The sequence below is a fragment of the Hathewaya histolytica genome (genome assembly GCF_901482605.1).
Lineage (GTDB): Bacteria > Bacillota > Clostridia > Clostridiales > Clostridiaceae > Hathewaya > Hathewaya histolytica.
Genome location: NZ_LR590481.1, coordinates 2,476,268 through 2,706,953, shown reverse-complemented (window position 1 = coordinate 2,706,953; position 230,686 = coordinate 2,476,268). Strand labels below are relative to the sequence as shown.

Below are 230,686 nucleotides of genomic sequence, written 5' to 3'. Positions count from 1 at the left end.
TTATGAGAGGACTTCTAGAGTTTACAAATTATTGTACAGGGACTTGCTCTTATTGTGGAATAAGTTCTTTAAATACTAAGATAGAGAGATATCGTCTTAAATTAGATGAAATATTAGAGTGCATTCAATTGGGATACAATCTTGGTTATAGAACCTTTGTGCTTCAAGGAGGGGAAGATCCCTATTATACAAGAAGTAGGGTTGAGGAAATTATAACAGCAATTAAAATTAAATATCCTGAAGTTGCTATAACTTTATCCATAGGAGAGAGAAGTTATGAGGATTATTCAGCGTTTTATAAGTGTGGAGCTGATAGATATCTTTTAAGGCATGAGATGGCCTCAAGGAGGTTATACAATAAACTTCATAGTAACATGAGTTTTGATAATAGAAGAAAATGTCTTTATGATTTAAAAAAAATAGGGTATCAGGTTGGAGCTGGATTTATGGTTGGATTACCTGGACAAACCTCAGAAGATTTAGCAGAGGACTTTATATTTTTAAAAGAATTAGAACCACATATGGTTGGCATAGGACCATTTATTCCACATAAGGATACTAAGCTAGGTAGAGAGAAGGGAGGGACAGTTAAGGATACGGTTACCATGCTTGCTTTAACCCGATTGTTTCTTCCAGAAGTACTCCTTCCAGCTACTACAGCACTTGGAACTTTAGATCCATTAGGAAGAGAAAAAGGACTTAAAGCTGGAGCAAATGTAGTTATGCCAAATTTATCACCTATTTCAGTTAGAAAAAAATATTCACTATATGATGGAAAAGTGTGTACAGGGGATGAAGCTGCTGAGTGTAGAAGATGTATAGAACACAGGATAAATTCTGCAGGTTTTAATGTAGACATGTCAAGAGGAGACAATATAAATTGGAGGCGTATATAAGTGTTTATAAATGAAGAGTATATAAACAATTTATTAGAAAATGCAAAGGGAGCTACTTACGAAGATATTGAAAGAGTTTTAGAGAAAGCAAGAAAAGTTAAGGGATTAAGTCATGAGGACATAGCCATACTTCTTCAGACAGAGGATAATGAACAATTAAAAGAGATATTTTCAATTGCAGATAATATTAAAAAGTCTATATATGGAAATAGGGTTGTTTTATTTGCACCACTATATGTAAGTGATTTTTGTGTGAATAATTGTATTTATTGTGGTTATAAAAGATGTAATAAGTTTAATAGGAGAAAACTAAGCTTAGAAGAAATAAAGGAAGAGGTAAAACTCTTAGAAAAAATGGGGCATAAGAGACTTGCATTAGAAGCAGGTGAAGATCCTGTAAATTGTGATATAGATTACATATTAAATTGTATAGATACAATTTATGAAACTCATAAAGATAACGGTAGTATCAGAAGAATTAATGTAAATATTGCTGCCACTACAGAAGAAAATTATAAGAAACTTAAGGATAAAGATATAGGAACATATATATTATTTCAAGAAACTTATCATAAACCTACTTATGAAAAGATGCATCCACAGTGTTTAAAGGGAAACTATGAGTATCATACTACAGCTTTTGACAGAGCAATGAAAGCTGGTGTAGAAGATGTAGGTGGAGGAGTATTATTTGGACTTTATGATTATAAGTTTGAAGTTATGGGACTTATGATTCATAATGAACATCTGGAAAAGGAATATGGTGTAGGATTCCATACTATATCAGTTCCAAGACTTAAAAAGGCAGAAGGTATGGATCTTAAAATGTTCCCTCATATATTAACAGATGAAGAGTTTAAGAAAATAGTTGCTATAATTCGTATAGCTGTACCATTTACAGGTATAATATTATCTACAAGAGAAAGTAGTGAAATTAGAAAAGAAGGTTTAAGATATGGAGTATCTCAAGTAAGTGCTGGTTCTTGCACAGGGGTTGGTGGATACAAAGAAAAGGAAGAGGGAAGAAGTGTAGAGCAATTTGGAATAGAAGATAAGAGAAGTCCTTTAGAAGTTATAAAATCTCTAATTAAGGATGGATATATACCAAGTTATTGCACAGCTTGTTATAGACAAGGGAGGACAGGAGATAGATTTATGAGCCTTGCAAGAACAGGTGAAATACAAAATGTCTGTGCACCTAATGCATTAATGACACTTATGGAGTATGTTTTAGATTATGGTGATGAAGAATTATATAAAATGGCCGAAGAACTTGTAGAAAGAGAAATAGACAAGCTATCTAAAGAAGAAATGAGAAATACTGTAAGAAGTAACATAGAAAGATTAAAAAATGGAGATAGAGATATTTATTTTTAAAATAAAAAGGAGGGGATAGTCCATGAATACTACTCCTAATGCTAATAGATTATATATAGGGATTTTTGGAAAGACCAATAGTGGAAAATCGTCAATAATTAATGCTTTAACGGGTCAGGAAGTTTCTATAGTTTCATCTATTAAAGGGACAACTACAGACCCAGTTTCAAAACCTATGGAATTTTTGCCTATAGGACCAGTAGTTTTTATTGATACGGCTGGTGTTGAGGATAAAAGTGATTTAGGTGAAGCGCGAGAAGAAAAAACTTTAAAAGTCTTAGATAAAATTGATTTAGCTCTATATGTAATAGATAGCACAGATTACGATAATGGAAATGAGTATAAAATTTTAAACATATTAAACAAAAGGAATATCCCCTATATAAAGGTTTTCAATAAAGTAGATCTGATACAAAATAATGAATTGGAAAGATTAAAAGATATAAATAGAAACTCATTGTTTTTAAGTGCATTAAACAACATAGGATTTGATAAATTAAAAGAAACTCTAATACAAAAGTTAAAAAGTACAGAAAAAGAAGAAACCCTAATAGGAGATATTTTACCTTATGGTAGTACAGCTATCTTGGTAGTGCCAATAGATAGTGAAGCTCCGAAAGGAAGACTTATTCTTCCACAGGTCCAACTTATAAGAGATGCATTAGATCATGGGATAAAATCCCATGTGGTTAGGGACACGGAATTAAAAGAAGCCTTACAGGATTTAAAGAAGGTGGACTTGGTAATTACTGATTCTAAGGATTTTAAAAAGGTTTCAAGCATAGTGCCGAGTACAATTAACTTAACTAGTTTCTCAATATTAATGGCAAGACAAAAAGGTGATTTAAAACAATTTATTGAAGGAGTTAATAAAATAAATAAATTGAGTAGAATGGCTAAAGTACTTATTATGGAGAGTTGTGCTCATAATACATCTCATGAAGATATAGGAAGGATTAAGATCCCTAAACTTTTAAATAAATACTTAGGTTTTGATTTAAATTATGAATTTTCTATGGGGGAAGACTTTAAAGAAAAGGATATACAAAAGTATAATCTTGTAATTCATTGTGGTTCTTGTATGCTTACTAGAAATATAATGAAAAGAAGACTGGAAATTTGTAAAGAAAACAACGTTTCGATTACTAATTATGGTATAATTTTAGCATATCTAACAGACGTATTAGAAAGGTCAATAAAAATATTTAGAAAGGAGTTATAACATGCATTATGAAAATCATAATCTAAATATAATAAGTGATTTTCCTATACGAACTATACGAGAAGATGATAAAGATATAGACTTAATAGTAAACTTAGACTATAGATGTTTAAATCTCAATATAGATGAACTAAGCATTATAAATTCAAGAATACAATTTTCGTTAACTAAAAGTATAATTATAAGATTTTGTAAGGGAAACGTCGACAATAGATGTACTATTCATTTTATGAGGGATTCTGGGTTGCATTCTAGCATGGCTAATTTTGAGATTGAATATTTTAATAAAAAAATAATTATACAAGATGAAGAAAATTCAGTTGAAGTATTTATAAAATAAGTTTTATTTATGGGGGTTTTAGTATGGATGTTAAGAGTGCTGAAATTAAAAAAATTACTAAAAATAATGTTAAAAATGAAGAGAGTTTGCTACTAGAAATTCATAATGGATTTAACAAAATAAAGCTTTCTATAACAGGAAAAACTATTAGATATGATGATTTAAAAGATATAGGCAATAACTTAGATATATTTAAAATAAAGGGTGTCTTTTATGCTAGAAATTGCTGTAAAAATTCGCCTATAACAGTACTAGATAGTAATAAAGATAAAGACAAAGAAGAAATTATAAATCTTATAGTTGATATACTATCTCTTATAGGGGAAGAGCTAAGTATAGAGTTAGAAAAATTTCAATAAGGTAAACAAAGATGTATAAGTGCGACTTTAAATAGCTTATAGAGAGAATTCTCTATAAGCTATTTTTATAAAAATTCACTGCATTTGCGACGCAATTTATAATTATTTGACAAAAAAACAAATATTTTTTAGAATTTAAATTAGGAGTTTGAAATTAATTTAAAGGGTAATATATAAAGTAGGAGGGGAAAATGTGGATTCTAAAAGGGTTAATATAAGGAAGCTCAGAGAAATAGAGAGAAGAAAGAAGAAAAGGAAGAGAATTTTTTATAGTGTAATTATACTAATACTATTTATTATTTTTTCTATTTGTGCTTATGCTTATTATATGCATAAAAAAATTTATGCGCCTAATATTCAAAAGTCTGTACTTCCTGTAGAATGTGAAGAAATCAAACAAGTTCCAAAGGAGGAAAAAATAGATTTTAGAGAAGTGGAAGGGGTAACTAATATTTTACTCGTAGGATTAGATGCTAGGACTAAGGAGGAGCCTACAAGATCTGATGCTATGGTAATTTTAACAATTGATGATGTACATAAAACTATAAAACTTACATCCCTTATGAGAGACCTATATACATATATACCAGGGCGTGGCTATGAAAAGTTGACCCATGCTTATGCATATGGAAAAATAGATTTACTGAAAGAAACCATAAAGTCTAATTTAAATATAAATATAGATAAATATGCAATTATAAATTTTGAAGGGTTTAAGTCTTTGATAGATGAGTTAAATGGTGTAGAGGTAGATATTAATAACAAAGAAGAGTTAAAAGGTATAAATGATACTATAGATATAGATATAGACGATAACTTGTACATAAATCATAAAAAAGAAGTGCCTAAGTATGTGGACAAAACTGGTAAACAACTTTTAAATGGTCAACAAGCTTTAGCATTTTCTAGGTTAAGAAAAGTGGGGAATGGCACATATGACAGAGTTAGAAGGCAGAGAGAAGTACTTACAGCTATGATGATTAAGATGAAAGATGCTCCCTTAATTAAGTATCCTAAGATATTAAATAGCTTAATACCTTATATTACAACTAATTTAGAGATAACAGAGCTTTTAAACCTAGCATATACAATGAATAAGGTGGGAATAGAACAAGATAAAATACTTCAATTACAAATACCAACAAATGAACTTAGTATAGAGAGAGATTTAGGAACTGCAAAAGGTTGGGTTCATTTAATGGATAAAAAGGCAAATATCAAGGTTCTAAATGAATTCATTTTCGATAATATTAAATACGATAAAAGTAAGTATAGTAGTAAGTTAGATATTGAATGTGATAATTTAGCTACAGAAAAGCTTAGAAACAAAGAGGACATAAGTAAAAACAAAACTAAACAAACTAAATATAATAAAGAGGGAACTTATTCTAAAACCAATAAAAATAAAAAGAAAATTTATAATAAAGGGATAAAACAAGAAGATATTAATAAAAAGAATAAAAACATAAGGGATAACAAGGAAGATAAGGAAATCAAGTATGAAAAAGATAAGAGTAGAAACGATAAAGATAATAGTCTAGATCATAAAAATAAAAAGGATACTAAAGATACAGATAAGAATAATGGCAAGGTTAATGAAAAAGATTTAAATCAAAGGGATAAGGATAAGAAATTAGAAGAAAATAAAGATACCAATAAGGATGGTGCAAAGGATACTATAAATAAAACAAATGAGGGTTCTAGAAAAGATAGATAATTATTAAAACAAAAATAAAGGGCTATTTCTAAATATTTTTAATCATTTAGAAATAGCCTTATTTTTTATATGATCTTATTTTCTATTAAGTTACACAAAATTATTTATATAGTTTTTTGTTGATTACATTCCTAAGAACATTTTCATATCACTTTCTACATTTGTTATTCCACCTATACCAAAGGTATCAATTAATACTTTTGCCACATTTGGTGATAGGAATGCAGGTAATGTTGGTCCTAAGTGTATATTTTTAACTCCAAGATGTAGTAAAGCAAGTAAAACTATTACAGCTTTTTGTTCGTACCAAGCTATATTATATGAAATCGGTAATTCATTTACATCAGTTAATTCAAAGATTTCTTTTAGTTTTAATGCAATTACAGCTAATGAGTAAGAATCGTTACATTGTCCAGCATCAAGAACTCTTGGAATACCATTTATATCACCTAGTTCTAGCTTGTTATATCTATATTTTGCACATCCAGCCGTTAAGATAACAGTATCTTTTGGAAGTGTTTTAGCAAATTCAGTATAGTAATCTCTACCCTTCATCCTTCCGTCACATCCAGCCATAACGAAGAATCTCTTTATAGCGCCAGACTTCACAGCTTCAACTACTTGATCAGCTAATTGGAATACTTGGTTATGAGCAAATCCACCAATAATTTCTCCTTTTTCAATTTCTTTTGGAGTAGCACATTTTTTAGCATGTTCTATAATTATCGAGAAGTCTTTAGCTTGGCCATCTTTTCTATCTTCAATATGCTTTAATCCTTCAAAACCAACAATACCAGTTGTGTATATTCTATCTTTATATGATGACTTCGGAGTTACTATACAATTTGTAGTCATCAATATTGGTCCGTTAAAGCTTTCGAATTCCTCGCCTTGTTTCCACCATGCGTTTCCATAGTTACCAACAAAGTGATCATACTTTTTAAATGAAGGATAATAATGAGCTGGTAACATTTCACCATGGGTATAAACATCTACACCTGTTCCCTCTGTTTGTTTTAATAATTCTTCTAAGTCTTTTAGGTCATGTCCACTTATTAATATAGCAGGATTATTTCTAACACCTATATTAACCTTAGTCATTTCTGGACTTCCATAAGTTGAGGTATTCGCTTTATCTAGTAAAGCCATAGTATCTACACCGTATTTACCACACTCCATAACTAATGCTACTAATTCATCAGCACTTAAGTTATTGTTAGTAGTTTCTATTAGTGCCTTTTTCATAAATGAGAATATAGAATTATCAATGTATCCTAAAGTATATGCATGTTCTGCATATGCAGCCATACCTTTTACACCGTATACTAATAGTTCTCTTAAAGATCTTACATCTTCATTTTCAGTAGCTAATATACCTACTGTAGTTGCCTTTGTATGGAAATCTTCGATGTTATTTGAATTCCAAGTTGCAGCATCGTGAGTTACATCTTCTATGTTAATAGAAGCATTTACTAGGTTTTGTTTAACTTCTTCTCTAAGATTTAAAGCTTCAATTATCTTATTTTCAAAGTACTTAACATCGAAGTTAGCATTTGTAATTGTAGAGAATAAGCCTTCCATTATAAATTTATTTTCTTTATCTACATTTAAGTTATTCTCCTCAGCTTTTAAACTGTACATAGAGATTCCTTTTAAAACATATATTAATAAATCTTGTAGATTTGCAGTTTCTGGTGTTTTACCACATACACCTCTAACTGTACAACCTTTACATCCAGCAGTTTCTTGACATTGATAACAAAACATACTCATAAATTTATCCTCCCTATTATTATATTTAATCTTTGTAATAATGAAGTTTATTTTAAAGTTTAATTTTTAATTTTAGTTAGTTGTTAGTTAATTAGTTTTGAGCTTTGACCAGATTATATTATAAATAGTTAGGTGATTTCTGTAACTTATGTTACGAAAATAAAAAAATATTATTTTCACAAAAAAAATAAAAAAGCTCTTCTATAAGTTTCATCTTAGAAGAACTTTTTTATTTTTGATTATATATATTTTTAAAATGTACCTAGTAAGTTTTAAATATTTTTTTTATTTTCATTAGTCCTTTTCTTAGCTTTTCCAATAGTTGTACCTTCTAAAACTTCAGTATTTTGGTCTTTTCTACTTTTTTTAGCTTTACTTTTATCCATATTAATTAGCTACCTCCAAATATAAATATTAATTTATTAATATAGTGTGTTAATTAATTAAAAGTATGTATATAAATGAACAAAATTCGAACAAAAAACCTACATTTTTTAAAATTAATAGATTTGTAACTTAATAAGTTAACACGTTTAAGTTATAATGTATATATAATTATATACATTATTTATTTTATAGGGAATTTTGTTGAAGAGGCAATTTTTCTAGAAAGAGAGGAATATAAATTGTCTAAAAAGAAAAAAGTTCTATTATTAAGTTTGGTTTTGTTCTTGGGAGTTGCATTAACGGCACTTTTATACATATATCAAACCTATGAAAAGATACATATTAGCGAGGGTGATAAAAAAGAAGATAGGGTAGAGGCAGCAAAATATAAGGAAGTGCCAGGTATAACAAACATATTATTAGTAGGTGTAGATGCTAGAGTTGAGGGGGAACCAACAAGATCGGATGCACTTACTATACTTACAATTGATGATAATCATAAAAAATTAAAACTTACATCCATAATGAGGGATGCATACGTTACAATTCCAGGTCATAATGATGAAAAAATAACTCATGCTTATTCATATGGAGAAATGCCACTTTTAAGAAAGACTTTAGAAGAAAATTTCGATGTAAGATTGGACAACTATGCAATCATAGATTTTAATGGTTTTAAAGCTTTAGTTGATTCAGTAGGTGGTGTTGATGTAGAGTTAAAAAACAAAGCTGAAGTTAAAGAACTAAATAGGTGTATAGATATAGAAATTGAAGATAACACTAAGCTATCCAAAGTAGATGCTGTTTATCTAAAAAATCCTGGAAAGCAATTGCTAAATGGTCAACAAGCACTAGCATTTTCTAGAATGAGAAAAGTTGGAAACGGTACTTATGATAGAGTTAGAAGACAAAGGGAAGTATTAGAAGCATTAATAGTAAAAATGAAAGACGTATCTGTTATGAAATATCCAGGTATAGCCAATGAGCTTCTACCATACATTAAAACCAATGTAGGATTAACAGATGCTTTAAACCTAGCTTACACCATACAAAAAATTGGAAATTTTGATATAGATAAGCTACAAATACCAACTGATAAGTTAAGTGATGGTTTGATTATAAGTAAAGCCAAGGGCTGGGTTCAAGTAATGGACAAGGATAATAATAAAAAAGTAATGCATGATTTTATCTTTGAAGATATTGCTTATGATGAAAAGAAATATGAGCAATTTAAATATCATGGCGAAAGTGTACAAGATTTTCATAAGAAAGATGAACATGAGTATGATATGCCAAAGCCTAAGAAGAAAAAGTATGTAGAAAATAATAATAATAGTAGTAATGGATATACGCAAAGCAAGAAAAACAAAAAAGGTACTGGTGTAGGAACAGGTAGTGGAACAAATGGTTCTAAAAATGAAGAGTCGAAAACACCAATACCACCAAAAACACCAATACCACCAAAGCAAGATCCAAAGCCAGAAGCACCACCTAAAACACCAACACCACCAAAGCAAGATCCAAAGCCACCGGTAGTACCAGGTCAAGAAGAATCGAAATCACAGAAATCTGAAGGAAATCAAGGTGCTAAATAAATATTTAATTTCAAAGGTTGTCCTAATATGTCTAGGACAACCTTTTTAATGAAAATATTAAGTTTTACCTAAGTATTTATAGCGTTATTTATACCTATTCTAAAATTATTTGTATAATATTATGTTTAGGGTTACAATAAATATATTAATGATAAGATTTTTCATAAGGAGAGATTCGTATGAATTCGAAGACTATAGGTCAGTTTCAAAGAGGCGATAAAATACAGGGAATATTCTTAGTGAAAGACATAACTTGTAGATTAACAAATGGAACTAATAATAAATTTTTAGATATAGAGTTAATGGATAGGACGGGAGAAATAAACGCAAAGCTTTGGGAATGTAGAGATGGAAAAGAGGATACAATTAAAGCTAATATGCTTGTGAAGGTAACAGGGAACGTAGTAGATTGGAGAGGTAAACTTCAATTTAAGGTGGATACTATAACACCAGTAAATGAAAAGGATACATTTAATGCAGAAGATTTTGTCCCAGTAGCTCCAAATGATCCTAAAGATATGTTTGATGAATTATTAGGATATAAAGAGCGTATAAAAAATAAAGATGTGAAGAAGATACTTGAATATATATTAGATGAAGCTGGAGATGCAATAATGTATTATCCGGCAGCAAAATCAAATCACCATTCTATTCGTTCAGGACTTTTATATCATATAACAACTATGCTTAAAGTTGGAGAAAAATTATGTGAGATATATGATTTTATCAATAAGGACTTACTTTATGCAGGTATTATAATTCATGATATAGCAAAAATAGAGGAAATGGAATCTAATACCCTTGGAATAGTTGATAAATATAGTGTTGAGGGGCAATTACTAGGCCATATAGTTATTGGAGTTAGAAAAATTGAAGTTGCCGCAGAGAAAGTTGGTGCTGACAAAGAAGTTGCTATGTTATTACAACATATGGTTCTATCTCATCATTATGAGGCTGAGTATGGTAGTCCTAAAAAGCCTATGATTCCGGAGGCAGAACTTTTACATCATATAGATGTTATGGATGCTAGAATGTATGATATGCGTAAAGCTGTAAGTGAAACAGAAGAAGGTAGCTTTTCAGATAGAATTTGGTCTTTAGATAATTTAAGTGTTTATAGGAGTAATTTAAAAAGAGAAGAGTAGGTGTAGGAATGAAAGGTATTGTAGATAGATTTGAAGGAAATTATGCAGTAGTTGAAATTGCTGAAGGAAAGACCATAGATATTCCTAAAGATATAATTCCTAAGGATGCAAGAGAAGGTACTATATTAAATTTAGAAATAAATGTAACTATAGATGAGAAAGATACAAGTAATAGAAAAAAAGAAATAGAAAAACTTATGGATGATTTATGGAAATAAACCCAGATGCTTATCTGGGTTTATTTTTATATTCTTTTACTTTTAAATAATTTATAAAGTATGTAAAGAAAGCTAATAATGTAGCGATTACAGATGCATATAATAAATATCTTCCTAGTGCATAGTTGAAGTATAGTATAAGTATAGATATATGAAATAAGAATGTAGCAAGCTTTCCAAATGGATTGGCAGGTACTACAGTGTCTTGTTTATTATATAGTAAGAAACCACCACATATCATAGTTAATTCTTTTATAATTATGACTATAGGTACCCAATAAGGGATATATTTTTTAGTGCTTAAACATAGGAGCACTGTAACTAACATAAGTTTATCAGCTATAGGATCTAACATTATACCTATTTTAGTTATTTGGTTATATTTCCTGGCAATATATCCATCAAGTACATCTGTTATCCCTGATAACACAAAAATAAATATTGCATATGCTATGCTATTGTTTGAGTAAAATACTATTACAAATAAAGGAATTAAAAATAATCTGATTATAGTTAGGATGTTAGGTATATTCACAGGAATTCCTCCCTATATTTTAATTAGAAATTTAATTTTTAAGATAAATCATACAAAAGAATTATAACATTAATAGATATAAAAAATATACAAATAATAAAAATTATGAAAAATTTAAGATTCTAAATGCGAATAATAAAACTATTATATATAATATTATTCGGAAATATTATTGACTATTTTAATTACATTTGTTAATATTTTATATGGTTAGTTGCTAATTTATTAACCTTAGGAGGGATATCTGTGAAATATGATATTATTATTGTGGGGGCAGGTGCAAGTGGAATATTCGCATCTTATGAGTTGTTGAAAATAAATCCAAGTTTAAAAGTTTTAATGATTGAAAAAGGAAACAGTATAGAAAAAAGAAATTGTCCGATCGACGGAGAAAAGATAAAAAACTGTATTCATTGTAATAGCTGTAATATTATGAATGGATATGGTGGCGCTGGTACCTTATCTGATGGAAAATATAATATAACTAATAATTTTGGTGGAGATTTACATAAGTATATAGGTGAAAAGCAGGCCTTAGAACTTATGGATTATGTGGATAGTGTTTTGTGCAGTATGGGTGGCAGTGACGCAAGACTGTACTCTACAGCTAATTCAGGACTTAAAAGAAGAGCTATTCAACATGATCTACACCTCTTAGATGCTAAGGTCAGACATTTAGGTACAGATAGAAATGTAAGGATATTAACTAATATATATAACCTTTTAAAAGAAAACATGGAATTGTTATTTAATACAGAAGTAATAGATATAAAAAAAGACAATAATGAGTTTAATATAATTACTAAAAATAAAGAATTTAAATCAGACAAGCTTATTTTAGCTACAGGTCGTTCAGGTTCAAAATGGACATCTAATCTTTGTAATAAATTAAACATAAAGACAGAGAATAACAGAGTTGATATTGGTGTACGTGTAGAACTTCCTTCTAGCGTATTTGAACATATTACAGATGAAGTATACGAAAGCAAAATAGTATATAGGACTAAAAGTCATTCTGACTTAGTAAGAACTTTTTGTATGAATCCTCATGGAGAAGTGGTAACTGAGAATACTAATGGAATAGTTACTGTAAATGGTCATAGTTATTCTAATCCTGATTTGCATACAGAAAACACAAATTTTGCTTTACTAGTATCCAATCGTTTTACAGAACCGTTTAAGGATAGTAATGAATACGGAGAATCTATAGCGAGGCTTAGTAATATGCTAGGGGGTGGGGTTTTAGTTCAAAGGTTTGGAGATCTTATCAAAGGGCACAGAAGTAGCGAAAAAACCATGGCAAAAAGTTTTACAAGATCTACACTAAAGGCTACACCTGGAGATTTAAGCCTTGTTCTACCTAAAAGACAAATGGACGATATTATAGAGATGATATATGCTTTAGACAAGATAGCACCAGGTACAGCTAATGAGGATACACTTTTATATGGAGTTGAAGTTAAGTTCTATAATTGTAAGGTAGAGGTTGATAGAAATCTGGAAACTAATGTAAGAGGGCTTTATGTTCTTGGTGATTGCTCAGGAGTTACACATTCTTTATCACAGGCATCAGCAAGTGGAGTCTATGTTGCAAGACGTATTGCTAAATAGTTATAAAAATCTTCTCATCACAGAGAAGATTTTGCATTTAGACGAACGATACTATAATTTTATATATAAGTATTCGTTTTATTATTGATATTTAATTAGCTATTTGATAAGATAAAAATGTATGATTAAATTAAGTGTAGAACATAATTAATGTATAAATTAAAAGAAGTTAATCTTCTTAAATGAAAGAGAGGAATGCGTAATGGCAGCTTTTATAGTACTTGGAGCTCAATGGGGTGACGAAGGAAAAGGAAAAATGACTGACTATTTAGCAGAAGAAGCAGGGGTTGTTGTAAGATTTCAAGGTGGAAATAATGCTGGGCACACAGTAATAGTTGGAGATAAGGAATACAAACTTCATTTAATTCCATCAGGAATATTATATGAGGATAAACTTAATATATTAGGTAATGGTGTAGTTATAGACCCAGAAGCATTGTTTACAGAAATAGATTACTTGAAAGAACTAGGTGTTGATGTAACACCAGAAAGACTTGCAATAAGTGATAGAGCACAAGTTATAATGCCTTACCACAAAGTTTTAGATGGATTAAAAGAAAAGTGGAGAGGTAAAAATGACATTGGAACTACCGGGAAGGGTATAGGACCATGTTATACAGATAAGGCTGAAAGAAGTGGAATAAGAATATGTGATTTACTTCATAAGGAAGTATTAAGAGAAAAATTAGAGGATAATTTAGCTCTTAAGAATAAAATCATAGTAGATGTATTAAATGGCGAAGAAATTGATTTTGAAGAAACCTATAATAAGTATTTAGAGTTTGGTGAAAAGATAAGACCATATGTTAGAGAAACGTCAGTTGAGATATATAATTCTATAAAGGCTAATAAAAATGTATTATTTGAAGGAGCACAAGGAATGCTTCTTGATATAGATTATGGTACATATCCATATGTAACATCATCAAATACTATGGCTGGTGGAGTATGTACAGGTACAGGTATAGGTCCTACAATGATTACAAATGCTGTAGGAATTGGTAAGGCATATACTACAAGAGTGGGTAAAGGACCATTCCCAACAGAGCTAAATGATGAAATGGGAGAACATATAAGACAGGTAGGTCATGAATTTGGAGTTACTACAGGAAGAGCTAGAAGATGTGGATGGCTTGACCTTGTAATTTTAAAAACTACTGCTAGAGTTTCTGGTCTTACAAGTTTTGCTATAACAAAAATGGATACTTTAGCTGGTATAGAAAAAGTAAAAGTTTGTGTTGGATATGAGTTAGATGGAAAAGTAATTGATTACTTCCCAGCTAGCTTAGAGGATTTAGCTAAGTGTAAACCAGTATATGAAGAGTTTGATGGATGGGATGAAAGCATAGCAGAAGCAAGAAGTTATGAAGAATTACCAGAAAATGCAAAAATTTATTTGAAAAACATAGAGAAATTTACAGATACTAAAATTTCTATAGTTTCAGTTGGACCAAAGAGAAATCAAACTATAAGAGTATGTGATCTTTAAATTTAATAGTAATAATATAGAGGCTAACCATGATTGTATGGGATAGCCTCTTTTTGCATAGTAAATTATCAGAAGTTTATCATTAGAATACTAAGCTCTCTTTCCCATGATATCAACAAATTTAAACATTCCATTTGGATAAAAGGTGAATGTAATGTTATAAGTTAACATTTTGTAACAACTATATACATTTTATGTCTTTTTATGTTAATATAATTGTAAGAATTCTACTGATATAATAACTTTCACTAAAATTATTATTAAGGAGGAATTGTTTATGTTAAAAAAATCTTTTTTTAAAAAGGCAATTTGCGCATCTTTGGTGGTGCTACAATGTTTAATATTAGTGCCACCAGCTCAAACATTGGCATCAACAGATCTGCCGACAAAACGAAAAACTTCAATTGAACTATTTAACTATGAAGATCATGAAGACTTAAAAGCTAAAATTATTAAAGACCCATATTTTATAAAGAATTGGGCTAACATGGCTCATTGTTTGGGATTTGGATGGTGCCTCGGTACAGCATCAAAAGAAATAGGGGAAGATTTTGAATTTAAAAGAGCAGAAGAAGAAGGAAAAACAGTATATTATTTATCAGCTAGATACAATCAAAATGATCCTTACGCTGAAGGCTATCGCCCGCATGATAGGCTTGTTATGAAGATTAGTAATGCTAGGTTTGTTATCGATCATGATTCATTAACTTTAGGAAAAGCTAAAGTTATAAGTCTAGATCCACTGGCATCATCAACTCTTCAAGTAGTAAATAAAAGTAATTCTGAAGCTAAAACATCATTATCTTTTGGATATGAAACTACTGAAAGTACTTCCAAAACGGATCACGTTAAATTCGGAGAAAAAATTGGAATTAAGTCATCATTTAATGTTAGAATTCCATTTATAGGAGAAAAATCAATTGAAACAAATCTTGAATTCAATTCAGAGCAGGGTTGGTCCAATACGAAAACTAACTCTGTAACTACTAAACATACAATTTCTCATACAACAACAACACCTGCAAAGAGCAGGAAAAAGGTACGATTAAATGTTCTTAATAAAAAGTCCGACATACCATATGAGGGTAAGATATATATGGAATATGATATAGAGTTTTTTGGTTTTTTAAGATATACTGGAAATGCGCGTAAAGATCATCCTACAGATAGACCTAGTGTATCAGTAAAATTTGGGGGAAAAAATAATATGAGTGCGGTAGATCATATTATAGATTTGTACAAGCATAAAGATATTAATGGCTATTCAGAATGGGATTGGAATTGGGTTGAAGAAAATTTTTATGATAGATTTAGTGAATATTCATCTAATGTTGCTAGTCAATATTTTGGGGGCATTATTTCTGGTGTATTTACTAATGTGGGTGGAACAGATGTAAAAGTTGAAGAAGGTAGAGAAAGGGCACTTAAAAATACAAGTTCTACAGAACAAAATGTCGAAGTACAGAATTTTAAAAGCTCTAAATCTAAAGAGTTTAGAGTGGGTAGTTTAACATATACTACTCCTAATGGAGAACAGACCATATATCCTGAAGACGTATCATCTCTTAACGCTAACAACAATGAGAATTAATATATAATAAACATTAGTATATGTGTTTTAAAATATAATTTTAAGTAGCATTATAAATTATAACTAACGATTCAGATAACGCAAAAGAGTGGAAATGATAATTTTTCCGCTCTTTTACTATTTATGTAAACCTTGATTTTTTAAAGGGCTAAATATGAATAAAAGAAAATTTTTAAACTTTATAGAATGAAAGATTATATATAAGTATTGACTTAAATTTAAGTAATATGTAAAATTTAAGACAATAAATTAGGCAAATATATACTAAAGAATAATAAAAAGAGTTATAATATATCATAGTAAGTAGAAAATCCAAAACATAAATGAAGAGGAGAGATTAACATGAAAATAAATAAAGAAATGACTATAGGTGAAGTTGTAAGACAATATCCAGACGTAGTTGAAGTTCTAATGAGTTTTGGAATGGGATGTGTTGGATGTCCATCAGCGCAATCTGAGACATTAGAGGAAGCTGCTATGGTTCATGGAATGGATATAGAACAATTAATGAATGCTTTAAATGATAAAGTTCAATAATATATTAGTATATAATTTAAGCTATACAGAGTTATTTAAAAGATAGTTTAACAACATAAAATATAAAGGCTTATGGTAGGAGTCTACTATAAGTCTTTTTTCAAATAGGTGTTTGATAGTAGTAATTTAAGTTTATATTTATAATAAGTAAAATTATTAAATAAATTTATACAAAATATTATATAAGGGTGATGATATGGAAGGTATTGTTACAGATAAAACATTTGAAGTTAATTTCCATGAAATAGATTATAAAAAAAGAGCCTTATTTACAAGCATAATGCAATATTTCGAAGATGTATCCATGGAACAATCAGAAAAACTAGGTATTGGATTGGAATATTTAAAAGAAAATAATATAGCTTGGATATTATATAAATGGGATATAAAAGTTAATAGCTATCCATCCTATGGAGAAAAAATAGTAGCAAGGACTATACCATGTGGTTGCAGAAAATTTTATGCTTATAGAAATTTTGAGATTATAGATAGCAGTGGAGAGGTAATTGTATTAGGGCATAGCATATGGTTCTTAGTGGATATAAATAAAGGAAAACCTAAAAGGGTTACAGAGGAGCTTCAAAGTAAATATGGTCTAGATGGAGTAAAAAAAGAACCTTTTACAATAGAAAAAATTAATTTGCAAAAAGAGGATTTTGATTATAAAAAATTATTTGATGTGAGATATAGTGATATAGATACAAATCTTCACGTTAATAATGTTAAGTATATTTCCTGGATTTTAGAAACCATACCTTTAGATATAATTTTAGAATATACCTTAAAAAGGTTAACTATAACCTATGAAAAAGAAGTGAAATATGGAGATAAAATTAATGTCTATGGTGACATCATAAGCAGGGAAGATGATGTTATTGTATTTGAACATAAAATTGATAATTCTGAAGGTAATAGGGTAACTATTGGAAAAACTTATTGGTCTAAATAAAAATTTAAAGGACTCTGATAATTGTTTTTTAATAAGAGATAGAAAAATAAAATTATCCCGTTAAATAAACTTATATAGTATTTCGTAGGTTTATTTAACGGGATTATATTTTAAACTTAGATTTTGTTATTATACTTGTTTTGAAAGAGCAGATCTAGATGATACGACGCCAGAACTCCAAGCCCATTGTAGATTAAATCCACCACAATCACCATCGATATCTAAAATTTCTCCTGCAAAATATAATCCAGGAATAATTTTAGACTCTAGAGTTTCTTCATCGACCTCTTTAGTGTTTATACCACCTGCAGTAACTTGAGCTTCTCTAAAGGTATTAGTTCCTGAAACTTCAAAAGTCCAGTTTTTTAAGTTATTTAAAAGATTTTCCTTTTCATCCCAAGTTAAGTGGTACGCTTCTTTATGGATATCAGTTACTCCACTTTCTTTTAAAAATATAGGGATTAATTTTTTGTTTATAATTCCAATAAAACAATTATATATACTTCTATAACCAAAAGCCCCAAAGTGATTTTCTAGAAAGTTTCTTAAGTGTTCTTTCGACATTTGAGGGAACATATCTATAGTTAAGTTCATATTATTACTTTCAGACTTAGAGGAAGCAATTCTGCTTAACTGTAAAATAGGAGGACCAGATATACCATAATCAGTAAATAAGATTTCCCCATATTCCTTTTTTATAGATTTACCTTCTACAAGTATTTCAGCGGAACCTTCAAATTTCACACCGGAAATAGCTTTTAATTTATCATGATTTAATTTTATTTGTACTATAGAAGGGATAGTATTTATAATTGAATGGCCTAAATTTTTAGCAAGAGTATATCCACTTCCATCAGAACCGGTGCCAACATAGGATTTTCCTCCAGTACATAATAGTACCTTCTTACTTTTTAATATATCTTTTTCTGTATATATGTAAAATATATCTTTTTTTAATTCGATATTTTTTACTTTACTATTTAATTGTAAATTAATTTCCCTTTCTTCAATAGCAAGTTTTAAAATATCTAAAACAGCAGAAGATTGTAAGGAAAGAGGATACATTTTTCCACCTTCCAAAGTTCGTAACGGAAGTCCAATAGAACTAAAAAAGTTAATAGTATCTTCATTATTAAACTGATTTAATACTTTTTCACCGAAACCGTCTAAATCACTATGATATCTTTTTATATTGATATATTTATTACTAATATTACATCTACCATTACCTGTAGTTAAAATTTTTCTTCCAATTCTATCTGTACCTTCTAACAAAGTTATATTAGAGTTAAAATCCTTAGCAATAATAGAAGCTACAAGGCCTGAAGCGCCTCCACCTATAATAATTAAGTCTTTAATCATTTTAGCCTCCTATATATAATAAAATAATTATATAAGTATATAATAACAGTATACAATAAAAGCATTGAATAATGTATTAAAGTATAGATTATTAATATAATTTATATAAAACAACAAAAAGATTAAAAAAAATGTTGACATATTAATAAATTTTCGGTATGATATACCTTGTCGGATAGCTGAACAAGTTGCTCTGATAGCTTAAATTATTAGATAAACCTTTAAAGATTAGAGAGACTGACAATATGGCTCCTTGGTCAAGCGGTTAAGACACCACCCTTTCACGGTGGTAACAGGGGTTCGATTCCCCTAGGAGTCACCATTAATTTATGGGCGCATAGCTCAGCTGGGAGAGCATCTGCCTTACAAGCAGAGGGTCACAGGTTCGATCCCTGTTGTGCCCACCATAAGTTATTTAGTAAATTTTTTCTTTGAAATATTTATGTGTTAATTTATATTCTTAGTTAAACGATTACTGAATTTCTCTAATAATAAACTTTAAAAGTATTGCAAACATTTTAAGTTTATGTTAAAATATTAAAGACTTAAAACAAGGCTCCTTGGTCAAGCGGTTAAGACACCACCCTTTCACGGTGGTAACAGGGGTTCGATTCCCCTAGGAGTCACCATTAATTTTATGGGCGCATAGCTCAGCTGGGAGAGCATCTGCCTTACAAGCAGAGGGTCACAGGTTCGATCCCTGTTGTGCCCACCATAAAATGGCCCAGTGGCTCAGTTGGTTAGAGTGCCGGCCTGTCACGCCGGAGGTCGAGGGTTCGAGTCCCTTCTGGGTCGCCATTTATGCTGGCATGGCTCAATTGGTAGAGCAGCTGACTTGTAATCAGCAGGTTGTAGGTTCAAGTCCTATTGCCAGCTCCATTAATTTAAAAAACAAACTAAATATGGCTCCTTGGTCAAGCGGTTAAGACACCACCCTTTCACGGTGGTAACAGGGGTTCGATTCCCCTAGGAGTCACCATTAATTTTATGGGCGCATAGCTCAGCTGGGAGAGCATCTGCCTTACAAGCAGAGGGTCACAGGTTCGATCCCTGTTGTGCCCACCATAAAATGGCCCAGTGGCTCAGTTGGTTAGAGTGCCGGCCTGTCACGCCGGAGGTCGAGGGTTCGAGTCCCTTCTGGGTCGCCATTTATGCTGGCATGGCTCAATTGGTAGAGCAGCTGACTTGTAATCAGCAGGTTGTAGGTTCAAGTCCTATTGCCAGCTCCATTAATTTAAAAAAACAAACTAAATATGGCTCCTTGGTCAAGCGGTTAAGACACCACCCTTTCACGGTGGTAACAGGGGTTCGATTCCCCTAGGAGTCACCATTAATTTTTATGGGCGCATAGCTCAGCTGGGAGAGCATCTGCCTTACAAGCAGAGGGTCACAGGTTCGATCCCTGTTGTGCCCACCATAAAAATGGCCCAGTGGCTCAGTTGGTTAGAGTGCCGGCCTGTCACGCCGGAGGTCGAGGGTTCGAGTCCCTTCTGGGTCGCCATTATGCTGGCATGGCTCAATTGGTAGAGCAGCTGACTTGTAATCAGCAGGTTGTAGGTTCAAGTCCTATTGCCAGCTCCAAAGCTTCTAGAAGATTTTCTAGGAGCTTTTTTAATTTTAAAAAACTTTTATATAACTGAAGAACTGCTTAAAGTATATTCTAATATATAAGTATAGTTTAAGCAGTTTTTATTATTAATATTATTTAACTTTGACACATGGATTTAAGAGCATCTAAATTCTTAACTACAATTTTTTTATCTCGAATGTCAAGAATATTTAATTGCCTTAATTCTTTTAGTACTTTAGTAACGGTTATTCTTGAACATCCAATTAAATTAGCAAGAGTTTGATGTGTTAGGTGAGTTTTAATTATATATTCATTAGCTTCTTTTTTGCTATCTTGAACTGTAAGCCTATACAAAGTATTTGCTACTTTAGTTTTTGAGGAACTGAATATAGCATCAGACATCTGAGAAATTGATATTCTATACTTTCTAGTTATGCTATGTATAAAAAAGCTATATGCTTTAGGATTTTTATCTAAATAAGAATCTAATATATTTTTAGGTATAAAAGATATGGTGCTAGGTTCCATGGCTTTTATAATGGAGTGTGAACCACCACTTACAAAATAATTTGATTCACCAAAGATTTCACCAGCCCTCAAGATATAAAGTAACTTTTCGGTTCCCTTAGAGCTATACAATGAACCTTTCACCTTTCCATTAATTACGATACCTACAAATCTTTCTTCTTCGTATATCTTAATTAGGTCACCTTTTTTAAAGTCTTTTTTCTTACCTAGAGGAGCTAACATATTTAAGAAAAAGCTTCTCATTTCTTCTTGTTTTTTATAATCAAATAAATCTTCATATATCATATTTCATACTCCTTGTAGTAAAAAATTATTAAAAGAGAATTACTATCTATTATAAATCAAAAAGAAGATAAAATAAATACATAGTAGGAATAATCCTACTATGTATTCATGTATTTTCTCCAATCGCCATGTTTAATATACACAAGGTTATCTTTATTTACCTTAGTTTCATTGTAATTATACATATAGGCATAGGCCTTTATTGTTTCATGGTGTATTGAAGAACTGTTATTTAGTTTATCAGTATCTAATAACTGAACATCTATAAGCATTCTATTGTACTCATTATCTGGATTATTTTCTCCTAAAAATCCTTCCATGGCATCCATAGCTTTTAAGTTGTTTTCAAAATCTTTTATAGTGATTAATTCACCATACACTACATCGTCACCTTTTAATAAGGCAGGATAACCTTCTTTTTTCATGTGAAATAACTTTCCAGTTGTTTTTACTTTTTTAGAAGTTAAAACTTTACCTTTAAGATATTTATCATAGTTAAAGAAGCCATCCATAAGACTTCCGTAGACAAATATACATTCTGTCATTAACAAATTTTACCTCCAGTTTCTTTTATATCCTCAGTATTTTCAACGGCTGCCTTAATACAAAGTTCAAGACCTTTTGTTATAAGTTCTAGAGACATGCTCGGCATATTTCTCTTTTCTGTAACTTGTTCTGGTATGAATGGAACGTGAATGAATCCACCTTTCATATTAGGGTACTTTTTATCTATAAGATAAAGTACACCATACATTACATGGTTGCATACAAATGTACCAGCTGTATTTGATATACTACCAGGAACACCATTCTCCTTCATTTCTTTTACCATAGCTTTTATTGGAAGGGATGTGAAGTATGCAGGCGCACCATCTTTAAATATAGGTAAATCAATAGGTTGATTACCTTCGTTATCTTCTATTCTAGCATCATCCATATTTATAGCTACTCTTTCTGGACTTATTTCAAACCTTCCACCAGCTTGCCCTATACAAAGTACTATATCAGGATTATGTTTAACAATGGCTTTTTCTACTTCAGCAACAGATTTTTTAAATACAGTTGGTATTTCTATTTTTATAATTTCTGCACCAGATATACTATTTTTTAACCCTTTTACAGCCTCTAAGGCAGGGTTTATTTTTTCTCCACCAAAAGGATCAAAACCAGTAACTAAAACTTTCATTATTAATACCCCCTATTTATCAATAAATTTAAAATGCTAAGAAATACATAAGTGCTATATGAATTATTAGTAATAATATAGCTACAGGAGCTTGGGATATTATTACTCTATTTTTATTTTTACTTTCCAATAAAGCAGCAGGAACTATGTTGAAGTTTGCAGCCATTGGAGTTAATAATGTTCCACAATATCCAGCAGTTAAAGCTAGAGCACCAGCTATAGCAGGGTTAGCACCTTGGGCAAATACAAATGGAACACCAACACCAGCTGTTATAACTGCAAATGCAGCGAAGGCATTTCCCATTATCATTGTAAATATAGCCATTCCTAAGCAGTAAGCTGTAACACCTAATAAGATATTTCCTTGAGGAATTATTGTTGATATTCCTTTAGAAATAACCTGACCAACTCCAGCAGCAGTAAATACAGTTCCTAGAGCTGCAAGTAATTGAGGAAGTATACTAGAAGATCCAACTTGTTGTAACATCCTATCACCATCAAGAGCAATATTCTTTGCTGGAGATTTAGTTATAAATAAAGTAAGAATAAGACCTGCTAAAGCTGACATACCTATAGCTACTTGACCACCAAGCTTAGTATATTGAGCTACAGCAAAAGCTACTACAGCTAAGGCTAAAGAAGGAATGAATATTTTTCCACCAATTTTTTTGGATTGTTCTTCTCTAAAACTATCAGAAATAGTTTTAATAGAACCAATTTTAACTTGTTTAGTTAATGTAAGAAGACCTATTATTAAAAGTAGAGCACCTACTAATTTAGAAGGAACGTATTTTCCGAATATAAATATGAAGCCTAATATAGACCAAAATGAAGCTGTACCAATTCTTGTAGGATGTTTGTCATCTTTTAATATAAAATAAGTTGTCATTAGCATTATAATACCAGTTAACATATAGAAAAATTCCAATAACATTATTGAGATTTGCTTTATATCCATAATTTCAATCCTCCTTATTTATTTTTTTTCATTTTCATATCTAACTTTTTATCTAACCATAGGAATTGTAATGATCCAAGAATAAATGCACATATAGCTATAGGAATTGAATATTTAGCTACATCTACCTGAGTTACTTTATACCCAAGTTCGCTTAAAGTTCCTACAATTAATAAAACTCCTGAATTTGCAATGAAAACGTTCTGTCCGTAAAAGTTACCATAGTTTTCAGCAGCAGCAGCCATACCTTTTATAACGTCTTCACTCTCTTCATCCACATCTTTATATTTACTTATGGCAGCACCCTGTGCCATTGGGTTGATAAGAGGTCTTATAAATTGAGGATGTCCTCCAAGTCTTACAGAAGCTATAGCAGCTAATTCTCTTATAAATAAGTAAAGAACTAAAATTCTACCAGTAGTAAGTTTTTTAGCTTTTTGTATAAGGTCTATAGCCTTTTCCTTTAAACCGTATCTTTCACATATACCTATAACAGGTAAGGTAAGTACAAATAGTGTCATATATCTTGTTTCAACAAAAGATTTGCCGAGAATATCTAAGAAGGACATGAAGTCAATACCAGATACAAGTGCAGTAACTATACCAGACACTATGACTACTGAAATAGTATCTAGTTTTAGAATGAATCCAATTATTACAATAAGTATACCTAAAAGTTTTATCATTTTATAACCTTCCTTTCTTTTCTTAAAAATTTTTTATTTTGAAAGTTTTAAATATGTTATTATTAATTATACGAATAATTTTAAAATTTTTCTGTAGTCTGCACTACAAAGTCGAACAATAAGTGATAAAAAACGACATACAAACATTTATTTTAGTATAAAAAAGAGTACCTTATTATGAAGCAAAGTACTCTTTTGAAAAATATTTCTATTAATCTATTAATTTTGTTAAATTATTCCTTATCCTAATATCTTCACCGTAAAACTTACATATGGTGAAGTTTCCTAATAGTCTTGATGTTATCCTCTCGGAATAATTTTCCATTAAGTATTCCAGTTGATAATTTGAAGATATAAGCATGCTCTTATTTTTTAACAGCTTTTTATTAATTAAATTAAATAATTCGGATCTACTTATATCAGTTTTATGTTCTGTGCCTAAATCATCGATTATAAGTAAGTCACAATTTAGAATAGATTCTTCTAACTCTTTATTGCCATGAAATCTAATTTCATTTAAATTTTTTATTAATTCATCGGCAGTTTTATATATTACAAGATAACCTTTGTCTAAAAGCTCCTTCGCTATACAATAAGAAAGGAACGTCTTTCCTGTCCCAGAACCACCATAGAAGAATAAATTTTCCCCAGTTGAATAAAATGTATTTATAAAGTTAGTTGCCTTCGAAAATATTTTTCTCATATTCTGCCTAGGGGATTCAGGTTCATTATTACCTCTATTATCCCTATACAAATTTAAATTAAAACTTTTAAAATTATTTTCACTAAGAGAATCCCTTAAGTCAGAATTTTTATAGTATATATCTGCTAGGTGTTTTTTATAACAATCACATCTAGTAGCTCCTATAAATCCAGTATCATTGCATTTGCTACATTGAAAATGTAGATTTAAGTAGTCCATAGGATAACCTTTTTCAACTAGGAGTTCAGATTTTTTCATTTTAAGATCTGTAATAGTATTTTTTAATTCGTGTAAGTAATTATCTCTATTATCCATCTGTTTTAAAGTATTTATAGATACATCTATACAAAGTTTTGCAATTTTCTTTTCTATAGATATAACTTCTGGAAGAACTTTTTCTATTTCATCCTTTCTACTTTTAAGTTCAGATTTAGATTTTTCTTGAAGAATTTCATAGATCTTTGCAATTTCTTCTTTATATTTTCTAATCATTCCTATCCCATCCTAGTAATTTTTTCTCTAAATCATTAAAATCATAATTTCTCTGTTCATAGTTTCCAAAACTTCCTTTTGAAACAGTCTTACCTTTATAGTATTTAGGAGATTTTTTTCTGTTTTTTTCAATATCTTCTATAGATTTAACACCATCTTTAAACCAACTATTTAAAATCCCATCTATATATTTAAAATCAGCTTTGTTTATTCGTTGAAAGCATATATCACAAGCGTTATAGATAACTTCAATAGGGAATTTATATGTATTTATCCACTTTGTGATTAATTGTTCTTGTGGTTTCATAACTTCGGAGTTTTGCATTCCTAGATATGTAAGTATTTTTTTAATTTTAATCCATCTATCTTCGTGTTGTTTAATAAATATTTGAGCATCATCTATAGACCTTATATTTTTATCATGCCAAACTATAGCTATTTTTTCTATATATCTGTAATCAGTCTTTCCCTTTGAAACACAATACTGTATAAGTATTAGTATTAGCTCAGGAGAAAAGTTAAAGTCTTTTTGCCAACTTAAATACATGGTCATTTCTTTAGATGAAAGGGGACGACCTAAAAATTTTTCTATGTCCTGGAGCATTTCTTTTATAGAATTATCATATAACTCTTCTAATAAATTGATCTTAGTATCATCCTCACAATTATTTAAATCTAAGAATTCTATAGAGTAGTTACCACTATTATCTACAGGCGTTAGTTTTACAACTCCTTCATCATTCCAGAATGTCCAAGCATTTAAAACTTCTGATTCTAATAAGTTTAAACTACTAGCTATAATAGAAGAAGAAGCACCAACTTCCCCACTTAGTGCATATTTTAATCCCAGTAGATATATTTTAACGTATTCACCCCTTGCTTTTGGCATATATTTTTCAATAAATATATTACTAACAAAAGTGAATTTATTGTTTTTATTATTAAACATAAAGGTATTCATGTACCCTCAACCCTTCTAATGTGTTTTAAGTATCTAATTTTAATATTATGTAACCTGTAAGTATATATTATATAACATATAGAAACATTTTTCAAATTATTGGAAATAATATGTAAGTTAAATATAGTTATAAAGTATTAATTTAATTTTTTAATTTACGATAATTATTATAAGTTATAAAACAGTATAGGAGAGTAATAAGTTATGGTATTAGATATTTTATCAAGTGTTTTATACAATGTAGGTTTTTTTGGAACAATAGTTACTATAATTTTATCAATAATAATAATAGGTAAGAAAAAAGATTCTTATTTTGGATTAGGAAAAGTTTTATGTATTTTATTTATTTTTTCTTGGAGTGCATATATTATAGTCTCTATATTTAATCTTACCACAACAAAATCAAATGTAGTAGAGAAAAAACAAGGGGCATATAATATAACAGATAAACAGCGTATGTAAGGCTGTTTTCTTTTTGTTAATAATTAACTTATTGACAAAATAATAAAATTTTAATATACTTTGACTATCAAAGTATTTTAAAATCAAATCTAGTGTGGTGATATTTTTTGAGTAAGTCCATTAATATATTAAACGAATTATTAGTTCAAAACTTTAACGACATATTATTAATAGAACAGAATGCAATAAAAGAGGGAAATCTAAAGGATTTATCCATAACAGAAATACACACTATAGATGCCGTAGGAATGTATAGTAGTCGTACCATGAGTGAAATAGCAAGTGATTTAAAAATAACAGTAGGAACTTTAACTATAGCTATAAATAACCTTGTTAAAAAGGGTTATGTAGAGAGAATGAGAAGTGATACTGATAGAAGAGTGGTATTAATAGAACTTACTAGAAAAGGAAAACTTGCTTATAGGGTCCACCAAAAGTTTCACTCAGATATGATAAAAGCTACTATAGAAGGCCTAACAGAAGAGGAAGAAAAAGTGTTAATTAATTCTTTAGAAAAACTAAATAACTTTTTTAGAGAAAATTATAACTTAGATTAATTTTAGTTATTTAGAAAGAAGGAGAATATATGTTAAAGACAAATATTCTGGGTATGGGTATGTATGTGCCTGAGAAAGTACTTACTAATGAAGAACTATCAAATATGGTGGATACTAGTGACCAATGGATAACTTCAAGAACAGGGATTAAAGAAAGAAGGATAAGTGAGGGCGAAAGTGTGGTAGACCTTGCTTGTAAAGCAGCTAAAGCTGCTATAAACAATTCAGGTATACATCCTTTAGATATAGACTTGATATTGGTAAGTACATCTTCACCTAAATCTTTTTTTCCATCAGCTGCTTGTGAAGTGCAAAATATGCTTGGGGCTAAAAATGCTGTGGCTTTTGATATTTTGGCTGCGTGTTCAGGCTTTGTTTATGCACTTTCTTGTGCAAAGGCTTATATTAATAGTGGTATGTATAAAACTGTTCTAATTATAGGTGCTGAAGTGCTATCAAAGGTTGTTGATTGGAAAGATAGAAATACTTGTGTTCTATTTGGTGATGGGGCATCTGCCATGATAATAGGTGAAGGAAGTAAGGAAGAAATTATAGATGTTATATTAGGATCAGATGGTAGTGGTGCAAGTGTCCTAACTTGTGGAAATATGGATTTTTCTACACCTTTTACGAAAGAGTTACATAGGGATTTTGAAAAAATAAAGATGAATGGTAAGGAAGTTTTTAAGTTTGCTGTTACTAAGGTAGATAAATGCATAAGAGAACTCTTAGATAAGAATGAAGAAACTCTAGATAATATAGACTATATAGTATGTCATCAAGCAAATTATAGAATAATAGAAGCGGTGGCTAAAAGATTATCTCTTAGCATGGATAGGTTTTATGTAAATTTACAAGCCTATGGCAATACTTCCAGTGCAAGTATTGGAATTGCTTTAAGTGAAATGAGAGAAGATGGAATTTTAAAAAGTGGGACAAAAATAATCATAGTTGGCTTTGGTTCAGGATTAACTTGGGGTGGGGCACTAATAGAACTATGATATATATTATATATAATACTTTGACTATCAAAATAAAATATAAAAAAATACAAGGAGTGGTATAATATGATATTTGAAAAAGTGAAAAATGTTATTATTAATCAATTAGGTGTTGAAGAAGAAGAAATCAAATTAGAGTCAAAATTAATTGAAGATTTAGGAGTAGATTCTCTTGAAATATTTGAAATTGTTATGTCCCTAGAAGAGGAATTCGATGTCGAGATTCCAAATGAGGATATAGAAGGTATAAAAACTGTAGGTGAGGTTGTTAGCTATATAGAAAAAAAGACAAAATAAATCTAGTGGCAAAGTATGTGGAGGTTAATATGTTTAATTATAGACTATGCGAAATTCTAGATATAAAATACCCTATATTTCAAGGGGGAATGGCCTGGGTTGCTGATAGTTCACTTGCATCTGCTGTATCTAATGCAGGTGGACTTGGTTTAATTGCTGCTGGAAATGCACCTACAGAGTATGTAAGGGAAGAAATAAGGAAAGCTAAAACGCTTACCGATAAAATTTTTGGAGTAAATATTATGCTTTTAAGCCCATATGCTGATGAAATTGCGGAACTTGTTTGCGAGGAAGGTATAAGAGTGATTACTACTGGTGCAGGCAATCCAGGTAAGTACATGGATAGGTGGAAGGAACATGGAATAAAGGTTATTCCTGTAGTAGCTTCTGTAGCTTTAGCTAAGAGAATGGAAAGAGCTGGGGCTGATGCTTTAATTGTAGAGGGATGTGAGGCAGGAGGGCATGTCGGGGAACTTACAACTATGGTAGCAGTACCACAAGTTGTAGATGCTGTTAATATACCTGTTATTGCTGCAGGTGGCATAGGAGATGGAAGAGGTGTGGCAGCAGCATTTATGCTAGGAGCTAGTGGGGTACAGTTAGGAACTAGATTTTTAGTAGCAAAGGAATGTACAATTCATGAAAATTATAAACATAAGGTTATAAATGCAAAGGATATAGATACTGTAGTTACGGGTAGAGCCACAGGACATCCCGTTAGAGTAATTAGAAATAAATTATCGAGAAGGTTTGTGACTATGGAGAAAGAAGGGGTAGATAAAGAGGAGCTTGATAAGCTAGGTGCTGGAACTTTAAGAAAAGCAGCAAGGGAAGGTGAAGTACAAGAAGGCTCTGTTATGGCGGGCCAGGTTGCTGGATTAATAAAAAAGGAACAGAGCTGTAGTGAAATTATAGAAGAAATATTTATTGAATTTCAAAATAGTATAAGAAGTTTTGGGGAGGATTAGTATATGGCCAATATAGCTTTTGTATTTCCTGGGCAAGGATCTCAATATGTTGGTATGGGAAAAGAGTTTTATGACAATATAAAAGAGAGTCAGGATATTTTTCATAAAGCCAATGATGTTTTAAGGTTTAATTTAAGTGAACTTTGCTTTAAAGGATCTAAAGAAGAACTGGATAGGACGGAGAATACTCAACCAGCCATATTAACCGTAAGTATAGCTATACTTAAAGCTTTAGAAAATAAAGGGATAACTCCAAAGATTGCTGCTGGATTGAGTCTTGGTGAATACTCTGCTCTTGTCTGTAATGGAGCTATTTCTTTTGAAGAAGCTATTGCTCTAGTTAGTAAAAGGGGGAAATTTATGCAAGAGGCTGTTCCATATGGAGTTGGCAGTATGGCAGCTATTATAGGACTTAAATATGATGAAGTTAGAAGTGTAATACAGGAAGCTAAGTCAAAAGGTTTTGTAGATATATCAAATTTAAATTGTCCAAAACAAATAGTAATAGGTGGAGAGGTTCAAGCTATTAAAGAAGCGTGTAAATTAGCTTTAGATATGGGGGCAATTAAAGCTATAGAACTACCTGTAAGTGGACCCTTTCATACAAAAATGTTAGAGCCAGCAGCAGAGAAGTTGGAGTTAGTACTTAAACATATAAAAATAAACAAATTCAAATATCCTATAATCACTAATGTTACTGGAGAAGAGATGGATGAGAGTAGAATTACAGAAATGTTAAAACAACAAGTTATGAAGCCTGTTTTGTGGGAGAAATCTATTGAGAATATGATTTTAAAAGGTATAGATACATTTGTTGAAATAGGTCCATCCAAGGTGTTAAGTGGGTTTGTTAAGAGGATAAATAGAAAGGTTAAAGTACTTAGCATAGAGGATTTAAATGGCTTAGAGAAAGCTGTGAGTTCTCTTTAAGGAGGAAAGTATATGTTAAATGGTAAAGTAGCTATAGTTACAGGTGCTAGCAGAGGAATTGGAAAATCTATAGCTTTAAAGCTTGCAGAAATGGGAGCTAATATAGTTGTTAACTATAGAAAAAGTACAGAATTAATAGAGGATTGTTTGAAGGAAATAAAGGCTAAAGGTGTAGAAGCCATCGGCGTAGAATGTGATGTATCGAAATTTGAATCTGTAGAAACTTTAGTAAAGAAGAGTTTGGAGTATTTTGGTAAAATTGATATATTGATAAATAATGCTGGAATAACAAAAGATACACTTTTACTAAGAATGAAGGAAGAGGATTTTGATAATGTTATAGATGTAAATTTAAAAGGAACTTTTAACTGTGTACGACAGGTAGTTCCTGTAATGTTAAAGCAAAGGAATGGAAGTATTATAAATATTTCTTCCGTAGTGGGATTAGTAGGCAATCCAGGACAATTAAACTATGCATCTTCTAAGGCGGGAGTAATAGGTTTAACTAAGTCACTTGCTAAAGAAGTTGGAAGCAGAGGAATAACAGTAAATGCAATAGCACCAGGATTTATAAAAACTGATATGACAGAAGTACTTTCAGAAAAGGTAAAAGAAGAGGTTAAAAAACTTATACCACTTAAAAGAATGGGGAGTGCAGAAGATGTTGCAAATATGGTAGCCTTTTTAGTTTCAGAGAAAGGGTCTTATATAACCGGACAAGTTATTAATGTAGATGGTGGTATGGTGATGTAAGAGAGGAGAAATTTGTATGTCTAATAGAGTTGTGGTAACTGGAATGGGAGCAATAACCCCTATAGGTAACAATGTTGAAGAATTTTGGGATTCTGCAAAGATAGGCAAATGTGGTATAGATAAAATAACCCATTTTTCATTGGATAAACATAAGGTATCTTTAGCTGGTGAGATTAAAAATTTAGATTTAGAAAAATATATGGATAGAAGAGATGCTAAAAGAATGGATAGATATTGTAAGCTTGCCATGATTGCAGCAGAAGAAGCTATTAATATGTCTAAACTAGATTTAAATATTGTAGACAAGGATAGGTTTGGGGTAATTGTAAGTTCAGGTATTGGAGGGCTTGAAACCATAGAAAATGAAAATGAAAAGCTTTTGAGTAAAGGGCCTAACAGAGTTTCTCCAATGATGATACCCATGATAATATCCAATATGGCAGCTGGAAATATAGCTATAAAATATGGAGCAAAGGGAATATGCACTAGTATAGTTACTGCTTGTGCTACGGGGACAAATTCAATTGGAGAGGCCTTTAGAGCTATAAAATATAATAATGCAGATATTATGATAACAGGTGGATCAGAAGCATCTATAACACCTTTAGCTATTGCAGGGTTTGCCAATTTAACAGCACTAAATACAACTGAAGATAAGGAAAGAGCATCAATTCCTTTTGATAAAGAAAGAAATGGATTTGTTATGGGAGAAGGAGCAGGAGTTCTAATATTGGAATCATTGGAACATGCTAAAAAAAGAGATGCCAAGATATACGGGGAAATAATAGGATATGGAGCTAATTGTGATGCTTATCATATAACATCTCCAAGTCCTGATGGAGCTGGTGCAGCAAAATGTATGGCTCTTGCAATAAAAGAAGGAAAGATAAATAAAGATGAAGTTTCGTATATAAATGCACATGGTACAAGTACACCATATAATGATAAATTTGAGACTACAGCAATAAAAAAGCTTTTTGGACATAAGTCCTATAAAATACCAATAAACTCTACAAAGTCTATGGTAGGACATCTACTAGGAGCTGCAGGGGCTGTTGAGAGTATAGTTTGTATTAAATCTTTAGAAGAAGGATTCATACATCCAACTATAGGACTTAAAGTTCCAGATGAAGAATGTGATTTAGATTATGTATCATTAAAAGGAAGAAAAGTTAATATTAAATATGCATTATCTAATTCTTTAGGTTTCGGAGGACATAATGCAACATTATTATTTAAAAAGTGGGAAGGTAGGTAATTATGAATTATAAAGAGATAGAAAATCTTATAAAGGTTTTAAGTGATTCAAGTTTAACCTACTTAGAAATTGAAAAAGAAGGTTTCTTTATTAAAATGGGCAAAGATTTAGGCGGAGTTAAAGTTCAAGAAAATCTACCCATAAGTACAATAAATGTTATGAATGAGAGTAAGGCCTTAGATGATAAAGAAGAAATTCAGTATGATAAAAAAGAAATTATAGAAGATAAAAGTTTTAACATAGAAAGTATAAAGGAAAATAAAGAAAGCTTACATACTATAGAATCGCCTATAGTAGGAACTTTTTATTGTTCGTCCACCCCAGATGGAGAAGCTTTTGTAAAGCCTGGTCAGAAAGTAAGCAAAGGCGACACTCTATGCATAATTGAGGCTATGAAACTTATGAATGAAATAAATAGTGATGTAGAAGGAGTTATAGAAGAAATATTAGTTAAAAATGAAGACATGGTAGAGTATGGTCAGCCTTTATTTAAGATTAAAAAATAAGGAGGTAAGCATGTGGATATAAAAGAAATAAAGGAAATTATTCCTCATAGATATCCCTTTTTACTCATAGATAGAATTGAAGAATTAGAAGAGGGGAAGAGTGCTAAAGGTTATAAAAATGTTAGTATAAATGATTATTTCTTTCAAGGACATTTCCCAGATGAGCCTGTAATGCCTGGAGTGTTAATAATAGAGGCATTAGCACAAGTAGGAGCTATAGCTCTTTTAATCTTACCCGAATTTAAGGGTAGAATAGCCTATTTTGGGGGTATAAATAAGGCTAGGTTCAAAAGAAAGGTTATACCTGGTGATAAGCTGATATTAGAGGTAGAGATAATTAAAAGAAGAGGATCCTTAGGAGTTGGTGCTGCAAGGGCATTAGTGGATGGAGAAGTAGTAGCTACTGCAGAACTAACCTTTGCTGTGGGGGAGTAATTATGTTTAAAAAAGTTTTAATTGCAAATAGAGGAGAAATTGCTGTTAGGGTTATAAGGGCCTGTAGAGAATTAGGAATTAGAACAGTAGCAGTTTATTCTAAAATTGATGAAGATGCTATTCACACACAACTTGCAGATGAAGCTGTATGTATTGGATCAGCTAGAGCGAAAGATAGTTATTTAAATGTAAAGAACATACTTAGCGCTGCTGTACTTACAGGATCAGAAGCTATTCACCCTGGATTCGGTTTTTTATCTGAAAATAGTAAGTTTGCAGGTATGTGCAGAGAATGTAATATAAAATTTATAGGTCCAGATCCAGAGACTATAGAATTAATGGGAAATAAGTCTAAAGCAAAAAACACTATAGAGAAGGCTGGAGTAGCAGTAATCAAAGGGTCTAAAGGAGCAGTTAAAAGTCCAGAAGAAGGTTTAAATATTGCAAAGAATATAGGATTTCCTGTAATGATAAAAGCATCAGCAGGTGGTGGAGGAAAGGGTATAAGAATAGTTAAAGAAGAAAATAAGTTTTTAAAAGAGTTTTCTACAGCAAGTACAGAAGCTAGGGCAGCTTTTGGAGATGATAGTATGTATATAGAAAAGTTCATAGAAAACCCTCGCCATGTAGAAATTCAAATTTTAGGTGATAATTATGGAAATATAATATATTTGGGTGAAAGAGATTGTTCAGTTCAAAGGAGAAATCAAAAAATATTAGAAGAGGCACCTTGCACTGCAATAACTGAAGAAATAAGAAAAAGGATGGGAGAAGCGGCGGTAAACGGCGCTAAAGTAGTAGGATATAAAAATGCAGGTACTATTGAATTTTTGTTAGATAATAAAGGTGAATTCTATTTTATGGAGATGAATACAAGAATTCAAGTGGAACATCCCATAACTGAAATGATAACAGGTGTAGATCTAGTTAAAGAACAGATAAAAATAGCTAATGGGGAAAACCTTAGTATAAGACAAGAAGATATAGTGATTAAAGGCCATGCAATAGAATGTCGTATAAATGCAGAAGACCCAGAAAGAGGTTTTATGCCATCTCCAGGAAAAGTTAATATAATACACCTACCTGGTGGAATGGGTGTTAGATTAGATAGTGCCATATACCAAGGTTATAAAATACCACCGAATTATGATTCGATGATAGGAAAATTAATTGTTCATGCAGATAATAGGGAAGAGGCCATAAAAAAGATGAAGAGAGCCTTAGGAGAATTTATAATTGAAGGGGTAAAGAGCAATATAGAATTTCACCATAAAATATTAAATAATAGTAATTTTGAGAAATCAAATATAGATACAAGTTTTATAAATAAAGAATTCGGAATATAATTAAAATTTTTTAGATGGTGATGAAAATGAGTATTAAAAGTATTTTCAAGAAAACCAAATATGTAACAGTACCAGTAGAACAAGTATTTTCTGATGAAAGTAATAATCAAGATAAGCCCAATATACCTAATGGCATGTGGGTTAAATGTAAGAATTGTGGAAGGATACTTTATAAAAAAGATATAGAAAAATCATATATGACATGTGAAGAATGTGGTACTCACTTTAGAATAAATGCAGAAGAAAGAATTAGATATACCTTAGATTATGGAACATTTCAAGAATTAGATAGAAACATGAAAAGTAAAAATCCTCTTAATTTTGAGGGATATGAAGAGAAAGTTGAAAAACTTATAGAAACAACTGATGTAAATGATGCTGTCACAATTGGTATAGGATGTATAGATGGAGTTAAGTTATGTGTTGGTATTATGGATTCTAACTTTATGATGGGAAGTATGGGGTCTGTAGTAGGAGAAAAAATAACAAGGTTATTTGAATATGCAAAAGACGAAAGGCTTCCTGTAGTACTATTTACGGCTTCAGGTGGGGCAAGAATGCAGGAAGGAATATTTTCATTAATGCAAATGGCTAAGGTAAGTTCAGCAGTTAAAAAACATTCTGATGAAGGCCTTTTATATATAACTGTACTTACAGATCCAACTACAGGAGGTGTAACTGCAAGTTTTGCAATGCTAGGAGACATTATTTTATCAGAGCCTAATGCTTTAATAGGTTTTGCAGGGAAAAGGGTTATAGAACAGACTATAAAACAAAAATTACCAGAGGAGTTTCAAAGAGCAGAGTTTCTATTAAAAAAAGGTTTTATAGATAAAATAGTTCATAGAAAAGATATTAAAAATACATTGAAATATATACTAAATATCCACGATTATAAAGGATAGTTGTCTCTTATAAGAAAGAGAGGAATTGGACTGTGGGAGATTTGAATTTTGAAAGAATGATACAGGAATTAAAAGAAAAGATAGATGAATTAAAGTTAATTTCAGATAATCCAAACATAGACTTGAAGAATGAGATAAGTGTTATGGAAGAAAAACTTGTTAAAATGGAAGAACAGGCATATAAGAACTTAGGACCATGGGATAAAGTGAAAATAGCAAGACTAGTCGAAAGACCTACGACGCTTGATTATATAAATGAAATTTTTACATCTTTTATGGAGTTTCATGGAGATAGATTGTATGGAGATGACCCATCTATAGTAGGCGGAATAGCTGAATTTAAAGGGAGGAAGGTTACCGTAATAGGAACACAAAAAGGAAGAAATTTAAATGAAAATATAGAAAGAAATTTTGGAATGCCACATCCAGAAGGATATAGAAAGGCCTTAAGGCTTATGAAGCAAGCGGAAAAATTTAAAAGACCAATTATATGTTTTATAGATACTCCAGGTGCATTCTGTGGAATAGGTGCAGAAGAAAGAGGTCAGGGAGAGGCAATTGCAAGAAATCTTTTAGAGATATCCAACTTAGAAACTATAGTAATATCAATAATAATAGGAGAAGGTGGTAGTGGAGGCGCTTTAGCTTTGGCAGTTGGAGATGAAGTTTGGATGCTTGAAAATTCCATATATTCTATACTATCTCCAGAAGGGTTTGCAAGTATATTATTTAAGGATGCTAAAAAAGCTAAGGAAGCTTCAGAAGTAATGGGAATAACAGCAGAAGATCTCATTAACTTTGGAATTATAGATAGGATCATAAAAGAGCCTTTAGGGGGAGCACATAAAGATCTAAGCTATATGTGCCAGAATTTAAGTAAAAATTTAAGTGAAGTTCTAGAAAGATTATTAAAAGAACCTATAGAGGCTTTATTAAAAAAAAGATATTATAAGTTTAGAAAAATAGGAGAGTTTGAGGATTAGTAATAAAAAATAAATAAGGTCTATTGTTAGAGTTTAAAGATTCAATCCTTAAGCTCTTTTTTATTTATAAATAAAAAAGAGACATACAGAGAGGGATCTTTCTACTGTATGCCAAAAACGGTTGAGTGTAATAATCATGTTGTGTATCTAAAGTTTAATATGTATAAAAAGATAATAACATATTATCCATAACTTAAACACAACTTATCAACATGTTATCAACAACCTATATATTATATTTCTTCAAAAATTATAAAAATCCTTCTTAATAAAATAAAAATTTAGAAATTTTTTTAATCTATTAGTAATATTAATAATAATTAGGAAAATAATTTATTTAGGAGGGTGTGTATGTCCGGAATAGCTTTTATTCCCTTATATTTAAATTCAAAAATAATAAATAATCTTTTTACTATAATAATTGAGGAGTTTTCGCAATCGCAAACTCACAGTGTAAAAGAGCAAGTGGTGCTAAATATAGATACTCCTTTAAGTGAAATTGTACAGGGAAAATATACTCAAGGAGATTTAAGACTTCAAGTAAGTAATGAGTTTTCAAAAGAAGCTACGGAAGAGAGAAAGGTAAAAATAATAAGTATTTTTATAAAATTAATGAAATTATTAAGGACAAATAAGATTTTAAAGGAGATAAGGGATACAGAAGAAATTAATGATATAAATATTGGTGATTATATAACTTTTTCTTGTGAACTAATAGAGGATCCTATAATTTCATATTTTAAAGATGTGGAACAAAAACAAAGGTTTCATAGCTATATGCAAGAATTAGGAAGTGAAACACAAAAGAATCAAACTATTAGTGGAGCAAAAGAGTTTTTAAGATCTTATGAAGAAGAGACATGTAATAAGGTATTAATAAGAAATTGTATAAATAAGAATACAAATTTTATATTAAGAATAGAAAAAAGCTGTATAGAAACAAACTTTAATTATTTATTTTTAGGCCCCGTTACTGTAGTTGGTAAAGTTATAAACATTTTAGATAATAAGGATATTTACAGAAGTGATTTATATAGTAGTAAGTTTTATAGATATTTTTTAAAAGATAATTTAAATAGTAGGAATATTTACAATAATATGGGAGTACACTTTAATAACTTAAATAAATATATATTTAGTCAAGATATAGAGAGGTTTGTAGAGGTTATACCACTATCAATTTATTTTTAATTAATAAAATTAATTGACATGGGAACAAGTGTTCTATATAATTTAGATATAAAATAAAGTGTTTCGGGGGTAATAAAATGGATAATAATTTATACGTTTGTATAAACTACAAAGCTAAAGGTGATAAAGTAGAGGATAATTATAATTTAAGAATAAAAGATCAGAGCTCACAGATGGGAAGTAAGTATCTAATTTGTGGAGGCATCTATAATAAAAATGGTGGTAAACTAGTCTATAAGGCAAGGGATTTTAAAGAGGCTATGGATCTTGCTCACAATAATGTTTTCAAAAAAGATAAAAATGATAGGTTTGAAGAGGTTAAAAGAGATGTACTAATAATACCTTCAACAATAGGAAAAACATCTATTGTCTAAAAAATAGATAAAAAAACAGAAATATATAGAAAATCCAAAATAAAACTGGTAATATATTTATTAGTAATAATATTTTGGGGGATACTATATGAAGAAACTACAACTAGGATTAACTTTTATAGTAATTTTTTTCTTAATATTTAACAAGTGTTTTAATGCTTTTGCTTTAGAGAATAACTTAAGATATAAAACTAATAGTGTTTTATATATTAGTTCTTATTATTTGGAACATCCTATAGCTAGAGAAGTTACCAAAGGGATAAATGACTCTTTAAAGGATGTAGAAGAGGATGTTTATTTATATACGGAATATTTAGATGTTAGGTTAACAAATAAAAAGAATAAAGATTTCAAACAATATTTAAAGCAGAAATATGAAGGCATGGATATTGATTTAGTAATAGTCTCAGGAGAGAAGGCCTTAGAGTTTACAAACAAGAATATATATAATATAGTAGATAAAAAAACTCCTATAGTTTTTTGTGGTGTAAAAGAGTTAGAATATCAACCTAAATTAAACTTTAATAATTATGCAGGTATAACTGAAAAACTTCAATTAAAAAGTACTTTTAATTTAGCATTATCCTTAGATAAGAAATTAAAAAATGCGATATTTTTGACTAATAGTAAAACACGATTAGAAGATAATAAAGAATATAACAATATTAAAAATACTTATAAGGATAAGGTAAAAATCAATATAATAAAGGAAGATAATTTATATAAATGTATAGATCAAATTAAGTCTATGAAATTAAATAAGAATAGTGCCATATTTTTTCAGGGTGATTATTTTAATAATGATAAAAAGTATTTAAGTACTTGTAAAACTATAAACATTTTAAATAGTAGTTTGAATATACCTATATACTCATACTGGTTTCCGTATCAAAGAGTTGGTATATTAGGTGGAGATATGATAAGTCCATATAAACAAGGAATAATGTGCGGAAATTTAACTAAGAAGATTTTAAGAGATGGAAAAAATGAAAATTATATAATTGATGGAAGTAAGAGTGACTATAATACTGAAAATTACTATAATTATTTATACACCTCTAGAGATGAAAGCCTTAAAACTAAAGAAGAATTTAAAAACCAATACAAATATATGATAAATTATAATATACTAAATAAATATAAGTTATTTATTAATGATATAAAAAATGAATGTGAAATTTTAAATCCTCCTTCTAAATATGAAGAGAAAAATAAGAAACTAATCATTTTAATATGGGCAATAACAATAGTATGTGCAATTATTATGATAATTTTAATTTTTAATCTTATTACTAAATCTAATATCAAAAGGAAAATGCAAAAAAAGGAAGAAATGTTAGAGGAGATTAAGATACAAGAAAAACTTAAAAATGATTTTTTTGCAAACATATCCCATGAGTTTAGAACACCATTAAACCTCATCTTCAGTAGTATCCAACTAATAGAGTTTGAAACTAAAGGATTTACATTTAATTATGAAAGACTTTTGTTAAAAAGTAGAGTAAACACTATGAAATATAGTTGCTATAGGTTATTAAGGTTAACAAATAACTTTATAAAGATTATAGAAATTGAAAATGGTCTACTAAAGACTAATATGACAAAGTCAGATATAGTATCTAGTATAGAAGATATAAGTATGGAAGTTGGTAAATATTTAGAAGAAAGGGATAGTTCTATAAAAGTATTATTTGATACTGAAATCGAGGAAAGTGTTCTTAATTTTGATAAAGATAACTTAGAAAAGATTTTACTAAATATAATATCTAATAGTGTGAAATTTTCTAAAGAAAATAGCACAGTAGAAGTATTTTTAAGAGAAACCAATAATCATATACATATAAATATCAAAGATGATGGAATAGGTATACCTAAAGAAAAGGTTAATTTTATATTTAATAAATTTTCACAGGTAAATAAGTCTTTGAATAGAAGTAAAGAGGGTGCAGGTATTGGACTATTTATAGTAAAAGGTTTGTTATATAACATGGGAGGGGATTTTTCTGTAAACAGTGAAGAGAATATTGGTACTAACTTTAATATAAGTTTACCTATTAAGAATTTAGAAGAGGAAAGATATATAGGTGATAATATTTCAAGTTTATCGAGTAATATAATCCAAGACCATCCTTTGGAATATAAAGTAAAAGTAGAGTTTTCAGATATATATATTTAATTTTACTTTTCATTGTTTATATACTCCTAAATGGTATATAATAATATTTATAAAAATAACATAAGTAAGCTTTAGCTTAAGTGGAGGTGAAATAATAGTTTGAGGATTTCAGACTATTAAAATATGAAAATAATTAAAAGAAATGATTTATGTTGGTGTGGTAGTGGGCAAAAATATAAAAAATGCCATATGGAACAAGATGATATGTTAAAAAAATTAAGTAGAGAATTAGGATATAAAATACCTCGAGATATAATAAAGACTAAAGAACAAATAGACGGAATTAGAACAAGTGGTGTTATAACTCACAATATACTTGATATGGTTGGTGAGAGAATTAAATCTGGGGTTAGTACAGAGGAAATTAACACATGGGTACATGAGTATACTGTTGAACATAACGGAATACCAGCTACCCTAGGATATCACGGGTATCCTAAAAGTGTTTGTACATCCATTAATGAAGTTGTCTGCCATGGTATACCAGATAAAAATCGAATTTTAAAAGATGGTGACATAATAAATGTTGACGTAACTACTATATTAAATGGTTATTATTCAGATTCTAGTAGGATGTATATAGTTGGAGAGGCCACAAAGGAAGCTAAGGACCTGGTAAATGCTACAAAGGAAGCTTTATATAAAGGAATAGAACAAGTAAAACCGTACAACACCGTTGGACACATAGGAGAAGCAATAGCAAAGTTCTCAAAGGAAAAAGGGTATTCTGTTGTATATGAATATGGTGGACATGGAGTGGGCATTAAGTTTCATGAGGAACCTTTTATAGCTCATACAGGAAGAGCTGGTGAAGGAATGATACTATTGCCTGGTATGACATTTACCATAGAACCTATGCTTAATGTTGGTAAAGCTGAAACTAGGACTTTAGAAGATGATTGGACAGCAGTAACAGTGGATGGATCATTATCTGCACAGTGGGAACATACTGTAGTAGTCACTGACAAGGGGTATGAAATATTGACATAAGTATAAGACATGGTATTTGCTGTGTCTTAATTTTTTATTTTACCTAACCTATTAAAGTGGGGGAGATAATTATGAGTATAATTAACAAAAGGTTTAAAATAATAAAAAGACTAAGGAGCAAAAAGTTTTATACATCATATTTAGTTTGTGATATAACAAGTAGTGATTATTTTAAGTTAAATATAATAACACAACAAGATTTATTAGAAAATCGAATAAATAATTTTATAGATAATATAAATAAGTTTAAGATTGTAGAGACAAAAAATATAAATAAAATTTATGATGTAGGTTTTATAGATTTCATAGATAATAAAATCTCATATAATAAAGAATGTTTTTATATAACAGAACATATGGAATTTAAAGATCTTATACATAATCTAAGTTTGCTTGACTATAAGGATTCTATGGAAGTGTTTATAGAGTTATGTAAATCCATCAATTATCTTCACCTAAAAGGAATGGTTTATAATAAAATTTCTTATACAAACTTAAATTTTATATATGTCAATAATAAACCACAATTAGTATTAAGTGATATGATCTCAGCCAAGTTAGAAGAATTTCAAGAGGAAGAAAACGAAGAAGAGAATATCTTTTATAATAATAAGGTGACTTCAAATATAGAAAGCATTGACAAGGATATATATTCATTAGGGGTATTATTACTTTCATTGATTACTAGAGAATTTAAAGACCTCAATCTTATTAAAATAATTAATTCACTAAAGTATGGTAGGTTAACTCACGAAAAAGATAGTACTTATATATTTTTGAAATTAAAACAAGTAATCTTAAAGATGTTAGGGTTAAAAGAAGATATTTATACTTCTATAAATGAAGTTATAGAAGATATAAATAAAAGTTTAAATTTAAATTATTCTTATTTTAGAGAGAATGAAGTTTCTAAGTTAAACTTTAATAGTTTAGAACTTATAGGAAGAGAGAGAGGGGAAAAAGTCATATTAAGAGCATATAATGACTTTAAAAATAAAAAATCTAATATTAATATTTGTCTAGTAAACGGTGAAGGTGGTATAGGTAAGAGTGCTTTTCTAAAAGGTATAAAAAATCGATTTAATTATAAAGAAGTTAAAATTTATGATTATATTAAAGAAACAAATTTTAAAAACATTAGGAACGAAGAAGGATTCCTTGTGATTTTAAGAAAAATTGTTGCAGATCAATCACGGCAGGATATAAAAAATTATGAGTTAGAGTTAGAACAGTTGTTACCAGAAATGAAAAGAGAAAAATATGTTAAAAATGATAACGGGTTAAATTTTAAAATTGAAAAGTTTAGAATTATAAATAGGATATCCACATTTTTATACGAGTGTGCAAAGATAAAACCCATGATTATTATTATAGATGATATACATGAGACAGATCCATTTTTTCTTAGCATAATAAGGTATATTATAAGTTTAAAAAGCAGGAATATATTTTTTATATTTTCCTATTGTGAGGAGAATAATATATATATATACTCTAAGAATCAACATATCATAGAGCAAATTAAAGGATATCCAGTAGAGTATTTAAAACTAGAAGGTCTTAATATAAAAGACGTTAGTGCTATGATAAAACAAATAATGTCTATCCACGAAGAACCTTTAAAATTAGCAGAGAAAATTCATGAGAAATCTGGTGGTAATCCTTTATTTATTCAGGAGATCATAAAAGATTTATGTTTTAGAAAGGATATCTTTGTTGATAGATATGGTAGGTGGCGGGAAACGTCTTCTACTAGAGAAATAATAATACCATCTAACATGGAGCAAGCTCTTTTAAATCAATTATGTAAAATTAGTTCAAAAGAAAGAAAGGTTCTAAATGTTATATCTTTATTTAGTAGTAGTATATCACAACAGGTGTTAGTAGACATACTAAACGAAAATACTCTAAACATTAAACTTTTAATAGCTACTTTAAAAAACAAGGGGATAATTTCTACAAAATTAGTAGGTAAGAAAGTCTTCATAAGTTTTTATAATAAATTGCTAAAAATAATAATTTATAATCGGCTTAATGATGAATATAGGATTAAAAAACATACAGAAATAGCAGAATATTTAAAAGAAGAATATGAAAGTGAAAATAAGGAAGTATTTACAGAGTTGATTCATCATTTAGAGAAATCAAATAATCGATCTGGAGTTGTTAAATATTCCATTGAAAATACTTCAACAACTTCTCATATAAAAGGAAAAATAGATTCTTTGTACTATCTTAAGAAATCTTTAGACTTATATAAAAGCTATGAAACAGATATAAATAAAATAAGACTTTATATGACCATAAGTGATGTTTATCTGGATTATGAGAACGTAAATAAAGCAGAAGACTACTTATTTAGGGCTTTAGATGATTCTTTAAAAATAAATAATTATTTATACTATATGGATATACTCAACTCACTAAATGATATATACACTTTAAAGGAAAACTCTTCTAACTTAAAGAAAACTTTAGACATGATGGAACTACATTTAGATGAGTATGGTAATAGAATGGCTAGGTTACGGTTTTATTATAAGAAGGCGACATATTATTCGTATATATCACAGTATGATGAGTCTATTAATCTTTGTAAAAAAATTCTAGAGGAAAGTAATGAAGACGATTATGATATAAAATGTGAGACCTCCAACTTTTTAGCATTTGTTTATCTAGAGAACTCACAGCCATATAATAGCATAGAATATCTTTTTAAAAGTATGGAGTATTGTAAAAAAGCTAATAATATGAAAGTACTTTTTAAGGTTTTCGTTAATTTGGGAGTCATCTATTCAGATTTTTTTAGTGAATTTGATAATGCTATATTATATACTAAAAGAGCAGAAGGTATAGCAACTAAGCATAATCTAAACTTATCAAGAATACGAAGCAAGTGTAATTTAGCCGCAATGTATATGTTAAAGCAAGAATATAAAGATTCTAAAAAGGAATTAGATGAAATATATGATATTGCGCTTAAAAATGGTTATTTTAATGAACTTGATTATTATCACGAGGTAAATGTTGCATTAAACTTAAAGGTAAATAAATTAGGTGAAGCATATAAAAGTTACCTAGAAGTTTATAAGACATTAAAGGACGATTTATTGGAAGAGAATAATAGGGGTGGAATACAGAAGCACATTATACTTTCAAGGTTCAACTTAGCAATGGGGGATATAGAAAAGGCTGATTATCATGCTAAATTATCTATGATTATGGGTAAGAATGAAAAATCTATTTTAAAATTTGATGTAAACCTAACTGCTTCATATATAAACATTACAAAGGGACAGAGGTTAAATGAGAGTATAAATGCTATAGAAAAAATCAAAAATAGGGACAAGTACTTAGGCAATAAGTTGGATATAATTTGTACTACGGCAGAATTACTTTTAACAAAAGGGAATTTAGGAGAGCTAAAAAGCTTTTTAAGTGTAAATTATAAAGACTTACAAGAAAATACTACAAATTTAATTTTAAAAACTAGATGTTTATTCGCAATGGCTCTATGTGATTATCCGTTAGAAGAAAAAGTTTCCAGACTAAAATGTATTTTGGAATTAAGTAAGAATAATGGGTTAAAAGAGATATATTATAAAGCCGCCATACAATTAGGCGAAATTCACTTAAATAGTAACGACTACATAAATGCTACCGCATATTATTTCTTAGGATGCCAATCCTTTAGAGAACTTATAATGGATGTTCCAGAAGAATACAGGAATAAGTATATTGAATTTCATAAATTAGGTGATATTTATAATGTTTTTATAGAATTAAAAGAGCGATGTTTATCTTATAGAGAAGAACGTGAGCACAGTATAAAAGATATTTTTAAAGAAGATGGATTTACTCAACATGTAAGTTTTTTTAGAAATAAAAAATTAGGGAATGCCATAAAAAAGGCTTACTCACCTTTTTATAGAAAGAACATAGAAAACATTTATGATACATTATCATTGCTACAGGGAGATGATTATGAAAACCTAGATATATTAAATAGGTACATTTTTTATCATGTATTAGCTAGTAGAAGCTGTATTGTTATAAATAAGGATAGTGATTATAAAGTTATAGCATCTACAGATGATAATACTACTGTAGATAGTAAAATGAAGACTGTTTTAGAAGAAGTAGCTCTTAGTAAAAAAATCGTATTAACTGATAATAAACTTATGACAATAGTTTGTACGCCTATATTTATGTCAAAATATAATGATGCAGATAATTTCATAGAGGATAGAAGAAAAAAACATAAAGATAAAAATATTTTAATGGGATATATATATATTGAAACAGATAAAATGGTTGACCGCTTTGCGAAGGAAAATTTAAAAGAATGTGAGAACTTAAGTAAGGTTTTAGGTATTATTATCGAAAAGATAATGTTAAAAGAAAATGCTTTTTATGATAAGCTAACTGGTGCATTAACTAGAAAATATCTTGAGATATGCTTAGATGAAATGCTTAATATAAGTCAAAATTATGATGAAAGTTTTTCTGTGATAATGATTGATTTTGATCATTTTAAATCTATAAATGATAATTTTGGACACCAAGTAGGTGATAAGGTCTTAAGTGAGGCATCCCAAATAATAAAGGATAATATTAGAAGGAAGGATGTTTTCGGGAGGTATGGTGGAGAGGAGTTTATGATATTACTTCCTCATATAAACAAGAAAGATGCTTATAAGATATCTGAAAAGATTAGAAAAAATATAGAAAACAGTACTATAACTGGTACTAACAACAAGATTACTATAAGTTTGGGAATTGTAAGCTATCCTGAAGATGGAAAGACTATTAATGAGTTAATTGAAAAGGCAGATAGGGCTCTTTATATGGGAAAAAAGAACGGAAGAAATATATCTCTTGCCTGGAATGAAAATTTTAAAAATAGAGTTGTAGATAGTAATACTTTATCTAGTATAGCCGCAAAAAGTTTTGTAAGAGATGAAAAAAACTTATTTACTATGGTGGAATTTCTTGAACTTGTAAAACGTAAAGAGAGTTTTGAGGATAAGGTATCAATCTTTCTAGAAAAGACTATAGCATTAATAGGAGCAGATGAAGGTGTATTATTTTTGGTTAACGATGGAGCAATATCTGAAAAGTTTGTAAACCAATTTGCAATTAAAGATTGTGCTGAAGAAGTTTCTTACAATAAGGAGTTTATAGATAAGGCTATTACAGAAAAGCAGGGTGGATATTTTATAGATTGGGATTATACAAAAGATTACGATGAAGCAATGGATAATCCTAATTGGAAATCAATAATAGTAATTCCAGTCATGATTTCTGAAAATGTTATAGGAGTGTTAAATTTTAGTGTTTCAAGTATAACAAAAGAGTTTAATCATGAAGACTATAATTTATGTAGCTTATTAGGTACAACAATAACGCCAATCATAATAGAACGTTCAGTGCAATTAAATAAAATATAACTTAAAAAAGTGAAGAAATATAGTACTTGATATGTCTAAAAACTAGTTAATATATAAAGAGTAGAGGATTTATAACTGACAAAATCTTAATAGTTATAAATCCTTTAATATTTTAAGAATTTTTAAATGTTAATTACTTCTCCTGCAGAAAATAGAGTTAAATCTTCACCACGAAGTGTTGCATTAGAGGAGCATTTTGCAGCGAACCCTACGGCAATAACCTTCATTCCACCCTTTAGTCCAGCTTCTACACCAGATACGGCATCTTCAATTACAACACATTCATTAGGTTTTAAATTAAGTTTATGTGCAGCTTTTAGAAATACTTCAGGATCTGGCTTACTATTTTTAATTTGGTTTCCATCCACTATAGCATCAAAACAGTTCCCAAGTCCTATATAATTCAATATGGCTGGAGTGTTTTTACTTGATGAACCTATGGCAATTTTTATACCTTTTTGTTTTAAGCCTTGAATTATATCTATTACTCCTGGTAATATAGCATTATTATTAAGGTTTTTAATTAATTCCTTATAGTAGTTATTTTTTCTTTCTGACAATTCTTTTTTTTGATTATCAGAGTAATCACAAGTAGCTTTTTCTAATAGAATATTAAGACTTTCCATACGACTTACCCCTCTAAGTCTTTCGTTTATATCTCTATCAAAATAAATATCTTCTTCATCGGCAAGTTTTTTCCATGCTTCATAATGGTAATTATCTGTAGTTACTATAACTCCATCTAAGTCAAATATAACACCCTTAATAGTCAAAAATATCATCCCCTAAGGTTATTTTTTTATAGTCTTCATTTTACCGTTTATCTTAACGTTTATTTGGTTTGTCTCATCATTTAATATTTGTATATCTACATTATCTCGTGTCATAGTTACTTTTAATAAAGTATTTCTATAATAGATTTTAAATTGAAGCTTATTCCACTTTTCAGGAATCCAAGGGTTAAAGTTTAATATACCATGCTTGTCTATTTCCATACCAGCAAAACCAAATACAACTGATTGCCAAGTTCCTCCTGCTGAGGCAGCATGTATACCTTCTCTCGTATTTCCTTGATGGTCATTTAGATCTACTAAGGCAGATCTTCTTAAATATTTGTAAGCCTTAGATCTATCTCCAATTCTTAAGCCCATAATAGAAAAAATACTTGGGCTTAGTGAAGACCTGTGAGAAGTTCTTTTTTCATAATAGTCGTAATTAACCTTTTGAACTTCTTTAGAGAATTCATCTCCAAGTAGGAACATTAGCATAACCACGTCAGCCTGCTTGTTTATACATGTATTAGATATTCCTACTTCGCTGGCCTCTTTAGGTATTATAGGCATATCATTTTTATCATATTCCCTAATTGTGAAATCATGAAGCTTAAAGTAATCTTGAAATTGCTCCATTAATTTATCTTGTTTATTAAAAGGTATATAAATTTTATTATATACTTCTCTCCACTTTTCTAGTTCTTCTGGAAGTAGGCAAATTCTACTAATTATATCTTCATATACAGCATAATAATCATTTTTTAGAAGTTCTAAAATTTCAAAACCTCTTTCAATATTCCAGCGAGCTAAATAATTTGTATAACAGTTATTATCTACAGGTTCATGCCATTCATCAGGGCCAGTTACCTGAAGAATTTCATATCTATCATTATCTTTGTTATAGTTACATCTAGACACCCAAAATCTTGCGGTTTCAAGTAGGATCTCAGCACCGTATTTAAGCATAAAATCCATATCATTAGTTAATTTATAATAATTATAGATTCCAAAAGCTATATCTGCCGTTACATGGTGTTCATAAACTGCTACATAACATCTATAACAAGAGCCATCTGGTTCAATTGTCCAATCAGGGCACTGTTCATCTCCTGTATCCGCAGATTCCCAAGGATATTTAGTTCCTTTATAGCCATTAGAGATTGCATTTTCTCTTGCTGCATCTATTAGATGATATCTATATTTAAGTAGGGTTCTTGCAGTTTCAGGACTCGTAAATATGAAGAATGGTAGCATAAAGATTTCAGTATCCCAATAAGCGTGACCACCATATTCTTCTCCATGAAGAAGCTTAGCTCCAAGGCTCACTGTAAAATCATTTTTATTTGCTGTACTCATTAAGTGGAAAATATTAAATCTTAGACCTTTATCAATTTCATCATCACCTTCGATGTTAATATCAGCTATATCCCATAGTTTTTCATATATTTCTATATGATGTTCTAACTCTTTATCTATACTCTCTAATATAAAGTTTGCAATTTCTTTTTCTACATTAGATTTAATACTATTTTTTTCCACTTCTCTTTCCGTATAAACAGAGGCGAATTTATTTATTTCAATGGTTTTTCCCTTTTCAACGTTGAAATCTAAGAATTCTAAGGAAGTTTCTCCAAATGAAGAGTATCTTCTATTTTTTATTATGTTTTCTCTATTTTCAGGGTTATAAACTCTCATAACAGAGCCTGTGCCAATATGTAGACCAAAATCCCTAGTTTTAGTTTCTATATAACAACCCTTTTTTGTTAAACTTGATACTTCTAAAGTTTCAAGATGTTTCACCCTAAATCTTGGGAAATCTTTGAAATTTACTATGGTACCATCTATTATATTTTCCATTTCCATAATGCCAGAGTAATTAAGAGGTGTTACAAATAACTTTATAGCAGCTCTATGAAGGTTTTTGCGACTTAAAAATCTATAACCTTCTATTAAGGTTTCTCTGCCTTCGGGGTCTCTTAGTTTAAGTTTTTTAAATAAAATTCCTTTTTTCATATCAAGGATTCTATGAAACTCCAATATTTCACAATCCTCTATACCTATTAAATTTCTTTCTACGTAAAGTTTAAGACCTAGAAAGTCAGGAGTGTTTGCAAGTTCTCTCATAAATGCCTCTGACTTATCAAATACTCCAGATATGTATGTGCATGGTAAGCTTATTTTAGTTCCTTCTTCATAAGTACCCCTAGTGCACATATAGCCATTAGTTAAGGCAAAGTTAGTTTCGTATTTTAGATTTTCTTTAGGATTATAATTGTCTTGGACTATTAACCATTTATCATCACTAATTAAATTTTTAAAATTATCAGAGAATTTTTCTCTTATCATTAGAAATCCCCCCTTATGGTTTCCTTGTAAGTATTGAATAATCTAACATGGTATCGATTTCTATAATGCTAAAATACCATAAAAATATATAGTTAAATATATTATACTATAAAGTCATAGGTATAATGAAGAAATTTTAAATATAAACTTATTTTTGGTGTAAAATAATCATTATATGTGAATAATAAAAATAGTAAATAAGTATTATATAAATGTTAGATAAATTTTACAAATTGTTCTTTTATAAAAGCATTATGTAGTATACAATAAAATAAATGTAAAATATATTGGTAATAAAAGCAAAGCTTTAATATAGGAGGAACAGGAAAAATGGCTTTTAAAGTTAATAATATATATCATGGATTTAAATTGTTAGAAGATAGAAAGATAGATGAATTAAATGGCGTTGGTATGGTATTTATTCATGAAAAAAGCGGTGCTAAGTTATTTGCATTATTAAATGACGATGATAATAAAATATTTTCAGTATCATTTAGGACACCACCACATGATGATACAGGTCTTCCACATATTTTAGAACACTCTGTTTTATGTGGATCAAGAAAATTTCCTACAAAAGAACCTTTTGTAGAATTAATTAAAGGATCACTAAACACATTCCTAAATGCTATGACTTTTTCAGATAAAACTATGTATCCAGTAGGAAGCAGAAATGAAAAAGATTTTATGAACCTTATGGATGTATACTTAGACGCTGTGTTTTATCCAAAGTTATATACTACACCAGAAATACTAATGCAAGAAGGATGGCATTATGAAATAGAAAATAAGGAAGCACCATTAACATATAAAGGTGTTGTTTATAACGAAATGAAAGGAGCTTTTTCATCACCAGAAGGAGTTCTAATGAGAAAAGTTCAAGAATCACTATTTAAAGATACAATTTACAGAAATGAATCAGGTGGAGACCCAGAGGCTATAACTAAATTAACTCAAGATGCATTTGTTGCGTTTCATAAGAGATACTATCACCCATCAAATAGTTTTATAATCTTATATGGTGATTGTGATTTAGATAAGCAATTAAGTTTTATTGATGGAGAATATTTAAAGGATTTTGATAAGGAAACTATTCAATCTGAAATTCCTATGCAACAACCTTACAAGGAAAGGGTTGAATTAGAACTTCCATATTCTATATCTGAAGAAGATTCTGAAGATGATAAGACTTTCTTAAGCTTAAACTTTGCAGCAGGTACTGCTTTAGATGGCGTAGATCATATTGGTATGGAGATATTAGAATATTTATTACTAGAGAATCCAGCAGCTCCACTTAAGAATGCCTTGGTTTCAGCAAAGCTAGGAAAGGACGTTTTTGGTTCTTATGATGGCTCTGTATTGCAACCAACTTTTAGTGTAATTATTAAAAATTCTAATATAAATAAAAAAGAAGAATTTGAAAAGATAACTTTTGATACTCTTGAGAACTTAGTTAAAAATGGGATAGATAAGAATTTAGCAGAAGCTTGTGTAAATATAACAGAATTTAGATTAAGAGAAGCAGATTTAGGAGGATATCCTAAAGGATTACTTTATTCTATGAGTATAATGGATAGTTGGTTATATGGTGGAGATCCATTCTTATATATAGAGTATGATAAGCTATTTAAAGAAATTAGAAAGAAACTGAATAAGGGTTACTTTGAAGGATTAATAGACAAATATATTCTTAAAAATACACATAGTTCTCTTTTAGTGTTAAAACCAGAGAAGGGTTTAAGTGATAGAAAAGAAAAAGAGATAGAACAACAATTAAAGGAATTTAAGGAATCTTTAAATGAAGAGGAACTAAATGAATTAATTGCTAATACTAAGAATTTAATAAAAAGACAAAATACTCCTGACAGTGAAGAGGTATTAGAGAGTATACCAATGCTAGCTATAGATGATATAAAGAAAGAAGCGGAAGAAATACCATATGTAATTACAGAAGATAAAGGTGTGAAACTATTCCACACAAATATTTTTACCAACAAAATAGCTTATATAAATGGAGTTTTTGATACATCTGCTGTAGAGGAAGACCTAGTTCCTTATATAAGTTTATTATCTTATATTTTAGGAAAGGTCAGCACAGAGAGTCATAGTTATTCAGAACTTTCTAATGAAATTAATATTAATACAGGTGGGATAGAATTTAACTGTGAAGTGTTTGGAGATATAAATAATATAGATAATTATCATAAAAAATTTACTATAAAAGGAAAAGCACTAAGAGATAAATCAAAGAACTTAATTGATATAATGACAGAAGTTATATCTTCTTCTAAATTTGACGAGTTTTCAAGATTAGAGGAAATTATCTCAGAAGTTAAATCAAGAATTGAGATGAAAATTCTTCAAAGAGGACATATGATAGCCTTAAGTAGAGTGGCTTCTTATTTTTCAGCTAGTAGTGAATATATAGATAAAACAAGTTCTATAGGATTCTATAAGTTTATAGCAGATTTAGAAAAAAACTTTGATAGCAAAAAGGAAGAAATAAAAACAAATTTAGAAAAAGTAAGTGCTATTATATTCAATAAAAACAATCTTTTAATAGCTATAACTGGCGAGGATAAAGAGTTTAATGAGGTTAAAAAGCATTTAGATCCTCTAATGGAATCCTTAAGTTCACAGGTATTAAAAGAAGAAGTATACGATTTTAAAGAAGAAAAGAAAAATGAGGGATTACTTACACCAGCTAATGTTCAATATGTTGCAAAAGGCTATAATCTAAGAAAATTAGGGCATGAATATACAGGTAAGTTACTAGTATTAAAAACTATTACAAGTTTAGACTACCTATGGAACAAAGTAAGAGTTCAAGGTGGAGCTTATGGATGCTTTGCCGTTATAACTAGAGCTGGAAATGTTATATTTTCATCTTATAGAGATCCTAATATAAGTAATACTTTAAGTGTATATGATAATACTCATGAGTATTTAAAGGATTTCTCTCCATCAGAAAGAGAAATGACAAAATATATTATAGGTACTATAAGTGAACTTGATTCACCATTAACACCAGCAATGAAGGGTGAGAGGGCTATATCAAACTATTTTAGAGGAGTAACCTATGAAGATATCCAAAAAGAAAGGGAAGAGGTTTTATCTACAACTTCCGAGGATATAAGAATTCTATCTAAAATATTTGATGATATTATGGAACAAAACTTTTATGCTGTAATAGGAAATGAGAGTAAGATAAAATCAGAAAAAGACATATTTGGAGAACTAATAAACTTATTTGAATAGAATACTCTTGTAGAACTAACCTCAGACAAAATAAAAACTATGAAAAGTCATAGTATAGAACATTTATTTCTGTCTGAGGTTAATGTTATTAATAAGCATTATAAGTAAGATTAAATTATTTTGAAACCAAATAGAATATGATATTCATTGGTACCTAATAAACGGATTCTATTAAGCATGTATAATTTGTTTAAGAGGTAATAAGATATATGTAAATAAATAGGGGGAGAGTATATATGTTATATTTAAATGCTAAGGATATTATAAGTTCAATTACTTTTAAAGAGGTTATGGAAACTATTGAGGAGGCATATAAGTTATATGAAAATAATGCCTTTGATGCACCGTCTAGAATCCATATAGACCATGGTGATACAAAAACGCTTTTATTTATGCCTTGTTTTACAGAAAATATTTTTGGAACAAAAATATTAACTTATTTCCCGGAAAACCCTAAGGTAGGGAAACCAGTATTGGATGGATTAATGTTATTAAATGATATAGATACAGGTGAACCTTTATGCATTATGGATGGCAAGGCTTTAACTATGGTTAGAACTGGAGCTGTTGGAGGCGTAGGTGTTAAACATACAACTCCGAAAGGTGTTAAAACTCTAGGACTTATAGGTACTGGTGTTCAAGGGTTCTATCAGATCTTATATGCATGTGAGGCTAGGGATTTTAAGAAAATTTATATATCCGATAGATCTAAAGATAAAGCAGAAGACTTTAAAAAAAGACTTCAAAAGGAATTGAAAGATATAGAAATAATAGTAGCAGATACTGTAGAGCAAATGGTTAAAAATTCAGAAGTAATAATAACTGCCACTACATCTAACAAACCAGTTTTACCAGATGATCCTGAACTTTTAAAAGGAAAGCATTTTATAGGAATAGGGTCATATAAACCATTTATGAGAGAATTTCCAGATGCTATATCTAAAGTCGTAGATAATGTATTTATAGATACAGAGTTTGCAAAAGAAGAATCAGGAGATTTATGTATACCCACAGAAAGTGGAATTTTAGATGAAAGTAAGATTAAGACTTTTGGTGACTATTTATTAAATTGCAATAATAAAGAAGAAATTATAAAAGGAACAACCTTATATAAGTCTGTAGGTATGGCTTTATTTGATATTACTGCGTCTAGATTAATATATGAAAAAGCTAAGGCTAAAGGTATAGGACAAAATATAGAACTTTAAAAGTTTTAATTGTAAGTTACAATATTATAAGTAATACTTAATTTTAAAAGGAATCTATATCAATTAATATAGATTCCTTTTTACATATTATTAGATTGTATCAAAGTCTTCTGGTTTCTCATTAAGGTGATTAAAGTAGAAAAGAATGCTATCTACTATTCTTTTAGAGGCTTTACCATCTCCATATGGATTTACTGCATCAGACATTTTGATATATTCTTCCTTATTTAAAAGAAGAGTCTCTACTGAATTTAATATGGTATCTGTATCTGTTCCAACAACTTTTACAGTTCCAGCTTTAACAGCTTCAGGTCTCTCAGTAGTATTTCTAAGTACAAGTACTGGTTTACCTAAATGTGGAGCCTCCTCTTGTATTCCACCAGAGTCTGTCATTATTAAGTGACATTTATTCATAAGGTTATGAGTTTCTTCTAAATCCAAGGGTGGTAATAAATGTACATTAGGTGTATTTCCAAGGATTTTATTTGCTGTTTCTTGTACTATAGGGTTTAGATGTACAAGATACACTATTTCTATATCATTCATTTTTTCAGCTAGGATTTTTAAACTATTACATATATTTTCTAAAGGTTCACCCCAATTTTCTCTTCTATGTGCTGTTACCATAATTACTTTTTTATTTTTAAAATCTATATTATGTAATTCATTATTCTTAAAAGTATACTTTTCTTGTATAGTGCTATCCATAGCATCAATTACTGTATTCCCTGTAATAAATATATTGTCTTCATTTATATTTTCTTTTAAAAGGTTATTTTTAGATGTTTTAGTAGGTGCAAAGTGAAGATCTGCAATGTGTCCTGTTAAAACTCTGTTTGTCTCCTCAGGAAATGGGGAATATTTATCATAGGTTCTGAGACCAGCCTCTACATGTCCAATTTTAATCTTGTTATAAAAGGCGGAAAGACTTCCAGCAAATGTAGTTGTAGTATCACCATGTACAAGTACCATGTCAGGTTTCTCTTTTATAAAAATCTCATTTAACCCATTTAAAACATTTGTAGTTATTGTGCATAAGGTTTGTTTGTTTTTCATTATATTTAAATCGTAGTCAGGAGTTAAATTAAAGATTTCTAAAACTTGGTCTAGCATTTCTCTATGTTGTGCAGTTACGCATACTTTACATTCAATATCGGATCTATTTTTAAGCTCATTGACTAGAGGACACATTTTTATAGCCTCCGGCCTAGTTCCAAAAATAGTCATTATTTTAATCTTATCCATTAAATTCACTCCCATGAAACGTATTAAAGACTATAAAATTAATTTATTATTTTGTAAATTATAGTCCCTTTAGTTAATGTTAACTTATCCTTAAATATTAATCAAGAATTAAATAGCATTAACAAGTCCATTATATTGTATAAAATTAACAAAAATTATTTACAAATATGATAAAATAAAAGTAGAGATTTAAATAAAGTCTATATAAGGAAGGTCAAACTATGAAAGCTGAAATTTTATGTGTTGGTACAGAGATTTTACTTGGTGATATATTAAATACCAATGCTCAATATTTGTCTAAGAGATTAGCGGAAATTGGTATAGATGTTTATCATGAGACTGTAGTAGGAGATAATCCTAAAAGGTTAGAAGAAGCCTATAAAATAGCTTTTAATAGAGCTGATATTGTTATTAGTACAGGTGGGCTTGGGCCAACAAAGGATGATCTTACAAAGGAGATTGGTAGTAAATTTTTTAATAAAGCGTTAGTTTTACATGAAGAGTCTATGAAAAAGTTAGAAGAGCATTTTTCTAAGACAAAAAGAGTTATGAGTGAAAATAATAAAAAGCAAGCATATACGCCTGAGGGAAGTATAGTTTTACCTAATAATAATGGAACAGCTCCTGGATGTATTATAGAAGATGGTAAAAAAATATTAGTATTAATGCCAGGACCACCTAGGGAGATGAAAGGAATGTTTGAGGAGGGGGTAGTTCCTTATCTTCAGAGTATTTCTAAGGAAGTTTTATATTCAAAGGTTTTAAGGGTTCTTGGTGTAGGGGAAAGCTCTGCAGAGTATATGATATCGGACATTATAGAAAATCAAACCAATCCAACTATAGCTCCTTATGCAAAAGAAGGGGAAATGATATTTAGGATTACAGCAAAAGCAACTAATGAAGAAAAGGCAAGGGAACTTATAGTACCTATGGAGAAGGCTGTCAGAGATGTTTTAGGTGATAATATATATGGAGAGGGCGAGACTAGTATAGAAGAGGTAGTTTCAAAACTTCTTTTAGATAGACAGTTAACGTTAGCTATAGCTGAATCATGTACAGGGGGAATGGTAGCATCTAAAATAGCAGAATGTGCAGGCATATCGAAAGTGTTTAAGGAGGGCTTAGTTACTTATACGGAAGAGGCTAAAGAGAAAAGATTGGGGGTAAAAAGAGAAACTTTAGATAAGTATGGAGTTGTAAGTGCAGAGGTTGCGAAAGAAATGGCAGAGGGTGTAGCTAAGACTTCAGGTACGGATATAGGAATTTCAACTACAGGAGTTGCAGGTCCAGGTGGAGGAAGTGAGGAAAAGCCAGTAGGTCTTGTGTATATTGCGATTTATTATAGAAGTAAATGTATAAGTAAGGAACTTAACTTAAATGGAAATCGCAATGTTATAAGGAATAGAGCGTCCATGGCGTTGTTAGATTTCTTAAGAAGAGAACTTCAAAAGTAAAAATTAATTTCATATTAGGATTTTTTTAAAAATAAAATTAACCCCTTAAAATAGAGTCATAGAAAAACTATCTATATTTACTATAAGGGGTTAATTATTTATATGTTTTGTTACAGTCTAGTTCTATGCATTTGTAGGTGGAGTAAATGTTCTTTGAGATAGATTTGTGTCTATCATATATAAAGCAGCAGGGTTTTCTATGGATCTTTCTAACTGCTTAATTATTCCTTTAAATGATGCTTCTTCTTCTACTTGCTCATCTATAAACCACTTTAGGAAGCTTATAGTAGCATGTTCTCTTTCTTCAGTAGCTATATCTGTTAATTTGTATATTCTTTCAGTTACAATTTTTTCATGGCTATAAGCAGTTTTAAATGCTTCTATAACTGAGGAATAATTATTTTCTGGTTTTTCTATAGCTTCTAATGTAACTTTTCCATCCATTTCTATTACATAGTCGTACATTTTCATAGCATGGAAAAGCTCTTCTTGAGCTTGCACTCTAAAGAAGTTTGCAAAACCAGCTAAATCTTCATCTTCACAGTATGAAGCCATTGCTAAATAAACATAAGAAGAGTAAAATTCGAAATTGATTTGATCATTTAAAGCACTAAAAAGTTTTTCACTTATCATCTAGAGGTTCCTCCTTATTAAACGTATGTGTAAAATAGTTTAAGTGTTAATATTTTGATTAACAATAATTCTCAATAAATAATAATTTTTAATAAAAATTTCTTATACTATAAATATTATACAAATTATAAATGTTATATACAAGTTAAATAATACCATGTTTCTTTTTGTCATCTTTGGTAAGAGTTAAATTTTGTTCAAGCACTATACCATTCCCCATAGATTCCTTAGGCAATTCCAGAGGTGTTGCACTCAGTTTTAAAAGAGAGTATATATCCTTCATGGTTAAGTCACTCTTATGTTCATATAACATAGCACATATTCCACAGATATAAGCAGCTGAAAGGGCTACTGAAGATACCTCTGCATAATTATAACGAAGGGCATGAGGGTATAATTTAATGTTATCTTTTTCTGGAATATAATCGATGTTTAAGTTAGTGGTAAATTTTTTGTAACATGGAGCCAGAAAATCGGGCTTATGCTTTCTTTTGTAAGGACCTGAGGAAGAATATTTATACAAAATAGGAGGATTTATCGAGGAGAGACCACCTATACAAATACAGTTATTTAGTGATGATATCCCGCATATTGTACTTGCCTTATTGGAATTGCTTCCTGTAGGAATTATAATTGTCAGTCCCATTTCAGCCACATAATCAAAGGTTTTTTCGAATAGTTCTAGAATAAATGGATTAAATTCAAAAGTTTCAAGGGGTAGATATATTAATTTTATGTTATATTCTCTAGATTCTTCAATTAAAGTATAAATCGAATGTAATATAGTAGATGCAAATGCTCTTTCAGTATTATCAAATACTTTTATTGAGTAAAAATTACATCTAGGTGCTACACCTTTTATGGAGCCTTTAGAAGAATATCCGTTACCACCTATAATACCAGCTATAAATGTACCAAGACCACAATTGTCATAAGTATAAGTATAGTTTTCTGTAAGATCTAGGAATTTCACTATTCTATTATCAGGTTTTGTAAAATCACTGTGAGGGTAGATACCCGTACCTATTATACCTATACATACATCCTTTCCATTTAGAGAATATTTATTCTCATCTATTTGGGTATATGGGTTGTTTACTTTAGTCTTTTCAATATTACTTATGGGAGAGTGATTAAATGGAATAGAAAAAACTAAAGAATCAAAATCTATATATTTAACTTCTGGATATTCTGAAAGTCTTTCTATAGTTCTTTTACTTATATTAGCGCATATGCAATTTAAATTAGGCAATGTGTATAGTAGTTCACCCTTGGAAGACAAAACTCTTTTTTCTATCTTCTCAAGTAGGCTTCGGCAGCTTATTATAACCCTATAATTTTTGTATATATTTTTTTCTAAAGCAGTTTTCAAATTACTACTGAGTTTATTTTTAATCTTAAACATAAATTCCCTCCATATTCTAATAGAAAAAAGTGGTTCATTTATATAGTATAGTTTTGCTATTAGAAAGGTTAAAAATATAGATAAATATTATAACTGAAGGGAAATAATAAATCCCATGTTTATAAATAAACTGGGATTTATTATTTTATATGTTATATTATAAATTAGTTAATAAATATGTATAATTTTATAATTTAAAATCTTCCTTGCACATATTAAAGAACGCCCTTGCTGTTGGGGTTAGAGTTCTTTTGGAATTCATTATTAAGTAAATGTTTCTTGTTAAGTTTAAGTTTTTTATTTTACTATAAGTAAGTTTTCTATCAGAAGATGAAGTTTCATATATTTTAGAAGACACAATTGATATCCCCATGCCAGTCTTTACGAATTGAACTAATGTATCTAAATTGTTAACTTCACATAATATATTTAGTTTGCTTACATCAAACTCTTCAGAAATAATATCCTCAAAAGTTTTTCTAGTTGCTGAATTTTTTTCTCTAAATATAAACTTATATTTTAATAAATCTTTAATTTCTAGTTCTTTTGGAAGATTTAATGAAGGATGAGATATAACAACAAGCTCGTCCTCAAGTAGCTTGTAACTTTTTATTTTATCATGACGTATAGAAGTGCCTACAATCCCTATTTCACATTCTAAGTTTAATATATCTTTTATTATTTTCCCAGAACTTTGCTCATTAATATCAAAAGTTACTTCTGGATAAAGAGAATTAAACTTTTTCATTATTACAGGTACTATTGAATTACATGGCGTAGTGCTGGCTGAAACATTTAACTTTCCAGATATATTGCTATTAAAATCTGAAAGTGCAACTATAGCATGGTTTCTAGTGTTAACTATATCTATAGCATAATCAAGAAAAGACTCACCAGCAGGTGTCAAGTTTACCTCCTTGGAGGTTCTGTCAAAAAGCTGAATGTTAAGTTCTTTCTCTAAACTAGAAATATGGGAGCTGATAGTTGGTTGAGATAAAAAAATTGTATTTGCTGCCTTTGAAAAACTTTTTAATTTTGCAACACTGATAAAAGCTTCAATTTGTTTGAAATCCATAATTATCCCCCTAAGTTTAATATCCAAATACTATTATGTATGTTGCTATTGAAAAAATCAATAGACTTTAGAGAAAAAAACTATAGTAAAATCCAATAGTTTCTCTTGACAAAATAAAAAACCACATAAGAATAATTGGTATTACAAATATATAGTATATACCAAAATATAAGTTATGTTAACTATTTATATTTAAATATTATTATGCCTATTATCATCATAACAAGCCCCAGGTATTTATTTATACCAAATCTTAATTGTTCAACTCCAAATATACCAAATGCTTCTATTAATGCTGCAGCTAGTAATTGGGCAATAAGAATAAGAGTTACAGCATAGGTAGGGCCTAAATTATTCATACCCAGCATAACAGTTACGGTAATTAAAGCTCCTATTATACCACCAGTTAAATAAAGTTTATTAACAGAACCTAAGGCACTCCAATTACCATTTCTCATGAAGAGAAATATAATTATAGTAGATACAAGTGCCACTCCCTGAACAACTATACTAGTCTCCCAAAGACCTATTTTTTTACCTACATTTGTGTTAAATACTCCTTGAATGCTCATAAGTATACCAGCTACTATAGAAAAGATTATACCCATATAAAAACTCTCCTTTAACTTTTTTGTAAAAATTAATGTATAACTATATTATTTCCCTGAAATTTAATAATTATTTATGAGGGCAATTCTTGTTTGATATAAATAAAACGCAAAAAATGTCGATAATTCAAATATAAGATACAAAATAAGTGTTTATCTTTGGGAGGAAAACATATGAAGAGCAGAATAAGTACCAAGAGAAATTCGGAAAAAGGAAGTTCATCCACATTAAAAAGAAAAATTTTAATTGCCGGTATACTTCTTGTAGCAATACCTCTGTTTATAGCAAGTGTTTTTTCTTATAAAAAAAGCAAAATTGTTTTGGAGGAGAATTTTAATGACTCTAGTTTCTCTATAATGGAGCAATTAGAAACTGTTATTAAGAACTTTGAAAAAAATCGTGAAACTGATTTAAAAAGCTTTTCTAAAGATAGAAGGTTACAAGATTCTTTAAAAGATAAAAAAGGCAATATTAATGATATTAATCAAAAACTTCAAAACTATGTAGATAATCATGAAGAAGTTGATTACATATATATTGCAAAAAGCGATAATAAAATGCTATGTTATCCTGATGCAGGTGAATTAGGACAAGATTATAAACCTAATGAACAAGATTGGTATAAGAATGCTGTAAATAAAAAGAGGATAGTTTGGTCTAATCCATATAAGGATAAAGGTACAGGCATTTATGTAATTACACTATCAATGCCTATATACGGTGACAACCAAGAGCTCCTTGGTGTAGTAGGAATGGATTTAAGCTTATCGGGTATTTCTAAAATAGTTAAGGAAATAAAGATAGGTGATAAGGGATTTGTTTTTATAGTAGATAATGCTAATACAATTATTGCACATAAAGATGAATCCTTATTATCCAAAACTTTAAATATTAATGAGATAAATAATAAGATAAAGAATACCGCAAAAGGGACTGTAAGATATACACTAAAAGATAATATAGGATCTGATGAGAAGTTAGCTAGTTTTGATAAAATAGAGTCTTTGGGGTGGACAATAGTAACTAATATGTATTTGGATGATCTTAATAGTGATCTAAGTGGGATATTATATCAAAATGCATTAATAGCTATTATATGTTTAGTTATTGTAATACTTATAACCACTTATTTTTCAAAAACCCTTAACAATAAAGTAAGAAAATTATTGGATTCAATGGAAGCAGGAAAGAATGGGGATTTTACAGTTAAGTGTGATTTAAATTCAAAAGATGAGTTTGGCATATTAGCTAAAAATTTTAATGAAATGATAGGTACATTAGGCAACTTATTAAAGAGTGTTAAACAAGCATCAATAAATTTAGGACAGGAATCTGAACTTTTAGCAGCTAGTGCAGAAGAGACAGATGCAACTTCTGATGGTATAAATTCAGCCATTATTGAAGTTGCTAAAGGTGCTAATAACCAAGCAGAAAATGCAGAAAAAGGATTATTAGCTACAACTGAACTTGGAGATAAAGTAAACTTAATTTCTGAAAAAAGTAAGGATATAGATGATAATGCTAAAGAAATTAATAATATAAATGTGTATACTATGGAAACTCTTAAAAACTTAAATACTAATACAGATACTAATGAGCAAATTATAGATAAAGTAGCCATTGCTATATCTAAACTTGATAACAAGGTTGGAGATATTGGAAATATTTTAAACACCATAAATGCAATATCAGAGCAAACAAATTTGTTAGCTTTAAATGCATCTATAGAAGCAGCAAGAGCAGGAGAAGCTGGAAGAGGTTTTGCAGTAGTTGCTGAGGAAATAAGAAAGCTTGCAGAAGGCTCTAAACGATCCACAGAGGATATAAAGCGTATTATAGTAAACATACAAACGGAAAGTAATGATACTGTGAACATTGTAGGAGAGTTAAAGGAAGTATCAGCAGTTCAAGGAACTTCAGTTAAGGAAGTTCATGAAGCTTTTATTAAGATATCCCAAGAGGTTGAAGGCATAACAGAAAAGATAGAGAGTGTTTATGATAATATAGCAGAACTAATGCAATCCAAAGATGAGCTTTTAAATAGTATGGAAGATATATCAGCTATATCACAAGAGACGGCTTCAGCATCACAGGAAATTACTGCATCTATTGAACAGCAAAGTTCGGCCATATCACAAGTAGCAAATGCTGCAGATAAATTAAATGGTTTATCATTAAAATTAAGAGATGAAGTGGAAATGTTCAAACTAGACTAAGAGAAAAGGCTATGAATTCAATTTTAAATTCATAGCCTTTTTATTAATAGCCTTGATCTTGTCTTTGATGATTTACTTTATTTTTATCTATATAAGCACTTTCTATATCTTCCTCAGAAAAACCTAAACTAGATCCTAAATTCAAGAAGTTTTGAAATACACTTTCATATAATTCTTTAGAACAATCCTCGTCAATATGAGAGATTTCCTTATATAAATCTAAAAATTGAACATGCACAGGAGTTTCTAAAGTCTTCATAGGTTGAAGATTTAACTTTGTACTATAATTTAATTTTAATCCAAGACTTAATATAAAGTGTAATCCATCTACGTATTCTTCTAATATAACTTCCTTTGAAGAAGGACCTTTACTACTCCAAAATTTAAAGCAACGAGTTTCGTTAGCAAGCTCACCAAGTTCAACGAAAAGAGCTAGGGCTTTTTTAGGTATAAGATTTTCGTTGAGTAGACCATGTTCTTTTTCTATTCTATAATCTAGCATTTCTTGCATAGAGAATAAATTTTTAAAATCCAATATAGTATCCCCCATTCAGTTTAAATTAGAATTCAGCGTTTTTAGGAGTTCTTGGGAATGGTATTACGTCTCTTATGTTACCTACACCAGTTAAGTACATAATAGCTCTCTCAAAACCTAGGCCAAATCCAGAGTGTTTAGTCTCACCGTATTTTCTAAGCTCTAAATACCACCAATAATCTTCTTTTTTAAGTCCTAATTCTTCTAATCTATTTTCTAATACAGATAATCTTTCTTCTCTTTGGCTTCCACCTATAAGTTCCCCTATGCCAGGAACTAATAAGTCCATAGCTGCAACAGTTTTATTATCTTCATTCATTCTCATGTAGAAGGCTTTTATCTCTTTTGGATAGTTAGTTACGAATACAGGTTTATTAAATATCTTTTCTGTTAAATATCTTTCATGTTCAGTTTGAAGGTCTATACCCCACTCTACTGGGTACTCAAATTTTTGTCCTGATTGCTTTAAGAGTTCCACAGCTTCTGTATAAGGCACTCTTTCAAAGTTAGAGTTTAAAACAAGATTTAATCTTTCTAATAATCCCTTATCTACGAAGCTATTAAAGAATTCCATTTCTTCTGGAGCATTTTCAAGTACAAATCTAATTATATATTTAACCATATCTTCAGCAAGATCCATGTTATCATTAAGATCAGCAAAAGCCATTTCAGGTTCTATCATCCAGAATTCGCTGGCATGCCTTGTGGTGTTTGAGTTTTCGGATCTAAAAGTAGGTCCAAAAGTATATATATTTCTATGAGACAGAGCAAATATTTCCCCCTCTAATTGACCACTTACAGTAAGATTAGTCTCTTTACCAAAGAAGTCTTGAGAGTAGTCTATTTTTCCGTCTTCTGTTTTTGGTATATTATGAAGATCAAGAGTGGTTACCTTAAACATTTCTCCTGCACCTTCACAATCACTACCAGTTATTAATGGAGTGTGTACATATACAAATCCTCTTTCAAAGAAGAAGTTGTGAATTGCATAAGCAGCTAAAGAACGAATTCTAAATACTGCTGAGAAAAGGTTACTTCTAGGTCTTAAGTGAGCTATAGTTCTTAGGTATTCAGGAGAATGTCTCTTTTTTTGAAGAGGATAATCTGAATGAGAAAGACCTTCTACTATAATTTCTTCTGCTTTTATCTCAAAAGGTTGTTTTGCAGATGGAGTTTCAACTAAAGTACCTATAATAGATACAGAAGAACTTATTGAAAGTTTAACAGCTTCTTTAAAACCTGAAGCATTTTCGTCCATAACTACTTGAATATTTTTAAAGAAACTTCCATCATTTATTTCCATGAATGCAAAAGCTTTAGAATCTCTTATTGTTCTAACCCAACCAGAAATTTTTACTTGTTTGTTTAGATAAATATCTTTTTCTCTATAAAGAGTCTTTATTAATACTGGTTTCATTTTTATTCCTCCCTAATTTATATAAAAATTTATTGTACAAAATAAAAAACCTTTCGTCCCATAATACACCTTGTATATTATGGGACGAAAGGTAACTTCCGTGGTACCACCCAAGTTGAGAAAATCTCCGCTCGATCACTGCAAATACAGTGTCCATAATGTAACGGCATGGATCCGACTAAGTCTACTTTGCAATAGCATTTCGGTTAGTGACTCTGAGATGTTCTTCTATATGGACTTCGTACTGAGCTTACACCATCCCCAGTTCGCTATAACTACATTCCGTATATACTCTTCTCTTCATAGTCTTTAAAATGTATATCTATTATATCTATTTTAACCACTTTTACAAATAAAAATCAACACTTGAATTAAAAATTTTTAAGTTCAAAACTTTTTACTAAGATGTCTCTTTTGTTGTTAGATACTTTCCATAATTCTATTCGATCAATCTTCCCAAAATTAAGATGCTCTTCTGCTGAGAGTTCCCTTTTTACAGGAATTACAGATTGATTTGCTATTTTTTTAATGTTATAATTAGCATTTGCTAGGGGTATTTGAAGATTTATATTTAAATTTTCAAAAGATATGTGGCTTAGCTTAAAACCATAAAGATCTAAATTATCTATTATATTTCTCCAAATTCTAGACATATATCCTTTCTCATCAATAACTAAATTGACTTGTTTTGTTTCAGGGTTAACGTATAAACCATTCATAATATTAACCTTATATTTTTTATACGGAGCTAGTATTTTGGTGATAACATGGTCAAGCTTTTCCATATCAGGATTACTAACTACACTTAAAGGTATATATATAGAAGGATTACTCCTATATAACTTAAATTTTTTGCAAATCTGTCTTTGGATACCCTCTATTTTATTATGTGATTCATCATCGAACAGAGCGACTAATTGGTATTTCATTGCGACCTCCAAATATGAATACATTTTGTATGCTCACTTAATAACTAATATAAGGTTTTTTAACTATAATTTCAACAGTAAAATTAAAAAATATTATTACAATAAGATTTTGGCAATTTATAGATATACATAAATTAATTAAATTAAAATTTCGTAAAAAAACCTTTAAAAACCTTGTTAAAAATCAATGATTATATGATATAATAAAATTTATGATAAGTTATTTAGGATAGAAGATTAATTTTACATAAATACGAAGATTGAACAAAATTAATATAATATATTATTAGATAAGGATGGTTGTGACATGGAGAAGTTGGTTATACATGGAGGTAAAAAGGTTTTTGGTGAAATTGAGATAAGTGGTGCGAAAAACTCCGCAGTAGCTATTTTACCTTCATCTGTAATTGCCAGTAAAGGCATTTGTGTGATTGAAAATGTTCCAGATATCGAAGATGCAGCTTGTAGCTTGAAAATATTAGAGAGTTTAGGATGTAAAGTTGTAAGAAATAAAAATACAGTAACTATAGATAGTACAGAAATCCATACGGTAAATGCTAATACAGAAGAAGTAAGAAGAATGAGAGCTTCTTACTATATATTAGGAGGTTTACTTACTAGATTTAAAGAAGCAAGTGCTGACCTTCCAGGGGGATGTTCTATAGGGGTAAGACCAATAGATCAGCATATCAAGGGATTTAAAGCTCTTGGAGCTAAAGTGGACATATCTCATGGTACGGTTACAGTAAAGGCAGATAGACTTATAGGTACTAACATTTACTTTGATGTCGTAAGTGTAGGTGCTACTATTAATGTAATGATGGCAGCAGTTTTAGCGGAAGGTATAACAACTTTAGAGAACGCTGCAAAAGAACCTCATGTAGTTGATGTTGCTAATTATTTAAATTCCATGGGAGCCAATATAAAAGGTGCTGGTACTGATGTTATTAGAATTACAGGAGTTGAAGAACTTAAGGGTTGTAATTATAGCGTAATACCAGATCAAATAGAAGCAGGGACATATATGATAGCTGCAGCAGCATGTGGTGGGGAAGTTAGAGTTAAAAATGTTATTCCAAAGCATCTTGAGGCTATAAGTGCAAAGTTAGTAGAAATGGGTGCTGAAGTTATAGAAGAAGATGATTCAGTTATAGTTAAATCAGAAGGAAGATTAAAAGCTGTAAACATTAAAACTCTTCCATACCCTGGATTCCCAACAGATGTACAACAGCCAATGAGTACATTACTTTCTATTACAGAAGGCAGAGGTATTATAAATGAAAGTATTTGGGAGTCAAGATTTAAACACCTAGATGAAATAAAGAAAATGGGTGGTAAAGCAGAAGTACAAGGAAGAAGTGCTATAGTTGAGGGTGTTCCATATCTTACAGGGGCATCTGTTGTAGCAACTGATCTTAGGGCAGGAGCAGCTATGGTTATTGCTGGATTAGTAGCAAAAGGAACTACAGAAGTGACAGGAATAGAACACATAGATAGAGGATATCCACACATTGAAGAGAAATTCAAATCCTTAGGTGCAGATATTGAAAGAGTTACTTATTAGTAGGAAAAGAAGGAGTTAGACATGATATTTTGTCCCTTATATAGTGGAAGTAGTGGAAATAGTATTTTTGTAGGATCTGAGAAAAATAAAATATTAATAGACGTGGGACTTCCAGGGAAAAATATAGATAGTGCATTAAGCACAATAGGAGAAAGCCCAAAGGATATAAAGGCTATATTCATAACTCATGAGCATTCAGATCATATAAAAGGTGCAGGAGTATTGTCTAGGAAATATAATATACCTATATATGCAAATGAGGAAACATGGCGGTGCATGTATCCTAAGCTAGGCAAATTAAAAGAAGAGAATATTAAAATTTTAGATAATAAATATGTAGAGGTGGGGGACTTATCTATTGAAAATTATGCAATTCCCCACGATGCCGCATCACCAGTAGGGTATGCTGTATATTATAAGAATAAAAAAGTATGTATTGCTACAGATTTGGGGTATTTTACAGAAGAAGTAGATGCTGTAATTAAAGATTCTGACGTTGTATTACTTGAGAGTAATCATGATGTGGAAATGTTAAAATTCGGACCGTATCCGTATAGTTTAAAGAGAAGGGTACTTAGTAATGTAGGACATTTATCGAATGATGCCTGTGGGGAAGCTATAGTTAAAATAACAAATGGGAAGCCTAAAAAGATATATTTAGGCCATTTAAGTAAAACTAACAATTATCCAGATTTAGCATATAAAACAGTAGAAAATATTTTACTAGATAACGGGATAAAACTAGATAAAGATGTGTTTTTAACCATGGCCAATAGGGATAAACCAAGTGAATATATTACATTCTAAGGAGAGAATTATATAATGAAAAGAATTATAAAAATGTCTACTTGTGTTATTTTAGTAGCATCTAGCTTATTATTTTCAGCCTGTGAAAATAAAGATAAAATGAGCTTAAAAGGTAAAGAAAAAGAAGAAAATATTAAATTACAAAAAGAAAAAGAAAAAGATAATTATATGAATGTCGGTCTATACTTTGATGGTTCTAAAGACGGTAAAAAATCAGAAATATCAAAAGAAGAAAGACTTTTAAATAAAGATGAGGTTATAGGAGAATTAATTATACAAGAACTTATAAAGGGACCAGCAGTTAGAAGTGAACTAAAACCTATAATTCCAAAGGGAACTAGACTAATTAGTTTTTCTATAAATGATAAAATAGCAACAGCAAATTTTAGCAAAGAAATACAAGTTCCAATGACTGCACAAAAGGAAGAAACTTGTCTTAAGGCTATTGCCAGTTCTTTAAGTGAAATTTCTTCCATAGACAAAGTTAGAATACAAGTTGAAAATAAGAACATTGACAGCTTAGGTGGAAACTTTTCTATAGCAGAGCCTTTTAGCAAGGGTGAAATTAATCTTAGTAAAAGCAAAAAGTAAATCGGATGTTTAAATAGTTGAAAAACATCGAAATTTTTATTATAATTTTGAATTAAAGATACAATTATAAAAAGATAAAAAAGGGGTACATAACAATGAGTTTATATAAACAATGGACTGATTCAGTAGTTGAATATGTGAAAACAAAGGGAGAAGCTGCTTTCTGGAGAGAATATGGGGAAGTAGAAACTAAGTTTTACTCAAAATTATTATCTAATCGTACATTAAAATTAGAAGGCAAACTAGAAGATTTGGCTAAAGAATATGAAGTTTCGGTAATTCACTTCATGGGAATATTAGACGGATTAAACGAAAGCTTTAAAGAAGAATTAGATCTTGAAAAAATCGAACAAACTTCAGAAATTAATTCAGAACTAGATTTTGAAAAATTATATTTCAATATGTTAGATGCTAAAGCAGACTATTTATATGGATTACCACAATGGGAAGGAATATTCTCAAAAGAAAAGAGAAGAGAAATTCAAAAAGCTTACAGAGACTCTAAAACTGTAGTTAAAGAAGTTAAAATTGGAAGAAATGATCCATGTCCATGTGGAAGTGGTAAAAAATACAAAAAGTGTTGTGGAAAAGGCGAATAGTTTTTTAAACCTTGAGCTAAATTACACAAAATAAAATATAGAGTTAAACGACTTCCTATAAATTAGGAAGTCGTTTTGTTTTTTTATATACAACACAGTATTCAGATTAGTATAATAATATTATGTAACCTTGAAGTCTTATTTGACTACCCTAAATTATTGGAGGAGAAAATCTTGTCCTATACCATAACAGACATATTAGATAAATTTATAAAGATAAACGATATAAGGATAAATGTATATGAGGAGTACGAAGAAATCTTAAAAATAAGGGAAAGTAAGGATAATCTAAGATATATAATAATAGTTAAATCCCTTATAAAAGAAGTGTATAGAGAAAATGAATATTACGATACAATAAAGAAGACAAGAATCCCATCAGAAATGGATGAGGTGAATTTTCTATCTTATGATAAAATATCATTTTCCATGGAGAGTTTTAAAAAAAATATTAATAAATACAAAGTAAATGACTGTAAACAAATAATATCTTCATTTATAGACATAGAACAGGATATACTAGCACTAATGATAACAGTTCAAGGTATGCTTGTATTACAAACGGAAGATACAGAAACACTAGCATATAATGTACTAACGGAAGTTATAAAAGAAAGAGAAAATAGCATAAGTAAATTAAGCAAGTTAAATTAATATTATTAAAAACTAAAAATTAAAAAGTTTATTAAAAAAGAGTATAATTTAGGGCTTTAAGTACAAGCTTTAAATTATACTCTTTACAAAATGTAATAAGGATTATAAGAAAGGGATAAAAATGAACATAACACTAATAACTGTAGGAAAAATAAAAGAAAAGTATCTAAAAGAAGCTATAGCTGAATACGTAAAAAGACTCAGAAAATACTGCAAAATAAATATAATAGAACTATCGGACGAAAAAACACCCGACAATGCCTCAGAAAAGGATGAGCTAATTATAAAAAATAAAGAAGGGGAGCAAATACTAAAACATATAAAAGATAACATGTATGTTATAGCACTAGATCTCAAAGGAAAAACCCTATCCTCAGAAGAATTAGCAGAATACATAAGGGATTTAGGTGTAAAAGGAGAAAGTAATATAGCTTTCATTATAGGGGGTTCCCTAGGCATATCAGAAAATGTACTAAAAAGAGCAAATTACAAACTTTGCTTTTCAAAAATGACCTTCCCACACCAACTATTTAGAGTAATGCTTTTAGAACAGATATATAGAGGACTTAGGATAATAAAGGGAGAACCGTATCATAAATAAATGAGCTTTTTACTAAAATTGGATATATAGAGGTAGTGATAGATTATTAAGTAGCATTACCTCTATTTTTATTTTAATGAAATAGTAATTAGTATATATAGCACATTAATGGTAATTATAATAATGTATAAATTTTTAAATATAAATAAAATATATTGAGAGAAGAATACTTATTTGTTATACTTTAAATAGTAACATTAGAACGATGCGAGGGTGCGTAATGAGAAATGAGATTAGAACACAGGAAATAATAAAAAAATATGATTTAAGCAGACAGACTTTATATCGTTGGATAAAGCAAGAGCTTATAACAGAGCCTAAAAGAGATTGGAGGAACTGGAGAGTGTGGACTAATGAGAATATTCTCGAAATTGAAGAAATAATGAAATCTAAAAATAAATGTATCAATAAAAAAGATAAGATGGTAGAAAGAGGATATTTTGATATAAATAATAGGAGATATTTAGGGAGTAAATATAAGTTATTAGGATTTATAAATGAAATTGTTGATAATGAGTGTGATAATGTAAAAAGTGTAGCGGATATATTCGGAGGAACTGGAACAGTAGCTAAAAACTTTTATGACCAAGGTAAATCAATTATAGTGAATGATATATTAGAATCTAATTATTTATCCTATAAAACTTGGTTTAGCAATGAGAAAATAGATATAGAGAAGATATCAAGAATAATAGATAATTATAATTCAATAGAAGTAATATGTGATAATTATGTATCTGAAAATTTTGGGGGAACATACTTTTCTATAGAGAATTCAAGAAAGATAGGATATATAAGAGAAGAAATAAATAGAATAAAAAATGAGTTAACAGAAAGAGAATACGCAGCTTTAATAACTTCATTACTATATGCAATGGATAAAGTTGCTAATACATGTGGTCATTATGATGCATATAGAAGAAAACTTGATTCAGTAGAGCCTTTAAAGCTATTAATACCTAATTTATCAACAACCAATGATAAAGATAATAAGATTTATAATATAGATGCAAATAAACTAGTTAGGGATATTGAGGTAGATTTAGTATATATAGATACTCCTTATAATTCAAGGCAATATGGAGATGCATATCATTTGTTAGAAAATATTGCTAGATGGGAAAAGCCAAGAGTAGAAGGGATAGCAAGAAAAATGGTTGATAGAGGTTCGATAAAAAGCAAATATTGTACAGCTAAAGCACCGGAAGCATTTGAAGATTTAATTAATGGTGTTAATTCTAGGTATATATTAGTATCATATAATAATATGGCACAAAAAGGTGTTGGTAGGTCGAATGCAAAGATAAGTAACGAAGAAATTATGAGTATTTTAGAAAGTAAAGGTAGAGTCAATGTATTTAGTACAGATTATAAGGTTTTTACTACTGGAAAAACAAATGTAGATGAACATAAAGAATTATTATATTTGTGTAAATGCTTTGATTAGGAAAGGGAAATAAATGAGTTACATAAAATCATGCTTAAATTATACTGGTGGTAAATATAAATTATTAAATCAGATTATGCCTTTAATACCTAATGAGTGTAGGACATTCATCGATATGTTTTGTGGTGGTTGTAATGTTGGAATAAATATGAAAGCTGAGCATATTATATTTAATGATAAATTAGAAGTTTTAATAGAATTATATAAAATTCTGTTAGAATTAGAGGAAGACTATATATTTAGTAAAATTGAAGAAATAATTAAAAGGTATAATTTATCAGATACATATAATAAAGGATATACGATATATGATTGTAATTCAAGTCAAGGCTTATCAGGGGTTAATAAAGAAGCTTATCAAAAATTAAGATTAGATTATAATATGTCTAAGCCAACAGATAAGGAACAAACAATAGAGAAATATTTAATGCTGTATACATTAAGTGTATATGGATTTAACAATCAAATAAGATTTAATAAGGAAGGTAATTATAATATACCAGTAGGGAAGAGAGATTTTAATCAGAAAGTAAGGGAAAAGCTTAAGCTGTTCATAAGAGCAATAAAAGAGAAAAATATATCTTTTATTAATGTAGATTATAAAGAATTATATTTGGAAGAGTTAAATGGAGATGATTTTGTTTATGCAGACCCCCCATATCGAATAACTACAGCTAGTTATAATGAAAATAAAGGTTGGACATTACAAGATGATTTGGATTTATTTGAGTATTTAGATAAGGTTGATAAAATGGGAATTAGGTTTGCAATGAGCAATGTTGTAGAACATAATGGGAATAAAAATAATGAATTAATTGAATGGGCTAAAAAGTATAAAATTCATTATTTAAATTTTAATTATAATAATTCTAATTATCAATCAAAAGCTAAGAAAAAGGTTACTAAAGAAGTGCTTATAACTAATTATTAATACTAAGAAAATCTTTCTTAGTATTTTTTTTAGATTTATATGTAAGTAATGTTATACTATAATTACAATTATTCTACAGTGAGGGGAAAACATAATGAAATTAAAGAGTATAAGTTCAGTATTTAATATGGGAGATACTAGTTTTAGACGAAAAACGCTTTTAGAAGATTACAAATATTTACTTCCTCTGTTAGTTGAACATAAAATAAAATATCCTGTATGGGAAAAGGATAATAAATCGCAAGAAGCTTTTTTTAGAACTGTACTAGAAAAAACTGATTTTTTTAGTGAGGAAACTAATTTTACAGATTCAGCTAAAAGAGGACGTACATTAACAAATGCATTAATTAAGCCAGGTTTAATTAATGATAAAAGAGAACTTAGTGAGGTTGCTTTACACTGGGTTTATAATAAAACAAAAGAACCAGACAATTTAGAGAAATTAATGAATTTATCTTTAGATAACTTAATATTCTTAAGACAATGGTTTAAGTTAAGAGTATATGAACCAAATGGGGAGGAATATCTTTATCCATTTAGGGTAGCTTTAGGATTTTTAAGAAAATATAAGGATATGCAGGAAGCTCATTTATTAGTGATATTACATTTATTATCACCATCTCTGGATAGTGAAAAAATATATAGAATTATAGAAAATTATGATGAAGTAAGAAGTGAAAAAGTTTCTTTTGATGAATATTTAGATGAAAATTTAAATCAGAATGATGAGGAAGTAGAGGCAAACTTAATCAAAGCGAGAGAATTATTTTCTTCCGAAGTTGTTGATATAGATAAATTTCATGAGTTATTTAAAAATGGAAAAACAAAGCAGGAAGTGTACTACAAGTTTTTTGAAGCTGTTGAGAAATTTAATCAAGATAAAACAATAGATAATTTGAAAGTTTTGGTTGATATATCAAAAGAACCTGCAATAAAGAAGGCTTTTGGATTTAATAAAATACCTTTTGATATTCCAAAGACAAATAACTTTACAGTAGAAGAATTTTTAAAGAAAAATAAGAATAATAATATTTTAAGTGAAAATAGAGTCAATTTTTATCTTCAATTTGCAAAGTCAAAAAAAGTAGATTTAGTTAGAGAATATTCAGATATGACAAAAAGAACTTTTGGTTTATCAGGTTTTATTAGTTTTAATAATGGACTTGTTAATCTTACTCAACCTTGGATAGTAGAGAATTTATTTATTGTTATTGGTAATAATATGGCGTTAGCTGGTGTACAAGCAATAAAAGAATATGAGGGTAATATAAATAGCCCTTTTTATTTAGATATTAGTTTAACCCAAATATTAAAACTAAGTACAAGTCAAATAATAGCAATAGAAGACTCTATTAAAGAAGAGTTTGGTGTATCAGATGTGTCTACTTTAAAAATAAGATTAGAAGAAGAACAAGAAGCTAAATTTAGAAAAGTAATAGAAAGTGAATTTCCAAAAGAAAAAGTTATTAAGTTACTGGGGTTATTTAGTGAACGTTCAATTAAAAATGATAGGAAAATTAAAGAGATGGTAACAGATTCTGCTACAGTACCAACTATATTTGAATATATTCTTGCTATAGCTTGGTTTTATATATCAGATTTGGAATATTCTTTAAGGAAAAGTGTTAATTTGTCTTTGGATGGTAACTATAAACCATTAACCCATGCGGCAGGTGGAGATGGAGATATAGTTATGGACTTCCCAAATTATAAATTAATGCTTGAAGCTACATTGATGGATACTAATTCTCAAAAGCGTGGAGAGTTAGAACCAGTAATAAGACATACAGCAAATCTTGCAATACGTTCACAAAAAGAAGTTATAACTATATTTGTTGCAGATAAAGTAGATACAAATGTTATTAATATATTTAAGGGTGCTTCTTATATTGAATTAGTATCAACAGAAAATGGATATAAAGAAAAGTCGATAGATGGTGTAGACATATTTGCATTAACAATAAACGAAATATCAAAAGCTATACAGGAAAAGGTAAAGCAAACTCATATAGTAGATATAATAAAGGAAAATTATCAGATGGAACCTGTTAGAATAAAAACCGGTTGGAGAGAGGAAATAGTAGAAAAGATTTTTGCATAAAATAAATAATAGTATTTTTATAAGAACATGAAAAGGGAGAAAGTATTGTACTAGTTTATAAATATATATTATAAAGGTAACAATAGCTCTTACTTGTATTGAGATATGCAAGTAAGAGTTTTTTATATTTAGGAGGGAGATATGTAATGAAGAAGATTTATTTACAGGAGCAGTTAAAACAATTAAAGGAATATCCAATAGAAGTTATTAATAGTATATCTGAAATTATAGAAATACTAGATGATAATTATGGGGCAAATAGAAATGTAGATAATAATTTAGGTGGATATATACTTATAGTAGAAAATATCGTTGTTATCGAAATGTTGAAACAAGATAAGTTAAAAGGTTTAATACCAGAATATACAGATATAATTGAATGTAAGGAAGAAGTTAATTGGACTTCTTCCTTATTTTTGATTTCAAGTGATTATGCAATTGTAGTAATAACAACAGAAGAACTTTCTAAGTTCCTATTAGAATAAAAGGAGATTAATTTAATGTGAATAAGAAGAACTTAAAAGAGGAAAAAATAATTAAGGAAACTAAGTACTGTAAGATAATGAATCAAGGAAAAATTGGAGATGATGAATATACATATACAATTGAAAAGATATATATCAAGGAGCTAAAAAAGAAATGAAGTAAGGTTCTGTGTATATAAAGCAACTAGAAGAGGGGATGAAACTTATATTCCAAGAAGTCTTGATGTAACAGAATTGGAATTAATAGAGCTAATAAAAGAATCAATAAAGAATAAAGTATTTTCAGAGGAATTTATAACAATGTTAAAACAAGAAATAGGTAAGTTATAAAGTCTTAATTACTATTGATGTAGTGATTAAGGCTTTTATTATTTTTAGGAGGAGAAGGGTAATGAAAAGAATTTTATGTGTAGGTGTAATTAGAAAAGGAAAGATGACTATAAAAACTTGTGATGAAAAGGAGATAGAGAAATATGTTCAAGAAAAGTAATAGATATGTAACTAGAGGAGTAAATGAAGAAATTGATATAAGATTACAACTAATTATGTGGAGCATGGTTGATAAGCTAAAGAATGAAAGAAATGTTGAGCTAGATTACTTACAAGTGTTCAAGCTAAGAAAAGAAGATAATAAGATTGTAATAAAGCAAAGTCAAGAAGTTCCTGAATACTCATACACATATGAAATAGAGCTAGAAGATATTCAGATAGATTATGAGATTAAAATATATGTAATTGATAGTGGAGAATATTCAACTATGCTTCTACCATCAGAATACTAATTAAGGAGGGCTAAATAATGAGTAAACTAAGTAAAGAAAAGATATTTAATTATGATAGTAAAGAGCTTCTAGGAGTAATGCGTTTCGACTTCTATGATGGAGTACTAGCGAATCAATGGTTTTCAAGAGAATTAATAATAGAATTGAATGATAAAAAGGAAATAGACCTAAAGAGGTTACAAGAAGAGCTAAACTATATTCAATTTACATTGATAAAAGAATTTAGTAAAGTTGTAGAGATTTGCAATGGTACAGCTTGTAGTAATGAGACTTTAGTATATATAGATTTAGATATTGCTAAGTATGTAATTAAACTAATACCAGTTAAAGACAATTATTCATATATCTATACGTATTTCAAGGGAAATCAGTAAATGGATATTAACAAGGTATTAGATATAATAATTGAAATTCTTATTTTAATAAATAAAGGATTAGAAGCTAATAAAGCAATTTCAAGTATGTCTACTAAACATAATGTACCAGAGGCAATAATAAAAAAATTTTTAGAGGTTTAATATAGAGGAGGAAGTGAATTGAATATAGGAACAATACTTAAAGTATTAGGAATTGTAATAACTATAGTAGCTACAATTTCAGAAAGTGTTAGAGATAGATAAGTATATAGAAGTATCATTGGAAGTTTACAAGAGATAATTCCAATGATACTTCATTTAATGGTAGTTATTAATAAATATGTAACTATTTTATGATGTAAGGAATTTAGAGAATAAGAGCAAGGAATTAAGGGATAGATTATTAAATAGAGTTAAGTTGGTATTAGGAATAGAAGATTAATAAAGAGAAAGTAGATAATTATTAATGATACTAAGATTAAAGTAAATGAGCTAAGAGAAATAAAAGAATAAAACTAAAAGTAAATTATAGGTTAGTAAAATACTTAAAGTAAAGAAGAAGGTGTATTTGTAAAAGGTACTCCTTCTTCATTTATGTTAAAGAATGTTGGGATAAATACATTGAATTTAGATATTGCAATATAAATATAACTGGTATAATTATGTTATAGAATTGAGATTAAATAAATATAGGGAGAGATAGTATATGGCAATACCGACGTATGAAAGAATAATGCTTCCGTTATTAGAAGTTCTAAAAGATAATAAAACTTATACTAATAATGAATGTATTGATATATTAGCAAAAAAATTGAATATTACAGAAGAAGAGAAAAGTTTATGTTTTCCAAGTGGTAAAAAGAGAGTTTTTTATGATAGGGTAAATTGGGCGAAAACTTATATGAAAAAGGCTGGATTAGTAGAAGCTCCTAGAAGAGGTGCAGTAAGAATTACTAAGTTAGGATTGGAATTGTTGAAGGAAAATCCAAAGGAGTTAAAATCTAAAGATTTATTAAGATATGAGAGCTTCTATGAATTTGTAAGCTCAAGTAATAGAGAAGAGAACCATAATGAAAATGATGGAGTATCATTAAATGAGAGAACACCATCAGAAGAAATTGCGAATGCTTTTGAAAATTTAAAAACTTCGTTAGCTGATGAAATATTAGAGAAAATTAATTCATGTTCATTTGAGTTCTTTGAGAAATTAGTAATAGAGTTGTTGATAAAGATGGGGTATGGTGGTTCAAGAGAAGAAGCAGGAAGAGCAACTAAGAAAACAAGTGATGAGGGTATAGATGGAATAATCAATGAAGATAGACTTGGACTAGATAGTATATATATTCAAGCTAAAAGATGGAAAGATACAGTAGTTGGCAGACCAGAAATTCAAAAGTTTTCTGGAGCATTAGATACTCCAGGAGCAAGTAAGGGGATTTTCATAACAACTTCAACTTTCTCTAAAGAAGCTAGAGAGTATGTTAAGGCTATAAATACAAAAAATATAGTTTTGATTGATGGAATTCAGTTAGCACAATATATGATTGAATTTAATGTTGGGGTATCAACAGAAATAATATATGAGGTTAAAAAAATAGATATAGATTACTTTATGGTAGAGTAATATTAAATTTTTAATTAGATAAATTTAAACTTATTAAGTAAATAAATGGAGGATAAATATGGGGAATACTAATACTAGTTTAAAATGGTTACATAAAAAAACAAATATTTTTCTTGATGAAAGAATTGAACATACTAATCACCCTATTAGAGGTATTTGTGGGATTTTTATAAAAGATGAAAATAAAAAAGATAAAAATGAAAGATGTGTATATGTAGGTCACTCAAAGAGTATATATGGAAGGATGTTTGAGTCTAATAAAGGACATGTAGTTATGATGAGGGTAAAGTAACATTTTATTCCAGAATTAAATGAGGCAAGTGACGATGAAAATATAAAAGTATTTATAAAAATATTAGAAGAGGTTCGTTTGGAATTTGATAATTATTATAAAGATGCAACGTTTAGCATCAGCAGAAAATTATCATATCAATAAATATCAAAGTATAAATCAGTACTTAAACCAAGTTCCAGAAGGTACAAATACGACTAAAGAAGATTGAGAAAGCATGAAATATAAAAATTCTAATCAATAAATTTTCAGTTTATTTAATATAAAAAACCGCACTTACTACCGATACGCAGAATCGTATCATAAGTAACTGAGGTTTTCACTAACGTTTATCTAAGTAATATAACAAGTAATATAACATAGAAGTAATCAAAAGAAAGAAAACTTTAAATTGCGTAATTGCAAGAAGAGAAGCATATAAATGTATAATAATTCAAAGAATTATATTATTTTATCAAGAATAATACAGAATAGTTTATGATCATATAACTTCGAGTAGCTAGTGATACAATTAAACTATAATTATGTGAGTACTAATAGTGGAGGTATAAATATGAATAAATTAACTGTATTAAATGTTGAATTTGAAATAAACGGAATTAAAGATATGATATATCCTGTTTTGTTAAGTGATGAGAATGAAATGATTTTAATTGATTGTGGATATCCTAATTTTTTATCATTAATAGGAGAATGCGCAATTAAAAATAATATAAATTTAGATAATCTAACAAAGTTAATCATAACTCATCATGATTTTGATCATATGGGTTCACTAGCAGAATTTAAAAGAAAATATCCTAATATAAAAATCATGGGAGCTAAAGAAGATATCCCATATATTGAGGGGAAGAGAAAATCATTAAGATTACAGCAAGCTGAGTGTATATATGAATCTTTATCGAATGAAGAAAAGTCACAGGCGCAGATTTTTCATAAAACTCTTGAGTCAGTAGAGAATTGTAAAGTAGATATTGTTTTAAATGATGGTGATATTTTAGATATTGCTGGAGGAATTGAAGTGGTTGCAACTCCAGGTCATATGCCAGGACATATATCTATTTATCATAAAGGAAGTAAATCAATGGTTGTTGGCGATGCTTTAGTTTTAGATAATGGGGAACTATCAATTGCATTACCTAAGTATACTTTAGATATGAATGAAGCTTTAAGGTCAATTGAAAAGATTTCAAATTATGATATGGATAGAATAATATGTTATCATGGAGGAATATATACTAAAGACATAAAAAGAGCATTTAAAAATATCATCTTAAAATAGAATTGCATAATCTTATGAAAAGATTTAGCTTACGGCTGATACGAAAAATCGTACTATATCAGCCTTTAGTGAGGAATTAACAGTTGAGCAGTAAATATATGTTATGAAAGTTTCTCAACTATGGTTTAGCTAATAAAATATGAATTTTCCATTTTATCGTGTATAATTAATAATTAGAGAGAAGTAAATATTAAAACCCAGTTTTAAGGAGGGGCATATGATGGGGAAAAAGCTTGCAACTGATGAAATATATAAAGTTTTAAAAAATAGAATTATACAACTTAAATATACTCCGGGTATAGTTCTTAATGAGGTTGATATCGCTAAGGAATTTGATATAAGTAGAACACCTATACGAGAGATATTTCAAAAATTAAATAGTGATAAGTTACTTAATATAATTCCGAGATATGGTGCTCAAGTAGCACATATAGATTTTAAGTATATGAAATCCGTATTTGAAGTAACTAGAGAATTTGACCCATTCGGTGCAAAATTATGCGTTGAAAGAATTACAAATGAAAAAATTGAAGAACTTGAAGCCATATTAGATAGATTGCATCAATATGATATAAAAAAAGATTATCAAGAAGCTATTTTAGATGATGAAAAATTTCATGATATTGTCTTAAGTAGTAGCGGAAATCAATGTCTTGAAGAACTTCTTCTTGGTTTACATATTCATACTGAGAGGTTGTGGCATTATTCTGAACAATACATAGATTCAATGGACTTATTTACAGATACATTGGGAGATGTCCTAAAAGCTATAAAAGAAAAAGATAAAGACAAGGCAGAAAAATATGCTCGTGATCATATAGATGCATTTGTGGAAAAAATTAAACAAGAAATGCTTTAAATGAAAAATATATTTATAAAATAAAAAAATCTTGTGTATGCTTAGCTCAAGTAATGAGACAGCATATGCAAGATTTTTTTATTATAAAATTATCGTAAAATTAAAAAAAGTAAAAATATTTATATAAAAAGGAGGACAATTTTAATATATATAGAATATGTATAAATAATACATTTAAAATACAATGTGTATACAATGGAAAAACAAAAGATGTTTTAATAAAATTTCATCTAAAGAGGTGATTGTTTGAAATATTTAATTGTAACCAATAATCCAATAGTTAAAGAAAAAAATAGTAATGTGTATTTTGTAGAAGGATCAATGGAAGAGTTATTAATTAAAGTAAGAGATTTAGTCCATAAGGATTTTGAATTAGTTACACATCCTTTGGGAGCAAGTCTGCGAATGATATTTTCACCATATCGTTCAGTAATACTTAAAAAAAATCAAGGTAGTTCAAATTATTTTCATATAGAACTTATTGAAAATAGTATTGAAAAATATAGAAATCATATGGAGGTGAGAAATGAAGATAAAAAAAATGCTAAAGATTATGCATTAATCGATTCTACACTTTTGGAATCTGCTTTTAGTGAAATAAATGATAATGTGTTTTTTTAAAATTTTCAGGAGGTGTTATTGTGAAATTAGAGCATAGAAGAATTAATATTAAGGATATACAGTTTGGTACAAATACAGTTGTAAAAAATGGTGTATTATTTGTAAATAAAGAAGAGCTAATTTGTACGCTTAAGGAAGATTCAAGAATTAAAGATATAGATGTAGATATTGCAAGACCAGGAGAAAAGGTAAGAATTATCCCCGTTAAGGATGTTATTGAACCAAGAGTGAAAATTGAGGGAGACGGTAATGGTTTCCCAGGTGTATCAACTAAGATAGCACAATTAGGTGAAGGTAAAGTCAATATATTATATGGCGCAGCTATAGTTACTATAGGTGATATTGTAGGATTTCAAGAGGGCGTAATTGATATGTGGGGAGAAGGAGCTAAGTGGACACCATTTTCTACGACATATAATTTGGTAGTTGATATAACTCCAGTTGAAGGATTAGATCCACATATTCATGAAGCAACTGTTAGGATGGCAGGACTTAAAGCTGCTGAACTTATTGGAGAAGCTGGAAGAAATGTTGAGCCAGATGAAGTTTTAACTTATGAGATGGAGAGTATGCCTGAAGAAAATTCAAAATGTTCAGAATTGCCTAAGGTTTTATATGTAGAGATGTTAATTTCTCAAGGATTACTACATGATGGATATATATATGGTGTAAATAGTCAACAAATATTACCAACTTTATTACATCCAAATGAAGAATTAGATGGAGCAGTAATAAGCGGTAACTGTGTAGCTGCATGTGATAAGATAACAACTTATCAGCATCAAAATAATTCAGTTATTTTAGATTTATATGCAAAACATGGCAAAGAGTTAAATTTCTTAGGTGTGATACTAGATCCAGAGGTTACTACTTTAGAAGGAAAGTTTAGAACATGTGATTACACAGCTAAGTTATGTAAAATGCTTGGTGCTGATGGTGTGATTATATCAGAGGAGGGATATGGAAATCCTGATTCAGACTTATTAATGATTTGCAAGAGATTAGAAGATTCAGGAATAAAAACAGTTTTAATAACAGATGAATGTTCAGGTAGAGATGGAATGTCACAGTCATTGGCAGATACAACTAAAGAGGCAATAGCTGTTGTTTCAGGCGGAAATGTCAGTCATGTAGTTACACTACCACCTGCAGATAAGGTTTTAGGAAATGCTGAAGCTATAGCTACTTTAGCAGGAGGATGGGATGGAGCACTAAAAGAAGATGGAAGTCTTATGTGTGAACTAAATGCGGTAATAGGTGCAACATCAGAAATAGGATATCATTATTGCACATCAAGGTTATATTAAAAACATTTATGAAGGGAGGAATTATAAATGGGAAATAAGTTTAAAGTATTATATTATGTAAATCAATTTTTTGGACAAATAGGTGGTGAAGATAAAGCAGATATAGAACCACAATTTGTAGAGGGAAAAGTAGGACCAGCTCTTGGATTTGATAGTTTACTTAAAGGTGAGGGAGAAGTAACTAATACTATAATTTGTGGAGATAACTATTTTAATGAAAATAAAGATGAAGCATTAAAAACAATATCTAAAATGATTAAAAAAGCATCTCCAGATATAGTAGTTACAGGACCTGCTTTTAATGCAGGCAGATATGGTATGGCATGTGGTGAAATTACAAAGTTTATTGTAGAAGAACTTAATATTCCAGCAGTTACAGGAATGTATATTGAAAATCCAGGATTAGATACTTGTAAAGATAAAGTTATAGTTGTTAGTGTTGCAGATTCAGCAGCAGGTATGCGTAATGCTTTATCTATTATGGCAAAGGTAGTGAAGAAGCTAGTTAAAGGAGGAGAATTAGGGTTACCAGAAGAGGAAGGATATATTCCACAAGGAAGGAGAAAAACAATTCTTGTAAATAAAAGAGGTTCTGAAAGAGCTGTGGATATGTTATTGTGTCGTTTGCAAAATAAAGAATTTAAAACAGAACTTCCAATGCCTATTTTTGATGTAGTAGAACCTGCAAATTCTATTAAAGATATGAGTAAAGCTACTATAGCATTAGTTACAACTGGAGGTATAGTTCCAAATGGGAATCCAGATAGAATACAATCTGCAAGTGCACAAAAATGGGGGAAATATGATATAAGTAAGTATAATAGTCTTACTGAAGGTGGATATTGTACTATTCATGGTGGATATGATCCTGTATACGCAAATGAAAATCCTGATAGGATAGCTCCACTTGATATGTTAAGAAAGTTTGAAAAGGAAGGCTATATAGGAAAGGTTCATGAATATTTTTATACTACAACAGGTACAGGAACATCAGTTGGAAATTCTGTTAATTTTGGTAAGGAGATAGGAGCTTTATTAAAGGACGCTAAGGTAGATGGAGTTATATTAACATCTACATGAGGAACTTGTACACGTTGCGGTGCAACGATATTAAAAGAAATAGAAAGGTATGGAATACCAATAGTTCATATGGCCACAATTACTACTATTTCTCAATCTGTAGGAGCTAATAGAATAGTTCCTACTATAGCAATTCCTCATCCAGTAGGAGACCCTAAACTTTCATCCAAGGATGAATTACATTTAAAATATACACTTGTTAAAAAAGCTATAGACTCTTTAGGAACTCCAGTTTCAGGTGTAACTCAGTTTGAATAAATAGTTTCTTATTTTTTCCTCAAGCTCTCATATTAAGGGAGCTTGAGCAAAATATTAAATCTTTTTAGGAGTTAATAATAGGTAGTTATTTTAAATAGGAGGATTTAATTATGAAAAAAAGAGAAAGTTGGGGAAGTAGATTTGGATTTATAATGTCAGCTGTTGGATTTTCAGTAGGCTTAGGTAGTATATGGAGATTCCCTTATTTAACAAGTGTACATGGTGGGGGTGCATTTGTATTTGTATATGTAATAATTTGTATATTAATAGGAATTCCGCTTTTTACCATGGAAATGAGTTTAGGAAGAAAAACACAATTAAATGCAGTTCAGGGAATGAGATCTTTAACTAAAAAGGGTAGTCCTTGGGTTCTATTTGGATGGCTTGGTGTATTATCAGCTTTTGTTATTTTGTGTTACTATATTCAGATAACAGGATGGACACTAGGATATTTAATAAAGATGATTTCTGGTCAATTGCGAGGATTATCGCCAGAAGGATATATAAAAGCTTTTAGTGATTTTACCTCTAATACATTTGCAGTAAGTATCTATACTATAATATGCATTATAATTGTAGGAATTATTTCTTCTAAAGGGTTAGAGAAAGGTATTGAAAAGGCATGTAAAATAATGATGCCAGCTCTATTTTGTATATTAATAGTATTATCAATAAGATCCTTAACGCTTCCAGGTGCTATGGAAGGATTAAAATGGTATCTAAAGGTGGATTTTTCAAAAATAGATGGTAATGTATTATTAGCAGCTTTGGGACAGTGCTTTTTTGCAGTTGGTATAGCTAGTGGAGGCACATTTATATATGGAAGTTATCTTAAAAAAGATAGTGACATACCAACGGATGCTTCAATAATAGTTGGGGCCGTTACAATGACACCTGTAATATCTGGTGTAGTTATGTTTCCAGCTATATTCTCAATGGGATTAAAACCTAATGGTGGGTCTAGTACATTATTTGTAACCATGTCAAATTTATTTTCTAATATGCCAGCTGGTAACTTATTTGGAGCTTTATTTTTCTTATTAGTTTTATTTGCGGCCATTTCTTCAGTTATAGGATATTTAGAACCCATAGTAATGATTGTAACAGAATTAATGAATGTTAATAGGAAAAAAGCCGTATGGTCATGTTTAGCAGTAATATTTATAGTAGGTTTTCCTACTATATTAGCTTATGGACCATTAGCAAATATAAAAATAGCAGGAAAAAACTTATTTGACTTTGCCGACTATCTTTCAGGTAATATATTAATGCCTTTAGGAGCTTTAATATTATCTTTATATACTTTGTTCGTATGGAAATTTAAAAAGTATCAGGAAGAAACTAATATAGGTGCGGTTAAAGTAAGGGTTTTTTACTGGTGGGCTCCTCTTGTTAAATTTACTATTCCAGTAGCTATAATCATCATATTTATAACAGGGTTATTTTAAAATAAATATTATAAAATTTTATGGAAAGATAAATTAACATGACAATTTTTAGAATATTCAGAATGTAATGCGTTAGTTAGGAATAAAATTCTTTAACTAACGCATTTTTAGTGTGCCCAGCATGGGCAACAACTTGACGGTGAAAGTCCCACTATATGTTTAGACAGTTTGTCAGTTATTTGTATGAAAGTGCAGGATTCTTAAATAGCCGTTGTGTAACAGAACAGTGCGAATGGTGTTGTGAAAATACTGAAAATAAAATAATTATTTTCCTCCTATTTGATTATTTAGAAGGGGAATTTAAAGTAGCAATTAAAGGATTATCCAATAGAAGTTAATAGCATATTAGGTGTAAGATTAAATTTCTGTTATATAAGCCTTTAATAAAAGTTAAATATGCAACTTAGTTATAAAAAAGTGCAACAAAACGATAAATTATAGATTTTTCAAATCTTAAATAGTATATTAAAAATATGGGGAGGAGGAAATATGAAAATAAAAATTTTATTAGATAAACTTATAAATAGGGAAGATTTAGTAATTAAAACACATCCAGATAATAGTGAATTTGTGGAAAACTTAAAAGATTACTTAGAAAGGGATTCTAAAATAACAGTTATCAATGCTAAAAATAACAGAAAAATTAAAGTAGATATTCATTCAATATTAGTTTTTCAATCAGAAGGCAATATGTGTTGTTTAAAAATGAAAACAGGTGAACTTTACCTTATAAATAAACGATTAAAGGAATTGGAATCATTAGGATACAGACATTTTATAAAAATAAATAATCAAACTATTATAAATATGAATGAAATCCAGGAGTTTTCTGGAGCAACAAATGCAAGGTTAGAAGTGATAATGAGTGATAAAACATCTTATTTTGTAAATAGGCATTATGTAAAACTAATTAAGGAGAGATTATTATGATAAAACAATTCAAGCTATCTTTTTTTCAAACTTTTTCAGCAACATTTATATGGATTTTGCTTTTAATGTCTTTATTTTTAAAAGACATTTCAATTACAATTAGTTACAATTGGAACTTAGTTGGTATTAGTACAATTTTTGCATTAATATTTGGAGTTATGTATCCAGCTTTATGGAACTTTTCATCTATGAAAGCTATTTATAAGATTTTGATTTCATCAACTATAAATTTATGTGGAGGACTTATATCTGTTTGGTTATTTTCTTCAGTTATGTTTGAGATTATAAGGCATTGGATATTGATTATTGCCATAGTAACAATAATAGGTCATATAATTGCCTTTTATTTTTATTCAAAATGGGATAATGAAAGAAGTTCGGATAAACTAAATACATTATTAAAAAAATCAAATTAATAAAAATGGGGCTGTGGCACTAAGAAAATTAGTGCCACAGCCCCATTTTTAAATTATATATGAAAATTCATCATAGTCTAATAAGAATGATTATGGCAGTCGAGGACTTTTTCCTCCCACCATCCAAAAGCAAATCTTATATTATCAAAGGTAACAGGTGAAAAACCCCCAATATAAACAATAATAGATTGTTCAGATCCAAGGATAATTTGACCACCATCAACTACTAATTTTGAGTTTGGAGGAATTATTCTACTAAAGATACTTCCGTTGGAATTTTTTTATTATAATATGACATTATAATCACCTACATATAAAAATTTAAGGAAATATTATTTCTTACAATTTATTATATTCATTATACATACAACTTGATAATAATAAATTAATCAGATGACTATAAGTTCTAATGTTCAAACATTGTTCAAGTGTGGACAAAAGAGTGATTAAGTCCTCATAACTCTTGTTTATATGTAAAGAAAAATAAGTTTAAATAGTAATTAGTATTTAGAGATGATATGATGAAACCTATCATTAATAAAGTAGACCTTCTTAAAGGCGTCGGTATAACTATTTTTAAAAGATATAATTGTGATATATAGTATCATATCTCAAATAAGTTATATAGATGTATTTTTAGATATTGTTTGATATAATATATCCATGATTGTGACTATTATTTATCAAGGAACCAATAAAGTTTAAAAGAGGATGAATATGGGGAAAAGAATTTTACTTATAGAAGATGATGTTAATTTAATAAAATATATAGAGCAATACTTAAATGCTTATGATTATTTAGTTGAAACAATTGAAGACTTCAATGATATTGAGAAGAAAATATTTGAGGAAAAAAGTGATTTAATACTTTTGGATATAAATCTTCCAAGGCTTGATGGCTTTTATTTTTTGAAATTAATTAGAAAAAAGTTAAACATACCTGTTATTATAGTTTCTTCAAGAAGTGAAGAAGCAGAACAAATTAGAGGTATAGATCTAGGTGCCGATGATTATATAACAAAGCCTTTCAGCATGGGAATACTTTTAGCAAAAATAAATGCGGTATTAAGAAGGACAAGTAGTATTAAAGAAAATGTTATTGAAGTTAACACTGTAAAGCTTTATTGTGAGGGCATGGAGTTAAGAACTGAAAATAAAAGTATGTCATTATCAAAGAATGAGTACAAGCTTCTTAAAATATTCTTAGATTAGGAGAGTTTTCTAAAGATTATGTACCAGAAGCAATAAATCTAAAGAATCTGGTGAAGGAAAGTATTAATTCACAAAAAAGAAATTTTATATATTTTAATATATTTCCAGATGTAAATATACCTGAGGACTATTTTATTTTGACAGATAGAAAATGGGGTAAATATGTTATTGAACAAGTTATAAGTAATGCAATAAAGTATTCATTTTTAGGAGAAAAGGTACGCTTTTATACAGAAGAGAATAATAATGAGGTTACACTTTGTATACAGGATTTTGGTGTAGGAATAAAGAAAGAAGAGCTTTCTAGAGTTTTTGAAGCTTTTTTTACAGGAAGCAATGGAAGAAAAGAAGAAAAATCCACAGGCATAGGTCTTTATATGGGAAAAAGTATTTGTGATAATTTAAATAATAAAATAGAGATAAATTCAGAGCTTTCAAAAGGTACAACTGTTATTATAACTTACTTAAAACAAAAATAACCTTACATTAATGCAAGGTTAGGTAAGGGAAGGCGATTTGAGAAAATAAAAATAGGTAATATACTTTAGATAAAGTTTTGAAAAGAAATGAGGTATATTTACATGAAGGTTTTAGAATGTAGAAAGGTAGTAAAGGTTTATGACGCATTTAAAAGTGCACAATCAGTAAAAGCACTTAAGGACATATCTTTTAAGGTAGAGGACGGAGAATTTTTAGGAATTATGGGACCCAGTGGAAGTGGAAAAACAACCTTGCTAAATATTTTGGCTGGAATTGATAAGGCCACTTCAGGTGAAGTTTTTTTGGGTGGCAAAAATATTCTAACCATGAAAAAAGATGATATGGCTATTTTTAGGAGAGACAATATTGGCTTTATATTTCAGGAGGACAGAAACAAAGAACAGCGGAAGCCAGAGCGTTAATAAAAGAACCAAGAATAATATTAGGAGATGAACCTACAGGAAATTTAGATTCAAAATCATCAATGAATATAATGGAAAGCTTTAAAAAAATAAATGAAGAAAAAAAGGCTACTATTGTCATGGTAACACATGATCCCTTTGCAGCATCCTTTTGTAGGAGAATTATATTTATAAAGGATGGAGCTATTAAGCTTGAGATAAACTCTAATGGAAATAGAAAAGAGTTTCTTGACAAGGTAATAGAGGCGCAATTGGTTATAGGGGGGCAGGAATAGTGGATTTTTCTTCAATGATTATAAAAAATATTAAGCATAATATTAAAAATTATATGGCATATTTTCTTGGCAATAGTATAATTCAGTGCATATTATTTATGTTTTTTACTTTAGTTTTTAGTCCTAAGTTTATGGAGAACAAAAAATTCCTAGGTTTAAAGCAATATTTAATTGCTATAGTAATTTTTATGATAGCTTTTTCAGCAGCATTTATAATCTTTACCACAGTTTCATTTACAAAATACAGAGGGAGAGAATTTGGGGTATATTTTACTATAGGATTAACTTCAAAGGAAATAATAAAAATACTTTGCTATGAAAATATTATAATTTCTTTAGCATCATTTTTATTTGCATCTCTCGCAGGAAGTACATTTTCAAAACTCTTTCACATGGCTATAGGAAAAATACTGAAGATTAATAACATAGCCATTCCTTTAAGTCTTAAATCTTATGGAGCAGTATTATTAATATCATTTCTAATATTTCTATTTACTACAATGTATCAGATGATATTTCTAAACAGATATTCAGTTATAAATATATTAAAGTCAAAGTCAAAGAAAGATATAGGAAGTACAAGCACTATTCTAGGAGTAATAGGAATAATAATTTTTATAGGCTCTTTTGTCATTATTAAGATGATGACTGACAGGAAAATAAATAGCAGAGGGAGCATATTCTCTGTAGTTCCTGTAGTGGGTATAATAGTATCAGGTTACTTATTGATAGGTTTTTCAATGACGGTAGTAGTAAAGGTTATGAAAAAATTTAAGAAAGCCTACAATAATAATATTTTGTTTATTAATTCTATTTCACACAGATTTATATCGTATAGAATAGTTTTATATGTGGTTACTTTAATGGTTTCTGGAGGAATGATATTTATTTCTTTTGCTTACAGCATGTATAAATCAACCGAAAAGCAAATAGATATACAATATCCGTATGATATGAGTTTTATAGTTGATAAAAGTAGCATTAAAAATACAAATATTAAAGATTTTGTTGCTAAGAATTTAGGAGATATAAAAAACTACACTGAAGTAGAAGGACTAAATATTCCTAATATCAGAGTAAATGATGGCGCTTGCTTATGGCGTAGACCTAATATGCTGGTTATAAGTGAAGGTAGCTATAAAGCTTTAGGGAATAATGAGTTAAATTTAGAAAAAGGAGAAATCCTTTATTGCCATGTAGAAAAGACAGGCAGCTTTTATGATGGAGGCTTTATGCTGGATTTATCAAAAAAGGTAATGAATAATCATGCTATTTCTCTAGATGAATATAAAACGCAGCGTAATACTGATGAGTACATATATGTACCTAAAGAGAAGAAGAAGGAAAGAGTGGTTTCTGTGGTGAATTGTTCCTACAATCAGGAGTATTTCAGAGGAGATGTTGTGGTTGTTAAGACTGAGGATTATAAAATCATGAAGCAAAAGCTTGGGGATGAAGCCATTACTTATGATGTGCTTATGAATTTGAAAAAAGAGAAAGAATATGATGAATTATATAAAAAGTTAGAAACTACTTTTGGGAAGAGTACCCTTGATTCCTTAAGTATTAAGGAATTAATATTAGATAATAGTATAGAATCCAATGGTTTTCTGTTATTTATCTGCAGTTTTTTAGGAATGATGTTTTTAGTGGGAAGTGCAGCAACTTTATACTTTAAAATAATAACGTCTATTGAAGAGGATAGAGAAAGAAGTAAGCAATTAATGAAAATTGGTTTATGCAGAAGGGAAATTAACGCTTTGATTAAGAAAGAATTAGGCGCAGTGTTCCTTGTGCCTCCAATTATAGCTTTAATATGTATAGGACAGTATCTATCAGCTATTTATGATGTGGTAAATGATGGGGAGTATATGTGGAAAAATAGTTTGTTTGTTTTTGGAGTGTATGCTATTATTCAAATTATATTTTATTTGATAACCGCAAATAGATATACAAAACAAATTACATCATAATTACAACCAATATCATAAAAGAATTTGATTGAAAATGTATCATTAAATTTGAAAGTAGCAATAGTCTGTGGAAAAAATTAATATTCAAGGTTACTATAGAGCTACAATTTTAATAAATGAGAAAAAGTAAATAAAATAGCAACTTTATTTTTAAAAGTTGCTATTTTATTTACTAATTTATCTGATGGCTATCAACTGGAACACCCACAAAGTAATTTAAATAAAATCATCTAAGCCATTAACTGTAGTTTGTTCATCCTCATCAATAGGAATAATTATACATTTTTGCCCATCAATTATTTGAGATTTTATTTGGGGTATTTTTTTAGGTTTTACTTGAAGTATAACGTCATAGTTAGGATTAATCTCATTATCCTCTGAGATTGTATGTGGAACTTCATTCGAGCTGGTTTCTAAATTTTCTTCTAGAACAGTTTCTGAAGTTGCTTCTAAGTTAGTCTCTTCAGACTCTCCTAAAACCACATTGTCATCATTAGTTTCTGTAGGCAACTGGGTTTTATCATCTATAGCATTCTCTTGTTTAATTTGCTCAAGCCTAGTTTGAAGTACTTCTACTTGTTTCAGAAGGTGTTTTTCCTTTTTTCTTTGCTCATTTGCTTTAAGTGCCTTTGAATCAATTAGATTTTCTGCTAAAGGAAGGTCATCGCCAAAGTTTTCTACATAGGATTTTTCAATCTTAGTAGTAATTTCTTCAGCCACTCCACTTTCTATTAAAAGATTTTGTATATCCTTATTTGTTAAGCTTATAGGTTCACAATCCGTATCATCATACATAGAGTTGTATTCATCTATCATATTATTTAGGTTTTCTTGTATTTCCATAAAGGTTTTATCAGCCTTATTTTCATCAGTACTAAAGGAATCCTTAATAATTGATTGGAATGTTTCTTTTTGCACAGTAGCAGTTTGTTTTGAATAACAACCTAAAGCATTTTCCATTAACTCAGGATGAGTATCCTTTGCATTTTTTGTGTAATACATAATAGAATTAACATTTGAACTACGATCAATAAAAGCAGGAAACACAAATCCATTAGTTGGGGGATCAACTACCCAGTCTCTAATACGGGCTTTAATTTTATTTTCTTCTTCAAAGTATCTAAGACCAGGATCTGAAAGAGAAACAGGGCATATTGCACATAGCACATATTCATACACTTCTTCAGATTCATCTATTCTTGCATTATCCTTGGTTTTAGTAATAACATCATAAGCATCATGAAAAATAAGTATTAAAAAGTTACCACTATAATCATAATTATTTATAATCAATTCATAGAAATCATCAAGAAGAGCATCATCTTTTAATTGGCTGTTTTTAAGCTGCATAAGAGAGATTTGCCTTTCATTTATAAGATCTTCATTAGTTGGAAAGTTAAGTTCTAAAATATTATTTCCAATAGTTCCGGACAGTACTTTTTTAGCGATTTCTAAGTATTTAAAGTATTCATCTTCATCCAAATTTAGAAAGGTTTCTCTAAATTTTAAAATAGTATGTTTTTCTCCATTAACATAGCAACCACACATTTTAGTGAAGGTGCAATAATCTTTCTTTAGACGTTTTTTTAACTCAAGTATATCTTTTTTTCTCATATAACCTCCTCAAGCTAGTATTTAATTAATATATTATCATTATTTAAGTATAGTATTTTTTTTATATTAATCAAAGTTTTATTTAGATAAATTTAAAGTAGATAGTGTGAAATAAGCGTAAATATAAAGAATGTATAAAAGAGAAATATGATCCATTTAATGAAGCAATGTGCTGGGGAGAAGCAGATGAAGAGATATTTCAGCTTCATTTATTAAAAAGAGGGTACAATCTCTTAACACAACAATAGAAGATTACACGAGAATCATATTCTCCATTGGAGCCATTGTTCAATAACGAGGGTATTTTGAGGTTATGGAGATAAAGTTATAACTAAGGATAAGTTTTTAGTTAGAAAATAGAAAAAATAAAACTAAAATAAATAGTAGTTTAGTAGGCTATTTAAACAAAGAAGTAGGGGCATCGTAAATGATATCCCTTATTATCTTATATTAAGAAATACTATAATAAATACCTTGTATATATCGAAACATAAGTTTCAATTCATAGTATCAGGGATAAATCTTTACTTAAAGGCTATCATGTAGTACAATATAGCTAAGGTAACTTGCACAACAAGGTAGTTAGGAGGTGGATGTTGTGGGAGATAAATCTCAATTTTTTAGAGGAACATTAGAAGGATGCATTCTTAAGATTATTAATGACAATGAGGTTTATGGCTATGAGATTGCTGAAAAGCTAAAAGGGTTCGGATTAGATGAGGTTAGTGAAGGCACTATTTATCCATTGTTACTACGTCTTGAGAAAAACGGATTAGTTAGCTCGGAAAAGAAAGAATCAGCATTTGGACCTAAAAGGAAGTATTACAAACTGACTATTTTAGGAAAGAAGGAATTAAAAGAGTTTTTTAAAACTTGGCAAGAACTTAAAAATAGTGTTGATAGAATATTTGAGGATTATGGAGGCGATATTTATGAGTAGTGTTTCTCAAAGAAGAAAGGAGAATAGTAAGATAAGCGAAAATTTAACTGAAGAAAATCTTAAAATATATACAGATTTTGTTTGCTATTTACGAGTAAGCAATTTAAGAGAAGAGGATCAGGAAGAGATTATAAATGATGTATTACTAATGTTCCTAGAATGGCAACAGGAAGGAAAGCCAATAGAAAATATGGTTGGTGGGAATTTAAAAGGGTTTGCAGATGATACTATAGCTGCAGTAAGTTCACATAAAACTGTAGTTGAAAGAATTAAAGAAAATTTAGCAATTATAATAGAAGGCTTTTGTATTATGCTTACAATAGACTTTGTTTTCCTGTACTTACACAAGGTGATAAAAGGAAGTGTAAGTATAAGTTATGATTATGATTTAGCAATGTTTTTAAAAACTTTAATATTTGTAGGATTATCATATTGTTTTATAAACTATGTTGGTAAAAATAGCTTCGAACTTAGTAGAATAGGTAAGTCCTCAAAGCTTGCTAACTTTATTTTTGGTGCAAGTATAGCTGGACTAATAATATTTACAATATTAATGTCAAAAGTATTAGGTAGTGTAGTGATATTTTCGTTAAATGTAATTTATGTAGCTATAATAATAGGTGTATATTGGACTTATAAAGGTATAAATAAATTTTATGCTAAAAAGTAGAGAGATACATTTCATATTGCATAATAAGGACTTATTTTGTAAATAAGTCCTTATTGCGTATGTTACAGGAGTATAATGTATTCATTGATTTTTCAATGTTGAATATGGGGCAAAAGTGCATGTAGTTATTACTTTATATTATTAACATCCTTTAAAATTGTCTCAAGTTTTTCAATAGATGTAATTCGCTCATTACATTTCTTACTATTTAAGCATATATTGAAGCCTATAGATTTATAAGTACCTTCTCTTGCATTTGGAGTTTTACACATAACTGAAATAAATGCTATTTCATTGTGTCGACCTATACGATTACAAATTGCACACATATTAGTATTGCCTGAATTATAATTTTGAATTCTTCCTACCATACCTACAAATTTACCATTCATATTATAGATAAGAAACAATTTTCTAGTGGATTCATCAATCCAACTTAGGTATACCTTCTTTGGGTTTTCTACACTTAGCTCTGGTAATTTTAAATTTTTTTCTTTTCTGAACAATTTATTGATTTGTGAGTTTGTAATTTTAGGTATACCATATACATATTCATTCAAGTCGGCGAAGTACTTATCAATGTGTAAGGGATCAGTTATTTTACTAATATCAAGTAGCTTTTTTTCTTCCTCAGATAAGTTTGTAAAAAGATTTAGTATTTTATTTTGTATATATGATTTACTTGCTTCAATAACATTAGTATCTACACAAGTTTTGAAAGTACTATTTAAATCATGTAAACACTTCTTTATATAATTATATTTATATTTATCTATAAAAGCTTTCATAAAATCCAGCACCTCTTTTCTAACATGTGTTATTTTTATTTTTCATTTAAATAAATTTACCTTACTTTTAGTTTCAGTTTCTTATAAGCCTAATAAATAAAAGATGATTATCATTACTTCAATTGAAAGTAATAATAATCATCTCAATTTAAAACACACTATATATTCACAATCATTTTAGTTTTAGATACTGTTTTAAATTGGAAATTATAACTTTCATCGAAATATCACAATGAAATCATAACATGGTTTAAAACAAGTATTCAATCTAATAAATAGTTCTGTAATGATTATGAGAGTATACGTTTTTCTTGACCTATTATTCTTCTTATACTTTTTTCTGATAGGTAATATTCTTTAGTTAGTTCACTAATAGTAGTTCCACTAAGGTATTTTTTGTAAATTTCAATATTTCTCGCTTTAAGAATATTTTTTATACCACTTTTTTCTCCCCAAGCCTTATGATTTTCATTTTTTCTGGGGACATAAAGATATTTTCCATCTACATATTCTTGTATTATTTTAAGAATTTCTTCTGGTAACACATCTTGCGCCTTTACATACTTCATTTCCTTACTCCTCCACTTTTATCATAGTATCAAAGCAAAGAATACTAAAAAGCTATGTGTTACAGAACCTAAAGCATGTAAGCATTTCAGCTAACTTAACAGCTTAGGCTCCAAACAAAGCATAGCTGACCTTTTTGTAGTCTTTGCAAGGAGCAAGCTGATTTACAGCTGAATGTATCACAGACCTTCATAAAAACACCTCCAATACCTTATGTTTATTATATCATAATTAACTTAAGTTATAATATATGGATCTAAGATGTTATTGTAATGATATATTTTAAAATGATATATTTTATAAAAGCTGGTGATGGTATTATAGTTTTTTAGGTCCATTGGAATATCAATTGTAAAAAAAGAAAATTACATTTCAATTAATAGAAAGGAATGAGTTTTAAATAAAAGACTACAGATTTTAGTGAGGGTACTGAAAAAGTACCCTCCTAATCTTAATAGACATAACACTACAGTTTGTGTAGATGTTATGTCTATTTTTTAGTATAATTTTTATATTACTAATTTAAGCAGGTGATTTTATGTTAATGCATCAAAAGATGATATTAAGCGAATATGGTGATATATATGATAGGATTATCCCTAAAGATAATATGTTGAGAAGGATTAAAGAAATGGTAGATTTCTCATTCATCTACGATGAATTAGTTTCTACATATTGCAATAATAACGGTCGCGGAGCGATTGACCCAATAAGAATGTTTAAATATCTTTTACTAAAAACTATTTTCAATATTTCTGATGTAGATGTTGTTGAACGCTCTAAATATGATATGTCTTTTAAATATTTCTTAGATATGGCTCCGGAGGAGGATGTAATTAATCCAAGTTCTTTAACTAAATTTAGAAAGCTACGCTTAAAGGACACTAATCTAATGGACATGCTAATTTCTAAAACCGTAGAAATAGCATTGGAAAAGGAAATTATAAAATCAAAATCAATTATTGTTGATTCAACTCATACCAAAGCTAGATACAATCAAAAAACACCTAGGGAAGTTTTAATTGAACAATCTAAAAAACTTCGAAAGTCAGTTTATAACATTGATGAGTCAATGAAAGCAAGGTTTCCTAATAAAGTTAACAACGGTCTTCTTGAGGATGAAATAGAGTATTGTCAAAAACTTATATCAGTTATTGAAAAAGAAGAGGTCATTTCAAGTTATCCAGCTGTAAAAGAAAAATTAAATTTATTAAAAGAAACAATCGAAGATGATTTAGAGGTTTTGTCATTCTCTAAAGATGCTGACGCAAAAGTTGGACACAAAACTGCTGATACATCTTTCTTTGGGTATAAAACTCATATTGCAATGACTGAGGAACGTATTATTACTGCTGCTGTAGTTACTTCGGGAGAAAAACACGATGGAAAACAACTAAAATCACTTATTGAAAAGAGCGAAGCCTCTGGCTTAAACATAGAAAATATTATTGGAGATGCAGCTTATTCAGAAAAAGAAAATATAGAATATGTAAATGAAAGTGAAAAAAATCTAATTGCAAAGCTTAGTAAATCAGTATCTCATGGTAACAAAAGACAAACTAAAACGAAGTTTGAATATAATAAAGATGCAGATATGTATGCGTGTGAAGCTGGCCATATGAGTACTAAGAAAACTAGTACTAGACCTAAAAAACATGCCAAAGATGGACTAGGTACAGTAATTTCTTATTTTTTTGATGTTAAAAAGTGTCAGTGTTGCCCTTTAAAACAAGGGTGCTATAAAGAAGGTGCTAAAACTAAATCATACTCAGTTTCAATCAAAACGAATACGCATCAAAAACATATTGAATTTCAAGAAACTGATTTTTTTAAAGAAAAATCAAAAGAGAGATATAAAATTGAAGCTAAAAATAGTGAAATGAAACATAGACATGGGTATGATGTTGCGTCAGCCGCAGGTCTTGTTGGCATGCAAATGCAAGGTGCATTGACCATTTTTGCTGTAAACTTGAAGAGAATATTGACTCTAAGCAATCAGTAAATATACCCGATTAGGGTTTAATAATACAAAAAGACTCAAGCTCATACCACAAAATGGTATAAACTTGAGTCTTTTAAATTATGTAAAAAGTAAACCCCCGAAAAACTATAAGTTTTTCAGTGGTCTCGATTTTAGTGGTCTTTTATTTTTTTACATTAATATTGTTGACAAGGAAACAATAATATATTAATATTGTATCCAAGGAAACAAAAATAGTGTTGCTTTGTTGAAGATAATAGGAAGGTGTTTGAAGTGGATAATATTAATATTATTATGAAGAGTTTTAAAGAGATATATGAAAAAGAAGAAATTTTAGGAAAGATATCATTTAAGGGTGAATATGAGAAGTATGGAGTTTCAGAAATACATTGTATAGATTTCATAGGCAAAATGGAGGATCCTAATGTTACTAAAATAGCTCAAAGCATGAATATGACTAGGGGTGCCATAAGTAAACTTTGTAAAAAGCTTTTAAATAATAAACTTATTGATAAATACAAAAAACCTGAGAATGATAAGGAAATATATTTTAAGTTAACAGAGTTAGGTGAAAGGTTATATAAACATCATGAAATAAAACATAGGCAGTGGGAAGAAAGAAATAATAAGTTTTTTAAAAATATAGATGAAGAAGAGCAAGAAGTTGTAGCTAGTTTTTTAAAAAAGTTTAATAACTATTTAGATAAAATCATAGAGGTGGAAGGAGATATATAAGATGAATTTGCATCTAAAGGAATTCAATATTCCTCAGAAAATATTGCAATGGGGAGAATCACAACCAGCACATCAAAGGCAACATATAGGAACCCATATAGATTGTTATAATTTATCAAAAATACAGCTACCATCAGAAATAGATGTTAGTGTAATAGATGCTAGAAATTTAGATATTATAGATACTGGTATATTAGATAATATAAGAGTTAAAGAAAATTCTTTTGTAATATTTAGAACTGGATATTTAGAAAACTACGGATACGGAAGTGAGGAGTATTTTAATTCTGAATCAAGGCCATATCTAACTAATGAACTTGTAGATAAATTATTAGATTTTAACGTGAGATTAGTAGGAATTGATTTAAGTGGAATACAGCATGGAGAACATCATGTAGTAATAGATAAATATGTTGAAAATAAAGGCGCTTACGTTATAGAAAATATATGTAACCTAGATAAGGTTGAATCAGAGTTTAAGGCACACTTAAAATGGTTTCAATTAGAAGGTGCTACAGCCATAAAAGTTGAAATCGAAACTTTATAATATTACTATATATAAGTCAATATATTATAATGAAAATAAATACGAAAAAAGATATTATGATTCACTTAATAATTTGAAAGGGATTATTGAAATTTATGATGAAATAAATATATATAGGTACTACTAGGGATAGATGAGTTTGCTAAACAAAACAAAGTTCAATACTGTCCAAATATTTATAGGTAAATATAACAGATATGTTAGATGAAAGTTATTGTAAATAAAGGTAAACCAGTAATTATTAAAAAATATAGCTAGGTAAATAGGGAATCGTGGAGGTCAAGCATGATAGAGGTAGAAAAGAAGTTTGAAGTTCTTTCTAAAATTGCAAAAGAGCTAAATGATAATAATATCACATGGGGAATAGGGGCATCTCTTTTATTATATATAAAAGGAATATCAAGTGAATTTCATGATATAGATATTATGGTTGCAGAAAGCGATGTGCAAGCATTAAAGAATATATTGCTCTCTTTAGGAGAACTTCAGCCTAAAAATCCCAATATTCAATACAAAACTAAAAAATTTCTTGAATTTAAAGTTGAAGATGTCGATATTGATGTGATAGCAGGCTTTGTCATAGTAAATAAGGGTAGAGATTTTTATTTTCAACTTAATAAAGATGACATTATCGACTATACAGAGATTAATGGCGTAAAAATCCCGCTTCAATCAGTAACGGAATGGCGTAATTATTATGAACTAATGGGGAGAATTGAAAAAGTAAAAATGATTGATTATAAATATTATTTATTAAAAAAATTTTCTTCTTCATAGTCCAATTCTTTATAAAGATTATATAACACATTAATAATATTACTATCTATTTCATACCAAGTACCATTAATGTTAATTTTATCTTTTAAAAAAGATATATTATAATCATTTTTTCCATTGACTTTAATTAGGTATACCTAGCCTTTAAAAGGTTGATTGATTTTTTTTGTTAGTTTTATAGAATTTATAAAATCAACTATTTTTTTATGTCTTTTTTTTCAGATAAAACTTTCTTTTTAGGAGTAGGTAATGTTTGCCTAAGAATTAAATATTATAGACATTTTTAATAGAAGTATTGTATATTATCATATGTAGCTTCATTGTGGGGGAAGGATCTACTGGACTATTAAGAAAAAGCTTAGTTATAATAGATTCATTTAAAGAAACTGTTATGGTATTTATTATAAGTACAGATAATTGTCACAGTTTGATTAATCAATGATAGCTTGAGGTATTACAATAACTGTATAATACATGGAAGGAGTTGTAGCATGAAAAAATTATTTAAATTATTGAGTTTATCAATTTGTATAGTAATGATGGGTACATTCTTTGTAGGATGTAGCAAAGAGTCTCCTAAAGAAATAAGTTTTTTTAACTATGGAGAAAATATAGATAAAGAAACTATAAAAGAGTTTGAGAAGAAGTATGGTATAAAAGTTAATATTGAAACTTTTGATGATATGGAGACAATGTATCAAAAAATTAGTAAGGGTGGAGTAAAATATGATGTTATTTTAGTTTCTGATGCCCTAATGCCAAGAATGATTAAAAAAGATCTTGTTCAAAAGATAAACAAAGATAATATACCTAATATATCTCAAATGGATAAAGATTACTTAAACCTAGAAATAGACCCAGGTAATAAATATTCAGTTCCTTATATGTTTGGAACAGTGGGGCTTATTTATAATAAAAATGTGGTAAAAGAAAAAGTAGATAGTTGGGATATACTGTGGAATGAAAAATATAAAGGTAAGGTCTTTATGTTTGATACCTATAGAGATACTATGGGAGCAGCTTTAAAGAAACTTGGATATTCTTTAAATTCAACTAATCCAAAAGAAATTGAAGAAGCTAAAGAGCTATTATTAAAACAAAGAAAATCATTAAATCCAATATATGGAGTTGATAATGGAACTACAATGATTCCAGCAGGAGAATCTGATATAAATATGATCTGGTCTGGAGAAGGCTTAAATCTTCAAGACGAAAATCCTAATTTAGTTTATGTAGTACCTAAGGAAGGTGCAAATTTCTGGATTGATAGCTTATGTATACCTAGTAATGCTAAAAATGTTGAAGGTGCTGAAAAGTTCATAAACTTTGTAAGTGATAAGGAAAGTGCATTAAGAATAGCTGATGAAATAGGATATACAACTCCAAATAAAGAAGCAAGGTTAAAACAACCAGAGGAAGTTAGAAATAATCCTAATGCATATATGCCTAAAGAAATAATGGATAGATGTGAAATATATGTTGATTTCCCTAAGGAAGTTAAAAAACTATATGATCATGCATGGGTAAACATAAAATCAAGTAATTAAAGAAAAATAATGAAAGGCTCTTTTATTAGCCTTTCATTATTTTTATATAAATACACTTAAAAGCATTTTATATAATTAGATCTTAAAGGATAGTTAGAATTTAGAGATTAGACTATAAGAGTTAGTGCCTAAGGGGAAATATGGTGAGAATAATAAGTTCTTAGAAGTATACACTAAAAAGAGATAAGTTATTATAGAAGTTTATATCTAAAAATATGAATTTTTCTTAATTAAAAAAGCTATATAAAAAATAAAAGAAGAAAAGGAGATACAATGAAAGAAGAAAAGTTAACAACAGAAACAGGATTTAACTTTGAAAATAGTTATGCTCGCCTTCCAAAAATGTTTTTTACTAGACAGAGCCCAAGCCATGTACCCTCACCCAAATTGGTTGCAATAAATTATTCTTTAATAAAATCCTTAGGGCTAAGTGATAAGGCATTACAAAGCAATGATGGAGTAGATATACTTGCAGGAAATAAGATACCAGAAGAGGCCAAACCTCTTGCTCAAGCATATGCAGGACATCAATTCGGTCATTTTACCATGTTAGGTGATGGAAGAGCAATGCTCATGGGGGAGCATATGACTCCAAAAGGTGAAGTATTTGATATTCAGCTTAAAGGTTCAGGTAGAACTGCATATTCAAGAGGAGGCGATGGGAAAGCAGCCCTAGGTCCAATGTTAAGAGAATACATTATAAGTGAGGCAATGAATGCATTAGGTATTCCTACTACTCGTAGTTTAGCTGTGGTTACAACAGGTGAGCAAATAATCCGGGAAACTGAGCTACCTGGTGCAATACTGACTCGTGTAGCCTCAAGCCATATACGTGTTGGTACATTTCAATACGCTTCACAATGGGGTACAGTTGAAGAGCTTAAGGCATTGGCTGATTATACTTTACAAAAACATTTTGAAGGAACAGAGCATAAAGAGAATCCCCATCTTTTCTTGCTTCAGGAGGTAATCAAGAAACAAGCTGAGCTTATTGCAAAATGGCAATTAGTCGGTTTTATTCATGGAGTAATGAATACTGATAATATGGCAATTAGTGGAGAAACAATTGACTATGGTCCTTGTGCATTTATGGATGTGTATGACACTGCAACTGTATTTAGTTCTATTGATATTCATGGTAGGTATGCTTATGGTAATCAACCTAATATTGCCGCATGGAATCTTGCAAGGTTTGCTGAAACACTATTACCCTTGTTGCATGATAATAAGGATGAAGCTATCAAGCTAGCACAGAATGAGATTTCAGGTTTTACTAAGTTGTATAAGTATAATTGGCTTTCTGGAATGAGAGCAAAACTTGGAATATTTAATGAAGAGCTTACAGATGAATACCTAATTGAAGGACTTCTAAGTACCATGCAGAAGTATGGAGCAGATTATACCAATACCTTCCGTGCGTTAACTCTTGACAATATAGAGTATATGGCGCTATTTGGTACGAAGGAGTTTAATCAGTGGTATGAATTATGGCAGGATAGACTAACAAGACAAGAAGAATCAAAAGATGATGTAAAGAGGCTTATGAAAAGTAGTAATCCAGCAGTAATCCCACGTAATCATAGGGTAGAAGAAGCATTAGATGCTGCAGTAAAACAAGGAGATTATGGTGTAATGGATAGGCTTTTAGATGTTCTTTCAAAACCATATTCTTACTCTGAGGAACAGGAATATTACTCTACACTACCTAAACCATCAACTTGTCCGTACAGAACTTATTGTGGAACTTAACTTCAATTTTTAAAATTTAATAAGTCTTATAAAGTTAAGATATAGAATTAAGAATAAAAGTATAAGCTTATGAAGCGAATAAAATAGATAAACTATTTGTAGAATTTTATATAAAGATTTATCAATTAAAATGGTACACATCTCCTTAAAAATGAATATCATGATACTGGAAAGGAGATGGTTTTAAAAATGACTTTAGAAGGAAATGATGATTACAGAGATATGCAATCGTTACATGATAAATGTAAAAGTTGCATGCATTATCACACTATTTTAACTATGAAGGATGGAAGTACAGTTGATGGGATTATTGTAAAAGTAGACACGGATCACATTATTGTATTAGTTGGTGAGGATGTGATGGAGCGAGAGGATGAAAATAAATATGATCGCCAACGTCAATATGGAAATCCTCGTCGTGGTAGAAGAAGATTTAGACGATTTAGGCATAGAAGATTTCCATTTGCTACTTTAGCTGCATTATCCTTATTACCTTACCCTTACTTTGCTCCACCATATCCTTTTTATCCTTACTTCCCTTTTTAGAAAGGAGTACTTAATAAATTATAGAAGTTTTTATTTAATTAGTATATAGGGAATAATACTGCATATAAGTTGTAATTTTAATATAATTTTCATTATTCTGGATTTAATATATTGACAACTGGTTAAATAAGTAATAATATAAAGTCATAAAATTCAATAAATCTTCAGGGCAGGGTGAAATTCCCTACCGGCGGTAAAGCCCGCGAGCCATATAGGTATGATTCGGTTAGATTCCGAAGCCGACAGTATAGTCTGGATGAAAGAAGATAAATATAAAATGTAGTAATTTTAAATATAATTATATTATATTTAGTTTATTGTGCTCTGAAATAGTTTATATTTCAGAGCTTTTTAATTTATATTACTAATTATTATATATAATTTATACTTATTAAAAATCTACATTAGCTATGGTTTACTTAAAGAAAGTAACTTCCTATAGGATATCTTTATGCTCTGAGTTTATATAACTCAGGGCTTTTTTCATATAATCTGAAGAGTTATTGAGTAATTATTTTGGGGGTGTGTGTATGGATGAGTATTATATGAAAATAGCTTTAGATCTAGCTAATAAGGGAAGAGGTAAAGTAAACCCTAACCCTATGGTAGGTGCAATAATTGTAAAAGACAATAGAATAATTGCCAGTGGTTATCATAAGGAATACGGAAAGGCTCATGCAGAAGTAGATGCAATAAATAATGCTATTGATGATGTAACAGGAGCTACTATGTATGTTAATTTAGAGCCATGTTTTCATTATGGTAAAACAGGACCATGCGTAGATAAAATTATAGAGAAGAAAATTAGTAGGGTTGTAATAGGTATGGTCGATCCTAATCCAATGGTTTCGGGAAAGGGAATTACAAAACTTAAAGAAGCTGGAATAGAAGTCGTTGTTGGGGTTTTGGAGAAAGAGAGCATAAAACTTAATGAAGTATTTATTAAGTATATAACTCATAAAAAACCCTTTGTTATATTAAAAACTGCTACGTCTTTAGATAGTAAAATAGCTACTATTTCAGGAGAATCAAAGTGGATTACTGGAGAGGAGTCAAGAATAGATGTCCATAAGTTAAGAGGTGAAGTTTCCGGGATTATGGTAGGTATAGATACAATTATAAAAGATAATCCTCAGTTAACATGCAGGGTGAAAGATACCATAAACCCTATAAGAATAATTGTGGATAGTCATCTTAGAATACCAATGGAATCAAAAGTATTACAAGGTATCAATAAAGCTAAAACAATTATTGCAACTACAGAAAAAGCTGATAAATGTAAATTATCTACTTTAACAAACTTAGGTGTGAAAGTACTAATCGTTAAATCAAAGTATGAAAGGGTAGATTTACAGGATTTAATGATTAAATTAGGTGAGTTAAGGATTGATAGTATCCTTTTAGAAGGAGGATCTACATTAAACTTTTCAGCTTTAGATGAATGTATAGTAGATAAGATACAAATTTATATTGCACCTAAGATAATCGGAGGAGAAAAAGCTAAAACCTCTATAGGGGGTAGAGGTATAACCTTATTAAAGGATGCCTATAAAGTTAAAAACCTCACTTCAAGTTTTACCGGAGAAGATATATTACTTGAAGGCTATATTGAAGGAGGGAGAGTATAGGTGTTTACAGGGATAGTTGAAGAAATAGGAGTAGTTAAAGGAATAAAGAATAGTGAGAGGTCTTCAAGTTTATTAATAAAAGCTAAGACTGTCTTAGAAAAAACACGTTTAGGGGATAGTATTTGCACCAATGGTATATGTCTTACAGTAACAAACTTAAGTGAAGATACATTTACAGTAGATGTAATGCCAGAAACTTTAAGAAGAAGTTCTTTAGGTGAACTTAATATTGGAAGTAAGGTTAACTTAGAGAGGGCAATGATTCTTCAAAGTAGATTTGGGGGACATGTGGTTAGTGGACATATCGACGGAATTGGGAAGATTAGTTCATTTATGAGAGAAGATAATGCTATTTGGATTACCATTAAAACATCAATTAATATATTAAAGTATGTAGTTGAAAAGGGGAGTATTGCTATAGATGGAATAAGCTTAACAGTAGCATATGTTGATAAGGAATGTTTTAAAGTTTCTATAATTCCACATACTGCTGAAAAAACAACACTAATTACCAAGAATATAGGAGATACAGTTAATCTTGAATGTGATGTAATAGGAAAGTATGTGGAGAAATTATTAAAATTTGATTTGGATATAAGTAATGTAAATAAGAGTCCTATAAGTGAAGATTTTCTTAGGGATAATGGATTTATGTAATAAATAGGGGGAATAGATATGGAGTTTAATACAATTGAGGAAGCAATAAATGATATTAAGAAAGGAAAAATGGTTATTGTTATTGATGATCCAGATAGGGAAAATGAGGGTGACTTGTTAATGTCAGCAGAGAAGGTTACTGGTGAAGCTATAAACTTCATGGCGAGGTATGGTAGAGGTCTTATATGTATGCCTATGGAAGAAGGGATACTTAAGAAGTTAAATATTAATCCAATGGTAGAAGATAATACAGATAATCATGAAACAGCTTTTACAGTTTCTGTTGACCATATTGATACAACTACAGGCATTTCAGCTTTTGAAAGAGCATTAACAATACAGAAGTTGCTAGAAGATAGTAATGGCCAAAATTTTAGAAGGCCAGGTCATGTTTTCCCATTAATAGCTAGAGAAGGTGGGGTATTAAAGAGAGTTGGGCATACGGAAGCAGCAGTGGATTTAGCTAAGCTTGCAGGATTAAAACCTTCAGGTGTTATATGTGAAATCATGAATGAGGATGGAACTATGGCAAGGACTAAACAATTAATGAAATTTGCCAAGGCTCATAATCTGAAAATTGTTACTATAGCTGATTTAGTAAACTATAGAAAAAAGAGAGAAAAGCTTATTGAAAGAGTGGTTGAGACTAAAATGCCAACTAAATACGGTGACTTTAAGTTATATGGGTTTATTAATAAGTTGAATGGAGAACATCATGTGGCATTAGTGAAAGGGGATATAAAATCTGGAGATTCTATACTAACTAGAGTACATTCAGAGTGTTTAACGGGAGACGTGTTAGGATCTAAAAGATGTGACTGCGGGGCACAATATGATGCAGCAATGAAGAAAATATCTAAAGAAGGTTGTGGGATTTTATTATATATGAGGCAAGAAGGAAGAGGAATAGGTCTTATCAATAAATTAAAGGCTTATGAATTACAAGATCAAGGTCTTGATACTGTAGAGGCAAATCTTAAATTAGGATTTCCTGCAGATATGAGGGACTATTACATAGCTGCGCAAATGCTTAAGGACTTAGGAGCTAAAAAGGTTAGACTTATGACGAATAACCCTAGAAAAATTAATGATTTAAATGGCTATGGTATAGAAGTGGTTGAGAGGGTATCTATTCAAATAAATCATAATGAGAACAATGAGTTTTATTTAAAGACTAAAAAAGAAAAATTAAATCATATGTTATCTTATTAAATTAATACAATATGGGGGAGTAAAAAATGAAAATATTTGAAGGAAATTTAATAGCGGAAGATATTAAAGTTGGTATTGTAGTTGGGAGATTTAATGAGTTTATTTCTTCAAAGTTACTAGGTGGAGCATTAGATGGATTAAAAAGGCATGGTGTTAGTAGCAATAACATAGAGATTGCATGGGTACCAGGAGCTTTTGAAATTCCATTAGTGGCTAAGAAAATGGTAAAGGAGGATAGGTATGATGCAGTTATATGTTTAGGTGCAGTTATTAAAGGTTCAACTCCACATTTTGATTATGTTTGTGCTGAGGCATCTAAGGGGATTGCAGCTATTTCATTAGCATCTGAAAAACCAGTAGTATTCGGAGTTTTAACCACAGATACAATTGAGCAAGCTATAGAAAGGGCTGGAACTAAGGCTGGAAATAAGGGGTATGATGCAGCAGTAACGGCTATAGAGATGGTAAATTTATTGAAGCAATTATAGTAAAAGACAATAGTTAACTATTAAAAAATTAATTATTATAATTTAAATTAGGGATTTATATTTATTAGAATTAAAAGCTAAAAGATACAGGAAAATTGTATATTAAGTAAATAATAAAAGTCTACTTAAATTTATAAAAATATTAAGTAGACTTTTGTTGTTATATAATTATTTTATTTTTGACCAATCAGAATCTGTATATTTATCATATTTAGTATCTGTACACTTAGGTAATTTTGCACCCATATCATCTCTTGAATGATCGAAAGAAATAGCTGAATCTGATTTATTAAAATAAGTATATCTTAATACGTTTCCTGCACCTACAGGATCATCAAATGTGCTATCTACATTATAGTATTTTCCATCAATTTTAACTATGTTCCAAGCATGTGGGCCACCGTTACCTAAACCAGTAACCATAAATGATTCTATTCCTACTTTGTTAAGTAATAAATTCATAGCCTTTGCATAGCCTTCACAAACAGCAGTTCCTAATATTAATGGTCCATAAGCAGAGTGATCATTAGGGTCATATATATTATTTTTAAAATTAGCATAGTTATATACTGTATTATTAACAATATAATCATGAATAGCTTTCTCTTTTTGTAATTCACTCATACCTTTTTTTATTATTGTATTAATTATAGTATCTACCTTTATAGTTACTTCTTCATTTTGAGATTGAAGTTTAGCTTTAGGTAGTGAATAGTTAGGTTTTAATGTAAGTTTATTGCCTATTCTTTCCCAACCCCAACTATTAAATCCATAGTTGAAATTATTACTGTTAAAGATTATTGATTTAACGATATCATTAAGTTTATCCCAATCATTAGGAGAGTAATCTTTTCCTAGGGTAATAGTTAATCTATCTGGATAAGAAGTCAAATTAGATTCTATCCTAGTTACTAAATCTTTTTCGGAGTTAACAGGAGAATTATTTTGATTTGTTTCACTAGGTTTAGTTTCAGTAGTTGGCTTGTCTTCATTCTTTTTATCAGGTTTAGTTTCAGTAGTCGGCTTGTCTTCATTCTTTTTATCAGGTTTAGTTTCAGTAGTTGGTTTGTCTTCGTTCTTTTTATCGGGTTTAGTTTCAGTAGTCGGTTTGTCTTCATTCTTTTTATCAGGTTTAGTTTCAGTAGTTGGTTTGTCTTCATTCTTTTTATCAGGTTTAGTTTCAGTAGTTGGTTTGTCTTCGTTCTTTTTATCAGGTTTAGTTTCAGTAGTTGGTTTGTCTTCGTTCTTTTTATCGGGTTTAATTTCAGTAGTCGGCTTGTTTTCGTTCTTTTTATCAGGTTTAACTTCTGTAGTTGGCTTTGTTTCATGTTTTTTATCGGGTTTATTTTGGGTATCTGGTTTTTTATCTTTTACTTTATCAGTTTTAGTCACAGTACTTGAATTGTCTTTTTTTGTTTTATTAGTTTTAGTTTTAATATCTAGCTTAGCCATACTAGTTTTATTATCTTTAATTACAACACCTGAATTTTCTTTGTGAGATTTACTAGTAGGCTTAGTTTGAGCCTTTGCTTTTGATTTAGAACCAACTTGAGCGATTAAAGTAGTTTTACTATTTTGTCTTTTTGTAGATTTTATGTTCTTGTCAGATTTAGATTGAATATTTTTATCAGAGTTATCAATATTTTTAGAGTTATCTTTATTATCTGATGTGGAAGGAGCTTTGGCAGTTTCGTTTTGCTTAGTAGAATCAGTAGAATTATCAGTTTTACTTTTTTCTTCAGGATTATTTGATTTTTTGCTAGCGTTATCATTAAACATATCATCGCTATATTGGGATTGTTCTTGAGTGGTAGTTGCCTTTTTAGAAACATTTTCAGGTTTATCTTTAACTGTACATGATGTAAAAGTTAAAGCAACAATTAAGTTTAATATTAATATTGATACTTTAGTTTTTCTCACTTTAAGTCCCCCTATATTTGAGAATAAATAAATTTGTTGGTAAATAGTACATAAAATAGTTTGAATGACTTCTATCTAACCTCCTTTATTTTAAAGATTATACTTGAACATTTTTAATATAATAGTAGATGGAATAAATAAGGTATTTTAAATTATATTATGTAGTTGTTAGCAAAACATGAATAAATTATGTATAATTAATGAACAAGGCTAATTAATTTGAAAAAAACTTAATTTTTAGAATAAAATATAAGTGAATTAAAAATAAATATGTGGTAAAAGGATGATAATGATAATAATTCTCTTTTAATTAATTAAAAAAAGTAGTATAATAAAATCATAGAATAAGTTTAAGGGGGTATTATAAAATGGATAGATCATTAAATGTTATTGATAAAAATTATAAACTTCTTATTAATGGTGAATGGGTAGATGGAACAGAAGGTAAAAGAATGATCAGCTATAACCCTAGTAATGGTGAAGAATTAGCAGAATTTATTGACGCTTCCCATTCTGATGTGGATGCAGCTGTTAGTGCAGCTTCAGAAGCCTTTAAAACTTGGAAAAATGTAAGTGTGCAAGAACGTAGCAATTTGTTACTTAAAATTGCTGATTTAATAGACGAAAATAAAGAACATTTAGCTATGGTTGAAACATTAGACAATGGAAAACCATTTAGAGAAACATCAAACGTGGACGTACCTTTAAGTTCAGATCATTTCCGCTATTTTGCTGGAGTTATCCGTTCAGAAGAAGGAACTTCTAAGATGCTTGATGAAAATACATTGTCAATTACATTAAAAGAGCCAATAGGAGTTGTGGGGCAAGTTATACCTTGGAATTTCCCACTATTGATGGCGGCGTGGAAATTAGCTCCAGCTCTTGCAGCAGGAAATACAGTTGTTATTCATCCTTCATCTTCTACTTCTCTTAGCTTGTTAGAACTTGGAAAGTTAATAAATCAAGTCCTACCTGCTGGAGTTGTAAACATTATAACAGGTAAAGGCTCAAAATCTGGAGATTATATGTTAAAACATGAAGGTTTTAGTAAGCTAGCATTTACTGGTTCTACAGAAATTGGATATGAAGTTGCAAAAGCAGCAGCAGATAAATTAATTCCAGCAACTTTAGAACTTGGTGGTAAATCTGCAAACATAGTTTTCAATGATGCTCCATGGGATAGAGCTATAGAGGGTGCACAAATTGGAATTTTATTTAACCAAGGACAAGTATGTTGTGCCGGATCAAGACTTTTCGTACAAGAGGGTATTTATGATAAATTTGTTACAGCGTTAAAAGAATCATTTGAAAAGGTTAAAGTTGGACTTCCTTGGGAAGAGGGTGTTCAAATGGGAGCACAAATCAACGAGAGACAACTTCAAAAGATACTTGAATTTGTTGAAATTGGTAAAGCAGAAGGAGCTAGATTGGTATCTGGTGGTAAGAGATTAGAGGTAGATTCTTTAAATAAAGGTGCCTTCTTAGCACCAACAATTTTAGCAGATGCTAATAATAACATGCGTGTTGCCCAGGAAGAGATTTTTGGACCTGTAGTAACTATAATTAAATTTAAAGATGAAGAAGAAGTTATTAAATTAGCTAATGATTCAGAATATGGTCTTGGTGGAGCTGTATGGTCAACTAATATTAACACTGCACTTCGTGTGGCTTCTAAAATAGAAACTGGACGTATGTGGATTAATACTTACAATCAATTACCTGCTGGAGCACCTTTCGGAGGATATAAGAAGTCTGGTATTGGTCGTGAAACTTATAAGAGTGTATTAGATGCTTATACACAAACAAAGAATATTTTCATTAGTATAAAAGATCAAACTGAAGGATTATACTAGAAATTTATGTTGTATACACTATAATAATGAACAAGAATATTAAGGTTAAATTATTGTTATAGGAACACTAAATATATATATAAAGTCAAAAACTCATAACTATTTATTTCTATAGTTATGAGTTTTTCTTTTAATATTGTACTTAAATATAAATTGTTTTCAACTATTCTTTTATAAGAATTTTTTCTATTTCTGCTATATACATTGTATGATGATCTTTTGTAGGATACCATTTTTCATCTAATTCACTTGTGATAAAGCATTCAGGCTTAAAATTTTGTGCATATAGTTTCTTACATATAATTGTAAGATTTGCTTCTTCAAAGTAAGGTGCATCATTTGAATGTGTAATTGTTAAATTACATTTAGAGATTTTATCTTCATCCCTACCAGATACAGTTCCAAGGTATTTTAGCTTATCTTTAAAGCTATCATCAAAGAATGTTAGAGAAAATCTATCAGCATTATCTACAAATTCTTTAGTGTAACGTTGAGGTCTTATGACGATATAAGTAACATTTTTTCCCCACATAACACCGAAGCCACCCCATGCTGCAGTCATGGTATTTATTTTATTATCTTTTTCTGCTGTTATTAGCATCCAATCCTTACCTATAAGTTGAAATGGACTTTTATTTAATTCTTCAGGTTTGATTTCTATAAATTTCTTCATAATATAATCCCCCTTAGTAATATAGATTGTTTTGTAAAGCACGCATGTATATATTATTATATAAATAATAACAAAAAGATAGTATAGATAATTATATAGGGGGAGAGTTGTATGTGGAAAAGGAGCTTGTTGTCTATTTAGAACCAGTTGATAAGTATAAGATGTCATATCTATAGTATTATAATATTTAATAGGGTATAATAAAGAAATATATATAAGAATCATATAATTAAATTACTATGTTAATTTTATTTTGAGAGGTTAAACATGACACAAAAATCAATTGAACAACAGTTTTGGAAATACGTAATCCCTTCAATGTTAACAATGCTATTAGCAGGTTTCTATGCAATTGTAGACGGTTTTTTTGTAGGACGTGCTACTGGTGATATAGGTCTTGCAGCTATAAATATTGCTTGGCCTATTGCTGCTGTAATACTTGCAGTGGGTACAGGAATAGGTATAGGTGGTTCGGTAATTATGTCTACATTAAATGGTAAGGGAGATATTGAGGGTTCAAATAAAGCACGTGGGAATACTATTTTTATGTTGATTGTTTCAACTATTGTACTAACATTAGGTTTTTCTATAACATATACTAATATCCTAAAATTTTTCGGTGCGGAAGGTAAGATTTATACAGCTGCTACAGAATATATCGGCGTAATTGCTTTTGCTTCAGGATTACAGTTGTTTGGGACAGGTTTGGCACCATTAATTCGTAATAGTGGAAAATCTATAATTGCTATGAGCATTATGATTAGTGGACTTATAGCAAATATTATTCTCGATGCATTATTTATTATGGTGCTTGGATTAGGGATATACGGAGCTGCAATTGCTACAGTAACTGCCCAAGGATTAGTAGCAGTGGCTAGTTTAATAGTAATTTTTTGTGATAAGAAAAATAAGTTTAAGGTTTGTGAACTTAAGCCTGATTGGATATTAATCCGTAAGATGCTTAAAATTGGAATGGCACCTTTTGGATTATCACTTTCACCATCAGTAATAATTATTTTTGCTAATTGGCAATGTATTAATTATGGTGGTGAGGTAGCTGTTGCTGCATATTCTGTTATATCCTATGTAGTTGCATCTATACAATCTCTTCTTCAGGGAGTTGGAGATGGAATACAACCACTTATAAGCTTTTGTAATGGTTCAAGACAATATAATAGCATGAATAAAATATTAAAAAAGGCAATTTCAACAGTGATTATTATTAGTGTTATAATATTTATAGCTATAATACCTGCACGAAATGTTTTGCCTAGTATATTTGGAAGTTCTAAGGAGACCGCAATTGTGATTAAAGATGCACTATTTTTATCTAGCTTTGCTTTTCCACTTATCGGGATAGTTAGATTATCCGCTGCTTATTTTTATGCAGTGGGTAGTACGCGTTTTTCATCATTGTTAGTATACTCTGATGCACTTATCATTACTCCATTTCTATTGATATTACTTCCGAGGATTTTAGGCCTTAGGGGAATCTGGTTATCATTAGTGGTAGCTCAGGGGATCTTGATGATTTTAGTTGGGTTTATGTTTAATAAGCATTATAAGAGTTTAAAAGAGGAAATGTGTATAGATAACGAAGGAAATAAGTCTGCGTAACTTTTATAAATATATTTTTTATCGATAAGTTATATAAGATAATTAAATATATGTTGTATATAGGTTTACTAAGAAAAAGACAAAGCATCAAGATGAGGCTTTGTCTTTTCAGTATTCATATGTTTAATAAATCGTTGAATTTCTTTATTTGGATTTTCATTATTAGTACCATGGGTCTTTTTCCAATCACTCCATTTTACATCAAAAGAATCACTATTTTCTTTGCAGTATTCATAGAAACTTTTTAAAAATCTACCTCTTTCATTATTGGTGAAAGAGTCAAGTTTATCTTTCTTGAAGTTTGCTAACATGACTTGCCTTTTAATTATATCATCAGCAGTAACTTCTTTAGAATTTTTCATCATATCATACATAGCCATAAATGTAGTTGTTCTTCCGATACCTTCTTTACAGTGGAAGTGTAGCCAAATATCCTTGGGCTGTTTTTTTACCCATTGAACAAAGTAATCAACCATTTCATCAGTAGGAATTTTACCATCTGTAACAGGTACACGTAAATATGATAGTGATTTAGAGTTAACGAGTTGATTCTCACTTTGAACACTTTCTACTATAACCTTCATATCAGGATGGTTATAGAATGTGATAGGTTCACCTAATTTAATACTAGCGAGTTTAGCCGCTTCATCGGATAATACTTCTTTCATTGTTAAGCCTTGATTAGCATTATTCTTTGCACCTTTCCAACTAACGGGAATACCATTAATAAATCCATGGGATTCTTGCCTCAAGTCTACAATTGTTATAGGTTTTGAATTACCTATAGAATTTATTATAAGAGGAAGATTAAATGCAGAAAATTGCTGGCTACCAGAAATATTTAATGTATTTAAACCTTTAAGATTTAAGTTATTATTATCGACATCCGTTAAATCAGAAGTTTTACGAAAACGCTTTGGAAGAGTTTTAGTGTTTAAGGAATCTGTAACAAGGTTAACATCTTCATTATTTCTAGTTGTACTAATAGTTTGTTTTGCTTCAACTATGGATATAGTAGAGAAAAATGTAGCTAATAATATTAATAAAATAGAGAAACGTATGTTAAATTTTTTATACAATGTATTCACCTCTATATAGTCATTATTTATGTGGTAAATTATTATTGCTAAAGCTTATTCTATTTATTAATATATATATTTTAACGTATTCTTATACAAGTTGTTAATTAGCAAACATATAAGACATTTCACTAAATAAGAATTTATGGTATGAAAGGTATGATATTATAAAATTCTAATATAATTTTGAGTATATTTTTTTTAGTAATTTATAAAAAAATAAAGCATATACTTAAGGTGGAAGGAGTATCCTATTATTAAGAACTATAGGATAACTTTACACCTTACTTTTATATGCTTAAGATTTAGAAGTGATTAATTGATATTTTCATCTAATAAATTATCTGCTTCATCCTCTGTTAAGTTTTTTACTAGGATAATTTCATCTACTAAGAACTTTCTAGCATTTGTTAACATTTGCTTTTCAGTGGAATTAAGGGATTTCTCTTTGCTTAGACATGTTAAATCATAAACTACTTCTAAGTTTTCTTTTAAGGAGCCAGATTTAATTTTATCCATGTTGGATTGATATCTTTGCTTAGATGAAATGTTGTCGTTTGAGCTGAAGTCTGTAGTATTTAAATCTAATAGTATTTTATCTAGTGTAGATTCATTAGTAACTAAACGTAAATTAGAGTCGATTATTCTGTCCATGGGAATCATTAGTTGCATATTATTTGTTAACATTTTTATAATATAATATTTTTTCTTTTCTCCTGAAAAGTCCTTTTCTTCTATACCTTGAATTACTCCTGCACCTTGCATTGGATAAATAATTTTATCGCCAATTTCAAACAAATAACTCACCTCCATATATGTAACTATATTAAGTATAACATATATGAAGGTTTTTATCAAATTTATAATTTTAACATGGAATATATATGCATGTCAATATTTTATTTCAATTATTTTATTTTTAAATAAATTAATAATGATTTATGATTGATTTTTTAATTTTATGAAGTATGAATTGGGTTATTTAACATATTAAAAATATAAACCTTCTCAAGTTTATCAGAGAAGGTTTATATTACGTCCAATTCTCAGCCCATTTTTGAATTTCATCCATAGCCTTTTGAAGATTTTTTCCTTTTTCAGTTAGTTCATATTCAATACGCACAGGCATTTCAGCATATACTCTGCGGATTATAATTCCTTGTTCCTCTAATTCTTTAAATCTTTCTGTAAGCATACGAGCACTTAAATTAGGAATCATTTCTTGAATATCAGAAAACCTTTTAGCTCCATTTAGTAAGGAACGTATAATCAATCCAGTCCATCTTTTTCCTAATAGTGTAAAAGCGGCTTCAAATTTAGGGCATAAATGACAGTTATCCATTCATATCATCTCCTATAATTATCTTATCATATTTACTTGACAAAAGTAAGTATCTTATTATATTATAGTTACATAAAGTAAGTTAATATAAATAAATAATTATATTAAGTTATGTAATTATTTATTTAGAAGTTTTAACTTAGTATATTTTTAATATAAACAGTGAAAAGTATGTTTAATTTAAAAAATATATTTAAAAGGAGAATATAAAATGGCAAAATTATTATATATAAATTCGAACCCTAAACCTGAAGAGAAATCTTATAGTTTAACAGTAGGTAATGCTTTTATAGATGCATACAAAGAAGTTAATCCTGAAGATGAAGTAATAACTTTAGATTTATATAAAATGGACATTCCTTTAATTGATGAGGACACTTTTAGTGCATGGTATAAATTTGAAGAAGGTCTTTCTTTTGAGGAATTAACTTCAAAAGAGCAAAAAAATATAACTAATATGAATGTCATATTAGAACAATTTTTATCTGCTGACAAGTATGTATTTGTTACACCACTTTGGAATTTTTCAGTGCCACCAATGATGAAAGCTTATATAGATAATGTATGTATTGCTGGAAAGACATTTAAGTACACTGAAAACGGTCCAGTTGGACTTTTAACAGGAAAAAAAGCTATCCATATTCAATCTAGAGGAGGAGTGTATTCAAAATCTCCTGCAAGTGATGTTGAAATGGGTGATAAATATATGGATACGGTATTAGGATTTATAGGGATTAATGATAGGGCATCTATTATTATAGAAGGTGTTAATTCAATGGCGGATAAGGCAGAGGTAATTAAAGAAAATGCTATGTCTAGAGCTAGAGAAGTGGCAAAAACATTTTAGTTATTTTAGGTATTTCATATAATTTATAAAATAAGAATTTATAAGATAATTAATAGAGCTATTGATATTTAATAATATCAATAGCTCTATTTGTATTATTTTTCTTTCATAATCATTAGATAATAGTCAGTTCCGAATTCACTATTGAATTGACTTTCTAATTCTTTAAGTCTTTTTTCTTCAGTTTCTTTTAAATTTGCATATTTAATTTGGTTATTAGAATTTGTAAAATTGTTATCCATTTTAATATCACCTCAAGATTATTTATATCCAATGAGGATGTAAAATATGTAAGTAAGATTTGGTAAAATAATATATAAATCTGAATATATATTTATGGAAAGAATAAAATGTGCAAGTGTTATAAAGAAAAATATAATTAAGTGTAACCTATATAATTATCACACCATAGAGTAAGAATGAAGGGGGTTAATTTTCAAAAATTTACGTAAAATTGTTAAAAAATATATATAAATAGGAATATTTATGATAAAATTATTATAAATATTTTAAGTATTATCAGAATATTGGGAATAGTATTACAAATAGTTGAAAGGGGGAATAAAAAATGTTAGAAAAAAAGGGTTTATCTAAAAATGCTTATGGAGGTGTTAAGGGGCAGGATTATGTTCCCTATATATCTATTGAAGATGCACTTCCTGAACTAACTACAGTTTCCGTTATACTAGGATGTATTTTAGCTATTATATTTGGAGTTGCCAATACGTACTTAGGTCTTAAAGTAGGAATGACTATAGCAGCAGGAATACCAGCGGCTATATTATCCACATCTATATTAAAGGGAGTTTGCAAGAGGAACAATATTTTAGAGACCAATATAATACAAGCTATGGCTTCCATGGGAGAATCTTTGGCAGGAGGACTTATTTTTATAATACCAGCTGTTATAGTTTTAGGATCTAAACTAACATTAACAATGACAATACTTGTTTCTTTATTTGGAGGTGCTTTAGGAATATTATTTGTAATGCCATTAAGAAAGTACTTAACTATAGAGGAACATGGGAAATTAATTTATCCAGAAGGTATGGCTGCGGCAGAAGTACTTGTTAATAGTAGTGCGGGAGGAAAAGGCTTTAAGAATATGTTAACTGGTTTAATAGGAGGAGGAGTTTATAAGTTTTTATCTGGAGGTCTAGGTTTATGGGTAGAGTCACCAGTGTGGACTATAAAATCTTTCCACGGTACAATTTTTGGGATTGATGCAATGGCATCTTTAATTGGTGTAGGATATATAGTTGGAATAAAAATTGCCATGTACATGTTTTCAGGAGCTGTAGTTGCAAATTATGTTTTAGTTCCGTTGATAAAGTATTTTGGAGCAGGAAATGTTAATGCTTTATATCCCGCAGTAAATATTATATCTAATATGGGTGCAAAAGAAATAGCTTCTTCTTATGTAAAATATATAGGTGCTGGAGCTGTTGCGGCAGGTGGATTTATAAGCATAGGGAAAGCTTTACCTGTAATAATTAGTTCTTTTAAATCAGCCTTAAAAGGATTGAAATCAAACTCAGATAAAATTTCTAATAAAAGAGATAAGGACCTTCCTATAACGTGGGTTATAATAGTTTCAGTCTTAGTATTTTTCTTAAGTTGGTTCTTGCCAATGATTAATACTGGATGGTTAGGCGCACTATTATCAGTAATATTTTCTTTCTTTTTTGCAGTTGTATCTGCTAGAATAGTTGGACTTATAGGGACTTCTAATAATCCTATATCGGGTATGACTATAGCGTCATTATTATTTATATCTGCCGCACTGAAGGCAACGGGTAAAATAGACAATGGAGGAATGCTTGCAGCTATATTAGCGGCTTCTATAGTATGTGTAGTTGTAGCAATAGCTGGTGGAACAGCTCAAGCTTTTAAAACTTCTTATGTGTTAGGGGGAACGCCTAAAAATTTAGAGATAACTATGTATATAGCTGTTGTAGTTACTTGTGCTGTTATAGGGGGAGTAATACTTATGCTTCATAAAGTTTATGGGATTGGCTCAACACAAGTTCCAGCTCCACAAGCAAATCTAATGGCAATGATAGTTAAGGGGGTTATGAGTGGACAGTTACCTTGGACTTTAGTTATAACAGGAATGATGCTTGCTATAATGTGTGAGTTTATGAATATTCCGGTACTACCATTTGCTTTAGGGTTGTATCTTCCAATAAACTTAAGTGCAGGAGTTTTATCAGGAGCAATTATAAGAGTATTAATAGATAAAAAGTTTAAGAACAATGCCAACAAACTTGAAGCATCTACACAAAAAGGTATACTTACAGCATCAGGCTTAGTAGCAGGAGATGCATTAATGGGTATAGTTATTGCTATATTTGCTTATGTTAATTTAACAGATACTTTAGCAATAGGTCCTAAAATAGCAAAAAATATTGTTACTAGCCCATGGAGTGCAGCTGTTGTATTAGTGGTAGGGTGTGTAATGTTTTTTAGTTATACTTCTAAAGTAGAAGAAATATAAAAATATAGTATATAATAAATTTCCTTGGTAATAGGATTTAATGATTACTATAATTTTTTAAGGAGGAACTATGAAAAAAGAGGAAGATAAAAATTTTCTTTTTTATATACCTATTAAAAAATACAATAATTACGAGATAAAAAATAATAAAGTATTTTTGGTATTTCATCATGATAAGATTTTAGAAAAGATAATGAGGTGGCTTGTAAAAAAACCTTATAAAAGTGATATAGAGCTTGACACTATAGGAAGCTTCATTTGGATAAATATAGATGGAGAATCTACAGTATACGATTTAGGTGAAAAGTTGAAAAATGAATTTGGTGATAAGTGCAATCCTATTTATGATAGGTTAATCTTATATTTAAGGTACCTCTATAAAAGGGGATGGATTGGGTTGAAGGAAATGGAAGAAAAATAAATTAAAAACTAAAACCTCTTTATACAAAGAATGTATAAAGAGGTTTTTTTATTAAATAAAAGTATAAAAGGTTAGTAGACTAATGAACTAAATGTAAATAAAATTAAAAGAATAAAGTTATATAGCCATATAATAATCTTTAAATGTTAAAAGGAATATAATGTTGTTGACCAGTGAATGAAAAAATGATATTATTTTCAATATTGTTAGCCGACTAATTAAAAGGAGGTATTATAGTGCAATGTTTTGATAAAGATTCTTTATATTATTCATTTGTGGATGTGGAAAAAGTTCATTATAAAAGAATACATATGCTTCTTGAAGAGATAGGATTATACCCAGGTCAACCACACTTATTATTAGCACTTCAATTAGAAGAGGGTCAAAGCCAAAAAGAATTAGCTGATAAGATGAAGATTAAACCTGCAACAATTACGGTTATGATTAAAAGGATGGAGAAGGAAGGTTTAGTGGAACGTATACAAGATACGGAGGATCAACGTATTTCTAGGGTCTATCTAACTGAAAAAGGGAAAGATAAATGTAAGGAAGTATACAGAATCACAGAAATTTTAGAAGGTGAGTGCTTTAAGGGATTTACCACAGAAGAGCAGATTTTACTTAGAAGGTTATTTATTAATATGAAAGATAACCTTATAGAATCTATAAAAAATAGTTCTAAATAATAAATTAGATTAATTTTAATTAAGTTAAGGAGTGGAGATGAGCAATTATGATTAAGTTATTTAAATTTCTAAAGAAATATTCGGCTTATATAATAACTGTGTTGGTACTGCTATTTTTCCAATCTATGTCTGAATTATATCTACCAAACTTAATGTCTAAGATCGTAGATACTGGTATAGTAAAGGGAGATACAAATTATATATTAAGGGTTGGAGGATTTATGCTTGTAGTTGCTGCCTTAGGAACTATTTGTACAGTTATAGCAAGTTATTTATCTTCTAAAACAGCATCTGCTTTTGGAAGAGATATTAGAAATAAGGTATTTACACAGGTTGAAGGTTTCTCATTAAATGAAGTTGATAAAATAGGTACAGCTTCTCTTATTACAAGAACTACCAACGATATTAACCAAGTTCAGCAAGTTGTTGTTATAATATTACGTATGATGGTAAATGCGCCTATTATGTGCATTGGTGGCATAATTATGGCTGTTTCAAAGGATGCAAAACTTTCCTTAGTACTGGTAGCAGTTGTGCCAATACTTGCATGTGTGATTTCTGTTATTGCACTAAAGGGTGTTCCATTATTTAGAGTAATGCAAACAAAGCTTGATAAACTAAATCGTGTATTACGTGAAAACTTAACTGGTATTAGAGTAATACGTTCATTTAATCGTATAGATTTTGAGAAAAAACGTTTCAATAATTCAAATAAAGACCTTACAAGTACAGCTGTAAAGGTAAATAGAGTAATGGGACTTTTGATGCCGGCATTAATGTTAATAATGAACTTTACTACAATAGCTATAATTTGGTTTGGTGGAATTCGTATTGACAATGGAAATATGCAAGTTGGAGATTTAATGGCATTTATCCAATATGCAATGCAAATTATGTTTTCTCTTATTATGGTTTCTATGCTTTTTGTATTAATACCTCGTGCATCAGCATCAGCAGATAGAATTAACGAAGTATTAGATATAAAAACTGAGATTAAAGATCCAGAGGTACCTATAAATGCAAACGCAAAAAGAGGAAATATAGAATTTAAAAATGTAACTTTCAGCTACGAAGGTGCAGAGAGTCCAGCTATAAGTAACATTTCATTTAACGCAGGTCCAGAAGAAGTTACAGCTATAATAGGGGGAACCGGTTCAGGAAAATCCACAATGATAAGTCTTATTCCTCGTTTTTATGATATAAATGGAGGGGGCAGTATCCTAGTAAACGATGTTGATATTCGTGATATGAGCCAAGAAGACTTGAGAAGTAAAATAGGATTTGTTCCGCAAAAATCTGTATTATTTAGCGGTACAATCGAAGAAAATATTAAGTATGGTAAAGAAGAGGCTACAGAAGAAGAGGTAAGATATGCAGCAGAAATATCACAGGCATCAGGATTTATAGAAAGTATGGAAGATGGATATAAGTCTTTTATAGCACAAGGTGGTACTAATGTTTCAGGTGGACAAAAGCAGCGTCTTTCCATTGCTAGAGCTTTAGTTAGAAATCCAGAAATATATGTGTTTGATGATAGTTTCTCCGCACTTGACTTTAAAACAGATGCAAAATTACGTGGGGCACTTAAAGCTGAAACTAAGAATTCTACAGTGATTATAGTAGCTCAAAGAGTAAGTACAGTAATTGATGCAGATAGAATTATAGTTTTAGATGAAGGTGAAATTAAAGGAATTGGAACTCATAAAGAACTTTTAAATAACTGTGATGTATATAGGGAAATTGTATCTTCACAGCTTTCAGAGGAGGAGTTGTAATGAGTGAAGAAAAAAATAACAGAGTAAATGAAAGAAAAGGACCAGGCCATGGACCACGTATGGGAATGCCTGTAGAAAAAGCAAAAGATTTTAAAGGAACATTGAAAAGATTATTAGGATATTTGAAACATTTTAAGTTTCAGCTAGGGTTAGTAGTATTAATGGCTATTTTAAGTACAACTTTTACAGTTATAAGTCCCGATATTATGGGTAAGGTAACTGACAAGTTACTTCAAGGTGTATTTATGAAAATGAAAAATGTACCTGGAGCTAAAATAGACTTTGGATATATAAAAAATATATTAGTCCTATTAATAGTATTATATGTAACTAGTGCAATCTTTAGTTATATACAACAATATATAATGGCAGGAATTGCTCAAAAGACCGTATTTAATATGCGTACAGATGTGAATGAGAAACTTGCAAGATTACCACTTAAATATTTTGATTCACATACCCATGGTGAAATTTTAAGTCGTGTAACAAATGATGTAGATAATATAAGCACAACACTTCAGCAAAGTATTACTCAATTAATTACATCTGTAGTGACTCTTATAGGCATAATTATTATGATGCTTAGAATAAGTCCGCTTATGACACTTATATGCTTTATTACAATACCTCTTTCTGTTATTGTAACTAAAAACATAGCTACACGTTCTCAAAAGTTTTTTGCAAAACAACAGAAAGAATTAGGGGAACTTAATGGACATATTGAGGAGATGTATACTGGACATAAAATAATAAAAGCCTTTGGAAGAGAAGAAGAATCAATAGATGAATTTGATAAAATTAATAAAAAACTTTATGAATCTAACTGGAAAGCACAATTTATATCTGGTATTATAATGCCTTTAATGACTTTTATAAATAACATTGGTTATGTATTTGTTTGTGTTGTTGGTGGAATTTTGGTTACAAAAAGAAGATTGAATATCGGGAACATACAGGCGTTTATTATGTATTCAAAACAATTTACGCAACCTATAGTTCAAACTGCAAATATAGCAAATATAATTCAATCTACAGTGGCATCAGCTGAACGTGTTTTTGAACTGTTAGATGAAGAAGAACAAATACCTGATAAGGAAAATTCTAAAGTTATAGAGTTACCTAAAGGAGAAGTGAAGTTTGAAAATGTTGAGTTTGGGTATAAAAAGGGTGAAACTCTTATTGATAATATGAATATCGATGTTAAAAAAGGGCAGACAATTGCAATTGTTGGGCCTACAGGTGCAGGAAAAACTACTATTATAAATTTATTAATGAGATTCTATGAAATTGATAGTGGAAGAATAACTGTTGATGGAATTGATATTAGAGATATAAAACGTGGGGATTTACGTAATATGTTTGGTATGGTTCTTCAAGATACCTGGTTATTTAGTGGTACTATAAGAGAAAATATTGCATATGGCCGAGAAGGTGCTACAGAAGAGGATGTTATAAATGCTGCAAAATTAGCACATGCAGATCACTTTATAAGGACATTACCAGATGGTTACGATACATTAATAAATGAAGAAGCATCTAATATTTCACAAGGACAAAAGCAATTACTTACTATAGCACGCGCTATACTAGCAAATCCTAGCATTCTTATTCTAGATGAAGCTACAAGTAGTGTAGATACAAGAACTGAATTATATATACAGAATGCTATGGCAGAATTAATGAAGGGAAGAACAAGTTTCGTGATTGCTCACAGATTGTCTACAATTCGCGATGCAGATTTAATTCTTGTTATGAATCGTGGAACAGTTATAGAACAAGGAAACCATGAAGAGCTTTTGAGGAAAGATGGCTTTTATGCAGATCTTTATAATAGTCAATTTAAAGGGAATAATAAAGCTATTTAAAAATTATAGAGAAACATGGCTACACAAGCTATGTTTCTCTTTATTAGTTTTATATATTAAAATGAATTTAGGTATTTTAATAAGAATAGGAGTGTTACAAATGAGTATAGAAAAATTAACAGAGGCAATTCAGCAATTTAATCAAGAAAGGGATTGGGATAAGTTTCATAACTTGAAAGATCTGGCAATCTCCATAAGTTTGGAATCTAGTGAATTATTAGAATGCTTCCAGTGGAAGGAAGTGGATTATAAATCATTAAATGAAGAGGATAAGCTTAAGCTAAAAGAAGAAATAGCAGATGTTGCTATTTATTTATTGATGTTCTGTAATAAGGCTAATATAAATTTAGAAGAAGCAATAGAAGAAAAAATAAAGAAAAATTCTATAAAATATCCTGTAGATAAATTTAAGGGTAGCTCTAAAAAATATAATGAGATTTAGCATAAACCCAAAATTTAATACATAGATATAGAGTACGGCATATAATACACATATATAACAAGCCATATAATATATTTTAAATATTCTGAAAAATTTTAGCGGATTTCTTGAAGATTTTAATAAAGGCTTGTATAATGTTTACATAGATAAATAAAAAAGGGGGAATTACAATGAGTAAGAAAAAAAAGAGAAGTTTCCCAACGGCATTTACTGTATTATTTATAGTTTTAATTGCAGTAGCTATACTTACCTATGTAGTACCAGCAGGGTCTTATTCTAAGTTAAGCTATGATAGTGATAAAAAGGTGTTCACTGTAACTAAACCAGATGAAACATCTGAAGAAATGAGTGGTACTCAGGAAACTTTAGATAAACTAAAAATTAAAGTTAGCGTAGATAAGTTTAAAGATGGGAGTATTAACAAGCCTATAGCTATTCCAGATACCTATGAAAAAGTGAAACAAAAACCACAAGGCTTCTATGATGTAATAAAAGCACCAATAAAAGGTGTTTATGATACTATTGAAGTTATAATGTTTGTATTTATAATAGGTGGCGTTATTGGGGTTTTAAATAGCAGTGGAGCCTTCGATGCAGGGATGGCGAGTTTATCACGTGCTACTAAGGGAAGAGAGTTCTTGCTTATTGTTATTATGACGGCATTAATAGCATTAGGTGGGACAACCTTTGGGCTTGCGGAAGAAACTATTGCACTTTATCCCATATTAGTGCCGGTGTTTATGGTGGCAGGCTATGATGCTTTAGTGTGCATAGCAGCGCTTTATATGGGATCTTCCATAGGAACAATGTTCTCTACTGTAAACCCATTCTCAGCAGTTATAGCATCCAATACATCTGGAATACCTTTTACATCAGGATTTATTTTTAGAATAGTTGGGTTAGTAATAGCTGTAGTTATAACAATTGTATATATTGTACGATATGGTATGAAGGTGAAGAAAGACCCAAGTAAATCACTTATATATAGTCAAAAAGATGAAATTGAAGAAAAGTTTTTAAAGAGTTATGCTTCTAAAGAAGTACCAAAGTTTACTTTAAGGCGTAAGCTAATGTTAATTATATTTACGCTTACTTTTGCAGTTATGATTTGGGGGGTATCATCCCAAGACTGGTTTTTTATTGAGATGACAGCATTATTCCTTGTAGTTGGAATAATTCTTGGAGTAATTTCTGGTATGGGAGAAAAAGAGTTTGTAAATAAATTTATAGAAGGTTCAGCTGATTTAGTGGGAGTTGCACTAGTTATTGGTGTTGCAAGAGGAATAAATCTAATTATGGAAAATGGTATGATTTCAGATTCAATCTTGTATTATGCATCAGGAGCTGTAAAGGGAATGCATCCAAGTATATTTATACTGGTAATGCTTATTGTATATATTATTCTTGGATTCTTTATACCATCATCTTCAGGGCTTGCAGTTTTATCGATGCCTATAATGGCACCACTTGCAGATACTGTAGGACTTCCAAGAGAAGCAGTTGTAAGTGCTTACTTATTTGGACAAGGTTTGATAGCCTTTATAACTCCAACAGGACTTATACTTGCAACCTTAGCTATGGTCGATGTAACCTATGATAAATGGCTTAAGTTTATAATGCCCCTTATGGGATATATAACGGCTTTAGCAGCAGTAATGTTATTAGTTCAATCTTTCTTTAGTTAAAACACTATAATATAGGTAAAAATATTATAATATAATTAGAAAAACCTTCTTTAAAGTATATAGTTAAGCTATTTATTTTGAGAGGGTTTTGTTATTTTAGAAAACTTATAAGCAGAAGTAAAAGGCAATATGAAATGTATTTACATTTGATACATTGAGTTCACAGAAGTCTATTTTATATGGTACTATAAGATTATATATTAAATGAGAAAGGACTTAAACTATGGGTAAATCACTGGTATTAGCAGAAAAGCCATCTGTGGCTAGAGAAATTGCAAGAGTTTTAAAATGCAATAAAAAGGGTAATGGTTGTTTAGAAGGAAGTAAATATATAGTAACTTGGGCTTTAGGACATTTAGTGACTTTAGCTGATCCTGAAGCTTATGACGATAGATATAAATCATGGAAGATGGAAGACTTACCTATGCTTCCACAGAAATTAAAGCTTGTTGTAATTAAGAAGAGTGGAAAACAATTTTATGCTGTAAAAGAGCAGATGAATAGAAAAGATGTAGATGAAATAATAATAGCTACAGATGCAGGGCGTGAGGGTGAACTTGTAGCTAGATGGATTATAGAAAAGGCACATGTTAAAAAACCATTAAAACGTCTTTGGATATCATCTCAAACAGATAAAGCAATTTTAGATGGGTTCAAAAACTTAAAGAATGGAAATAAATATGACAGTCTTTACAAAGCAGCTATAGGAAGAGCCGAGGCTGATTGGTATGTAGGTATAAATGCAACTAGAGCACTAACTTGTAAGTATAATGCTCAATTATCAGCAGGGCGCGTTCAATCTCCAACTTTAGCTATGATTGTGGAAAGAGAAGAGGAGATAAAGAATTTTAAACCTAAGAATTATTACAATATAATGGCTAAGAATAAAGGATTTAAACTTAAATGGATAGGAAAAGATAAAAATAGCAATATTTTCGAAGAAGATAAAGCTAATGAAATTGTGAACAAACTTAAAGGTAAAGAGTGCAAGGTTATAGATGTTAAAGAAAACTACAAGAAGAATTTTGCACCACTTCTTTATGACTTAACTGAGCTTCAAAGAGATGCAAATAGAATATTTGGTTATTCTGCAAAGCAAACTCTATCTATTATGCAAAGGTTATATGAAAATCATAAGATTTTAACTTATCCTAGAACAGATTCTAGATATATATCTTCAGATATTGTAGATACATTGGAAGAAAGGTTAAAAACTATTTCAATACCACAATATAAAGCTATTGCAAATGAAATCTTAAAAAATAAAATAAAAGCACATAAGGGATTTGTAGATAACAATAAGGTCTCAGATCACCATGCTATAATCCCTACAGAAGAGAGAGCTATAATATCACGTTTAAGTTCTGAGGAAAGGAACATATATGAGCTTGTTATAAGAAGATTTTTATCAGTTATGCTCCCACCTTATGAATATATTCAAACTACTGTTTCCGCAAGTATTTTGGACGAAGAGTTTGTAGTTAAAGGAAATAGGGTTAAGTCTAAGGGATGGAAGATAGTTTATAATAAGGATGAAGATTTAAATTCAGAGGATAATGAAGATTTAAAAGAAAGTGATACTTTACCTGAATTTAAAAAGGGAGATATCATAAGTATAAACTCTATAGATTTAGAAAAGCTTCAGACAAAAGCTCCTTCTAGGTTTAATGAAGGTACATTATTATCAGCTATGGAAAACCCTCAAAAGTACGTACACTTAGATAAGGTTTCTGCTAAGACCTTAGGAGAAACAGGGGGTATAGGTACAGTAGCGACAAGAGCGGATATAATAGAGAAGTTATTTAATATGTTTTATATAGAGAAGAAAGGTAAAGAGATCATACCAACATCAAAGGGCAAACAACTTATAGATCTTGTACCTAAGGATTTAAAATCTCCACTTTTAACAGCGAAGTGGGAAGGGGAATTAGATTTAATAAGTAAAGGTAAAAAAGACAATAAAGACTTTATTCAAGGTATGAAAAACTATACTATGGATATAATAAAAGAAGTAAAAATGAGCAATGATAAATTTGTTCATGACAATCTTATAAGACGAAAATGTCCTGATTGTGGCAAATTAATGTTAGAAGTTAAGGGTAAACATGGAATTATGAATGTATGTCAAGATAGGGAATGTGGATATAGAGAGACCATAAGCAAATTTACAAATGTTAGATGTCCTCAATGTCATAAGAAATTGGAACTTAGAGGTGAGGGGGAAGGCCAGATTTATGTATGTACAACCTGCTCTTTTAGAGAAAAACTTTCTTCCTACAACAAGAAGTATAGAAATAAGGATGAAAAGGTTAATAAGAAGGATGTTTCAAGGTATATGAAAAAGATGCAAAAGGAGAACGAAGGACCTTTAAATTCAGCTTTGGCAGATGCATTATCAAAACTGAAAATTTAAGAAAAATAAAAAAAATTTACAAAATTAGTTATTGCATAAGGAAACATATAGTGATATAATAACTGCAATAGATGATTTTATGTGCTATGAAGATTTAACACGATCAATAACATTCCTCTTTAAGGAACGGTATGTGCATCAGTTTTAAATCTTATAATGTATAAATAGGAGGAATGTTAAAATGGCAGATAAGGCAATAAACTGTAAAGATTGTGGTAAAGAATTCTTATTCACAGAGGGCGAGCAAGCTTTCTACAAAGAAAAAGGTTTCGAAAATGAGCCTGAAAGATGTGCAGATTGTAGAAGAGCAAGAAAGCAACAAAGAAACAACAACAGAGGTTTTAGAAAATAATTTAACGTTGTAATCATAAACCCTATAAGAACTGTCTTGTAGGGTTTTTTTATGTAATAAATTTTTTATTACAATTGGGCATAATACAAAAGAAATAAATATTAAATTGAAAGAGGTAAAAAGTTTGGAAAAAAATAAATTTTATAATTTAGGGCTTAAAGCAGAAGTGCTTAAAGCTATAGACTACATGGGATTTACAGAACCATCACAAATTCAAGAGCAAGTTATACCAGTATTGTTACAAGGTGAGGATGTAATAGGTCAAGCACAAACAGGTACAGGAAAGACCTTAGCATTTGGAGCGCCTATGCTAAATAACTTGGTTAAATCTAAAGGACAAATTAAGAGTATAGTACTTGCACCAACTAGAGAATTAGCTATTCAAGTAAGTGAGGAATTAAGCCGTATATCTAAGTATATGGATATGGAATTATTAGCAGTATATGGTGGCTATAGCATAGAAAAACAAATAAGAGCTATCAAAAGAGGTGTAGATATAATTGTAGGTACTCCTGGAAGAGTATTAGATCTTATACGTAGAAAAGTTATTAATTTAAGTTATGTAGATTTTCTTATCCTTGACGAAGCAGATGAAATGCTTAATATGGGCTTTATTCAAGATATAGAAGACATAGTTAAGAATTGTAAAGAGGACAGACAAACTTTACTATTCTCAGCTACTATGCCTAAGGAAATTAAGAATTTAGCTAAAAGATATATGAAGAAAGATGCAAAGCACATAGCAGTAGTTAAAAAATCTATGACTGTATCTTCAGTTGAGCAGTATTATTTTGAAGTTAAACCTAAAAAGAGATTTGAAGCATTCTGTAGAATAATTGATGTAGATAATCCAGAAGCAGCTATAATATTCTGTAAAACTAAAAGAGGTGTAGATGAGTTAGTAGAATCTATGCAATCTAGAGGTTATAGTGTGGAAGGCATGCATGGTGACATGAGCCAAAATCAAAGAATGAATACTTTAAGAAAGTTTAAAGAAGGAAATCTTAAATTCTTAGTAGCAACAGATGTTGCAGCGAGAGGTATCGATGTAGAAAATGTAACACATGTTATAAACTATGACCTTCCACAAGATGTAGAATCTTATGTTCATAGAATTGGAAGAACTGGTAGAGCAAATAAACAAGGAGTAGCTTATACAATAGTTACTGGAAGAGAACTTGGTACTATAAGACAAATAGAAAAACATACTAAAGGCAAGATAGATAGAAAAGATCTTCCAAAGATTGAAGATATATTTAATTCAAAGTGTGAAGATATACTTAATAGGGTATACAAAAATATTGAAACAGATGATTATAAGAAGTTCTTATCTGTTATAGAAAATTCAAGTGAGAAAATAAGTGCAGAAAATATGGCAGCAGCCTTAATGAGCTTGATATATAATAAAGAAGTGAGTTTTGATTATACAGAAGATATTATAGAAGATAAGGCAAACTATGTAAGATTATTCTTAACAGTTGGTCGTATTGATAAATTATCTCCTAAAAAATTATTAGAATTCATCGATGAGAATTCTGGTATAGGCAAAGAACATATAGGAACTATAGATATTTTAGAAAAGTTTTCATTTATAAATGTACAAGAGGATGTTGTTAAAAACATAATCACGAATTGCTCAGGTAAGAAATTCCTAGGAAGAAAACTTAAGATTGAAGTGTCTACTAAGTCAAAGAAAAGATAATAGTATAATTCTAAAAGCAGTCTAAAGTACATTTTAGGTTGCTTTTTTGTTATATATTTATTAAAGAAAAGTATAAGTATCAACAATATAACATAAAAAATTAAAATCATAGAATCGGTACAATTTGTCTATTGTATTATAATTTAGGTATATGATATATTTTAGTATATAGATTTAAGAAACTTAATAGACAATGTTGGTAGTAGATATAAATTTATTGAGGAGAAGAAAAATGAGTATTTTAAATGTTGAAAATGTAAGCCACAGCTTTGGAGGAAGACAAATATTAGAGAATGTATCTTTTAGACTTCTAAAAGGGGAGCATGTTGGCTTGGTTGGAGCTAATGGAGAGGGGAAGAGTACTTTTATAAACATAATTACAGGTAAATTAATGCCAGATGAGGGTAAAGTGCAATGGTGTAATAGAATAACTTATGGTTATTTAGATCAGCATAGTGAACTGGGAGAAGGGAAAAATATAAGAGAAGTTTTAAGAGAAGCTTTTCAGGGTATGTTCGATTTGGAAGCAGAAATGATGGGCATGTATGAAAAAATGGGTGAAGTTTCAGAAGAAGAAGTTAATAAAATGATGGAAGATGTAGGGGATATACAAACCATATTAGAGGATAGCGGGTTTTATGCTATTGATGCTAAAATTCAAGAAGTAGCATCAGGTTTGGGACTTATGGATATAGGACTAGATAAAAATGTAGATGAACTTAGTGGTGGACAAAGAACTAAAGTACTTTTAACTAAATTATTACTTCAAAAACCTATGATATTAATATTAGATGAGCCTACAAATTATTTGGATACAGAACACATAGAGTGGTTAAAGAAATATCTACAAGAATATGAGAATGCATTCATATTAGTTTCTCACGATGAATCTTTTATGAGTTCAGTAGTAAATGTAATATATCATGTGGAGAATGGTGAAATAACAAGATATAAAGGTACATATGAGCATTTTCTACAAATGAATGAAATTAAAGTTAGACAAGAAAAACAAGCCTATGAAAGACAACAAAAAGAAATAGAAAAGATGGAAGATTTCATAGCAAGGAATAAAGCTAGATTTTCAACTAAAGGAAGAGCTAAATCAAGGCAAAAACAATTAGAAAAGATGGATGTTCTGGAAAAACCAAGAGAGAGGATAAAACCTACATTCAGATTTACAGAGTCTAGAGCATCAGGAAGGGTAATTTTTAAGACTGAAGAACTTATATTAGGGTATGATAGTCCTCTTACTAAGCCTGTAAACGTCTCCTTAGAAAGAGGAGAAAAGATAGCCATAAGAGGGGTCAATGGTCTTGGTAAGACAACTTTACTTAAAACTTTACTAGGGATAATAAAACCTATTTCAGGTAAAGTTAGTCTGGGTGACTATTTATATACAGGTTATTTTGAGCAGGAAAGTGGAAAAGATAATAAAAATACAGCTTTAGATGAAGTGTGGGATGAATTCCCAAGTTTGGGCAATGGAGAAGTAAGAGCTGCTCTTGCAAAGTGTGGGCTTACCACAGAGCATATTGAAAGTAAGATGATGGTTTTAAGTGGGGGAGAGAATGCAAAGGTTAGACTTTGTAAGCTTATGTTAAAAGAAGCTAATTTCTTAGTATTAGACGAACCTACAAATCATTTAGATGTAGAGGCAAAAGAAGAACTTAAAAAGGCTCTAAGAGAATTTAAAGGGACTGTACTTTTGGTGTCACACGAACCAGAATTTTATGAAGACTGGGTTACCGATATTTGGAATGTAGAAGGATGGTCGACTAAGGTTATATAAAAAATAGATTAAAGACAATAACTGTAAAGTTTTACGGACTTAATATATCTTTATGTGTATAAAAAGATTTATCTCTATCTAATTATTGTGATAGAGATAAATCTTTTATTTTTAAGGTAAGTTTAAGGCAAAAGCTAAAAAATATTTTTAATCATTATTTTTAAATTCTTTTACTTCTTTTAGCAATTCATTAATCAACTCTCTTACTGAAACTATCTTATTGATTTTATAACCATTGGTTCCACAGAATATGAGTCCGTTAGCTACATCACCTTCTACTGCATTTATTAGAGCATCCGTAATACAATAGGGGGTAGTTGCAGGGTTGCAGTGAGATAGACATTTAAAACATTTCTTAACTTTTATAGGGCCTTCTTCAGATAATTTTACGAAGTTATTAAAGAGTGCTCTTCCAGGCATACCAACAGGGCTTGCGATTATTTTTATATCTTCTTTTTTAGCATTTACATAAGCTAGTTTATAATTAATATGAGCATCGCATTCTTCCGTTGCAACAAATCGAGTTCCTATCTGAACCCCAGAAGCTCCTAGGGACATCACTTTTGAAATATCGTAACCATCATATATTCCACCGCCTACAATAAGAGGAATATTTTTATGATATTTTTCTTCAAAGGATTTTGTTTCTAACAAGACTTCTTTAATTTCATTATAAAAGCTTTTCTTTGCATTCTCTATATTTTCGCTTTTAAAACCAAGATGACCTCCAGCTTCAGGCCCTTCAAGAACTATGGCATCAGGAACTATATCATATTTTTTGCTCCATAATCTTAAAATAACAGAGGCAGCTTTTCTTGAAGAAATTATGGGAACCATTTTAATATCAGAGTTCTTACAAAGTTCTGGTAAGTTTATTGGAAGCCCAGCACCAGACATTATAATTTGAGCACCAGCTTCTATAGAACATTGTACAAGTTCTGTATAATTTTTAGATGCACACATTATGTTAACACCTATAATACCATTCCCAGCTTTTTTGAGAGCTGCTTTTATATGGAACTTTAAGGCTGTTATATTGGCAGACAGTGTATCTTTTCTAAAATCTTTTTCCTTAAAACCTATTTGTGCTGCAGATATTATTCCAATACCACCACAACGAGCAACAGCAGAAGCGAGATTAGAAAGAGAAACACCAATACCCATTCCACCTTGTACTATAGGTAGTTTTGCTTCTAAATTTCCTATTTTTAATGATTTTAAATTCATTTACAATACCTCACTTAAATAAAAAATAGTTTGATAATCAAAGTATTTACTATATTATTATATCATATTTAGGGATTAAAATTATAGTAATAACAATAATTACCTATATAATTTTTTGTTATTATTTCAATAAGTATAATATAAAAAGATTGTGTGCAATCCTGTTGCTAACACAATCTTTTGTTTAGGGAATATTAAGAGGATTAAATAACATACTTAAATACACATAAAAAATGGCTTAAGGTTCCAAGCATAATAAATATATGAAATATCTCATGGAAGCCTAGATATTTAAGTTTTAAAAAATTAGGCTTAGTACCGTAAATTAAACCACCTACTGTATATAAGATACCACCACAAACTAACCAAAATATACCTTTTCCTGAGATTTTAGTATATAATGGATATATAACAAGAGCAGCTATCCATCCCATACATATATATATTGAGGTACAAAGCCATCTCGGGCATTTAAACCAAATCATTTTAAATACTATACCGCAAAGGGCTATAAACATTATTATACTAAAAAGTATCCAACCAGTAAAACCTCTCAGTGCAATGAGGCAAAATGGTGTATAGGATCCAGCAATTAAAATAAATATCATAGAATGGTCTAGTCTTCTAAGAAATTTTATTACCTTCTCAGAGGCAACTACCATGTGGTATGTAGCAGAAGCAGAATATAAAAGTATCATGCTAATACCAAAAATTATTACAGCAGTGATTCCTAAAGGTTCTGGGTTATATATCGAAGTTTTAATAATCATTGCTATTAAGGCTACAAAAGACAAAATAGCTCCAATTAAATGAGTTATACCATTAATAGGTTCTCTAATAGGTGAATTCATATTAACAACCTCCACATTACATAATATAGTTTTGAAAACTACATCTTGATATAATAATATTATCACATTATTATATATTTGTACAATATTTTATAAGTTAAATTATAGTTAAAAAATATATATAAATTATTTTATATAAATCTATTTATTTTATTGCAGAAATATGTTATTCATATTATGTCATATAGTTTTAATATCTACATAGGACGGTGTTTATATGCAAAAGAAAGAAATGAAAGAGCTTATAGAAAATTTAAATATTAAGGAAAATATACTATTAAATGATATACCAGAAATAGATTTATATATGGATCAAGTAATTCAATTATTTGAGCAAAAGTTTTCTAAAAACTTAAGAAATGATGATGATAAGGTTTTAACTAAAACTATGATAAACAACTATGCAAAAGGCAAACTCTTCATGCCAGTTAAAAATAAAAAGTATACAAAAGAGCACCTCATACTTATAAGTCTAATATATCAGCTTAAAGGAGTTCTTTCCATAAGGGATATAAAGGACTCTTTAGAACCTATGGTTACAAAGATAAATAAAGGTGAACCTTGTGATTTAAGAGAAGTTTACTCCAAGTATCTAAATCTTTATGATAAAAACGTAGATCATTTTTATGAGGATATAGATAAGTGTATGGATGATGTAGAGAATATGCAAAAAGAAATAAATCACCATGACAAAGATTATATAGGCGAAATATTACTTTTAACATCTTTGGTAACTATGAGTAATTTATATAAAAGGGTTGCAGAGAGTGTCTTAGATAATATTATAAAAGATGAATAGATGTAACATATAGTATAAAAACACAATGGATTGTAACTTTATCCTTTGTGTTTTTAATTTTTAAATGGTTTTGATGTATCTATGACGCTATGGAGTCATAGGAGTTGGATATTTTAGGTATTATCTGATCTAATGTTAAGCCAGATAGTAGATAGCTCATCACTATTTCTTTGGATTTATCGTAATAATTAAATATGTTTTTAGCAAACTCTTCATTTTCATAGACTTTCCAATAACCACACATTAAGCATTTTTCTTTAGAACAGTCCATAAAAGCTTTTACATCAGAAAGTGGAATACCAAGGAATATCCCTAATTCATGAGGGCAATGAAACTTTTCATACCTTAATTTTAGAGTAGATAAATATTCATTTAGGTTTAGATTTCTAGAGTAACCTATATTACTTAAAAAGTTTTTATTATCATCTTTACATAGAATATTTTTTAAGTTATTTTCATTATATATTAGAATAGTTTTAGAACCAGGATATTCTTTCAATATAATATGCTTTAATCCTAGCATTTTAAGGTATTCTTCTTCATCTTCATTCCAAACATTAAGCATATCTTTTATTTCTTTTTTTAGGGTAATTGTAGATGATGGTTTAACTCCTGTAATAACAGGTGAAAGTAAGTAGGTTAAAAAATAATACATATAGTTTTTATTACTTAAGTTATCTAATAAATCTATAAACGTTTTTTTCATATTATAATCACAACCTTTTAAATAAATTATTCCCATGTACTGGCTAAATTTTATTGTTTTAGCAGTAATAAATAGTCCTTAAGTATAGTATAATCAATATGTTAAAATTAATTAGTTTAAATATATGATTTTACAAGTAATGATAATCATTTTCATTGTCATGATATATTATATGAATATCTATTTAAAGTCAATAGTTTCAAGATATGATTTTACAACTTTTATTTTAATCTTTATAGTATATAATAATTATATATTTTAATATGGAAAGGGGACTAACTATGGAAATAAAAATGGAGAATTTAACTTGGCCACAATTTAATGAAAGAAAGGATAAGGATGTAGTTTTACTTCCTATAGGCTCTGTAGAGCAACATGGACCACATTTACCACTATATACAGATACCATAATATCTAATAATTTAGCTGAACTATTGGCAAAAGAGGTTAATGGAATAGTTATGCCGGCTATTAGCTATGGATATAAATCATTACCAGCTAGTGGAGGAGGACCTTTATTTCCAGGCACTATAGATTTAAATGGAAATACCTTAATGAGCATTATACAAGATATATTAAATGAACTTATAATAGATGGAGTAAAGAAAATAGTTTTAGTAAATAGTCATTATGAGAATGAAGCATTTTTACTTGAAGCAGTAGATTTAGTGTGTAGAGGAAATATTCCAAGTGATGTGAAGATACTTATAATAAATTGGTGGGATCAGATTTCTAATGAAACTATAGATAAGATTTTTGATGAAGTGCCATTCCCAGGATGGGCTTTAGAACATGCTGCAATTACAGAAACATCACTTATTTTAAAGTTTGCTCCAGAACTAGTTCACATGGAGAGATTAGTAGATGAAGGGATGAATCCACCAAGTTTTCATACATATCCAATTCCAAAGGATTTAGTTCCAAAATCAGGACTTTTGGCATCTGCAAAGAGTAGCTCCAAGGAAAAGGGAGATATAATGGTAGATGAGGTTATAGGTAGGTTTAAAGAAATTATTGAAAATAACTTTTAGATGATTTATACCTTAACGTTAAATAACTACATATAGTTCACAGATTTTAATAGTATATTTTAATTTATAATTTTATCTAGGAGAAAAGACATAATTAGTTTATGTTTTTTCTCCTAGATTTTATTTAAGATATATATGTTTTTTATTACTCATCGCAGATATTTTTGAGTTTATTAGGAATTAAAGATCCTAATAAAGCAGCTAGAATACTGGGTATAATCCACCCAATACCTAAATTATACAAAGGTATATATTTTGTTACTCTACTTATATAAGGTAGTGTAATGTTTAAGTTATCTAAAACTTGGATAACACTTACTATAAATGCAACCGTAATCCCAAAGTAATAAACAAGTTTTTTAGAACCTATTAGTTTATCTAATAGAGATAAAAATATAAGAATTATTATTACAGGATATAGTACTAACAGTACTGGAATAGTTAACTTAAGTATAGCACTTAAACCTAAATTAGAAATTATAAAACTGAAAATGCATACAATAGCTATAATCTTTTTATATTGAAATTTAGGATAAAGTTTTTCAAAATACTCTGCAAAAGCAACTACAAGTCCTATGGATGTTGTAAGACATGCAAAAGTTACAACACCACCTAATAAAATTATTCCTGATTTGCCAAATAGATGTATTACTATAATTGCAAGGAGCTGACCACCGTCTTTGGCTTCTCCAAGAACCTTACTAGTTGCACCTAAATATCCTAATGAAAAATAAACTATCATTAATCCTATACAAGCTATTACCCCGCATATTATGGTATATTTTATAATACCTTTAGAATCTTTGATCCCATATTGTTTTATAGCATTTAAAACTATAGTACATATAACAATAGCACCTAAAGCATCTAATGTTAAGTAACCGTTTATAAAGCCTTTAAAGAAGGCGTTGCTAGCATAACTTTCTATTGGGGCAGAAGGTATGCCTATAGGGGTTATAAAAGATTTTAATACTATTACTCCTATGAGAAGTAATAAAATTGGAGTAAGAAATTTTCCAATAAAGTCTACTACTTTGGAAGGGTTTAGCGCTAAGAAGTAGGTTAAGAGGAAAAATATAGAGGTAAATATAATACTTATTATCCACTTGTTTGTGAATGACGGGGAGATTAGTGGAAGTGCACTCATTTCATAAGAAACTGCACCAGTTCTAGGTATTACACAAAGAGGTCCTATAGTAAGATATACTATTATAGAAATTACTTTAGAAAATTTCGGACTCACCTTATTAGCTAGCTTGTCAAAACTTCCACCCGACAGTGTAATCGCTATAATAGTAACTAATGCTAGACCTACATCGGATACTATAAATCCTGTTACGGCCGACCAAACTTTAGTTCCAGCTTCCTGACCTAAAAGGGGAGGAAAAATTACATTTCCGGCACCAAAAAAAACTGCAAAGAGCATTAAACCAATAGATATGACTTCTGAAAGTTTCAATGTTTTTTTCATATTTTCCTCCTTGTCAAATATTAAGTTCTATAAAGTTATATAAATAACTATAATAATTTATTTTAAAAAAGAAATGCATTAAAATCAACAAAAAGTTACTGGAATAATCAAAAAAAATCAACATTTAGAGAATAATAAGTTATTTAATTTGTTAAAAAGAATCCCTTTAGGTACTTATAGGAAGTATATAAAGGCCTAAAGGGATTTTGTGGATTATAATATTGTAATTAAAATATTAAATGTGATATAAGAGCAATAATAGGAAGTGTTACTATGGTACGTTCTAAAAATATTATTATAAGGTCTTTAATTGATACAGGAATTTTAGAACCTAATAAAAGACCACCAACTTCAGACATATAAATAAGCTGAGTCACAGAAACGGCTGCAATAACAAAACGAGTTAGTTCACTTTTAATAGTAGCACCTATAACTGTAGGTAAAAACATATCTGCAAATCCAACTACAAGTGTACTAGAAGCTTGTGTTGCTTCGGGTATTTGAAGAAGATTCAGTAGAGGAATAAATGGTAGTCCAAGCCACTGAAATACAGGTGTATATTCGGCTATAATTAAGGCTAATGTACCTATAGATAGAACTATAGGTGATACACCTATCCACATATCAAGGACATTCCTAACACCTTCTCCTAATACAGAGTTAAACTTATTTGATTGAGCCCTTTCGACAGCCTTAGTAATGCCCCAAGTTAAAGAATTATATCCATCTGGGATAAGCTCACTATTCTTATCACATTTCTCTCCATTATAATATGTATCATCTTTCTTAGAAAGAGGAGGAATTCTAGGTACTATGATGGATGCAATTATTCCTGATATTATTATAGTTAAGTAAAAGGGACCAAACATATGAGTTAAGTTTACCTGTGATATTACAACTAAGCTAAAAGTTATAGATACAAAGGAGAAGGTTGTACCAATTACAGCAGCCTCGCGCTTTGTATAAAAGCCTTCTTCATATTGCTTACTAGTTAAGAGAACTCCTATAGTACCATCCCCAAGCCAAGATGCAATACAGTCTACAGAAGATCTGCCAGGCAATTTAAAGATAGGGCGCATTACTTTAGTTAGTAGAGAGCCTGCAAACTCTAATAAACCAAAGTTTAAAAGTATAGGCAGGAATAACCCGGCAAATAAAAATACAGAAAATAGTACTGGAAGTAAATCGTATAGAAGTAACGCGCCGGTGTTATCAGACCAAATAAACTTAGGTCCTACTTTAAAAAACACGCATATTGCAAATATGGCCCCTAAAATCCTAGCTAAGAACCAAATAGGTGATACGTTAAAAAGTGAATTTAAAAAAGGGTTTTCACTTATGAATCTTGGCTTTAATATTTTAGCTATTAGGGTGAAGATTAATGAGATACATATAAGTGCTGTCATAATCATTGGTAAGGAGTTTGATAAATAATTATGCAATAATTTAGAAAATAGAGCAACTGGAATTGTAAAACTTCCATTGAATTTAATGGGAATCATAAAAAATAAAACACCTAACAATGATGGAATTAAAAACTTGAAAATTCCTAAAGTAGGAGAGGAGTTCTTTTGTATATTTTGCATTTTAAATCACCGACCTTGAAAAATTATTTAATCTTTTAATATATTATTTTAACGTTTTTTTCACAAAAAGCAAGATAAATATGCAAAAAATATTCATAAATATGCAAAAAAGAATTGGACGTAAAGATATATTATGACATAAGATTCTTTATTAAATAAATAATTTGTATAGTCAGCTATAAATTACATAGAATTATGAGGGTATTACTATAATTAATGGTAGGTTAAAAGTTAAATTTAATATTATATAATTGTCTAGTATTAGATAAAAAAATTGAATCGAAGGTAAGGAGTTATTCTAAGAAGTGGTTGCATAGAAATATACTATTTTTAAATTAAAGTTTAAATAAAGAAAGTCTGATATATAATTTAAATAGATTAGTAAATTATATATCAGACCTTTGCGCGCTTTATAAGAATTTTACAGCCGTTCCAGTAACTAATATTACTAATGATGTACCTTGCGCTAAATTTGTAATTGAATAGTTTACATTTATAACTGCATCAGCACCCATGGACATAGCTTCTTTTACAAGGCTATCTTTTGCCTTATTCTTACCGTCATTTAACATCTCAGTATAGGATTTAAGTTCTCCACCTACGATGTTTTTAAGGCCTGCCATTAAATCTTTTCCAAAATGTTTAGAATAAACAGTAGAACCCTCACATAGACCAATAATTTCGTAGCTTCTATCTTTAAGATCTGGAGTATTAACTAATAACATTATAAAACCTCCTTATTATGGGTTAATTATTTATATTATAACTTTAATATAAGTAATTCATGAAATGCTATTCTAGCTTATTCTGTTTAATTTACTCTATAAAGTTAAATTATTTTACTGTTATCTTGTTCTAGTATAAAAATATAAAAAGCATTTTTAATTTTAATTTAAGTTACAAATATATATTTATATAAGGGATTGATTTCATATGTTAAAATTATATACATAATATAATTTTAATATTTCTTCACAGAAAGAATTGTAATATTAGAAAGGATAATTAAAATGGCTTTAATTAATACTGGAAGTATAAAGGAATATTGTGATATTTTCACTTATAAAAAAGGTGAGCAGTATTATGAAGAAGACTATGTATTAGACGTTGATATACAAACTATAGAGAAACTTAATCATGTAAGTACTATGGTGGTTTCCGCCACAGGATATAATGAGTATAATGTAAGTTTTGATGTAAAAGAAGATGGGGAGACTATAGAAAACTATAAATGTACATGTGCTCATTTTAATAAAAAACCTGTAGTTTGTAAGCATGTTGTAGCAGCTTATTTAAAGACTATAAATGAATATACTTTCCTTAAGGAAGATATATTAAATGATCTTCTAGATTTATATAAAAAGCCCTTAAGGTTAAATAAAACGAATAAAAAGGTTTTAAATTTAGAAATATCACTTAAGAATTCTTATAATAGGGAAAGTCAAAATTCTCTTAATTTAAAAGTAGGATTAGGTAAACAATATGTTGTAAAGAATATAAAAGATTTTTTAAAAGTTTTTTATTTTAAGCAAAGCCTAGAGTTTGGGAAAGGTTTTATATTAGATTTTCAAAGTCAAGAATTCTCAAAAGAAGATAATAAAATACTAGATTTTTTAGTAGAGGTTTTAGAAATAGAAGAATCGATTTCATCAAACTACAATATATTTTCGGCAAATAAAAGTCTTTTTAGCGGAAAGAATCTTTATCTTCTAGACCCACAATTTAAAAGGTTTATGGCATTACTTGGTGATAAAACTTTTCTATTAGAACTTCCTATAGGAACTTATGAGAATGTATCATTTAAAAAAGATGAGCATATAGAGTTCTGTATTGAGAAAGAAAATCATATTATAAATCTTTATCATAAGAATAATTCAGTTCCATTCCCATTAACTAGGGATATGGAGTATTTCTTTTATAAGGGGAATGTGTGTACATTAAATGAAGAGAAGAAAAAATTCTATATACCTCTTTATAAAACTATGATAGAAAATAAGGGGTGCAGATTAGAAATAAATGAAGGTCATAAAAGTGATTTTGCATCCTTTGTATTACCTAAAATTAAAATTTTAGGAGATATTGAGGTTAAAGAGGAACTTAGAGAGGAATTTTATGTAGAAGATCTAAGGGTAAAGCTCTACTTAGACAAGGAAAATAACAAAATAATTTTAAAGTTGAAATTTAACTATGGAGAAGTAGAAATAGATCCTTTTTCAAGAGAAGAAGTAAGAGATGAAAGAGGAATTTTGATGCGTAATATAGATGAAGAAATAAAAGTCATAGATATCATAAGTTCGCTTGATTTTATAGAATATGATAGTAGCTTTATTTTAGAGCATGAAGAGAAAATAGTAGAGTTTTTAGTAGAAGGAATGGAGAAGCTACCAGAGGAATGGGAGTTATTTTACTCGGAAAGCTTTAAAAGTAGTAAAGTATATAATTCCCAAAGTTATAGATGCAGTCTAAGATTAAACAAAGAAGATATGTTAGAGTTTTCTTTTGACATCAAGGGTGTGGATAAAAAAGAATTGATTAAAATATTTGCATCTCTAAAAGAAAAGAAAAAATATTATAAACTTGATAGGGGGGATATAGTACTACTAAATGAGAATATGCTTAAGAACGTAGCTGATATATTAGAATACTTAGATGTTCCTCCTGAAGATTATGATAAAGAAGTTATAAAGCTTCCTAGATTTGATGCTTTTTATATAGAACAGAAATTAAATGATGTAGATACATATGTCAATAAGAATAGGGAGTTTATACAGTTGGTATCTAGCTTAAAGGAAGTTAAAGATGTAGATTATGAAGTTCCTAGGGAAATGGAAAACATATTAAGAAAGTATCAGGTGGTTGGCTTTAAATGGTTTAAAACCTTAGCTCATTATGGATTTGGAGGAATATTAGCGGATGAAATGGGACTAGGAAAAACGCTTCAAACCATTGCTTTTTTAACTTCTGAAAAAGAAAAAGGAACAGCTTTTATAATTTGCCCAACCTCCCTTATTTACAATTGGAATGAAGAGATAAGAAAGTTCTCAAAAAGCTTAAAGGTTTTAATATTAGATGGTAATAAAAAAGATAGAGAGGAAAAAATAAAAGAATTAAAGAATTATGATGTTGTAATAACCTCTTATCCTCTAGTTAGAAGAGATATAGACCTTTATAAAGAATTTATTTTTTCATATTGTATATTAGATGAAGCCCAATATATAAAGAATGCATCATCTCAAAATGCTATAACAATAAAAGAAATAAAGGCCAAGGGGAGATTTGCATTAACAGGAACACCTATTGAAAATAGTCTGTCAGAGTTATGGTCTATTTTTGATTTTATAATGCCATCGTATCTTTTAACTCACAATAGATTTTATGCTAAATATGAAGTTCCTATATCAAAGGACAAAAATGAAGATGCACAAAATGAGCTTAAAAATAAAATAAAACCATTTATATTACGAAGGTTAAAAAAGGATGTTATAAGAGAACTTCCGCCAAAGATATATAATAATGCATTAATCAATATGAATGAAGAACAACAAAAATTATATAGCTCCTATGTAGAAGTTTTAAAAAATGAGTTAGAAGAGGAAATTAAATTAAATGGTATCGAAGAGAGTAAGTTTAAAATTTTAGGTGCCTTAACAAGACTTAGACAAATATGCTGCGACCCTTCAGTATTTTTAGAAACTTATACAGGTGAAAGTAGTAAAATGCAGTATTTATTGGAGCTTCTAGAAAGTGCTATTGAGGAAGGGCATAATATTTTACTATTCTCTCAATTTACATCTGTATTAAAAAATATATCAAAGGAATTGAAACTTTTAAATATTAAGTATTTTTATTTGGATGGAGCGGTAAATGCGCAGGAAAGAATGGACCTTGTGAAGGGATTTAATAGAGGAGAAGCCGATGTTTTCTTGATTTCTTTAAAAGCAGGAGGCTCAGGTTTAAATCTTACTAAAGCAGATATAGTAATACATTTTGACCCTTGGTGGAATCCTGCAGTAGAAGAGCAAGCTACAGATAGAGCACATAGAATTGGACAAAAAAATACAGTCCAAGTAATAAAACTAATTTCAAAAGGTACAATCGAAGAGAAAATACAAAAGCTTCAGGAAAGAAAAAAAGAAATAGTTAATGGAATTATTGGTGATAATAACATGTCAGAAAATCTATTAAGTTCTATGAAGGCTGAAGATTTGATTCAATTATTTTCCTAAATTTAATAATTAATAAAAAATAACTTTTAATTCAGAGTAAAACAGTTGACTTTTTGAACAGAAAAATATATATTAAATATAGATAATGATTATTAACAACAAATAACAATTGTTATGCAAAGATTACTTTAATATCATATATAATCATTTTTAAAACAAATTTAGCTGATAAAATTATCCCCCAACAATAAGTGGCTCTAGCCTTTGCTAGAGTCCTATTTTAAAGAATAATCCCGACTAATTTACTCGGATTTACATAATAAACTTATTTTATGAATAAGGAGAGGAATATTATGAGTACGCTTTTAGAAGTAAAAGATCTTTATACTAATATAGAAGGTAAAGAGATTTTAAAAGGATTGAATTTAACAATTAATAAAGGTGAAATACATGTTATTATGGGACCTAATGGTGCGGGTAAATCAACACTTGCAAATACTTTAATGGGTCACCCAAAGTACAATATTGAAAGTGGAGAGATTTTACTAGAAGGTGAAGACATAAAAGAGCTTAAGGCTGATGAAAGAGCTAAGAAAGGTTTATTTTTATCTTTTCAATACCCAGAAGAAGTTCCAGGTATAACTGTTGAAAACTTCTTGAGAACAGCGAAAAGTGCTAAAACTGGAAAGTTTATAAGAGTTATGCAATTTAAAAAGGAATTAAATGAAAAGATGAAGCTTTTAAAAATAAAGGAAGAATATGCAGAGAGATATTTAAATCTTGGATTTTCAGGTGGAGAAAAGAAGAAAAATGAAATTCTTCAAATGTCTATTTTAGAACCTAAATTAGCTATGCTAGATGAAACAGATTCAGGACTTGACGTAGATGCTATAAGGGATGTATCAGAGGGTGTTAGGTTATTTGCAAAAGAAGATAATTCAATACTAATAATTACACATCACAATAAAATTCTTGAGTATTTAAAACCTGATTTTGTACACATTTTAGTAAATGGAAAAATAGTTAAAACCGGAGACTATTCTTTAGCTAAGGAAATAGAAGCTAATGGATATGAGGCAATAAAGGAAGAAGTTGAGAATTCCAGAGGTGAGTAGAGTGGAAAAAAATAAAATTAACTTACTAAATTTAGAACCGAAAAAAGAAGAAAAGAGAAAGAGAACTCATATTGAAGACCTTGAAAGAGGTATTTATGATATAAAAAATGAAGATAGATATAGATTCAAGACAGGTAAAGGTCTTACAGAAGATATTATAAGAGAAATATCAGAAGAAAAAAATGAACCAGAATGGATGAGAGATTTTAGAGTAGAATCTTTAAAGCTATATAATAAAATTGGTATTCCTACTTGGGGACCTGATATTATAGATTTAGATATAGATAATATAGTAACCTATGTAAGACCAGATACAGATATGAAAGGTTCATGGGAGGAAGTACCAGAGGACATAAAGAAAACTTTTGATATGTTAGGTATTCCGAAGGCTGAAAGGGAATCTTTAGCAGGGGTTGGAGCACAGTATGATTCCGAGGTTGTTTATCATAGTGTTAGAGAGGATCTTACGAAACAAGGTGTAATTTATACCGATATGGAAACTGCTGTAAGAGATTACGAAGATATAGTTAAAGATTACTTTATGAAGTGTGTTCCTCCAAATGATCATAAATTTGCAGCATTACATGGTGCAGTATGGTCAGGTGGATCATTTGTGTATGTTCCAGAAGGGGTAGAGGTAGATATTCCTATACAATCTTATTTTAGATTAAATGCACCTGGAGCGGGACAGTTTGAGCATACACTGATAATACTTGAAAAAGGAGCAAAACTTCATTTTATAGAAGGTTGCTCAGCGCCTAAATACTCTGTTAATAATCTTCACGCAGGTTGTGTTGAATTATTTGTAAAAGAGGGTGCGACACTTCGTTATAGTACCATAGAAAACTGGTCTAAAAATATGTATAATTTAAACACCAAAAGAGCTATAGTTGAAAAGGATGGAGCTATAGAATGGGTTTCAGGGTCATTCGGTTCAAAAGTATCAATGCTATATCCTATGAGTGTATTAAAAGGAGAAGGTGCTAGAGCAGAGTTTACAGGAATAACTTTCGCAGGTAAAGGACAACATCTAGATACTGGAACAAAAGTTGTTCACGCAGCACCAAATACATCTTCAACAATAAACTCAAAGTCCATCTCAAAAGATGGGGGAGTTGCTTTATATAGAGGATTAGTTAAAATTACTCCAAATGCTCATCATTCTAAATCTACAGTTTCATGTGAGTCACTTATGCTTGATAATATATCAAAATCAGATACGATACCGGTAATTGATATACAAACTGATGAAGTGGATTTAGGGCATGAAGCTAAAATAGGAAGAATTAGTGATGAGGCTATATTCTATCTTATGAGTAGAGGTATAAGTGAAGAAGAGGCAAAAGCTATGATAGTTAGAGGGTTTGTTGAACCAATATCAAAAGAGTTACCTCTTGAGTATGCTGTTGAGATGAATAATCTAATTAATCTAGAACTTGAAGGAACCATAGGATAGAGAGGTGAATGAAAGTGAAGGAAATTTTATTAAATAATTCTCCAGTTTTAACTTGGAGATGGCTTAAGGTAAATAACATTCCTTTAAAGGACTATAATTTCCCGGAAATAAACTATGACATAGATAGTATTAAAGAAAATTCATTTATAAAATCTAGAAAGTCTTTTAAAGATGAAGATATAAATAACTTATTAGATAATAAATTTCAGTTAAAATATAAAGAGGTAGAACACGGGAAAATAGATTTAGCCTATGGAGTTAGTGAAGAGTTTGTTCTAAGTGCTGAAAAGTATTTTAACTCAGGGGTAGTTATACACGTTAAAAAAGGTGAAAAAATAGAAGAACCAATATTTATAGATTATAACTTATCTCATGAAAAAGATAAGTTAGTTGACAATAACATAATTGTAGCAGAAGAAAATAGTGAGGTAACTATTATAGTACAATATGGTACAGAATCAGATGTTGAAGCATTTCATAATGGAATCACAAAGATTTATGCAAAGCAAGGTTCAGTGGTTAATCTTGTAAAAGTTCAAATGATGAATGCAATTTCAAAAAACTTTGATTCTAATGTATCATATGTGTCCTATGGGGCAAAGGTAAACTATGTGAATGTAGAATTAGGATCAAAAGAAAGTTTTAGTAATTTTGTAACGAATTTAGAAGAAGAAAATGCAGAGGGTAATTTGAAATCTATTTATCTTGTAGATGGAGATAGATATGCAGATTTGAATTATATTATGAATCATAGAGGAAGAAGAAGTTTAAGCGATATGGAAATCAGAGGTGTTTTAAAAGATACCGGCAAGAAAATGTTCAAAGGAACATTAGATTTTAAGAAGGGTTCTTCTAGAGCTAAGGGATCAGAAGAGGAATATGCAATATTATTAGATCCAAAAGTTAAATCTGACGCAATTCCATTACTTCTTTGTGAAGAAGATGATGTAGAAGGTCAACATGCAGCTAGTGCAGGTAAAATAGATGCTGAAAAGTTATTTTACTTAATGAGCAGAGGATTAAGCGAGAAAGAATCTAAAAAGCTTATAGTTGAAGCTTCCTTTAAACCTATTATAGATAGTATACCAGTTAAAGAATTAAGAGAAAAGATAGAAGAAGAAATTCATAGAAGGTTGGTAGAAGAATAGGGTGTGGGTGATAATATGGAGAAGGATATAAAAAAAATAAGAGATGATTTTCCTATATTACAACAAAAGGTTAACGGTAAAGAGTTAGTTTATTTAGACAATGCAGCAACTACTCATAAACCATTAAAGGTTATAAAGGCTATTGAAGATTACTATAAAAAACTAAATGCTAATGTTCATAGAGGAGCTCATTATTTAAGCATAGTAGCTACGGAAGCCTATGATAAGTCTAGGGAAACTGTTAAAAGTTTTATAAATGCTGAATATATGGAAGAAGTTATATTTACTAAGAATGCAACAGAATCATTAAATCTTTTAGCATATTCTTATGGAATGACTTTTTTAGAAGAAGGCAATGAAATCTTAATAGCAATATCTGAGCATCATAGTAATTTAATACCTTGGCAAAGAGTAGCTAAAGCTAAAGGAGCTATACTTAAATATGTTTATGTAAACTCAGAGGGAAGATTAGATTTAGAAGAAGTTAGAAGTAAAATAAATGATAATACTAAAATAGTAAGTATAGCACAAATGTCAAATGCACTGGGAACAATACACCCGATAAAAGAAATTTCTGAAATAGCCCACAAATATGGAGCTGTTATGATTGTAGATGGATCGCAAAGCGTTCCTCATATGAAAGTTGATGTTAGGGATTTGAATGCAGATTTCCTTGTGTTTTCAGGACATAAATTAATGGCTCCTATGGGCATAGGAGTACTATATGGTAAAAGAGAGCTTTTGGATAAAATGCCACCATTTTTATATGGAGGCGATATGATTGAGTACGTAGAGGAACAAGATTCTACTTTTGCAGAACTTCCTTATAAGTTAGAAGCAGGAACTCAGAACGTTGAAGGCGCAGTTGGGCTTGCAGCAGCTATAGAGTATATAGAAGAGATAGGATTTTCATATATTATAGATAGAGAAGAAGAACTTACCTGTTATGCTCTTGAAGGATTAAAGGAATTATCATACGTGAAAATCATAGGGCCTACAGATATGAAGGATAGAGGAGCAGTTATATCTTTTAATATTGAAGGTGTGCACCCACATGATGTTTCAAGCATTATGGATTCCTATGGTGTGGCAGTTAGAGCTGGACATCATTGTGCTCAACCATTAATGAAATATTTAGGGATCAATTCAACAGCACGAGCAAGTTTCTACTTTTACAATACTAAAGAAGAAATTGATGTTTTTGTAGATAATTTAAAGAATGTTAGGAAGTGGTTAGGTTATGGATCTTAGCTCAATATATACTGAACTCATAATGGAGCACAATGCTAGTGGGCATAATAAGAAACACTTAGATCATGCAGATTGTAGTGAAAGAGGTCATAATCCAAGTTGTGGAGATGATATAACTTTAGAGTTAAAATTTAAAGGAGATATTATCGAGGATGCAGCTTTTAATGGTATAGGATGTGCAATATCTCAAGCTTCAACTTCAATGATGATAGATCTAATTAAAGGGAAAGATAAAAAGGAAGCTTTGAATTTAGTGGATACTTTTATATCCATGATTAAAAGAGAAATTACTAATGATGAAGAATTAGAGAAATTAGAAGACGCTATAGTTCTTAAAAATATTTCTAATATGCCAGCTAGGGTTAAGTGTGCTGTACTTGCGTGGCATACATTAGAAGAGTGCATAGATAAAACTAAATAGATGATTATAAGCATTTATATAAATAACATAGGTTTTAGGGTTATTCTGTAAGTACTACGGATAACCCTTTTAGCTTTAGCATAAATTTTTTATAATAATTTAATATATTGTATGTATGATATGGTTGACTTAAATTTAATTATAAAACATAATTGATTAAAAGAGTTAGAGGGGGAGTTAATAATGAAACATCTTATTATTTTTGCACATCCAAACCCAAAAAGTTTTTCAAAAGGTATTGTCGAATCTCTTATAGATGTATCAAAATATAAAAATTATGATGTGGAAGTTAGGGATTTATATAAAATTAATTTTCAACCAGTACTTTTACCTTCAGATTTTGAGGCTTTTTCTAAAGGAATAACACCAAATGATATAAAAGAAGAGCAAAAGTTTATTGAGGAAGCAGATTTTATAAGTTTTGTATATCCTATATGGTGGGGTGGTGAGCCAGCCATTTTAAAAGGATATTTAGATAGGGTTTTATCTCATGGATTTGCCTATGAAAATAGAGAGAATGGTCCTGTACCACTTTTAAATGGCAAGAAGGTTGCCATATTTGCACCTATGGGAAATCCTGATGAAGTATATGAAAACAATGGGATGCATGAATCCATGAAAACAGTAAAGGACGAAGGAACTTTTAAATTCTGTGGAATGAAGGTAGTGAAACAGATGTTCTTTGGAGCTGTACCAGAGAAGTCAGAGGTGGAACTAAGGGATTACTTAGAGGAAGTTAAAACTAATATACAGGAGTTATTATAAGTAATAAGGTATATACAGTATATATTTAAGCCCTCATATGTAAATAGTATGGGGGCTCTGATGTTATTTAATAACTTTATAAGTAAGTTTTAGCATTTAGTTATTTTCATATATTTTACACTTAAATTCAAAGGGCGTAGGCTTAGAAGAAGTTTCTTCGTTATCTAATAATATAGTATTTTCAAATTCATACATACCTAGACCTTCTTTATATGTTCTTATTTCTTTATAAGTATTATTAGGATATTTAGGTAAGTTATTTACTACATATTGAACTTTAATAATTGATTTATTATCGGAATCCTTAGTAATATTTATTATTGTGCCTATGCATTCTTTTGAAGTTCCGTTAATAATTACCCTTTCTGTCCAAGAATTATTGATCTTTAAAGGATATCTTATTATTGTATTAGAATCTATTATTGATTGAGAAGGATATCTAGGCGAATTTTTAGTAGTAATTCTAACATAATCACTAAATATCTCATACATATATTCCAGAGATTGTTCTTTTTTTTGTTCCATTTCTTCCATATTTACGATTTTACCTTTTAAAACTATGGTTTTTTTATCACTATTAGTAGTTATTTTACTCACAGTTAAACTTTCCATAAAGTCCGCTGAGCCAGAATAATTTAGAACTTTTCCTTCAATTAAAGGAAAAAATTTTTCTAAAGATACATCTGTTTTATCTGCAGTATTTTCAACTTTAATATTAGTAAATTTATTTTTTTCTAAAGTCATAAAAATCACAGAGCTTAGTAGTAAAACAATTAATGAAAATCCTATAACAAAAATTATTCCTGTTTTTTTCATATTAAGCCCTCTTTCGTATTAGTATTAATTTTATTAAATAAGGTAATAAAAATTATAATACATATGATAAATATTTTTGTTACAATTCAGTTAAAATATCAAAAGTTATAAGGATGGTTGTACCTACATTTTCGGTACTACTTATTTCTAGTTTAGCATCGTGTAGAGTAATGATTTCATTACATATAGCAAGGCCAATACCACTTCCAGAATGTTTTGATGAACCTTTAAAGAATTTTTCTGTTATCTTTGGCAAATCATCTTCAGGTATGCCAATGCCTTCATCTCTAATACTTACAAGCAATCTACAATCTTCTTTTTTAGTATTAACATATATAGATTTACCGTTGTCAGTGAATTTTATCGAATTATGTATTAAATTGATAAATACTTGCTTTAATCTATTCTTATCACCGTATATAAAAATAGTTTCTTCATACAAGTTTAAATTTAAATTTATTTGTTTTTCTACAAGGTTATTTTTAAAGTAATAGCATATATCTTCTATTAGTTTATTTATATCTACCTTTTCCATAGCAAGACTTATTTTTCCACTTTCTAATTTTGAAAAGTCAAGGAGATCTTCAACTAAAACTATAAGACGTTCTGTTTCATTAGAAATTATGGACATGCCCTCTTTTAAATCATTTAGATTTTTTAAATCATCTGTTAGTATTAATTCACTCCATCCTTTAATAGCTGTAAGTGGTGTTCTTAGTTCATGGGAAATTGACGATATAAATTCATTTTTTAAAGTATTGCTTCTATTTATTTCTTCAGCCATATAGTTTAATGTATCACCTAATTTTCCTATTTCATCCTTATTTTTAAGAAAAATTTTCTGAGAAAAGTCTCCCTTGGCCATTTTTTTTGATACTTCTATAATCTTATCTATAGGATATAATATTTTATTTGCAAGCACTGAACTAAGGAAGAAGGTTATAACAATTATTAGACTAATAATTATTATAGAGATTTGTAGTATATTATTTAAGGCCTTTTTTAACTTATCAATAGAAGTAGAATATCTTAAATAAGCCCAAGTTGTATTGTTAGAATCATAAAGAGGTAGGCTCATAGAAATTATGGATTCTTTATCTTCATACTTTATAATGTTAGGGGAATTTCTAGAGGCTAATATTAAGTCCTCATATTCCAAGTTTTTTTTATTACTAAATCCATTAGAATCTATTAATAAGTTGAAATTTCTATCTATTAATTCAACGTAAAAATATTCATTTTTTGATTCATTTTCTAATATATATGTTATTTTATCATCCAAGTTTTCTTTAGATAGATATTTATTATAAAGGGTAGCCGAAAATGTTAATTTATTTTGCAGTTCTCTTTTAACGCCTTCACTATAAAATCTACTTACAAATAGCGTGAAAATTATTTCTAAAATAAGTACTAAGGTTATTATTATAATACCATTTTGAGCGTAAATTCTATTTCTTAAACTAGTCATTTTTTGTACTCCAAATATATCCGAACCCCCATGCAGTTTTTAAATATTCAGGTTTGGAGGGGTCTAACTCTATTTTTTGTCGAATTCTTCTGATGTTTACATCTACAGTTTTAGTATCTCCAACATAATTTTTTCCCCAAACATAGTCAAGTATACTATCCCTGTCTATAGCCTTGTTAGAGTTATTCATTAGATATTCCATTATAGAAAATTCTGTAGGCGTTAAAGGGATTTCCTTAGCATCCTTTTTAAATATTTTCTTATTATTATCTAATATGAATGGTGGTTGGCTTATTATATTAGTGTGATTTTTTTCAGAGTTATCTACTCTTCTTAAAAGAGCCTCAATTCTTGCAGATAATTCTGTAGGGCTAAATGGTTTTACCATATAATCATCAGCACCAGTTTTTAGGCCTAATATTTTATCAGATTCCTGACCTTTAGCCGTTAGCATGATAATTCCTAAGTTTGGATAGTTCTCTCTTAAAACTCTACAAACTTCAATGCCATCAATATCTGGTAGCATAACGTCCAAAATTGCTATTTTAAAGGAAGAATCTGCAATTTGAATAGCTTCTGTGCCCTTACCGACATCGACTACATCATAACCTAAATTTTTTAATTTAATTTTAATAAAACTTCTTATGGAAATTTCGTCTTCTAACAATAAAATTTTTATAGACAAATCAATACCCCCCAAAAACTTTCTATTATTCAATAGGTTTAAAAACATCTTTTATATAGTCTAAAGTTAAATTACTTTTCACTAATTTGTTATTTAAAAAACCTACATAAAATCTATCCTCATCTTCTTTTAAAATTACGTAATCACCAGAAGAACTCATTGTCTGATTAAGAGCCCATTGATCTTTAGAATATATTTTAATGGAAAATAAAAGGTTATTTTTATTTGTATAATCTCCTGTTAAAAAATCCACCCTATTCAGAGTATTTTCTTCTTTAACATTTTGAAGTATTTTAAAATTCATTCCTAGAGAAAGTGGAATGCCTATTCTATATTTATAATCAGCGTTATAATATTCTCTATGAGATATACTTAAACCATTATTTTCATCCCATTGATTCCAATACATAAGATTCGATGGAGTGTAAATATTTAAATTGCTATTATTTGATTTTGCATAACCAATTTCTAATATACCATCTGAATTTATATCTTTAACTATATCTTTTAAAACATCATCTATATTCAAGGACTTGGAGGGATTTTCATACCTCTGATAAGTTTTGATTTTTTTAACATCCAAGTTCTTTTCGTTCTCTAGTACTTCTTTTAATTTTCCGTTTTTTAATATAAATAGATCTGTATAAAAGGATTTATTATCTAAGTTTAGGTTTAAGAATATTCCATTAATATCTTTAGAAGCCTTGCCTATAGTCATCTTAGAACTTACTATGGCTCTATTTAATTCAAAAGAATCTAATAAAGTTGGTTTTATATCATTAAATTTATAAAGTTTTAGTATGGATGAAGTTTTTGATTTATCATCTGTTGTGTTAAAAGTAATTAGTTCATTTTTATTATCTCCATCAATATCATATATCTGTAGATTACTATAGGGGAAATTACCCAAAGTTTCATAGAATCCTCTATGATAAGAGTATATAAATAGTGTGTTATTATTTTTATCAGAGGAATTAACCCCAACAAGAATTTCTGGCTTTCCATCACCAGTTATATCTTTATAATCAACTATATCTATGTTTTTACATGAAAAAGTTATATTATTAATTACTTCCCACACATTATCTTTTTGCTTTAGGATCATAACACCATAATTATTATAATAATTATTATCCTTTTTATATAGTAGGATAATTTCATTTTTTCCGTCATTATCTAAATCTACCTCTCTAATAGATTTTCTTTCACTATCACCCATAGCAATAGTAAGAGTTTTACCCTCTTTTAATAACAATGACATTATAGGATCTAATTTTTGCTTGCTTATATAGGAAGAAGGTTTAGTTATTAAATTATTTGGTAATTCAATTATGGAACAGCCAGATAATATTATAGAAAATATAAATACAATTATCGACAATAATCGTTTATTCATATTATACCTCACATATGATTTTAAGTTTTTTTCTAAGAAAGCCTTTAGAATACTTAGATGTATATATGTATTATATCAAAAAAAGAAAATAAATAAAAAGATATCTGTAAAATCTTAAGAATAACTATTAGTTAAAAAAAATTGTTAGCGTTGAAAATCATAATATACTATGATAAAATTTAAGATGATGAGGAAATGATTTTACAGTAATTACGATTGTTACAAAAGTATCATAAATATCGTTAATATGACAAAAAATAACTTAATGAATACTGTATTATATCATTATTGGTACTTAGAAATTTTATGAAAATTAGTACCATGTATTTAATTTATATTTATCTTTTCATAAATATAAATTATACTATGTATAATTTATAAAGAACTTAAATATAAGGGGGTATAATTATGGAAAATCTTAAGAAAACTAATCTTTACGAAGAGCATAAAAATCTTAAAGGAAAGATTGTTGATTTTGCTGGGTGGGAATTACCAGTTCAATACGAAGGAATAATTCCTGAACATGAGGCTGTTAGAAATGTAGCAGGTATATTTGATGTTTCTCACATGGGGGAAGTGGAGATAAAAGGGAAAGAAGCCTTCGATTATATTCAAAAATTAATTACGAATGACTTAGGTACTATAGAAGATAATGGGATTATATATACGTTTATGTGTTATGAAAATGGTGGTGTTGTAGATGATCTTTTGGTTTACAGATACACTAATGAACATTATTTACTTGTTGTAAATGCTAGTAATGAAGAAAAAGATTATCAATGGATGTTAGAAAATAAGGGAAATTATGATGTTGAAATAATTAATATTTCTAATAAGGTATCACAGGTTGCTATTCAAGGACCTAAAGCTGAGAAAATTCTTCAAAAATTAACTGATACAGATCTTTCAAAAATAAAATTCTTCCATTTTGATTCTGATGTAAATATATCTGGGGGTAAGTGCTTGGTATCTAGAACAGGGTACACTGGAGAAGATGGATTTGAAATATACACAGACAATGAATCTATAGTAAAAATATGGAGAGATATTTTAGAGGCAGGAAAAGATGAAGGCATAAAACCAGCAGGTTTAGGTGCGAGAGATACTTTAAGATTTGAAGCAAGCCTACCTTTATATGGTAATGAGGTATCACAAGATATTTCACCTTTAGAAGCTGGGTTAGGTTTTGCAGTAAAGCTTAACAAGGAATCAGACTTTATTGGAAAAGAAGCTTTGAAGAAGCAAAAAGAAGAAGGTCTTAAGAGAAAACTAGTTGGATTCGAGCTTCTAGATAAGGGAATTGCAAGACATGGGTATGAAGTAGCTAAAGATGGTGAAGTGATTGGTTTTGTAACTACAGGATATGCATCACCAACATTAAACAAGACAATAGGACTTGCTTTAATAGATGCTAAGTATGCAGAGTTAGATTCAGAACTTGAAATAAAGGTTAGAAATAGATCATTAAAAGCTAAGACTATTAAAAAGAGATTCCTGAAAAAATAGATAACAAATTAAATTGTGTATTTTCATAATAATATATTAATATTTTAATTTATCTAACATATCAAGGGGGAGAAATCATGAAAGTATTAGAAAACTTACTTTATAGTAAAGATCACGAGTGGGTGAAAGTAGATGGAGATAAAGCTTATATAGGTATAACTGACTATGCTCAAGATGCATTAGGAGATATCGTATACGTTGAATTACCATCAATTGATGATGAATTAAGCAAAGATGAAACTTTTGGAACAATAGAATCAGTTAAGGCTGCATCAGATGCATTTTCACCAATAAGTGGAACAGTTATAGAAGTTAATGAGTCTTTAGAAGATACTCCAGATGCTTTAAACGAAGATCCATATGAAAATTGGGTTGTTTGTGTAAATGTTGGGGACAAGTCAGAATTAGAAGAATTAATGAGTGCAGAGGATTACAAGAAATTTGTCAGTGAGGAGGCATAATTATGTTTCCATATATTCCTTTAACAGATAATGATAGAGAAGAGATGCTTAAAACCATAGGTCTTTCTTCTTTAGACGAGTTGTTTAGTGATGTTCCAAAAGATTTACTATTAAATAGAGAATTGAATTTAGAGGATCCAAAATCAGAACTTGAAGTTTCTTCTTTAGTGAATGAAATTTCATCTCAAAATATAGGTAGTAATGAATTAACTTGTTTCTTAGGGGCAGGTGCATATGATAGATATATTCCATCAGCAATAAAACACATTTTATCAAGGGCTGAATTCTATACTTCATATACACCATACCAACCAGAGATAAGTCAAGGGACTTTACAAGCGATATTCGAATTCCAAAGTATGATTACAAGATTAACTGGTATGGAAGTCTCAAATGCATCCATGTATGATGGGCAAACTGCATGCGCAGAAGCAGCTATGCTTGCATGTGCTTCAACAAAGAAGAAAAATATACTTGTATCCAAGACTGTTCATCCTGAAACTAGAAAAGTTCTTAAGACTTATGGAAAATTTAATGGCTTTAATGTTGAAGAAATAGATATGAATGATGGAGTTACAGATATTGAGAAATTAAACTCTATGGTAAATAAAGAAACTGCTGGCGTTATAGTTCAAAGTCCAAATTTCTTTGGCATAATTGAACCAGTAGAAGATGTTGAAAAGATTGTTCACGAAAATAAGGCTCTTTTAATTATGGGTGTTGAGCCTATATCTCTAGGGATATTAAAAACTCCTGCAGAATATGGTGCAGATATAGCAGTAGGAGATGCTCAATCTTTAGGTGGAGCATTGAATTTCGGAGGGCCATACCTTGGATTTATGAATGTAACTAAAAAATTAATGAGAAAAATGCCAGGAAGAATAGTTGGTCAAACTGAGGATGTAGATGGAAAAAGAGCATTTGTTTTAACTCTTCAAGCAAGAGAGCAACATATAAGAAGAGAAAAAGCAACTTCAAATATATGTTCTGACCAAGGACTTATGGCAGTAGGAGCAGCTGTATATTGCAGTCTTCTAGGAAAAGAAGGAATAAAAGAAGTAGCTATTCAAAGTGCTAAAAAAGCACATTATGCTTATAATGAACTTATTAAAAGTGGTAAATACAAACCTCTATTTAATAAACCATTCTTTAATGAATTTGCCATAACTTCAGAAAAAAGTGTAGAAGAAATAAATAAGGAACTTTTAAATAAGGGAATTCTAGGTGGATTTGATTTAGAAAAAGAATACGAAGAACTTAAAAACTCCTTCTTATTATGTGTAACAGAAAAGAGAACAAAAAAAGAAATAGATTCTCTTGTTAAACATTTGGAGGTGATATAAATGAACAATACTTATTCTAAAGTTATATTTGAACTTTCAAGTGAAGGAAGAAAGGCATATTCATTGCCTCCATGTGAAATAGAGGGTATAGAATTAGGCGATATTTTACCAAAAGAAAGTTTGAGGGCTGAAGCAGCAAATTTACCAGAGGTAAGTGAATTAGATGTTGTAAGACATTATACATTATTATCAAGGAAGAACTATGGTGTAGATGTTGGATTCTATCCATTAGGGTCTTGCACAATGAAATATAATCCCAAAATTAATGAAGATATGGCAGCACTACCTAAGTTTACATCACTTCATCCATATCAATCAGATGAAACAACTCAAGGCTCTCTAAGACTAATGTATGAATTAGGAGAAATGTTATCAGAAATCACTGGTATGGATAAGGTAACATTACAGCCAGCAGCTGGTGCTCATGGTGAACTTACAGGCCTTATGATAATTAAAGCTTATCATGAAAGCAGAGGAGAATCTAATAGAACTAAGATAATAGTTCCAAATTCTGCTCATGGAACAAATCCAGCCAGTGCTTCTGTTGCAGGGTTTGATGTAGTTGAAATAAAGTCTAATAAGGATGGCTCTGTAAATATAGAAAGCTTAAAAGAAGTTTTAGATGAAAATGTAGCAGGGTTAATGTTAACAAATCCAAGTACTCTAGGGTTATTTGAGGAAGATATAAAGGAAATAGAAAGATTAATCCATGAAGCTGGCGGTCTTCTTTATTATGATGGAGCTAACATGAATGCAATCATGGGAGTTACAAGACCTGGAGATATGGGGTTTGACGTAGTTCACTTAAATTTACACAAAACATTTACAACGCCACATGGAGGCGGAGGTCCTGGCAGTGGTCCAGTTGGGGTTAAAAAGGATTTAATTAAATTCTTACCTGTGCCTATGGTAGAAAAAAATGAGAATAGATATATGTTAAACTATGACAAACCAGAATCAATAGGAAAAGTAAAAGCTTTCTATGGAAACTTTGGTATGCTTATAAGAGCATATACCTATATTAAGACTATGGGGGCTGAAGGAATAAAAGCTGCTAGTACGACAGCTGTTTTAAATGCAAACTATATGAAAGAAAAATTAAAACATGATTATTATCTGCCAATAGATAAAGTTTGCAAACACGAATTTGTTCTAGGTGCACTTGGCAAAGATTCAGAAGTTAGCACATTAGATATTGCAAAGAGACTTTTAGATTATGGATATCATCCACCAACAATTTACTTTCCTCTAATAATTGACAATGCTATGATGATAGAACCAACTGAGACTGAAAGTATAGAAACTATTGATGCCTTTATAGATATTTTAATTAAAATAAGTAAAGAGGCAAAAGAGAATCCAGAGATATTAAAGGAAGCACCTCATAATACTCCGGTTAGAAGATTAGATGAAGCAACTGCTGCTAGAAATCCAGTATTAACTTGGAAATAATAATACCTATTTAGGTAATATAAGCAGAAATTTCTAAACCGTGATTATATTTAGTTGAAGCTTATAATCACGGTTTATTTTTGTGTGTAATTAATTAAATTTATTATTGTGATTGAGGTTATATTAAAATATAATTTATATACTTTAAAATATAATTTATATAAAAGTAAATTAAGAAAGGGGCTTTAAATATGTTATTCGAAAACATAAAGAATGTAGATCCAGAATTGTTAAATGCCATTGAGGGAGAGATAAAAAGACAGGAGACAAAAATAGAACTTATTGCATCAGAAAACTTTACAAGTGAAGCTGTTATGGAGGCTATGGGTTCGCCATTAACTAACAAATATGCAGAAGGATACCCAGGAAAAAGATATTATGGTGGATGTGAATATGTAGACGTAGCAGAAAATTTAGCTAGGGAAAGGCTAAAAGAATTATTTGGAGCTGAGCATGCAAATGTTCAACCTCACTCAGGTTCACAAGCAAATATGGGAGTTTATTTTACTATATTAGAACCAGGAGATAAGGTTTTAGGTATGGATTTATCCCATGGTGGACACTTAACTCATGGAAGCCCAGTTAACTTTTCTGGAAAACTTTACAACTTCATAGCTTATGGAGTTAATGATGAAGGATATATAGATTATGATGCCTTCGAAAAAAAGGCATTAGAAGAGAAACCAAAACTAATTGTAGCCGGTGCCAGTGCTTATAGTAGAATAATAGATTTTAAAAGAATAAGAGAGATTTGTGATAAAGTAAATGCATATATGATGGTAGATATGGCTCATATAGCAGGATTAGTTGCAGCAGGATTACATCCAAATCCAGTACCATATGCAGATTTCGTAACTTCTACTACACATAAAACTTTAAGAGGACCAAGAGGTGGAATTATTCTTTGCAAGGAAGAATTTGCGAAAAAAATAGATAAAACTATATTTCCAGGAATTCAAGGTGGACCACTAATGCATACTATTGCAGCTAAAGCTGTTTGTTTCAAAGAAGCAATGTCAGATGAGTTTAAAGTTTATATGACAAAGGTTGTTGAAAATGCTAAACAACTTTCAGATAGTCTTATAGAAAAAGGATTTAACATTGTATCAAATGGTACAGATAATCACTTACTGTTAATTGACCTAAGAAATAAAGGATTAACAGGAAAAGAAATGGAAAGGATTTTGGATGAAGTTGGAATAACAGTTAATAAAAATACTGTTCCAGGAGAAACTGAAAGTCCATTCGTAACAAGTGGAATAAGAATTGGTACTCCAGCTATGACTACAAGAGGATTTGGAAAAGAAGAAATGATTGAAATTGCAGACATAATGAATTACGTAGTTGAAAACAAAGAGGGTAACTTAGAACCTGTTAGGGAAAGAGTACAAAAATTATGTGCTAAATTTCCCTTATATAAATAAGTTTATGATGAAACATTTAAGTTTATAATTGGTTGTAAGTTATAAATTACCCTATAAATAATAAAAAACCCTTTAAACTATTATATATTGTAAAATAGCTCTTGTAAAACTTTGCAGGAGCTATTTTTATGCTTAGTAATTACTATAGTTAATATATTCACAAAATTGATGCGTTTTCCTCATGTTATTAAATTTTATTATAATAAAATAAATTTTGAATTGTATGATATAATTTTATATGAATGAATTATTGTGTAAAAAGGTGAGCTTATGATAAATAGTTTGGGAAAGCATCAAAAATTAAAGGATTCAAGAAATGTATTATTAATTGCAGTGTGCGTTACATTAGTTTCACAAATTCAGTTGTATTTTCTTGTACCTGATTTTAGGGTATCTATGGGTATAATAGTATTTCCTATAGCTTTATATTATTTTGAAAATATTAGTACAATTAAAACAGCTTTGCTTACGGCTTTATTTGTGTACATATGGAGAATAATATTACATTATATTACTAATGGGAGTATGGAATCAGTATTTTTAGCATATTTTCCTGAAATCTTCTTCTATTTATTTTATGGAGTATTTTTTTCAGTTTTAAATAGAAAAAATAAAGATTTTCATCTAAACAAACTTTTTACAAATCTTGTAATAAGTGATTATTTGGCAAATGCAATAGAGATAATACTTAGAACTCCTTCAGGAATTATGAATTTTAGAATTAATATAAGCTTAATAGTTGTGGCATTAATAAGAACTCTCATTATATGTGTAATCTTAAAAATTTTTAAGTTATATAATGTACTTTTATTAAAAAAGGAACATGAAGAAAAGTATAGGAAATTGTTAATTTTAAGTTCTCAACTAAAATCAGAAGTGTTTTGGATGGAAAAAAACATGCATCATATAGAGAGAACTATGACAGAAGCATATAAGTTATTTGAAAATATACGTGCTAATATAAATAATGATTTGTGGGAGAAATCTGCTTTAGCTATAGCCAAAGATATACATGAAATAAAGAAGGAATATGTATTGGTGGTTAGAGGGGTTAGAGAACTAACTTATGATAAATTTAAAGACGAGGGTATGGATTTAAAAGATATGCTATATATACTAGAAAAGAGTATAAAGGATGATTCTAAGAATAGAGAAGTTAATGTTAAGTTTAATATAAATTATCAGAATAATTTCTACACAACGAAGCATTATTATCTTATGTCCATATTTAGAAATTTACTTAATAATTCTATAGATGCTTTTAATAATGTAGATGTTGATAATATAATTTATTTTAAGCAAGAAATTTTAAATGATTTTTATGTATTTATAATTGGTGATAATGGTTCAGGAATTGAAGATAGTGATTTAGAATTTATATTTTCTCCAGGATATTCTACTAAGATAAATTATACTACGGGGGAAGTGAATCGGGGGATAGGTTTAAGTTTAGTTAAAGAAATAGTTGAGGATATTTTAGGTGGAGAAATTAAGGTGAAATCTAAAAAAAATAAGGGGACAGAGTTTTCAATTTATTTAAATAGGGAGGAACTTGAGGATAGATATGAAGATATTCATAGTTGAAGATGATATTAATGTAATAAAAATTTTAAAGATGATTATTGAGGATCATAATATAGGCGAGGTAGTAGGACATAGTTTAAATGGTAATGATGGATTTAGAGAAATATCCATTTTAAAACCAGATATAGTTTTAGTAGATTTGTTAATGCCTGAAAAGGATGGGATTTCTTTAGTATTAGAAATAAAGAAAACATTACCTTCTATTCATTTTATTATGTTATCTCAAGTTGCTGATAAAGACATGATAGCTAAGGCCTACGAAAGCGGAGTGGAATTTTACATAAATAAGCCAGTTAATGCTATAGAAGTAGAAAGAGTTTTAAATAAATCAATTGAATCTATTACAATGAATAGGACACTAAACAAGATTCAGAATATTTTTGAAAAAAGTCAAGACAACATTCAAGTTAAAGAAATAACTAATACTAAAGAACATATTAAAAAACTAAAGTTTTTAATGCAGAGAATAGGTATAATGGGTGAAATAGGAAGTGAAGATATTATAAACATAATTGATTTTCTAATAGTAAATAAGAAAAGTATGTCTGATTATACTATGAAAGAGTTATGTGCTATATTTTCTGAAAATCCAAAATCTATGGAACAAAGAATTAGAAGGACAGCTAATGTAGGTATGATAAACTTAGCTAATTTGGGAATAGAGGATTATATGAATGAAATATTTATAGAATACTCCAATGGACTTTATAATTTTCAACAAGTAAAAAAAGAAATGGACTATATAAGAGGAAAGAGTAAAATAAGAGGTAAAATAAGCATTAAAAAATTTATGAATGGTCTAGTATTCTATTGTGAAAAGTAGTAATTTGAGAAGAATAAAAATTTTCTAATAATTTTTAAAGAAAACTTGTAACTTTACGTAACTTAGTGAAGTGCAAGTTTTATACTTTATTTAATTTAAAAAATTGTGATTACTGATTAATCACAATTTTTTTATAAAAAATATCTATAAGTAAAATCTTCAATGTATTTAGGTAACTCCTTAAGACTATATCTCTCAAAGAGCTTAATTAGGCATGCGCCAACATGTCTAATAGATTTCACTTAAATTTTGCCATATACAGTATAGCATATTAATAGAGATAAGTAAAATAATTATAAATTAAATTGTTTGAAAATTTAAATAAGTAACTGTTAATTCTGTCACAAATAGGGAGTCCTAGAGCAATAAGGAGATAAATAAACTGGGGGGAATAATATGTTTGCCATAATAAAAGGTATAGGTTTATTAGTCTTTACACTTGTTTTATTTTCTATATTCAGTTTAAAGATGCCTAAAGGACAAAAAGCTATGTCTGGCCTTGCAGATGCAGCAGTAGCAACTTTCTTAATAGAGGCCATTCATAAGTATATTAGTGGAAACTTACTTCATATTGATTTTCTAGGTAAAGTTGGAGCTACATCTGGAAGCCTTGGAGGAGTAGCAGCGGTTATCCTAGTTTCTATTAATATGGGTGCTAGTCCAATATATGCAGTTGCAGCAGGTGTTGCTGTAGGTGGATATGGAATATTACCAGGATTCATTGCAGGATATATAGTTGGGTTTATAGCTCCAATATTAGAAAAGAAATTGCCAGAAGGATTAGATGTTATTTTGGGAGCATTAATTCTAGCACCATTAGCAAGAGGGATAGCTTTTGCTATGGATCCTATAGTAAATGCTACTTTAATAAATATTGGTGAAATGATATCTGTAGCAGCAGATCAATCACCACTTGTTATGGGATTTTTACTAGGTGGAATAATGAAAATGATATGTACTTCTCCTTTAAGTTCTATGGCTTTAACAGCGATGCTAGGATTAAAGGGACTTGCAATGGGTATTGCTGCCATAGCTTGTGTAGGAGGATCTTTTACAAATGGAATAGTATTTCATAGATTGAAACTTGGAAATAGGAGTAATGTTATAGCTGTAATGTTAGAACCTTTGACTCAAGCAGACATTGTAACAACTAATGCAATTCCGATATATTGTTCAAACTTCTTTGGAGGAGGACTTGCAGGACTTGCAGCAGCGTATTTTAAAATTATAAATAATGCACCAGGTACAGCATCACCAATACCAGGACTATTAGCTCCATTTGGATTTAACGAACCTAAAAATGTAATAATGGCAGTAATTCTAGGTGCTATAGGTGGTTCTATTGCTGGATTTATTGGAAGCACAGTATTTAAATCATTTACAAAAAAAGAAAATATAACTAAAAAACCTAGTCAAGAAATTGTCTAGAATTGATAGTTAAAGAGATTCAGGCTATGTACCTGAATCTTTTTTTTGCATAAATTAGACATATAAAAGATTATTTGCTATTATAGAATAGTATAAATATTTATATAAAAGGAGAATAATTATGGATAATAACGTTTTAGCAAAAGTTAATGGAATAGAAATTACAGAAGAGAATTTAAATGCTTTAATGTCAAGTTTAGATCCTCAAGTGGCTATGCAATTTTACTCACCAGAAGGTAAAGAAAGATTATTAGAAGAATTAATAAACCAAGAATTATTCTATGCCGAAGCTTTAGATAAGAATTTTGCAGAAGAAGAAGAGTTTAAGAATGAAGTAGAGAGAATTAAAAAGAATACTTTAAAACAATATGCCTTAAGAAAAGTACTAGCTGAAGCTAAGGTTATTGAGGAAGAAGCGGAAGAATTTTATAATTCACATAAAGAAAGTTATAGTAAACCAGAAGAAGTTAGAGCTAGTCATATTCTAGTTGATACAGAAGAAAAGGCTAATGAAATATTAAAAGATATAAAAGAAGGTAAATCTTTTGAAGATGCTGCAAAGGAAAATTCAAAATGTCCATCAAGCAGTGTTGGTGGAGATTTAGGAGCATTTGCTAAAGGAAGAATGGTTCCAGAATTTGAAGAGGCTGCATTTAAGATGGAAATTGGAGATATAAGTGAAGCAGTTAAAACACAATTTGGATACCACATAATAAAATTAACAGAAAAGACTCCAGCAGGTGTTGCTCCATTTGAAGAAGTTAAATCTCAAGTATACAATGCAGTATTAGGTATGAAACAACAAGAAAAGTATATGGATAAAGCAAAGCAATTAAGAGAAAAGTTTAATGTTGAAATAGTAAAATAATAAAATTAAGAGTTACAGTATAGCACTAAGGTATTTTAATGGGTAAAGAATAGTGAATAAAATAATATTCATTAGTTTACTGATTTCTATATATTTAGTGCTATTTTTATATTTAATAATGATTTTGTAAAAGTTATTAAATAAAGGAGTGATTTTATTGTTTATAGGAAGTGCAAAAGTTTATATGAGAGCAAATTGGTGCCATTCTTTGAAAGAAAAAAGAATGATAGTGCGAAGTATAGTGGATAAAACAAAAAATAAATTTAATATTTCTATTGCTGAGGTGGAGAATCAAGATTTACATAATTCTTTGGTCATTGGATTTGCGTGTGTAAGTTCTAATAAAAAGCTAGTTGAAAGTATGGTAAATAAAGTTTTAGATTATATAGAAGGCAATACAGAGGCGGAGATAATTGATATAGAAACGGAGATATTATAGGTGCAATGTTGAATAATATACATATAGGGTATATAATTTCTATGTAATGATATACTTATGGGAAAGTTATACAGTACAAAAAAGGGGGAAGTAACAAATGTTAAAAACTATAAAGAAGAATTTAGATGCAATAGAAGCCATGAATTATTTTTGGCAAGCAGCTAGCGAAAAGGAAAATGTTTCAGAACAATTTTTTCATGATGTTGGAAATATGCCAGCTATGACATGTATATATGATGAAGAATTTGATGCAGAATCAGTTAGAAGAACTTTAAGTGCTATAAAAAATAGAGAACCTTTGACAGGAAATAAGAAAGAAAAAAGATTCTGGAATTATAACATGTGGATAATGGAAGACATGGAATATATGAAAGCTATGATTCAACCTGTAAAGCAACTAAATTTAGATTGTTTAGTAGATAAATTACAAGATGCAGAAGGTGCTGATAGATATGAGGAATTAGAAGTTATATTCTCACCAATGCATATGGATGAATATATTATAAAAGATAATAGATTATTGATAAATTTCTTTATGGTTAAACCAAGTTTAGTAGATGATAAAGTTTTAGTTAAAGATAAAGAGATAAATGAATATATAGAAGAGAAATTAAGAAAACTTTTAAGTAAATAGGAGAATAAATGAGACTGTCTTAAAATGATTGAAAATTGTTTTAGGGCAGTTTTTTATTTAATAGAAATGATGTACTAAAGTTTAAATTTAATGTATTAATTATAGAATAAGTACACATATGTTATATTGTAATAAAATATGAGCATAATTGTAATAAAATATACTATTTTCTATTATTGATACATTATTTCATTTGTAGTAATATGAAGGTGGTTGATGTTACAGATACCTTTAATTTAATCTGCTTGAAGGCAGTTTTTATTATAGATAGTTATGTTATGGAGTTTTGTAAGTTATAGTTAAGGAGTAAATTTATCATTTAATCATAGGAGAAGAATATAAAATGAGTAATAAATATAATAAAATAAATAAAAAAAATAAAAAATATATTTTATTATTTTTATTTATTTTATCTAGTTGCTTGATTATAAGTAAAAATTTAGACAATATATATATCTTTAAAAAACAAGAAACTTCCGAAGAGGTGAAATCTTCAAATTCAGCTTCAGTTGATACTAATAGTGATTTTGAAAAAAATACTAAAAATACTATGGAAACTTATCTTAGGGAAAAATATAAAATAGATGATACTACATATACAGAAAATAGGGTTACTTACGTTAAGAATTTAGGGGATATAGGAATATTTGTTAGTAAAAAAAGAAGTTTGACATGTTGGTATGAACCTGAAGGACTTTTACCCGTTAAAATACCATTCTGTAGAATTAATTTTTCAAAGGAAAATATGATGGTTAAGGATGCTGCTAAGGCTGTAGAAAAGCTAGTTGGGGATGCTGAAGAAGAAGGGATTTATTTTAAAGGTGTGTCAGCCTATAGGTCTTATAATACCCAAGAAACTACATATTTATATATAAGTAAAACTAAAGGAGAAGAACATGCTGATGTATACTCGGCTAGACCAGGACAAAGCGAGCATCAAACCGGACTTTCTATAGACCTCGGTATTAGAAGTTTAAATTACGATTTGAATGAAAATTTTGCAGATACTAAAGAAGGAATTTGGCTTTCAAAAAATTGTTCTAAATATGGCTTTATAATAAGATATCCAAAGGGAAAGGAGCATATAACAGGTTACTCTTTTGAACCTTGGCATATTAGGTATGTTGGAGCAGAACTAGCAAAATATTTAACGGAAAACAATCTTACACTAGATGAATTTTATGATTTCAAATAAAAATTATTATTATTAATTCTTTTAAGAAAATCAATTTTTATTTTAGTTAATAAGAAGCTTTTTTAAAGTTTAAATTTTAAATGTATATATTACAGGTTAATTAAATATGTAATTTTACAATTAAACTTAAATGGTATATTATTTAATTTTATTTAGATAAGGGGATAATTACATGACAAATAAAATCTTAAGTCTTAGCAATGTAGGTAAAAAGTTTCATGATGAAATTATTTTAAAAGATGTTAATTTAGAAATTAATAGGGGAGAAGTAATTGGTATAGTCGGGAAAAATGGAAGTGGAAAAACTACATTACTTAGGATAATGTTAGGTCTTAATTATGCTAATGAGGGTGAAGTTATTGTAGGAGAGAAAAAGGTTACTCCCGGTATCTTAGGGGATTTACCAGTTAATGTAGGAGCATTAATAGAAACTCCGAAGTTTTTACCACAATTTTCTGGACTTAAAAACCTATCCATGCTAGCTTTAATTAAGGATGTTATTAGCGAAAAAGATATAAGAAATGTTATTAGAAGGGTCGGATTAAACCCTGAAAGTAAGATACCAGTAAGTAAATATTCTTTGGGAATGAGACAAAGACTTGGTATAGCACAGGCTATTATGGAAAATCCAGAGCTAATACTCTTTGATGAACCTACAAATGCTTTAGATACTACAGGTGTTGAAACTTTTTCTGAAATTGTGAAAGAACTTTCAAACAAGGGTACAAGCTTTATAATTGTATCTCATAGAAAAGAGGAAATTGATATGTTATGTGATAAAGTTTATAAAATCGAAAAATCCACTTTAACTATTTTAAAGTCGTAATAGGAAGGTGTGAATGAGTAGTGATTATATATTCTATTAATACATACTTTAAAACAACATGGAAAAGATGGATATATGTTTCTATAGTTTTATTTTTAGCATTTTTAGTTTTAAAATATATTGGCCCAGAAGAATTTTTGAAACCAGGTGAAAAGATAGGTTTATGGGATTACTTATTTAGTTCATTGTCTTACCCTTTTCTTAATCTTTTAGTGATACCAACATGCTATTGTTATTTGGTGTCAGATATAGTAAGTAAGGATTATGCAGAAGGATACATAAATTTTATTTTAACCAGGTCACCTAATAGATTAAAGTATTTTTTATCTAAGGTAATAATTATATTTTTAACCTCAAATCTATTTTATTTACTTTGTATATTTATTTTAATATTTATAAGTTTTATATATCAAATGCCAATTCAAAATGATAACTATTATTATGTTGTAAGAGCTGTTATGGAATCTGGAGGAAGTATGGTAGGACTTTTTATGACTCAATATGTATTATTAACTTTAGAATTAGAGTTTCTAGGTATTTTTACTGTAGTTATAGCATTATTCTTTAATAAGTCTATTTATAGTTTTATAGGCTTATTCATACTCATAATTCAAGGGCATAATGCTATATTTAATAATAGTAATAATAGATTATTATCACCACTAGCTCAGGGATGCTTATCCCTTCATGTACCATATTATGCTTATGGAATTGGTAGAGAGGTAAATTCAATTATAGCAAAATTCACAGTGAATTATTCAATAATGTTCTTAAATATGCTAATTCTTATATGTTGTATTATTGGATATCTTAAGATTAGAACAACAAATATACATACTAAAAGGGTGATTTAAGCTATGAAGGGATTGGTATTAAATGAACTTTATCTATATATAAAAAAGAAAAATTTGTATTTACTAGGAGTTATCCAAATAATCATATTAATATCAATATATATGGTTTATAGTAGTTCAAATGCTGAATTGTTAAGACCTAATTACATAGATGGAGTTTTAAGAGTATGTGGGGGTATTGAAAAGGAATTTTCTCTAATTTATTTTTGTCAGTGGTTTATTATTTTAGGGATATTAATTGCAATATCTCAAAATAATGCAGAAATTAAAGATGATTTTGATTTAATGATATTAACAAGGGCGGAATCAAGGATAAAATGGTGGACATCTAAACTACTATCTTTGGCTATAGTAGTTTTTATATATGTATTATTACTTTCACTTGAAGGGTATATTTTATCCATTATAATTTTTAAAAATACACCTAGTTTTAGTAAATATAGTTCTATATATTATCCTAATATATCAGAGTTTCAAGGATCTTTTTATACTTTGCAAGCAATTGTAATAACTATAATAACTACTGGTTTCCTTGCAATAAGTACACTATTTCAGACGATAAGTGTGGCTTTTAATAATAATAAAAGATGCTATACAACATTAATAGTCGTAACTATAATTTTAGGTATGTTATATAATAAGGGATCAATACCTAGACAACTATCACCTATGCATTATGCATCATCCATTGATATAAATCCCAATATAAAATCCTATATTAGCTATATAAGTTTTAATCTAGTAGTATTTTTAGGGAGTTCATTTATAGGAGGAATACTTGTAGGAAAAAAAGATATAGATATCATATTTAAGAGTTGAGGTGTATTTTATTATGAATAAACGTTTCTTAAAAATAGAGTTAAAAAGAACTTTGTTTAGTTGGAATATGGTAATATCACTTGTGCTTTTTATGATTGTATTTATAAATATATCAAATATGTATAAATCGGACATACCTGTTACCCCACAATATCCCAAACTATTGGCATTAGAAGGAGGAACTTGTTTTATAAATTTTATAGATGTAATGGGTAATCCTTGTAATAGCTATATGACACTGGTTTTCCCTTTAATTATATTAATTTTAATTGGTGATTCTTTATTTTTAGATTATAAAACAAATTTTCTTCAATTTTCACTTACAAGAATAGGTTATAAAAAATATATAAGGTATAAAACCATTGCCGTAGCCTTAACTGCATTTATTTTTACTTTTTTATTTCAGATAGTTGGATTTTTGTATAGTTTATTTACAAATCCATATTACATTCCTACTAAAGCGGCTATAGAAAATGATATGGCGCCATTATGTGCGTCACAATTATATGTGAACAATCCTTACATATACATATTTATTGTTATGATAATATTTAGTATAATTGCAATGGTTATTTCCACTCTAGGTATTATAGCTTCAACCCTTGCTAAAAACACTTTTTATGTTATTGGCGTTCCATGGATATTATACGTGTTAATATGTGAAATAATTTATATAATTACTCCATATATATGGAACTTCTTGAGGTATATAAACCCGTTAAATATGATTGGAGTAATTTTATTTATGGAGGGAAGTAATTTAATATATATATTCTTATATTGGATTTTACTTTTGGTAGCAACATTGTTTATTTCACATAGGTTAACTTTAAGAAAGTTTAAATTACATTTATAACAAAATAAAAGGAGGCTATTAAAATAAACATTTAAATAGCTTCCTTTTATTTTATTAGTTATTTTTATGTATTTTATGGATTAAATTTAAATTGAAAACTTTAGGAAATAAATTTTTAATTTTAAATACGATGTATTATAATTAATGTATATGTAAATTTTAAATATAATAGAAGAATATATTATAGGTTTGAAAGATAATAAATATACAATAAGTACCTAAAAATTATGGTGGTGAACAAAAATTGGAACAAAGAGATAAGAGTATAGGTTTTTTTGATTCAGGATTAGGTGGAATAAGCGTGTTGAAAGAGGCATTAAAAATAATGCCTAATGAAAATTATATATATTTTGGTGACTCAAAGAATGCTCCTTATGGGAGAAAATCTATTGATGAAGTTAAGGATTTGACATTTAAAGCTATAGAATTTTTGTTATCAAAGGACGTGAAAGCTATAGTTGTAGCTTGTAATACTGCTACAAGTGCAGCTATTAGGGAACTTAGAGAAAAGTATAGTAGTATTCCCATAGTTGGTATAGAACCAGCAGTTAAACCAGCAGTAAAGTTGGATAGAAATGGAAAGATAGTTATAATGGCAACACCTGTAACCCTAGCACAGAAAAAGTTTAAGGATTTATATGAACAATATAAATTAGATACTGAAATAGAGCCATTGCCATGTCCAGAATTAGTTGAATTTGTGGAAAGAGGAGAAGTTGCGGGAGAGAGAGTTTTTAATTACATAAAGGAAAAACTCAGCACATATGAATATGAAAATATAGGAGCTATTGTTTTAGGATGTACACATTATCCTTTTGTAGAAGAGATCATAAAGAAAGTTGTAGGAGATGATATACCTGTGATACATGGAGGAGAAGGGACAGCAAAACAACTTCAAAGACTTTTAAAAGAAAATGATATACAAACTAAAAATAATGAAAAAGGTATTGTAGAAGTATATAATTCATTAGAGGATGAGAAAATTATGGATTTAAGTAAAAAGTTATTAGATTTATAAAAGAATACTGTTATATAGTTAGTACAAAACTTAAGTTGTTCATATCTATCTTAGTTCATAAGTTAACATATACTTATGCTTTTGAATAAGTTAGAGTATAGTAACTTTTAGAAATAAGGTGATTAAGTATGAAAGTGTTCTTGTTTTCCAGAGAGTATATAGATAAAAATGAAAATTGCTTTAAACAAATTGAACTAGGGAAAAAACATAAGGTGAAAGATATAGTGATAAACAATCCAGAAGAGAATAATGAATTATATATACTGCATAGTTTTGATTTAATAAATAATAATAAAAGTATGTATAAATCTATAAATAAGGTAAGAGTTCTATCTAGTGAAAAATTTGATAAAGAGTTTTGTATACAAAAGGATAATGTGAATATTTATTTAAATGAATATATAAGTAATAAAACGCATCTAGAGCTAAAAGAGATAAATTTAAAGGATGTAGTTGACAGCGATGTTATAGAAATTTTAGAGAATGACTTTGCAATAATTCTTCCTGGTGGAGACTTTATAATTAGGCTTTGTGAGGAAGTAGAAGAACTTAATGCATCAATTAAATTACAGACAGTAAAGATATATTAGACAATATGTATGCAATTCTATTATGCTCCTAAAAGATTATAAATTTTAGGAGTGTTTTTTATAAGCCAACATGAATATATATTCCATACAAACAAATATATATTCAGTGATTAAAGAGGGGATTAAAAATATATGTAGAATATATTTGCTGGGAAATTAAAGGGGGATTTTTGCCATGGATAAAATTAAGTTATTTGAAAAGGTTATTTTATTAGGTTTCCTTATTTTTGGGATGAGCTTATTTATTGAGGGAAGTATAGGTTTGTTAATATTTTTACTATCACAAGCTTTTGTTATTGGTGGACAAGCAAAAAAATATAGTTTAGAAGCGAAAAACAGTAAGATATTTAATTAAAACTACATAGTACCATATTTTGTGATTTATATTGTTATGTTATAATTAATGTGGGTATAATTAGAGTATATATAGTATGTTGATATGTTAGTTATACTTATTTTAAATTACAGTATAAAAATTCTTTTTAGGGAGTGTATAATATGAAGAATCCAATAGTAACAATAAAAATGGAAAATGGTAAAGTAATGAAAGGTGAGTTATATCCAGAAATAGCACCTAATACAGTTAAGAATTTTATAAATTTAGTTGAAAAAGGATATTATAATGGTTTAATATTTCACAGAGTAATACCAGGATTTATGATTCAAGGTGGATGCCCAGAGAAAACTGGAATGGGCGGACCAGGTTATGCTATAAAAGGAGAATTTACTTCTAATGGTTTTAAAAATGATTTAAAGCATACAGAAGGGGTTATGTCTATGGCAAGAACTATGGATCCAAATTCAGCTGGAAGTCAGTTCTTTATAATGACATCTAATTCTCCTCATCTAGATGGAAGCTATGCAGCTTTTGGTAAAATAATAGAAGGTATGGAAGTAGCTAAAGAAGTGGTTATGACAAAGAGAGATATGTCTGATAGACCATATGAAAATCAAGTAATGCAAGAGGTTACAGTAGAAACTTTTGGTGAGGAGTTCGGAGAGCCAGAGAAAATTTCTTAAAGGAGAGTTTGGCGTGAGTGTAAAAAAGGAAGTTGTTATTTTTGGATTTGATGAAGTTAAAAGAAATAAACTTTCTAGCATTTGTTTAAAATATGATGCGAGTCTTAAAAATGTAGAAAAGAATATTTTAGGAAATAAATTAGAAGATATTATTAAAGATAGGGCTATAGAATCAGCTATAGATGAAGAAACTTTTAAATCCTTTGAAAATGAAAAGGTAATTTTGTTTAATAATTTTAATGAAGACGAGTTAAATAAAGTAATAAAAGATATACGATCAGATAAGGATTTAAAATGTATACTAGCAGTTATTACTCCAACATCTATAGAGTGGGAGTTTAAATATCTACTAGAGCATCTTATAGAAGAGAGAGAATGGTTTAGAAAGAATAATAATAAGTAGGTTAACATATTCTAGAGGTGAAATATATGCAAAATAGAATAGGAAGTAAAATATTAGCTATAAGACAAAATCATAATTTAACTCAAAAGGTTTTAGCTAAAAAGTTAGGTGTTTCTGAAGGCTTTATAAAGGATGCAGAACTTGGTAAGAAAATATTAAATGAATCTTTAATAAATAAGCTTTCTAAGCTTTTTAAAGAAGACATGGAAGATGATTATAGTAATATAGAAGAAAGTTTTAAGGATGATGAGCCAACTAAACAATCACCTATAAAATCTTTGGATAAAGTAAATGATGTGTGGAATGATGCATTTAGTTCTGTTATAAAAAAAGTGCCTGTGTATAATTACTCTATGCTTAAACCTTTAGATTTTATTCATATGCCCGTTTTATCTAATAAGATAGAGGGGTATAACTCAGATAAAGTTATGTTTTTAAAAATAGAAGATAATAATATGCTTGGCATGAGAATTAATAATGGAGATATAGCATTTTGCTTTATAACTTCAGAAATTAAAAATAATGGAATTTATTTTCTAGAGCATGGAAATGATAGAGTGACAAGACAAGTAAAGATTTTAGATAAAGATAAGATTTTACTTATAAGTCATGAAGGAAGACTATATACAGAAACAGTAAATAAAAAAGATATAAAAATATTAGCAAAGTTATTGTGGACTAGAATAGAATTCTAATTATATAACTTAAAAATAGCACTAAAATCATTTGATTTTAGTGCTATTTTTGTGTCTAAAATTATAATTAATGTAACATATAGTTATTTCGGTGGATGAATAAAAGTAACTTAAGAAGAAATAAATCATATTATAATATGATATTAATTTGTAAGGTGATAAAAATCGCAAATTCAGGAGCACTTTTGAATCTTCTAAATAGAGTACCTGAGGGAGTAAAAAATAAATTACTACAGTTTGAAAAAGAAGATGTAGGAAAAATAGAATTAGTAGTTTTAATTAATGGAGACAATAGAGTAGTTTCAAGTCAAGTTGAGAAGCTAGGTGGTACTTTTGAATATCTAGGATATGGCTTTGGAATAATAAATATTCCTATTAGTAATTTACAGAACCTAAATACTATACCAGAGATTATATATATTGAATTACCTAAGGTTTTATATACTAGTTTTGAACCAAGCAACAGGTCATCCTGTGTAGAGCAAGTATGGAGTATGTATAATTTATCTGGCAAGGGTATTCTGGTGGGATTTATTGATTCAGGCATAGATTATACACACCCTATTTTTAAAACAAAAGAGGGAAAAACAAGAATAAAATATATATATGATATGAATCAAGAAAAGATTTGGAATGAAGCTGATATAAATAGAGCACTTGAAAATCCAGATCCATATAGTATAGTTACTCAAAGAGACGATGTGGGACATGGCACTCATGTAGCAGGTATTGCCTGTGGAGGTGGAAATGTAGATAGAAGATATTATGGGCCAGCATATGAAAGTTCAATTGCAATGGTTAAGATGACTAGGGAAGGAAAAGTGAATTTTTCAAAGAGTACCCAATTAATGCGTGGAATAAGGTTTTTAATAGATAAAAGTAAGGAACTAAAATTACCTCTTGTATTAAATTTAAGCTTTAGCACTAATGATGGTGCACATGATGGGAATAGTCTTTTAGAGTTATATATTAGAACTATAAATAGTTTAGAGAGAATAAGCTTTGTTATTGCTGCGGGAAATGAGGGCGATGCAGGACATCATGTTGGTGGAAGAATATTAGATAGTAATAACATTCAAATAAGTATTGATAGAGAAGAGAGAGTAATCAAGTTACAGCTTTATAGAAGTTTTACAGATAATATATCTATAGAATTAAAGAATCCAATGGGAAGTAGTAGTGGCATAATGAATATTAGCACAAATGACTACTATAGTGGAAGGCTTGGAAGTGACAATTATTATATATATAATTCAGGGCCAACACCTTTTAATATAAATGGTGAGATATTAATTATCTTAGAAAATTCCATGGGTTTTGTAACTTCTGGAGTATGGAATTTAAATTTAAATAAGGTAGATTATATTTTGGGTAATTACGATATATGGTTACCAATTTCAGAAGGATTAAATAGAAATACTAGATTTTTAAATCCAACTCCATATAATACTTTAGGTATACCAGGAACCGTATTTAATGCTATTACTGTTGGAAGTTATAATAACATAACTAATAATATTTCTAGCTTTTCAGGGAGAGGAAATTTACAAATGTTACCGGTAGTTAAACCGGATATTGTAGCACCGGGTGAAAATATAGAATCGTCAATACCAAATAGGGGTTTTGATAGTCGCACAGGAACTTCTATGGCAACACCAGAAGTTACAGGAGCTATTGCTTTACTTGCACAATGGGGAATTGTACAAGGGAACGATCCTTATTTATACGGAGAAAGGCTTAAGTATTATCTTTTAAAAGGTGCAAAACGTGATAGAAATGATGTTGTATATCCAAATCCATTATGGGGTTATGGGAGTTTATGCATTTCTAATGCCTTTGAAATTTGGTTTAGAGAGGGGAATGCTAGAATGAATAGAAAAGTCTTAAGTAGAGCAACATGTGTTAATGAATATATGAGTGAGGAATTTAATAATTATATTGTAGAGTATTCTGGGGATATAGGGAAAGCCATACAAGGTAAAGATTATGCCTGTGTATTTATATTAGATGAAAATTATGCTGTAATCTCAGTTAAGAGTGGTGAAGAGGAGAGGTTGTTACGAGAAGTTGCCGAGATAGTTTACTTAGAGAGAACAACTTTCTATACTTTAAATGATATATCACCTTTAGAAACTTCAAATATATATAAATTTCATGAAAATCCATTCTTAAATTTAAGAGGGAATGGAGTATTAGTAGGAATGGTGGATACAGGAATTGATTACTTAAACTTAAGTTTTACTTATGAGGATAATACAACTAAGATAGTAAGTATATGGGACCAAACTATTAATATAGATAGTAATGTTCAGTATGGTACTGAGTATAGTAGGGAAAAGATAAATGAAGCTATAAAAGCAAAAAAAGATGGAAAAGATCCGTATACTATTGTTCCTAGTAGGGATGAAGTAGGACATGGAACTAATATGGCTAGTATAATAGCCGGAAGAAACAATTATATAGGGGCTGCTCCTGATAGTGAATTAGTTATGGTTAAATTAAAACCAGCCAAAAGAAGTACACTTCAAAAGGAAGGTGTGGTTAATGTAGATTTCCCTATTTATAATAGTACTGATGTAATACTTGGAATTCGCTATCTAATTAATGTAGCAAAATCATTAAAAAAGCCTATGGTAATATATATACCTGTAGGTACTAATATGGGTGGACATGATGGGAATTCCATTTTAGAAAGATATATAGATGAAATCTCTAAGACACGAGGAATAGCAGTAGTCACATCTACAGGGAATTCAGGAGATAGTAGTACACATGCTTCGGGTAAAATAAAGACAGTTGGGGACATAGAAACAATAGAATTAAAGGTAGATGATAGTGAGAGAAATTTAACTTTTGAAGTTTGGTGTAATAAGCCAGATAAAATTTCTATTGGTTTGGTATCTCCTAGTGGTGAGGTAATTGAAAAGATACCAGCAAAACTAAAAGAAACAGAGAAGATTCAGTTTGTATTTGAAGGAAGTAGTGTAAATGTAACTTATTATTTCCCAGAAGAATCATCAGGCGATGAACTTATTTTAGTTAAAATAGAGAACATACGAGGTGGTATATGGTTAATTAGATTAATTGGAGACATTATAGTTGATGGAACTTATAATATATGGATACCACAAAGACCTATAATAAAAGATCAAACTAGGTTTATAAAGCCTGATACAGATATAACTCTGACAATACCGAGTACTAGTGCAAGGATAATAACAACATCGGTTTATGACCAGAACAATAATACCATGGTAGCTTTTTCGGGAAGAGGGTTTACAAGAGATGGTAGAATAAAACCAGATATAGCTAGTGGAGGGGTAAATGTTTCTACTATGGGTAAAGGAAATACGCCTACTAAAGTAACTGGAGGGAGTGTGGCTAGTGCTGTATTAGCAGGAGCCGTTGCACTTATTCTTCAGTGGGGTATAGTTGATGGAAGAGATAAAACTATGTATTCTACAAAGATAAAAACTTATTTGATAAGAGGTACAAGAAAGAGACCAGGAGATATATATCCAAATAGAGAATGGGGATATGGTCAATTAGATTTAGAAGGAGTTTTTCAGGGTATAAGGTCTTTGGATAGGAGTTATGAAGACCGGGAGGTTTTAATTAGAATACCAGAAGAGCTATACAGGCTAATTTAAGCTTATGAAAAAGGTTCATGTATAAGTTAAAGTAAGAACTATTATAAAAGCTACTCATATAATATATATGAAGTAATTTTTATAGGAGATAATTTTATGGCTTCAGGAAGATTAAGAGTTTCAGTATTAAAAGGAGATAGTTATGCACCAATTGAAGATGCAAAGGTTACCATAACAAAGGTACCGGAAGCTGGGGAAGTAACGAAGGAAACTGTACTTAACACAAATGTATCTGGTGAGACTTCTGAAATAGAACTCCCAGCACCACCTTTAGAAAATTCGATGAAACCATCTGATAAATTACCATATAGTTTATATGATGTTAGGATTGAAAGGGCTGGATATAATCCTCTTTTTATTAGAGGAGTTCAAGTTTTTCCAGAGGAACTTGCCATTCAAAATAGTAACCTTAATGCTCAGGGTTCAGGTGTAACAAGGCAAGAGGAAGCAATAATAATTATAGAACCAAACAGATTGGTTGGTAATTTTCCACCTAAAATACCAGAAAATCCAGAAAAGCCTCTTCCACCACCACCAAGTGGGTTTGTTGTATTGCCAGAACCTGTTATACCGGAATTTGTAGTAGTGCATCAGGGCTTACCAGACGACACTTCCGCACCAAACTATACTATAAGGTTTAAGGATTATGTTAAGAATGTTGCATCCTGTGAGATATTTTCTACATGGTCTAATTCTACTATTAGAGCAAATGTATACTGCATACTATCCTTTACATTAAATAGAATATATACAGAGTGGTATAGAGGCAAGGGAAAGAATTTTGATGTAACAAGCTCTACAGCTTATGACCATGCATTTATGTATGGAAGAAACATATATGAGAGTATAAGCGAGGTAGTAGATGAGATATTTTCAACTTATGTAAGAAGGTTTGGAGCAAAACAACCATTACTTACACAATATTGTGATGGGGTAAAAGTTAAGTGTCCAGGCTGGCTTACTCAATGGGGAAGTAAGTTTCTAGGTGATGATGGGAAAGCTCCTTATGAAATATTAACTAACTTTTATGGAACAGATATAGAACTTGTAACTGCTAAAAAAGTATCAGGTATTCCTATGTCATATCCTGGATATATACTGAAAGTTGGTAGTTCTGGTCAACCTGTAAGAACGGTTCAGACTTATTTAAATAGAATATCAGATAACTTTCCGGCAATACCGAAAGTAAAGGTAGACGGTATATATGGACAATCTACTGCAGATGCAGTTAAGAAATTTCAACAGGTATTTGATTTACCTCAAATAGGAAATGTAGATTATGCTACATGGTATAAGATTTCAGATGTATATGTGGCTGTTACTAGAATAGCAGAACTAAGGGGGAGTGTAGGTCATAAAAATATATTTACACCACACAGACCGTATGCTAATGTAGTTGATTTTCCACAAGTTGAATATATAGATGATATGGAATAATAATAAAATAGTAAATAGAAGAGGCTATCCATTAAAAGGATAGCCTCTTCTATTTACTAATAATATTTTTTACAATTTTTATGCTCTTCAACGTCAACTAGGGCTTCACCAAATCTTTGGAAGTGTACAACTTCTCTTTGTCTTAAGAATCTAAGAACTTCTTTAATATCTTCATCATCAGTTAATTTCATAAGATGCTCGTAAGTTGATCTTGCTTTCTGCTCTGCTGCCATATCCTCATGCAAGTCAGTTATGGGATCTGCATGGGCTTGTATATATGCAGCAGTCCAAGGAACACCGTTTGCATCTGAAGGGTATAGAGCATGACCATGTTGTGTATAATGTGCTCCGAGTCCGGCCTTTTTTAATTCCTCTGGGGTTGCATTTCTAGTTAACTGGTATACCATTGATGCTATCATTTCAACGTGAGCTAGTTCTTCTGTACCAATATCGGTTAAAAGCGCTTTGGCTTTTCCAGTTGGCATGGTATATCTTTGATTTAAGTATCTAATAGCAGCACTTAATTCTCCGTCAGGGCCACCATATTGGGCTACTAGGAATTTGGCCATTCTTAAGTCTTTACTTTTTATTTTAACAGGAAACTGCGTCTTTTTTTCGTAAATCCACATAAATTAATACCTCCAAGTAATTTTGTTTTATAACGATTTATTCCCAAGGCCAAGGCTCTTCAATCCATTTCCAAGGATATTTACTAGGAGCGAAACCAAAGTTAGCTAATGGACCATACTTATTTTCGTAGGCCCTTCTCAATTTTTTTAATTCTAGGGAATACATATTATATTTCATTAGAGCTTTTTCATTATTTGGGAAATTATCTAGATATAAATTTAAATCCACAAGCATAAAAGAAATTTCTTGAATTTTTTTCATCATATCTTTTCTACTAATATTACTAACAATGTTGCATTTATCTATATTACACTTATCCATCTACGTACCTCCTATAACATTATTTGTAGGGATCATAAAGATTTGGGAATATAGTTCCCTTTTTTAAAGCCTCATCTGGGCAGTATATTTTAGTGAAAGGTTGTCTTATTACATAGGCTTGTGCAAGTCTAAGTTTTGGACAGCATTTACCCTTCATCATATGAGTTTTTTTCATTTTAGGCATTTCACCACAACAGTCCATCTGAACTTTATCCATTCCGCCCAAATAATCCATTTCAATATTATCCATCGTATCAATACCTCCATTAATTATTTACAATATCATGATATGAATTTTATTAAAAATCGTGAGTATAATGTTTTAAAAGGGAGGTGTATTAAGATAGGGGAATAAAATACGATATATAATTAAGGTAATAAAATGGAGGTGCTTAGATGAAAGGAACAGTTGTTGCCACATGGATGAATACATGTAAAGAGCTATATGGGGAGTCTTTAGTGGGTGACGCCATGGAAAAGGGAGGATGGAGTAGAACAAAGATATTTTCGCCTATGGAAAATATCGATGATAATAAAGTTAAAGAAGTTATAAAATATATTGCGAAAGAAAAAAACATGCCTATATCAGAGTTGTGGAAAGTTATAGGTAGGGATAATTTGAAATCTTTTTATTCTAATTTTCCAGCTTTTTTTCAGCATGATAATCTTTATTCATTTTTAAAATCTATGTTTGATGTACATGTTGTCATGACCAAAAAATTTAAGGGGGCGAAGCCACCTATATTAGAAATAAGTCCTATATCAAGCAAGGAAGCTTATTTTAGTTATAATTCTTCAAGGGGTATGTTTGATTATTTTATGGGTTTACTAGAAGGTTCTGCAGAACATTTTAAAGAAAAAATAGAGACAGAGGAAATAGAGAGAAGGAATGACTTTTTAAAGTTAAAAATAACTTTTTCTAAAGATATATACTATATAAAGAAATATAGAATAAATAATCTATTATCTTTCAAAGGTTTAGTTAGAGGAATAGGTATAAAAGTAGCAATACCTACATTCATTTTTTCTTTAGTATCTAATATTATATTTAAATCTACACTTATAGGTAATATTATGTCAGCTCTTATAGGAGCTGTAGTCAGTGTAATATCCGTATACTTAATAACAAGGCCATTAAATGATATTGAAGAAGTTATAGATAACTTCAACGAGAATAATTATGTAGATGATTGTGAGATATCTACTGGAGACATTTTTGAGCATTTATATAACAAGCTTAAGAAACATAAAAAGATTATACAATCTGACTTTGTAGGTTTTAAAGGTATGACAGATGAGATGAATACATTTGCTAATAGTTTACAGGAAATCTCAACGTCTATGAATCATACATCAGGAGAAATTTCAGGTGTAGTAGAACAATTAGCAAATTGTGCTGTATCACAGGCGGAGAATACTGAAAACACAACTTTAGTGTTAAATGGTAATATAGAACATCTAAAGGGAATTGTAAGTAATGAGATGAATAATAAAGAAGAGATTGAAAAGGCGTTGGGAAAAATAAATTCAAGCTATAAAGGATTAGATAATGTTAGCTTAAAGATAAACAATACATTAAAAGATTTTAAAATTTTGAGAAATCAAGGTAAGAATTTAGAAGATAAAGCCCAAAATATAACAAGTATAGTATCCATAGTCTCTAAAATTTCAGAGCAAACAAATCTGCTAGCATTAAATGCATCTATAGAAGCTGCTAGAGCAGGAGAGCAGGGCAGAGGGTTCGCAGTAGTTGCAGAAGAAGTTAGAAAGCTTGCAGAACAAAGTAGAGATGCTGTTGAAGATATAAATTCAAATTTAATTCAATTTATAGGAGAAGTTAATGGGTTAGTAAATAAGATAGGCGAACAGTTTAAAGTATTAGAAAATGAAACAGAAGGGTTGCAAGTTGTTAAAAATAATAGCTATGAAGCTAATGTTTCTATAGGTCTTGCAATTGAAACTATAATAAGCACTATAAAAGAGTTAGGAAAAGAGACAGAATCTATATCATCTATATATGAAAATGTAGAATCATTAGCAGCTATTTCAGAAGAAAACTCTGCGTCTGCAGAAGAAGTTAGTGCTAATGTAACTAACTATATCAGTGAAATTAAGAAGCTTATACTTAATGTAAATGAGTTTAAGAAAATAACAGAATATTTTAAGGAAGACTTAAGGAACTATAAAATTTAACTTAAATTCATCTTAAATCCCTATACAAAACATATATGATAAAGTAAAATGAGTGTATGCTTTTACTAAAAACAAAAAGGGTTAGGTGGATATGAGAGTAGAGTTAGATAATGTTCAAAAAGGGATTAAGAACGAATGGGTAAGTTTTCTTAAAAGAATATCCATATTAATTAGTGTTCCAATAATAAATGTTATATATTTAATTTTAAATAGTGAAAAAGAAAATACATTAATTTTAAAAATGAAAATAGATGATATTATACAATTTAATAAGATATTTATAATACCTTATGTGGCTTGGTATGGTTATGTAGCTATATTTTTAGTTCTTTTATGTATATTGGATAAAAAAAGATATTTTAGAGCAGTTCTAAGTTTAAACTTAGGAATGCTTATAAGCTATGTAATTTTCTTTATTCTACCTACTCATGTACCAAGACCTCAAATAGTTGATACTGATATACTAAGTAAAATGGTTATGTGGATATATTCTAATGACAATCCCTATAATTGTTTTCCCAGCATACATGTTTTAAATACAGTAATAATTAACTATTTTGTGTGCGTATCACATAAATTTTCAAAGTTAACTAAGGTTATTTGCACATTAGTGGGTATAAGTATAATATTATCTACGTTATATATAAAGCAGCATTACTTCCCAGATGTAATTGGTGGAGTTATATTAGCTTTGGCCGTATGCTATATTTCTTCAAAAACTAATTTTCATAAGAAATTATAATATAAAAGAGCTTGTACTTTCGTACAAGCTCTTTTATATACCTCTTAAGTCAAACTCAGGAACAAAAGATTCAGAATTCGTTCCACTATCTTGGATAAAGGCATTTTTTATGCCTAACTCTACGCAGTAATCTATCAATGCATCATAGATTTTAGGATTTAATGGTTTACTAAGTTCTTTAAATTGAAAGGCGTTATACATAGGCATATACTGGTTCATAAGACTTATATATACATCATGATTAAAAGTTTTAAAAATAAAATCAATTACTTTTTTAGAATCGAATAAAAGACCAGGTAGCATTAAATGTCTTATTACAACGCCTTTTTTTATCATACGATTTTCATCAAATTCTATAGGACCAACTTGAGAATACATGAGCTTTATTGCTTCAGAGGCCGTTTTGAAATACATTGGTGCACTAGAATATTTAAGAGCATATTTATCATCATAATATTTTAAATCTGGCAAATAAACATCGATGTAGCCATTTAGGGCTTTAATGGTATCTAAGTTTTCATATCCATTTGAATTATATAGTATTGGGATAGAGAGTCCATTGTTTTTGGCAAGTATTATAGCCTCTTTAATTTGAAGAGCATAGTGGCTAGGAGTGACAAGATTTATATTGTGAGCACCCCTTTTCTGCTGCTCTATGAATATTTCACTTAACCTTTCTATAGACACCTCTTCACCATGACCCTTATGACTTATTTCATGGTTTTGGCAAAACACACATTTTAAGTTACAGTTAGAAAAAAATATAGTTCCAGAACCACTTTTTCCGGATATAGGAGGTTCTTCCCAATGATGGAGAGAAACTCTTGCTATTTTAACTTTATCACTTGCTCTACAAACACCCAAGTTTTGAGAGTATCTATTTACTTTACAATTTCTAGGGCACATAGAACATTGTTGTAAGTATTCATGGTTTTTCATATAAAATCATTCCTTTAAAATAGGATAAACATATTGAAATAATTTTAGCAAGAGTATAATAGGTTGTCAAAGCAAATTACTTATCTTTAAAATAGAAGAAAGTACATTGAATTATAAATATAAGACTTATAGCACCAAAACCAGGATATAGAACTTTTATTAAATTTTTAAAACCTATTTGAGATATAGGTATTGCAATAGCCATTATAATGAATGCAGCTTTTTTATAACCTAAACCATGTTTTTGCTCTATTGTTTTAGCAACGCTATATATATTCGATACTTCTGTAGAAAACATTTCACACCAAATTACGCATAGAAGGATACCTTGTATTATATTACCAAAAGGCTTCGCAATATATAAAAGTGGAATATCATATTTAAAGATACTTGGTATATTTAGAGATAGCATTAAATTTATAATTAAAGATAGAATAGTAAGCATAATGGAACCTAGCAAGATTCCATTTATCATGTGTGCTCTTGACTTAACTTCCTTACTTAAAGGAACAAGAACACCACTAGAGCAAAGAATATTAAAGCCTGCATATAATAATGCGGATAAAAACCATTGATAGGGTATTATTTCTACTTTATAAGTTTTCATAAGCATAATTTTTTCTAAAGATATGTACTCCCTAAAAAAGGTTAAATATAAGCAAAATATTAATAAGAGAGTACATATTAGTGCGGGAACGATAAAGGAGTTTATAATAACTAAACCTTCTGTGTCTTTCATTAAAGTATATAGAGATATAACACACATTAATATTATGCCTACATATCTTGGTATATTAAAATACTGATGGAGAAGAGCCCCACTACCAGCTAGTATTATGGCAGAACTACTTATAAGGAAGAACCCAGTGGTTAAGTCAGTAGCCTTTCCAAAATATCCTGGACTTACCTTAGTTATTAGTTGATCATAAGAATTTAAATTATATTTAATGCTTATACTAGATATTATTGGACACATTGTTACATAAACTATGCAGCAAATTATTATGCCAATAAAGCTTTTGGCACCATATGTAGTAAAGAATTGAGTTATTTCTTGGCCCGATGCAAGGCCTGCACCTACTACAGTACCTATAAATACAGCAGCAATTTGTAATATCTTCTTTAAAGCTTCCTTCAAGAAAAATCCCTCCCTAAAAATATATGTAAATATGTATTTCTATATATACATATTAATAGTTACTTAAAATAATGAATTTATTAATTAAATTTTGTTTTATGGAAAAAATATAGTTAGAAATATTTAAAAAGGAGCGATAGAGGTGAAAAACAAAAGATTAATTTTATTAGTTAGTATCTTAATTCTAAACCTCACTTTAATTGGTTGTGCTAAAGTTAAGAAAGAAAAAGCAATAGAAAGTAATGAGTTTAATATTAAATCAGGATTAGTTATTGTAGAAAACTATATGAGGTATTTGAGTAATACTGACTATAACAATGCAAAAAAACTTTTTACAAAAGAATTATATGAGAATACAAAAGAACTTAAGAATAATGAATTGGATGTGAAGGGATACAGTATAGAAAATATAAGTGAAGTAGGAAAAAGTGCACTAATTGAAATGAAGGTAGTTAGATCAAAACCTAAATCACCACAAGCGTTTTTGGATAATTATACTATTAAAGTTGTAAAAGAGGGTGTTGAGTACAAAATATCAAAAATAGACTATTCACCAGAAAAAGAGGGATTTCCAAAGGCTCATCAAATAAGGCAAAAAAACAAAAATAATGTGAAGACAGATTTGATAACCGAGATGGAAACTATTCCAAATTATTATTTCCCTAAGGATGATGCGGGGAATATTAGTAAAATTTCTGTAAGTAAAAGTAATTTTGGTGCTATGCAGTTTTCGTATTCTGGAGAAAAAATAGCTATAAGCACTAGTGGAGAAAACCCTTACTTAGGAGTTATAAGTATAGAGGATAGTGTAGCTACTCAGGGACAAGAAGGTGGGGAGTCAGGGGGGGGTGAAAAAACTCAAGGTCAAGATGAGAATAAAAATACAACAGGAGTTAAGGAGAAACCAATTGGAAAAGAGATAGTATCACTGGATATACTAAAAGGTTGTAAACTTGATTTTATGGTTTTCTCTGAAGATGGAGAAACATTAGTATGTCAGTATGAAAAAGATGGTGGAAAAGCTATACGTCTATATAGGACTGGTAACGGAGATATTCTTCCTATAGGTTTTAAAGAAGCTTTTCCTATAGATAAGGTTGACATATTATTTGATTCCTTTAATAAAGAATCTTTAAATTTTAAAATTAAAAAAAGAGAAGGGGTAAAGGATGTTGAGACATCCATTCCTGGTAAATATAAGGTGGATTTAAAAGAACTTAAGATAAGTAAATTATAGTTTTAAAAAAGATAACGCAAAGTTATCTTTTTTGTTAATAAACTAAAATTTGAAGTTTATTAATTATAGGCTTAAAATATAATTAAAGACTTTTGAAAGGAATAATTATATGCAAAAATTTTGGGATAGCAAAAGATATCATAGTTTAAACTATTTTTTAAGAGAGAAATTTGGAGAAAAAGTATTTAAAATATCTCTTGATGCAGGATTTACTTGTCCTAATAGGGATGGAAAAATAAGTTCCGGAGGATGTATATTCTGCAGTTCTAGAGGTTCTGGGGATTTTGCAGGAGATAGACAATTTTCTATAGATAAGCAATTTGAAGATATAAAGTGTATGATGAATAAAAAATGGAAAAGTGAAAAGTATATAGCGTATTTTCAAGCTTATACTAACACTTATGCACCTATAGAGGTATTAGATGAAAAGTACAAAGAAGCCATAGAAAAAGAGGGGGTAGTGGGATTAGCTATAGCCACAAGACCTGATTGTCTAGAAGAGGATGTACTAGATTTACTTTCATCTTATAATAAGGAACTTTATACATGGGTTGAATTGGGCCTTCAAACATCAAAGGAAAGTACAGCTAAGTTAATAAATAGAGGGTACGAACTAGAAATTTTTGAAAAGGCAGTTAAAGATTTAAGAGCCAGAAATATAGATGTAGTTGTACATACGATTTTTGGGTTACCTGGCGAAAGTAAATATGATATGTTAGATACTATAAGGTATCTTGCTAATATGGATATACAAGGTATAAAGATTCACCTTCTTCATTTAATGGAGGGAACATCTTTGGTGAAACTATATAATAATGGTGAATTAGAACTTATGACTATGGATGATTATTTAGAAGTCATATGTGAAGCTATAACCTTACTTCCACCTTCTGTAGTAATACATAGGCTTACAGGGGATGCACCGAGAAATTTACTAATAGGCCCTATGTGGAGTCTAAGAAAATGGGAAGTATTAAACGCTATAGATAAAAAGTTGGAGGATGAAGATATATTTCAGGGCAAGAAATATAAAAGTTTATAGTTTAGACTCAAAAGGGGGAATAATAATATGGAAATAGATTTAATTATATCTGCAGATTATATAGGAAAGGAAAAGATAGAAGGAAAAAATGTAGTAATCATTGATGTTTTAAGAGCAACAAGTGTAATTGTAACTGCATTAAATAATGGATGCTCAAAGGTAATTCCTGTTCTCTCTAAAGAAGAAGCTTTTAGTTACAAGGATATTAGCACTAGAGCGTGTATTTTAGGTGGTGAAAGGAATGCTCTTAAAATACAAGGCTTTAACTGCTCTAATTCTCCTCTAGAGTATTCTAGGGAGATTATAGAAGGTAAAAATTTAATTATTACAACCAGTAATGGTACTAGGGCTATAAGGAATTGTGAATATGCTGATAATGTGTTTATAGGAGCTATGATAAATGCAAGAGCAGTTGCAAAGAAGGTTTGTAATCTAGGACAAGACTTAGTGATAGTTAATTCTGGCACAGATGGAGAGTTTTCTATGGATGATTTCATATGTGCAGGGTACATAATGCAGAAAATTATAGAGATAAAAAATGATGTGGAATTAAGTGACATTGCAAAGACTGCGTTTATATCTTATAAGAATCATGAAGATATACTTAGCTTTGTTAAAGAAGCATATCATTACAAAAGACTAAAGAATTTGGGATTGAATGAAGATTTGAAGTATTGTATGCAGAAAGATATAATAAACAAAGTTCCACAGTGTATAGGTGGCGAAATAAAATAGTTCCCTTTAGGGAACTATTTTATTTATGTAGTTAATAATTCATTAAAATCTTTTATATATTTATCTGCAATAGATTCTATTTCTAGTTTCTGGGACTCTGAGAAGGTATCAAAAATTGCAACAACTTTCATGCCAGCTTTTTTAGCACCCTTTATGGCAGGCAAGATATCTTCAAAAACTATGCAATTTTCTGGAGATATGCCTAATTTTTTTGCGGTATGAAGATATATGTCTGGAAATGATTTTCCTTTTGAAACTTCACTTGTTGTTGTAATTACATCAAAATAGTTAAGTAAACCTTTAGGTTTTAAGCAGGCATATATTAATGGTGTACAGTTACTGGTTGCTAGAGCTATTTTTATGTTACGACGTTTTAAAAGTTCTAAAAGTTTTCTAACACCAGGTTTAAGTTTAATATTTCTAGAGTACTCTTCTAATGCCATAGTAAACCACTGGTCTTGAATTTCTTTTTCACTATAGGGTAAGTTAAATCTCTTTTTAAAATATGAGGCAGTTTTTTCAAAACTTAAATGTTCTACTGCATCTCTTAAATCACTAGGCATAGATATATTGTGAGCATTTAAGTAATCCATATCTATTTTAGCCCATATATCCATAGAGTCGATTAGAGTTCCATCTAAATCAAATATAGCACCATTAATATTATCTAACATATTAGAATCCCCTCTTAAATATAATAATATATTTAGTATATCATGTTTATTTACTAATTTAATGATAAAATAAGAGTCCACGTAAGGGAAATATGGAGTTTTTATAATTTAAATAATATTATAAAAAATAAAAAGGACCACTAAAAGTGATCCTTTGGTCGGGGTGACAGGGATTGAACCTGCGACCTCATGGTCCCAAACCACGCGCGCTCCCATCTGCGCCACACCCCGAAAGACAAGAACAATTATACTAAATTAATTGTAGCTTGTCAACAAAGGTATTTAATTTTTTTGCTCTTCATATCCACGAGTAGGTACAGTTGATACAACAAAACCTACAAAGATTGATACTAAGGCAGGAGTAACTATATTTATATATTGAATATAACGGGTTTTATAAAGTATTACAGCTGTAATTCCTGTAATGGCAACAGTTACTACAAAAAGAAAAATTATAAATTTAGCAAATGAGCTCATTAATTTTTCGTATATTTTGTGTCTCGTAGGACCATTTATTATTGCTCTGAAGATAAAATATGATATTAGTACTAATATTAAATCTAAGAATCCTGAGATAATAAAGTTTTTCACAAAAACACCACCATTTCGAGTTTTATATAATTATTAATATATATTTTTCCCAAAGTGGTGGTTTTTATTATTATATTTATATTTTTTTATTTAATTTATTTTAAATAACTTTCTCCAACCTTGTTTATATCTCCAGCACCTACAGTTAATATTAAATCACCCTCGGTACAATTGTCCTTTAGGTATTTATCCATAGCTTCAAAACTTGGCATATAAAGTGTATCTATATTTTTTTCTTTAATCTTCTGTGCAAGATTTTTGGAATGAACAAGACCTGTATCTTTTTCCCTTGCAGCATATATATCAGCAACTAGAAGTTTATCCACTCCATCAAAACAACTACAGAACTCATTAAATAATGAATAAGTTCTTGTATATGTGTGTGGTTGGAATAAGCAATATATTTTATTATGAGGATATTTTAAGGCTGTTTTAATAGAAGATAATATTTCTGTAGGGTGATGAGCATAATCATCTATAACAGTTACACCATTCTTGACACCTTTAACTTCAAACCTTCTATGGGTTCCATGGAAACTTTCTAATCCATGTTTTATATCTTCATATGGTATGTTTAAGCTTAAAGCAGATCCAATAGTGGATAGAGAATTTAGTATATTATGTTCTCCAGGAACGGATAGGTTTAGCCTAAATAAGTCTTCTCCATCCATAGATACAGTATAAGATGCATTTCCATTATTATTAAATACTATATCTTTTGCTCGTAACGTTCCATTATTTATACCAAAAGTCATAACATTACATTCAGCCTTATCAATTATACTCATAATATTTTTATCTTCTGCATTAGCTATTAAGTAGCCATCTTTAGGGATAATATCTATGAACTTTGAGAAGGCCTCCTTTATGTGATTTATATCTTTATAATAATCTAGGTGATCAGCATCTATGTTTAATATAATGCCTATATAAGGATAAAATTTTAGAAAAGATTCTTTGTATTCACACGCTTCAGTTATAAGATATTCACTATTTCCAACTAGTATATTACCTTTTATTATGTCTAGCTCCCCACCCACTAGTATTGTTGGATCTAATTTACCACTTAAAGCTATGTGGGATACCATAGAAGTAGTTGTAGTCTTTCCATGAGTACCAGATACGGCTATATTGTATTTGTAACTTTTCATTATTTCACCTAGGAATTCTGCCCTATTATACATAATTAGGTTTAATTCCTTAGATTTTATTAGTTCAGGATTATCAGAAGAAATAGCAGCAGTATATACTATGACATCCTTATCTTCTACATTCTTTTCGTTATGACCTATATATATAGAGGCACCTAATGCTCTTAATTTTTCAGTAATATGGCTTTCCTTCATATCAGAACCAGAAACGCTAACCCCATCTTTAAGTAAAATTTCAGCAAGTCCGCTCATACTTATTCCACCTATACCTATAAAGTGAACTTTTTTGTTAGCGTAGTTTATACAATTTAAAGACACAATAATCACTCCCTAATATATTAAAATTATATTTTATATATAAAAACTATAAATAAGAATATACGCTACTAATATAATTATTACATTAATAATTATATACAAATGTTATAAAAAGCAACACAAAAAAGAGAAATTATAAAAAATAAATTAAAAATTTAACTATTTTATGGTTAAAATTATTTTAATGATGTAAAATATAATATAAAACATGAATAATTTTATCATATATACGGAAATAATTCGTTAAAAATTTTTTAAAGGTGATGTTGATGGAAAATAAGTTTACTAGAAATCAAAGGGTAGCTGCGATAACAAAGGTTTTAATTGAAAATCCTAATAGGATAATAAACTTAAATACTTTTACGAATACTTTAAATGCGGCAAAATCTACTATAAGTGAAGATATTGTCATAGTAAGAGAATGTTTAGGTAAACTTTCCATGGGAAAAATAGAAACAGTATCTGGGGCATCAGGGGGTATAAAATATATACCAGAAATAAGTGATAGGGAAGGACAAGAATTTATTGAAGAGTTGTGTACTATGCTTATGGATAAAAATCGAATAATACCAGGTAACTTTCTTTATATGACGGATTTACTTTATAATCCGAGGATAATAACCAAGGCAGGAGCTATTTTAGCGTCAAAGTTTAATCATTTAAATTTAGATTGTGTTATAACAGTTGAGACTAAAGGCATTCCATTAGCTTATGAGGTGGCAAAATGCTTGGGTGTTAAACTGGTTATAGTTAGGCATGACACTAAAGTTACTGAGGGTACAACGGTAAGTATTAATTATGTATCTGGATCTACTAAGAGAATCCAAACTATGACACTTTCCACAAAGTCAATAGATAGAGGAAGTAAGTGTTTATTTATAGATGACTTTATGAAAGGTGGAGGAACTGCTACGGGTATAATAAATCTTCTTACAGAGTTTCAATGTGAGCTCTTAGGTATAGGAGTATTGATAGAACAAATAGATGATAAGGAAAAATTAGTAAAAGATTACATATCCCTAGTGCAATTTCAAGGTATCACGGAAGAAGGAGAAGCGATTTTACTACCTTCATGTAAAAAATAAAATTAATTTAAATAGTATAATATGTACAACACTGTAATTTTACAAAAACATTTCTAGTTATTTAAAAAAATTTAGAATTTTTTAAACAATTAGAAGGAAAAATGTAATTTGTAGAGAATAGATATATAAAGTAACTGTTTTGGAGGTGGACCTATGCAAATTACAGATGTAAGAATAAGAAAAATTTCTGCAGATAGTAAAATGAAGGCTATTGTATCAGTAACCTTCGACGGAGAATTTGTTGTACACGACATTAAGGTTATAGAAGGAAAGAATGGACTTTTTATAGCTATGCCAAGCAGAAAAACACCTAATGGAGAGTTTAAAGATATCACTCATCCAATAAATACTGATACAAGACAAAAAATACAAGATTCTATTTTATCGGAATATGAAAAGGTTAAAAATCAAACTGAAACAGAAGAATGTCAATGCGAGTGTCATTGTCAATGTGAAGAATAAATTTAAAAGGAGTTGATGCTCCTTTTTATTTTTTTGTACTGGTGAGGTTTTTGAGTGCATTTTATTAAAGTAAATTATTAAAAGTTTTTTTATAAGGTTGAAAATATATAGCTTATAAAATATAATATAAAGGGATTTTTATATTTATAAAATATATTAATGTAAAAAATAGATGAATGAGGTGTTCAATTTGTGTAAGTGTGCTATTATATTAGCAGCAGGGGAAGGCAAAAGAATGAAATCAAGCCTGCCAAAAGTTTTACATAAAGTTTGTGGAAAAGAAATGGTAAACCATGTTATAGATAATCTGAAATCAGCAGGAATACAAGATATTAATTTAGTTGTAGGAAAAGGTGCTGATAAGGTAAAAGAAGGAACTAAAGACAGAAAAATTACTTATTCATTTCAAGATAAACAATTAGGAACAGGTCATGCTGCAATGTGTGCACAAGAATTTCTTAGTAATAAGAAAGGAACTGTAGCTATTTTTGTGGGCGATGGACCTCTTATCACTAAGCAAATGGTAGAAAAACTATTCGAATTTCACACAGATGGAGAATATAAAGCTACTGTCATAACATCTATTCTAGAAGAACCAGCTAAGTATGGAAGAATTATTAGAAATTCTTCAGGAGAAGTAGAAAAAATTGTTGAATTTAAAGATTGTAACGAAGAAGAGGTTCAAGTTAATGAAATAAATTCAGGAATGTATTGTTTTGATATTGAATTATTGCTAGAAAATTTACATAAATTAAATAATAATAATGCACAAGGTGAATACTATCTTACAGATGTAATTGAGATATTCAAAACTCAAGGTCTTAAAGTAGGTGCATTTACAGTACCAGTTGAAGAGATAACTGCCGTAAATTCTAAAGTAGAACTTTCAAATGCAGAGATAATTATGAGAAAAAGAATAAATAAGATGCATATGGAAAATGGTGTTACATTAATAGACCCGAACAACACATATATTGGGTCAGAAGTTGAAATAGGTTCTGACACTATAATATATCCAGGCAATGTAATAGAGGGTAAGACTGTTATTAAGGAAGGATGTATGTTGTATCCAAATTCTAGAATCAAAGATAGTATAATAGGTGCTCAAGTTACTATTCAAAGTTCAGTGGTTCTAGATAGTAACATTGGAGAAAACACTACAGTAGGGCCATTTGCATATATAAGACCTGATAGTAACATAGGTAAAAATGCAAGGATTGGCGATTTTGTAGAAATTAAAAAGTCAACAATAGGTGATAATACTAAGGTATCACATCTAACATACATAGGAGATTCTGAAGTAGGTTCAAAATGTAATTTTGGTTGTGGGACAGTAATTGTAAATTATGACGGAAAAGAGAAACATAAGACAATCATAGGAGATAATGTTTTTATTGGATGTAATGCTAACCTTATATCACCAGTTGAGATTAAAAACAACTCATATGTAGCTGCTGGTTCAACAATTACCAAAGAAGTTCCGGAAGGAAGTTTGGCCATTGCAAGAGCTAGGCAGACTAATATTGACAAGTGGGTAGAAAAAAAGGGGCTAAAGAAATAATATTTAGGAGGTCTAGAGATGCAATTTAATGGTAGTAACATTAAAATTTTCACAGGTAATGCCAATAAAAAATTAGCAGAAGACATTGCTGATAGACTTGGTATATCTTTGGGGAATTCAGAAGTATCAACATTTAGTGACGGGGAAATTTCTGTCAATATTAATGAAACAGTAAGAGGAACTGATGTGTTTGTAGTTCAATCTACTAATGCGCCTGTAAATCATAATCTAATGGAATTATTGATTATGATTGATGCATTAAAAAGAGCATCAGCTGGAAGAATTACAGCTGTAATACCTTACTATGGATATGCGAGACAAGACAGAAAAGCTAAGGCAAGAGATCCAATTACAGCTAAATTAGTAGCTGACATAATAACAACATCAGGGGCAGATAGGGTTCTAACAATGGATTTACATGCAGCACAAATTCAAGGATATTTTAATATCCCAGTAGATAATTTAATGGGTTGTCCAATACTTGGTAACCACTTTGTAGAAAAGGGATTTAAAGATAGAGAAGATGTTGTTGTAGTATCTCCTGATTTAGGAAGTGTTGCAAGATCAAGAAAATTTGCAGATAGATTACATGCTCCAATAGCAATTATCGATAAAAGAAGACCTAAAGCTAATGTGTCAGAAGTAATGAATATAATTGGGGATGTAAAAGATAAAGTTTGTATAATGATTGATGACATGATAGATACAGCAGGAACAATAACAAATGGTGCTGCTGCATTAAAAAAGATGGGTGCAAAAGAAGTTTATGCTTGTTGTAGCCATGGCGTCTTATCTGGACCTGCCATAGAAAGATTAGAAAATTCCGTTTTAAAAGAAATCGTTATGTTACATACAATAAATTTACCAGAAGAAAAGAAAATAAGTAAATTTAGAACATTACCAGTTGCGCCTATATTTGCTGAAGCTATCAAAAGGATTCATGAAGATGTTTCAGTAAGTAAACTTTTCGAGGGATAATACTTTTTTATATAAGACATGTTATGATTAAATCATAGCATGTCTTTATTTTGAATATAAAGATTTAAGGTAAATATTTTGTAACTTTTATGCTAAAAATAATAATAATACAATAAATTATGATAAATTAATATTATAAGTTTTAAAAGGAGGAGTTTAGGGTGGAAGGGTCAATCGCAAGAGTTTTAATAGTAGATGATGATGAAAATATATGTGAAGTAATAAAGATGTATTTAGAGAATTCAGGATATGAAACAGATATGGTTCATAACGGTAGAGATGCTATAGAGAAGTTTGGTGTATATAAACCTGACCTAATGATTTTAGATATAATGTTACCTTATGTAGATGGTATCGATGTACTTAAAGCTATTAGAAAAGATTCAGAAACTCCTATAATTCTTTTAACGGCAAAGGGTGATACTTTTGATAAGGTTCTAGGTCTTGAACTTGGAGCTGATGATTACATGGTAAAACCTTTCGAACCTAAAGAATTATTAGCAAGAGTTAAAGCTGTACTTAGAAGGTATAATTTAGAAGGAACTAATAAAGAAGTTTTAAATTTTGAAGATTTGGAAATAGATATTAACTCATATAATGTAACATACAAAGAAGCAGAAGTAAAAATGCCTCCAAAAGAATTTGAGCTTTTATACTTTTTAGCATTAAATAAAAATAAAGTGTTTACAAGAGAACAACTATTATGCGAAGTTTGGGGGTATGATTACCCAGGTGATTCAAGAACTGTAGATGTTCACGTAAAAAGATTAAGAGAGAAGCTACAAGGCGCTGATAGTTGGCAAATTGAAACAGTTTGGGGTGTAGGTTATAAATTTGAGGTAAAGTAGATGAAAAAAAGAGGATTATTTACTAAAATGCTAGCTACATATACGCTTATAATATCTTTGAGTTTTGTTATATTAGCTACATTTCTTTCCTTTTGGTTTGAAACTTATTATTTTAAACAAAGAAAAGAGCAATTGGAAAGTCAATCAGTTATAATAAGTCAGCTAGCACTAAGATATATAAAAAATGAAACAACTCCAGAATCTGTGGAAGAAACTTTAGAGTTTATAGGTGGTTATTTAAATGCTGATATATGGATAGTGGATAATTGGGGGTATATATATGCTGTTTCTAACTCTTCACATAAAAAATTAATAGGAAATCAACTTTTTATAAAAGATATTGAAGACCTAAAAAAAAGAAAAATAATTGAGAAGAAGGGTACTTATGGGCAAATATATAACAATTTAATTCATAGTATAGAAATTCCTATATTTACACCTGCAAAAGAGTTTGCGGGAGCCATTATAATGAATACACCTATGACAGAAATTACGGAGCCCTTAAATGGAGTATACGAAATAATATGGATATCAGTAATTTTGGGAATAATAATATCGTGTATAATAATTTATAGATTTTCTCAAAGAATAATAGTAAAACCTTTGGGAGAGATAAATCAAGTTGCAAGAAAGATATCAAGAGGAGAAGTAGAAAAGAGGGTAACTATAAAGGCCGACGATGAAATTGGTGAGCTTGCAAGTTCATTTAATTATATGGCAGATTTTTTGGAAAAGGTTGAGGATAATAGAAGGCAGTTTATATCCAATGTATCTCATGAAATACGTTCACCTATAACTTCTATAAAAGGATTTATAGGTGGAATAATAGATGGAATTATACCAAAGGAAAAAGAAAGATACTATTTAAAATTGGCTTATGAAGAAATTCAACGTCTAACTCGTTTGGTTAATGAACTTTTAGATCTTTCTGCATTACAAGATGGTAAGTTTAAATTAATTGTAGAAGATGTTGATATAAATGAAATTATAAGGGTTACAGTTCTAAAATTTGAAACTAAGATAAGAGAAAAAGATTTAAAAGTAGATGTATGTTTTGATAATGACAAGCTTTTGGTAGTTGCAGATAAAGATAGGCTTGTGCAAGTAATTACAAACTTATTAGACAATGCTATTAAGTACTCTAAAGATGAAGCTGAAATAAAGATAAATTGTAAAAGTAAATCCAAAAAAGCTATAATTTCTATATATAATGAAAGTGATCCTATACCTGAGGATACTCTAAACAAGTTATGGGAAAGGTTTTATAGAGGTGATAAATCTAGAACGGCTAAAGTGAGTACAGGCTTAGGACTTTCTATAGTAAGGGAAATTTTATCACAACTTAATCAAGAAATATGGGCACAAAATATAGATAAAGGTGTATGCTTTTCCTTTACTTTGGATAAGTCTAAAAAGAATTAAACATTTTAAACAGGAAGTGATAAGGTGAAGAAAAAATCTAGACTTATTACTAAGAAGTTTGACAAAAAACAAAATGTTAATACGGTGCAAAAAAATATAGAATTTAGAAAAAGTAAAAAACAAAAAAGGATTAATTATTTTATAAGAACCACTTTTATTATTACAGTTACTGTAGTGTCAGGAATGTTTATAAGTGCATATATGAAAAATGATAATAAGACTAAAACTATAAATCTAACTAATAAAAAGCTAACTACTAAATTCGAAAACAAGAAGATTATTTCTAAAAAAGAGATATTAGAAAACAACAAACATGCTTTAAACAAAATTGAAAAAGGCATTGTTGTAATAAAAAATGGAAATAAGAAGAGGTTGGGTGTAGTTTATAGAGATGATGGACATATAATAACTTGTTCTGATAATATAAACCTAAAAGAAAACATTGAAATTCAGTTTTTTAATAAGGTTATACGTCATGGAGAGTTCATAGGTAAAGATTCTTTAAGTAAGATTGGTGTTATTAAGGTGGATGTTGGTAAGATTGATTTTCCAGACATAATAGACAATACATCTAAAGGTGATAGGGTTATAGTTATAGAAGAAAAGAGTAAATTAGAGGATGTAGAAATATTTCAAGGAAGTGTTGAAGGCATCCATAAGAAGATATTTGGTAATAGTAATACATCTATTAAAGGTAAAAGTCTTATTAATGTAATAATAACCAATATACTAAGAAGAGAAGAAACTGATAATATTTTTATGTATAATGAGGGTGGTAACTTAATAGGAATAAATTTTGCACCTAAAGTTAAGCTTTCCCCAGAAATAACTTATAGTGCTTTAAAAATTACAGAAGTACAGGAAATTGTAGAGAATATATTAAATAATAATAATACAGTTATAAAGAATATAGGAATAATGGGAAAAGGCACAGTTCCTACTTCTAATGATGGAGTTAAAGGCCTTTATATACAAAAAGTTTGTAAGGGGAGTATAGGTGAGATTGCTAAAATTAGACCAACAGATATAATATTGGCAGTGAATGATAAGGAAATTAAAGATTTAGCTCAGCTGGTTGAGATTGTAAGTAATCATAAAAAAGATGATAGATTGATTTTGAAAATTTGGAGAAATGGTGAAATTATTTATAATGATATAAGTGCTTATAGCTTGAAGTAATACACTAAATAATTTAAAATAAATAATTAGCATGCATATGCATGCTAATTATTTTTATAAATTTTAAAGAGGTATGTTGGAGGTCAAAATGTATTTAGTAATTGGACTTGGAAACATTGGAAAGGAATATGATAAAACGCGACATAATGCAGGGTTTGATGCAATAGATATTTTAGCAAAGGAGTATAAACTTGGCATTGATAGGGAAAAATTTAAAGGATTATATGGAGAAGTCAGAATAGGAATGGAGAAGGTCATTCTTTTAAAACCTTCCACATATATGAACCTAAGTGGTGATAGTGTTATATTAGCTTCAGATTATTTTAATATCCCTTCACAAAACATAATAGTACTATATGATGATATTAGTTTGGATGAAGGTAGAGTTAGGATAAGAGCTAAGGGCAGTGCGGGTGGTCATAACGGAATAAAGGATATCATAAAAAAGATAGGTACAGACGATTTCCCTAGAATTAAAATAGGGGTAGGTGCACCTAGGGGGGAGCTCGTGTCTCATGTTTTAGGAAGATTTTCTAAAGAGGGAAGAGCGAAAGTTGAAGGTGTATTAAATGTGTGTCCAGAAATAGTAAAAACAATCATAAGTGAAGGTGTTCCTGAAGCCATGAATAAATATAATGGTTTTATTGCTGAGTAATGAAGTGATTGCTTAGATTAAGAGGTGTAATATTATGAGATTAAAAGGATTAATGCAGCCACTACTCGAGAGTGATAAGTTTCTTGAAATAAATAAAAATATAGATAAGAATAACTTTCCTGTAGGAATTTATGGCATATCAGAATCAGCAAAAGCTTATTTAATAAGTGGATTATATAATAAAATAAATAAGCCAATACTAATTATTACTCACAGCGACGTAGAGGCTAGAAATCTTTATGAAGATTTAAACTTATATATACCTAATTTAAGTTATTTTCCCACTAAAGAATTAGTGTTTTATAATATAGATGCTATTTCTGGTGATTTAAGATGGGAAAGATTACGGGTTTTAAAAGAAGTTCTACAAGGAAAAAATAGTGTACTTATAACTTGTGTAGATGCATTAGCTTCTGTTTACACCCCTGTAGATTTATTTAAAGAGAATATATTTAAGCTTTCAGTAGGAGATATATTAGATATAAAAGAATTAAGTGAAAAGCTCGTTCAATGTGGATATGAAAGAAGTCTAACTGTTGAGAATAAGGGTCAATTCTCTATAAGAGGAGGAATAATAGATATATTCCCTCCTATAGCTGATATGCCTTATAGAATTGAACTTTTCGATGATGAGATAGATTCTATCAGAACATTTAGTGCTGAGACACAGAGGAGTATAGAAAAGTGTTATACTATAGAGATTTTTCCAGCAAAAGAGATAATTCTTTATAATGAAAATCTTAATAAAGGATATAATGCGATAAAAGAAGACTTAAACATTTTATCAGATAAATTCAAGGATAGTAAGAAAAATGAAGAAGTAGAAAAGATAAATGGAATAATAAAGAGTAATTTAGAATCTTTAAAAGAAAGATGGAGTTTTGAGACAATAGACAGTTATATACCATATTTCTATGAAAAAACCTCAACTTTTTTTGATTACTTTAAAGGTGCTTTTTTAGTAATGGATGATCCACAGAGATGTTCGGGTAAAATAGAGAGCCTTTATATGGAGTTCAATGAAAACTATGAGAATTTTTTGAGCAGAGGAAATATACTACCTAGACAAGGTGAATTAATTATAAGCAGAGATATGCTTAAAGGGATATTAGAAGAAAAAGAGATGATTACAGTTAGCTCTATGCCTAAAACTTTAAAAGAATTTGCTCCAAAATCCATAGTATCCTTTACTCAAATAACATTAAATGATTATCATGGACAACTTGATCTGCTAATAGATGATATTAGAGATAAAAAGAAAAAGCAATATAAAATATTAATATTATCTGGAACTAAAAGTAGAGGACAAAGGTTAATAGATACTTTAATAGATAGAGGAGTGGAAAGTGTTTATAAAGATTTAGTTGATGAGATACATAACGGGGAAGTCGTTGTAAGCTACGGAAGTCAACTAAAAAGTTATGATTATCCAGATTTAAAGCTTTGTGTTATATCAGATAAAGGTGTTTTTGGTGAATCTAAAAGAAAGTTGAGAAGCAGTAAAACGTCTCAAAAGGGTATATCAAAAATAAAGAGTTTTACTGAATTAAAGTTAGGTGACTATGTAGTTCATGTAAACCACGGTATAGGTGTATATAGAGGAATTAAGCAGCTTGAAGTTGGAAACCATAAAAAAGATTATCTTCAAGTTGCCTATGGCGGTAATGATATACTTTACGTACCTGTAGAACAATTGGATCTTGTACAAAAATATATCGGTTCGGAAGGGAAATCACCTAAGGTTACAAAGTTAAGTAGTGCTGAGTGGACAAAGGCTAAACGGAAAGTAAAAAAATCTATAGAAGATATAGCAGAAGAATTGATAAAATTGTATGCAGCAAGAAGTATACTAAAAGGTTATGCTTTTTCAAAGGATACTGTTTGGCAAAAACAATTTGAGGAGGAATTTCCATTTCAAGAGACCCCTGATCAGCTAACTGCTATAGAAGACATAAAAAAAGATATGCAATCCAATAAACCTATGGATAGGCTACTTTGTGGGGATGTTGGATATGGAAAAACTGAAGTGGCGCTAAGGGCTGCCTTTAAATCCGTGATGGATGGCAAACAGGTGGCAGTTTTAGTTCCCACAACTATATTAGCAAAACAACATTATAATAATTTTTTAAAAAGATTTAGTGATTTTCCTGTAAAAATAGATATGCTTTCTAGATTTAGGACACCAGCTGAACAAAAGAAGGCATTACAATTATTAAAAGAAGGAAATTTAGATATTATTATAGGTACACATAAAATATTACAGAAAGATGTTATCTTTAAAGATTTAGGTCTTTTGATTGTAGATGAAGAACAAAGATTTGGAGTGAAACATAAGGAAAAAGTGAAAGAGTTAAAGAAAAACATTGATGTCCTAACTTTATCAGCAACACCTATCCCAAGAACATTACATATGTCCTTGACAGGGGTGAGGGATATTAGTGTTATAGAAACTCCACCAGAAGAAAGATATCCAATTCAAACTTATGTTGTTGAATTTAATGAACAACTTATTAGAGATGCAATTCTAAGGGAGATTAGTCGTGATGGACAGATATTCTTTGTATACAACAGGGTAGAAACTATATTAGATATGAGTTCATATTTGCATAAATTAGTTCCGGAAGCAAGGATAGCTGTGGCACATGGGCAGATGAGTGAACGGGAATTAGAAAATATAATGATAGATTTTATAGAACAAAAATATGACCTTCTTCTATGTACTACAATTATAGAAACTGGTATAGATGTTCAAAATGCTAACACAATGATAATATATGATGCAGATAAAATGGGATTATCTCAGCTTTATCAGCTAAGAGGAAGAGTTGGACGTTCTAATAGATTAGCTTACTCATATTTTACTTATAAAAAAGACAAAGTCCTAACAGAGGTAGCAGAGAAAAGATTAAAAGCAATAAAGGAATTTACAGAACTAGGATCTGGTTTTAAAATTGCTATGAGAGATTTAGAAATAAGAGGTGCAGGTAATATGATGGGATCGTCCCAGCATGGACATATGTCTTCTGTTGGATATGATCTATATTGTCGTATGTTAGAAGATACTATAAGTAAAATCAAGGGTGATATAGAAAAAGAAGAAATTGAAACAACCATAGAAATTAAAATAGATGCATATATCCCTAGTGGATATATTAAGGATGAAACACAAAAAATCGAAGTTTATAAAAAAATTGCATCTATATCGTCTATGGATGAATTGATGGATATACAAGAAGAAATTGAAGATAGATTCTCAGATATTCCAGTACCAGTTAATAATCTTATTAATATAGCTTACTTAAAAAGCGTTGCAAATTCAATAGGAATAGTAGAAATTAAAGAGGTTAAAGATAGAGTTAATATGCAGTTTTTAAATAAAGATAAGCTTTCAAAAGATATTATTAAAAAAGTTTTATCTGAATATAGAAAAGAACTTATAATTAAAATGGGCGAAGAGCCTATAATAGCTTATAATTTAAAAAATATAAAAAAGGAAGATTTATTGGAGAATTTAATAAAAATTCTAAAAGACTTTAAAAGTATAGTTTTAAATAGGTAATATTTGTGATAGAATAAATTTTGTAGAATATGAATTTTATTCAAGGATATACAGATAGATAATAAAAAAATAGATATGAATCGGGGGAAGTAAAGTGAAGAATACAAAGAAAGTTGTAAGTATTGTTTTAGCATTTTCAATAACAGTTGGATTAACAGGTTGTAAAATGGTACAAAAAACACCTGAATCTGTAGCTAAAAGTAAAGTTGCCAAAGTAAATGGTAAAGTGATTACTAGAGGAGAAATTGATGATAGATTAGCATTTATGCATGCTGCATTAAAAGAAAAGTTTGGAGAAAAATATGAAGAGAATTCAGAAGCTAAAGAAATTTTACAAAAACAAAGAGAGCAATTACTTCAAGTTTTAGTTAGCAATGAAATTATATTAAAGAAATCTAAGGATTTAAAGGTAAAGGTAACTGACGAAGAAATAAATAAAAAAGCTGATGAAGCTTATAAACAAATAAAAGCTAATTTCCCAAAAGAAGAGGACTACAAGAAGGCTCTTGAAAAAGAGAAGCTTACAGAGGAAAAATTAAAATCTAGGATAAAAGAAAATGTACAAATAGAATTAACTACAAATAAATTATATGAAAGTGTAACTAAAGATGTAAAAGTAGATGAAAAGGAAATGAAAGAACATTACAATAAAAATGTGAATGATTTTACAGAAAAACCTAATGGTGTTAAACTTGCACAAATAGTTGTAGAGAAGAAAGAAGAAGCGGATGCTATAAAGAAGAAATTAGATGGTGGTGCAGATTTTGCTAAAATTGCTAAAGAGAAAAGTAAAGATGAAATGACTAAATCTAAAGGTGGAGAAATAGGATTTTTAACATATAGAGAACTTTATCAAAAACCTTATTTAACAAGTACAATGACACTTAAAAAAGGTGAGGTAACTACACCAGTTAAAGATGAAGATGGATTTCATATTGTAAAAGTTTTAGATAAAACAGACTATCCAGCAAAAAAATATGAAGAAGTAAAAGAGAGAATAAATGAAAAATTAATAGCTGAAAAGAAATTAAAAACTTGGGAAGAGAATATGAAAAAGTGGAAAGAAGAAGTAAAAGCTAAGACTTATGAGGATAATTTAAAATAATATATGAAAATTATGTCTTACTATGAAAAAATGATTTATATATGTGTATAAAATTTCATAATTATAAAGATAATAATAACACAAGGATATTTTATGTAACACATGTATAAAAGGAGGAAAACAAATGAAGGCAACAGGTATAGTAAGACGTATAGATGATTTAGGAAGAGTTGTTATACCTAAAGAAATTAGAAGAACTTTAAGGATAAGAGAAGGAGACCCACTAGAGATATTTACAGATAGGGAAGGTGGCGTAATACTAAAGAAGTATTCTCCAATAGAAGAGTTAAGTAATTTTTCAAAGGAATATGCAGATGCTCTTCAACAATCTCTTGGAGGAACAGTAATAATAACAGATAAAGATGGTATTATTTCAATAAGTGGTGGATCTAGAAAAGAATATATGGATAGAAAAATCAGTTCTGATTTAGAAAGAATTATGGAAGAAAGAAAGCCTATTATTTTAGGTGAAGGATCAGAAGATATAATTCCTATATATGAAGATGATGATGAATCTAGATATAAGTACCAAGTTATAGCTCCAATAATAGCTGAAGGAGATACCATTGGTAATGTAGTTATGTTGACTGATGATGACAGAAAAGAATTTGGAGATTTAGAGTTAAAGCTAGCTGAAACGGCAGCTAATTTCTTAGGAAAGCAAATGGAATAATACATAAGTGGCAGTAAGAACTTTTCTTACTGCCACTTATTTTTTTCTTAAGTAATAATACCTAAAATAAAAAATATATTTAATATAGGGCAATTTTATATATTTATTATTGGGGGTAATTATTTATGAAAAGACAGACCTTGATAAAAAGCACCTTAATTTTAGGGGCAGCTGGTATATTTGCAAGGTTTTTGGGGTTGTTTTTTAGAATCCCAATGCAAATTCTCCTTGGTGATGAAGGTATGGGATATTATCAAATGTCATATCCATTATATCTTACTTTTATAGCGGTATCTTCAGGGATACCTATAGCGGTATCAAAGATAATTTCGGAGATGAATGCTAAAAATGATGGAAATGGTATACTTAGAGTTATTCGATCCACTTTTTTAATTATGATTCCTACGGCTTTGGCATTTTCCTTTATATTAATATTTTTTTCCGATAACATAATAACCTCTTTAAGATGGGATAGAAAATCATACTATGCATTAATAGCTACATCTCTTGCGCCTGTATTCGTAATAACAATGGGAATTTTAAGAGGTTTTTTTCAAGGATTACATAATATGAATCCAACTGCGATTTCGCAAGTTATAGAGCAAATAGGAAGGGTAGTTGGGGGGGTAGGCCTTGCATATATGCTTTTTCCTTTAGGTATAGAATATGCGGCAGGTGGAGCTGCGTTAGGAGCACTAATAGGTTCTTTATTAGGATTTATATATTTAGTTATAAAATTTTTATCAGTATTAAGATATATACCTAAGAAAAAATCAGATATTAAGCGTCCCATTGTAGGTGATATATTGAGAAATGCTATTCCGTTTTCTTTTGGGGCTGTAGTAGGAACAATAATGGGATTAGTTGATTCTATAGTAGTTCCAAGAGGGTTATTAAGGGCAGGGTTTTCAAGCAAAGACGCAGCTATATTATATGGACAACTAACGGGAAAGGCAGCTACATTATCTCATGTACCGTTAGCTCTTTCTGTGGCTTTATGTACATCTATTGTTCCTATTGTAGCGGAAGCATATGTGAAAAACAGAAAGGTAGAATTACAAAATAAAGTAGAAGGAGTTATAAAACTTTCTAGTGTGATTTCAATGCCTTCAGCTATGGGATTATATTTTTTATCATATCCTGTAATGAGCCTGGTTTTTAGAGGAGACTTTGGCGGATATACGATTTTAAAATATATGGCTATATCTTTACCATTTATAGTACTAAGTCAATGTAGCACAACTCTTCTACAAGCTATGAATAACTTTTATGCTCCAGTTAAAAATCTTGCAATAGGATGTATATTAAAAATTATACTAACTTATATACTAGTACCTATTCCTAATATAAACATATATGGCGCAGTTATAGGATCTACAATAGGATATATAACCTCTAGCATTTTAAATATGATTTTAATTAAAAGAAAGCTTTTAATGCCTATAAATATGTTGGATTCCATAATAAAGCCTATTATAGCATCTTTAATTATGTCTATTTCTGTAATATTGGGGTATAAATATATGTATACGCATACACTAAGTAATGATTTAGCTTGCTTATCAGCTATAGTAATTGGTGTTATTACTTATTTATTAGCAGTAATTATACTTAAGATTTTCAGTTATAAAGAAGTTAAAGGAAAATTTAATGTATCTTAAGGTATACGATATTTTAAATAATAAATTTATGTTAAAATTACATAGGAAGGAGAGTGAATAACTTATGATTAAAATTTTAGGTTTAGGACCAGGAGATAAAGATTCATTAACTATTGGTGCCTTAGAAGCTTTAAAAAGCTGTAAAAAGATATTTTTTAGAACAGAAAAACATCCAACTATTGAGTATATAAAATCTTTAGGAATTAAATTTGATGTATATGATAACTTTTATGAAAATTATGATAATTTTGATGAGGTATATAGTGCAATATCAAAGGATTTAATTCAAAAACATAAGGAACATGAAGATATAATATATGGTGTGCCAGGTCATCCATTAGTAGCAGAAAAGTCAGTTTCAATGTTAATAGAGCTTTGCACAGAACATAATATTGAATACAAAATACTACCTGCTGTAAGTTTTATTGAGGCTATAATGGAAGCACTTAAAATAGATCCTATACAAGGTATTAAGATAGTTGATGCATTTGAAATAAAAAACACCATATTACATAACAATACAGGAATAATAATTACACAAGTTTATAATAAATTAATAGCTTCAGAGGTTAAGCTAGCACTATCTGAGTATTATAATGATTCAGAAGAAATTTATTTTGTAAGGGCAGCTGGAGTTCAAGATTTAGAGAGTATAAGAAAAATAAAACTTTATGAATTAGATAGACAAGAAGATATAGATTATTTAACATCACTATATATACCCAAGGGTACTAAAGCATTAAAAGATTTCTATGATTTAGTTAAGATAATGGATGTTTTAAGGGGAGAAAATGGATGTCCTTGGGACTTGGAACAAGATCATAAATCTCTTAAAAGATGTCTAATAGAAGAGGCTTATGAGGTTATAGATGCCATTGAAAAAGAGGATGAAAATAATTTAATAGAAGAATTAGGAGATTTATTATTACAAGTTGTTTTTCATTCTAAAATTGGAAAAGACGAAGGATATTTTAACATCTATGACGTAACTGAGGGTATATGTGAGAAAATGATAAATAGACATCCACATATATTTGGGAAAATTAAACTTGACAGTTCGGAAGAAGTATTAGATAATTGGGAAAGTATTAAGAAAAAAGAAAAGGGTTATAGCACCTACACAGAAGAACTAGAGCATATATCAAGAAGTCTACCAGGTTTAATTAGAGCTGAAAAGGTTCAAAAAAAGGCAGCTAAGGTTGGATTCGATTGGGAAGAAATAAAACCAGCATTAGACAAGGTAAAAGAAGAATATATTGAGGTTCTTGAGGTATATAATTCAAAAAACAGGGAAAAAATAATAGATGAACTAGGCGATTTGATTTTTGCGACTGTTAATGTTTGCAGGTTTTTAAAAGTAGATCCAGAAGAAGCTGTAAACCATACTACAGAAAAGTTTATACATAGATTTAGGTTTATTGAGAAGCATGTAATAAATACAGGCAATAATCTAAAAGATATGTCACTAGAAGATTTAGATAAACTTTGGGAAAATGCGAAAAATCAAAAGTAAATGCAGGTTTAATAATTTTAATACAAAAAAATCATATAAAAAGAAGGATTTTTTAATCTTTTGAAGAATAAGCTATTTTATAGTATACTCAAATAAAGAGCGTACTTTAATTTAAGGAGGTAACTAAGGTGAATAAAGCTGAATTAATTACTGTTATGAGTGAAAAATCTAAGTTAACTAAAAAAGATGCAGAAGCTGCTCTAAAAGCATTTATAGAAGCAGTAGAAGAAACTCTTGAAAAAGATGAGAAAGTACAATTAATTGGTTTTGGAACTTTCGAAACTAGAAAAAGAGCTGCTAGAAAAGGAAGAAATCCAAGAACTAAGGAAGAAATCGAGATTCCTGCATCAATAGCACCAGTTTTCAAAGCTGGAAAAGAATTTAAAGAAAAAGTAAACAAATAGTTTTTAATAACTAATATAAAAACCTAGGTGCAAATCTAGGTTTTTTGTTTTATAATTTTCTTAATAGAAGAAAAAGGGGAGATAATTATGAGATTAGATAAATATTTAAAAGTTTCTAGAATAATAAAAAGAAGAACAAAAGCTAAAGAAATTTGTGACAGTGGAAGAGTCCATATAAATGGCAAGGAAGCCAAAGCAGGTACTACTATAAAAGAAAATGATATTATAGAAATATTATTTGCAAAGGATACCTTAAAAGCTAAAATTGTAAATATAACTGAACATGTAAAAAAAGAAGAAGCAAAAGAAATGTATGATATAATATCAGGAAAAGATGCGGAGGAGTAAAGATGAGGCTATAAATAAAGCCTCATCTTTTTTTATTAGTATAAAGAATTTATAAGACACTTACTGCATATACATTGTAATAGTGGTTATATAATTAGCACTATATATTGGGAGGATTATATGGAGAGAAAGAAAGAAATAATAACTGAAGAAAGAAAAGGGAGATTATTATTAGAAGATAGAAAGAAACTTGAAATAAGTGGAGTGCTAGAAGTTGTGAGCTTTAATGAGGAAGAAATAATACTTAGTACAAAACTTGGCGGGTTAAATATAAAAGGTAGTGATTTAAAAATGAATAAATTAGATGTAACAAATGGGGAAGTAAATATAACAGGAGAAATTAATAGTTGTTTATATAAAAATCATAAGAAACTTTCAAAAGACGAATCTATCTTTAAAAGATTATTTAAGTAAGGTGATTTAGTATGTTATTTCCAATTGATTTTCAATTAAGGTTATTTATATTTAGTATACTTGCTGGATTTTTAACGGGGACATTATTTGACATCTATAGACTAATCAGAGGGGTTTCCCATCCAGGGAATATAGTTACAATTATACAAGATACACTTTTTTGGATATTTACATCGATTTTGGTATTTATATTCTTGTTGTACACGAACTACGCATATGTTAGTATATATATATATATATTAATATTTATAGGAATTTTAGTATATTTAAAATTTTTAAGTGATTTATGTATATTAATATTGTATAATTTAAATAAGTTTTTATTTACGAGTATAAGAATATTTATAAAACATTTAATGTTTCCAGTAAGTATATTAATTTATAAGCTTAAGAAAAGTTTTAAAAATTAATGGTTTTATCAATTTACCAAACTTGAAAGGTATGATATACTGTGAAAAGGTTTAGAAATTCCCAAAAAGTAATTCTATTTTTAGGAATAATATACGTGGTATATACATTAGTATCTCAACAAATAACTATATACAATCAAAAAAAAGAAATGAAGAAGTGGAATATGGAAGTAGAACAAGTAAAGAAGGAAAATCAAAAGTTAAAAGATGAGGTTAAAATGTCCCAAGATGATCAATACATAGAGAAGATAGCTCGAGAAAGATTGGGATTAACAAAAAAAGGTGAATCAACGATTGTAGACAAGAAAAAATAAATTACATAAATATTATTTTAAGGAGGATACTTTTTCGATGTCTTTAAAACCAGGAAGCATTATAGAAGGAAAAGTGGTTAACATCACAAAATTTGGAGCGTTCGTAGAGGTGGAGGGAAAAACTGGACTATTACATATATCTGAGATATCTAGAACTTTTGTAAAAGATATAAGTAAACATTTAAAAGAAAATGATATAGTAAAAGTAAAAGTTATATCAGTTGACGAAAATGGCAAAATTAGTTTATCAATGAAACAGCTTGAAGAGGAAAGACCTAAAAGGACTAATGCACCTCAAGAAATAGATTGGAATAAAGAGAAGTCTAAAGTTCATTCTTTTAACTTTGAAGATAATCTTTCTAAGTTTTTGAAGGAAAGTGAAGAAAGATTAAAAGAAATGAAGACAGCTAAATCAGCAAGAAATCAAGGAAATGGTAAAAAGAAAAAATAAATAGATTTATATATATTCATTTAATAAATAGAAATAAAAAGCTAGAGTTCAATAAAATGTCTCTAGCTTTATTTTATATAGAAAGTTTTTTTAGAAAAAAGTATTGACATATTATTTCTATTAATATATAATTACACTTGTCGCTGATAAATTGCGACAAAAGATGTTATGCTGAAGTGGCGGAACAGGCAGACGCACAGGACTTAAAATCCTGCGGTGCTAACACACCGTACCGGTTCGATTCCGGTCTTCAGCACCAAAATATCGCGGGGTGGAGCAGCTGGTAGCTCGTCGGGCTCATAACCCGAAGGTCGTAGGTTCAAGTCCTGCCCCCGCAACCATTTAAATTATTAATATGCTGAATTGATGGAACAGACAGATTCACAAGGATTAAAATCTTATGGTGTTTATAGCCGTACCGTTTTGATTCCAGTCTTCAGCACTAAAATATCGCGGGGTGGAGCAGCTGGTAGCTCGTCGGGCTCATAACCCGAAGGTCGCAGGTTCAAGTCCTGTCCCCGCAACCATTTGAATATAACATGCTGAAGTGGCGGAACAGGCAGACGCACAGGACTTAAAATCCTGCGGTGCTAACACACCGTACCGGTTCGATTCCGGTCTTCAGCACCAAATATCGCGGGGTGGAGCAGCTGGTAGCTCGTCGGGCTCATAACCCGAAGGTCGTAGGTTCAAGTCCTGCCCCCGCAACCATGTGGCGGAATAGCTCAGCTGGCTAGAGCATTCGGTTCATACCCGAAGGGTCGTAGGTTCAAGTCCTATTTCCGCTACCATATTTAAATATAACATGCTGAAGTGGCGGAACAGGCAGACGCACAGGACTTAAAATCCTGCGGTGCTAACACACCGTACCGGTTCGATTCCGGTCTTCAGCACCAAATATCGCGGGGTGGAGCAGCTGGTAGCTCGTCGGGCTCATAACCCGAAGGTCGTAGGTTCAAGTCCTGCCCCCGCAACCACATGGCGGAATAGCTCAGCTGGCTAGAGCATTCGGTTCATACCCGAAGGGTCGTAGGTTCAAGTCCTATTTCCGCTACCAAAAGTTGTTGAATATTCAACAACTTTTTTTGTTTTATAAAGATAAAATTTAGACGTTACATTGTAAAAAAATATTATGACAAGAATAATGGTAAAAAAATACATATATTAAAAGTTTATGTCTCATGAAAAAAAATATCACCACTATGTTATGACAATTATTTCCAGAGAGATTTGTTATAATAATTTCGTAATTTTGAAAAGGGTGGTGTATTAAATGCAGTATGGATTAGAGGTATTACCTTACAAAAGGTTGAAAAAGGAAGATAGCGAGGAGAAATGTTCAAAAAAATATATTTTGAAAAATATTAAAAGTTATATTTATCTTGCTTTTATATGTTTCCTTATAAGTAGAGTAAAATTAATAAACGGCATGGCTCCATTTGGAATAGCATTACTCATAGCATTTTCATTACATCTAGATAAAGAAAAATTTTTGATATGTGGCATAGGGAGTATGATTGGATATATAACCTTAATAAACAAGGTTGAGAATATATCAATATATTTTATATCTGTAAGTACTATAATAGGATCCAATTATATTTTTTCTAGAGAAGAAAAAAAGAAGAAAATTATATCCATAGCATCTTTATTAATTGTAGAGTACATTATATCTAGATTAGTTATAAATAAAATGAACTTCTCTATAAGTGTTTTTTATTCTTTTATGGAAGTGCTATGCTTAATACCATTATATTATATTATTAATCAAGGGATAATATGTTTTAAAACATTAGATTATAAAAAAGTGTTTAGCAATGAAGAAATGATTAGCATGGGTATTTTTATTTCTCTAATATTATCTGGAACTTGGGGCGTTAACATAAGGTATATATCACTTACGAATGTAGTAGGAATATTTTTTGTTGCTATGGTTGGATTTATATGTGGACCTTCTACAGGAGGTACAACAGGAGTGGCTTTAGGAGCCATAATAGGAATGACTTCTGCTGATATGCCTATATTTATAAGTGTTTTTGGCATTTGTGGACTTATATCAGGACTATTCAGAGATACAGGGAAATATTTTACTTCATTAGCATGTGGAGTTACCTTTTTCATAGTGCAAATATATTTAGGAACTAATACTAGTTTTATAGGTATTGAGGCTATAATAGCTCTAACCGCTATTATATTTATACCAGAGAAAATTTATAAAAAACTTATTTTAGACTTTAATGTAGAAGAGAAGAAAGAAAATTTGAGTGAAAATTATCTTAGTAAAATAAGAAATATATATTCGGAAAAAGTTAATGGATTTTCAGATTTATTATTTAATATATCTTCAACATTAGATAAATTAGTGGATAACGATAAACTAGCACTAAAAAGTAAGAGTTCCGCACTAATTGAAAATTTGGCTGATAGAGCTTGTGCTCAATGTGATATGAATAGTATTTGTTGGAAACGTGAAATTCATTATACATATTCGGCCTTTTCTGAGCTCATACAAAATTATCAAGAAAATAAAAAAACTATGCCCTACGAATTAGAAAGAAAATGTATAAACAGAACTGTTCTAAGTAAAAATACAGAGGAGATTGTAAATAGATACATTATAAATGAGATGAGAAAAAATAGTTTATGTGAGGGACGAGAACTTTTATCGAGTCAAATAAAGAGTATGGCAAGTACTGTTAAATCTATTGGAGAGGATATACAGGCTAACATTTCAATAAATATATGTTTAGAGAATAAGATTAAACGAATTTTAGATAAAAATAGGATTAGCTATAGTAATATACTGTGTATAAAGGATGAGAGATGTAAGAATGTTATAAAGTTATGGTTAGAAGCATGTGGAGGAAAAAAGAGTTGTTCTAAAAAGATTCTTTCTTATATGAATGAAGCTGTTGGAGAGCCTATGTGTGTAACTAGTGAAAATTGTTGTATTGATAAGAAGAAAAATACTTGTTCTGTAACTTTTGAACAGATACCCAAATTTCATGTAAATTCCTATTCAGCTGTAAAGTGTAAAGATGGTGAAAAATGTAATGGAGATAGTAATAGCTTCTCTAAATTGAAGGATGGAACATATATTTCAATTATAAGTGATGGGATGGGTTCTGGACCACAGGCAGGAAAAGAAAGTGAAGCATCTGTAAACTTAATTAACGAATTTTGTAGGGCTGGTTTTAATAAAATAACGGCTATTAATACCATTAACTCTATAATGAGCATGAAATTTAATGAGGATGAAAAGTTTTCAACTTTAGACTTATGTAATATTGATTTATATAGTGGTAATGTTGAGTTTATGAAGGTTGGGGCAGTAGCAAGTTTCTTAAAGAGTGATAGTAAAATTGATATTATAAAATCTAAAAGTTTACCTATAGGTGTTCTAGACACTGTGGATGTTGAAATAGAGAATAAAAAAGTTAAAAATGGTGATCTTATTGTAATGGTAAGTGATGGAGTTTTAGATTATAATGATAGTAATCTTTTGAACAGCAACTGGATTGTAGAATACCTAAAAAATAGTAATAGTAATGACCCTAAAGAAATAGCCTGTGAAATATTAAATGAAGCAATAAAACTTAACGATTATAAAATTAAAGACGACATGACGGTATTAGTATCTAAAATTTATACAGTTTATTAAGAATTTGTAAAATAATCTTTAGCAGCGAGTAATTATGTTATAATTATGTATTGTAACATTAATAATTAATGTATTTAAATAGGAGTTGGTAACTTGATAGAGAAAGTAATGAAAAGTATAAGGCAACATAATATGATTGATAACGGTGATAAGATATTAGTAGCTCTATCAGGAGGCCCTGATTCTGTGTGTTTACTTCATGTTTTGAATAAACTTAGAAATGAGCTGGACATAGAAATATGTGCAGCTCATGTTAATCATTGTCTAAGGGGAGAAGAATCAGATAAAGATGAGGAATATGTAGTGGAACTTTGCAAGAATCTAAATATAGAATTATTTAGAAAAAGGGTAGATGTTAAGGGGTATGAAAAAGAACATGGTGTATCCTGTGAAGTCGCAGGTAGAAATCTCAGGTACAATTTTTTTAATGAACTAAAAGAAAAGTATGTTATTAATAAGATTGCTGTTGCACATAATGCAAATGATCAGGCTGAGACGTTATTAATGCGAGTTATGAGAGGAACTGGAATAGATGGATTATGTGGCATAAAGCCTGTTAGGGACAAGGTATTTATAAGACCTATTTTAAATATAACAAGAAATGAGATTGAATCATATTGTAAAAGGGAGTGCTTAAATCCCAGAATAGATAAAACAAATCTAGAAAATATATATACTAGAAATAAAGTAAGGCTTGAACTAATTCCATATATGAAAGAAAATTTTAATGATGATATAATTGGAGCTTTAAACAGGCTTGCTTACAATATGCAGAGTGATAATGAGATTTTAGATGATATTTCCAGGCAATATTATGAAAAATATTGTGATATTAAAAATAATAAGGTTATAATAAGTAAAGAGGCTTTTAAAGAGAAAAAAGGTATCTTAACAAGAATCATAAGACTTGCATTAACTAGTTTAACTGGAGATACATATAACTTTGAAAAAAGCCACATATATAGTATCATAGATATACAGACACATAGTAATGGAAAAAAAGTTATGCTTCCAAGTGGAATTATTGCATACAATAATTATGGCGAGGTACATATATTATTTGGTAAGAATTTAGATGTATTAAAATATAAGAGTACTGAATTAAAGGAACAAAGCTTAAGAATCGGGGAAAAAAATATAATCTCAGAAAACATGCAAGTTTCTCTTGAAGTACTCGATAAAAAGTCTATAGATGTAAGTGATAATAATAAATATCTAAAGTATTTTGATTATGATAAAGTGTGTGGAAATATTACATTGAGATATAGAAGAGAAGGCGATTTATTTAATCCATTAGGAATGCAGGGAAATAAGAAATTAAAGAAAGCTTTTATAGATATGAAGATTCCTAAGGAAATAAGAGATATTATTCCTCTCTTATGCTTTAATGATGAAATTGCATGGATTATAGGATATAGGGTAAGTGAAAAATTCAAAGTAACTAATAAAACACAGAATGTGCTTAAAATAAACATAGAGAGGGGAAAAGCTAATGAGAGAAGACATTAAAGAGGTGCTTTACTCAGAGGAAGAATTAAGAAGGAAAACAAAAGAACTAGCAGAAAGGATAAGTGAAGACTATAGGGGAAAAGAATTGATTTTAATAGGAATTTTAAAAGGTTCCGTTGTATTTATGTCAGATCTTATAAAAGAAGTTACGATACCTTGCTATATGGATTTTATGGCTGTATCAAGTTATGGAAAATCTACAACTACTTCTGGCGTTGTTAGAATATTGAAAGATTTAGATGAAGAGATAGAAGGCAAGCATGTTCTTGTAGTTGAGGATATAATAGACTCAGGGATTACGTTAAAATATCTAATTGAATATCTAAAATCAAGAAAACCGGAATCCGTGGAAATAGCATGTTTATTAAACAAATATGAAAGAAGAAAGGTAGAAATTGATGTTAAGTATTTAGGTTTTGAAGTTCCTGACTACTTCTTGGTAGGATATGGACTAGATTATGCAGAGAAATATAGAAACTTACCTTTTATAGGTATATTAAAAGAAGAAGTATATACAAACTAAAAGCATATCTAAATATGTGGACTATATGTGCAATAAAATATAAATATTTATTTTATTAAAATAAATTATGGTAAAGCATACCATTAATAAATAATTAATAATAATTATTATTGTAAATAAAAATTTCGTATGATAAAATTTTATAGTAATTAAATAGAGAGGGGGCCTTTAAATGAAGAAGTTTTTTAGTGCAACAACGGCCTGGATATTAGTGCTTTTATTAGCTATGTTTGCAGGTGTTACAATGCTTGAATCAAATAAAACAGGTGGAAATGTAAGGGTTGATCAATTTGTGGGTTATTGGAATCAAAATAAAGTGCAATCCTTGAAAATACAGCAAAATGGAAGTATAGCAATAGTTTCTGGTGAATTAAAAGATAAAACTAAATATGAATCTGTAATATCATCCAGATTAATAGATAGCTTGGTTGAAAAAGCTGATACAAAGGCAGTTAAAATTGAATATACGAAACCACAGAGCTTTCCAGTATGGTTTCAATATTTGCCAACTTTATTATTTATATTAATGTTGGGATTTGTCTTTTTTATGTTTATGCAGCAGTCACAAGGCGGTGGCGGTGGTAGAGGTGTTATGAATTTTGGAAAAAGTAAAGCAAGAATGGCTACCCCAGACAGAAAAAAAGTAGGCTTTAATGATGTGGCAGGAGCAGATGAAGAAAAGGCGGAGTTAGCAGAAGTTGTAGACTTCTTAAAGCAACCTAAAAAGTATATAGAAATGGGAGCTAGAATACCAAAAGGTGTTTTATTAGTAGGACCTCCAGGTACAGGTAAAACTTTACTTGCAAAGGCAGTAGCAGGTGAAGCGGGAGTACCTTTCTTTACTATATCCGGTTCTGACTTTGTGGAGATGTTTGTGGGTGTAGGTGCATCTAGAGTAAGAGACTTGTTTGAACAAGCAAAGAAAAATGCACCGTGTATTATATTCATAGATGAGATTGATGCCGTAGGTAGACAAAGAGGAGCAGGTGTTGGTGGAGGACATGATGAAAGAGAACAAACGTTAAATCAACTACTTGTTGAAATGGATGGTTTCTCTGGAAATGAAGGAATTATAATGGTTGCAGCTACCAATAGACCTGACATTTTAGATCCAGCATTATTAAGACCAGGAAGATTTGATAGACAAATCGTAGTAGGTGGTCCAGATGTTAAGGGTAGAGAAGAAATATTAAAAATTCATTGTAGAAATAAACGCTTAGATAAAAATATAAATCTTAAGGTACTTGCAAAGATGACACCAGGATTTACAGGAGCAGATCTTGAGAATTTAATGAATGAAGCAGCATTACTTGCAGTTAGGGGTAATAAGAAAATTGTTGGTATGTATGAACTAGAGGAAGCTATAACAAGAGTAATAGCAGGTCCAGAAAAGAAAAGTAGAGTGGTTAGTGAAAAAGATAGAAAACTTACTGCTTATCATGAAGCAGGGCATGCAGTTGTTAGAAAATGTCTAGAAGGTTTAGATCCGGTACATGAAATAAGTATAATTCCAAGAGGTATGGCTGGTGGATATACAATGAGCTTACCAGAAGAAGACAAAAGTTACACATCAAAATCTACATTATTAGATGAGATGGTAGTTCTTTTAGGAGGAAGGGTTGCTGAAAAGCTTATACTTGACGATATTAGTACAGGAGCTAAGAATGATATAGATAGAATGAGTTCTATAGCAAGGAAAATGACTACAGAATATGGTATGTCTGATGTATTAGGCCCTATATCTTTTGGAACAGGTCAAAGTGAAGTTTTCTTAGGAAGAGACTTGGGCCATGAAAGAAATTATAGTGAAGAGATTGCATCTAAAATTGATCAAGAGATTTTAAGATTAAGCTTTGAAGCATATAATAGGGCTGAAACAATATTAAAAGAAAACATGGATAAACTTCATGCAGTAGCAAAGGCTCTTATGGAAAGAGAAAAAATAAATGGAGAGCAGTTTGAAGCTATTATGAGAGGGGAAGAATTAGAATCAGTTCTCAAAGAAGAAGCTGTTGAATTAAATATAGAAAATGAAACAGAAAACAAGGCATCGCAATTAGAATCTGAATATGAAAAAGTGGAGGATGATTCTTTGGTAGAAAGTGATAAAGAATCATCTATAAATAAGGATCAATTAAAAGATGATAATCAATAGTTATAATAAATAAAAGATAACCTAAATTAGGTTATCTTTTATTTTAAGCATCTTTTTACTTATAAGTACTTATGGTATAATATAACTGATAATTATTAGCAAGAGGGGAAAATATATTTAACCATTCTTGTAAAATATATAAAGGGGCTGATTTTGTGAAAACTGATATTCAAATAGCTCAAGAAGCTAAAATGGAACATATCAATAAGATAGCACAAAAGTTAGGACTAACAGAGGAAGATATAGAACTTTACGGTAAATACAAATGTAAGATTAACTTAGATGCATTGGAAAAGACCACAAATAAGTTAGGGAAACTCATATTAGTTACAGCTATTAATCCTACACCAGCGGGAGAAGGTAAATCTACAGTTACAATAGGATTAAGTCAGGCCCTAAATAAGTTAGGAAAAGATTCTATTGCAGTTTTAAGAGAACCTTCATTAGGTCCAGTATTTGGTGTTAAAGGAGGGGCTGCAGGAGGTGGCTATGCTCAGGTTGTTCCTATGGAAGATATAAACTTACACTTCACTGGAGATATGCATGCTATTACAGCGGCAAACAATCTGCTATCAGCTGCTATAGATAATCATATTCATCAGGGGAACTCACTTAGAATAGATAGTAGAAGAATAAAATTCAAAAGAGTTATCGACATGAATGATAGAGCATTAAGAAATATAATAGTAGGAATTGGCGGTAAACCAAATGGATTCTTAAGAGAAGATGGGTTTATGATTACTGTGGCATCAGAAATAATGGCTATACTATGTTTATCTAAAGACCTAATGGATCTTAAAGAGAGAATGGGTAAAATATTAGTAGGATACAATTTAGATAATGAACCAGTGTTTTGTAAGGATTTAGGAGTGAATGGTGCTATGGCAATGCTTATGAAAGATGCTATAAAACCAAATCTTGTTCAAACTCTTGAAAATACACCAGCTATAATACATGGAGGTCCTTTTGCTAATATAGCTCATGGATGCAATAGCTTAATAGCTACAAAGATGGGAATGAAGTTTTCAGACTATACGGTTACAGAAGCAGGCTTTGGAGCCGATTTAGGTGCTGAAAAGTTCTTTGATATAAAATGTAGATATGGTGGATTAAAACCTAATTGTGTTGTTATAGTTGCGACTGTAAGAGCACTAAAACACCACGGAGGAGTGAAAAAAGAAGAACTAAACAATGAAAATTTAGAAGCTCTAGAAAAGGGTATGGCTAATTTAGAAAAACATATTGAAAACATTAAAAAATTCAATGTATCTACAGTAGTGGCTATAAATAGATTTGTAAGTGATACCAATGCAGAGCTAAAGCTTATAAGAGAATATTGTGAGAAGTCTGGAGCTAAAGTAGCATTATCGGATGTTTGGGCTGAAGGCGGTAATGGCGGAATTGAACTTGCAAAAGAAGTTATTGAGGTTATTGAAAAAGGAGAAAGTAACTTTAAGCCATTATATAACGTTGAGTCAAGCATAAAAGAAAAAATTGTTACAATAGCAAGAGAAATTTATGGTGCAGATGATGTTGAGTTTGATAAAGGGGCACTGAAGAGTATAAAGGAAATAGAAGATTTAGGATTAGATAAATTACCAATATGTATGGCTAAAACACAAAACTCTTTATCAGATAATCCAACCTTAAAAGGAAGGCCTAAAGGATTTAATATAACAGTTAAAGAAGTTAGGATATCAAATGGAGCAGGTTTTATAGTAGTACAAACTGGTGCTATAATGACAATGCCAGGATTACCTAAAGTTCCAGCAGCAAATAATATTGATGTTCTTGAAGATGGGAAAATAATAGGATTATTCTAAGTATATAATATAGAATATATAAGTAATTATATATATATAAATGGAAGTCTTAATTTAAAGTGGTATAAGTTATATACTTGACAAATGAGTTTGAGTTGCTACAATTAAATTATTGATTACATGAAAGTATAATAAAAGCAGCTAAAAGCTGCTTTTATTATATTAGTACATAAGGCGGTGTATTGTAGCATGATTTTAGTTATGGATGTTGGAAATACTAATATAGTTCTAGGGGTTTATAAAGATACAGAATTAATTTCATTTTGGAGAGTTTCAACAGATGCAAACAAGACATCAGATGAATATGGTATTCAAGTTATTCAGCTTTTTAAGCATAATAACATAGAAATTAAAGATATAGAAGGTGTGATCATATCATCAGTTGTTCCAAATGTTATGTATTCTTTTGAACATATGGTAAGAAAGTATTTTAATATAGAACCATTAATTGTAGGTCCTGGAATAAAGACAGGAATTAATATAAAGTATGATAATCCAAAAGAAGTTGGAGCTGATAGAATAGTTAATGCAGTAGCAGCACATGAGATATATAAAGAACCACTTATTATTATAGATTTTGGTACGGCAACTACCTTTTGTGCAATTACGGCAGAAGGGGACTATCTAGGTGGAGCTATATGTCCAGGAATAAAGATATCTACACAGGCATTAATAGAAAGAGCTGCCAAGCTTCCAGAAGTAAAATTAGAAAAGCCAAAAACTGTTATATGTAAAAATACAGTTACAAGCATGCAGGCGGGTATAATTTATGGATATGTTGGGCAAGTAGATTTTATAGTAAATAAAATGAAGGAAGAAATGAAAGCTATTGGTGAATCTGAACCATTGGTTATTGCCACTGGTGGTCTTGCAGTTTCTATTAGTGAAGAATCTTCCACAATACATAAAGTTGAACCATTTTTAACTTTGAATGGTTTAAAGACAATATACCAAAAAAACAAGGAGTAGGTTATTTTATGAACATAGGAAATCTAGAATTCACAAATCCTGTATTCTTAGCACCTATGGCGGGAGTTACAGATGTGACTTATAGAGAAATTTGCACAGATATGGGATGTGATCTAACTTACACAGAAATGGTCAGTGTAAAAGGACTTTATTATGGTAGTGAGAATACAGAAGACTTAATGAAAGTATCACCTAGATGTAAAAATTCTGCTATTCAAATTTTCGGAAGTGACCCTTATATTATGGCTAAAATTTGTGAAGACTATTTAAATAAAAATGAAGATTTTTGCTTAATTGATATAAATATGGGATGTCCAGTACCTAAAATAGTAAAAAATGGGGAAGGTTCAGCTCTTATGAAAGACCCTAAGCTAGCGGCAGATATAGTAAGAGAAATAAAAAAAGTTTCATGTAAACCTCTTACAGTAAAGTTTAGAAAGGGATTTGATGATGAGCATATTAACGCCGTGGAATTTGCTAAAGCCTTAGAAGATGCAGGCGTAGATTCTATAGCTGTTCATGGTAGAACTAGGGAACAGATGTATCAAGGGAAGGCTGATTATGATATTATAAGGAAAGTAAAAGAAGCAGTATCTATACCTGTCTTAGGTAATGGTGACGTTTTTTCAGCAGAAGATGCTAAGAGAATAAAAAATGAAACTAATTGTGATGGCATTTTGATTGCAAGAGGTGCTATGGGAAATCCTTGGATATTTAGAGATGTAAAATTAGCATTAGAAGGAAAAGAAATACCTTTAGTTTCAGATAAAGAGAAGGTAGAGATGTGTATAAAGCATTATACGTTAGCCTTGGAATATGAAGAAGAATATAAAGTAGTTAGAGAAATGAGAAAACACATTGCATGTTATATAAAAGGAATTAAGAATTGTGCTGAAATAAAAAATATTGTTAACACAAAAGATAATCCACAAGAAGTAATAAAAATATTATCAGATTATAAAGAAATAGTGTAGAATTAGAAGATGGCATATATATTGACTTTAACTAAAGCGTGTTTTATAATTAGTTAAATAGTTATAAGAAAATATAATTTATAGTATAGATGTAAAAAATAAACATATGCGTAAAGTTTATTTATAAAGGAGCGAAAATCATGAGTGGATCAAAGAAATATATGATGACACCTGAGGGTATAAAGAAATTAGAGGATGAATTAGAATTTTTAAAAACTGTTAAAAGAAGGGAAATAACTGAGAAAATTAAAGTTGCTCTTTCTTTTGGAGATTTAAGTGAAAATGCAGAGTATGATGAAGCTAAAAACGAGCAAGCATTTGTAGAGGGAAGAATAGCTCAACTTGAAAATATGCTAAGAAATGCTGAAGTTATCGATGAAACAGACATGAAAGAGGATACTGTTACTCTAGGCTGTATAGTTAAGGTTAAAGACTTTGAATTTGATGAGGAAATAGATTTTAAAATTGTAGGTTCAGCAGAAGCAGATCCAATAGAGAATAAGATTTCAAATGAATCTCCAGTAGGAAATGCATTAATGAATAAGAAAGTTGGTCAAATAGTAGAAGTACCTATTCCGGATGGAGTAAGTAAATATGAAATATTAGAAGTAAAATAGCACGAGAAGAGAATAGGAGGAATTTAGATGTCAGAAGAAAGACAATTAACAAAAGAGGAGTTAAAAGAATTAAAACTTCAAAAAAAAGCAGAACAAGAATATAGTGAGCAAATGAGTCAAAGAGTTGAAAAATTAGAAGAGTTACAGAAGAATGGAAAAGATCCGTTTGATGTATATAAAGTAGAAGTAACCCATACATCAGAGCAAATAGTAGAAAGCTTTGATAGTCTTGAGAATAGTGAGGTTACAGTAGCAGGCAGGCTTATGTCTAAAAGGGTTCATGGTAAGGCTGGATTTTCTCATATCCATGATAGATATGGTAAAATTCAAATATACATTAAGTTGGATGACGTTGGAGAAGAAAAGTTAAAAGAATTTAAGTCTTTTAATTTAGGAGATATAATATCAGTTAAGGGACTTGTGTTTAAGACTAAAACTGGAGAAGTTTCAATACACATAAAAGACTTTGAATTAATATGTAAATCAATAAGACCATTACCAGAAAAATGGCACGGATTAAAAGATCCAGATTTAAGATATAGACATAGAGAAGTAGACATAATTATGAATGAAAAGGTTAGAGATACTTTTGTAAAAAGAACAGCTATTATAAAAGCAATAAGGGAATATCTAGATAATAGGGGATTCATGGAAGTTGAGACTCCAATTCTTTCCCCTATAGCAGGTGGAGCAGCTGCAAGACCTTTCGTGACTCATCATAATGCATTAGATATAGATATGTACTTAAGAATAGCAACAGAATTATACTTAAAAAGATTAATAGTAGCTGGATTTGAAAAGGTTTATGATATAGGAAAGAATTTTAGAAATGAAGGAATAGATGTAAGGCATAATCCAGAGTTTACAATGATAGAGCTATATCAAGCTTATGCTGACTACAATGATATGATGGAAATAACTGAAAATATGATTGCATATGTATGCCAAAAAGTATTAGGTACTACTAAGGTAATGTACCAAGGTACTGAAATAGACTTTATGCCGCCTTGGAGAAGAATAACAATGGTAGATGCAGTTAAAGAATATGCTGGAGTAGATTTCAATAATATCGAGACTGATGAACAAGCTAGAGAAATAGCTAAAGAAAAACACCTAGAGTTTAAGAAGGAACTAAAAGATTGTACAAAAGCTGATATTCTAAATGCGTTATATGAAGAGTATGGGGAAGCAAATATGATTCAGCCTACATTTATATGTGATTACCCAGTAGAAATATCTCCATTAACTAAGAAGAAAAGAGGTAATGAAGCCTTCACAGAAAGATTTGAAGGATTTGTATTCGGTAGAGAAATATGTAACTCTTATTCAGAATTGAACGATCCAATAGTTCAAAGAGATAGATTTATGCAACAAATGAAAGAAAGAGAATTAGGCGATGATGAAGCCTATGTTATAGATGAGGACTTTATGCATGCTTTAGAGATAGGTATGCCTCCAACAGGTGGTTTAGGAATAGGTATTGATAGATTAATTATGTTCTTAACAGATTCTTATTCAATAAGAGATGTTATTTTATTCCCAACAATGAAGCCATCAAATAACTAATAGAAACAAATTTAAATGGGTGCTTATGTATTAGGCATCCATTTGTTGAATTGAAGATGGTTACCAATAAGAACTATATAAAGAATTTTATGAAAGAATGGAGGAGTATTAATGGCTGTAGAAAAAACCATGGATAAAATAGTAGGGTTATGTAAAACTAGAGGTTTCATATTTCAAGGGTCAGAAATATACGGAGGACTAGCAAATGCTTGGGATTATGGTCCTTTAGGTGTGGAATTTAAAAATAACGTAAAAAAAGCTTGGTGGAAAAAGTTCGTTCAGGAAAGTCCATATAATGTAGGATTAGATTGTGCTATTTTAATGAACCCAGAGACTTGGGTAGCATCAGGACATTTAGGGAATTTCTCAGATCCTTTAATGGATTGTAAAGACTGCAAGGCTAGATTTAGAGCCGATAAAATAATAGAAGATTATATGACAGAGCAGGGTGCAGAAGTTGCTTCAGCTGATGGTTGGTCAAATGAAGAATATGAAAGCTACATAAAAGAACACGATATAGTTTGTCCTAAATGTGGTAAGAAGAATTTTACAGAAATAAGAAAGTTCAATCTTATGTTTAAAACATTTCAAGGTATAACAGAAGATAGCAAGTCTGAAATATATCTAAGACCAGAAACAGCACAAGGTATTTTTATAAACTTTAAATCAGTTCAAAGAACATCAAGAAAGAAGGTACCTTTCGGTATAGCTCAGATAGGAAAATCTTTTAGAAATGAAATCACACCAGGTAACTTTACTTTTAGAACTAGAGAGTTTGAGCAAATGGAGCTTGAATTTTTCTGTAAGCCAGGAACAGACTTAGAATGGTTTAATTACTGGAAAGAATATTGTTTAAATTTCTTGTTCAATTTGGGGTTAAGTAAGGATAGTATAAGATATAGGGATCATGAACAAGAAGAATTATCATTCTACAGTAATGCTACTACAGATATTGAATACTTATTCCCATTTGGATGGGGTGAGCTATGGGGAATAGCAGATAGAACTGATTATGATCTTAAAAAGCATATGGAACATTCAGGATCAGATTTAAGTTACACGGATCCAAATACAAATGAAAAGTATGTTCCATACTGTATAGAGCCATCGCTAGGAGCTGATAGGGTTGCACTTGCATTTTTAGTGGATGCATATGATGAGGAAGAGCTTGATAATAATGACTCAAGAATAGTGCTACATTTACATCCAGCATTGGCACCATTTAAAGCTGCAATACTCCCACTTTCTAAAAAGTTATCTGAAAAAGCAGATGAGGTATATTCAATGCTGAGAAAGAAATTTAATGTGGAGTATGATGACACTGGTAGCATAGGCAAGAGATATAGAAGACAAGATGAGATTGGAACTCCATATTGTATAACAATTGATTTTGATACATTAGAAGATAATCAGGTTACAGTAAGAGATAGAGATACAATGGAGCAAGTAAGAATTGGAATAGATAAGTTAGAAAGCTTCATTGCGGAAAAAATAGAGTTTTAAATAATTTCTTATTAAAATTTATTTAATTTAAACTAATAATAAAAAAGCTAAGATTATTCTTAGCTTTTTTTAAATTTAATTGTATATTATTTTAATAGATAAAGAGTTATTAAAAGAATTATATATATTAAAATAAAAAAATAACCGGATTTACATCCGGTTTAAAGGGGTTAATCATGGGGTTGCTATTTTAATTGTGATAATTATGGGGATATGTCAATGATTAACCTATACTTGGGGAATTATCTATATCATTTCTTTACGGCACAAAAATATAATAGCATATAAAGTCGAATTTTGCAATATGAGATCAATAAGTTGTTTGATTCCTAATTATTATACAATTATGAATATTCCTATAATTATAATTGTATATAATGAACTTTTTTAATAATTGAATTACTTTATGTTACAGAAGTTAAAAAGCGTGTATAATATAGATTGGAGAGAGTTTCTTTTATTAGAACTTTAATTTGGAGGCGAAAGATTAAATGAAAAAAAATTTCTCGGAATTTAAAGAGTTTATAAGAGATAAAAAAGTAGGGGTAGTGGGTATAGGTGTTAGCAATGTGCCTCTTATATATTTTTTACTAGAGTTAGGTGCTGAGGTAACTGCTCTAGACAAAAAAACACAAGATAAATTAGACAAGGGTTTAGTTAAAGACTTTAAGGGAAAAGGTGTACGCTTAAAATTGGGAGAAGATTATTTAGATGATTTAACGCCCTTTGAAGTAATTTTTAAAACACCTTCAATGAGAATAGATAACCCGGCTTTTGTTAAAGCAATAGAATCTGGAAGTTATATAACATCTGAGATGGAAGAGTTTGTTAGATTCTGTCCTGCTAAAATTTATGGTGTTACAGGTAGTGATGGAAAAACTACAACAACAAGTTTAATATATAACATGCTAAAGACTGAAGGATATAAAACTTGGGTTGGTGGAAATATAGGAACACCACTATTTTCTAAAATAGAAGAAATTAGTTCTGAAGATAAAGTAGTTTTGGAACTTTCGAGTTTTCAGCTTATGACTATGAATGTATCTCCAGAAGTCGCTGTAGTTACTAATTTAAGTCCAAATCATTTAGATATGCACAAGGGAATGGAAGAATATATAGATTCTAAGAAGAATATATTTAAATTCCAAGATAGAGAAGGAATACTTATTTTAAATAGAGAAAATGATATAACATATTCATTTTTAGGTGAAGAAAAGGGAACGGTAAAGTTATTTAGTAGCAAAAGAGAAGATGAAAGTGCTGCTTATTATAAAGATAGAGCTTTATATTTAAAAGGAAATGAAGTATGTAAGAAAGATGACATAGTTATCAAAGGAATGCATAATATAGAGAACTATCTAACTGCATTTTTAGCTGTAGAAGGAGAAGTATCAGTAGAAAATATGAGAAATGTGGCTACTACATTTAAGGGAGTTGCTCATAGAAATGAATTTATTAGAGAAATCAATGGTGTAAGATATTATAATGATTCTATAGGTTCAAGCCCAACAAGGACTTTAGCTACAATTTCCGTATTTGATAATCCTGTCATCTTAATAGCAGGTGGATATGATAAACAAATTCCATTCGAACCTTTAGCTCAGAGAGGATATGAGAAAATTAAGAGTTTAATTTTACTAGGGGAAACTAAAGATAAAATAAAATCAGTATTTCAAAATGTTATAGAAGAAAACCATATAGAAATACCTATTTATATGGTAAATTCTTTAGAAAAGGCAGTGGATAAGGCTAGTGAAATTTCAAGTGAGGGAGATAATATAGTATTATCACCAGCTTGTGCAAGTTTTGATATGTTTCCTAACTTTGAGGTAAGAGGAAATAAATTTAGAAAGTTAGTAGAAAATTTAAAATAGAAATTAGTTAGATTATATATTTATATATAGGCGCTAAATTGGAGTGGTATTCTTTTTAGTGCCATTTTTATAAAAAGATCATGGCAACAGAATATATATATTATAATTTAATAAAAACTCTAAGTAATATAGATTAAATATAATAGAGCATTTTCTTGAAAGACTAGATTTCATAATTTTAAATTAATATAAGATTAAAATATTATCAGATGGAGAGAAGGAGAGGATTTATATTGATTATATTCGCAATTTCAGATTCAATAGGGGAAACTGCTGAGCAAGTATCTATTGCGGTATCTAGCCAATTTAAAGATGTAGATGTTAAGAGAATTTCATATGTTAAGACTTTGGAAGACGTGGAATATGTAATGAGTATTATAAAGGAATGTGAAAAATGTATGGTAGTGTCTACCATAATAACTGTAAATGTACGCGAATATCTTACTCAAAAATGTATTGAGAATAATGTTAATATTGTAAATGTACTTGGGCCTATAATCAACATAGCTTCAACTTTACTAAATACGTACCCATCATATAATCCAGGAGCTATATGGAAAACTGATGATATATATTATAAAAGAATTGAGGCTATGGAGTTTGCTATTCAATATGATGATAGTAAAGACTACGCAGGAATAAAAAATGCAGATGTAGTTTTAGTTGGTCTTTCTAGAACTTCTAAAACGCCTCTTTGTATGTATTTAGCTAATAAAGGCATTAAGGCTATTAATATACCATTGGTACCTGAAATAGAATTACCAGAAGAACTTTTTGAAGTAGATAGAAAAAGAATATTTGGATTAGTTATAGATCCATTGCGATTAATTGAGATAAGGAAAAGAAGGTTAGATAAATTTGAGAGGGCTATATCAGGTGTTGAATATGCCAATGATGAAAGGATACTTGAAGAACTGGAATTTTCAGATAGGGTGATGAGAAAATTAAGGTGTAAGACTATAGACGTAACTCAAAGAGCTATAGAGGATACAGCTTTAATTATAATGAAGTATATAGGAAAAAAATAAATATATTTAAACATGGATAGAAAACTAATCCATGTGTGTCTTTATATAAAAAAGAGAGAAAAATGAAGAAAAATAGAGAATTTTAAAAGAAAATTAATTGATTTAGAGTTTAAATTATGTTCAATATATATTTATGATGTTAATATATTTACATTGCTTATGTAAATATAACTTAGAAAAACATTAAAATTATGTTGACAAAGTTGTTTATGAGTGATAATATGTAAAAGTAATTTGAAGCAGATGGACTTTGAAAATTAAACAGAGTAAGATAAAAGAACTCGCATTCTTTTGAGAAAAAGAAAAAAACAATTCAAGTCAGTAAAATGCTTGAGCAAGTTGAAATCTCAATAGAAAATTGAAGAGTGTAAGGAAACTCATCAGCTAAGGTTGATGAGTAAAATACTGCACGAAACAAGTTTCTAGCATTATTTTAAATTGAGAGTTTGATCCTGGCTCAGGACGAACGCTGGCGGCGTGCTTAACACATGCAAGTCGAGCGATGAAGTTCCCTTCGGGGAATGGATTAGCGGCGGACGGGTGAGTAACACGTGGGTAACCTGCCTCAAAGAGGGGGATAGCCTCCCGAAAGGGAGATTAATACCGCATAATATCTTTTTAATGCATGTTAGAAAGATTAAAGGAGCAATCCGCTTTGAGATGGACCCGCGGCGCATTAGCTAGTTGGTGAGGTAACGGCTCACCAAGGCGACGATGCGTAGCCGACCTGAGAGGGTGATCGGCCACATTGGGACTGAGACACGGCCCAGACTCCTACGGGAGGCAGCAGTGGGGAATATTGCGCAATGGGGGAAACCCTGACGCAGCAACGCCGCGTGAGTGATGAAGGTCTTCGGATCGTAAAGCTCTGTCTTCAGGGACGATAATGACGGTACCTGAGGAGGAAGCCACGGCTAACTACGTGCCAGCAGCCGCGGTAATACGTAGGTGGCAAGCGTTGTCCGGATTTATTGGGCGTAAAGCATGCGTAGGCGGATATTTAAGTGGGATGTGAAATCCCGGGGCTTAACCCCGGTGCTGCATTTCAAACTGGATATCTAGAGTGCAGGAGAGGAAAGCGGAATTCCTA

Annotated in this window: 209 protein-coding genes, 24 tRNA genes, 1 rRNA gene, 1 pseudogene, 1 riboswitch and 1 other annotated feature (2 of these 237 cut by a window edge); of the genes and pseudogenes, 186 read left to right on the top strand and 49 right to left on the bottom strand. The window is 29.6% G+C overall.

From position 1 onward, the window contains the following. From hydE to FGL08_RS13070, 6 genes are all read left to right on the top strand, one after another. On the top strand, nt 1-896 hold the 3' portion of the coding sequence (gene hydE / locus FGL08_RS13095; RefSeq protein ID WP_138211189.1) for a [FeFe] hydrogenase H-cluster radical SAM maturase HydE. Its footprint begins 172 nt before the window's first position; the window shows 896 of its 1,068 coding nt (coding positions 173-1,068); its start codon lies beyond the left edge, outside the window; the stop codon is at nt 894-896. Continuing rightward, complete coding sequence (gene hydG, locus FGL08_RS13090; RefSeq protein ID WP_138211188.1) at nt 897-2,273, top strand: [FeFe] hydrogenase H-cluster radical SAM maturase HydG; 1,377 nt, start codon at nt 897-899, stop codon at nt 2,271-2,273. Between the two features lie 22 nt (nt 2,274-2,295). Beyond that, nucleotides 2,296-3,495, top strand: a complete 1,200-nt coding sequence (gene hydF / locus FGL08_RS13085; protein WP_138211187.1) for a [FeFe] hydrogenase H-cluster maturation GTPase HydF — start codon at nt 2,296-2,298, stop codon at nt 3,493-3,495. Nucleotide 3,496: 1 nt separating this feature from the next. Next, entirely contained in the window at nt 3,497-3,835 is a 339-nt protein-coding gene (locus FGL08_RS13080) for a hypothetical protein (protein WP_138211186.1), read from the top strand. 23 nt (nt 3,836-3,858) lie between these two features. Continuing rightward, complete coding sequence (locus FGL08_RS13075; RefSeq protein ID WP_138211185.1) at nt 3,859-4,194, top strand: hypothetical protein; 336 nt, start codon at nt 3,859-3,861, stop codon at nt 4,192-4,194. A 193-nt stretch (nt 4,195-4,387) separates the two neighbouring features. Continuing rightward, nucleotides 4,388-5,911, top strand: a complete 1,524-nt coding sequence (locus tag FGL08_RS13070) for an LCP family protein (RefSeq protein ID WP_138211184.1) — start codon at nt 4,388-4,390, stop codon at nt 5,909-5,911. Nucleotides 5,912-6,034: 123 nt separating this feature from the next. On the opposite strand, the gene hcp is transcribed toward FGL08_RS13070, so the two are convergent. Next, entirely contained in the window at nt 6,035-7,684 is a 1,650-nt protein-coding gene (gene hcp / locus FGL08_RS13065) for a hydroxylamine reductase (RefSeq protein ID WP_138211183.1), read from the bottom strand. Nucleotides 7,685-8,310: 626 nt separating this feature from the next. Between hcp and FGL08_RS13060 the strand changes: the two genes are divergently transcribed. The 3 genes from FGL08_RS13060 to FGL08_RS13050 all read left to right on the top strand — a co-directional run bounded on the left by FGL08_RS13060 (nt 8,311) and on the right by FGL08_RS13050 (nt 11,029). After that, a complete protein-coding gene (locus tag FGL08_RS13060; protein ID WP_138211182.1) occupies nt 8,311-9,666 on the top strand; it encodes an LCP family protein in 1,356 nt (451 codons plus the stop codon). A gap of 179 nt (nt 9,667-9,845) precedes the next feature. Next, nucleotides 9,846-10,811, top strand: a complete 966-nt coding sequence (locus FGL08_RS13055; RefSeq protein ID WP_138211181.1) for a 3'-5' exoribonuclease YhaM family protein — start codon at nt 9,846-9,848, stop codon at nt 10,809-10,811. An 8-nt stretch (nt 10,812-10,819) separates the two neighbouring features. Beyond that, nucleotides 10,820-11,029: a DUF3006 domain-containing protein gene (locus FGL08_RS13050; RefSeq protein WP_138211180.1), complete on the top strand. Its 210-nt coding sequence runs from the start codon at nt 10,820-10,822 to the stop codon at nt 11,027-11,029. A 10-nt stretch (nt 11,030-11,039) separates the two neighbouring features. On the opposite strand, the gene pgsA is transcribed toward FGL08_RS13050, so the two are convergent. Beyond that, nucleotides 11,040-11,564 carry a CDP-diacylglycerol--glycerol-3-phosphate 3-phosphatidyltransferase gene (gene pgsA / locus FGL08_RS13045; RefSeq protein ID WP_138211179.1) on the bottom strand — a complete coding sequence of 175 codons (525 nt, stop codon included), beginning with the start codon at nt 11,562-11,564 and terminating at the stop codon, nt 11,040-11,042. Between the two features lie 246 nt (nt 11,565-11,810). On the opposite strand from pgsA, the gene FGL08_RS13040 reads away from it, so the two are divergent. The 5 genes from FGL08_RS13040 to FGL08_RS13020 all read left to right on the top strand — a co-directional run bounded on the left by FGL08_RS13040 (nt 11,811) and on the right by FGL08_RS13020 (nt 17,741). Further along, entirely contained in the window at nt 11,811-13,175 is a 1,365-nt protein-coding gene (locus tag FGL08_RS13040) for an NAD(P)/FAD-dependent oxidoreductase (protein WP_138211178.1), read from the top strand. Nucleotides 13,176-13,377: 202 nt separating this feature from the next. Then, a complete protein-coding gene (locus FGL08_RS13035; RefSeq protein ID WP_138211177.1) occupies nt 13,378-14,664 on the top strand; it encodes an adenylosuccinate synthase in 1,287 nt (428 codons plus the stop codon). A 277-nt stretch (nt 14,665-14,941) separates the two neighbouring features. Further along, entirely contained in the window at nt 14,942-16,255 is a 1,314-nt protein-coding gene (locus FGL08_RS13030) for an aerolysin family beta-barrel pore-forming toxin (protein ID WP_138211176.1), read from the top strand. 342 nt (nt 16,256-16,597) lie between these two features. Continuing rightward, a complete protein-coding gene (locus FGL08_RS13025; RefSeq protein WP_138211175.1) occupies nt 16,598-16,792 on the top strand; it encodes a DUF1858 domain-containing protein in 195 nt (64 codons plus the stop codon). Between the two features lie 196 nt (nt 16,793-16,988). Then, on the top strand, nt 16,989-17,741 hold the full coding sequence (locus tag FGL08_RS13020) for an acyl-[acyl-carrier-protein] thioesterase (RefSeq protein WP_138211174.1): 753 nt from the start codon (nt 16,989-16,991) through the stop codon (nt 17,739-17,741). A gap of 129 nt (nt 17,742-17,870) precedes the next feature. On the opposite strand, the gene FGL08_RS13015 is transcribed toward FGL08_RS13020, so the two are convergent. After that, nucleotides 17,871-19,103, bottom strand: coding sequence for a BaiN/RdsA family NAD(P)/FAD-dependent oxidoreductase (locus FGL08_RS13015; RefSeq protein ID WP_138211173.1), 1,233 nt, complete (start codon nt 19,101-19,103; stop codon nt 17,871-17,873). Between the two features lie 247 nt (nt 19,104-19,350). Here FGL08_RS13015 and FGL08_RS13010 point away from each other — a divergent pair. The 14 genes from FGL08_RS13010 to FGL08_RS12945 all read left to right on the top strand — a co-directional run bounded on the left by FGL08_RS13010 (nt 19,351) and on the right by FGL08_RS12945 (nt 20,684). Next, nucleotides 19,351-19,425: transfer RNA gene (locus tag FGL08_RS13010), tRNA-Glu, on the top strand. Between the two features lie 9 nt (nt 19,426-19,434). Next, a tRNA-Val gene (locus FGL08_RS13005) sits at nt 19,435-19,510 on the top strand. Between the two features lie 147 nt (nt 19,511-19,657). Further along, a tRNA-Glu gene (locus FGL08_RS13000) sits at nt 19,658-19,732 on the top strand. Between the two features lie 10 nt (nt 19,733-19,742). Beyond that, nucleotides 19,743-19,818, top strand: a tRNA-Val gene (locus FGL08_RS12995). 6 nt (nt 19,819-19,824) lie between these two features. Continuing rightward, nucleotides 19,825-19,901: transfer RNA gene (locus FGL08_RS12990), tRNA-Asp, on the top strand. Between the two features lie 5 nt (nt 19,902-19,906). Then, nucleotides 19,907-19,982: transfer RNA gene (locus tag FGL08_RS12985), tRNA-Thr, on the top strand. Nucleotides 19,983-20,007: 25 nt separating this feature from the next. Next, nucleotides 20,008-20,082 (top strand) — tRNA-Glu (locus FGL08_RS12980). A 10-nt stretch (nt 20,083-20,092) separates the two neighbouring features. Next, nucleotides 20,093-20,168, top strand: a tRNA-Val gene (locus FGL08_RS12975). Between the two features lie 6 nt (nt 20,169-20,174). Next, nucleotides 20,175-20,251, top strand: a tRNA-Asp gene (locus FGL08_RS12970). Between the two features lie 5 nt (nt 20,252-20,256). Further along, nucleotides 20,257-20,332 (top strand) — tRNA-Thr (locus tag FGL08_RS12965). Between the two features lie 26 nt (nt 20,333-20,358). Then, nucleotides 20,359-20,433 (top strand) — tRNA-Glu (locus FGL08_RS12960). A gap of 11 nt (nt 20,434-20,444) precedes the next feature. Next, nucleotides 20,445-20,520: transfer RNA gene (locus tag FGL08_RS12955), tRNA-Val, on the top strand. A 7-nt stretch (nt 20,521-20,527) separates the two neighbouring features. Then, a tRNA-Asp gene (locus FGL08_RS12950) sits at nt 20,528-20,604 on the top strand. A 4-nt stretch (nt 20,605-20,608) separates the two neighbouring features. Continuing rightward, nucleotides 20,609-20,684, top strand: a tRNA-Thr gene (locus tag FGL08_RS12945). A 124-nt stretch (nt 20,685-20,808) separates the two neighbouring features. Here FGL08_RS12945 and FGL08_RS12940 read toward each other — a convergent pair. The 7 genes from FGL08_RS12940 to FGL08_RS12910 form a co-directional block, all read right to left on the bottom strand. Then, nucleotides 20,809-21,486: a Crp/Fnr family transcriptional regulator gene (locus FGL08_RS12940; protein WP_138211172.1), complete on the bottom strand. Its 678-nt coding sequence runs from the start codon at nt 21,484-21,486 to the stop codon at nt 20,809-20,811. A gap of 98 nt (nt 21,487-21,584) precedes the next feature. Continuing rightward, nucleotides 21,585-22,031 carry a gamma-glutamylcyclotransferase family protein gene (locus FGL08_RS12935; RefSeq protein WP_138211348.1) on the bottom strand — a complete coding sequence of 149 codons (447 nt, stop codon included), beginning with the start codon at nt 22,029-22,031 and terminating at the stop codon, nt 21,585-21,587. Further along, on the bottom strand, nt 22,031-22,672 hold the full coding sequence (gene pcp, locus FGL08_RS12930) for a pyroglutamyl-peptidase I (protein WP_138211171.1): 642 nt from the start codon (nt 22,670-22,672) through the stop codon (nt 22,031-22,033). The genes FGL08_RS12935 and pcp overlap by 1 nt, the downstream gene beginning before the upstream one ends. Nucleotides 22,673-22,700: 28 nt before the next feature. Then, nucleotides 22,701-23,630 (bottom strand): DUF979 domain-containing protein, encoded by a 930-nt coding sequence (locus tag FGL08_RS12925; RefSeq protein WP_138211170.1) that lies wholly within the window; start codon nt 23,628-23,630, stop codon nt 22,701-22,703. Nucleotides 23,631-23,644: 14 nt separating this feature from the next. Then, entirely contained in the window at nt 23,645-24,313 is a 669-nt protein-coding gene (locus FGL08_RS12920) for a DUF969 domain-containing protein (protein WP_197733560.1), read from the bottom strand. 214 nt (nt 24,314-24,527) lie between these two features. Further along, nucleotides 24,528-25,511, bottom strand: coding sequence for an ATP-binding protein (locus FGL08_RS12915; RefSeq protein ID WP_138211168.1), 984 nt, complete (start codon nt 25,509-25,511; stop codon nt 24,528-24,530). After that, nucleotides 25,504-26,472, bottom strand: a complete 969-nt coding sequence (locus FGL08_RS12910) for a DnaD domain protein (RefSeq protein WP_138211167.1) — start codon at nt 26,470-26,472, stop codon at nt 25,504-25,506. The genes FGL08_RS12915 and FGL08_RS12910 overlap by 8 nt, the downstream gene beginning before the upstream one ends. Nucleotides 26,473-26,676: 204 nt before the next feature. On the opposite strand from FGL08_RS12910, the gene FGL08_RS12905 reads away from it, so the two are divergent. From FGL08_RS12905 to FGL08_RS12820, 18 genes are all read left to right on the top strand, one after another. Further along, entirely contained in the window at nt 26,677-26,934 is a 258-nt protein-coding gene (locus FGL08_RS12905; RefSeq protein WP_138211166.1) for a hypothetical protein, read from the top strand. 107 nt (nt 26,935-27,041) lie between these two features. Then, nucleotides 27,042-27,491, top strand: coding sequence for a MarR family winged helix-turn-helix transcriptional regulator (locus FGL08_RS12900; protein WP_138211165.1), 450 nt, complete (start codon nt 27,042-27,044; stop codon nt 27,489-27,491). Nucleotides 27,492-27,520: 29 nt separating this feature from the next. Beyond that, complete coding sequence (locus tag FGL08_RS12895; RefSeq protein ID WP_138211164.1) at nt 27,521-28,492, top strand: beta-ketoacyl-ACP synthase III; 972 nt, start codon at nt 27,521-27,523, stop codon at nt 28,490-28,492. Nucleotides 28,493-28,558: 66 nt separating this feature from the next. Next, the gene (gene acpP / locus FGL08_RS12890; RefSeq protein WP_138211163.1) at nt 28,559-28,789 is read left to right on the top strand and encodes an acyl carrier protein; all 231 of its coding nucleotides are present in this window, start codon (nt 28,559-28,561) and stop codon (nt 28,787-28,789) included. A gap of 29 nt (nt 28,790-28,818) precedes the next feature. Beyond that, nucleotides 28,819-29,757 carry an enoyl-[acyl-carrier-protein] reductase FabK gene (gene fabK / locus FGL08_RS12885; RefSeq protein WP_138211162.1) on the top strand — a complete coding sequence of 313 codons (939 nt, stop codon included), beginning with the start codon at nt 28,819-28,821 and terminating at the stop codon, nt 29,755-29,757. Nucleotides 29,758-29,760: 3 nt separating this feature from the next. Continuing rightward, on the top strand, nt 29,761-30,687 hold the full coding sequence (fabD, locus tag FGL08_RS12880; protein WP_138211161.1) for an ACP S-malonyltransferase: 927 nt from the start codon (nt 29,761-29,763) through the stop codon (nt 30,685-30,687). 12 nt (nt 30,688-30,699) lie between these two features. Next, the gene (fabG, locus tag FGL08_RS12875; RefSeq protein WP_138211160.1) at nt 30,700-31,440 is read left to right on the top strand and encodes a 3-oxoacyl-[acyl-carrier-protein] reductase; all 741 of its coding nucleotides are present in this window, start codon (nt 30,700-30,702) and stop codon (nt 31,438-31,440) included. Nucleotides 31,441-31,456: 16 nt separating this feature from the next. Continuing rightward, on the top strand, nt 31,457-32,698 hold the full coding sequence (gene fabF / locus FGL08_RS12870; protein WP_138211159.1) for a beta-ketoacyl-ACP synthase II: 1,242 nt from the start codon (nt 31,457-31,459) through the stop codon (nt 32,696-32,698). Between the two features lie 2 nt (nt 32,699-32,700). Then, nucleotides 32,701-33,204 (top strand): acetyl-CoA carboxylase biotin carboxyl carrier protein, encoded by a 504-nt coding sequence (gene accB / locus FGL08_RS12865; RefSeq protein ID WP_138211158.1) that lies wholly within the window; start codon nt 32,701-32,703, stop codon nt 33,202-33,204. 12 nt (nt 33,205-33,216) lie between these two features. Beyond that, on the top strand, nt 33,217-33,639 hold the full coding sequence (gene fabZ / locus FGL08_RS12860; RefSeq protein ID WP_138211157.1) for a 3-hydroxyacyl-ACP dehydratase FabZ: 423 nt from the start codon (nt 33,217-33,219) through the stop codon (nt 33,637-33,639). Nucleotides 33,640-33,641: 2 nt separating this feature from the next. Continuing rightward, complete coding sequence (locus FGL08_RS12855; RefSeq protein WP_138211156.1) at nt 33,642-34,985, top strand: acetyl-CoA carboxylase biotin carboxylase subunit; 1,344 nt, start codon at nt 33,642-33,644, stop codon at nt 34,983-34,985. A 26-nt stretch (nt 34,986-35,011) separates the two neighbouring features. Then, on the top strand, nt 35,012-35,890 hold the full coding sequence (accD, locus tag FGL08_RS12850) for an acetyl-CoA carboxylase, carboxyltransferase subunit beta (protein ID WP_138211155.1): 879 nt from the start codon (nt 35,012-35,014) through the stop codon (nt 35,888-35,890). Nucleotides 35,891-35,946: 56 nt separating this feature from the next. After that, complete coding sequence (locus FGL08_RS12845; RefSeq protein ID WP_138211347.1) at nt 35,947-36,873, top strand: acetyl-CoA carboxylase carboxyltransferase subunit alpha; 927 nt, start codon at nt 35,947-35,949, stop codon at nt 36,871-36,873. Between the two features lie 351 nt (nt 36,874-37,224). Next, nucleotides 37,225-38,064, top strand: coding sequence for a DUF6414 family protein (locus tag FGL08_RS12840; RefSeq protein WP_138211154.1), 840 nt, complete (start codon nt 37,225-37,227; stop codon nt 38,062-38,064). Between the two features lie 77 nt (nt 38,065-38,141). Continuing rightward, nucleotides 38,142-38,438 carry a hypothetical protein gene (locus FGL08_RS12835; protein WP_138211153.1) on the top strand — a complete coding sequence of 99 codons (297 nt, stop codon included), beginning with the start codon at nt 38,142-38,144 and terminating at the stop codon, nt 38,436-38,438. Between the two features lie 88 nt (nt 38,439-38,526). Continuing rightward, nucleotides 38,527-40,614: a sensor histidine kinase gene (locus FGL08_RS12830; RefSeq protein WP_138211152.1), complete on the top strand. Its 2,088-nt coding sequence runs from the start codon at nt 38,527-38,529 to the stop codon at nt 40,612-40,614. 123 nt (nt 40,615-40,737) lie between these two features. Next, entirely contained in the window at nt 40,738-41,604 is an 867-nt protein-coding gene (locus FGL08_RS12825; protein ID WP_138211151.1) for a methionyl aminopeptidase, read from the top strand. 71 nt (nt 41,605-41,675) lie between these two features. Next, complete coding sequence (locus FGL08_RS12820; RefSeq protein WP_138211150.1) at nt 41,676-47,054, top strand: diguanylate cyclase; 5,379 nt, start codon at nt 41,676-41,678, stop codon at nt 47,052-47,054. A gap of 122 nt (nt 47,055-47,176) precedes the next feature. Here FGL08_RS12820 and pgmB read toward each other — a convergent pair whose 3' ends face one another. Together pgmB and FGL08_RS12810 are read right to left on the bottom strand one after the other, a co-directional pair. Continuing rightward, a complete protein-coding gene (pgmB, locus tag FGL08_RS12815; protein WP_138211149.1) occupies nt 47,177-47,827 on the bottom strand; it encodes a beta-phosphoglucomutase in 651 nt (216 codons plus the stop codon). 18 nt (nt 47,828-47,845) lie between these two features. Continuing rightward, nucleotides 47,846-50,173 (bottom strand): glycoside hydrolase family 65 protein, encoded by a 2,328-nt coding sequence (locus FGL08_RS12810; RefSeq protein ID WP_138211148.1) that lies wholly within the window; start codon nt 50,171-50,173, stop codon nt 47,846-47,848. 330 nt (nt 50,174-50,503) lie between these two features. Between FGL08_RS12810 and FGL08_RS12805 the strand changes: the two genes are divergently transcribed. Beyond that, nucleotides 50,504-53,431, top strand: coding sequence for an insulinase family protein (locus tag FGL08_RS12805; protein ID WP_138211147.1), 2,928 nt, complete (start codon nt 50,504-50,506; stop codon nt 53,429-53,431). A gap of 236 nt (nt 53,432-53,667) precedes the next feature. Then, nucleotides 53,668-54,639, top strand: a complete 972-nt coding sequence (locus FGL08_RS12800) for an ornithine cyclodeaminase family protein (protein ID WP_138211146.1) — start codon at nt 53,668-53,670, stop codon at nt 54,637-54,639. Between the two features lie 90 nt (nt 54,640-54,729). On the opposite strand, the gene wecB is transcribed toward FGL08_RS12800, so the two are convergent. After that, nucleotides 54,730-55,884 carry a non-hydrolyzing UDP-N-acetylglucosamine 2-epimerase gene (gene wecB, locus FGL08_RS12795; protein WP_138211145.1) on the bottom strand — a complete coding sequence of 385 codons (1,155 nt, stop codon included), beginning with the start codon at nt 55,882-55,884 and terminating at the stop codon, nt 54,730-54,732. Nucleotides 55,885-56,105: 221 nt separating this feature from the next. On the opposite strand from wecB, the gene FGL08_RS12790 reads away from it, so the two are divergent. Next, nucleotides 56,106-57,338: a competence/damage-inducible protein A gene (locus tag FGL08_RS12790; RefSeq protein ID WP_138211144.1), complete on the top strand. Its 1,233-nt coding sequence runs from the start codon at nt 56,106-56,108 to the stop codon at nt 57,336-57,338. Nucleotides 57,339-57,461: 123 nt separating this feature from the next. Here the strand turns inward: FGL08_RS12790 and FGL08_RS12785 are convergent, their stop codons facing one another. The 4 genes from FGL08_RS12785 to FGL08_RS12770 form a co-directional block, all read right to left on the bottom strand. After that, the gene (locus FGL08_RS12785) at nt 57,462-57,971 is read right to left on the bottom strand and encodes a ferritin (protein ID WP_138211143.1); all 510 of its coding nucleotides are present in this window, start codon (nt 57,969-57,971) and stop codon (nt 57,462-57,464) included. A 145-nt stretch (nt 57,972-58,116) separates the two neighbouring features. Then, nucleotides 58,117-59,376, bottom strand: a complete 1,260-nt coding sequence (locus FGL08_RS12780) for a S8 family serine peptidase (RefSeq protein ID WP_138211142.1) — start codon at nt 59,374-59,376, stop codon at nt 58,117-58,119. Between the two features lie 187 nt (nt 59,377-59,563). Beyond that, the gene (locus FGL08_RS12775) at nt 59,564-60,451 is read right to left on the bottom strand and encodes a selenium metabolism-associated LysR family transcriptional regulator (RefSeq protein WP_138211141.1); all 888 of its coding nucleotides are present in this window, start codon (nt 60,449-60,451) and stop codon (nt 59,564-59,566) included. Between the two features lie 182 nt (nt 60,452-60,633). Continuing rightward, complete coding sequence (locus FGL08_RS12770; RefSeq protein ID WP_138211140.1) at nt 60,634-61,059, bottom strand: DMT family transporter; 426 nt, start codon at nt 61,057-61,059, stop codon at nt 60,634-60,636. Nucleotides 61,060-61,233: 174 nt separating this feature from the next. Between FGL08_RS12770 and FGL08_RS12765 the strand changes: the two genes are divergently transcribed. Beyond that, the gene (locus FGL08_RS12765) at nt 61,234-63,276 is read left to right on the top strand and encodes a methyl-accepting chemotaxis protein (RefSeq protein WP_138211139.1); all 2,043 of its coding nucleotides are present in this window, start codon (nt 61,234-61,236) and stop codon (nt 63,274-63,276) included. A gap of 43 nt (nt 63,277-63,319) precedes the next feature. Here FGL08_RS12765 and FGL08_RS12760 read toward each other — a convergent pair whose 3' ends face one another. The 3 genes from FGL08_RS12760 to FGL08_RS12750 form a co-directional block, all read right to left on the bottom strand. After that, on the bottom strand, nt 63,320-63,811 hold the full coding sequence (locus FGL08_RS12760) for a dUTP diphosphatase (protein ID WP_138211138.1): 492 nt from the start codon (nt 63,809-63,811) through the stop codon (nt 63,320-63,322). Nucleotides 63,812-63,836: 25 nt separating this feature from the next. Further along, nucleotides 63,837-65,228 carry an asparagine--tRNA ligase gene (gene asnS, locus FGL08_RS12755; RefSeq protein WP_138211137.1) on the bottom strand — a complete coding sequence of 464 codons (1,392 nt, stop codon included), beginning with the start codon at nt 65,226-65,228 and terminating at the stop codon, nt 63,837-63,839. Nucleotides 65,229-65,305: 77 nt separating this feature from the next. After that, nucleotides 65,306-65,541 (bottom strand) — a binding site (T-box leader). A gap of 58 nt (nt 65,542-65,599) precedes the next feature. After that, nucleotides 65,600-66,157, bottom strand: a complete 558-nt coding sequence (locus tag FGL08_RS12750) for a hypothetical protein (RefSeq protein WP_138211136.1) — start codon at nt 66,155-66,157, stop codon at nt 65,600-65,602. A gap of 307 nt (nt 66,158-66,464) precedes the next feature. Between FGL08_RS12750 and murA the strand changes: the two genes are divergently transcribed. From murA to FGL08_RS12635, 25 genes and pseudogenes are all read left to right on the top strand, one after another. Next, on the top strand, nt 66,465-67,721 hold the full coding sequence (gene murA, locus FGL08_RS12745) for a UDP-N-acetylglucosamine 1-carboxyvinyltransferase (protein WP_138211135.1): 1,257 nt from the start codon (nt 66,465-66,467) through the stop codon (nt 67,719-67,721). 21 nt (nt 67,722-67,742) lie between these two features. Further along, nucleotides 67,743-68,528 carry an MBL fold metallo-hydrolase gene (locus tag FGL08_RS12740; RefSeq protein WP_138211134.1) on the top strand — a complete coding sequence of 262 codons (786 nt, stop codon included), beginning with the start codon at nt 67,743-67,745 and terminating at the stop codon, nt 68,526-68,528. 15 nt (nt 68,529-68,543) lie between these two features. Further along, nucleotides 68,544-69,119 (top strand): GerMN domain-containing protein, encoded by a 576-nt coding sequence (locus FGL08_RS12735; RefSeq protein ID WP_138211133.1) that lies wholly within the window; start codon nt 68,544-68,546, stop codon nt 69,117-69,119. 95 nt (nt 69,120-69,214) lie between these two features. Then, nucleotides 69,215-69,718, top strand: a complete 504-nt coding sequence (locus FGL08_RS12730) for an SEC-C metal-binding domain-containing protein (protein WP_138211132.1) — start codon at nt 69,215-69,217, stop codon at nt 69,716-69,718. 174 nt (nt 69,719-69,892) lie between these two features. Continuing rightward, nucleotides 69,893-70,372, top strand: coding sequence for a hypothetical protein (locus FGL08_RS12725; RefSeq protein ID WP_138211131.1), 480 nt, complete (start codon nt 69,893-69,895; stop codon nt 70,370-70,372). Nucleotides 70,373-70,493: 121 nt separating this feature from the next. Beyond that, nucleotides 70,494-70,973: a 23S rRNA (pseudouridine(1915)-N(3))-methyltransferase RlmH gene (gene rlmH, locus FGL08_RS12720; protein WP_138211130.1), complete on the top strand. Its 480-nt coding sequence runs from the start codon at nt 70,494-70,496 to the stop codon at nt 70,971-70,973. Between the two features lie 220 nt (nt 70,974-71,193). After that, the gene (locus tag FGL08_RS13500) at nt 71,194-72,420 is read left to right on the top strand and encodes a DNA adenine methylase (protein WP_138211129.1); all 1,227 of its coding nucleotides are present in this window, start codon (nt 71,194-71,196) and stop codon (nt 72,418-72,420) included. A gap of 13 nt (nt 72,421-72,433) precedes the next feature. Beyond that, complete coding sequence (locus FGL08_RS13495; RefSeq protein WP_138211128.1) at nt 72,434-73,351, top strand: DNA adenine methylase; 918 nt, start codon at nt 72,434-72,436, stop codon at nt 73,349-73,351. Nucleotides 73,352-73,445: 94 nt separating this feature from the next. After that, a complete protein-coding gene (locus FGL08_RS12705) occupies nt 73,446-75,452 on the top strand; it encodes an AlwI family type II restriction endonuclease (protein WP_138211127.1) in 2,007 nt (668 codons plus the stop codon). A 146-nt stretch (nt 75,453-75,598) separates the two neighbouring features. Beyond that, the gene (locus FGL08_RS12700; protein ID WP_138211126.1) at nt 75,599-75,937 is read left to right on the top strand and encodes a hypothetical protein; all 339 of its coding nucleotides are present in this window, start codon (nt 75,599-75,601) and stop codon (nt 75,935-75,937) included. A gap of 77 nt (nt 75,938-76,014) precedes the next feature. Continuing rightward, nucleotides 76,015-76,267 (top strand): annotated as a pseudogene (locus FGL08_RS12695) (hypothetical protein). A gap of 143 nt (nt 76,268-76,410) precedes the next feature. After that, nucleotides 76,411-76,719, top strand: a complete 309-nt coding sequence (locus FGL08_RS12690) for a DUF960 family protein (RefSeq protein ID WP_138211125.1) — start codon at nt 76,411-76,413, stop codon at nt 76,717-76,719. Between the two features lie 17 nt (nt 76,720-76,736). After that, on the top strand, nt 76,737-77,093 hold the full coding sequence (locus FGL08_RS12685; protein WP_138211124.1) for a hypothetical protein: 357 nt from the start codon (nt 76,737-76,739) through the stop codon (nt 77,091-77,093). Beyond that, nucleotides 77,094-77,237: a hypothetical protein gene (locus FGL08_RS13465; protein ID WP_171012069.1), complete on the top strand. Its 144-nt coding sequence runs from the start codon at nt 77,094-77,096 to the stop codon at nt 77,235-77,237. A 544-nt stretch (nt 77,238-77,781) separates the two neighbouring features. Continuing rightward, entirely contained in the window at nt 77,782-78,699 is a 918-nt protein-coding gene (locus tag FGL08_RS12680; protein ID WP_138211123.1) for a restriction endonuclease, read from the top strand. A gap of 58 nt (nt 78,700-78,757) precedes the next feature. Next, nucleotides 78,758-78,991: a hypothetical protein gene (locus tag FGL08_RS13490; protein ID WP_197733554.1), complete on the top strand. Its 234-nt coding sequence runs from the start codon at nt 78,758-78,760 to the stop codon at nt 78,989-78,991. A 553-nt stretch (nt 78,992-79,544) separates the two neighbouring features. Further along, nucleotides 79,545-80,273 (top strand): MBL fold metallo-hydrolase, encoded by a 729-nt coding sequence (locus tag FGL08_RS12670; protein WP_138211122.1) that lies wholly within the window; start codon nt 79,545-79,547, stop codon nt 80,271-80,273. A 217-nt stretch (nt 80,274-80,490) separates the two neighbouring features. Next, the gene (locus FGL08_RS12665; RefSeq protein ID WP_197733553.1) at nt 80,491-81,132 is read left to right on the top strand and encodes a GntR family transcriptional regulator; all 642 of its coding nucleotides are present in this window, start codon (nt 80,491-80,493) and stop codon (nt 81,130-81,132) included. Nucleotides 81,133-81,378: 246 nt separating this feature from the next. Then, nucleotides 81,379-81,753, top strand: coding sequence for a GrdX family protein (locus tag FGL08_RS12660; protein ID WP_138211121.1), 375 nt, complete (start codon nt 81,379-81,381; stop codon nt 81,751-81,753). Between the two features lie 20 nt (nt 81,754-81,773). Then, nucleotides 81,774-83,060: a glycine/sarcosine/betaine reductase component B subunit gene (locus FGL08_RS12655; protein WP_138211120.1), complete on the top strand. Its 1,287-nt coding sequence runs from the start codon at nt 81,774-81,776 to the stop codon at nt 83,058-83,060. Nucleotides 83,061-83,087: 27 nt separating this feature from the next. Then, the gene (locus FGL08_RS12650) at nt 83,088-84,398 is read left to right on the top strand and encodes a glycine/betaine/sarcosine/D-proline family reductase selenoprotein B (protein WP_138211119.1); all 1,311 of its coding nucleotides are present in this window, start codon (nt 83,088-83,090) and stop codon (nt 84,396-84,398) included. 110 nt (nt 84,399-84,508) lie between these two features. Then, nucleotides 84,509-85,846: a sodium-dependent transporter gene (locus FGL08_RS12645; RefSeq protein WP_243117992.1), complete on the top strand. Its 1,338-nt coding sequence runs from the start codon at nt 84,509-84,511 to the stop codon at nt 85,844-85,846. Nucleotides 85,847-86,001: 155 nt separating this feature from the next. Further along, nucleotides 86,002-86,184 (top strand): hypothetical protein, encoded by a 183-nt coding sequence (locus FGL08_RS13460; protein WP_171012068.1) that lies wholly within the window; start codon nt 86,002-86,004, stop codon nt 86,182-86,184. Nucleotides 86,185-86,335: 151 nt separating this feature from the next. Next, on the top strand, nt 86,336-86,776 hold the full coding sequence (locus FGL08_RS12640; RefSeq protein ID WP_138211117.1) for a LytTR family DNA-binding domain-containing protein: 441 nt from the start codon (nt 86,336-86,338) through the stop codon (nt 86,774-86,776). After that, complete coding sequence (locus tag FGL08_RS12635) at nt 86,773-87,192, top strand: hypothetical protein (RefSeq protein ID WP_138211116.1); 420 nt, start codon at nt 86,773-86,775, stop codon at nt 87,190-87,192. Before FGL08_RS12640 ends, FGL08_RS12635 begins: the two co-directional genes overlap by 4 nt. A 77-nt stretch (nt 87,193-87,269) precedes the next feature. Here FGL08_RS12635 and FGL08_RS13770 read toward each other — a convergent pair whose 3' ends face one another. Next, nucleotides 87,270-87,455 (bottom strand): DUF6143 family protein, encoded by a 186-nt coding sequence (locus FGL08_RS13770; protein WP_415578657.1) that lies wholly within the window; start codon nt 87,453-87,455, stop codon nt 87,270-87,272. A gap of 454 nt (nt 87,456-87,909) precedes the next feature. Between FGL08_RS13770 and FGL08_RS13630 the strand changes: the two genes are divergently transcribed. From FGL08_RS13630 to FGL08_RS12620, 5 genes are all read left to right on the top strand, one after another. After that, nucleotides 87,910-88,404, top strand: a complete 495-nt coding sequence (locus FGL08_RS13630; protein WP_243117991.1) for a response regulator transcription factor — start codon at nt 87,910-87,912, stop codon at nt 88,402-88,404. Nucleotides 88,405-88,541: 137 nt separating this feature from the next. Continuing rightward, a complete protein-coding gene (locus FGL08_RS13625) occupies nt 88,542-88,883 on the top strand; it encodes an ATP-binding protein (protein ID WP_243117990.1) in 342 nt (113 codons plus the stop codon). Nucleotides 88,884-88,985: 102 nt separating this feature from the next. Then, a complete protein-coding gene (locus FGL08_RS13730; protein ID WP_341472371.1) occupies nt 88,986-89,306 on the top strand; it encodes an ATP-binding cassette domain-containing protein in 321 nt (106 codons plus the stop codon). A 62-nt stretch (nt 89,307-89,368) separates the two neighbouring features. Further along, nucleotides 89,369-89,581: a hypothetical protein gene (locus tag FGL08_RS13725; RefSeq protein ID WP_341472370.1), complete on the top strand. Its 213-nt coding sequence runs from the start codon at nt 89,369-89,371 to the stop codon at nt 89,579-89,581. Next, nucleotides 89,581-91,554, top strand: a complete 1,974-nt coding sequence (locus tag FGL08_RS12620; RefSeq protein WP_138211115.1) for an ABC transporter permease — start codon at nt 89,581-89,583, stop codon at nt 91,552-91,554. The genes FGL08_RS13725 and FGL08_RS12620 overlap by 1 nt, the downstream gene beginning before the upstream one ends. Nucleotides 91,555-91,770: 216 nt before the next feature. On the opposite strand, the gene FGL08_RS12615 is transcribed toward FGL08_RS12620, so the two are convergent. Next, nucleotides 91,771-93,168, bottom strand: a complete 1,398-nt coding sequence (locus tag FGL08_RS12615; protein ID WP_138211114.1) for a DUF4317 domain-containing protein — start codon at nt 93,166-93,168, stop codon at nt 91,771-91,773. 598 nt (nt 93,169-93,766) lie between these two features. On the opposite strand from FGL08_RS12615, the gene FGL08_RS12610 reads away from it, so the two are divergent. Both FGL08_RS12610 and FGL08_RS12605 read left to right on the top strand, forming a co-directional pair. Next, nucleotides 93,767-94,108, top strand: a complete 342-nt coding sequence (locus FGL08_RS12610; RefSeq protein WP_138211113.1) for a PadR family transcriptional regulator — start codon at nt 93,767-93,769, stop codon at nt 94,106-94,108. After that, complete coding sequence (locus tag FGL08_RS12605) at nt 94,101-94,778, top strand: DUF1129 domain-containing protein (protein WP_138211112.1); 678 nt, start codon at nt 94,101-94,103, stop codon at nt 94,776-94,778. The genes FGL08_RS12610 and FGL08_RS12605 overlap by 8 nt, the downstream gene beginning before the upstream one ends. Before the next feature lie 128 nt (nt 94,779-94,906). Here FGL08_RS12605 and FGL08_RS12600 read toward each other — a convergent pair whose 3' ends face one another. After that, on the bottom strand, nt 94,907-95,566 hold the full coding sequence (locus tag FGL08_RS12600) for a FusB/FusC family EF-G-binding protein (protein ID WP_138211111.1): 660 nt from the start codon (nt 95,564-95,566) through the stop codon (nt 94,907-94,909). Between the two features lie 290 nt (nt 95,567-95,856). Then, nucleotides 95,857-96,135 carry a CD3324 family protein gene (locus FGL08_RS12595; protein ID WP_138211110.1) on the bottom strand — a complete coding sequence of 93 codons (279 nt, stop codon included), beginning with the start codon at nt 96,133-96,135 and terminating at the stop codon, nt 95,857-95,859. A 536-nt stretch (nt 96,136-96,671) separates the two neighbouring features. On the opposite strand from FGL08_RS12595, the gene FGL08_RS12590 reads away from it, so the two are divergent. From FGL08_RS12590 to ribH, 11 genes are all read left to right on the top strand, one after another. Continuing rightward, nucleotides 96,672-98,135, top strand: coding sequence for an IS1182 family transposase (locus FGL08_RS12590; RefSeq protein ID WP_138208895.1), 1,464 nt, complete (start codon nt 96,672-96,674; stop codon nt 98,133-98,135). A 243-nt stretch (nt 98,136-98,378) separates the two neighbouring features. Further along, nucleotides 98,379-98,849 (top strand): MarR family transcriptional regulator, encoded by a 471-nt coding sequence (locus FGL08_RS12585; RefSeq protein ID WP_138211109.1) that lies wholly within the window; start codon nt 98,379-98,381, stop codon nt 98,847-98,849. A 1-nt stretch (nt 98,850) separates the two neighbouring features. Further along, the gene (locus FGL08_RS12580; protein ID WP_138211108.1) at nt 98,851-99,396 is read left to right on the top strand and encodes a cyclase family protein; all 546 of its coding nucleotides are present in this window, start codon (nt 98,851-98,853) and stop codon (nt 99,394-99,396) included. 285 nt (nt 99,397-99,681) lie between these two features. Further along, the gene (locus FGL08_RS12575; RefSeq protein ID WP_138211107.1) at nt 99,682-100,173 is read left to right on the top strand and encodes a nucleotidyltransferase family protein; all 492 of its coding nucleotides are present in this window, start codon (nt 99,682-99,684) and stop codon (nt 100,171-100,173) included. A 491-nt stretch (nt 100,174-100,664) separates the two neighbouring features. Then, nucleotides 100,665-101,720 (top strand): ABC transporter substrate-binding protein, encoded by a 1,056-nt coding sequence (locus FGL08_RS12570; RefSeq protein ID WP_138211106.1) that lies wholly within the window; start codon nt 100,665-100,667, stop codon nt 101,718-101,720. Nucleotides 101,721-101,993: 273 nt separating this feature from the next. Next, complete coding sequence (locus tag FGL08_RS12565) at nt 101,994-103,469, top strand: protein adenylyltransferase SelO (protein WP_138211105.1); 1,476 nt, start codon at nt 101,994-101,996, stop codon at nt 103,467-103,469. Nucleotides 103,470-103,658: 189 nt separating this feature from the next. Beyond that, complete coding sequence (locus tag FGL08_RS12560; RefSeq protein ID WP_138211104.1) at nt 103,659-104,015, top strand: hypothetical protein; 357 nt, start codon at nt 103,659-103,661, stop codon at nt 104,013-104,015. 156 nt (nt 104,016-104,171) lie between these two features. Then, a riboswitch (FMN riboswitch) is annotated at nt 104,172-104,287 on the top strand. A gap of 258 nt (nt 104,288-104,545) precedes the next feature. Beyond that, nucleotides 104,546-105,643: a bifunctional diaminohydroxyphosphoribosylaminopyrimidine deaminase/5-amino-6-(5-phosphoribosylamino)uracil reductase RibD gene (gene ribD, locus FGL08_RS12555; protein WP_138211103.1), complete on the top strand. Its 1,098-nt coding sequence runs from the start codon at nt 104,546-104,548 to the stop codon at nt 105,641-105,643. Then, entirely contained in the window at nt 105,644-106,300 is a 657-nt protein-coding gene (locus tag FGL08_RS12550) for a riboflavin synthase (RefSeq protein WP_138211102.1), read from the top strand. An 18-nt stretch (nt 106,301-106,318) separates the two neighbouring features. Further along, the gene (locus FGL08_RS12545) at nt 106,319-107,512 is read left to right on the top strand and encodes a bifunctional 3,4-dihydroxy-2-butanone-4-phosphate synthase/GTP cyclohydrolase II (protein ID WP_138211101.1); all 1,194 of its coding nucleotides are present in this window, start codon (nt 106,319-106,321) and stop codon (nt 107,510-107,512) included. Nucleotides 107,513-107,538: 26 nt separating this feature from the next. After that, complete coding sequence (gene ribH / locus FGL08_RS12540; RefSeq protein WP_138211100.1) at nt 107,539-108,000, top strand: 6,7-dimethyl-8-ribityllumazine synthase; 462 nt, start codon at nt 107,539-107,541, stop codon at nt 107,998-108,000. Between the two features lie 168 nt (nt 108,001-108,168). Here ribH and FGL08_RS12535 read toward each other — a convergent pair whose 3' ends face one another. Beyond that, nucleotides 108,169-109,920, bottom strand: coding sequence for a transglutaminase domain-containing protein (locus tag FGL08_RS12535; RefSeq protein WP_138211099.1), 1,752 nt, complete (start codon nt 109,918-109,920; stop codon nt 108,169-108,171). Nucleotides 109,921-110,288: 368 nt separating this feature from the next. Between FGL08_RS12535 and FGL08_RS12530 the strand changes: the two genes are divergently transcribed. Then, the gene (locus FGL08_RS12530; protein WP_138211098.1) at nt 110,289-111,773 is read left to right on the top strand and encodes an aldehyde dehydrogenase family protein; all 1,485 of its coding nucleotides are present in this window, start codon (nt 110,289-110,291) and stop codon (nt 111,771-111,773) included. Nucleotides 111,774-111,936: 163 nt separating this feature from the next. Here FGL08_RS12530 and FGL08_RS12525 read toward each other — a convergent pair whose 3' ends face one another. Beyond that, nucleotides 111,937-112,446, bottom strand: coding sequence for a flavin reductase (locus FGL08_RS12525; protein WP_138211097.1), 510 nt, complete (start codon nt 112,444-112,446; stop codon nt 111,937-111,939). A 267-nt stretch (nt 112,447-112,713) separates the two neighbouring features. Between FGL08_RS12525 and FGL08_RS12520 the strand changes: the two genes are divergently transcribed. Beyond that, on the top strand, nt 112,714-114,063 hold the full coding sequence (locus tag FGL08_RS12520; protein ID WP_138211096.1) for an MATE family efflux transporter: 1,350 nt from the start codon (nt 112,714-112,716) through the stop codon (nt 114,061-114,063). A 68-nt stretch (nt 114,064-114,131) separates the two neighbouring features. Here the strand turns inward: FGL08_RS12520 and FGL08_RS12515 are convergent, their stop codons facing one another. From FGL08_RS12515 to FGL08_RS12505, 3 genes are all read right to left on the bottom strand, one after another. Beyond that, nucleotides 114,132-115,142: a fused DSP-PTPase phosphatase/NAD kinase-like protein gene (locus FGL08_RS12515; protein ID WP_138211095.1), complete on the bottom strand. Its 1,011-nt coding sequence runs from the start codon at nt 115,140-115,142 to the stop codon at nt 114,132-114,134. A 315-nt stretch (nt 115,143-115,457) separates the two neighbouring features. Continuing rightward, a complete protein-coding gene (locus tag FGL08_RS12510; protein WP_243118021.1) occupies nt 115,458-115,949 on the bottom strand; it encodes a CarD family transcriptional regulator in 492 nt (163 codons plus the stop codon). A gap of 226 nt (nt 115,950-116,175) precedes the next feature. After that, complete coding sequence (locus FGL08_RS12505) at nt 116,176-116,484, bottom strand: winged helix-turn-helix transcriptional regulator (protein ID WP_138211093.1); 309 nt, start codon at nt 116,482-116,484, stop codon at nt 116,176-116,178. Between the two features lie 211 nt (nt 116,485-116,695). Here FGL08_RS12505 and FGL08_RS12500 point away from each other — a divergent pair, with 211 nt between their 5' ends. Then, nucleotides 116,696-117,331, top strand: a complete 636-nt coding sequence (locus tag FGL08_RS12500) for an FMN-dependent NADH-azoreductase (protein ID WP_138211092.1) — start codon at nt 116,696-116,698, stop codon at nt 117,329-117,331. Between the two features lie 95 nt (nt 117,332-117,426). Here FGL08_RS12500 and FGL08_RS12495 read toward each other — a convergent pair whose 3' ends face one another. Further along, nucleotides 117,427-117,573 carry a polynucleotide phosphorylase gene (locus tag FGL08_RS12495; protein ID WP_138211091.1) on the bottom strand — a complete coding sequence of 49 codons (147 nt, stop codon included), beginning with the start codon at nt 117,571-117,573 and terminating at the stop codon, nt 117,427-117,429. Nucleotides 117,574-117,899: 326 nt separating this feature from the next. Between FGL08_RS12495 and FGL08_RS12490 the strand changes: the two genes are divergently transcribed. The 11 genes from FGL08_RS12490 to FGL08_RS12440 all read left to right on the top strand — a co-directional run bounded on the left by FGL08_RS12490 (nt 117,900) and on the right by FGL08_RS12440 (nt 132,958). After that, nucleotides 117,900-119,828: an OPT family oligopeptide transporter gene (locus FGL08_RS12490; protein WP_138211090.1), complete on the top strand. Its 1,929-nt coding sequence runs from the start codon at nt 117,900-117,902 to the stop codon at nt 119,826-119,828. A 70-nt stretch (nt 119,829-119,898) separates the two neighbouring features. Then, a complete protein-coding gene (locus FGL08_RS12485) occupies nt 119,899-120,249 on the top strand; it encodes a PqqD family protein (RefSeq protein ID WP_138211089.1) in 351 nt (116 codons plus the stop codon). A gap of 236 nt (nt 120,250-120,485) precedes the next feature. Beyond that, nucleotides 120,486-120,935, top strand: a complete 450-nt coding sequence (locus FGL08_RS12480; protein WP_243117988.1) for a MarR family winged helix-turn-helix transcriptional regulator — start codon at nt 120,486-120,488, stop codon at nt 120,933-120,935. Nucleotides 120,936-120,982: 47 nt separating this feature from the next. Then, nucleotides 120,983-122,710 carry an ABC transporter ATP-binding protein gene (locus FGL08_RS12475; protein WP_138211088.1) on the top strand — a complete coding sequence of 576 codons (1,728 nt, stop codon included), beginning with the start codon at nt 120,983-120,985 and terminating at the stop codon, nt 122,708-122,710. Then, nucleotides 122,710-124,575 (top strand): ABC transporter ATP-binding protein, encoded by a 1,866-nt coding sequence (locus FGL08_RS12470; RefSeq protein ID WP_138211087.1) that lies wholly within the window; start codon nt 122,710-122,712, stop codon nt 124,573-124,575. Before FGL08_RS12475 ends, FGL08_RS12470 begins: the two co-directional genes overlap by 1 nt. A 100-nt stretch (nt 124,576-124,675) precedes the next feature. Beyond that, nucleotides 124,676-125,017 carry a nucleotide pyrophosphohydrolase gene (locus FGL08_RS12465; protein WP_138211086.1) on the top strand — a complete coding sequence of 114 codons (342 nt, stop codon included), beginning with the start codon at nt 124,676-124,678 and terminating at the stop codon, nt 125,015-125,017. Nucleotides 125,018-125,187: 170 nt separating this feature from the next. Next, nucleotides 125,188-126,702 carry a YfcC family protein gene (locus FGL08_RS12460; protein WP_138211085.1) on the top strand — a complete coding sequence of 505 codons (1,515 nt, stop codon included), beginning with the start codon at nt 125,188-125,190 and terminating at the stop codon, nt 126,700-126,702. A 223-nt stretch (nt 126,703-126,925) separates the two neighbouring features. After that, a complete protein-coding gene (locus tag FGL08_RS12455) occupies nt 126,926-129,115 on the top strand; it encodes a DNA topoisomerase III (protein ID WP_138211084.1) in 2,190 nt (729 codons plus the stop codon). 181 nt (nt 129,116-129,296) lie between these two features. Beyond that, complete coding sequence (locus tag FGL08_RS12450) at nt 129,297-129,467, top strand: zinc-ribbon domain-containing protein (protein WP_138211083.1); 171 nt, start codon at nt 129,297-129,299, stop codon at nt 129,465-129,467. 124 nt (nt 129,468-129,591) lie between these two features. Next, the gene (locus tag FGL08_RS12445) at nt 129,592-131,169 is read left to right on the top strand and encodes a DEAD/DEAH box helicase (protein WP_138211082.1); all 1,578 of its coding nucleotides are present in this window, start codon (nt 129,592-129,594) and stop codon (nt 131,167-131,169) included. A 232-nt stretch (nt 131,170-131,401) separates the two neighbouring features. Next, a complete protein-coding gene (locus tag FGL08_RS12440) occupies nt 131,402-132,958 on the top strand; it encodes an ABC-F family ATP-binding cassette domain-containing protein (protein WP_138211081.1) in 1,557 nt (518 codons plus the stop codon). 147 nt (nt 132,959-133,105) lie between these two features. On the opposite strand, the gene FGL08_RS12435 is transcribed toward FGL08_RS12440, so the two are convergent. Beyond that, complete coding sequence (locus FGL08_RS12435) at nt 133,106-134,185, bottom strand: NAD(P)H-dependent flavin oxidoreductase (RefSeq protein WP_138211080.1); 1,080 nt, start codon at nt 134,183-134,185, stop codon at nt 133,106-133,108. A 203-nt stretch (nt 134,186-134,388) separates the two neighbouring features. After that, complete coding sequence (gene trhA, locus FGL08_RS12430) at nt 134,389-135,036, bottom strand: PAQR family membrane homeostasis protein TrhA (RefSeq protein ID WP_138211079.1); 648 nt, start codon at nt 135,034-135,036, stop codon at nt 134,389-134,391. 217 nt (nt 135,037-135,253) lie between these two features. On the opposite strand from trhA, the gene FGL08_RS12425 reads away from it, so the two are divergent. After that, on the top strand, nt 135,254-135,835 hold the full coding sequence (locus tag FGL08_RS12425; protein ID WP_138211078.1) for a DUF1836 domain-containing protein: 582 nt from the start codon (nt 135,254-135,256) through the stop codon (nt 135,833-135,835). Nucleotides 135,836-135,914: 79 nt separating this feature from the next. Here the strand turns inward: FGL08_RS12425 and FGL08_RS12420 are convergent, their stop codons facing one another. Continuing rightward, nucleotides 135,915-136,541 (bottom strand): DUF3793 family protein, encoded by a 627-nt coding sequence (locus tag FGL08_RS12420; protein ID WP_138211077.1) that lies wholly within the window; start codon nt 136,539-136,541, stop codon nt 135,915-135,917. Nucleotides 136,542-136,822: 281 nt separating this feature from the next. Here FGL08_RS12420 and FGL08_RS12415 point away from each other — a divergent pair, with 281 nt between their 5' ends. Continuing rightward, the gene (locus FGL08_RS12415) at nt 136,823-137,572 is read left to right on the top strand and encodes a creatininase (RefSeq protein ID WP_138211076.1); all 750 of its coding nucleotides are present in this window, start codon (nt 136,823-136,825) and stop codon (nt 137,570-137,572) included. 145 nt (nt 137,573-137,717) lie between these two features. On the opposite strand, the gene brnQ is transcribed toward FGL08_RS12415, so the two are convergent. The 3 genes from brnQ to FGL08_RS12400 all read right to left on the bottom strand — a co-directional run bounded on the left by brnQ (nt 137,718) and on the right by FGL08_RS12400 (nt 141,354). After that, on the bottom strand, nt 137,718-139,043 hold the full coding sequence (gene brnQ, locus FGL08_RS12410) for a branched-chain amino acid transport system II carrier protein (RefSeq protein ID WP_138211075.1): 1,326 nt from the start codon (nt 139,041-139,043) through the stop codon (nt 137,718-137,720). Between the two features lie 227 nt (nt 139,044-139,270). Beyond that, nucleotides 139,271-140,629 (bottom strand): YjiH family protein, encoded by a 1,359-nt coding sequence (locus tag FGL08_RS12405; protein WP_243117987.1) that lies wholly within the window; start codon nt 140,627-140,629, stop codon nt 139,271-139,273. 410 nt (nt 140,630-141,039) lie between these two features. Continuing rightward, the gene (locus tag FGL08_RS12400; protein WP_138211074.1) at nt 141,040-141,354 is read right to left on the bottom strand and encodes a YbjQ family protein; all 315 of its coding nucleotides are present in this window, start codon (nt 141,352-141,354) and stop codon (nt 141,040-141,042) included. 285 nt (nt 141,355-141,639) lie between these two features. Between FGL08_RS12400 and FGL08_RS12395 the strand changes: the two genes are divergently transcribed. The 7 genes from FGL08_RS12395 to FGL08_RS12365 all read left to right on the top strand — a co-directional run bounded on the left by FGL08_RS12395 (nt 141,640) and on the right by FGL08_RS12365 (nt 150,951). Then, nucleotides 141,640-144,855: a DEAD/DEAH box helicase gene (locus FGL08_RS12395; RefSeq protein WP_138211073.1), complete on the top strand. Its 3,216-nt coding sequence runs from the start codon at nt 141,640-141,642 to the stop codon at nt 144,853-144,855. Nucleotides 144,856-145,148: 293 nt separating this feature from the next. Then, the gene (sufC, locus tag FGL08_RS12390; RefSeq protein WP_415578647.1) at nt 145,149-145,910 is read left to right on the top strand and encodes a Fe-S cluster assembly ATPase SufC; all 762 of its coding nucleotides are present in this window, start codon (nt 145,149-145,151) and stop codon (nt 145,908-145,910) included. Nucleotides 145,911-145,980: 70 nt separating this feature from the next. Further along, nucleotides 145,981-147,366 carry a Fe-S cluster assembly protein SufB gene (sufB, locus tag FGL08_RS12385; protein WP_179951330.1) on the top strand — a complete coding sequence of 462 codons (1,386 nt, stop codon included), beginning with the start codon at nt 145,981-145,983 and terminating at the stop codon, nt 147,364-147,366. A 14-nt stretch (nt 147,367-147,380) separates the two neighbouring features. Then, nucleotides 147,381-148,514: a Fe-S cluster assembly protein SufD gene (sufD, locus tag FGL08_RS12380; protein ID WP_171012067.1), complete on the top strand. Its 1,134-nt coding sequence runs from the start codon at nt 147,381-147,383 to the stop codon at nt 148,512-148,514. Nucleotides 148,515-148,529: 15 nt separating this feature from the next. Then, nucleotides 148,530-149,765 carry a cysteine desulfurase gene (locus FGL08_RS12375; RefSeq protein ID WP_138211071.1) on the top strand — a complete coding sequence of 412 codons (1,236 nt, stop codon included), beginning with the start codon at nt 148,530-148,532 and terminating at the stop codon, nt 149,763-149,765. Then, nucleotides 149,755-150,186: a Fe-S cluster assembly sulfur transfer protein SufU gene (gene sufU, locus FGL08_RS12370; protein ID WP_138211070.1), complete on the top strand. Its 432-nt coding sequence runs from the start codon at nt 149,755-149,757 to the stop codon at nt 150,184-150,186. Before FGL08_RS12375 ends, sufU begins: the two co-directional genes overlap by 11 nt. A 183-nt stretch (nt 150,187-150,369) precedes the next feature. Further along, the gene (locus tag FGL08_RS12365; protein WP_138211069.1) at nt 150,370-150,951 is read left to right on the top strand and encodes an NAD(P)H-dependent oxidoreductase; all 582 of its coding nucleotides are present in this window, start codon (nt 150,370-150,372) and stop codon (nt 150,949-150,951) included. A gap of 96 nt (nt 150,952-151,047) precedes the next feature. Here the strand turns inward: FGL08_RS12365 and FGL08_RS12360 are convergent, their stop codons facing one another. The 4 genes from FGL08_RS12360 to FGL08_RS12345 all read right to left on the bottom strand — a co-directional run bounded on the left by FGL08_RS12360 (nt 151,048) and on the right by FGL08_RS12345 (nt 155,316). Beyond that, nucleotides 151,048-151,767, bottom strand: coding sequence for a hypothetical protein (locus FGL08_RS12360; protein ID WP_138211068.1), 720 nt, complete (start codon nt 151,765-151,767; stop codon nt 151,048-151,050). 79 nt (nt 151,768-151,846) lie between these two features. Continuing rightward, the gene (locus FGL08_RS12355) at nt 151,847-153,235 is read right to left on the bottom strand and encodes a HAMP domain-containing sensor histidine kinase (RefSeq protein WP_138211067.1); all 1,389 of its coding nucleotides are present in this window, start codon (nt 153,233-153,235) and stop codon (nt 151,847-151,849) included. Next, entirely contained in the window at nt 153,228-153,920 is a 693-nt protein-coding gene (locus FGL08_RS12350) for a response regulator transcription factor (RefSeq protein ID WP_243117986.1), read from the bottom strand. The genes FGL08_RS12355 and FGL08_RS12350 overlap by 8 nt, the downstream gene beginning before the upstream one ends. Before the next feature lie 25 nt (nt 153,921-153,945). After that, nucleotides 153,946-155,316 carry an FG-GAP repeat domain-containing protein gene (locus FGL08_RS12345; protein ID WP_138211065.1) on the bottom strand — a complete coding sequence of 457 codons (1,371 nt, stop codon included), beginning with the start codon at nt 155,314-155,316 and terminating at the stop codon, nt 153,946-153,948. Between the two features lie 408 nt (nt 155,317-155,724). Here FGL08_RS12345 and gcvT point away from each other — a divergent pair, with 408 nt between their 5' ends. The 24 genes from gcvT (at nt 155,725) to FGL08_RS12225 (ending at nt 180,641) form a co-directional block, all read left to right on the top strand. Beyond that, nucleotides 155,725-156,822 carry a glycine cleavage system aminomethyltransferase GcvT gene (gcvT, locus tag FGL08_RS12340; protein ID WP_138211064.1) on the top strand — a complete coding sequence of 366 codons (1,098 nt, stop codon included), beginning with the start codon at nt 155,725-155,727 and terminating at the stop codon, nt 156,820-156,822. A gap of 77 nt (nt 156,823-156,899) precedes the next feature. Beyond that, entirely contained in the window at nt 156,900-157,283 is a 384-nt protein-coding gene (gcvH, locus tag FGL08_RS12335) for a glycine cleavage system protein GcvH (protein ID WP_138211063.1), read from the top strand. A 2-nt stretch (nt 157,284-157,285) separates the two neighbouring features. Beyond that, nucleotides 157,286-158,626: an aminomethyl-transferring glycine dehydrogenase subunit GcvPA gene (gene gcvPA / locus FGL08_RS12330; RefSeq protein WP_138211062.1), complete on the top strand. Its 1,341-nt coding sequence runs from the start codon at nt 157,286-157,288 to the stop codon at nt 158,624-158,626. Then, the gene (gene gcvPB / locus FGL08_RS12325; protein WP_138211061.1) at nt 158,627-160,078 is read left to right on the top strand and encodes an aminomethyl-transferring glycine dehydrogenase subunit GcvPB; all 1,452 of its coding nucleotides are present in this window, start codon (nt 158,627-158,629) and stop codon (nt 160,076-160,078) included. Nucleotides 160,079-160,269: 191 nt separating this feature from the next. Then, nucleotides 160,270-161,502 (top strand): serine hydroxymethyltransferase, encoded by a 1,233-nt coding sequence (gene glyA / locus FGL08_RS12320; protein WP_138211060.1) that lies wholly within the window; start codon nt 160,270-160,272, stop codon nt 161,500-161,502. 270 nt (nt 161,503-161,772) lie between these two features. Continuing rightward, nucleotides 161,773-163,086 (top strand): ATP-binding protein, encoded by a 1,314-nt coding sequence (locus tag FGL08_RS12315; protein WP_138211059.1) that lies wholly within the window; start codon nt 161,773-161,775, stop codon nt 163,084-163,086. Continuing rightward, on the top strand, nt 163,067-163,909 hold the full coding sequence (locus FGL08_RS12310; protein ID WP_138211058.1) for a response regulator: 843 nt from the start codon (nt 163,067-163,069) through the stop codon (nt 163,907-163,909). Before FGL08_RS12315 ends, FGL08_RS12310 begins: the two co-directional genes overlap by 20 nt. Before the next feature lie 396 nt (nt 163,910-164,305). Next, nucleotides 164,306-165,337 (top strand): PTS sugar transporter subunit IIC, encoded by a 1,032-nt coding sequence (locus FGL08_RS12305; protein WP_138211057.1) that lies wholly within the window; start codon nt 164,306-164,308, stop codon nt 165,335-165,337. Nucleotides 165,338-165,458: 121 nt separating this feature from the next. Next, nucleotides 165,459-166,205, top strand: coding sequence for a peptidyl-prolyl cis-trans isomerase (locus FGL08_RS12300; protein ID WP_138211056.1), 747 nt, complete (start codon nt 165,459-165,461; stop codon nt 166,203-166,205). A gap of 157 nt (nt 166,206-166,362) precedes the next feature. Continuing rightward, on the top strand, nt 166,363-166,644 hold the full coding sequence (locus FGL08_RS12295) for a DUF503 domain-containing protein (protein ID WP_138211055.1): 282 nt from the start codon (nt 166,363-166,365) through the stop codon (nt 166,642-166,644). Nucleotides 166,645-166,741: 97 nt separating this feature from the next. Continuing rightward, on the top strand, nt 166,742-167,278 hold the full coding sequence (locus FGL08_RS12290) for a TDE2712 family protein (RefSeq protein ID WP_138211054.1): 537 nt from the start codon (nt 166,742-166,744) through the stop codon (nt 167,276-167,278). 343 nt (nt 167,279-167,621) lie between these two features. Continuing rightward, nucleotides 167,622-168,473 carry a M15 family metallopeptidase gene (locus FGL08_RS12285; protein WP_138211053.1) on the top strand — a complete coding sequence of 284 codons (852 nt, stop codon included), beginning with the start codon at nt 167,622-167,624 and terminating at the stop codon, nt 168,471-168,473. Between the two features lie 172 nt (nt 168,474-168,645). Next, a complete protein-coding gene (locus tag FGL08_RS12280; protein WP_138211052.1) occupies nt 168,646-169,299 on the top strand; it encodes an ATP-binding cassette domain-containing protein in 654 nt (217 codons plus the stop codon). A gap of 20 nt (nt 169,300-169,319) precedes the next feature. Continuing rightward, complete coding sequence (locus FGL08_RS12275; protein WP_138211051.1) at nt 169,320-170,153, top strand: DUF2705 family protein; 834 nt, start codon at nt 169,320-169,322, stop codon at nt 170,151-170,153. Between the two features lie 3 nt (nt 170,154-170,156). Further along, nucleotides 170,157-170,972: a hypothetical protein gene (locus tag FGL08_RS12270; RefSeq protein ID WP_138211050.1), complete on the top strand. Its 816-nt coding sequence runs from the start codon at nt 170,157-170,159 to the stop codon at nt 170,970-170,972. 13 nt (nt 170,973-170,985) lie between these two features. Continuing rightward, complete coding sequence (locus FGL08_RS12265) at nt 170,986-171,828, top strand: hypothetical protein (protein ID WP_138211049.1); 843 nt, start codon at nt 170,986-170,988, stop codon at nt 171,826-171,828. 244 nt (nt 171,829-172,072) lie between these two features. Next, nucleotides 172,073-172,846: a glutamate racemase gene (murI, locus tag FGL08_RS12260; protein ID WP_138211048.1), complete on the top strand. Its 774-nt coding sequence runs from the start codon at nt 172,073-172,075 to the stop codon at nt 172,844-172,846. A 128-nt stretch (nt 172,847-172,974) separates the two neighbouring features. Next, the gene (locus FGL08_RS12255) at nt 172,975-173,436 is read left to right on the top strand and encodes a hypothetical protein (RefSeq protein WP_138211047.1); all 462 of its coding nucleotides are present in this window, start codon (nt 172,975-172,977) and stop codon (nt 173,434-173,436) included. A 175-nt stretch (nt 173,437-173,611) separates the two neighbouring features. Then, complete coding sequence (locus FGL08_RS12250; protein WP_138211046.1) at nt 173,612-173,791, top strand: hypothetical protein; 180 nt, start codon at nt 173,612-173,614, stop codon at nt 173,789-173,791. 143 nt (nt 173,792-173,934) lie between these two features. Then, nucleotides 173,935-174,456, top strand: coding sequence for a peptidylprolyl isomerase (locus FGL08_RS12245; protein ID WP_138211045.1), 522 nt, complete (start codon nt 173,935-173,937; stop codon nt 174,454-174,456). Nucleotides 174,457-174,469: 13 nt separating this feature from the next. Continuing rightward, the gene (locus FGL08_RS12240; RefSeq protein ID WP_243117985.1) at nt 174,470-174,859 is read left to right on the top strand and encodes a DUF3783 domain-containing protein; all 390 of its coding nucleotides are present in this window, start codon (nt 174,470-174,472) and stop codon (nt 174,857-174,859) included. Between the two features lie 26 nt (nt 174,860-174,885). Beyond that, on the top strand, nt 174,886-175,554 hold the full coding sequence (locus FGL08_RS12235; protein WP_138211043.1) for a LexA family transcriptional regulator: 669 nt from the start codon (nt 174,886-174,888) through the stop codon (nt 175,552-175,554). Between the two features lie 95 nt (nt 175,555-175,649). Beyond that, nucleotides 175,650-179,204, top strand: coding sequence for a S8 family peptidase (locus FGL08_RS12230; RefSeq protein ID WP_243117984.1), 3,555 nt, complete (start codon nt 175,650-175,652; stop codon nt 179,202-179,204). A gap of 96 nt (nt 179,205-179,300) precedes the next feature. Beyond that, a complete protein-coding gene (locus tag FGL08_RS12225) occupies nt 179,301-180,641 on the top strand; it encodes a peptidoglycan-binding domain-containing protein (protein ID WP_138211042.1) in 1,341 nt (446 codons plus the stop codon). A gap of 56 nt (nt 180,642-180,697) precedes the next feature. Here FGL08_RS12225 and FGL08_RS12220 read toward each other — a convergent pair whose 3' ends face one another. Genes FGL08_RS12220 through FGL08_RS13620 form a run of 3 tightly spaced genes read right to left on the bottom strand, consistent with a single transcriptional unit; the run spans nt 180,698 to nt 181,842 of the window. Continuing rightward, entirely contained in the window at nt 180,698-181,270 is a 573-nt protein-coding gene (locus FGL08_RS12220) for a manganese catalase family protein (RefSeq protein ID WP_138211041.1), read from the bottom strand. A gap of 37 nt (nt 181,271-181,307) precedes the next feature. Then, nucleotides 181,308-181,592: a spore coat protein CotJB gene (locus FGL08_RS12215; RefSeq protein WP_138211040.1), complete on the bottom strand. Its 285-nt coding sequence runs from the start codon at nt 181,590-181,592 to the stop codon at nt 181,308-181,310. A 19-nt stretch (nt 181,593-181,611) separates the two neighbouring features. Continuing rightward, the gene (locus tag FGL08_RS13620; protein WP_243117983.1) at nt 181,612-181,842 is read right to left on the bottom strand and encodes a spore coat associated protein CotJA; all 231 of its coding nucleotides are present in this window, start codon (nt 181,840-181,842) and stop codon (nt 181,612-181,614) included. Nucleotides 181,843-181,988: 146 nt separating this feature from the next. Between FGL08_RS13620 and FGL08_RS12205 the strand changes: the two genes are divergently transcribed. Further along, entirely contained in the window at nt 181,989-183,785 is a 1,797-nt protein-coding gene (locus tag FGL08_RS12205; protein ID WP_138211039.1) for a heme NO-binding domain-containing protein, read from the top strand. A 91-nt stretch (nt 183,786-183,876) separates the two neighbouring features. Then, the gene (locus tag FGL08_RS12200; RefSeq protein WP_138211038.1) at nt 183,877-184,527 is read left to right on the top strand and encodes a phosphatase PAP2 family protein; all 651 of its coding nucleotides are present in this window, start codon (nt 183,877-183,879) and stop codon (nt 184,525-184,527) included. A 33-nt stretch (nt 184,528-184,560) separates the two neighbouring features. Here FGL08_RS12200 and FGL08_RS12195 read toward each other — a convergent pair whose 3' ends face one another. Together FGL08_RS12195 and FGL08_RS12190 are read right to left on the bottom strand one after the other, a co-directional pair. After that, nucleotides 184,561-185,466, bottom strand: coding sequence for a radical SAM protein (locus FGL08_RS12195; protein WP_138211037.1), 906 nt, complete (start codon nt 185,464-185,466; stop codon nt 184,561-184,563). Between the two features lie 76 nt (nt 185,467-185,542). Next, entirely contained in the window at nt 185,543-186,604 is a 1,062-nt protein-coding gene (locus FGL08_RS12190) for a YkvI family membrane protein (protein WP_138211036.1), read from the bottom strand. A gap of 142 nt (nt 186,605-186,746) precedes the next feature. On the opposite strand from FGL08_RS12190, the gene FGL08_RS12185 reads away from it, so the two are divergent. The 3 genes from FGL08_RS12185 (at nt 186,747) to FGL08_RS12175 (ending at nt 189,618) form a co-directional block, all read left to right on the top strand. After that, the gene (locus tag FGL08_RS12185; protein ID WP_138211035.1) at nt 186,747-187,841 is read left to right on the top strand and encodes a hypothetical protein; all 1,095 of its coding nucleotides are present in this window, start codon (nt 186,747-186,749) and stop codon (nt 187,839-187,841) included. A gap of 109 nt (nt 187,842-187,950) precedes the next feature. Further along, on the top strand, nt 187,951-188,883 hold the full coding sequence (gene mnmL / locus FGL08_RS12180) for a tRNA modification radical SAM protein MnmL/YtqA (protein WP_138211034.1): 933 nt from the start codon (nt 187,951-187,953) through the stop codon (nt 188,881-188,883). 27 nt (nt 188,884-188,910) lie between these two features. Beyond that, a complete protein-coding gene (locus tag FGL08_RS12175) occupies nt 188,911-189,618 on the top strand; it encodes a 2-phosphosulfolactate phosphatase family protein (protein ID WP_138211033.1) in 708 nt (235 codons plus the stop codon). 23 nt (nt 189,619-189,641) lie between these two features. Here the strand turns inward: FGL08_RS12175 and FGL08_RS12170 are convergent, their stop codons facing one another. The 4 genes from FGL08_RS12170 to murC all read right to left on the bottom strand — a co-directional run bounded on the left by FGL08_RS12170 (nt 189,642) and on the right by murC (nt 192,352). Next, nucleotides 189,642-190,292 (bottom strand): HAD family hydrolase, encoded by a 651-nt coding sequence (locus FGL08_RS12170; protein WP_138211032.1) that lies wholly within the window; start codon nt 190,290-190,292, stop codon nt 189,642-189,644. Between the two features lie 155 nt (nt 190,293-190,447). Beyond that, nucleotides 190,448-190,523 (bottom strand) — tRNA-Pro (locus FGL08_RS12165). A gap of 51 nt (nt 190,524-190,574) precedes the next feature. After that, nucleotides 190,575-190,883: a hypothetical protein gene (locus FGL08_RS12160; RefSeq protein WP_138211031.1), complete on the bottom strand. Its 309-nt coding sequence runs from the start codon at nt 190,881-190,883 to the stop codon at nt 190,575-190,577. A gap of 95 nt (nt 190,884-190,978) precedes the next feature. After that, nucleotides 190,979-192,352, bottom strand: coding sequence for a UDP-N-acetylmuramate--L-alanine ligase (gene murC, locus FGL08_RS12155; protein ID WP_138211030.1), 1,374 nt, complete (start codon nt 192,350-192,352; stop codon nt 190,979-190,981). A gap of 269 nt (nt 192,353-192,621) precedes the next feature. On the opposite strand from murC, the gene purR reads away from it, so the two are divergent. The 41 genes from purR to FGL08_RS11950 all read left to right on the top strand — a co-directional run. Next, nucleotides 192,622-193,437 carry a pur operon repressor gene (gene purR / locus FGL08_RS12150; RefSeq protein ID WP_138211029.1) on the top strand — a complete coding sequence of 272 codons (816 nt, stop codon included), beginning with the start codon at nt 192,622-192,624 and terminating at the stop codon, nt 193,435-193,437. A gap of 153 nt (nt 193,438-193,590) precedes the next feature. Then, entirely contained in the window at nt 193,591-193,899 is a 309-nt protein-coding gene (gene spoVG / locus FGL08_RS12145) for a septation regulator SpoVG (protein ID WP_138211028.1), read from the top strand. A gap of 190 nt (nt 193,900-194,089) precedes the next feature. Next, nucleotides 194,090-195,460, top strand: coding sequence for a bifunctional UDP-N-acetylglucosamine diphosphorylase/glucosamine-1-phosphate N-acetyltransferase GlmU (gene glmU / locus FGL08_RS12140; RefSeq protein WP_171012066.1), 1,371 nt, complete (start codon nt 194,090-194,092; stop codon nt 195,458-195,460). An 18-nt stretch (nt 195,461-195,478) separates the two neighbouring features. Then, a complete protein-coding gene (locus FGL08_RS12135; protein ID WP_138211026.1) occupies nt 195,479-196,438 on the top strand; it encodes a ribose-phosphate diphosphokinase in 960 nt (319 codons plus the stop codon). A gap of 161 nt (nt 196,439-196,599) precedes the next feature. After that, a complete protein-coding gene (locus tag FGL08_RS12130) occupies nt 196,600-197,286 on the top strand; it encodes a response regulator (RefSeq protein ID WP_138211025.1) in 687 nt (228 codons plus the stop codon). Continuing rightward, nucleotides 197,287-198,708, top strand: a complete 1,422-nt coding sequence (locus FGL08_RS12125; protein WP_138211024.1) for a sensor histidine kinase — start codon at nt 197,287-197,289, stop codon at nt 198,706-198,708. Nucleotides 198,709-198,732: 24 nt separating this feature from the next. After that, entirely contained in the window at nt 198,733-199,887 is a 1,155-nt protein-coding gene (locus FGL08_RS12120) for a S1C family serine protease (RefSeq protein WP_138211023.1), read from the top strand. An 88-nt stretch (nt 199,888-199,975) separates the two neighbouring features. Beyond that, entirely contained in the window at nt 199,976-200,542 is a 567-nt protein-coding gene (gene pth / locus FGL08_RS12115; protein ID WP_138211022.1) for an aminoacyl-tRNA hydrolase, read from the top strand. A gap of 34 nt (nt 200,543-200,576) precedes the next feature. Next, complete coding sequence (mfd, locus tag FGL08_RS12110) at nt 200,577-204,101, top strand: transcription-repair coupling factor (RefSeq protein WP_138211021.1); 3,525 nt, start codon at nt 200,577-200,579, stop codon at nt 204,099-204,101. A gap of 94 nt (nt 204,102-204,195) precedes the next feature. Beyond that, nucleotides 204,196-205,206, top strand: a complete 1,011-nt coding sequence (locus FGL08_RS12105; protein ID WP_171012065.1) for a peptidylprolyl isomerase — start codon at nt 204,196-204,198, stop codon at nt 205,204-205,206. 124 nt (nt 205,207-205,330) lie between these two features. Continuing rightward, nucleotides 205,331-205,879, top strand: a complete 549-nt coding sequence (spoVT, locus tag FGL08_RS12100) for a stage V sporulation protein T (protein ID WP_138211019.1) — start codon at nt 205,331-205,333, stop codon at nt 205,877-205,879. A 125-nt stretch (nt 205,880-206,004) separates the two neighbouring features. Then, on the top strand, nt 206,005-207,540 hold the full coding sequence (locus FGL08_RS12095) for a putative polysaccharide biosynthesis protein (protein ID WP_138211018.1): 1,536 nt from the start codon (nt 206,005-206,007) through the stop codon (nt 207,538-207,540). Nucleotides 207,541-207,604: 64 nt separating this feature from the next. Next, on the top strand, nt 207,605-209,053 hold the full coding sequence (gene yabN / locus FGL08_RS12090; RefSeq protein WP_138211017.1) for a bifunctional methyltransferase/pyrophosphohydrolase YabN: 1,449 nt from the start codon (nt 207,605-207,607) through the stop codon (nt 209,051-209,053). A gap of 128 nt (nt 209,054-209,181) precedes the next feature. Beyond that, nucleotides 209,182-209,457 carry an HU family DNA-binding protein gene (locus FGL08_RS12085; RefSeq protein WP_138211016.1) on the top strand — a complete coding sequence of 92 codons (276 nt, stop codon included), beginning with the start codon at nt 209,182-209,184 and terminating at the stop codon, nt 209,455-209,457. An 87-nt stretch (nt 209,458-209,544) separates the two neighbouring features. Next, a complete protein-coding gene (locus tag FGL08_RS12080; RefSeq protein WP_138211015.1) occupies nt 209,545-209,805 on the top strand; it encodes an RNA-binding S4 domain-containing protein in 261 nt (86 codons plus the stop codon). Nucleotides 209,806-209,925: 120 nt separating this feature from the next. Further along, on the top strand, nt 209,926-210,219 hold the full coding sequence (gene yabP, locus FGL08_RS12075) for a sporulation protein YabP (protein ID WP_138211014.1): 294 nt from the start codon (nt 209,926-209,928) through the stop codon (nt 210,217-210,219). Nucleotides 210,220-210,230: 11 nt separating this feature from the next. Then, a complete protein-coding gene (gene yabQ / locus FGL08_RS12070) occupies nt 210,231-210,629 on the top strand; it encodes a spore cortex biosynthesis protein YabQ (protein ID WP_138211013.1) in 399 nt (132 codons plus the stop codon). Nucleotides 210,630-210,670: 41 nt separating this feature from the next. Beyond that, nucleotides 210,671-210,943 carry an FtsB family cell division protein gene (locus tag FGL08_RS12065; protein ID WP_138211012.1) on the top strand — a complete coding sequence of 91 codons (273 nt, stop codon included), beginning with the start codon at nt 210,671-210,673 and terminating at the stop codon, nt 210,941-210,943. Nucleotides 210,944-210,980: 37 nt separating this feature from the next. Continuing rightward, nucleotides 210,981-211,394 carry a S1 domain-containing RNA-binding protein gene (locus FGL08_RS12060; RefSeq protein ID WP_138211011.1) on the top strand — a complete coding sequence of 138 codons (414 nt, stop codon included), beginning with the start codon at nt 210,981-210,983 and terminating at the stop codon, nt 211,392-211,394. A 170-nt stretch (nt 211,395-211,564) separates the two neighbouring features. After that, nucleotides 211,565-211,653 (top strand) — tRNA-Leu (locus tag FGL08_RS12055). A 6-nt stretch (nt 211,654-211,659) separates the two neighbouring features. Then, nucleotides 211,660-211,735 (top strand) — tRNA-Met (locus FGL08_RS12050). A 110-nt stretch (nt 211,736-211,845) separates the two neighbouring features. After that, nucleotides 211,846-211,921: transfer RNA gene (locus FGL08_RS12045), tRNA-Met, on the top strand. A 14-nt stretch (nt 211,922-211,935) separates the two neighbouring features. Beyond that, nucleotides 211,936-212,024 (top strand) — tRNA-Leu (locus tag FGL08_RS12040). 5 nt (nt 212,025-212,029) lie between these two features. Then, nucleotides 212,030-212,105: transfer RNA gene (locus tag FGL08_RS12035), tRNA-Met, on the top strand. Between the two features lie 3 nt (nt 212,106-212,108). Continuing rightward, nucleotides 212,109-212,185, top strand: a tRNA-Met gene (locus FGL08_RS12030). 16 nt (nt 212,186-212,201) lie between these two features. Then, a tRNA-Leu gene (locus FGL08_RS12025) sits at nt 212,202-212,290 on the top strand. 5 nt (nt 212,291-212,295) lie between these two features. Further along, nucleotides 212,296-212,371: transfer RNA gene (locus FGL08_RS12020), tRNA-Met, on the top strand. A gap of 3 nt (nt 212,372-212,374) precedes the next feature. Further along, a tRNA-Met gene (locus FGL08_RS12015) sits at nt 212,375-212,451 on the top strand. Nucleotides 212,452-212,667: 216 nt separating this feature from the next. Next, on the top strand, nt 212,668-215,055 hold the full coding sequence (spoIIE, locus tag FGL08_RS12010) for a stage II sporulation protein E (RefSeq protein ID WP_138211010.1): 2,388 nt from the start codon (nt 212,668-212,670) through the stop codon (nt 215,053-215,055). 93 nt (nt 215,056-215,148) lie between these two features. After that, nucleotides 215,149-216,564, top strand: a complete 1,416-nt coding sequence (tilS, locus tag FGL08_RS12005; protein ID WP_138211009.1) for a tRNA lysidine(34) synthetase TilS — start codon at nt 215,149-215,151, stop codon at nt 216,562-216,564. Continuing rightward, on the top strand, nt 216,548-217,087 hold the full coding sequence (gene hpt, locus FGL08_RS12000) for a hypoxanthine phosphoribosyltransferase (RefSeq protein ID WP_138211008.1): 540 nt from the start codon (nt 216,548-216,550) through the stop codon (nt 217,085-217,087). Before tilS ends, hpt begins: the two co-directional genes overlap by 17 nt. A gap of 172 nt (nt 217,088-217,259) precedes the next feature. Next, nucleotides 217,260-219,242 (top strand): ATP-dependent zinc metalloprotease FtsH, encoded by a 1,983-nt coding sequence (gene ftsH / locus FGL08_RS11995; protein WP_138211007.1) that lies wholly within the window; start codon nt 217,260-217,262, stop codon nt 219,240-219,242. Between the two features lie 155 nt (nt 219,243-219,397). After that, nucleotides 219,398-221,065: a formate--tetrahydrofolate ligase gene (locus FGL08_RS11990; protein ID WP_138211006.1), complete on the top strand. Its 1,668-nt coding sequence runs from the start codon at nt 219,398-219,400 to the stop codon at nt 221,063-221,065. A 189-nt stretch (nt 221,066-221,254) separates the two neighbouring features. Next, the gene (locus FGL08_RS11985; protein WP_138211005.1) at nt 221,255-222,034 is read left to right on the top strand and encodes a type III pantothenate kinase; all 780 of its coding nucleotides are present in this window, start codon (nt 221,255-221,257) and stop codon (nt 222,032-222,034) included. Between the two features lie 8 nt (nt 222,035-222,042). Next, a complete protein-coding gene (dusB, locus tag FGL08_RS11980; protein WP_138211004.1) occupies nt 222,043-223,008 on the top strand; it encodes a tRNA dihydrouridine synthase DusB in 966 nt (321 codons plus the stop codon). 140 nt (nt 223,009-223,148) lie between these two features. Beyond that, the gene (gene greA, locus FGL08_RS11975; RefSeq protein ID WP_138211003.1) at nt 223,149-223,625 is read left to right on the top strand and encodes a transcription elongation factor GreA; all 477 of its coding nucleotides are present in this window, start codon (nt 223,149-223,151) and stop codon (nt 223,623-223,625) included. A 111-nt stretch (nt 223,626-223,736) separates the two neighbouring features. Beyond that, nucleotides 223,737-225,191, top strand: coding sequence for a lysine--tRNA ligase (lysS, locus tag FGL08_RS11970; protein ID WP_415578650.1), 1,455 nt, complete (start codon nt 223,737-223,739; stop codon nt 225,189-225,191). A gap of 111 nt (nt 225,192-225,302) precedes the next feature. Further along, a complete protein-coding gene (locus FGL08_RS11965) occupies nt 225,303-226,694 on the top strand; it encodes a glycine--tRNA ligase (RefSeq protein ID WP_138211001.1) in 1,392 nt (463 codons plus the stop codon). Between the two features lie 491 nt (nt 226,695-227,185). Next, complete coding sequence (gene murD, locus FGL08_RS11960; protein WP_138211000.1) at nt 227,186-228,568, top strand: UDP-N-acetylmuramoyl-L-alanine--D-glutamate ligase; 1,383 nt, start codon at nt 227,186-227,188, stop codon at nt 228,566-228,568. 230 nt (nt 228,569-228,798) lie between these two features. Next, entirely contained in the window at nt 228,799-229,596 is a 798-nt protein-coding gene (locus FGL08_RS11955; protein ID WP_138211339.1) for a pyruvate, water dikinase regulatory protein, read from the top strand. Nucleotides 229,597-230,030: 434 nt separating this feature from the next. Beyond that, nucleotides 230,031-230,686 (top strand): 16S ribosomal RNA (locus FGL08_RS11950); it runs 859 nt beyond the window's last position.

Excerpts from the sequence above, each read along its gene's own strand:
- hydF (WP_138211187.1), top strand. The coding sequence starts at position 2,296 with ATGAATACTACTCCTAATGCTAATAGATTATATATAGGGATTTTTGGA.
- FGL08_RS13080 (WP_138211186.1), top strand. The coding sequence starts at position 3,497 with ATGCATTATGAAAATCATAATCTAAATATAATAAGTGATTTTCCTATA.
- FGL08_RS13075 (WP_138211185.1), top strand. The coding sequence starts at position 3,859 with ATGGATGTTAAGAGTGCTGAAATTAAAAAAATTACTAAAAATAATGTT.
- hcp (WP_138211183.1), bottom strand. The coding sequence starts at position 7,684 with ATGAGTATGTTTTGTTATCAATGTCAAGAAACTGCTGGATGTAAAGGT.
- FGL08_RS13055 (WP_138211181.1), top strand. The coding sequence starts at position 9,846 with ATGAATTCGAAGACTATAGGTCAGTTTCAAAGAGGCGATAAAATACAG.
- FGL08_RS13050 (WP_138211180.1), top strand. The coding sequence starts at position 10,820 with ATGAAAGGTATTGTAGATAGATTTGAAGGAAATTATGCAGTAGTTGAA.
- FGL08_RS13035 (WP_138211177.1), top strand. The coding sequence starts at position 13,378 with ATGGCAGCTTTTATAGTACTTGGAGCTCAATGGGGTGACGAAGGAAAA.
- FGL08_RS13030 (WP_138211176.1), top strand. The coding sequence starts at position 14,942 with ATGTTAAAAAAATCTTTTTTTAAAAAGGCAATTTGCGCATCTTTGGTG.
- FGL08_RS13025 (WP_138211175.1), top strand. The coding sequence starts at position 16,598 with ATGAAAATAAATAAAGAAATGACTATAGGTGAAGTTGTAAGACAATAT.
- FGL08_RS13020 (WP_138211174.1), top strand. The coding sequence starts at position 16,989 with ATGGAAGGTATTGTTACAGATAAAACATTTGAAGTTAATTTCCATGAA.
- FGL08_RS13015 (WP_138211173.1), bottom strand. The coding sequence starts at position 19,103 with ATGATTAAAGACTTAATTATTATAGGTGGAGGCGCTTCAGGCCTTGTA.
- FGL08_RS12940 (WP_138211172.1), bottom strand. The coding sequence starts at position 21,486 with ATGATATATGAAGATTTATTTGATTATAAAAAACAAGAAGAAATGAGA.
- FGL08_RS12935 (WP_138211348.1), bottom strand. The coding sequence starts at position 22,031 with ATGACAGAATGTATATTTGTCTACGGAAGTCTTATGGATGGCTTCTTT.
- pcp (WP_138211171.1), bottom strand. The coding sequence starts at position 22,672 with ATGAAAGTTTTAGTTACTGGTTTTGATCCTTTTGGTGGAGAAAAAATA.
- FGL08_RS12925 (WP_138211170.1), bottom strand. The coding sequence starts at position 23,630 with ATGGATATAAAGCAAATCTCAATAATGTTATTGGAATTTTTCTATATG.
- FGL08_RS12915 (WP_138211168.1), bottom strand. The coding sequence starts at position 25,511 with ATGATTAGAAAATATAAAGAAGAAATTGCAAAGATCTATGAAATTCTT.
- FGL08_RS12910 (WP_138211167.1), bottom strand. The coding sequence starts at position 26,472 with ATGAATACCTTTATGTTTAATAATAAAAACAATAAATTCACTTTTGTT.
- FGL08_RS12905 (WP_138211166.1), top strand. The coding sequence starts at position 26,677 with ATGGTATTAGATATTTTATCAAGTGTTTTATACAATGTAGGTTTTTTT.
- FGL08_RS12895 (WP_138211164.1), top strand. The coding sequence starts at position 27,521 with ATGTTAAAGACAAATATTCTGGGTATGGGTATGTATGTGCCTGAGAAA.
- acpP (WP_138211163.1), top strand. The coding sequence starts at position 28,559 with ATGATATTTGAAAAAGTGAAAAATGTTATTATTAATCAATTAGGTGTT.
- fabK (WP_138211162.1), top strand. The coding sequence starts at position 28,819 with ATGTTTAATTATAGACTATGCGAAATTCTAGATATAAAATACCCTATA.
- fabD (WP_138211161.1), top strand. The coding sequence starts at position 29,761 with ATGGCCAATATAGCTTTTGTATTTCCTGGGCAAGGATCTCAATATGTT.
- fabG (WP_138211160.1), top strand. The coding sequence starts at position 30,700 with ATGTTAAATGGTAAAGTAGCTATAGTTACAGGTGCTAGCAGAGGAATT.
- fabF (WP_138211159.1), top strand. The coding sequence starts at position 31,457 with ATGTCTAATAGAGTTGTGGTAACTGGAATGGGAGCAATAACCCCTATA.
- accB (WP_138211158.1), top strand. The coding sequence starts at position 32,701 with ATGAATTATAAAGAGATAGAAAATCTTATAAAGGTTTTAAGTGATTCA.
- FGL08_RS12855 (WP_138211156.1), top strand. The coding sequence starts at position 33,642 with ATGTTTAAAAAAGTTTTAATTGCAAATAGAGGAGAAATTGCTGTTAGG.
- accD (WP_138211155.1), top strand. The coding sequence starts at position 35,012 with ATGAGTATTAAAAGTATTTTCAAGAAAACCAAATATGTAACAGTACCA.
- FGL08_RS12845 (WP_138211347.1), top strand. The coding sequence starts at position 35,947 with ATGATACAGGAATTAAAAGAAAAGATAGATGAATTAAAGTTAATTTCA.
- FGL08_RS12840 (WP_138211154.1), top strand. The coding sequence starts at position 37,225 with ATGTCCGGAATAGCTTTTATTCCCTTATATTTAAATTCAAAAATAATA.
- FGL08_RS12835 (WP_138211153.1), top strand. The coding sequence starts at position 38,142 with ATGGATAATAATTTATACGTTTGTATAAACTACAAAGCTAAAGGTGAT.
- FGL08_RS12830 (WP_138211152.1), top strand. The coding sequence starts at position 38,527 with ATGAAGAAACTACAACTAGGATTAACTTTTATAGTAATTTTTTTCTTA.
- FGL08_RS12825 (WP_138211151.1), top strand. The coding sequence starts at position 40,738 with ATGAAAATAATTAAAAGAAATGATTTATGTTGGTGTGGTAGTGGGCAA.
- FGL08_RS12820 (WP_138211150.1), top strand. The coding sequence starts at position 41,676 with ATGAGTATAATTAACAAAAGGTTTAAAATAATAAAAAGACTAAGGAGC.
- FGL08_RS12810 (WP_138211148.1), bottom strand. The coding sequence starts at position 50,173 with ATGATAAGAGAAAAATTCTCTGATAATTTTAAAAATTTAATTAGTGAT.
- FGL08_RS12805 (WP_138211147.1), top strand. The coding sequence starts at position 50,504 with ATGGCTTTTAAAGTTAATAATATATATCATGGATTTAAATTGTTAGAA.
- FGL08_RS12800 (WP_138211146.1), top strand. The coding sequence starts at position 53,668 with ATGTTATATTTAAATGCTAAGGATATTATAAGTTCAATTACTTTTAAA.
- wecB (WP_138211145.1), bottom strand. The coding sequence starts at position 55,884 with ATGGATAAGATTAAAATAATGACTATTTTTGGAACTAGGCCGGAGGCT.
- FGL08_RS12790 (WP_138211144.1), top strand. The coding sequence starts at position 56,106 with ATGAAAGCTGAAATTTTATGTGTTGGTACAGAGATTTTACTTGGTGAT.
- FGL08_RS12785 (WP_138211143.1), bottom strand. The coding sequence starts at position 57,971 with ATGATAAGTGAAAAACTTTTTAGTGCTTTAAATGATCAAATCAATTTC.
- FGL08_RS12780 (WP_138211142.1), bottom strand. The coding sequence starts at position 59,376 with ATGTTTAAGATTAAAAATAAACTCAGTAGTAATTTGAAAACTGCTTTA.
- FGL08_RS12775 (WP_138211141.1), bottom strand. The coding sequence starts at position 60,451 with ATGGATTTCAAACAAATTGAAGCTTTTATCAGTGTTGCAAAATTAAAA.
- FGL08_RS12770 (WP_138211140.1), bottom strand. The coding sequence starts at position 61,059 with ATGGGTATAATCTTTTCTATAGTAGCTGGTATACTTATGAGCATTCAA.
- FGL08_RS12765 (WP_138211139.1), top strand. The coding sequence starts at position 61,234 with ATGAAGAGCAGAATAAGTACCAAGAGAAATTCGGAAAAAGGAAGTTCA.
- asnS (WP_138211137.1), bottom strand. The coding sequence starts at position 65,228 with ATGAAACCAGTATTAATAAAGACTCTTTATAGAGAAAAAGATATTTAT.
- FGL08_RS12750 (WP_138211136.1), bottom strand. The coding sequence starts at position 66,157 with ATGAAATACCAATTAGTCGCTCTGTTCGATGATGAATCACATAATAAA.
- murA (WP_138211135.1), top strand. The coding sequence starts at position 66,465 with ATGGAGAAGTTGGTTATACATGGAGGTAAAAAGGTTTTTGGTGAAATT.
- FGL08_RS12740 (WP_138211134.1), top strand. The coding sequence starts at position 67,743 with ATGATATTTTGTCCCTTATATAGTGGAAGTAGTGGAAATAGTATTTTT.
- FGL08_RS12735 (WP_138211133.1), top strand. The coding sequence starts at position 68,544 with ATGAAAAGAATTATAAAAATGTCTACTTGTGTTATTTTAGTAGCATCT.
- FGL08_RS12730 (WP_138211132.1), top strand. The coding sequence starts at position 69,215 with ATGAGTTTATATAAACAATGGACTGATTCAGTAGTTGAATATGTGAAA.
- rlmH (WP_138211130.1), top strand. The coding sequence starts at position 70,494 with ATGAACATAACACTAATAACTGTAGGAAAAATAAAAGAAAAGTATCTA.
- FGL08_RS13500 (WP_138211129.1), top strand. The coding sequence starts at position 71,194 with ATGAGAAATGAGATTAGAACACAGGAAATAATAAAAAAATATGATTTA.
- FGL08_RS13495 (WP_138211128.1), top strand. The coding sequence starts at position 72,434 with ATGAGTTACATAAAATCATGCTTAAATTATACTGGTGGTAAATATAAA.
- FGL08_RS12705 (WP_138211127.1), top strand. The coding sequence starts at position 73,446 with ATGAAATTAAAGAGTATAAGTTCAGTATTTAATATGGGAGATACTAGT.
- FGL08_RS12700 (WP_138211126.1), top strand. The coding sequence starts at position 75,599 with ATGAAGAAGATTTATTTACAGGAGCAGTTAAAACAATTAAAGGAATAT.
- FGL08_RS12690 (WP_138211125.1), top strand. The coding sequence starts at position 76,411 with ATGTTCAAGAAAAGTAATAGATATGTAACTAGAGGAGTAAATGAAGAA.
- FGL08_RS12685 (WP_138211124.1), top strand. The coding sequence starts at position 76,737 with ATGAGTAAACTAAGTAAAGAAAAGATATTTAATTATGATAGTAAAGAG.
- FGL08_RS13465 (WP_171012069.1), top strand. The coding sequence starts at position 77,094 with ATGGATATTAACAAGGTATTAGATATAATAATTGAAATTCTTATTTTA.
- FGL08_RS12680 (WP_138211123.1), top strand. The coding sequence starts at position 77,782 with ATGGCAATACCGACGTATGAAAGAATAATGCTTCCGTTATTAGAAGTT.
- FGL08_RS13490 (WP_197733554.1), top strand. The coding sequence starts at position 78,758 with ATGGGGAATACTAATACTAGTTTAAAATGGTTACATAAAAAAACAAAT.
- FGL08_RS12670 (WP_138211122.1), top strand. The coding sequence starts at position 79,545 with ATGAATAAATTAACTGTATTAAATGTTGAATTTGAAATAAACGGAATT.
- FGL08_RS12665 (WP_197733553.1), top strand. The coding sequence starts at position 80,491 with ATGATGGGGAAAAAGCTTGCAACTGATGAAATATATAAAGTTTTAAAA.
- FGL08_RS12645 (WP_243117992.1), top strand. The coding sequence starts at position 84,509 with ATGAAAAAAAGAGAAAGTTGGGGAAGTAGATTTGGATTTATAATGTCA.
- FGL08_RS13460 (WP_171012068.1), top strand. The coding sequence starts at position 86,002 with ATGTTTAGACAGTTTGTCAGTTATTTGTATGAAAGTGCAGGATTCTTA.
- FGL08_RS12640 (WP_138211117.1), top strand. The coding sequence starts at position 86,336 with ATGAAAATAAAAATTTTATTAGATAAACTTATAAATAGGGAAGATTTA.
- FGL08_RS12635 (WP_138211116.1), top strand. The coding sequence starts at position 86,773 with ATGATAAAACAATTCAAGCTATCTTTTTTTCAAACTTTTTCAGCAACA.
- FGL08_RS13630 (WP_243117991.1), top strand. The coding sequence starts at position 87,910 with ATGGGGAAAAGAATTTTACTTATAGAAGATGATGTTAATTTAATAAAA.
- FGL08_RS13730 (WP_341472371.1), top strand. The coding sequence starts at position 88,986 with ATGAAGGTTTTAGAATGTAGAAAGGTAGTAAAGGTTTATGACGCATTT.
- FGL08_RS13725 (WP_341472370.1), top strand. The coding sequence starts at position 89,369 with ATGAATATAATGGAAAGCTTTAAAAAAATAAATGAAGAAAAAAAGGCT.
- FGL08_RS12615 (WP_138211114.1), bottom strand. The coding sequence starts at position 93,168 with ATGAGAAAAAAAGATATACTTGAGTTAAAAAAACGTCTAAAGAAAGAT.
- FGL08_RS12605 (WP_138211112.1), top strand. The coding sequence starts at position 94,101 with ATGAGTAGTGTTTCTCAAAGAAGAAAGGAGAATAGTAAGATAAGCGAA.
- FGL08_RS12600 (WP_138211111.1), bottom strand. The coding sequence starts at position 95,566 with ATGAAAGCTTTTATAGATAAATATAAATATAATTATATAAAGAAGTGT.
- FGL08_RS12595 (WP_138211110.1), bottom strand. The coding sequence starts at position 96,135 with ATGAAGTATGTAAAGGCGCAAGATGTGTTACCAGAAGAAATTCTTAAA.
- FGL08_RS12590 (WP_138208895.1), top strand. The coding sequence starts at position 96,672 with ATGTTAATGCATCAAAAGATGATATTAAGCGAATATGGTGATATATAT.
- FGL08_RS12580 (WP_138211108.1), top strand. The coding sequence starts at position 98,851 with ATGAATTTGCATCTAAAGGAATTCAATATTCCTCAGAAAATATTGCAA.
- FGL08_RS12575 (WP_138211107.1), top strand. The coding sequence starts at position 99,682 with ATGATAGAGGTAGAAAAGAAGTTTGAAGTTCTTTCTAAAATTGCAAAA.
- FGL08_RS12570 (WP_138211106.1), top strand. The coding sequence starts at position 100,665 with ATGAAAAAATTATTTAAATTATTGAGTTTATCAATTTGTATAGTAATG.
- FGL08_RS12565 (WP_138211105.1), top strand. The coding sequence starts at position 101,994 with ATGAAAGAAGAAAAGTTAACAACAGAAACAGGATTTAACTTTGAAAAT.
- FGL08_RS12560 (WP_138211104.1), top strand. The coding sequence starts at position 103,659 with ATGACTTTAGAAGGAAATGATGATTACAGAGATATGCAATCGTTACAT.
- ribD (WP_138211103.1), top strand. The coding sequence starts at position 104,546 with ATGGATGAGTATTATATGAAAATAGCTTTAGATCTAGCTAATAAGGGA.
- FGL08_RS12545 (WP_138211101.1), top strand. The coding sequence starts at position 106,319 with ATGGAGTTTAATACAATTGAGGAAGCAATAAATGATATTAAGAAAGGA.
- ribH (WP_138211100.1), top strand. The coding sequence starts at position 107,539 with ATGAAAATATTTGAAGGAAATTTAATAGCGGAAGATATTAAAGTTGGT.
- FGL08_RS12530 (WP_138211098.1), top strand. The coding sequence starts at position 110,289 with ATGGATAGATCATTAAATGTTATTGATAAAAATTATAAACTTCTTATT.
- FGL08_RS12525 (WP_138211097.1), bottom strand. The coding sequence starts at position 112,446 with ATGAAGAAATTTATAGAAATCAAACCTGAAGAATTAAATAAAAGTCCA.
- FGL08_RS12520 (WP_138211096.1), top strand. The coding sequence starts at position 112,714 with ATGACACAAAAATCAATTGAACAACAGTTTTGGAAATACGTAATCCCT.
- FGL08_RS12505 (WP_138211093.1), bottom strand. The coding sequence starts at position 116,484 with ATGGATAACTGTCATTTATGCCCTAAATTTGAAGCCGCTTTTACACTA.
- FGL08_RS12500 (WP_138211092.1), top strand. The coding sequence starts at position 116,696 with ATGGCAAAATTATTATATATAAATTCGAACCCTAAACCTGAAGAGAAA.
- FGL08_RS12495 (WP_138211091.1), bottom strand. The coding sequence starts at position 117,573 with ATGGATAACAATTTTACAAATTCTAATAACCAAATTAAATATGCAAAT.
- FGL08_RS12490 (WP_138211090.1), top strand. The coding sequence starts at position 117,900 with ATGTTAGAAAAAAAGGGTTTATCTAAAAATGCTTATGGAGGTGTTAAG.
- FGL08_RS12485 (WP_138211089.1), top strand. The coding sequence starts at position 119,899 with ATGAAAAAAGAGGAAGATAAAAATTTTCTTTTTTATATACCTATTAAA.
- FGL08_RS12475 (WP_138211088.1), top strand. The coding sequence starts at position 120,983 with ATGATTAAGTTATTTAAATTTCTAAAGAAATATTCGGCTTATATAATA.
- FGL08_RS12470 (WP_138211087.1), top strand. The coding sequence starts at position 122,710 with ATGAGTGAAGAAAAAAATAACAGAGTAAATGAAAGAAAAGGACCAGGC.
- FGL08_RS12465 (WP_138211086.1), top strand. The coding sequence starts at position 124,676 with ATGAGTATAGAAAAATTAACAGAGGCAATTCAGCAATTTAATCAAGAA.
- FGL08_RS12460 (WP_138211085.1), top strand. The coding sequence starts at position 125,188 with ATGAGTAAGAAAAAAAAGAGAAGTTTCCCAACGGCATTTACTGTATTA.
- FGL08_RS12455 (WP_138211084.1), top strand. The coding sequence starts at position 126,926 with ATGGGTAAATCACTGGTATTAGCAGAAAAGCCATCTGTGGCTAGAGAA.
- FGL08_RS12450 (WP_138211083.1), top strand. The coding sequence starts at position 129,297 with ATGGCAGATAAGGCAATAAACTGTAAAGATTGTGGTAAAGAATTCTTA.
- FGL08_RS12440 (WP_138211081.1), top strand. The coding sequence starts at position 131,402 with ATGAGTATTTTAAATGTTGAAAATGTAAGCCACAGCTTTGGAGGAAGA.
- FGL08_RS12435 (WP_138211080.1), bottom strand. The coding sequence starts at position 134,185 with ATGAATTTAAAATCATTAAAAATAGGAAATTTAGAAGCAAAACTACCT.
- trhA (WP_138211079.1), bottom strand. The coding sequence starts at position 135,036 with ATGAATTCACCTATTAGAGAACCTATTAATGGTATAACTCATTTAATT.
- FGL08_RS12425 (WP_138211078.1), top strand. The coding sequence starts at position 135,254 with ATGCAAAAGAAAGAAATGAAAGAGCTTATAGAAAATTTAAATATTAAG.
- FGL08_RS12420 (WP_138211077.1), bottom strand. The coding sequence starts at position 136,541 with ATGAAAAAAACGTTTATAGATTTATTAGATAACTTAAGTAATAAAAAC.
- FGL08_RS12415 (WP_138211076.1), top strand. The coding sequence starts at position 136,823 with ATGGAAATAAAAATGGAGAATTTAACTTGGCCACAATTTAATGAAAGA.
- brnQ (WP_138211075.1), bottom strand. The coding sequence starts at position 139,043 with ATGAAAAAAACATTGAAACTTTCAGAAGTCATATCTATTGGTTTAATG.
- FGL08_RS12405 (WP_243117987.1), bottom strand. The coding sequence starts at position 140,629 with ATGCAAAATATACAAAAGAACTCCTCTCCTACTTTAGGAATTTTCAAG.
- FGL08_RS12400 (WP_138211074.1), bottom strand. The coding sequence starts at position 141,354 with ATGTTATTAGTTAATACTCCAGATCTTAAAGATAGAAGCTACGAAATT.
- FGL08_RS12395 (WP_138211073.1), top strand. The coding sequence starts at position 141,640 with ATGGCTTTAATTAATACTGGAAGTATAAAGGAATATTGTGATATTTTC.
- sufC (WP_415578647.1), top strand. The coding sequence starts at position 145,149 with ATGAGTACGCTTTTAGAAGTAAAAGATCTTTATACTAATATAGAAGGT.
- FGL08_RS12375 (WP_138211071.1), top strand. The coding sequence starts at position 148,530 with ATGGAGAAGGATATAAAAAAAATAAGAGATGATTTTCCTATATTACAA.
- sufU (WP_138211070.1), top strand. The coding sequence starts at position 149,755 with ATGGATCTTAGCTCAATATATACTGAACTCATAATGGAGCACAATGCT.
- FGL08_RS12365 (WP_138211069.1), top strand. The coding sequence starts at position 150,370 with ATGAAACATCTTATTATTTTTGCACATCCAAACCCAAAAAGTTTTTCA.
- FGL08_RS12360 (WP_138211068.1), bottom strand. The coding sequence starts at position 151,767 with ATGAAAAAAACAGGAATAATTTTTGTTATAGGATTTTCATTAATTGTT.
- FGL08_RS12355 (WP_138211067.1), bottom strand. The coding sequence starts at position 153,235 with ATGACTAGTTTAAGAAATAGAATTTACGCTCAAAATGGTATTATAATA.
- FGL08_RS12345 (WP_138211065.1), bottom strand. The coding sequence starts at position 155,316 with ATGAATAAACGATTATTGTCGATAATTGTATTTATATTTTCTATAATA.
- gcvT (WP_138211064.1), top strand. The coding sequence starts at position 155,725 with ATGGAAAATCTTAAGAAAACTAATCTTTACGAAGAGCATAAAAATCTT.
- gcvH (WP_138211063.1), top strand. The coding sequence starts at position 156,900 with ATGAAAGTATTAGAAAACTTACTTTATAGTAAAGATCACGAGTGGGTG.
- gcvPA (WP_138211062.1), top strand. The coding sequence starts at position 157,286 with ATGTTTCCATATATTCCTTTAACAGATAATGATAGAGAAGAGATGCTT.
- gcvPB (WP_138211061.1), top strand. The coding sequence starts at position 158,627 with ATGAACAATACTTATTCTAAAGTTATATTTGAACTTTCAAGTGAAGGA.
- glyA (WP_138211060.1), top strand. The coding sequence starts at position 160,270 with ATGTTATTCGAAAACATAAAGAATGTAGATCCAGAATTGTTAAATGCC.
- FGL08_RS12315 (WP_138211059.1), top strand. The coding sequence starts at position 161,773 with ATGATAAATAGTTTGGGAAAGCATCAAAAATTAAAGGATTCAAGAAAT.
- FGL08_RS12310 (WP_138211058.1), top strand. The coding sequence starts at position 163,067 with ATGAAGATATTCATAGTTGAAGATGATATTAATGTAATAAAAATTTTA.
- FGL08_RS12305 (WP_138211057.1), top strand. The coding sequence starts at position 164,306 with ATGTTTGCCATAATAAAAGGTATAGGTTTATTAGTCTTTACACTTGTT.
- FGL08_RS12300 (WP_138211056.1), top strand. The coding sequence starts at position 165,459 with ATGGATAATAACGTTTTAGCAAAAGTTAATGGAATAGAAATTACAGAA.
- FGL08_RS12290 (WP_138211054.1), top strand. The coding sequence starts at position 166,742 with ATGTTAAAAACTATAAAGAAGAATTTAGATGCAATAGAAGCCATGAAT.
- FGL08_RS12285 (WP_138211053.1), top strand. The coding sequence starts at position 167,622 with ATGAGTAATAAATATAATAAAATAAATAAAAAAAATAAAAAATATATT.
- FGL08_RS12280 (WP_138211052.1), top strand. The coding sequence starts at position 168,646 with ATGACAAATAAAATCTTAAGTCTTAGCAATGTAGGTAAAAAGTTTCAT.
- FGL08_RS12270 (WP_138211050.1), top strand. The coding sequence starts at position 170,157 with ATGAAGGGATTGGTATTAAATGAACTTTATCTATATATAAAAAAGAAA.
- FGL08_RS12265 (WP_138211049.1), top strand. The coding sequence starts at position 170,986 with ATGAATAAACGTTTCTTAAAAATAGAGTTAAAAAGAACTTTGTTTAGT.
- FGL08_RS12255 (WP_138211047.1), top strand. The coding sequence starts at position 172,975 with ATGAAAGTGTTCTTGTTTTCCAGAGAGTATATAGATAAAAATGAAAAT.
- FGL08_RS12250 (WP_138211046.1), top strand. The coding sequence starts at position 173,612 with ATGGATAAAATTAAGTTATTTGAAAAGGTTATTTTATTAGGTTTCCTT.
- FGL08_RS12245 (WP_138211045.1), top strand. The coding sequence starts at position 173,935 with ATGAAGAATCCAATAGTAACAATAAAAATGGAAAATGGTAAAGTAATG.
- FGL08_RS12235 (WP_138211043.1), top strand. The coding sequence starts at position 174,886 with ATGCAAAATAGAATAGGAAGTAAAATATTAGCTATAAGACAAAATCAT.
- FGL08_RS12230 (WP_243117984.1), top strand. The coding sequence starts at position 175,650 with ATGAATAAAAGTAACTTAAGAAGAAATAAATCATATTATAATATGATA.
- FGL08_RS12225 (WP_138211042.1), top strand. The coding sequence starts at position 179,301 with ATGGCTTCAGGAAGATTAAGAGTTTCAGTATTAAAAGGAGATAGTTAT.
- FGL08_RS12220 (WP_138211041.1), bottom strand. The coding sequence starts at position 181,270 with ATGTGGATTTACGAAAAAAAGACGCAGTTTCCTGTTAAAATAAAAAGT.
- FGL08_RS12215 (WP_138211040.1), bottom strand. The coding sequence starts at position 181,592 with ATGGATAAGTGTAATATAGATAAATGCAACATTGTTAGTAATATTAGT.
- FGL08_RS13620 (WP_243117983.1), bottom strand. The coding sequence starts at position 181,842 with ATGGATAATATTGAAATGGATTATTTGGGCGGAATGGATAAAGTTCAG.
- FGL08_RS12205 (WP_138211039.1), top strand. The coding sequence starts at position 181,989 with ATGAAAGGAACAGTTGTTGCCACATGGATGAATACATGTAAAGAGCTA.
- FGL08_RS12200 (WP_138211038.1), top strand. The coding sequence starts at position 183,877 with ATGAGAGTAGAGTTAGATAATGTTCAAAAAGGGATTAAGAACGAATGG.
- FGL08_RS12195 (WP_138211037.1), bottom strand. The coding sequence starts at position 185,466 with ATGAAAAACCATGAATACTTACAACAATGTTCTATGTGCCCTAGAAAT.
- mnmL (WP_138211034.1), top strand. The coding sequence starts at position 187,951 with ATGCAAAAATTTTGGGATAGCAAAAGATATCATAGTTTAAACTATTTT.
- FGL08_RS12175 (WP_138211033.1), top strand. The coding sequence starts at position 188,911 with ATGGAAATAGATTTAATTATATCTGCAGATTATATAGGAAAGGAAAAG.
- FGL08_RS12170 (WP_138211032.1), bottom strand. The coding sequence starts at position 190,292 with ATGTTAGATAATATTAATGGTGCTATATTTGATTTAGATGGAACTCTA.
- purR (WP_138211029.1), top strand. The coding sequence starts at position 192,622 with ATGGAAAATAAGTTTACTAGAAATCAAAGGGTAGCTGCGATAACAAAG.
- spoVG (WP_138211028.1), top strand. The coding sequence starts at position 193,591 with ATGCAAATTACAGATGTAAGAATAAGAAAAATTTCTGCAGATAGTAAA.
- FGL08_RS12135 (WP_138211026.1), top strand. The coding sequence starts at position 195,479 with ATGCAATTTAATGGTAGTAACATTAAAATTTTCACAGGTAATGCCAAT.
- FGL08_RS12125 (WP_138211024.1), top strand. The coding sequence starts at position 197,287 with ATGAAAAAAAGAGGATTATTTACTAAAATGCTAGCTACATATACGCTT.
- pth (WP_138211022.1), top strand. The coding sequence starts at position 199,976 with ATGTATTTAGTAATTGGACTTGGAAACATTGGAAAGGAATATGATAAA.
- mfd (WP_138211021.1), top strand. The coding sequence starts at position 200,577 with ATGAGATTAAAAGGATTAATGCAGCCACTACTCGAGAGTGATAAGTTT.
- spoVT (WP_138211019.1), top strand. The coding sequence starts at position 205,331 with ATGAAGGCAACAGGTATAGTAAGACGTATAGATGATTTAGGAAGAGTT.
- FGL08_RS12095 (WP_138211018.1), top strand. The coding sequence starts at position 206,005 with ATGAAAAGACAGACCTTGATAAAAAGCACCTTAATTTTAGGGGCAGCT.
- yabN (WP_138211017.1), top strand. The coding sequence starts at position 207,605 with ATGATTAAAATTTTAGGTTTAGGACCAGGAGATAAAGATTCATTAACT.
- FGL08_RS12080 (WP_138211015.1), top strand. The coding sequence starts at position 209,545 with ATGAGATTAGATAAATATTTAAAAGTTTCTAGAATAATAAAAAGAAGA.
- yabP (WP_138211014.1), top strand. The coding sequence starts at position 209,926 with ATGGAGAGAAAGAAAGAAATAATAACTGAAGAAAGAAAAGGGAGATTA.
- yabQ (WP_138211013.1), top strand. The coding sequence starts at position 210,231 with ATGTTATTTCCAATTGATTTTCAATTAAGGTTATTTATATTTAGTATA.
- FGL08_RS12060 (WP_138211011.1), top strand. The coding sequence starts at position 210,981 with ATGTCTTTAAAACCAGGAAGCATTATAGAAGGAAAAGTGGTTAACATC.
- spoIIE (WP_138211010.1), top strand. The coding sequence starts at position 212,668 with ATGCAGTATGGATTAGAGGTATTACCTTACAAAAGGTTGAAAAAGGAA.
- hpt (WP_138211008.1), top strand. The coding sequence starts at position 216,548 with ATGAGAGAAGACATTAAAGAGGTGCTTTACTCAGAGGAAGAATTAAGA.
- ftsH (WP_138211007.1), top strand. The coding sequence starts at position 217,260 with ATGAAGAAGTTTTTTAGTGCAACAACGGCCTGGATATTAGTGCTTTTA.
- FGL08_RS11985 (WP_138211005.1), top strand. The coding sequence starts at position 221,255 with ATGATTTTAGTTATGGATGTTGGAAATACTAATATAGTTCTAGGGGTT.
- dusB (WP_138211004.1), top strand. The coding sequence starts at position 222,043 with ATGAACATAGGAAATCTAGAATTCACAAATCCTGTATTCTTAGCACCT.
- greA (WP_138211003.1), top strand. The coding sequence starts at position 223,149 with ATGAGTGGATCAAAGAAATATATGATGACACCTGAGGGTATAAAGAAA.
- lysS (WP_415578650.1), top strand. The coding sequence starts at position 223,737 with ATGAGTCAAAGAGTTGAAAAATTAGAAGAGTTACAGAAGAATGGAAAA.
- FGL08_RS11965 (WP_138211001.1), top strand. The coding sequence starts at position 225,303 with ATGGCTGTAGAAAAAACCATGGATAAAATAGTAGGGTTATGTAAAACT.
- murD (WP_138211000.1), top strand. The coding sequence starts at position 227,186 with ATGAAAAAAAATTTCTCGGAATTTAAAGAGTTTATAAGAGATAAAAAA.